The sequence below is a fragment of the Nonomuraea bangladeshensis genome, from assembly GCF_039529455.1.
Taxonomy (GTDB): Bacteria; Actinomycetota; Actinomycetes; order Streptosporangiales; family Streptosporangiaceae; genus Nonomuraea; species Nonomuraea bangladeshensis.
Genome location: NZ_BAAAMV010000007.1, coordinates 113789 through 340950, shown reverse-complemented (window position 1 = coordinate 340950; position 227162 = coordinate 113789). Strand labels below are relative to the sequence as shown.

Here is a 227162-nt window from a genome sequence, read left to right as displayed (position 1 = left end):
CGGTCATAAACGTTCCAGGAGAAGATATTTTTGTGGTCGCGGTCGGCGAACGTCCGGATCGACGGAAAGTCCCAGGCGAAATTGGCCAGGCCGAGGGGCACGGTGGTCGGCTCGGGCACGGAGGTGCCCCGGCCGTTCGACTTCTGCTGTACAGGGGCCGCCGCCGCGTCCTCGTAGTAGAACCGGGCGGCTGAAGCGGCCGTGTTGGTCAGCCAGTAGATCATCACGTTCGTGAGCACGAAATCCGGGTCGAGCGAAGCGCCAAGCAGCTGCGCGTGCCAGCCCAGCAGGCCGGCCGGTGAGTCGGCCAGTGCGTGCGCCAGATTCTGCGGCTCGGTGGACTGGAGCTTGTCATACGCGCCCCGGTTCTGGGTGAACCACTCGGCGAACGCGAGCTTTCCGCGCTCCTCCTCAGACAGACCGGCCGACTCGGCGGGGTCGCCCGACGGGAACGAGAAGACCTGCGTCACGTGCACTCCACAGACGTGCCCAGGATCAACCCGGCCCACCTCGGGCGAGATCAGCGACCCGCCGTCGTTGCCAGCCGCGCCGTACCGGTCGTACCCGAGCCGGCGCATCAGCTCGGCCCAGGCCCGGGCCACCCGGTACCGATTCCAGCCGCGCTCCCGGGTCGGCCCGGAGAAGCCGAAGCCCGGCACCGACGGAATGACCAGATGGAACGCGTCCGCCGGGTCGCCGCCGTGCGCACGCGGGTCGGTGAGCGGGCCGATCACGTCCAGCCACTCGACCACCGAGGTCGGCCAGCCGTGGGTCAGGATCAGCGGCGTCGCGTCCGGCTCCGGCGACAGCACGTGCAGGAAGTGGATGTTCTGGCCGTCGATCTCAGTGGTGAACTGCGGGTACGCGTTCAGCTTCGCCTCCCAGGCCCGCCAGTCGTACCCCGTGCGCCACCGCTCGACCAGTTGCTTGACGTAGCCCACCGGGACTCCGTACTCCCAACCCGGCGGCACCGGGCCGACCGGCGCCGACTCGCTCGCGGGCAGCTCCTCCGCCCACCGAGTCCGGGCCAGCCTCTGCTGTAGATCGTCGAGCTCGGCCTGAGGGATGTCGATCCGGAACGGGGCGATCGTGCTGTCGTTCGTCATGGTCATCAGCGTAGGAACCAATTAGGTAGAAACCGTTCCTAATGAACGGGCAGACTCGAAGAATGTTGGAAACCTCGGCGCGGCTGCTGCGCCTGCTCTCGCTGCTCCAGACGCCCCGCGAGTGGACCGGCGCCGAACTGGCCGAACGGCTGTCGGTCAGCACCCGCACCATCCGCAACGACGTGGAACGCCTGCGAAACCTCGGCTATCCGGTGCACGGCAACCGAGGCGCGGTGGGCGGCTACCGGCTCGGTGCCGGGGCCGCGCTGCCGCCGCTGCTGCTCGACGATGAAGAGGCGGTCGCGGTGGCGATCGGACTGCGCACCGCCGCCGGGGGCACGATCACCGGAGTCGAGGAGACCTCGCTGCGCGCGCTGGCCAAACTGGAGCAGGTGCTACCGACCCGGCTCCGGCGCCGTGTCAACGCCCTCCAGCGGTACGCCGTCGCGGTACCCCGGGACGACCTGGGCCCACGGGTGGACGCGGACACGCTGAGCGCCCTCGCCGCCGCCTGCCGGGATCACGAGCGCCTGCGATTCGACTACCGAAGCCACGACGGCTCCGAGAGCCGGCGCGAGGTGGAACCATACCGACTGGTCAACTGGGGACGACGGTGGTACCTCGTCGGGTTCGACGTCGAGCGGGCCGGCTGGCGGACGTTCCGGGTGGACCGGCTTCACCCACGCACCCCGACGGGTCCCCGATTCACCCCCCGCGATCTCCCCGAGGAGGCCATCGACCAGGTACGCCGGGGTGTGTCGTCGGCTGCCTGGCGATACCGGGCCCAGGTCGTCGTGCACGTACCAGCCGAACAGCTCGCCGAACGAATCAACGCCGCCATCGGCACGATCACGCCGGTCGACGACACCCGCTGCCTGCTGGACACCGGCGCGGACAGCATCGAGGCGCTCGCCGTTCACCTCGGCCTGCTCGGCGTCGATTTCACCGTGACGGAGCCCGCGGAACTCGTCGAACTCGTGCGTGCACTCGCCGACCGCTATCACCGCGCCACCGAGCCACAGCCGCAGCACACCTGATATGGCGGGCGTCCTTGTCAAGTGGGCCTGCGGTTATCTGGGGTAGTCAAGCGAACTGGCTGGTCAGCCGCCTGAGGATCGTTCAGACACGTAAGGCAAGCAGGCTGCTCGCGTCCGGCGCGTAGATGGATGGTCGAGAGGTCTATCAGCCGCGTGAAAGGACCCCCACCGGGCGCTCGAGGACGTGCCCGAGGGCGGCGTCCACACCTTTGTGACGGACGGGATCGAAAGCGCCCTGCGGCAAGGCCAGGGGGGTCGCCGGCGGCAAGAACGTCGCCGTGATGGGCGGCGCGGACCTCGGGCGGCAGTTCATGAGGGCGGGGCTGGTCGACCAGATCGGGATCCATCTGGTGCCTGTGCTGTTCGGCGGGGGCCAGCGGCTCTTCGACCACCTCGGGGCGACCACATCCAGCTTGAGGTGGTCAACGTGGTCGACACCCCGCTGGCCACCCATCTGCTCTAGCGCATCGTGAAATGACCCGTCATCGCTGAGCGGGCCTGTCCGGAATCGCCTTGGCCGGGGGCTGGACGCTCATCTCTCGGTCGTCGCGGAGCCGCCGAGCACGGCCTGGCGGGCTTTGACGATGGCTTCGGAACGATCGGTGGTGTGAAGCTTGGCGAAGATGTTGGAGATGTCGTTGCGAATGGTCTTCTCGCTGAGCACAAGTCGTTCGGCGATGGCGGTGTTGGACTTCCCGCGGGGCCATGAGGTCGAGGATGTCGCGCTCCCGGGACCTGGCCGACAACCCGCAGGCCTGGCCCCACGCGAACCTCGCCGGCCATCCCGCCGCCGCGGCGGCAATGCCGTAGGACTGGACCCCATGGCCCCGTCATGCCAGCGGACAGTCGGCCTGTTTCCCTGCCGATCAGATTGCCGCGGTAGGCGCGCGGAGTGTGCCCGGACCTTTCCCAGACCTTCCCCGTCTTCCCTATCGAGGATCAGCCGGCCTGTCGCCGGTCGATCCGTCATGCCCGAAGGAGCGCCATGATCGCCGATGTCGTCATCGCCGGAGCCGGGCCCAACGGCCTGATGCTGGCCTGTGAGCTCAGCCTGGCCGGAGTCCGCTCCCTGGTCCTGGAGCGTCTGCCGGAGCGCACCGAGGAGAACCGCGCCAATGGCCTGGTCGGCCAGGTGGTGCGGATGCTCGACCGGCGAGGCCTGTAAGAGCGGCTCACTGGACACCCGGACCCACCCCGGCCCGCTCCCGGATTCGTCTTCGGCGCGTTGCTGATCGACCTGAGTGTGCTGGACGACAACCCGCTCTATACCCTCCTGGTCCCGCAGCGCAGGATCGAGCAGATGCTGGAGGAACGGGCTGTCGAGCTCCATCTCGAGATCCGGCGCGGTCACGAGCTCACCGGTTTCACCCAGGGCGCGGATGGCGTGACCCTCCAGGTCAGCGGGCCGGACGGGCCGTACACGATTGAAACGCGCTACCTGATCGGCGCCGACGGCGGGCACAGCATCGTACGCAAGCTGGCCGGGATCGCCTTCCCCGGCGTGACGACCGACGAGACGATCGCGCGCACCGCGCGCACCGCGCACGCCGTCGTGCCGGCCGAGCTCGTCGATCCGGTCACCGGCCGGCTCGACATTCCCGGGTACGGACCCATCCCGCCGTTCCTGCACCACCGGACCGAGCGCGGGTTGTTCGTGTACGCGGCCCTCCCGGGCGCCCCCGCACCGTTGATGTATTTGCTCGGAAAGGTGGCCGGAATGCGGCGAAACCCACATGCAGGACCCGCCGATGACGCCCGGCCGTACCCGACAGCCCGGGAAACGATCTCTGACGACGCCACTGCTCCGCAGGTCAGCTGTACTCGTGAACACCCCACCTAGGGCCGTTCTTGAGACGGCCGGACTGAAGTTGACGGGATCCCGTCTGATCATCGAGATCAGGCGGGATCTTGTCGTTTCAGGAATTTCCGACTTGGATTCGTCCTGGTTCGGGGCCTGCGGAGTCGGCGTCTGGGAAGGCCCGAGTGGTGGCAGGCCGTTGGTGGAGGAGCGAGATCCGGCCGTTGGGCATGGCGAAGCCGACGGTGAGCGGGGCGCTGCGACAAGGTGACGGATTTTGCGGCTTATGGGGCGGGTGATGGTCTGCTCTGGCCTGCGGGCGGCATGCCGTCGAAGGGCTGGGCTGGAGCCTGCGGCGTGTCGGCGAGTGTGACGGGCCTGTCCTGGGGCTCGTGGATGTGGCGCCACTGGTCGAGGAGATGGACGGATGCTGGGCAATCCCTGCTCAATACGTGGGAGCAGGTCCTTCTCTGGCTGAATGCCGTGTGGGTGGCCGAACGGGATCCTGACCGGCGGGAGGCGTGGGGGCGGGCCGCTCCGGCGATCCGGATGCTGTTGCGCGCCATGGCCGTGGCCGGCCGTATGGACCAGGGCGTCACGCCGGCGTTCGGGACGCGGCAGCTCGCGCGGATGTCCGGATACGATCACGACCGTGGCCAAGCACCTGAAGCGGCTGCGGGAGGAGGCGCACCCGTTGTCGAGCGGATCGTGCCCGGCGCCGTGGTGATCACCCCGGCATGGCCGTAGCGACCGCCCCGCCACCGGCCGGCGGAGGCCGACGCGATTCCTACCGTCAGGCGTACTTGGCTCGCAGCCCCAAGTACGCCTTGAAGGGGCAACGGGTTGGCATAAGGGCCGGTCGCCGGCCCGAGGGTGAGTGTGGACTCGCGCGCTTCCGGGTTGCGGTCGGACTCAGCTCATTGCCTGGAAGCTCGCGTATCTGCCGGTAATGATGCCACTTGGGGGAAGCACGATGAAGACCCGGAGCCGGCAGTTCGCGTCCGGGAAGAGCCGGATCAGGCCCCGGGTGTGGTTGGCGATAGTGGATACTTCCGTGAGGCCCTGGTGGCAGACGCCGGGCTCCGGGTCCTGGATCACCTCCAGCTGGCCGGACCCCGAGTCGATCACCACCAAACCTTGTGCTGCGGCGGCGGGGGCGGCAACGGTGAGGGCGAGCGCTCCTGCGGCGGCTGCGGCCAGGAGAGCGGTAGGAATGAGGCGCATCGGGCATCCTTTCGCGTAGGTCAACCAGCTCACCACAGTGTGTAGCGGAGCAACTACGCTGCATAACTATCGCAGGTGACATACCTTTCTTCCGGGTACTTCTCAGAGGCAAGAGGGACCTTCCCGCCCTGGGCTACTGCCTTGGCTAACCGCCGTCTTGGCTTCGAGGCGCACTTGGGCTGCGGGCCTACTTGCTCTTGCCACGGCCACGCTCGGCGGCGCGCAGCTGCTCGGCTTCAGCACGGGCTTCCGCAAGCTGCCTGTCCCGCTCGGCCAACTTGGTGCTCTCCTCCTGCAGCGCGTCGCTGGCGGCCGTGGGCGCGTTGATCTCGGCCTGGGGCGACCGGAGCAGCGTCTCCCGTTCCCGATCGGCCGCCTGTTCGGCGCGTTCGAGCGCCCGGCGGGCGTCCTCCTGGCCCTGCTCGGCGCGGGCTTGCGCGAGCTGCGCGCCGCACACGTCGGCCTGTGGCTGCCGTACGTCGGCGTCGGCTTGCTCGTCGGCGAGGCGCTTCGCCTCGGCCACTCTCGCGGCCGCGTCCCGCTCGGCTGCCTCGATCGCTTCGGCGGCGCTCCGCTGGGCGGCCTCCTTGTCCTGCTCGGCCTGGGCGGCGCGTTCGTCTGCCGCGTCGGCGCGGGCGAGGGCGTCGGCCGCGATCGTCTCGGCGGTGCGCTGCTGCTGCTCGGCGAGGCGACGCGCCTGGAGTTCGGGCGAGGTCCGCCTGAAGTTTGCCCATCCCGGCGAGGATGCCGCGCTGTAGCTCGTTGAGGCGGGCGATGCCCCGCCGCGCGGAGGAGTCCTCGGTGTAGGCGGTCCAGGTCGCGGCCGAACTCGGTTTGCACTGCTACAACCCTCAGCTGGACCGTCTTCGGGTCTCGTGACCACTGTCAAGCCGACCGTATCGAGGCGGGCGCCTCACTCGACCTGGGAAACGATCACGCGCGATCTTGCACGCCTCTGCTGCCTTCCAGGCCAGGCAGACTCGTGAACACCCTTGAACCTGGCGGGAGCGCTCGCACGTCTGAAGGTCATGGGCTCACTCGCCTCCCTCGCCTTCATCGTGCTCACCGCCTGCGGCAGCGGAGTGGCGGCCGACGAGCCGGTTACGTACGCGGCCAACGCCGTCTCCGTTCTGGAGAACCCCGGTCACGGGCCGCAGATGTGCGCCGCGATGCACGAGTCGCTGCCACCCCAGTGCGGTGGGCCGGACATCGTCGGCTGGGACTGGTCCAAGGTCCAGCACTTGATTTCTTGAGCGGATCGAGTCCATGCCTGGTGAGTCTCCCTACCCCGCCGAGCTGTGCCGCCGTGCGGTGCGGATGGTCGCCGAGGTGCGGCCGGATTACCGAACCGAGTGGGCCACGGTCAACGCCCGCAAGCGGTTGATGAGGCCGGGGTGCCGGCGCGCCATGGATGGCAGTGCGTCAAGGGACTGCGTACGGGAAATGCGAGGCACCGCATCCATGGCGAGGGCATTGCGACCGCGGCGCGCGAGGTCGTCACCTCACGAGAAGCTCATCTCCGCCAGGCCCTTCTCCAGGGTCACGTCAGGCGAGTAGCCCAGCTCCTTCCTCGCGGCGGTGATGTCGTAGGAACGGTCACGGCCGGTGAAGCTGACGAGCCAGTTCGTCAGCGGCGGCGCCGTCTTCCGGCGAAGCAGGCGTGCCGTGCGGTCCATCACCGCCGCCATGGGCGCCGCCATCGCCAGAGGGACGCTGCGGCTCTTGGACAGATCCACGCCGCGGGTCGCCAGCAAGGGGGTGAGGAAGTCTCGGATGGGCATCGGCGTGCCGTCCGTCACGTGGTAGACCCCCTTGTGGCGGCCCCGGGTGAGCGCGAGGATCGCGGCACTGGCCAGGTTCTCGACGTGTACGAAGTCGACGATGTGCCTGCCGTCGTCGATCCAGGCGAACCGTCCGGCCTCGGCGACCTTGACCATCTCGTTGATCGTCGTCATTCCGCGGCCCCAGATGAACGGCGGGCGGAGCACTACCAGCTCGGTCTTCCCGCTGCGGGCTTTCAGGAGCGCGCGCTCGGTGGCCAGCTTGACCCGGCTGTAGGCGATGTTCGGCCGGCCCTCCGGCGTCGACTCGTCGACGACGGGACGGCGTTGACTGCCCGTGGAGACGGACGCGGCGCTGGTCAGCACGAAGCGTCGCACCCCGGCCGCGACGCTCGCGGCGTGCAGGGCGGCCGTCGGCACGTGATTGGCCTGTTGGAAGAGCGAGTCGGGGCCCCAGAACTCCATGTACGCCGCGACGTGCACGACCGCGTCGACCTCGCGCAGCTTGGCGAGCCAGTTCGGCGCCGGGGAGCCCGCCCGGCCGAGCTCGGCGAGATCGCCGGACACGGGTTCGGCGCCGGCCATGCGTACCCGCTGGATGCTCGAGCCCGATCTGGCCAGTGCCATGACCTCATGTCCCTCGGCGACGAGGCGGCGGACGAGAGTGCCGCCGACGAAACCGCTGCCGCCGGTGACGAAGATCTTCATGCGTTCACTCCTTGTGGTTGAGCACGCGCTTACCTCAGATGTATTGGGATCAAATAGTTCGCCACCAATGTATCGACGTCTATGTAACCTCCCGTACGATGGGGGCGTCAAGTGGGAGGTGGGCGATGCCACGCGCGAACGACGGCGTGACCGCAGCACAGGTCGCCGACGAGTTCAGCCGTACGGCGAAGGTTCTGGTACGTCACTTCAACGAGCGTCTGGGCGAGCACGGGGTGTCGACACCGAGATTCCGCCTGGTGGTGGAGGTGGCGCGTTCGCAGCCGGTTCGTCTCACCGAGCTCGCTCTCGCGGTCGGCATCGCGCAGGGGACCGCCTCCACCTTGGTTGACGCGCTCGTCCGCGACGGACTACTCGAACGCCAGACCAGCGCGGATGACCGCCGGTCCGTACTCCTTCGAGTGACGGCGCAAGGGGCCGCACTGGCGCAGGACTGGACAGCCGGCTATGAGCTGGCGGCGGAAGAGCTGTTCAGGCCACTCACCCCCGAGCAGCTTTCGACACTGGTCGACATATTGCGGACGCTCAGCGCCGGCGAGGCGTCGGCCGCCGGCGACTGAAGAAGGCCTTGCCGGCGCGTGGATCGCCGGAGCGCCGCAGGTGTCGTCGCCTGGAGCGATCTCGAGTGGAACCGCGCTCAGCGCGATGGACGGTCCTGCACAGCTGCCTCGATCCGCAAGCCGACACCGGCCATGACGGCGACCAAAAAGACGGCCAGCCAGGGAAGCGAAGGGAAATCCGGATGCCAGACCAGCTCGATCACCGCTCCGGCAAAACCTCCGCCGATCCCCAAGGACCCCAGCAGGCGTAGCGCGGCCACCGTGTAGCGCAGCGCCGCCGCCTCCTCGAAGTCCTCGCGGTCCGCCTGCTGGGGGTTGTCCTGTGCGGCCATGGGCGTGAGCTTCTCACGCTGAGATCAAGATCCGATAGCGGCGGCGGACGGGAAACGATCACAGCGAAGTCGGGAAGCGATCTTCTCAACCCGTCTTGCGCCCCAGGCCGGCCATATTCGTGAACGCCCCACCTAGGTCGAAGGCCGCTTCCCAGTTGTGGGAGGTTGCCTTTTGCGTTGCCGGGTGACGGACGGGGTGACTACGTCGGATGGGAGTAAGCGATGCGGAGCCGGCAAGGTTCTCGGGTTGTGCTGCTGGATCGGAACGATCGGATTCTTCTGATCCGACACAGGTATGACGGTGTCATCGTCGTCCCCGGCTCTCCGGTCCGGGAGTTGTTCTGGGTGCCCCCGGGCGGAGGGTTGAAGGAGGGCGGAAAATTTCCTCCGGGGCGCTCGTAGGGAGCTGATGGAGGAGACCGGATTGACGGAGGTCGAGTGGGGGCCTTGCTTGTGGACTCTCGATGCGGACGTCCGGTGGAGTGGCGAACCCGTACACATGCACGAGCGGTACTTCCTGGCGCGGGTGCGCGGCACGCAGACCGTCACCCGTGCCTGTCTGGAGCCGGGTGAAGAGCAGGCGATCCTTGATCACCGATGGTGGTCCTTGGCCGAGCTGGTCGAGGCCGAGGCCACAGAGACCCTGCGGCCTGTGGGGCTTCCGGGGTTGTTGGCCGAGGTGCTGGCCGCGGGAGGACGTCCGTCGGGTGAGCCGCGCGTCCTGCACGTGTAGGGATACTCCCGTCCGACATCACCCAAGATGAAGGCCGCTCCCGGACCGTGGAGGCGGTGTCCGGGTGGTTCGGCGTCGGATCCCCCGCCCCGTTGAGGAGCGGGGGAACCGGCGTCGTTATGTCACCTTCCCCGGGTTCAGGGGGTGCAGGCGATGTTGAGGCACTGCGCCGCGTTGCCGTTGCCGCTGGCGTGGTTGCCGCCGCCGTCTGTGACGCCCGGTGTGGCTTCGATGCCGTAGTCGCGGTTGTTGCGTACGCGGTTGTTCCTGATCACGGTGGCCGCATCCGTGGCGTCGACGTCGATGCCGTCTTCATTGAAGAGGGTGCCGTTGCCGTTGGCATCGTTGTTGTCGATGCGGGTGTTGGTCACAGTGGGGTCGACCAGGATGCCGTCTCTGGCGTTGTTCACCACGCTGTTGCGGTAGAGCACGGTCCCTCTGCTCGTCCCTGTGACGAGAATCCCGTTGACGTTGTAGAGGGCGGCGTTGCGCTCGACGCGTGCGTTGGTGACGGATTCCAGCCTGATCCCAACGCTGGCGCCGGTGGCGGCGGAGTAGTTGATGTGCGGGCGGTCCACGTTCCGAACGGAGATCCCAGTGCCGTTGACGGTGGCGAGGATGTGCTGGACGACGTTGCGGTTGGCCCCGTTCGCGAGAGTGACCCCGGTCCCGAAGTCGGTCAAAGTGCCGTTCTTGATCGTCACCCCGGAATAACCGGTGGGGCGCGATCCCGCCTGGCTGTTGTCGATCCCGCTGAAGGGCCGGAGGATGCCGGAACCGTCGATGGTGTGGCCGTTGAGGTCGATGGTGATGTTGGCCGCGCCGACTTCGAGCCCGTTGCCGGGGCAGTTGTGCAGGTCGTTGGCGAGCTTGATGGATTTGGTGATGACCTGTCCGCAGGCAACGGTGGTCTCGCCCTTGTAGTTGCCGGCCAGCGCCGAGGCGGGCGTCGGCATGGCGCAGGCGAGCGCGATGCCCCCCAGGCCGCAGGCGAGTAGAGTTTTTGAAAACATGAAATCCCCCGTGAGGACACAGTCTGCTTTCTGTGGCACCGATATCCTCCCGCAGGCGGGAAGCGCTCAAACAACGGAGGAATTGCCCCGATTTCATAACTCGAAGAACATGAAAGACTAATCGTTGTAATAGGTGTAACGTGCGATATATGCTTTAAATGGAAGCAAATGGTGCATCGTGCATCCCTGCTGGTCCGGCCCCTCGGTGATAGGTGCGGATGCGGTGTCGGGGCAACGAGGGCCATGCATACCTGACGAAAGCCCGCCACTCGTTAGTACGGCCCCACTCCCGGAATCAGTACGACAGCCGGTATCCAGAAGTAGGCGACAGGCATGAGCGCGAGAGATATCGCTATCAGTAAGCATTTGTAGACGGGTCTCACCCGAGCGACGCCGAACCCGAGGCCCGCCGCGAGCAGGAGCGTCGCGAAGACCACGGCCATGGCGGCCGGGACGCAGGCGTGATGCTGGAGCCCGGTGTCGACGATCTGCGTGCCGTCGTTGTCCGTCAGGGCGGGTGAGGCTGCGAACTCGCGCAGGAGCGGAGCGGCCTTCCAGGATGCCGCCGCCAGGTCAGCCAGGCCCAGCCCCGCCCCGGCGAGGATCGCCATGATGAGGCCGGCCCGCCACGTCTTGTCCCTGGCCCAGCGTGCGGCCAGCAGGCCGGCCACCAGCGCGCACACGTGCCCGACGGCACTGCCGGAGGTGTAGGCCAGGGCGGCGGCCGTGCGCCACTTCGCCACCACCTGGTCGTCGGGTTGCGCGTCGGGCCACAGGCTCTGCCCCACGTCGAGATTGAGCGCTGCGAGCAGGACGGCCGCGCTGCCGGTCACCGCGATCAAGGCTGCGTACCAGGTCCTGGCCCGCCAGTTGGTCGGCGAAGTCCGCGTCACGCCGTACATCGTGCCCGATCATGGGTCGAGCCGTCGGTAAATGTCGGGCATCCGGTCGCCGGTCGCCGTTACCGTGCCTTCATGGTGCATGCGCACGAGCGGTTCGTGGCCTCCGGGCCGTTGCGGATCTGGACGGAGCGGGTCGGAGATCCGGGGCTTCCCGCTGTTCTGCTGGTCACGGGGTCGGCGGCTCAGGGTGTCAGCTGGCCTGATGCGCTGGTCGGGCGGCTTGTCGAGCGTGGGGTTCAGGTGATCCGGTTCGATCATCGGGACACCGGCCGGTCCAGCGTCGTCGACTTCGATGCCCATCCGTACACGATCGGGGACATGGCTCGCGACTGCCTGGCTGTGCTGGACGGTCATGGGCTGAGCTCCGCTCATGTGGCTGGGGCCTCCCTGGGCGGGATGATCGCGCAGTGGATGGGGGTGCACGCGCCGGAGCGGGTCCGGTCGTTGACGGTGATGTCCAGCTCGCTGATGGGCCATGATCCGAGACCTGGGTGGGCACGGGCGCGGGCCGGGAAGCCGGCCGACCCGGATGATCTGCCGCCGCCGTCTCCGGCGTATCTCGCGCATCTGGACGCCGGGCTGCCGCCGGGTGTGGAGTCCGACGTGGCCTTGTTCCGGGTCTTCAACGGACCGGTCCGGCCGTTCGACGAGCGGGCCGCCCGGGAGATGCTGGAGCTGGCGCTGTCGCGGGCGACTGAGTCGGCGGCCGCGGCCAACCACTTCCGGGCCGTGTGGATGGATGACCCTGACCTGCTCGCTCCGCTGTCGTCGATCACCGCGCCGACCTCGATCGTGCACGGCGACCAGGATCCGGTCTATCCGCTCGGTCACGGCGAGGCGCTGGCTGCCGCGATTCCGGGCGCGGTGCTGCATGTCGTGCCCGGGATGGGACATGTCATGACCTCTCCCGGCCTGCCGGAGGAGGTCGCCGACCTGATCCGGCTCTGACCTGCCTGGGGCGCCGGCCGGTGTCCGGCCGCGTCCGTGCCCGCCTCATAATGCATCGCGAGCTTCGGTCAAGTACACGGTGGCCGACCTCACGGCGGAGATATTCCTCGCGGCGCTGCACTCCCGGCACACCTACCGGCTGGGACGAGGCAGCGAGGCCGGATGGCTGTACGGGGTGGCGCGTAACGTGCTGCTGGCCCAACGACGCCGCAGCGAGCGCGAGGCGCGCGCCGTCGAGCGGATCGTCGCGCGCCGGTTGCTGGACGGCGACGACATCGCCGATCTTACGGACCGCATCGACGCCGAGGAGCCCGCCCGCCGGGCGCTGTCGGCCATGGCCGACCTGCCGGAGGGGGAGCGGCGTTGCTGGAACTCGTGGTCATCGACCAGGGAACCTCGGCCGGCGCGCCGGCCCGCACGTCGGCTGGTGGCTGTGGCAGGCTGGCCGCGGTGGTGGCGGTCGCCGTGCCGCCGGCGTCGGAGACGCCGGCGTTCGCCGCCAAGAACCCCGCGGATGCCGCTCAGACAGCTGGACGGCCCCGGCTTCTGGATCGACCCGAAGGACTTCGGGCCGGACGAGACGCTCGTCGTGGTCATGCACTCCGCCAACGGTGACCCGGCCAAGAGCAATGCAGGCGGTGTCGGGGTGATCCGCGGACCGGTCGCACCCTGTGAACTCGTGCCTGCCGAGTTCGGCGGTACCTCCTGAGGCGGGTGCGTGAACACTCGAGGCTCCTGTGACAAGACACAGGTGACATCTCGAAGGGGGTCCAGTGCCGAAGACAGATCATCTATGGTGACCGACACGTCACCACTGGTGGTGGACTCCGAGATCATCGCAGGTTCCCTCGATGATCCGGAGCAGTTCGCCGCCCTGTTCGACCGCTATGCCGCGATGCTCTACAGGTACATCTCCTTCCGGCTCGGGCCGGAGCTCGCCGAGGATCTCGTCGGTGAGACGTTCCTGATCGCGTTCCGCAGGCGCGAGGCGTACGACATCTCCTACCGCGATGCCCGGCCCTGGCTGCTGGGCATCGCGACCAAGCTCATCACCGGTCATCGCAGGACCGAGGTCAGCCGCTACCGCGCGCTGGAGCGGCAGAGCCCGGCCCAGCCCGTCGAGGGGCCGGAAGAGGCGATCACCCGTGAGCTGACCGCTCAGGGGTCGCGGCCGGCTCTGCTGAACGCGCTCGCGCTGCTGTCGCGGGGCGACCGGGACGTGCTGCTGCTGGTCGCCTGGAGTGACATGACGTACGAGGAAGCGGCCCGCGCGCTCGGCATACCGGTCGGCACGGTCAAGTCACGACTCAATCGGGCCCGGCGCAAGGTCCGTCACACCCTGGGTGGGGTCAACCCGTTGGAGGAGCACGGTCATGGATGAACTGAAGACGCTCATCAAGGAGCTGGAGCACGAGCCGCCGCACTCCCTGGCCCGGCAGCGGCTCCGGCTCACGCAGGAGGCGGCCGCGGCGCCGCGTGGCCGGCGATGGGGAAGGCTGCTCACGTTCGGCGGGCGGCGGCTCGCGGTCGGCGCTGCTGTGGCGGCGGCCGTCGCGGTGGGCGTGGCCGTGCCTTCCCTGCTCGGCTCCGCCGACCCGGCGTACGCCCTGACGAAGAACCAGGACGGGTCGATCAACCTCAAGGTCTACGAATTCCGGGACCCCGAGCAGGTCGAGCAGGAGCTGGCCGAGTGGGGTGTGCGGGCCGACATCACCTACCTGCCTCTCGGCAAGCGCTGCGGGAACGTCAGGGCGCCGTTCCTCAAGGGCGACGACTTCGGCGCGGGCGAGGAGTTGTCGAGCGGTGATGCCGCCACGCAGGCCAGGTTCCGGGAGAAACTGCAGAAGTCGGCCTCCTACCAGGCGATTCGCCCGAAGGACGGCATCACCATCTATCCCCGCCACATCAAGCCGGACCAGATCGCGATGATCGAGGTCATGGAGAATCCGGTCACGCCATCGGAGGCGCGTCCCGGGGTGGCCTGGCAGTTCAGCGGGCGGCTGACGACCGGGCCGATCCAGCCGTGCGAGGTCGTGGCGGATCCCTCGGCCGGCGACATCGGCGACGCCACACCGCCGCCCGGCAGCTGATCCGCTTTCCCGCGCGCTCCCCTCGGACCGGGGGAGCGCGCCTCGCGTGACGACTTTCCTCAGAGGAAAGCACGTGCTACTTTCCTTATGGGAAAGTAGTCATGCCGACCTCGGAGGTGGCCTTTTGAACCCGCACGACGCCCAGTCCTCGCTCGACGACATCCGCCGGCTCCAGGACACGACCAGGAACGAGATCGCCCGCCGCAGCTTCGCGATGCCCCGCGTGATCGTCGTGGCGCTCGGCCTCTTCGTCAGCTTCGCCGCGATCGATCTGGGGGCGCCGTGGCAGTACATCGGCGCCGGGGTGGGGCTCGGCCTCTTCGCGGCGGTGGGCATCGTCTACGAATATCGGGCCGCGGTCCAGAGGCAGCCCACCCTCCAGGAGACGCTGTACCACGTGATGGTGCTGCTCGGCGTCTGCATGGTCTTCGGCGCCGGGCGCACTCTGGCCTTCGCACTCCTTGACGCGCCCGCGCACGGTCTGATGTCGCAGGCCATGGCCGGCGCCGTCGTGGCGGCCCTCGCGTACGTCGCGGCCACGCCGCTCAACCGCCGCGTCATGAGGTCGCTCGTCCGGCAGGACGGCAGGCGAGGCTGATGGATCCGCAGTTCGACGAGTTCCTGCACGTACCGGCCAGGCTGTCGATCGTGGCGGTGCTGGCGCCGGCCGACTGGGTGGACTTCGGCTTCCTGCGGGACTCGATCGGCACCAGCGACTCGGCCCTGTCCAAGCAGGTCTCCGCCCTGGCCGGCGCTGGGTACGTCGATGTGCGCAAAAATCAGGACAAGCGGGCGCGGCGTACGTACGTGCGGCTCACCCCGCAGGGCCGGGAGGCGTTCGTGCGGCACGCGGCGGCCCTGGAGCGGATCGTCGCGCTCGCCCGCGTCAGTGAGGAGCGGCCCCCGCCCAGTAGCGTCAGCCGCACACCCCGGGAAGGCCGCACACCTTCTTCGCCATCTTCCTGGCCTGACCCGTGATCTCCTTCTTCGCGCCGCCGCCCCTCGCGTTGGCGGTGTAGAGGAACAGGGCGGCGCCCCGGCGTCCGATGACCGCCAGGTCGTCGGACTGCGACAGCCGCCGGCCGCGGTACAGCACGAGTTGTTCGCTCGTGCCAGAAGGCGCGCTGGTGGAGTAGGTGATGGTGCGCATCGCCACCCGGCCTTCGTGGGGCTTCCCCTTCGACCGGCAGGGGTTGAACTCGAGCTGCCGGGACAGGCTGTCGCTCATCTCCCACCACTCCTCGTCCTCGACCACGGGTCCCTTGACGGCCGCGGGCTCGGTCAGCAGGAAGTTCCTGGGAATCCTGGGGGCGGTGGCGTGGGCGGGGCTCGTTCCTGCCAGGAGCGAGCCGATCGCCAACGCCGCCGTCATCGCCTTGATGATCACAAATGATGAGATGTACGGCCGTGACGAGAAGTTCTACGCCACGGCGGTGCCCTCAAGCTCGACCATCAGGTCGGGGATCGCCAGCCGGGTCACTCCGAGCATCGTGGTGGGCGGGGCCACCCCTGCGGCGCCCAACCGGGACGCCAGCACGCCGTAGTGCTCGAAGAGCCGGTCGACGTCGGTGGTGTAGACGTTGAGCCGGACGAGGTTCGCGAGGGACATGCCGGCCTCGCCGAGCACGGCCTCCAGGTTGTCGAGGCTCAGGGCCAGTTGGGCCCCCATGTCATCGGCGTGCTGGGGCTTGCCCTCGCCGCTCATCGCGGTCTGCCCGGAGCAGTAGAGGGTCCGGGTGTGCCCCGAGACGACCTCGCCCTGGTTGTAGCCCAGCCCGAGGGACCACGGCCACGGGTTGACCGGCGTTCGCTCCATTGCCACATCAGCTCCATTCGGTTCATCGACGCCCGCACCTTTCGGGCGCGTCGATGAGCTTGGCAAACAAAGCACGACATCCTGTGTCGTGTATTTCGGTAATGTTCTTGGATGCGTGCCGATCGGCTGGTCTCGCTGGTGCTGCTGCTGCGCCAGTACGGCCGGCTCTCCGCCACCGCGCTGGCCCGCGAGCTGGAGGTGTCCACCCGTACGGTGCTGCGCGACATCGAGGCGCTGTCCGCGGCCGGCGTCCCGGTCTACGCCGAACGCGGACGGAACGGCGGTTTCGCGTTGTTGCCCGGCTTCCGTACCGAGCTCACCGGGCTGAACCACGACGAGGCCCTCGCCCTGCTGGTCGCCGGGTCGCGGCGCGGCGCGCAGGCGTTCGGGCTCGGCTCGGCGCTCGCCTCGGCGATGCTCAAGGTGGTGGACGCGCTGCCCGACGGTTATCGGGACACCGCGGCCGGCGCGGCCGAGCGGCTGCTCATCGAGCCGGAGATCGACCTCCTCTCGCGCCGGCTGACCGACGAGGAGGTGCCCGGCGTCGTGGCGGCCGAGGTCCTGCGGGCCGTGTTCGCCGGGCACAAGCTGGACATCCACTACGCGGCCGAGGGGCGGGAGCCGCGGTGGCGCACGGTGGACCCGGTCGGCCTGGTCACCGTACGCGACCGGGGTTACCTGCTGGCCACGCGGTCGGGGGAGGACCGCACCTACCGGCTGTCCCGGATCCTGGCCGCCAGGGAGCTCGCCGAGCCCGCGCAGCGGCCGGACCGGGTCGATCTCGACCGGGCCTGGCAGGAGCGCAGCACGCGGTTCCGCAACGGCGGGGACCAGGTGACCGTGCTGGTACGGCTGGACCCGGCGCGGCGGGAGGACCTGGTGCGGACCGCGCTGGCCGTCATCGCCGAGGAGGTCGACGCGGACGGCCGGCTGCGGATGGAGGTGTCCTTCCAGGATCACCGGCACGCCCGATGGGCGTTGTGGCAGCTGGCCACGTACGCGGAGGCCCTGGCCCCGCAGTGGTTACGTGACTACCTGCACGATCGCGCCGTGGCGCTGGCCGGCCGCTACGCCGCGGGTCAGTAGCCGGTGCGGCGCGGGGCGGCCGTCGGGCGGCGGGAGAGGTTCGTCCGGTGGGTGGGCTTGAGGTCGCGGACCGCGGGCCGGGGATCGCGCGTCGTGGGCTCGGTGTCGCGCTTCGGGGTGAGCGAGAGGGGGAGTTTGATGTGCATGTTCCTCCTTGTGGGGGTCAGGCCCTGGTGAGCCAGGTGATCTGGGCGCCGTTGTCGAAGGACTCGCGCCTGGTGGGGGTGAACAGGGTGGGGCGGAACGCTCCGGAGAACGCGGGGATGCCGTCGCCCGCCACCACGGGGTAGCTCTTGAGGATGATCTCGTCGATCTCCGGGAGCAGGGAGGCGGCGAGCCTGCCGCCGCCGCAGAGGTAGACGTCCTTGCCGGTGTCCTCGGACTTCAGCCGCCGGACGAGCTCGACGGGGTCGCCCTTCTCCAACTGCACGGTGGGGTCGTCGATGGTCAGCGTGCTGGAGACGACGTACTGGCGCAGGTGGGCGTACGGGCTGGTGGTGACGCCCAGGGCCGGCTCGTAGGTGCCGCGGCCCATCACCACGGTGTCGAAGACCCGGTTGGGCGCGTCGTCGAGGCCGACGAGCTTGCGGACATGGGTGGGGACGGTCTCGGGGTAACGGTCGTTGATCCAGGCCGCCAGCTGCTCCGACACCGGGTAGAAGTCGACCTCGTGGCCGGGGCCCGCGATGTAGCCGTCGAGCGAGACGGCGATGTAGTAGACGAGCTTGCGCATATCGAGCAACTCCCGATGTAGTACTCTGTTTGGAGTGGTCAAAACGTAGTACTACAGACGGAGTGGTGTCAAGTGCGCAGGAATCCCGAGCGGCGGCAGGCGTTGATCGACGCGGCCATCGAGGTGCTGGCCAGGGAGGGAGCGCGGGGACTGACCTTCCGCGCCGTAGACGCGGAGGCGGCCGTGCCCCCGGGCACGGCCTCCAACTACTTCGCCAACCGCGACGACCTGTTCACCCAGGTCGGCGGGCGGATTTACGAGCGGCTGCTGCCCGACGAGGCGACGATCGCCCGCGGCCGGGAGGGCGTGCAGGACGAGACCCGCTACGCCGAGCTCATGCACGAGCTGGTGGACCGCATCTCCGCCTTCAAGACCGGCTACCTGGCCCTGCTGGAGCTCAGGCTGGAGTCCACCCGGCGCCCTGAGCTGCGGGCGGTGCTCACCAAGCGCATCCGCGAGGACATCGACGCCAACATCGCCTATCACGCCGCCTCGGGCCTGCCGGGCGACTCGACCGCGGTGGTGCTCCTCTACCTGGCGCTGAACTGGCTCATCGTGGAGCGGCTGACGCTGCCGGACATCTTCACCGACCAGGAGGTACGCGAGCTGGTGGACCTGGCCGTGCGAAGGGCGTTGAACGCTTGATACGTCAACGCAGCTGCTGGATGCGGACCAGGTTGCCCGAGGGGTCGCGGAAGGCGCAGTCGCGGGCCCCGTACGGCTGCTCGGTCGGCTCCTGGACCACCTCGGCGCCGCCGTCCCGCACCTTCGCGAAAGTGCCGTCGAGGTCGGCGGTGGCAAGCAGGATCCAGCCGTAGGTGCCCTTGGCCATCATCTCGGCGATGGTCCGGCGCTCGTCGTCGGTGATGCCGGGGTCGGCGCCGGGCGGCGCCAGCAGGATGGAGATGCCGGGCTGGCCGGCGGGGCCGACCGTGATCCAGCGCATCCTGCCCTGCCCGACGTCGCTGCGCACCTCGAAGCCGAGGGTGTCGCGCCAGAAGGCCAGGGAGGCGTCCGGATCGTCGTGCGGGAGCACGGTCGTGTGAATGCTGAGGTCCATACGGCTACGCTAGCCCGTCCCCGCGGGCGCGGGCCGGGGCCGGTAGCGGTGCGGCGGCACGCCGAGGCGTTCGGTGAAGCGGGCGGCGAAGGCGGCGGGGGACGGGCAGCCGACCGCGCGGCACACCTCGGCCACGCCGATGTCGCCCCGGCTCAGCAGCGCCGCCGCGTGGTCGACCCTGCGGGCCATCAGATAGTCGTACGGCGAGCGGCCGTAGGCGAGGCGGAAGCGGCGGCTGAGCTGCGCGGGCGGCAGACCCGCCGCGCGGGCCAGCGCCTCGACGTCCAGGGGGCGCGCGTACTCGCGGTCGATCCGGTCCCGGACCCGGCGCAGCCGCGCGAGCTCGCCGAGGCGATGCGCCTCGTTGAGCGCCCGCGTCCACGAAGGGTGGCACATACGCTCTCCTTCCGATCGGCTCTCAAGGTACGCGTCGGCCGCTGATCATCGCTTCTCGAATCCTGATCAGCAGGGGACGTCGAGCAGGTGGAGGTCGAGCCGCTGGGCCAGGTACGCGCAGGCGGCCATCGCCCGCACGCTGTTGCCGTGCTCGTCGAGCGGCGGGCTGTAGGCGGCGATGCCGAGCCGCCCGGGGAACGCGGCGGCCAGGCAGCCGGACACGCCGCTCTTGGCCGGCAGCCCGGCGTGCACCAGCCAGGCCCCCGACGCCTGGTACATGCCGCAGGTCGTCATCACCGCCAGCACCGTACGGGCCACCCGCGCCTCGATCAGGCGCTCCCCGGTGCCGGGGAGCCTTCCCCCGCCCGCCAGCGTGGCGGCCATCCTGGCCAGGTCCGCCACCGTCACGCGGACCGCGCACTGCGTGAAGTAGCGGTCCACGGCCTCGGCCGGATCGCCGACCAGGGAGCCGTGGGCGTGCGCCAGGTAGGCGAGGGCCTTGTTGCGGTCGCCGGTGCGGCGCTGGCTGTCGAGCACGGCGGCGTCCACCTCCAGGTGACGCCCGGCGCAGCGGCTCAGGAACTCCAGCACCCCGCCGCGCACGAGCGAGGTCGTGACGATGGCGCCGATGTTGGTCATCGCGTTGAACGGGGTGCCCGTCCCGCCCCGCACCACCGTGGAGTCGAACGCGGCTCCGCTGGGCTCGGTCCCCACGTGCTCGTGCACCTTCGCGAAGCCGTGCTCGGCCAGCGCGAGCGCGTACACGAACGGCTTGGCCGCCGACATCAGCGGGAAACCGGCGTCCCGGTCGCCGGCGGCGTCGGTCTCGCCGTCCGTGGCGACCATCGCCACGGCCAGCAGGCCGGAGTCGACGCCGGCCAGCGCGGGGATGTACGAGACGACCCGCCCGCCCCGCACCGTGGCCGCCTCGGCGAGCGCGCCGTCGAGCAGCGGCCGCCAGCGCCCGGAGGTCACCGCACGTCCGCCGGGCGGGCCTCGCCGTCGAAGGGGTAGCGGGCGCGGAAGTCGTCCTCGGCCTCGGCCAGCGACATGAACCGCACGCCGTCGTGGGCGCGGAGGTGGCCGATGAGCCGTTCCAGCATCAGCAGCACCTGGGGCCGGCCGCTGACGTCGGGGTGCAGGGTGATGGGGAAGACCGCGTAGTCGAGCTCGCGGTGGACCCAGTCGAACTGGTCGCGCCACTGCTGTTCGAGGTCGCGCGGGTTGACGAAGCCGTGGCTGTTCGGCGAGGCCTTGATGAACATCATCGGCGGCAGGTCGTCGAGATACCAGCTCGCGGCGAACTCCACCAGGTTCACCTCCTGGCCGTGGACGAGCGGCCGCATCCAGGTCGAGGCGTCCCGTCCGTAGTCGATGCGGGTCCACTGCTCGCCCTTGCGCGCGTAGAAGGGCAGGAAGTCGTGGTACGACTGCGAGTGGTCGTACGTGAAGCCGTAGCGCAGCAGCAGGTCGATGGTCCGCTCCGACATCTCCCACCAGGGCGCGACGTAGCCGCGGGGCCGCACGCCGAGCACCCGGTCGAGCACCTCCAGGCTGCGGGCCAGCACGTCCTCCTCCTGCTGGGCCGACATCGCGACCGGGTTCTCGTGCATGTAGCCGTGCGCGCCCACGTCGTGCCCGGCCTCGACCACCATGCTCATCTGCTCCGGGAAGGACTCCGCCGAGTGCCCCGGCAGGAACCAGCTCGTCCTGATGCCCTCCCGCTCGAACAGCCGCAGCAGGCGCGGGGTGCCCACCTCGGCGGCGAACACGCCGCGCTGGATGTCGTTCGGGGACTCCTGGCCGCCGTACGAGCCGATCCAGCCGGCGACGGCGTCCACGTCGACGCCGAAGCAGACGTTGATGGTCTTCATGCCTCAGGACGTACCCGCGGGCCCTCCACAGGCGGGTATAGCGCGTGTCACCATACGGAGATGATCGCCAAACGCGTCGCTTTGGCCTGTGTGGTCGGGATCATCCTGCCTCTCGCCGTCGTCGGGTGGGCGATGGCCATGGCCGCGCTCTTCCCCGACTCCTCCCTGTGCGGCGAGTACACCGGATGTCTCGGCTACCTCCAGCCGGCGTGGGACGTGGGACGTGGGGCGCTGGGTCGCGGCCGTGGCGGCCTGGCCGCTGCTCCGGCTGGTGGGTGTGCGGCCCGCCTGGCCCGTGGCGGTGGTGGCCGTGCCCCTGCTGGTGGTGATCTGGCTGGTCGTGGGGGCGTTGCCGCTGTGGGCGTGGTGGTTCGGCTTCCTGCTCGCCCTGGCCAGCGGGCTGATCGCGTACCCGGTCGCGGTGCTCATCGTCGGCCGGCTCGGCCGAAGCGGAGAGCGAGCGGCGTGAGCATGGACTCCAGCTGCACGGCGAAGCTGATCTTGCTGGAGCCGGCCGCGCGTTCCTCGAAGTGGATGGGCAGCTCGACGATCGCGTGGCCGAGCTGCTTGCACCGGTAGTTCATCTCGACCTGGAAGCTGTATCCGTCGCTGCGGATCGCGTCGAGGCCGATGCCTTCGAGCACGTCGCGGCGCCAGATCTTGAAGCCGCCGGTGGGGTCGCGTACGGACAGGTTGAGTATGGCGTTGACGTAGTGGCCGGCGAAGCGGCTCAGCAGGCGGCGGTGCCGGCCCCATTGGGTGGACAGGGAGCCGCCGACGACGTACCTGCTGCCGATCACCAGGCCCGCCCGGGTCGCCAGGATGGTGCCGAGCAGGTGCGGGATGTACTCGGGGCGGTGGCTGAGGTCGCCGTCCATCTGCACGACGTACTCGTCGCCGTGGGCGAGGGCCTCCTTCATGCCGGCGATGTGGGCCCGGCCGATGCCCTCCTTGACCGTGCGGTGCAGCACCACCATGCGGTCGCGGCCGTCCTCGTTCGCGTGCTTGGCGAGGTCGTCGGCCAGCAGGCCGGTGCCGTCGGGGGAGTCGTCGTCGGCGATGACCAGGCGCAGGTTGGGCAGGTCGAGCGCGAGAACGCGCGCCGTCAGGTCCCCGATGTTGCCGGCCTCGTTGTAAGTCGGCACCACGACGGCGACGCGCGCATCCCGCCACGGCGACGGCAGCGCCCACGGGGCGGCTGCGTCCGTTTCGGTCACGTCGTCCAAAATGCTCTCCTCATACCCGTTTCGGCAACTGTCGATTATGGCGATACGGGCGGAGTGAGCAAGATCCACGCGACTGATCAGAGGTGATCGTCCCGTTTCAGGGGCGGTTGTCCTTGCCGTCGAGCCAGAGGGTGTCGCTCTCGTCACGGTGCGAACCCGAGCTGCCGACGTGCTTGGCGTCGATCTTCGGGCCCTTCTTGATGACGTGCACGAGCGCCATCGCGTGGCCGCGGCCGAGGCCGTAGTCCTCCTTCAGCCAGTCGACGATCACGCCGGCCTTGGTGGACGGCTCGTCGAAGCCGCGCTCCTTCGCCAGGGCGATGAACTGGCGCGGGGTCAGGCCGGTCTTCTCCTCGATGTTGTCGAGGTACGCCTGGAACGACATGTGGGGATCTCCGTTCTGCCGGAACGGCCCGTCCCGGCGAACAGAAGCTTGTTATTTGCAAGCATGGTTTGTCAACTGCATCTTGGAGCTACGATCTGTACCGTGACTTCTCGTGAGTACGGCCAGTTCTGCGGCCTGGCCCGCGCCATGGAGATCGTCGGCGAGCGGTGGACCGTGCTGATCGTCCGCAACCTGCTGGCCGGGCCCCAGCGCTTCACCGACCTGCGCCAGGGCCTGCCCGCCATCCCGACCAACATCCTGTCGGCCCGGCTCAAGCAGCTGGAGCAGGAGGGGCTGGCCACCCGGCGGGCGCTGGCGCATCCCGAGCGGGCGGTCGTCTACGAGCTGACCGACCACGGCCGCGACCTCGAACCCGCGCTGGTCGCCCTGGGCCGCTGGGGCGCGAGGACGATGGGCGAACCGCGCCCCGGCGAGCTCGTCACGGCCGAGGGGGTCGCCATGTCCTTCCGCACGGCGTTCCGGCCGGAGGCGGCGTCGGGCGTCAGCGTGGGCTACGAGGTCCGCCTGGCCGAGTTCACCCTCCACGCTCAGGTGGACGACGGGCGGCTGACGGTCGGCCGCGGGCCGCACCCGGCGCCCGACCTGGTGATCGAGCGCCTGGCGGGCCAGCCCGTCCGCGACCTGATGAGCGGCGCCAGGACCGTGGACGACGTGCTGCGCGACGGGAGCGTACGGGTGGAGGGGGACCGGGCGTTGTTCGACAGGTTCGCCGAGCTGTTCCGCTTCTGAGCGGCGGCCTCTAGCTCGTCCGGCAGGAGACCGACGGCCAGGTCCGGTTGCCGTTGTGCTGGATCGTGAAGCCGAAGGTGTTGCCGCTGCCGTTCGGGCGCATCGTCATCACGTTCCCGCTGGAGTCCCAGGACGGGGTGCCGTTCCAGGTGTTGATGACCTTCTGGGGCGGCGTCACGGTGACCGTGACGATCCACGAGGCCGAGCCGGAGACGGTGACCGACAGGTTGAAGCGGTCGCTCCACTGCTGGCCCTGCTGGATCGTGGCGGTGCAGGTGCCGCCGCCGGGCGGCGGGGTCGTCGGCCCGCTCGTGGGGTCGCCGCCGCCGTCAGGGGCGACCGCGCGGCCGGTGGTGGGGGAGATCATGCCGGCGCACAGGTTGCGGCTGCGCAGGTTCGCGGCGATCTGCGGGATGGCGGCCACGGTCGTGGCGTACTGGTCGTGCATGAGGATGACCTGGCCGTTCTGCAGCCGGCCGGCAGCCTGGACGATCTGCGCCGTGCTCGCGCCGTTCCAGTCCTGGGAGTCGACGTCCCAGATGACCTCGGTGAGGCCGAGCTGCTGCTCGACGGACCTCAGCGTGGCGTTGGTCTCCCCGTACGGCGGCCGGAACAGGCGGGGCGCGGTGCCCGTCGCCCCCTGGACGGCCTGCTGGGTGCGCTGCAGCTCGGAGAGGATCTGCGCGCTGCCGAGCTGGGTGAGGTGCGGGTGGGTGTAGCTGTGGTTGCCGATCCACATGCCCGCGTCGCGTTGCGCGCGGACCAGGGCCTGGTTGTTCTGGGCGTTCTGGCCGATGTTGAACATCGTGGCGCGCAGGCCGTTCGCGCGCAGCGTGTTGAGCAGGTTCGTGGTGTTGGCGGGGTTGGGGCCGTCGTCGTAGGTCAGGCCGACGTAGCCCGCGCTGCAGTCGGCGGCGAGGGCTCGGCCGGCGGCCAGCGCGGTGGTGGCGGCGGCGGCCAGGCAGACGGCGAGGAGCGTGGCGAGGAGGGTGGGGCGGCGTTTCCTGTCGATCATGTCGTGTCCTTGATCGTTGGGGGCGACTCACCTCCGGTCATTGTGGGAACGGGTCGGAAACGTGTCAACGAAAGCTGGAAATGTTTCGGGGAGTCGGTGATGTGCTGTCAGCTATCCCCTGGTAAACGGCTTGAAATGTTTCGGTGGTAGGGAAGCTTTCATGAAGTGAGGTGGGAGCCGACGCGGTGCAGGGTGCCGTCGGGGTCGACGTACGCGAACTCGCGCAGCCCGTAGTCGGTGTCGTGCGGCGGGTGGAAGCGCCCCGGGAGGCCGGTCGCCGTCCACTCGGCGTGCAGGGCGTCGGCGTCCGAGACGTACAGGTAGACGACCCCGCCGGTGCGCGCCGGGTCGTGCTCGTCCCATTCACTCAGGTGCAGCGAGACCTCGCCGCGGTCGGCGTACCCGTAGCGGGCGGGGCCCGCGTAGGCGCGGACGGCGAAACCCAGCCTGCGGTAGCGGTCGAGCGCCGCGTCCAGGTCCCGTACCGGCAGCACGGGCGCGACTCTCTCGAACTTCACCTCGTCCGACATCTCTGTCACCGGCCGCCGGCCTCGCGGGCGGCCTGCTCGACCCGCTTGTGATGGTCCGCCCACCAGCTCTCGTCCTCGCCCGGCAGGTTGTCGTTGTCGCGGCGCAGGCCCGCGGCGCCGTCGATCAGCTCACGGACGATGTCGGCGTGGCCGGCGTGCCGGTTGGTCTCGGCGATGACGTGGACGAGGACGCGGTGCAGCGACACGGCGTCGCGGCCGGGCGGCCACCAGGGGACGCGGCCGACGGTGTCGAGGGGCAGCTCCTCGATCGTGGCGTCCGCGTGCGCCCAGGCGCGGCGGTAGAGGGCGACGAGCTCCTCGCGGGACTCCTCGGGGGTGGCCCAGAGGTCGGCGTTCGGCTCGGCGCCCTCCTCGAACCCGGGCGGCTGCTCGGCGGGCGGGCGGCCGAAGGTGTCGCCGAAGTAGCCGTACTCGACGCCCGCCAGGTGCTTGACCAGGCCGAGGAGGTTGGTGCCCGTGGGGGTGAGCGGGCGGCGGACGTCGTACTCGGACAGGCCGTCGAGCTTCCACAGGAGGGCCTCGCGCGCGCTCCTGAGGTAGTGGTGAAGGTCTGCTTTGGGGTCCGATGTCGTCATGGCGGCCATTGTGTCAGCGCCTGGTCAGATCTGTTGGTCCTGGGCCGGCGACCCTGCCGGTGGTGTTCAGCCGCCCATGACGCGGTCGAGGGCGGCGCTGAGCCCGAGTCTGTCCATGAGGGAGGGCTCGTACGTGATCAGCGGCACCTCGGGCACGGTGAAGAAGGACGTGGGGGCGGTGAAGAAGGACGTGGGAGCGGTGCCGGGGGCGCAGGTGACCGGTCCCGCGAGCACGGCGTCCAGGAGCTCCCGCAGGCCGATCGCGTCGAGCAGCGCCGCCGGCTGCGCGTCGGCGACCTCGGTCTCCTCGGCGACCTCGGCTTCGTCGTCGGACTCGGTCTCCTCGTCGAGCTCTTCGTCCGTCTCCTCGTCGGCGTCGGTCTCTTCGCCGGTCTCCTCGTCGGTCGCTGCCTGGAGGGTCGGCCAGCAGGCCGGCGGATCCGCGACCAGGGTTTCGAGCATCGTCGCGACGTCGGGCGTGCCGAGCATGCCGAGCTCGAACGCCTCCGTGTCGTCGCCGATCACGTCCGCCGCGGCGGCGGCCTTCTGCTCGGTCCTGACGCCGCGGCACGCGCGCAGGCCGTCGAGCAGGATCGTACGGATCGACGTCCCCGACGGGGCCTGCCACCGCACGGCGGCGTGGACGGGCGCCCAGCTCCGGGCGGACATCGCCAGCAGCCGCTCGCGGAGCTCCCCGACGGTCATGTCGTCCGGCGGCGACGGGACGTCGATCTTGACGGCGTCCTCGCCCCCGCACGTGACGTGGACGGGCAGCTTCTCCGCCGAGGCCGGCTCGGCGGCCATGAGGAGGCCCGAGGCGGTGGCGAGTGCCAGGATGGCGTGCTTGTACATGATGCTCCCTGCGAGTGCTTATCCGATCATCCGCAGTGATCATTACCCTAAGTGACGTTTGAATTACTTCATGGTTGGATCTAACGCTCTTTACCGCGCGGGCGAAAACGGTTGGAGAGGTGTGGTCAAGGGCTGATATACAGCGCTGTCACATTTTCGGAGCGGAAGGAGCCGCACTTGTATCCCCCGATCGAGCCGTACGACCACGGCATGCTGGACGTCGGCGACGGCAACCTCATCTACTGGGAGGTCTGCGGCAACCCCGAGGGCAAGCCCGCCGTCGTGGTGCACGGCGGCCCCGGCTCCGGCTGCTCCGTCGGCTCGCGGCGCACGTTCGACCCCGAGCGTTACCGGATCATCCTGTTCGACCAGCGCAACTGCGGTCGCAGCCGCCCGCACGCCGCCGACCCGGCGACCGACCTGAACGCCAACACCACCCACCACCTCATCGCCGACATGGAACGGCTGCGCGAGCACCTGGGCGTGGACAAGTGGCTGCTGTACGGCGGCTCGTGGGGCTCGACGCTGATGCTGGCCTACGCCGAGGCGTACCCGGAGCGGGTGTCCGAGATGATCATCATCTCGGTGACCACCACCCGCCGCTACGAGATCGACTGGCTCTACCGGGGAGCCGGCCGCTTCTTCCCCGAGGCGCTGGAGCGCTTCCGGCAGGGCGTGCCGGAGAGCGAGCGCGGCGGCGACACCTTCGACCTGCTGGCGGCGTACGCGCGGCTGACCTCCGACCCCGACCCCGAGGTGCGCATGAAGGCCACCCTCGACTGGTGCGCCTGGGAGGACGCGGTCATCTCCGCCGAGCCCAACGGCAAGCGCAACGCCTACAGCGACCGCCCCGACGACGCCAGGCTGGCGCTCGTCCGCATCTGCTCGCACTACTTCTCGAACGCCGCCTGGCTGGAGGAGGGCGTGCTGCTGCGCGAGGCGCACCGGCTGGCCGGCATCCCGGCCGTGCTCATCCACGGCCGGCTCGACCTCAGCGGCCCGGCCGACACCGCGTGGGAGCTGGCCCAGGCGTGGCCCGACGCCCGGCTGGTCGTGGTGGAGGACTCCGGTCACACCGGCAGCGAGACGCTGCGCAAGGAGCTGTTCGCCGCCCAGGACGCCTTCGCCTCGCGCCGCTAGAGCTTCTCATCGTTTGCGTCCGGTGCGCGGGCGGGACGGCGCCTGCGGCGGCAGCACCTCCACCGACGTCTTGCGGATGTGGTCGTAGACCAGCGAGGTGCGTACGTCGGCGATGTTGCGGTGGCGGGCCACGTGGTCGAGCACGAAGTCGCGCAGGTGGCCGGCGTCGCGCACGCCCACCTGGATGATGAAGTCGTCCCCGCCCGAGACCACGAAGACGGCCAGCGTCTCGGGCAGGGCGGCGACGTGGTCGCGGAAGCCCTCGACGGCCTCGCGGATCTTGGGATGCAGCCGTACGTTGATCAGCGCCTGCACGGGCCGGCCGACGGCGTCCAGGTTGACCTCGGCGTGGAAGCCCTCGATGACCCCGGCGGCGCGCAGCGAGCGCACCCGCTCCAGGCAGGTCGAGGGCGCGATGCCGATGCGCTCGGCCAGCTCGCGGTTGGTCTGGCGGCCGTCGCGCTGCAGCTCGGCGAGTATCGCCGTATCAAGTTCGTCCACTCGCCCATCGTGGCACGGATCGCCGAATTTTCTTCGGAAAACAGTCAGCAGGCTTGGTGGAACTACGGCGTGAGTGTGAGTCTGCTGTCGGAACTTCGGAGAAAGGGGATCGGGGAATGAGCGTGACGGCCGGCCTGGAGCGACGCGGCGACCTGCCCACCAGGGAGCTGCCGGTCAAGTGGGTGATCGTCCTGGACCGCGACCTGCCGCGCGGGCTGCAGGCGAACGCCGCCGCCTGCCTGGCCGCCTCCGTGGGCGTCGCGGTGCCGGACATCGTGGGGGAGGGCGGGGTGGACGCGGCCGGAGCCGCGCACGCGGGACTGCCCTGGACGGGCTGCACCGTGCTGGCCGCGCCCGCCGCGATCGTCCGGCGCATCAGGGACGACGCGGCGGCCGAGCCGGACCTCGTCATGGCGGACATGGCGGACCTCGCCCAGCGGGCCTCCGTCTACAACGACTACCTGGCCGCGCTCGCGCGCGCCGAGGAGCCGTCGTACTACGCGGTCAGCCTGTTCGGGCCGCGCCAGGTCGTGGAACGGCTCACCGCGCGGCTGCCGCTGCTGCGCTGAGTCAGGTCGGCTGAGTCGGACCGGCTGAGTCAGACCGGCTGGGCGGCCAGGAACTCCAGCACCATCGGGCTCGCGATCTCGCGGAACTCCTCGAAGTAGGCGTGCCTGGCCCCCTCGATGAGCCGCAGCTCGGCCCCCGGGATGCGCCCGGCCAGCAGCGGCGCGTTGGCCGCCGGGTTGAACACGTCGTCGGTGCCGTGCACGACGAGCGTGGGCGCGGCGATCGCGGGCAGCGCGTCCCAGGCGTCGTGCCCGGCGCTCGCGGCCAGGTGGCGGCGGCGGGCGTGCGCGGGCATGCCGGGATCGCCGGTCGTGTGATGGGGGCCGGGATGCGCCGCCAGCCAGGCCGGGGTGTACATGAGCTCCAGCAGCGCCCGCTCCGCCGCCGCGCGGTCCGGCTGGGCGAGCGACCTGCGGACCTCGTTGCTCCGCTCGACGCCGTGCGCTCCGCCGGGCGAGCTGCAGCCGAGCACCAGCGCGCCCACCCGCCCGGGATGGTCGGCCGCGAGCCACTGGGCCACCCGGCCGCCCATGGACGTGCCGTACACGTGGGCCCGCCCGATCCCCAGCGCGTCCAGCACGGCCACGACGTCGGCGGCGAAACCCCGGGTCGTGTACGGCTCGTCCGGCTTGTCGCTGTCGCCGGTGCCGCGCCAGTCGAAGGTGACGGTGAGGTGGCCGGCCGCGAAGTCGTCGCGGACCGGATCCCACCAGCGGTGGTCGTTCGCCTGGCCCTGGAGCAGCACGAGCGCCGGTCCGTCGCCCCTGACCTGGTAGGACAGCTTCACTCCGCCGTCGGTCGTCGCATATGGCACGCCTCCGATGGTGCCGCATGCCTGCCTGTCCCCGCATCCTGGTGTCGGAGTGAGTGCTCACTCCCTATTGACGGAGTGAGCACTCACTCCGTACCGTCTGAGGCATGACGAACGAAACAGGCCGGCGTCGAGCGCCGGCGATGACCCCCGAACAGCGCCGCGAGATGATCGTCCGCGCCGCGCTGCCCCTCGTCGTGGAGCACGGCACCTCCGTCACCACCGCGCAGGTCGCCCGCGCGGCTGGCATCGGCGAGGGCACCGTCTTCCGCGCGTTCGGCGACAAGGACGCCCTCCTCGACGCCTGCATGGCCGAGGCGCTGCGTCCCGACGACACCCTCGCCCACATCGCGTCCGTCTCGATGGAGCTGCCGCTCGCCGAGCGGCTGATCGAGGCGGCCGAGGCCATGCGCGGCTACCTGTCCAGAATGGGCGCGGTCGCCGGGGCGCTCGCCGCCTCCGGCGGGCTGCGGCGCGGCGACCCGACCGCCCCCGCCGCGCGGGAGGGCGAGAGCCGGGAGGAGCACCTGCGCAGGGGCGCCGACGCCCGGCAGGCCTCGATCGCCGCGCACCAGGAGGTGCTGGCGGGCCTGTTCGAGCCGGAGCGCGACACGCTCAAGCTGCCACCGGACCGGCTCGCGCTCGCGTTCCAGATGCTGGTCCTGTCGGCCGGCCGCCACCACCCCGACACGCTCACCACCGCCGAGCTGGTGGACCTGTTCCTGCACGGCGCGCTCACCACCGGCTAGCTCTGCCGAGTCCTGGCGAAAAATGTGGGCGCGGGTGGGGAATGGACCGGGGGCGGGTGTGGTTACATAGATCGTGGCCGGTGTGTCCAGTGTCCCCGGGCCTCACCTATCGCCTTCACGGAATACCGTTCGGCTGGAGCCGTGTTGTGCCTTTCGCCGAGAGGCGACCTGCACACCGGTACACAATCGCGTCGAGCGCCCGCCCTCTCCGGAGGGCGGGCGCTCGACGCGTTTCTAAGGGGTCAGGCCGGGGCGGCCCGAGCTGACGTACTTGCGCGGGCGCAGGGCGTGGGCCCGCAGCGCGGCCAGGGCGGCGAGCTGACCGGGACGGTCCATGCGCACCACCAGCTCGTCGCTGTAGGCGAGGCCGAGCGCGGTGAGCTGGGCGACCAGGTCGCTCACCGGGCCGGCGACGTTCTCGACGCCCGCGGCCGGATGCCACCCCTCGCCGCCGACCACCTCGGCCACCCGCTCGTGCAGCTTGGCGGGCGACATCAGGGTGCCGTCGGCCAGCAGCATGAGCGCCGCCTCCCTGGCCGACACCTCGAACTCGTGCTCGCCCTTGGCCAGCAGCAGCCGGGTCACGGCCGTCCACATGGCCTCGGGCGAGGCCAGCAGCCGCCGGCCGTGGTCGGTGATGACCATGCGCGCGCCGTCGCGCCGGATCGCGCCCAGCTCGCGCTCGGCCAGCTCGCGCAGGCGCAGCGCGGCCGGCGACGGGGCGAGCCGCAGCGGCAGGGTGCCCTCCCTCGCGGCCAGCGAGAGCAGCTTGTGCAGCGCGGGCAGCGGCTGCGGCGACACGGGCGCGTGCAGGCGCACCTCGAACGGCTGGGCCAGCTCCCGCCGGGCCGGGCCGCGGCCGAGCACCCAGCGGTTGAGCCGCTCGCCGTGCACCCGGTTGAGCCAGCTGTCGCCGCCCAGGTCGGCCCGCGCCTCGGTGAGCCAGCGGCGGGTGAGCGCGACCCTGTCCATCTGCTCGCCGGCCACGATGGCCAGCTCAAGTGCGGCCGAGCAGGCGAGGTGGGCGCCCAGCTCCTCCGGCCCCATGATCATGCTCCATTGCAGCTCGGGCACGTCGGGCGGGAGCACGCCCGTGGCCTCAAGGGCCTTCTGGTAGGCGCTGGTGCCGGCGTCCTCGCCCTCCCGCGCGTACGTCCGCAGGATCTGGGCCGTCGTCGGCGACACGCACAGCGCCGCGTATCGTTCCAGGCCGCCCAGCTGGAGCAGCCGGCCGAGCGAGCGGGCCAGCCGCTCGTGGTCGCCGTCCGCGCGCAGCGGCCCCACCTTGAGCGGCAACGTGTACCAGAGGAACTCGCAGACGTCGAGCTGGGTCACGCTCTCCAGCGGCTCGCCGCCGGTCAGCCATTCGACGGCGGTCCTGGCCTCTTCCGCGATCTCCGGCTCAGAGCGCTCCAACTCGGCGAGCAGGGCGGTGACATCCGGTGCACTCATGCCTCGAAGTTTGCCGTATCGACCCCTGGCCTGACGATGGCCGAATCCGGTGCGTATTGGGTCTTGCACAGTGACTACCCTAAAAAAGCGCTATTGACCGGACTGTGAGCGGATCAGATCCATCGCTTCTCGAACAACATACGGGCCTTCCACTCGGTGTACGGGAGCAGCTCAGCGGACAGAATCGGGTGCAACCACCAGAAGTTGATCAACGCTAGCAGGGCGAAGGCCCCCACGACGGCGGCCCCCACGGTCCGGCGCACCGGCGTCGCGCCGGTGGCGGTCGGCCGGGCGGGGCCGATGAGCAGCCCGGCGCAGAGCGTGATGGCCAGCACCATGAACGGCACCATGGGGATGGCGTAGAACAGGAACATCGTCCGGTTGTCGGCGATGGCGAAGTAGAACCACGGCAGCCACCCCATCGCGTAGGCCAGCAGCACCGCCCCGGCCCGCCAGTCGCGGCTGGAGACGTAGTACGCGATGAGCGCCACCAGCGCCGCCAGCGCGCCGAACCAGATCACCGGCGTGCCGACGCCGAGCACCGCCTCCGAGCAGTCCTTGACGCCGCAGGTGTCCTGCCGTCCCTCGTAGTAGAAGGCGACCGGGCGCAGCAGCAGCGGCCACGACCACGGCTCCGACATGTAGGGGTGCGTGCTCTCCAGCCCGCTGTGGAAGGTGAACACCTGCCACTGGTACTTGATCCACGACCGCATCGAGTCGAACAGGAAGAACAGCGGATTGCCCGCCGAGGTGGCCTGCGCCCAGTTGCGCCCGTAGCCGTTGGCCGAGGCGAACCAGCCGGTCCAGGTCAGCATGTAGGCCACGAACGGCACCACCGCGAAGGACAGGAACCCCTGCGGCACGTCCTTGTTGAGCGCCCCCACGTACGGGTGCCGCAGCCCCACCGCCCGCCGCGCCCCGAAGTCCCAGAGCAGCGACAGCACCGCGAACGCGGCCAGGAAGAAGATCCCCGACCACTTGACCGACATCGCGAAGGCCAGGCACACCCCGGCCGCGAGCCGCCACGGCCGCGCGCCGAGCCGCGGCCCGTACGGGGACAGCGGCCCGCTCTCGTACCAGGCGACCAGCCGCTCCCGGGCCTGATCGCGATCCACCACCAGGCAGGCGAACGCGGCGAGCACCCAGAACATGAGGAAGATGTCGAGCAGCGCCGTGCGCGACAGCACGTAGTGCAGGCCGTCCAGCGCCAGCAGCAGCCCCGCGAAGCAGCCGAGCAGCGTCGAGCGGGTCATCCGCCGCGCCACCCGGGCCAGCACCAGGATCGACAGCGTGCCGACGACCGCCGCGGCGAACCGCCAGCCGAACGGCGTGAGCCCGAACAGCCACTCGCCGAAGCCGATCATCCACTTGCCGAGCGGCGGGTGCACGACGTAGGAGGCGCACTTGTCGAGCGCGTCGGGGGCGCAGCTCTCCCAGATGTCGGTGTTGCCGGCCAGGATCGCCTTGTCGGCGTCCTTGACCGCGACCCGCTCGACCCCCCAGGTGATGAGCGAGAAGGCGTCCTTCATGTAATAGGTCTCGTCGAACACCACGGACTTGGGATGCGCGAGGTCCCAGAAACGCAGGATGCCGCCGAAGAGAGTGACCAGCAGCGGGCCGATCCATCCCCACATGACGCTGCCGCGCATGGGAGGGATCATCCGATCGCGCACGGACCGCGTCGGGGGAAGGCTCTCGCCGGCCTCCCGCTCGTCGAAGGCCTGATACGGGGAATCGGTCACCGCCATTCGGACATCGTACGGGGCCTAAGCCGGTAGGTACGTAGAAACACGGTCTAATACGGATGCCCTGCCACAATGGACGAGTGACTGAAGAAGGCAGGCTGGTGCTGGCCGGAGCTCCCATCGGCAGGGCGGGCGACGTCTCGCCCCGGCTGCGCGACCTGCTCGGCGAGGCCGACGTCGTGGCGGCCGAGGACACCCGGCGGCTGCGCCGGCTCGCGGCCGAGCTGGAGGTGGAGATCACCGGCCGGGTGGTCTCCTACTACGACCAGAACGAGGCCGGCCGGGCCCAGGAGCTGCTGGAGAGCCTGAAGGAGGGCCGCACGGTCGTCGTCATCACCGACGCGGGCATGCCCGGGGTGTCCGACCCCGGCTACCGCCTGACCAGCCTCGCCGTCGAGGCCGGCATCACGGTCACCGCGCTGCCGGGGCCGAGCGCCGTCACGACCGCCCTGGCCGTGTCGGGGCTGCCGAGCGACCGGTTCTGCTTCGAGGGCTTCCCGCCGCGCAAGGCCGGCGAGCGCTCCCGCCGCCTCGGCGCGCTGGCCCGGGAGGAGCGCACGATGGTCTTCTTCGAGGCGCCGCACCGGCTGGCGGAGTCGCTGAAGGCGATGGCGGAGGCGTTCGGCGCCGAGCGGCCGGCCGCCGTGTGCCGCGAGCTGACCAAGACCTACGAGGAGGTCCGCCGCGGCGGGCTCGGCGAGCTGGCCGAGTGGGCGGCGGGCGGCGTGAAGGGCGAGATCACCGTCGTGGTGTCCGGCCACGTGCCCGGCGCGGTCGAGCCCGACCCGGACGAGCTGGTCGCGGAGGTCGAGCGCAGGGTCGCCGAGGGCGCGCAGCGCAAGCTCGCCGTCGCCGAGGTCGCGAAGGAGGCGGGCGTCCAGAAGCGCGAGCTGTATGACCTGGTTCACAAGCGCCTATAGTGCGCTTCGTGAGCAATTGGGGTGTCTCGCGGCAACGGCTGGTCCCGCCGATGCAGGGTTCGCCCCTCGTGGGATGGCTCGGCCCGCTCCTCGTCGCCGTCTTCGGCGGCGTGCTCCGCTTCGTCCGGCTCGGCGTGCCCCACGCGGTCGTCTTCGACGAGACCTACTACGCGAAGGACGCGTACTCGCTGCTCAGGTTCGGCATCGAGCGGGCCACGCTGGGCGACGCCAAGAATCCTGTCGCCGACCGCAGGATCGTCGCGGGCGACCTCGACATCTTCCGCCAGTGCGGCGAGCCGGCCGACTGCGCCTCGTTCGTCGCCCACCCGCCGCTCGGCAAGTGGATGATCGCCGCCGGCGAGTGGCTGTTCGGGATGAACCCCTTCGGCTGGCGGTTCGCCGCGGCGCTGGTCGGCACCCTGACGATCCTGGTGCTCGCCAGGGTCGCGCGCCGGATGACCCGCTCCACCCTGCTCGGCTGCCTCGCCGGGCTGCTGCTCGCGCTCGACGGCCTGCACCTGGTCTTCTCCCGTACGGCGCTGCTGGACGTCTTCCTCACCTTCTGGGTGCTCGCCGGGTTCGCCTGCCTGGTCGTGGACCGTGACCGTACGCGGGAGCTGCTGGCCGGCCACGCCGAACGCGGGCCGCTCGGCGGGCTCGGCCCCCGGCTCGGCGCGCGCCCGTGGCGGCTCGCGGCCGGCGCCTGCCTCGGCGCGGCCTGCGCGGTCAAGTGGTCGGGGATCTTCTTCCTCATCGCCTTCGCGGTGCTGTCGCTCGCGTGGGACGCCGGGGCCAGGCGGGCGACGGGGGCGCGGCGGGCCTACCGGGGGACGTTGACGCACGACCTGCCCGGCGGGCTGGCCGCGATGGGGCTGCTGCCCGCCGTGGTGTTCCTGGCGAGCTGGGCCGGGTGGTTCGCGTCCCCGCTCGGCTGGGGGCGCGACTGGGAGGGGGCCACCTCGTCGGGGCCGCTCCACTTCGTCGTGGCCTCGTTACGGTCGTGGTTCGGCTATCAGAGCCAGGTGCTCGGCTTCCACAGCGGGCTGGACGACTATCACCCGTACATGTCGGAGCCGTGGTCGTGGCCGCTGCTGTTACGCCCGGTCTCGTTCTACTACCCGACCGGCCTGCCGCCGTCGGCCTGCGGCGCGAGCGCCTGCTCGCAGGCCGTCCTCGGCGTCGGCACCCCCGCGCTCTGGTACGGCGCCGTCCTCGCCGTCCTCGCCCTGATCGTGAGGTACGGCGCCGTCCGCGACTGGCGGGCCGGCGCCGTGCTGCTCGCCGTGGCGGCCGGCTGGCTGCCGTGGTTCTACTACGCCATCGCCGACGACCGCACGATGTATCTGTTCTACCTGCTGCCCGTGGTGCCGTTCATGGTGCTGGCGGCGACGCTGGCCGCGGGGCTCGTGCTGGGCAGGCAGGACGCTCCGCCCGCGCGGCGGGCCGTGGGGGCCGCCGTCGCCGGGGCGTTCGCGCTCGTCGTGCTCATCAACTTCTGGTGGCTCCAGCCGGTGCTGACCGCCGAGACGATCACACACGGAGAGTGGTGGGCTCGGATGCTGATGCGTTCCTGGGTGACCTCCGCGCCCAAGTGACGCCCTTGCGCAGCGTGATCGCCGCCGCGACGCAGGCCAGCGGGACGGCCGGCAGCACGTAGCGGTAGTCGAACTCCGCCGTCGCCGCCGGGGCCAGCAGCAGGCCCACCGCGCCCAGCCACGGCAGCACCACCGGGCCGCCGAACGTGCGCCAGCGCACCACCACGCCGTACAGGCCGACCAGCAGGACGCCGCCGAGCACGATGCCGGGCAGGTAGAACACCTTCTGGTAGCCGGCCATGATGTCGGCCCACGGGTGCGTGATCCTGGTCTCCGGCGGGCCCTGCTCGTAGCTGAAGGCGTCGGTGTCGGTGCGCCCGCCCGCGTACGACGACCACTTCGGCAGCCGCTTCGGCTGGCCGTTCTCGTCGAGCTCGACGTACGGCTTGAACTGGTACATGTTGTAGGTCGACTCGTCGGGGAAGCGCGGGCGCGACCAGTGGAAGGAGCGGAAGAAGTCCCTCGCCACGACCTTGAGGTAGTCGCCCGGCTGCGACAGGATCGCCCGGGTGGCGAACGCGCTGGCCGCGTCGTTGGTGATCTCGCTCCACTTCTTGTTGACGCCCCAGCGGTGCAGGACCTCGCCGGTGCCCTGGCCGTCGCCGTTGCCCTGGCCCCAGAGGTACCACTGCGCGTAGTCCTTGCGCTGGTCGACCGGGTCGTTGATGCACAGCAGCAGGAGCTGGACCTCTTTGTACTTGTCGAAGGTCATCTTCTCGCAGTCGGCGAAGATCGCCGTGCGCATGTAGAGGATGAGGCCGTCGCTGTTGGTCATCGCGAACTTGCCGTACGCCGAGGCGAACCACCCCATGTACGCCAGCACCGGGATCGCGCACGCGGTGACCAGCGCCGTGATCGGCCGCCAGCCCGTCCGCTTGACCAGCAGGTAGAGCACGACCAGCGCCAGGATCGGCAGCCCGATCGAGCGCGTCAGCCAGGTCAGCGCGAGCAGGAACCCGATCACCGCCCCGGCCTGCCACGTCAGCCGCCGCTTCCACAGCACCAGCGTGATGACGCCCACCACGAGCAGCGTGAACTGCGTGTCGGACATCACGAGCTGTTCGAGCTGGATCTGGTAGGCGTCGAACAGCACGGGCGCGGCGGCCAGCGTCGCCCCCCACTTCGGCAGCCGGAACTTGATCCGCAGCAGGGCGTAGATCAGGCAGGCCGTGGCCAGCCCCATCAGATGCTGCGCGAACGTCACCAGCGCGAAGCTGTGGAACGGCTTGAGCAGCATCAGCCAGAAGCTGTAGCCGTCGGGCCTGATCGGGTGCGGGCGCGGGTGCAGCGCCACCGAGACGTACTCGTAGGAGTCGTTGAACCACATGGCCGGCCCGTAGCCGAGCATGGTGATGAGCCGCAGCACGGCGCCGACGCCGAAAGCCGCGGCGAACACCCGATGCCGGCGTACGAAGGACAGCAGCCGAGCTGCCCGGCCTGGAGCGGAGTGGTCCACAGGAGTAATCTCCGCGACGCTCACCATGCTGTAAAGAATGCCAGTCGTTTCTCGGACTTGACCCGAGCATGCTCGGGCAGAGTGCATGATGGTCCACTGGATGAGTCTTATCTTGAAGGGTAGACACGTGGAACTGACGGTGGTCATGCCCTGCCTCAACGAGGCGGAGACCGTGGAAGTCTGTGTGCGCAAGGCCCTGGCGTGCATGGAGGAGCACGGCATCGAGGGCGAGGTGCTGATCGCCGACAACGGCAGCACGGACGGTTCGCAACAGCTTGCCCGCGATGCCGGCGCGAGGGTGGTGCACGTCGACGCCAAGGGCTATGGCAACGCCCTCATGGGTGGCATCAGGGCAGCTCGCGGCAAATTCGTCATCATGGGTGACGCCGACGACTCCTACGACTTCACGGCCCTGCTGCCGTTCGTGGAGCAGCTCCGTGACGGCGCCGATCTGGTCATGGGCAACCGGTTCAAGGGCGGCATCGCCCCCGGGGCCATGCCGCCGCTCCACCGCTACCTGGGCAACCCGGTGCTGTCGTTCATCGGGCGGCTGTTCTTCCCGTCCGCCATCGGCGACTTCCACTGCGGCCTGCGCGGTTTCCGCCGCGACTCGATACTGAAGCTGCACCTGCAGACGGGCGGCATGGAGTTCGCCTCCGAGATGGTGGTGCGCGCCACGCTGTCGGGGCTCGACGTGCGCGAGGTGCCGACGACGCTCTCGCCCGACGGCCGCTCCCGCCCGCCGCACCTGCGCTCCTGGCGCGACGGCTGGCGTCACCTGCGCTTCCTGCTGCTCTACAGCCCCAAGTGGCTGTTCTTCTACCCCGGCGTCGCGATGATGATCATCGGTTTGGTGGCGGGCACGCTGCTGACCTTCGGTCCCGTCGAGATCGGCGAGCTGGCCTTCGACGTCGACACCCTGGTCGGGTCGTCGGCGCTGGTGGTCATCGGCTTCCAGGCGGCGCTGTTCGCGCTGTTCACGAAGGTCTACGCGGCCGAGGAGGGCTTCCTGCCCGAGTCGCCGCGCATCCGCAGGATCATCGACATCGTGACCCTGGAGAAGGGCCTCGTGGTCGGCGGCCTGCTGGCGCTCGCCGGCGTGGTCGGCCTGGTCATGTCGCTGGTCCACTGGCAGGTGCGCAGCTTCGGCGAGCTCGACCCGCGCGAGTCGCTGCGCCTGGTGGTGCCGTCCGCCACCGCGTTGATCATGAGCTTCCAGACGATCTTCGCCGCGCTGTTCGTGAGCATCCTCGGCATCCGCCGCACCCGCGAGACGCCGGTCGACCACGTCGCCGCCGTCGCAGAGGAGGCCGCCCAAGCCGTCACCCGCGAGGAAAGCCCGGCCTAGTTTTTCTTTGCCGTACGACGCGCCGGGGCGGGCCGCCCCGGCGCGTCGCGCTGTTACGGGGGAACGGGTCCGAGCCGGACGGGGATCGCCGTAGGCTTAGGAACATGTCCCAGCACATCTTGACCGCCGTCGCGTGGCCCTACGCGAACGGCCCCCGCCACATCGGGCACGTCTCCGGGTTCGGCGTGCCGTCCGACGTCTTCAGCCGCTACCAGCGGATGGCGGGCAACAAGGTGCTGATGGTGTCAGGCACCGACGAGCACGGCACGCCCATCCAGGTGCAGGCCGACAAGGAAGGCGTCACCGCCAGGGAGCTGGCCGACCGCTACAACCGCGTCATCGCCGAAGACCTGACCGGCCTCGGCCTCTCCTACGACCTGTTCACCAGGACCACCACGAAGAACCACTACGCGATCACGCAGGAGATCTTCAAGGGCCTGCACGCCAACGGTTACATCTTCCCGAAGACCACGATGGGCGCCATCTCGCCCTCGACCGGACGCACCCTGCCCGACCGCTACATCGAGGGCACCTGCCCCATCTGCGGCTACGACGGGGCCCGCGGCGACCAGTGCGACAACTGCGGCAACCAGCTCGACCCGATCCAGCTCATCAACCCCAAGAGCCGCATCAACGGCGAGACGCCCGCGTTCGTCGAGACCGAGCACTTCATGCTCGACCTGCCCGCCTTCGCCGAGGTGCTCGGCGGCTACCTGCAGTCCAAGCAGGGCGAGTGGCGGCCCAACGTGCTGAAGTTCGCCCTCAACCTGCTCGGCGACCTGCAGCCGCGGGCGATCAGCCGCGACCTCGACTGGGGCGTGCCGATCCCGCTCGACGGCTGGCGCGACCAGCCCAACAAGCGCCTCTACGTGTGGTTCGACGCGGTGATCGGCTACCTGTCGGCCTCCGTCGAGTGGGCCCGCCGCTCCGGCGACCCCGACGCCTGGCGCCAGTGGTGGCAGAACCCCGACGCCCGCGGCTACTACTTCATGGGCAAGGACAACATCGTCTTCCACGCCGAGATCTGGCCGGCGATGCTGTTCGGCTACAACGGCCAGGGCGCCCGGGGCGGCAAGGCGGGCTCGCTGGGCGCGCTCGACGTGCCGTCCGAGGTGGTCTCCAGCGAGTTCCTGACGATGGAGGGCCGCAAGTTCTCCTCCTCCCGGCAGGTCGTCATCTACGTGCGCGACTTCCTCGCCCGCTACGACGCCGACGCGCTGCGCTACTACATCGCCGTGGCCGGCCCGGAGAACCAGGACACCGACTTCACCTGGCAGGAGTTCGTCAACCGCAACAACGGCGAGCTGGTCGCGGCCTGGGGCAACCTGGTCAACCGGTCCATCTCGATGGCGGCCAAAAACTTCGGCGCCGTTCCCGAGCCGGGCGAGCTGACCGACGCCGACCGGGCGCTGCTGGAGCGCTCGCGGGGCGCGTTCGGGCCGGTGGGCCAGGAGCTCGGCAGGTCCCGCTTCAAGAACGCCATCACCGAGGCGTTCGACGTCGTCCGCGAGGCCAACCGCTACCTCGCCGAGCAGGAGCCGTGGAAGCTCAAGGACGACCCGGAGCGGCAGAAGTCGATCCTGCACGTCGCGCTCCAGGTCGTCGACGACGCCAAGACGATGCTCACGCCGTTCCTGCCCTCCTCCTCCAACAAGGTCCACGCCATGCTGGGCGGCGAGGGCGTCTGGTCCGGCATGCCGGAGATCCGCGAGGTCGACGAGGACGGCGGCAAGCCCTACCCGGTCATCACCGGCGACTACGACGGCGCGGCCCGCTGGGAGCACCGCCCGATCAAGCCGGGCACGCCGCTCACCGCGCCGGTTCCGCTGTTCAAGAAGCTCGACCCCAAGGTCGTGGACGAGGAACTGGCCCGGCTGGAGAGCTGACCTCGCGGGGCCCGCTAGTTTGGGGGGCGTGAGCAAGCTTCCCGCCCCGCCCGAGCCGCTGCCGGAGCCGGTCTTCGACAGCCACTGCCATCTCGACGTCATGGTGGGCAACCGGCAGGCGTCCTCCGGAGATTCCGTCGCCCAGGCCGCGCAGGCGGCCTCGGCGAGCGTGCGGAGCATCCTGGAGGACGCCCGGTCGGTCGGCGTCACCCGGCTCGTCACGATCGGCTACGACCTCGACTCCTCCCGCTGGTGCGCCCAGGCGGCCGCCGAGCACGAGGACGTGCTCGCGGGCGTCGCCATCCACCCCAACGAGGCGCACGCCGCGACGCCCGAGGTCCTGGCCGAGATCGAGGCGCTGGCCGGGCGGCCCGAGGTGCGGGCCGTGGGGGAGACCGGGCTCGACTACTTCCGCGACTGGGCGAGCAAGGACGACCAGCACGCGAGCTTCCGGGCGCACATCGAGATCGCCAAGCGCACCGGCAAGGCCCTGGTGATCCACGACCGTGACGCGCACGACGACGTGCTCAGGGTGCTGGCGGAGGAGGGCGCGCCGGACAGGGTGGTCTTCCACAGCTTCTCCGGTGACGCCGAGCTGGCGAAGAAGTGCGCCGACGCCGGATATTTCATGTCTTTTTCCGGGCCGGTGACGTACAAGAACGCCGACCACCTGCGCGCGGCCGCCGCGGCCGCGCCGCTGGAGCTGGTGCTGGTCGAGACCGACGCGCCCTACCTGCCGCCGGTCCCGCACCGGGGCAAGCCCAACGCCCCCTACCTCATCCCGCTCACCCTCCGCTGCCTGGCCGAGGTCAAGGGAGTCCAGCCCGCCGACCTCTGCGCGGCCATCAACGCCAACGGAGTCAAGGTCTTCGGCGACTGGTGACCATTTTTCGGTGAAGCGGTGGAGGCCGGCGCGGTGCCGCGGTTAGCGTTCGGGCGGTCACTCTCCGTCATCGGAGGTGGCGTGTGACCGGAGGTGGTACGTGCGTGGCAGAAGGCGTAAGCCGCGCCCGCCGATCCCGTGGCGCTCCCCCTGGACGCTCGTGGTGTGCCTGGCGGGCGGCGCGGTGGTGGCGGCGATGGCCGTCACCTCGGCCATGGCTAAGGACGTGGTCGTGGTCGTGGACGGCAAGCGGACGGCGGTGCGGAGCTTCGCCGCGTCCGTACGCGACGCGCTCGGCGAGGCCGGCGTGGCGCTCGGCTACGGCGACGTGGTGCGCCCGCCCGCCCAGCAGCCGCTCGCCGACGGGGCCACGATCGAGGTGCGCCGCGCCCGCCCCATCACGCTGACGCTCGACGGCCGCACCAGCGAGCACCTGGTCACCAGCACCGACGTGGCCGGCGCCCTCGCCGAGCTGGCCATCCCCGCCGCCGCCGGCCGGGTCTCCGCGCCGCCCGACGAGGCCGTGCCGCTGTCCGGGATGGCGCTGACCGTCTACACCCGGCGCAAGGTGTACGTGGTCGCCGGGGCCACCCGCCTGGCCACCCGCACCACCGCCAGGACCGTGCGCGAGGTGCTGCGGCAGGAACGCGTCGGCCTCGGCCGCGGCTACCTGGTGGAGCCGCCGCTCTCCAGCTTCCCCAAGGACGGGACGGTCATCACGGTCAGGCCGCCGCGTACCGATCCGGTGGATCCCGGGGTCGCCGCGCTCAACTGGGGGGCGCTGGCGGAGTGCGTGTCGAAGGGCGATCCGCGGGCGTACAACGCGGAGGGGCCCTACTACGGGATGTACCAGTTCAGCGTGCCGATGTGGCGGGCCGTCGGCGGGCCGGGGCTGCCGTCGGACTGGCCGGAGGAGGAGCAGACGTACCGGGCGCAACTGCTCTACCAGCAGGTGGCGGGGCGCTGGCAGGGCCAGTGGCCGAGCTGCGGCGCCCGCCTCTTCGTCCGCCCCTGATTCTCACCCGGCTACGGACACCCCGAACTGGGCGCCCTTGGGCGGTCTCACCGTCTCCAGGCTCGCGGCGTTGCGCCCGGCCACCGCCACCTGCCCGGCCGGCCGCGCGTCGGGCTGCCCCACGAACAGCTTGTTGCCGCTGAACGTCACCGACCAGCCGAACAGCCCCTCGGCCTCCGCCAGCCTGCGGTCCTCGGCGGCGTCGCGCCACGAGAGGACGCGTACGCCGCCCCCGTACGGCGCGCCGACGGCCAGCCTGCCGTCGGCCGAGGCCGCCAGCGCGAAGCCGAACCCCTCCTTGCCGCCCTGCTTGACCGTTCTGATGACCTTCTTGGCCGGGTCGAGCAGCTGCACGCTGCCGGCGCCCGGCGAGCTGACCGCGTACCCGGAGCCCTCGGAGTAGGCGACCGCGTAGCCGTAGCGGTCACCGCTGCGGGCGGTGGGGGAGTCGAGCTTGAGGCTGGTGAGCTTCGCCGCGAACACGTCGTCGAGGAACACCGCCGAACCCGAGTTGAGCTTCCCGGCCTCGACCTGGCGGCCCGCGCCGTCGTCGTTCTCATACGGCACGCCGACGAGCAGCGCGTTCTTCGGCCCCCACGCCATCGACCAGCCGAACTGGTCGCCGAGCTCGCTGTTGCCGCGTACGTCCACGGTCTCCTGGCTGATCCTGCGCAGCTCGCCCTCGCCCTTGCGGACGTAGAGGGCGCCGGCGTCGGTGAACTGCTTGTCGTCCTCGTACGGCGCGCCGACCGCCAGCAGGTCGCCCCGCGCCGCCAGCGACCAGCCGAAGTGCGCCGACCGCTGCGGCTGCGCCGCCGTCAGGCGGACCGGCGCGCGGGTGCCGCCGCCGTAGACCACGTACACCGCGCCCGCGTCCTGCTCGCCGCCCACGTCCGCGTACGGGGCCCCGACGACCAGATCGGCGCAGGGGTCGCCGTCCACGTTCGCCAGCCGTACCGACCAGCCGAAACCGTCGCCCGTCGCCAGGCCGGGGACGCGCACCGGCACCAACTTGCCGCCGGACACCACCTGCACCGCGCCCTTGTCGTCGTCGCCGAACGGATCGCCCACCACCACGTCGTCCACGCCGTCGCCGTCGAAGTCGGCGGGCGTGGCGCAGGCCGCCGCCCGCGCCGCCGCCGGCATCACCGTCGTAACCACGACCAGCAGCAGCGCCGCGGGCATGCCCCCGAGTCTCACAACGACACCTCGATCTGCTTGCCGTTCTCCAGCATCGTCGCCGTCAGCTTGACCGGCCTGCGGTACGTCGCCAGGTCGAACACGAACGCGCTGTCCACCCGCGCGCCCGGCAGGATCGCCGGGGGCAGCGTGACGGCGGCCGGATCGTGCTCGCCGCCGCGGTCGTCCACCAGCGTGACCACCGGCTGGACCAGCGTCCTGCGCTCGCCGCCCGGGTTGAGCATCGTCCAGCGGATCACGCAGAGCTGGCCCTGGGTGGCGACCTTGCCCTCGTACTCCTTCAGCCCGCAGCGCGGCGCGGACGAGATGATCGCGATGGGGTCGTCGAGCTCGCCGCCCAGCGGGAACCTGCGGCCCACGTCGTTCGGCTGGGCGCCGGCGGTCGCGGCCCGCGACGGGCCGCCGCCCGCGGCCGAGGTGCCGGGGCCGCGGCCGGACGTCACGATCAGGACCCCCGCCGTGACCACGATGGCCAGCACGGCCGCCGCGGCGGCGATCAGCCAGCGGGTGCCCGCGGTGCGGTCGCCGCCGAGGGTGTCGGGCTCGTTCGGCAGCGGCTCGGGGGAGACGGCGGTGCGCCGGTCGCCCGGCTGGGTGTCGGCGGCGCGCTGCTCGGAATGCGCCATCCGGTGCAACTGCTCCCGCGCGGGCACCCCGCCAAGGCCCCACGCCTCGCCTGCCCGCCCGGGGGTGTCCTGCCGCGTCCGGCCCAAGGGCTCGTGAGGGGTGGGAGTGGGTGTGGGGCCGGGGGCCTGGGTGGCCTCGGTGGCTTTGGTGGCCTCGGGGGCCTTGGTGGCTCTGGTGGCCTCGGGGGCCGAGATCGTGGCCGCCGTGCCGGTGGGCGGAATCCCCGGCCCGTCGCCCTCGCCACCGTCCCCTCCGGGCCCCTGCTCGCCGCTCTTGCGCTTGAACAGGCCGCGTACGCGTCCGGGGCCGGCGCCACCGCCCTGCTGCCCGTCGCCCTGGGGGGTGGGCCAGCGGGCCAGCTCTTCCTTCGCCGCCAGCTCCTCCCTCCGCGCCAACTCCTCGAACGCCGCCTGCCCCTGCCCCTGCCCCGAGGACCCGGCTAAGGACCCAGGGGACGCGCCGGACGGCGACCGCCCGGCGTCGGATAATCCGCCTGTCCCCGTACCGGCCGGCCCCCGTTGTGCCGCGTCCCCCGACGGCGGCGGGGCCGCCGTGAAGGTGGCCGTTATGTCCGGCTCGTCCACCACGTTCCTCGGCGGCTGCCAGTCGTTGAGCATCTCGGTGGCGACCAGTGTCGGCGGGTTGATCGACGGCGCCGGCGTGTTCCCGCCCACCAGGGCGATCAGCAGGTCCTGCGCGGTGGGTCGTGCGGCCGGCTCCATCGAGGTGGCCAGGCGTACCAGCTCGTTGAGCGGAGCGGGCAGCGCGCCCAGGTCGGGCGGCGTGTTGAGCACGCGGTGGGCCATCGTGATGGGGTCGCCACGCCCGAACGGGTGCCGTCCGTTGCCCGCGTACGCGATGAGACAGCCCCAGGCGAAGATGTCCACGGCCGGGCTGATCGCCTCCCCGCGCACCTGCTCGGGCGCCCACCACCCGGGGCTGCCCAGCAGCTCGCCCGACATCGTGAACCCGGTCTCCCGATCGAGCGCCCGCGCGATCCCGAAGTCGATCACGCGAGGCCCGGACAGGGAGAGGATGACGTTGGCCGGCTTGAGGTCGCGGTGCACCAGCCCGGCCACGTGGATCGCGGCCAGCGCCGCCGCCACGCCGAGGCCGACGCCGTGCAACGGCCCGGGGTCCAGCGCCCCGAACCTGGCGATCTGGTCGGAGAGCGGGGTGCCCGCGATGTACTCGGTCACCATGAAGGGACGGCCGTCGCCGGTGTTGCCGTTGTCCAGCACCTGAGCGGTGCAGAACGACGCCACGCGCCGCGCGTTCTCCACCTCCGCGTGGAACCGGGCCGCGAACCCCTCCTGGTTGGCGAACTCCGCCTTCACGACCTTGAGCGCGACGAAGCGGCCGGTGGGCGCACGGGCGAGGAAGACGGTCCCCATGCCGCCTTCGCCGAGTCGCCCCAGCAGGCGGTACGGGCCGATCTCCCGCAGGTCTGTCGGACGGAGCGGCGCGGCGCCCGTTGGCTCCATGAGGGACGTCCCTTCCTGTTCCACGCCATCCTCTCCTTTGGTCTCCCCATCCGCCATCTCCAGTTCTTCGATGCGGGAGACTGGTTGGATGATGAGCCTGTTGGGCCCTGCAGAAATACGTATTTTGGCGGACAAGCTAAATCTTCGTCCGACAAAAAAGCTCGGCCAGAACTTCGTGATCGACGCGGGAACCGTCCGCCGGATCGTCCGGGTGGCCGAGCTCTCGGCCGACGACGTGGTCATAGAGGTCGGCCCCGGGCTCGGCTCGCTCACCCTGGCCCTGCTGCCGTCGGCCGCGCACGTGGTGGCCGTCGAGATCGACCCGGTGCTCGCGACCCAGCTCCCCGTCACGGTCGCCGAACGCGGCCTGGCCGACCGCCTCACGGTCGTCAACGCCGACGCCATGAAGATCACGCCCGCCGACCTCGGCGGACACGTACCTACGGCTCTGGTGGCGAACCTGCCGTACAACGTGGCCGTCCCCGTCGTCCTCCACCTCCTGGAGGCCCTCCCGTCCCTGCGCAAGGGGCTGGTCATGGTGCAGTCCGAGGTCGCCGACCGCCTCGCGGCCGGTCCAGGCTCCAAGGTGTACGGGGTGCCGTCGGTCAAGGCCGCCTGGTACGCGGACGTACGGCGAGCCGGTCCGGTCGGCCGCACCGTCTTCTGGCCGGTTCCCAACGTCGACAGCGGCCTGGTCTCCCTGGTCCGCCGCGACCCGCCGACCACGAAAGCCACGCGTGAACAGGTCTTCGCCGTCGTGGACGCCGCCTTCGCCCAGCGCCGCAAAACCCTGCGCGCCGCCCTGGCCTCCTGGGCTGGCAGCGCCCCCGAGGCGGAAAACATGCTGCGCGGTGCCGGTGTGGACCCGTCCGCCCGCGGCGAACAACTCGACATCACCGCCTTCGCCCACATAGCCGAACTCAAGCCCTAACCCCAACCACCAACACCCCCCACCTCGTCCGAACCACCACCCGTACGCCACGCGAAGCGCTGGCTGCCGCGCGGTTGGACCTCGCGCGGGTGGACCTCGCTCCGACGCCACCGGTGCCGTCAGACTCTGCTCCGACGTCCCCGCGCGGTTGAATCCCGCGCGGTTGGACCTCACGCCATCGGCTCCTGGGTCGTTGGCTCGCGAGCGCTTGGCCTATGCGTGGTTGGCTTCCGCGCGGTTGAACCTCACGCCATCGGCTCCCAGGCCGGTGGTCTGCGAGCGCTTGGCCTCGAGCGCCTGGCCCCCGCGCGGTTAGACCTCACGCCATCGGCATCCCGGGTCATCGACCCCCGCGATTGGGCCCCGCGCCATTGGGCCCCCGGGCGGTTGGGCCCCCGGGCGGTTGGGCCCCGCGTCATGGGCTCCTGCGCGGTTCGAACCCCCGGGCCATTGGACCTCGTGGCGTTGGCCTCGCGCTGTTGGTCCCGTGCCGGGGGGATCCTGCCCGTGCGGCCAGGATCCCTGCGCATGGGGCCGGGGCCAGCCTGGTCGCACCAAGCCGTCGGGGCATCCGCCCTTACATCGGCCGACCGATGGCGTCGGCCTGCTCGCTCAGACATGACAAGCGCCTACTTGCTGACCCGAAGCCGCCGAGCGCCGACCTGCGCATCGACCAACCAGCGAGGTCACCAGGCCTCCAATCGGTGAGGTCGCCATGCCTCCGTCCGGTGAGGTCGCTGGGCCCCCGCCCGGTGAGGTCGCCATGCCTCCGTCAGGTGAGGTCGCTAGGCCCCCGCCGGTGGTGGTCGCTAGGCCCCACCTGCCGAGACCGCCAGGCCTCCGCCGCCTGCCACTCCCTATCCACAGGCATTCACCCGACCCGCGCTCTTATCCACAGAATCCCGTTCGGCCCCTCGGCCACCCGCCGTTCCGCAGGACCCTGGCCCAAGCTCGTCCTCGTCCTCGTTCGCGTTCACGACCAAGGAGGCTCGAATGCCCCGCACCAGCACCGCAGCGTCTCCCACCGCCAGCTCGCCCGCCGCCACCTCGCCCACCGCCCCTGATGCCCGCACGGCCGCTCCCCGCCCTCTGGCCTGCACCGCCGCCCTGGCCTGCGCCCTCCTCGCCGCCACCGCCGCCCTGGCCACCACCACCGAAGCCACCGCGACCACGACCATGGCCGCGGCGACAGCGGTGGCCGAAGCCACCCGCCCCACCAAGAAACGCCTCACCAGAAAGAAATCCATCAAGAGGAAACTCACGAGAGGCCAGATCGCCGCCTCCGCGGCCCTGGCCCAACTCGGCGTCTCCTTCTCCTGGGGCGGGGGCTCCCCGAAGGGTCCCACTCTCGGCATCGGCAGAGGCGCGGCGACCCGCGGCTTCGACTGCAGCGGCCTCACCCTCTACGCCTGGTCCAGAGCCGGCGTGCGGTTGGGCCATTACACCGGGGCCCAGTTCCGCCAGGGCCGCAGGATCAGCCGCACCGCCCGCCGCGCCGGCGACCTCCTCTTCTTCGGCGGCGGCCGAGCCGACCCCACGCACGTGGCCCTCTACCTGGGCGGCGACCTGATGGTCCACGCCCCCAAGACCGGTGACGTGGTCCGCACGACGAGCTTCGCCAAGTCCTCCTACTACCGCGCCGTCTACCGAGGCGCCGTACGCCCGGGATGACCGGCGACGGCAGCCACCAGCCCGCCGACCAGCTCCGCCAGCACTTCCCGATCCCCGTCCGCCTCGCCCTCGGAGTCGCCGGCCTCATACTCCATGAGCCCGAGCCCGGCCACCTCGAACCGACCACCGATCGCCGTCACCAACGAAAGCAGCCGCTCAGGATGCATGCCACCAGGCGTAGGACACCCCACGCTCCGGAAGACCTCCGGCTCGAGCACGTCGAGGTCGATGTGCACGTACACGGCGGCATCCGAGCCGCCCGCCGCCTCGATCGTCGCGAGAAGAGCCTCCGCCGTCCCCGTCTCCGCCATCGTCACCCACCGGATTCCGGCACGCGTCACGAAGGCCGCCTCCGGCGGATCGAGATCCCGCACCCCGGCCAGCACGATCCGCCGCGGGTCCAGCGGCTCCTCGGCCACCAGCCCTTGGGGCCCCTCGCCCGTGAGCGCCCGCAGCACCATCCCGTGATAGGCGCCCGACAGCGAAGACTCCGGCGTGTTCAGATCGCCGTGGGCGTCGAACCACACCACCACCAGCCGATCGCCGTACCGCCTGCGCGCCGCCGACACAGGCTCCAACTCCACCCCGCAGTCCCCACCAACGGCGACGACCAACACCCCATCACCGACCCCCTCAACCGCAGCCCGCACCCGAGCCGCCGCAACCCCCAAACTCCCGTCCTCAACCGCTTCCCGCACCCATCCCGCAGTCGCGGCAGGATCGCCGTCCTCGACCGCTGCCCGCACCTGTACCGCTGTCGCAGCAGGACCGCCATCCTCGACCGCTACCCGCACCTGTACCGCTGTCGCAGCAGGACCGCTGTCCTCGACATCTGCCTGCGCCAGCGCCGCCGCGGCAGGACCGTCGTCTTCTACCGTTGCCCGTGCCCGTGCCCGTGCCCGTGCCCGTGCCCGTGCCCGTGCCCGTGTCGCTGTCGTGGCGGGACCGTTGTCCTCGGTTGTCGGCTGCTGCGGAGCCGCCGAGACGCCCGAGATCTCGTCCTCGACCGCCACCCGCACCCTGTGCGCGGCCTCGCCCGCCACACGCACCGTTGCCGCGTCGACCAGGTCGGCGACGATCCGCGCCCCTTCGCGCAGCCGCTTCGCCGTACGCGACCCAGACCCCCGCCACTGCGGCACTTCGACAACTGCAACTTTTCGCAACATCGCTACAAACCGCCTTCAGCCTCTCGAGACCCCGCGTCTGCCATCACCCGTCGTAACTGCACAGCATGGGGGCAAACGGTCATCAACTCGACCCGACATGCCGAGGATCCGTCCGTTCCGGGGCTCATCTTTCGAGAACCGCATGTCAGGGCTCCGGGCACCGATAACATCGAGTGTCCTTGACCCCGGCAAGCGATGAGAGTGGCAGAAGATCGATGAGTTCGGTGACCGTACGTGTGCCCGCGAAGGTCAACGTGCAGCTTTCTGTCGGCCCGCTCAGGGATGATGGCTACCACGACCTGGTCAACGTGTTCCATGCCGTGTCGATCTTCGACGAGGTGGTGGCCAAGGAGTCCGAGTCCATCACCGTGTCGGTCAACGGCAAGTGGGCCGACCAGGTGCCCGTGGACGACAGCAACCTCGCGATCCGCGCTGCCCGCGCCCTCGCCAAGCATGCGGGACGCACCTACGGCGCTGACCTGATCATCAACAAGGACATTCCGGTGGCGGGTGGCATGGCGGGCGGCAGCGCCGACGCCGCCGGCGCCCTGGTGGCCTGTAACGAGCTCTGGGGGCTCGGCCTGCCGTTCGACGATCTGATGGAGATCGCCGGGGACCTCGGCAGCGACGTCCCGTTCTCCCTGCTCGGCGGCACCGCCGTCGGCACCGGCCGGGGCGAGCAGTTGAGCGAGCTGCCGACGGGCGGCACGTTCCACTGGGTGTTCGCGCTCGCCGACGGCGGGCTCTCCACCGCCAGCGTGTACGCCGAATGCGACCGGCTCCGGGCAGCCGAGGCGGCGGAGGTGCCCTGGCCGCAGCTCAACGACTCCCTCCTGGAGGCCCTGGGCACCGGCGACGCCTATGCCCTCGGCTCCCACCTCAGCAACGACCTTCAGGCCGCCGCGCTCAACCTGCGTCCGGAGCTCGCTCCTACGCTGGAGGCCGGTCGCCAGCACGGCGCGCTGGGCGCCATCGTCTCCGGCTCCGGCCCTACCTGCGCGTTCCTCGCCATCGACGCCCTCCACGCCCGAGACCTGGCCGGCAGCCTCACGGCCACGGGCGCCGCGCACACCGCCGTCCCGGCCCACGGCCCCGTCCACGGCGCGACCCTGGTCTGATCCCGCGATTCCGCCGCCCCGCCTCCCGGCGTTGGAACGGTCGATGTGCCGCCGCGGTCCGGTGGGGTGAACGCAGGGTCGCTCGGCGTCCACTGCAAGATGGGTCTCATGCAAGCTGGGGCACATCGCCGTGTCCGTGTCTGCGAGGCTCCGGTGTCCGTGTTCCAGGGAAGGCAGTGCAAACCAGGAATGGCGGTGCACGCCCGGAGATGGCGGTGCACGCCCGGAGATGGCGGTGCACGTCCAGGGATGGGTGCATGCCCAGGGATGGTGGTGTGCAGGACCAGGCGTGAATGGTGCACGCCCAGGAATGGTGGTGCACGCCAGGGGATGGTGGTGCACGCCCGGGGATGGCGGTGCACGTCCAGGGATGGCGATGCTCACACCCAGGGATGGCGGTGCACACCCAGGGACGGTGCACACCTGGGGTAGGCGGTGCCCACCTGCCGGAGATAGCCAGCCAGCCAGCCAGCTACTAGCTCGGTGTGTCCGGTCTGGCTATCACGGCTGATCGGCTTGGTCGCCCTCCGCACGTGCCGCCTCGGGCGGGGGGCGACGGTTGCCTCTGCCTCTCCCGCCGAGCAGGCCCGGCTGTCTCCACCCACTCCGCCGGAAGTCGCGTCGTACGTCATGCGCCAGGTCGGCGTCGGGCGAGGCGGCCTTGAGCGCCGTGCCGGAAGTCGTCCTGGCTTGCAGTAGTCGGGGTCGGGAGCGGCGATCAGGCCGGTGCGCGGGTAGCCCCATTCTTGCTATCGGCTGTCCGCTTCCTCCCGCACTCAGGGTCGGGAGCCGGTGCGCAGGTTGACCGTGACCCTGCTATCAGCTGTCCGCCTCCTCCCGCGCGAGATCCCAGGCTTCGTTGAGCTGAGAAGGCGCAGTTCGTAGAGGAGCTGAGGAGACGCAGCCCGTACAGATAGAGGCGCGGCCTTGAGGCGACGATGGACACGGGCGTCCTGGCGGTGTGGTTTCGACTGCCCATGCAGTCAAACGCGGACGGCGAGTTTTGCCATGCTGCCGGCTCGCAGGCATTCGCCGTTCCTTTCGTGCTTCGCGGCGCGTGAGGATGGGGAGGGTTCGGGCGGGCGTCGCAGCCCCCGACAGGGACGGTCGGGGGCTCGCGGACGAGACGGACGAGGTTGTGGCGGGAGCGCGTGGTCAGTTCTTGAGGACCTCGACCCAGTAGCGGCCGTCGGTGTCGCGGTGGGCGCCGTGGATGTCGGTGGCCAGGTCGGGGAAGGCGCGGTCGAAGTCCTCCAGGACGCGTAGGTAGGTCATCAGCGGACCGTCGGCGGGGCCGGTCGCCTCGCCGGGCATCAGCATGGGGATGCCGGGCGGCGTGACGACCACCGTGGCCGCGGCGACCCGGCCCGGCAGGTGGCTCAGCGGGACGCGCTCGGTGCGGGATCGGATCATGGCCTGGTAGCAGTCGGCGGGCGTGACCACGGGCTCCGGCAGGTAGGTGAAGACCTGGTCGAGGAGGTTGCCGACCCCGGAGTCGCGCAGCTTCTCGTGGACCAGGGTGCAGAGCTTCTGCAGCGAGATCGCGGGCGGGCCGAAGCCGGGCAGCACCTCCGCCAGGGGCAGGTCGGCGTCGTAGGCGTTCTTGAAGTCGGTGAGGGCGTCGATCAGGGTGCCCCACTTGCCCTTGGTGATGCCCATCGAGAACAACACCAGCAACGTGTGGTCGCCGGTCTTCTCCACCACGATGCCGCGTCGCTGCAGGTAGGCGGCCACGACGCGGGCCGGGATGCCCCAGTCGAGCGTGCCCGTGGCGGCGTCGGCGCCCGGACAGGTGATCGTCACCTTGACCGGGTCGAGCAGGCAGTAGCCCTCGGACATGCCGTCGAACCCGTGCCAGCCGGCGCCCGCCTCCAGGGTCCAGCAGCGGGGTTCGGAGCACAGCAGCGCCGGGTCGGCGTCGGCGAACGGGACGGTCCTGCCGGTGCGCGGATCGGTGACGGAGGGCGGCTGCCACACGCCGAAGAACCAGCCGGGCCGGGTGCCGTCCTCGCGGATGCGGGCGGCCAGGCGTGTCATCGCCTGCCGGAACCGGACGGCCTCGACGATCGCCTCCCCGGTGAGGAACGGCCCCGACGGGCCGTCCATCATCGCCGCCGCGACGTCCAGGGAGGCGATCATCGGGTAGAGCGGCGACGTGGAGGCGTGCATGAGGTAGGTCTCGTTGAAGGCGTCGTAGTCGACCGGCGCCCGCTCCGAGGGGCGGACGTGCAGCATCGCGGCCTGCGACAGCGCCGCCAGCAGTTTGTGCGTCGACTGGGTGGCGAACACGGTGGGGCGGCCAGGCCCCGGCAGCGTGTGCTGGTCGACGGCCATGCCGTAGCGGCCGGCGTAGAGCGGGTTGAACCGGGCGTAGGCGAACCACGCCTCGTCGAAGTGCAGGCGCGGCACGCTGGCGCCCAGCAGCTCGCCGACCCGCACCGCGTCGTAGCACACCCCGTCATAGGTGGAGTTGGTGATCACGGCGTAGGTCGGGTCGCCGGCGGCGAGAGGATGGGCGGCCACCCGGGCCTGGATCGCTGCGGCCTCCAGCGCGGCGGGCTGGATCGGCCCGGCCAGCCCGAGCCCGTTGCGCTCGGGCACCAGGTAGACCGGGCGGGCGCCGCTGATGGCCAGCGCGTGCTGGACCGACTTGTGGCAGTTGCGGTCGACGAGGACGGTGTCGTCGCGGGCGATGGCGTGGTGTCCGACGATGCGGTTGGCCGTGGAGTTGCCGTTGACCACGAAGAACGTACGGTCGGCGCCGAAGACGCGGGCGGCGTTGCGCTCGGCCTCGCCGATGGGGCCGGTGTGGTCGAGCGGCGACCCCAGCTCTGTGACCGAGATGGACAGGTCGGTGCGCAGCAGCCGCTCGCCGTAGAAGTCGAAGAACGCCCGGCCCACCGGCGACTTGAGGAACGCCACGCCGCCCGCGTGCGCCGGGGTGTGCCAGGAGTAGTGATGGTGGTCCTGCAGGCGGCGCAGGGCGCCGAAGAAGGGCGGGAGGATCTTCTCGGCGTACTGGTCGGCGGCGTGGGCGATGCGCCCGGCGATGAACTGCGGGGTGTCCTCCAGCGGGTAGACGTAGCCCTGGATGACCTCGTAGACCCACAGCGGGAGCTCCTGCTCCTGCGTCATCAGGAAGACGGGCAGCCCGCGGAACCGTTTGGCGACCGCGCCCAGCAGCTCCTCGGCTCCCGGCGCGTCCCACGACGCCAGCACCGCCGTGAGCGACGCGTCCGAGCCGACCACCGCCAGGGCGTCGTGGGCCCGGTGGGTCCAGCGCACGTGGAGCCCGAGCTCGTCCATCGCGGCGCAGACGCGGCGGATCTGCTCGGCGAGCGCCGAATCGGCGTCGGGACGTTCGGTGACGGCGGCCAGAACCGTTCGCTCCATTGCGGCACTCCGTGGTCGGGGGGAACGGCCGGGGAGGGTCACACCGGCCACTCATCATGGTAACGGTCAGCAGTCGTAAGGCAACTTTGAGTAATGAAGGGAGGGTGAGGAGACGGCGAGGTGCTGGGCGGGGAGCCGATACCCTGAGTAGGTCATGAATCTGGTCAATCTTGAGTCGGTCTCCCACGCCTACGGGCCCAAGCCGCTCCTCAGTGACGTCTCCCTGGGCATCGAGGCCGGGGAGCGCATCGGCGTCGTCGGACGCAACGGAGGCGGCAAGACGACCCTGATGTCGGTGATCGCGGGGGAGGTGCGGCCCGACAGCGGACGGGTCACGCACACCCGCAACCTCCGGATCGGGTTCCTGTCGCAGCACGACGCGCTCGACCCGGCGGCCACCATCGGCGAGATCGTGCTGGGCGGGCTGGCCGAGCACGAGTGGGCGGGCGACCAGGCGATCCGCGAGATCCTCGCCAACCTGATCGGCGACCTCGACCTCGGCTCCAGGGCCGCGGACCTGTCGGGCGGCGAGCGCCGGCGCACCGCGCTGGCCAAGCTGCTCATCGACGACCACGACCTGATCATGCTGGACGAGCCCACCAACCACCTCGACATCGAGGCCATCGCCTGGCTCGCCGCGCACCTGTCGGGCCGCAAGAGCGCCCTGCTCGTGGTGACGCACGACCGGTGGTTCCTCGACGCGGTCTCCACCCGCACGTGGGAGGTCGTGGACGGGCGCGTCGAGCGCTACGAGGGCGGATACGCCGCCTACGTCCTCGCCAAGGCCGAGCGGGCGCGCATCGCCCAGGCCGCCGAGGAACGCCGCCAGAACCTCATGCGCAAGGAGATCGCCTGGCTGCGGCGCGGCCCGCCCGCCCGTACGTCCAAGCCGAAGTTCCGCATCGAGGCCGCCCAGGCCCTCATCGCGAACGAGCCCCCGGCGCGCGAGACCGTCGAGCTGATGCGCTTCGCCGCGGCCCGGCTCGGCAAGACGGTGTACGACCTGGAGGACGTCACCCTGCACGCCGGCGGCCCGGAGAACGGGCCGCTGGTGCTCGACCGGTGCACGTGGCAGTTCGGGCCCGGCGACCGCATCGGGCTGATCGGGGTCAACGGCTCCGGCAAGTCGTCGGTGCTGCGCCTGCTCGCCGACACGGTCAAGCCCGACTCGGGCCGCGTGGTCCGGGGCCGCACCGTACGCCTCGCGCACCTTTCGCAGGAGCTCACGGAGCTGGACCCGACGCGACGGGTGCTGGAGTCGGTCGAGGAGGTGCGCAAGTACCTCCAGCTCGGCAAGAAGGAGTGGTCGGCCTCCCAGCTGCTCGAACGCCTCGGCTTCAAGGGCGACGCGCAGTGGAAGGTGATCGGCGACCTGTCCGGCGGCGAGCGGCGGCGGCTGCAGCTCCTCAGGCTGCTCATGGACGACCCCAACGTCCTGCTGCTCGACGAGCCCACCAACGACCTCGACATCGAGACGCTCAACGAGCTGGAAGACCTGCTCGACGGCTGGCCCGGCACGCTCGTCCTGGTGAGCCACGACCGCTACTTCCTGGAGCGGGTCACCGACCGGTGCGTGGCGCTGCTGGGCGACGGGCGGCTGTCGCTGCTGCCCGGCGGCGTGGACGAATACCTCGAACGGCGGGCCGCGGGCACCGCGCTGACCGCCAGGGTGGCGGGCGGCGCCGGCGCGGCGGTCACCGCCTCGGCGTCCCAGGAGAGCGCCACGGCGACCGGCGAGCTGTCGGCCAAGGAGGAGCGCGAGCTGCGCAAGGAGCTCAACCGCCTGGAACGCCAGCTCGACAAGCTGGCCGGGCAGGAGGAGCGGCTGCACGCGGCCATGGCGGAGGCGGCCAGCGACTACGCCCGGCTCGGCGCTCTGGACGGCGAGCTCCGGGAGATCACGGCGCAGAAGGACGCGATCGAGTCGGAGTGGCTCGAACTCGCCGACCGCCTCGGCGACTGACGCGACCGACCGACCCTGGTCCGCCTGCCCCAAGGCGGGGTCATGCCAGGGGTCTGCCCAGGTCAACGGACGTTTTTGTGAGGGATGTCGGGCGCGCGGTCCGGGTAAGGAGCGGCTGGGACGTGGGGTGAGCGGGCTCCCCGGTGAGGGGCGCCCGGCGTCAGCGGGCCCTCGGGAGGGGCGCCCGGCGTGAGCGGGCCCCCGGGGAGGGGCGCTCGGCGTGAGCGGGCTCCCGGGGTGGGGCCGCCCGGCGCGAGCGGTGCCGCCGCGCCCGACGTGAGCACGGGTCGAGCGAGGTGCCGGGTGGGCGGGGTCAGCTGGGGGAGTCGAACGGGGCCAGCAGGGTGCGCAGCAGCGAGGCGAGCGTCCGCTGATCGGCCGCCCCCAGCCCCGACAGCAGCTCGTGCTCCCGCCGCAGCAGGTCGGCGAAGGCCGCGTCCACCCGGGAGAGCCCCGTGTCCGTCAGCGACACGAGGACGCCGCGCCGGTCCTCGGGGTCGGGCCGGCGTCGTACGAGACCCGCCTGGGCGAGCCGGTCGATGCGGTTGGTCATGGTCCCAGAGGTGACCAGGGTGGCCCGGAGCAGGGTGCCGGGGCTCAGCTCGTACGGCTTGCCGGCCCTGCGCAGTGCGGTGAGCACGTCGAACTCCCACGGTTCGAGGTCGTGCTCGGCGAAGGCCGCCCGCCGCGCCCGATCGAGATGCTTGGCGAGACGTGACACTCTGGAGAGCACCTGGAGCGGCTCGACGTCGAGGTCGGGGCGCTCCGTCCGCCAAGCGGCGACGAGGCGATCGACCTCGTCTCTAGCTTCCTCCGTCATGACACACAAGTGTACTGTCTTGACATCGAGATATCTCTCTCGATATCAATTATCTTCATGTCGAGAGATATCTGGGACCCGGTGACCTACGCGGTGTACGCCGACGAGCGTTCCCGGCCGTTCATCGAGCTCATCTCCAGGGTGGGGGCGGTCGACCCCGATTATGTCGTGGACGCCGGCTGCGGCAGCGGCGAACTCACCGCAGACCTGGCCACCCGCTGGCCGAGGGCGACCGTCGAAGGGTTCGACTCCTCGCCCGCCATGATCACCAAGGCGCGCGGCCTCGGCACGTCCGTGCACTTCGCCGTCGCCGACGCCGAGACCTGGCGGCCCGACCGGCCCGTGGACGTGATCGTCTCGAACGCCCTCCTCCAGTGGGTGCCCGACCACCGCTCGGTGCTCGAACACTGGATGGAGTCGCTGGCCGCGGGCGGCTGGCTGGCGTTCCAGGTGCCGGGCAACCACGACGCCCCGAGCCACGTCGCCATCCGGGAGCTGTGCGCCTCCCGCACCTGGTCGGACAAGCTCGGCGGCTACCAGCGGCTCGCCGAGGTGGACGACGCCCTCGGCTACTGCGACCTGCTCAACCAGGGCGGCACGCAGGTGGACGCCTGGGAGACGACGTACGTGCACGTGCTGAAGGGCGAGAACCCCGTGCTGGACTGGGTGTCGGGCACGGCCCTGCGCCCGATCCTCGACCGGCTGGACCACGGCGACCAGCGGCGCTTCAAGGCCGACCTCGGCGAGCTGCTGGCGCAGGCCTATCCGGCGAGGAGGTACGGCACGCCGTTCCCGTTCCGCCGCGTCTTCGTGGTGGCGCAGAAATGATCATCGGGCTGCACCACGTCCAGCTGGCCGCGCCGGCCGGCAGCGAGCCGCTGCTCAGGGAGTTCTACGCGGGGGTGCTCGGCCTGCGCGAGATGCCCAAGCCGCCGGAGCTGGCCGCCCGTGGCGGTGTCTGGTTCAGGGGCGAGGGCGTGGAGGTGCACCTGGGCGTCGAGCCGGACTTCCGGCCGGCGCGCAAGGCGCATCCCGCCTTCCTGGTGGACGACGTGGATGCCCTGGCCGCCGCGATCCCCGGGGCCGTGCCCGACGACCTCCTGCCCGGCCACCGCCGGGTCTACGTCACCGATCCGGTCGGGAACAGGATCGAGCTGCTGCAACCCCGGTGAGTTCACCTTGGGGTGGCAGAATCGTCCGAAATCGGACTTTGTGAGGTGTAGTGGGCATCGAGATCGAGGACAAGTTCGACGTTCCGTACGACTACGCGCTTCCCGACCTGGGCGACCTCGCCACCGGCGTCACCGGGCCGAAGAGCTACCAGCTCGTCGCGCTCTACTACGACACACCCGACCTGCGACTGGCCGCCAGAGGCGTGACGCTCCGGCGGCGAAGGGGCGGCGACGACGCCGGTTGGCATCTCAAGCTGCCCAAGGCCAAGGGCGTCCGGCAGGAGATCGCCGTGCCGCTCACCCGGAGCACCAGGACGGTCCCCCCGGAGCTGGCCGAGCTGGTCCGCGCCTACACCCGCGGCGCCGAACTGGAGGTGGTCGCCGAGCTGGACACCCGCAGGAGCGTCACCGTCCTGCACGACGGCGGGACCAGGCTGCTGGAGGTCGCCGACGACCGCGTCAAGGCCACCGACCGCCGCGAGGGCGGCCGGGTCGTACGCTGGCGCGAGGTCGAGGCCGAGCTGATCGACGAGAGCCGGCGGGCGCTGCTGGCCAAGGTCGGCAAGCGGCTGAGGAAGGCCGGCGCCGAGCCGTCCGGGGCCGCCAGCAAGCTCGCGAAAGTGCTCCAGCCGGCCCCGCCGCCCCTGGCCGGCTGCGAGCCCGGCTCGGCGGGCGAGGTCGTGCTCGCCTACCTCGCCGGTCAGGTGAACGCCCTCCTCTCCCAGGACCCCCGCGTACGCCGCGCCGAGGACGACGCCGTCCACCAGATGCGCGTGGCCTCCCGGCGGCTGCGCAGCGCGCTGAAGGCGTTCAGGACCGTGGTGAACGGCACCGAGCAGGTCCAGGACGAGCTGCGGTGGCTGGGCACCGTGCTCGGCGAGGCCCGCGACCTGGAGGTCATGCGGGCCAGGTTCGGCGAGCGGCTGGCCGGGCTGCCGTCCGGGCTGATCGTCGGCCCCGTCCGGGAGCGCCTCGGCGCCGACCTGCTCGCCCGCGAGCGGGACGCGTACGAGCGGATCAAGGACGCCCTCAGCGGCGAGCGCTACTACACGCTGCTGAACGCCCTCGACGCGCTGCTCGCCGGCCCGAGTCTCGGCAAGGCCGCGCCCAAGCCCGCGAAGGAGCGGCTCGCCGTCATCGCGGCGGACAACTGGAGCCGGGTGACCAAGGCGTACGACAGGGCCCAGGCCGTCGAGGACCCGGAGCGCCGCGAGATCGCCATGCACGACGTGCGCAAGGCGGCCAAACGCGCCCGTTACACCGCCGAAGCGCTCCGGCCCACCCTCGGCAAGGGCATGGCCAAGCTCGCCGAGCGGGCCGAGGACATCCAGGAGGTGCTGGGGGCGCACCAGGACGGCGTGGTCGCGCAGGAGACGCTGACCGAGGAGGCGGAGCGCGCCAGGCGGGCGGGCGAGGACACCTTCACCTACGGCCTGCTCGTCGGGATCGAGCGCGACCTCGCCGCGCGGGCGCACGCCGACTTCCCCGGGGTGTGGGCGGAGACGGTCAAGGCGGTGGCGAAGCTGCTGTGACCCGGTGGCGTTCGACGCCGACGACCTGGTCGCCCGCCCGGTGCAGCACGGCGAACGCGCCCTTGCGCAGGTTGATCTCCTTGCCGGTGAGGGCGTGGAGCAGCCCGGGCAGCACCTTGCCGTGGCTGCACACGACCGCCGGGACGGTGATCTCGCGCACCAGGACGGGCGTCTTGCGCGGGTCCTGGCCCTCCTCGCTGAGCAGCGGGTCCAGCAGGATCTCGCCGCCGTACGGCTCCAGCGTCTGCACGCAGCGCGCGCTCGGCGAGCTCATCAGCAGCTCGGGCCGGTAGGCGGGCAGCGCGGTGGCCAGGACGGCGGCCTGGGCCCGCCCGCCGGCGTCGAGCGGGCGGCGCTCGTCGTCGCCGTCCCACTCGGCGCGGGAGCCGGCCGTGGCGTGCCGGACGAGCACGAGCGGCACGGTCTCCAGCGGCGCGCCGGCCAGACGGCGCACGAGCCCGGCGTCCCACCCGAACGTCAGCAGCGCCGCGGCTCGCTCCGGCGGCAGCCAGCTCAGCTCGTCGACCTCCTCGCCGGGCGTGAAGCCGTCGTCGGCGACCACCCGCGCGACCCAGTAGTCGACCCGCTTGAGCCGGCCGCGTACGAGGTAGTGGACGGGCGGCAGGGCGCGGCCGAGCGCGACCGTGAGGCCGGTCTCCTCGCGCACCTCGCGCAGCGCGGCGGCGACGACGTGCTCGCCGGGTTCGAGCTTGCCCTTGGGAAGGGTCCAGTCGTCGTAGGCGGGGCGGTGGATGACGGCCACCTCGGGACGGCTCGCCGGCCCCCGCCACACCACGGCTCCGGCGGCCCGGAGCAGGTCAGTCGTCGTCAACGGTCCTCCATCGCCGGGTGCTGATGAGATGGGTCTGGAGGTCCTCGCCGGGATGGCGGGTCCAGGAGCCGTCGGAGCCCAGCCACCACGTGCTCGTCGTCTCGGCCATGGCGAGGTCCATCAGCTCGACGAGGTACGCCTTGTGCTGCTGCGAGGTCACCTTGACCAGGGCCTCGACGCGGCGGTCGAGGTTGCGGCGCATGAGGTCGGCGCTGCCGATCCAGATCTCCGGCCGCCGCCCGAGGCCGAACTCGTAGACGCGGGAGTGCTCCAGGAACCGCCCCAGGACCGACCGGACGCGGATGTTCTCCGACAGGCCGGGGATTCCCGGACGGAGCGCGCAGATGCCGCGTACCCACAGGTCGACCGGCACGCCGGCCCGCGAGGCCCGGTAGAGGGCGTCGATGATCGGCTCGTCGACCAGCGAGTTGGTCTTGATCCGGACGCGGGCGGGCCGCCCGGCCTGCTGGTGGGCGATCTCCCGCTCGATCCTGGCCACCAGGCCGCTGCGCATCGAGTGGGGGGCGACGAGCAGGCGGCGGTAGGCGGAGTGGTTGGAGTAGCCGGTCAGGTGGATGAACAGGTCGGTGACGTCCTCGCCGACCAGCGGGTCCGCGGTGAGCAGGCCGAAGTCCTCGTACTGGCGGGCGGTCTTGGGGTTGTAGTTGCCGGTGCCGATGTGGCAGTAGCGGCGCAGCTCGCCCGAGGGCTCCTGGCGGACGACGAGGGCCAGCTTGCAGTGGGTCTTCAGGCCGACCACGCCGTAGACGACGTGGCAGCCGGCCCGCTCCAGCTTGCGCGCCCAGGAGATGTTGGCGTGCTCGTCGAACCTGGCCTTGATCTCCACGACCACCACGACCTGCTTGCCCGCCTCGGCCGCGTCGATGAGCGCGTCGACGATGGGGGACTCGCCGCTGGTGCGGTAGAGGGTCTGCTTGATCGCCAGGACGCGCGGGTCGGCGGCGGCCACCTCGATGAAGCGCTGGACGCTCGTGGCGAAGGAGTCGTACGGGTGGTGCAGCAGCACGTCGCGCTCGCGCAGCGTGGTGAAGATGTCGTCCTCGGCGCTGATGGCCTCGGCCGGCACGAACGGGCGGTAGCTGAGCTCGCCGCGCTCCAGGTCGGCGATGGCGTGCAGGCCCGACAGGTCGAGCGGCCCCGGCAGCCGGTAGATCTCGTGCGGGGCCAGCTCCAGCTCCTCCACGAGCGGCGCGAGCACCTCCGGCGTGATCGTCTCCTCGACCTCCAGCCGCACCGGCGGGCCGAAGCGCCGCTTGAGCAGCTCCTTCTCCAGGGCCTGCATGAGGTTCTCGGTGACGTCCTCGTCGACGTCGAGGTCCTCGTTCCTGGTGACGCGGAAGACGTGGTGCTGGAGGATCTCCATGCCCTTGAAGAGCTGGCCCAGGTGGGCCGCGATGACGTCTTCCAGCGGGACGAAACGGTCCTTCGACGCCAGGATGAACCGGGGGAGCTGCGAGGGCACCTTGACGCGGGCGAAGACCGTGTGGTCGGTGGCCGGGTTGCGGACCAGGACGGCCAGGTTGAGGCTGAGGCCCGAGATGTACGGGAACGGGTGCGCCGGGTCCACCGCCAGCGGCGTCAGCACCGGCCGGATGCGTTCCCTGAACAGCTTGCGCAGCTCGGTGCGCTCCTCGCGGTCGAGGTCGTCCCAGCGGACGATCTCGATGCCCTCGCCGGCGAGCTGCGGGCAGATCTTGTCGTGGAAGACGGCCGCGTGCCGCCGGGCCAGCGCGTCGGCGACGCCGGCGAGGCGGACCAGCTCGTCGCGTGGTTTGAGCCCGCTCTTGGTCCGCAGCAGCAGTCCGGTGGCCATGCGCCGTTTGAGCCCGGCGATCCGGACCCGGAAGAACTCGTCCAGGTTGCTGGCGAAGATGGCGAGGAAGCGCACCCGCTCCAGCAGGGGGAGAGTGGAGTCCTCGGCCAGTTCGAGCACGCGCTCATTGAACTGGAGCCAGCTCTCCTCCCGGTTGAGGAAGCGCTCCTGCGGCAGCGGCAGATCGTTGGCAGGAGACACCGGTTCTGCGGACATATGGCGTATATTGCCCCGTTTGGTTGAACATCACGTTAACGGCACCGCAACGCTCGTTCTCGCTGATCAGCGCCCCTCTTCCTTCTATGGTCACGCAGGGCCGCCGTCATGTTCAACCCGTCACTCGGACTGATCCACCTGTTCGAGGCGCGCGGCCCGCTCGGCGAGCTTGGCCTCCCGCTGGCGGATCTTCTCCTCGCGCTCGCGCGCCTTCTCCGCCTCCTTGAGCAGCCGCTCGCGCTCCTTCAGCTCGCGGACCCGGGCCTTCTCGGCCTCTTTCAGCTCGCGCTGGCGGACCTTCTCGGCCTCCTTCAGCTCCCGCTCGCGGGCCTTCTCCAGCTCGCGCAGCTCCTTCTCGCTGCTCGGGCGGGGCTTGGGCGGGGCGGCGGCGCGGGCCTGGGTGACGGCGCTGATGGCCGGGTGGGGGTTGAGGCCCCTCAGACCGTTCCAGGCCAGGTTGACCAGGTGGGCCGCGACCTCCTCGCGGCCCGGCTTGCGCACGTCGAGCCACCACTGCCCGGTGAGCGCGACCATGCCGACCAGCATCTGGGCGTACATGGGGGCGGACTTGGGGTCGTAGCCCCTCGCCGCGAACTCGTCGGCGAGCACGTCCTCGACCTGGCTCGCGATCTCGCTGATCAGGCTCGCGAAGGTGCCGGTGCCCGAGGCGGCGTGCGAGTCGCGGACCAGGATGCGGAAGCCCTCGCTGCTCTCCTCGATGTACTGGAGCAGCGCGAGCGCGGCCCGTTCCACCTTGATCAGGGAGTGGGAGGCGGCCAGCGCCTCGGTGATCATCGTGAGCAGCTTCTGCATCTCACGGTCGACGACCACCGCGTAGACGCCTTCCTTGCCGCCGAAGTGCTCGTACACGACGGGCTTGGACACCTGCGCGGTGGCCGCGATCTCCTCGATAGAGGTCCCGTCGAACCCCTTCTCGGCGAAGAGCGTGCGGCTGATGCGGATCAGCTGCTCTCGTCGCTCGCTACCGGACATGCGCCTGCGAGATCGGGGTTCGGTCACAGGTTCCATAATGACGGCCACGCTCCCGTGGCCGCTCATCGGAGCTTTCTCGTCAGGCAACCCGCTTCGCCGCCAGGCGCTCGGGGGTCGGCCAGCGCACGTCGTGGACCCAGCCGAACCGCTCGAAGATCCGGATCAGGCCGGCGCTCAGGTCGATCTGGCCCTTGAGCGCGCCGTGGCGGGCGCAGGTCGGGTCGGAGTGGTGCAGGTTGTGCCAGGACTCGCCGAAGGACGGGATGGCCAGCCACCACACGTTGCGGGACTTGTCGCGCGTCTGGAAGTCCTCCTCGCCGAAGACGTGGCAGATGGAGTTGATGGACCAGGTCACGTGGTGCAGCAGGCCGATGCGGATCAGGGAGCCCCAGAAGAACGCGGTCACCGCGCCCTGCCAGGACCAGGTGAAGAGGCCGCCCAGCACCGCGGGCAGCAGGATCGAGGTGAGGGCGATCGGGCCGAACCACTTGTGCAGCTTCATCACGTCCGGGTCCTTGCACAGGTCCGGGGCGTACTTCTCGCGGTTGGTGCGCTCGCTCTCGAACAGCCAGCCCATGTGGGCGTAGAGCAGGCCCTTGGCCATGTTCTTGAAGCCGGGGCCGAAGCGCCACGGCGAGTGCGGGTCGCCCTCCTTGTCGGAGAACTTGTGGTGCTTGCGGTGGGTGGCCACCCAGTCGAGCACGGACATCTCCAGCGACAGGCTGCCGGCGATGCCGAGGGCGATCTTCAGCGGCCGCTTGGCCTTGAACGAGCCGTGCGTGAAGTAGCGGTGCAGGCCCACGGTGACGCCGAGGCCGGAGACGACGTAGAAGACGAAGGCGATGGCGATGTCCGTCCAGCCGAGACCCCATCCCCAGGCGAACGGAACGGCCGCGGCGACCGCGACGAGGGGGAGCCCGACGACCAGGCCGAAGGTGACGAGTTCGGCGCGGGATTTCGGCTCGGGTTCGAAGTCCGGCTTGGGTGCGGGGGAACGTTCGGCGAGAACGGTCATGGGCGACCTCCAACAGCACGTATGAGGATGATTGTCCGGGCTACGCAACCGTAACCTACGCCATCGTAGGTTAGGAAGTCCTGTGCCGCGGATTGCGGAGATGTGACGCTCTTCCCCGTAAGGTGGGTGGGAATCATCGCTTGTGGCGGTTGGCGCGTTCTGTTATAAGAAGCGACCCTGGCACCTGCGCGGATGGTCAATCCCGGCGCGGGACCGGGCCAGGGCTCGGTATCGTAGGGATGTGTCGGACGCCACGTGTCCGATCTGTCCCGGATCGTCTAATCGGCAGGACAAGTGGTTTTGGTCCACTTTGTAGGGGTTCGAGTCCTCTTCCGGGAGCTTTGAGGCCAGACCCGGCGCGATTGTCCGGGGGTCGGGCAGGTATCCTCACGGTGTCGGGAGGGTAGCGGTGCGGTAGTCATAGAGGAGCCGTACCAATGGCCCTGATCGTCCAGTCACAGGGAGCCTCAGTCCGTGAGTGTGCCGCGCCCGGCAGCCGTGATCGTCCTCGCCGCCGGCGAGGGCACCCGGATGAAGAGCCAGACCCCGAAAGTCCTGCACGAGCTGTGCGGCCGCGCGTTGGTCGACCACATGCTCTCCGCCGCCCGCGAGCTCGATCCCGAGCGGCTCGTCGTCGTCATCGGCCACGCGCTGGAGCAGGTCGGCGGCCATCTGGCGGCCCACAGCCCCGACGCCCGCGCCGTCGTCCAGCGTGAGCAGCGGGGCACCGGCCACGCCGTACGCACCGTGCTGGAGGAGCTGGGCACGATCCCCGGCACGGTCCTCGTCACCTACGGCGACGTGCCCCTCCTGCGCACCCAGACCCTCGCCGCGCTGCTCGAACGGCACGCCGCCGACGGCAACGCGGTCACCGTGCTCACCGCCGAGGTGCCCGACCCGACCGGCTACGGCCGGATCATCCGCGACGGGTCCGGGGCGGTCCTGGAGATCGTCGAGGAGAAGGACGCCACGCCCGAGCAGCGGGCGATCACGGAAATGAACTCCGGCATCTACGCCTTCGACGGCGAGCTGCTCGCCGACGCCGTCAAGCGCGTGTCCACCGACAACGCCCAGGGCGAGGAATACCTCACCGACGTCCTCGCCATCCTGCGCGGCGACGGCCACCGGGTCGGCGCCTGCGCCGCCGGCGACCACGTCGAGGTCGAGGGCGTCAACGACCGGGTGCAGCTCTCCGCCGCCCGCAAGGTGCTCAACCGGCGCCTGCTCGAGGACCACATGCGCGCCGGGGTCACCATCATCGACCCCGACAGCACCTGGATCGACGTCGGCGTGCGGATCGCGCCCGACGCCGTCATCCACCCCGGCACCCAGCTCCACGGCGAGACCGTCATCGAGGCCGGCGCCGAGGTCGGCCCCGCCACCACGCTCACCGGCACCCGCGTCGGCGAGCGGGCGGTCGTCCGCAACGCCGTCTGCGACCACGCCGACATCGGCCCCGAGGCCAGCGTCGGCCCCTACGCCTATCTGCGGCCCGGCACCGTGCTCAAGCACAAGGCCAAGGCCGGCACCTTCGTCGAGATGAAGAACGCCACCGTCGGCGAACGTTCCAAGGTGCCGCACCTCACCTACGCCGGCGACGCCACGATCGGCGACGACGCCAACATCGGCGCGTCCACCGTCTTCGTCAACTACGACGGGGTCAACAAGAGCCACACCACCGTGCGCGACGGCGCCTTCGTCGGCTGCGACACCATGCTCGTCGCCCCGGTGACCGTCGGCGACGGCGCCTACACCGCGGCGGGCTCGGTGATCATCGACGACGTTCCCCCCGGTGCCATCGGGGTGGCGCGAGCGCGTCAGCGCAACATCGAGAAATGGGTCTTGCGCAGGCGCGCGGGCACCAAGTCGGCCGCGGCCGCCGAGCGTGCGCTGGCGGAGCGAGAGCAGCAGGAGAATCAGCAGTGACCAGCATCAAATCGCCCGGCGAGAAGAACCTCATGCTCTTCTCCGGCCGGGCACACCCGGAGCTGGCCGAGGAGATCGCCCGGCATGTGGGCGTCTCCCTCACCCCCACCAAACTCATCGACTTCGCCAACGGCGAGATCTACGCCCGCTACCTGGAGTCGGTGCGCGGCTGCGACGCCTTCGTGATCCAGAGCCACACCGTCCCGATCAACCAGTGGATCATGGAGCAGCTGATCATGGTGGACGCGCTCAAGCGCGCCTCCGCCAAGCGCATCACCGTGGTCATGCCCTTCTACGGCTACGCCCGCCAGGACAAGAAGGGCCGCGGTCGCGAGCCGATCACCGCCCGTCTCATCGCCGACATGTTCAAGACCGCGGGCGCCGACCGGCTCATGTCGATCGACCTGCACACCTCGCAGATCCAGGGCTTCTTCGACGGCCCGGTGGACCACCTGTTCGCCATGCCGGTCCTGGAGAACTACCTCAAGAACAAGCTCGACCTCGACAACACCACCATCGTCTCGCCCGACACCGGCCGGGTGCGGCTGTCGGAGCGGTGGGCCGACACGCTCGGCACGCCGCTCGCGTTCATCCACAAGCGCCGCGACCTCGACGTGGCCAACCAGGTCAAGGTCAGCGAGGTCGTCGGCCGCGTACGCGGGCGCACCTGCGTGCTCATCGACGACATGATCGACACCGCGGGCACCATCTGCAAGGCCGCCGACGCGCTCTACGAGCAGGGCGCCACCAACGTGATCGTCGCGGCCACCCACGCGGTCTTCTCCGACCCCGCCGTCGACCGGCTGAAGAACTCCCGCATCAGCGAGGTCATCGTCACCAACACGCTGCCGTTGTCGCAGGCCGCCAGGTTCGACAAGCTGACGGTGCTGTCCATCGCCCCGCTGATCGCGAGGGCCATCACGGAGGTCTTCAAGGACGGCTCGGTCACGAGCCTGTTCGAGGGTGACACCTGAGCCCTATAAACTGAACCGGTTGCGCTCGTAACGCCTTCCGCTAGGGCGGGTGAGGGAGAGCGCCGACGACCGATTCCCCACCGCATCCCTAGGAGATGTCGTGTCCGAAGTACGTATCGCCGCAGAGCCCCGCACCACGTTCGGCAAGGGCGCTGCCCGCAAGATCCGCCGCTCCGACAAGGTGCCCGCCGTTCTCTACGGGCACGGCATCGAGCCCAAGCACCTCACCCTGCCGGGCCACGAGGTCCTGCTCGCGCTCCGCACGCCCAACGTGCTCATCCGGCTCAAGGGCGACGGCGTCGACGAGCTCGCGCTGCCCAAGGGCGTCCAGCGTGACCCGATCAAGGGCTTCGTCGAGCACGTCGACCTGCTGCTGGTCAAGCGCGGCGAGAAGGTGACCGTCGAGATCCCGGTCACCACCGTCGGCGACGTCAACAGCGAGGGCCTGCTCGACCTGCAGCTCACCGCCGTCCCGGTCGAGGCCGAGGCCACCAACATCCCGACCGGCGTCGAGGTCGACGTCGAGGGCCTGGAGGTCGGCGCCTCCGTCACCGCCGGCGAGCTCAAGCTGCCGGAGGGCTCCTCCCTCGCCACCGACGCCGAGACGGTCGTCGTCCAGGTCATCGCCAAGCCGACCGAGGCCGCCGAGGAGGCCGAGGGCGAGGCTGCCGAGGGCGAGACGGCCGAGGCCGCCGCCGAGGGCGAGAGCGCCGAGGCCACCGCCGCCGAGTAACGGTTTCCGTCGTAAACGGGGCGGCTTCCTTCGAGCCGCCCCGTTTCCGCGCGTAAAGGGGTGCAAATGGACCGCTGGCTGATCGCCGGCCTGGGCAACCCGGGGCCCGAATACGCGGGCAACCGGCACAACGCCGGCTTCATGGTGCTCGACGAGCTGGCCGCCCGGGCGGGCGCGCGGTTCAAGGCGCACAAGAGCCGGTCCGAGGTGTGCGAGACCCGCGCCGCCATCCTGGCCAAGCCGCTGACGTACATGAACCTGTCCGGCGGGCCGGTCAAGGCGCTGTCCGACTTCTACAAGATCGGCCCCGAGCGGCTGATCGTCGTCCACGACGAGCTGGACGTCCCCTACGGCGCGCTGCGCGCCAAGCTGGGCGGTGGCGACAACGGCCACAACGGCCTGAAGTCGATCACGAAGGTGCTCGGCACCCGCGACTACTTGCGGGTGCGCTTCGGCATCGGGCGTCCGCCCGGCCGCATGGACCCCGCCGCCTTCGTGCTGAAGGACTTCGCCACCGCCGAGCGCAAGGACCTGCCCTTCCTGGTGGACCGGGCGGCCGACGTCGTGGAGTCGCTCATGACCCACGGCCTGGAGGCCACCCAGAACGAGTTCCATCGGGCTGATCTGCACATTTCCGGCCCTCCTCGCTGATCCCCGCATAGGGTCGTTCGCCGGTCCGGCGTCCTCCGCACCGCTACCATCTGTGACTGTCCGTTGCAGAATGGTCACCCGGAGGACAGTGCGTTGCGCGGCCATGATGAGAGCCTCATGACCGTCGGCTCCGGTCACGTCGTCTCGCGGCGGGGCGGCCCGCGCGAGCCGAGCTGGGTGCACGCCTATCGGATCAAGGCCGTGGTCGCCGATCTGTGCGGCGCGGGCATCGGGGCCGGGGTGGCGTTCGGGGTGCGGTTCGGCGGGTTCACGCCTTATGTGGTGCCGTACGTGCTGGTGAGCCTCGCGCTGCCGGTCGTCTGGACGCTCGCGGTTGCGCTGCACCGGGCGTACGAGCCGCGCATGGTCGGCGTCGGCTCCGAGGAGTTCCGCCGCGTCCTGCAGTCCGGCCTCACCCTCACCGCCGGCACCGCCATCGGCTCCTACGCGACCAAGACCGACGTCGCCCGCGGTTACGTGGTGCTCGCGCTGCCCCTGGTCACCCTGTTCTCCCTCGTCTTCAGGTACGCCCTGCGCCGCGGCCTGCACCGGTCCCGCGCGAGCGGCGGCTGCATGCGCAAGGTGGTCGCCGTCGGGCACGCCGCGTCGGTCGCGGAGCTGGTCGCGCTGTTCCGCGCCGAGTCCTACCACGGCCTCCACGTGGTGGCCGCCTGTCTGCCCGAGGGCGTGCCGGGCGAGCTGGTGGCCGAGGTGCCGGTGGCCGGCGACCTCAGCGACGTGCCGATCGCGGTCGACCAGTTCGACGCCGACACCGTGGCCGTGCTGGCCTGCCCCGAGATGGACGGCGAGGCGCTGCGCAGGCTGGCCTGGCGGCTGGAACGCACCCGCACCGAGCTGGTCGTCGCCCCCGCGCTCATGGACGTCGCCGGGCCACGCAGCACGATCCGCCCGGCCGCCGGGCTGCCCCTGCTGCACGTCGAGCATCCCGAGCTGGCGGGGCTGCGGCAACTGCTCAAGAACGTCTTCGACCGCGTGGTGGCCGCGGCCCTGCTGGTGCTGCTGGCCCCGCTGATGGCCGGTCTCGCGATCGCGGTCCGGGCCACCAGCCCGGGTCCCGCGCTGTTCCGGCAGACCCGGGTGGGCCGCGGCGGGCGGCTGTTCACGATCCTGAAGTTCCGCACCATGCGGCGGGGGGCCGAGCAGCAGAAGATCACGCTGGTGAGCGACCGCGAGGGGCTGCTGTTCAAGGTCCGCAACGATCCGCGGGTGACGCCGTTCGGCGTCCGGATGCGCCGCCACTCGCTCGACGAGCTGCCGCAGCTCATCAACGTCGTGCTCGGCCACATGTCGCTCGTCGGGCCGCGCCCTCCGCTGCCCGAGGAGGTGGCGCGTTATGGTGACGACGTACGACGGCGGCTACTCGTCAGGCCCGGCCTGACGGGGCTGTGGCAGGTAAGTGGTAGATCTGACCTATCGTGGGAGGAATCGGTCCGGCTGGACCTGCGTTACGTGGAGAACTGGTCCCTCACCCTGGACCTGCAGATCCTGTGGAAAACCTGGTCGGCCGTCGCCCGCGGGCAAGGAGCATATTGATGACGATTCGCGACGACCACGCCGTCGCCGCCGACCTGGCGAACGAAGCAGGCGAGAGACTGCTGCAGGTTCGCCGGCGCATGGGCTTCGACGACGCGGCCGCGCTGAAGGCCGAGGGCGACCGGAGCTCCCACGTCTTCCTCATGGAAGCGCTGGCCCGGCTGCGGCCGAGCGACAGCGTCCTGTCGGAGGAGGCCACCCGCGAGGAGCGGCTCGACCCGCGCCGCCTGTCCGCCGAGCGGGTGTGGATCGTCGACCCGCTCGACGGCACCCGCGAGTTCTCCGAGGAGGGGCGCGCCGACTGGGCCGTGCACGTGGCGCTCTGGGAGCGCGGCCGGCTCACCGCGGGCGCCGTGGCGCTGCCCGCGCAGGGCCGTACGCTCACCACCGCAGAGCCGCCCAAGCTGCCGTCGTCCGGCGGCGGGCGCTTCCGCATCGCGGTCAGCCGCACCCGCCCGCCGGAGTTCGTCCAGAAGCTCGCCTACCTCGTCGGCGCCGACCTGGTGCCGATCGGCTCGGCCGGGGCCAAGATCTCCGCCGTACTGACCGGCGAGGTGGAGGCGTACGTGCACGCCGGCGGCCAGTACGAATGGGACTCCGCCGCGCCGGTCGCCGTGGCGCAGGCCGCCGGGGCCCACACGAGCCGCGTGGACGGCGCCGAGCTGGCCTACAACCAAGCCGACCCCTCACTACCAGATATTCTGGTTTCCCTACCGGAGCTGGCGGCATCCCTGCTCGCCGGGATTCGGGACCTGCACCGCTAAACCGCCGGAGGAAGCTCCCATGCTGCAGCGCGACTACACAACGTCGCAGCTCGACGTGCTCGAAGCCGAAGCGATCCACATCATGCGCGAGGTGGCGGCCGAGTTCGAGCGCCCCTGTCTGCTCTTCTCCGGCGGCAAGGACTCCATCGTCATGCTCCGCATCGCGGAGAAGGCGTTCTGGCCCGCGGCCATCCCGTTCCCGCTCATGCACGTCGACACGGGCCACAACTTCGACGAGGTCATCGACTTCCGCGACCGCCGCGCCGGCGAGCTCGGCGCGCGGCTCATCGTGGCCAGCGTCCAGGACTCGATCGACCAGGGCAGGGTCGTGGAGGACACCGGGCGGCGCGCCTCGCGCAACCGCCTGCAGACCACCACGCTGCTCGACGCGATCGAGGAGCACGAGTTCGACGCGGTCTTCGGCGGCGCCCGCCGCGACGAGGAGAAGGCCCGCGCCAAGGAGCGGGTGTTCTCCTTCCGCGACGACTTCGGCCAGTGGGACCCGAAGAACCAGCGCCCCGAGCTGTGGAACCTCTACAACGCGCGCATCCGCAAGGGCGAGCACATCCGCGTCTTCCCGCTGTCCAACTGGACCGAGCTGGACGTCTGGGACTACATCCGGCGCGAGGGCATCGAGATCCCCTCCATCTACTTCGCCCACACGCGCAAGGTGTTCGAGCGCGACGGCATGCTGCTGCCCGACTCCGAGGTGGTCCAGCGCGGCGAGGACGAGCCCCTGTTCGAGGCGGTGGTGCGCTACCGCACCGTGGGTGACATGACCTGCACCGGGGCCGTGCAGTCCCAGGCCGCCACGGTCGAGGAGATCATCGAGGAGATCGCGGCGACCCGGATCACCGAGCGCGGGGCCACCAGGGCCGACGACCGCGCGTCCGAGGCCGCGATGGAGGACCGCAAGCGAGAGGGCTACTTCTAAATGGACATTCTGCGCTTTGCCACGGCGGGAAGCGTCGACGACGGCAAGTCCACCCTCATCGGACGCCTGCTGTTCGACTCCAAGGCGATCTTCGAGGACCAGCTCGAAGCCGTCGAACGCACCTCCCGCGACCGCGGCACCGAGTACACCGACCTGTCGCTGCTCACCGACGGCCTGCGCGCCGAGCGGGAGCAGGGCATCACCATCGACGTCGCCTACCGCTACTTCGCCACGCCGCGCCGCAAGTTCATCATCGCCGACACCCCTGGCCACATCCAGTACACCCGCAACATGGTCACCGGGGCCTCCACGGCCGACCTGGCGATCATCCTCATCGACGCCCGCAAGGGCGTGCTGGAGCAGTCGCGGCGGCACGCGTTCCTGACCTCGCTGCTGCGGGTGCCCCACCTGGTGCTGGCGGTCAACAAGATGGACCTCGTCGACTACGCGCAGGAGCGCTTCGAGGAGATCAGGGAGGAGTTCACGGCGTTCGCCTCCAAGCTCAACGTCTCCGACCTGACCTTCATCCCGATCTCCGCGCTCAACGGCGACAACGTCGTCTCGCGCAGCGAGAACATGCCCTGGTACCTCGGCACCTCGCTGCTGCACCACCTGGAGAACGTGCACATCGCCTCCGACCGCAACCTGACCGACGTGCGCTTCCCCGTCCAGTACGTCATCCGCCCCCAGCGGGCCACCGACCACGCCTTCCACGACTACCGGGGCTACGCCGGGCAGGTCGCGGGCGGCGTGCTCAAGCCCGGCGACGAGGTCGTGCACCTGCCCTCCGGGCTGAGCACCCGCATCGCCTCCATCGACACCTTCGACGGTCCGGTGGAGGAGGCGTTCCCGCCCATGTCGGTGACGCTGCGCTTCGAGGACGACCTCGACATCTCGCGCGGCGACATGATCGCCCGGCCCAACAACCAGCCGGCCGCCGCGCAGGAGCTGGAGGCGATGGTCTGCTGGATGGCCGACGGCGTCAAGCTGACCCCGCGGTCCAAGCTGACGATCAAGCACACCACCCGTACGGCGCGGGCGCTCGTCCGCGACCTGCACTACCGGCTCGACGTCAACACCCTGCACCGCGACGAGGAGGCGACCTCGCTCGGCCTCAACGAGATCGGCCGGGTGTCGCTGCGGGTCACGCAGCCGCTGTTCGTCGACGACTACGCGCGCAACCGGCTCACCGGCGGCTTCATCCTCATCGACGAGGCCACCAACGGCACGGTCGGCGCGGGGATGGTGCTCGACGCGCGCTGAAGGTAGATCTTTCTGGCGTTCCGTGACCGGTCGATTACCCCTAGCGATAGGGTCGCCGCAGGCCGCGCTCAGAGTCCACGCTGAGCGCGATGTTCTGATGCGAGGCCACTCCGTTGACCGATCACGAGCACGCCACCCAGGTGATCTACCTCGGTGGTCTGGGACGCAGCGGCACCACGCTGCTCGAACGGCTCCTCGGGGAGCTGCCCGGCGTGATCGCCCTCGGCGAGGTCGTGCATCTGTGGGAAAGGGGAGTGCTCGCGGGCCAGCCCTGCGGGTGCGGGGCGCCCTTTCCCGCCTGTCCCTTCTGGCGGCAGGTGGGGGAGCGCGCCTTCGGAGGATGGTCGGCCCGGCTGGCGGAGCGGGTGCTCACGCTGCGCCGGCGGGTCGATCGCACCCGTCGCGTCCCGCGCATCGCCCATCCCGACCTCGGCGACTACGTCGAGATCTACCGCAGTCTCTACGCCGCCACCGGAGCCCGGGTGGTCGTCGACTCCAGCAAGCACGCCTCCCTGGCCTGCTGCCTGGTGAGCGGCGGCGTCGACGTCCGGATCGTCCACGTGGTGCGCGATCCGCGCGCCGTCGCCCACTCCTGGGGCCGCACGGTCGAGCGGCCCGAGGACGGCCTGCCGATGACCCGGTGGGGGCCCGCCCGCACCGCCGTGCACTGGACGGCCCAGAACGCCGCGCTGGAGCTGCTCGCACGGCGCGGCGTCCCGGTCACCACCGTCCGCTACGAGGACTTCCTGGCCGCTCCGGGGCCCGCGCTCGGCGCGCTCGGGCACGAGCTGGGGCTCGGAGCCGTCGAGCCGTCGTTCATCGACGGGCGCACCGCCTGGCTCGGGCTGTCCCACACCGTCTCGGGCAACCCCATGCGCTTCCAGGTCGGGCGCGTCGAGCTGCGGCGCGACGACTCGTGGGCGACCGCCATGGCCGGGGGCGACCGGCGCGTGGTCAGCCTGCTCACCTGGCCGCTCCGCCTGCGCTACGGCTACCGGGGGGCCGCGTGAGGTCCGTCGGCGTGGTCGTGCCCACCCGCGGCGACCGGCCCGTCCTGCTGCGCCAGGCCGTCGAGAGCGTGCTGGGCCAGGCGCACTGGGGCACGCTGACGGTGGCCGTCGTGGTGGACGGCGATGCCCCCGTGGCCGAGGTCGCCGCGGGGCTCGCCGGGCTGGGCGACGGCGCGCGGCGGCGGGTGCTGGTGATCCCCAACACGCGCACGCCCGGCCTGCCCGGCGCCCGCAACACCGGCCTCGACGCCCTCGACGCCGACCTGGCCGCCTTCTGCGACGACGACGACCTGTGGCTGCCGGGCAAGCTCGCCGCCCAGCTCCGCGCGCTGCGCCGCGGCGGGGGCGAGTTCGCGAGCTGCGGCATCGAGGTCGAGCACGGCTCCCACCGGGTGCCGCGGCTCGCGGGCACGTCCACCGTGCGCGCCGCCGACCTCGTACGCTCCCGCATGGTCATGGTCCACTCCTCGACGTTCCTGTTCGAACGCGGCGCCCCGCGGCCCGACGAGAGCGCGCCCGGCGGCCAGAACGAAGACTGGGACCTCGCCCTGCGCGCCGCCAAGCGCCACCCGATCGCCTACGTCGACCGGCCGCTCGTCCGGGTCCGCTGGGGCTCCTCCCACTACTCCGCCCGCTGGGCGGACCGCATCGCCGGCCTCGACTGGATGCTCGCCCGGCACCCCGAGCTGGCCGTGGACCCGCGCGGCGCGGCCCGGGTCTACGGGCAGCTCGCCTTCGGGCACGCCGCGCTGGGCCACCGGCGCGCGGCCCTGCGCTGGGCCGCCCGCGCCCTCGCCTCCCGTCCCGCCGAGCCGCGCGCGCCGATCGCGCTCGCGGTGGCGGCCGGGCTGGTCTCCGCGCCGGCGGTGCTGTCCCGGCTGCACGACCGGGGGCACGGCATATGACGCTGCTCGTGACCGCCGAGCGCGTCCGGGTCGGCGGGCTGGGGCTGGACCCGGTGCGCGAGGACGACGTCGTCGAGCGGGTGGCGGCCGGGCTGGCCGCCGGGCGGGGCGGCCGGATCGTCACCCCCAACGTGGACATCTGCCGCCTCGCCGCCGCCGATCCCGAGCTCGGGCGGCTCGTGGCCTCGGCCGACCTCGTGGTGGCCGACGGGATGCCGCTGGTCTGGACGGCGCGGCTGCTGGGCACGCCGCTGCCGGAGCGGGTCGCGGGCGCCGACCTGCTGCGCGCGCTCAGCGCGCGGGCCGCCCGCCACGGATGGCCGGTCTACCTGCTCGGCGGCCCGCACGGCGCTCCCGAGCGGGCCGCCCGTGAGCTCGTCAGGGCCTTCCCCGGGCTGCGGATCTGCGGCGCGCACGCGCCCGCGCACGGCTTCGACTCCTGTCGTGAGCAGCGGGCCGCCGTGCGGCGCAGGGTCGCGACGGCCCGTCCTCGGCTGGTCTTCGTCGGCCTCGGCTTCCCCCGGCAGGACCTCCTCATCGCCGAGCTGCGGCGCGACCTGCCGCAGGCGTGGTTCCTGGGATGCGGGGCGGCGCTCGCGTTCGCGGCCGGCATGGTGCCGAGGGCGCCGTGGTGGATGCGGCGGGCGGGCCTGGAGTGGGCGTTCCGCCTCGCCACCGAGCCGGGCCGGCTGGCCCGCCGTTATCTCATCGACGACCTGCCGTTCGCGGTCCGGCTGCTCGGCCGCAGTCTGGCCGCACGCCTGATCAGGCGGTGAGTGCGCGGACTCGGGCGGCGTCCTCCTGGCTGAGGCCACGGGTGGCGGTGGCGAGCGCCTGGCGGGAGTCCATGCGGCGGTAGGCCGTACGCGACAGGCCGGACCAGCGGAACGCGCCGCCCGCCGACGACGGGCCGGTGCAGGCGCGGTGGATGCGGCGGGCGGCGGCCGGCGTCCAGGGCAGGCCGGCGTGGTCGTACAGCTCGCGGAAGCCCGTGAGGGGGTCGGCGGCCAGGGACTCGTAGGGGGCGACGAGGATGCCGGGCGTGCCGGCCAGGATCGTCCGGGTGACCCGCCAGAGGGCGGCGATCGCGGCGAGGCGGTCGGTCGCGGGGTCGAGGGCGGCGAGCTCGGGGTGGTCGCGGACGAGCAGCGGCTGGTCCAGCAGGTCGCGGAGGTCGGCGCGCCAGCCGAGCCGCTGCCAGCTCGCCACGAACGACACCGGCTCGCGCACCAGCGCGATCACCCGGCAGCCCAGCCGCCGGGCGAACCAGCCCGCGCTCAGCACCGCGAACGGGTCGTCGAGCAGCGCGCGGCGTCCGGTCAACCGGCCGCAGGCGAAGGCGGTGCCGTAGCGGAGCAGGCGGGCCAGGTCGTACGGGCGGTGGTTCGCGCGCAGCTCGGCCCCCCAGCGGTAGCGCAGCGCGACCGTGTCGCGGAAGGCGGGCAGCCACACCTCGTCGTTGTCGTCGCAGATGTACTGGAACCGGTGGGTGACCTCGGCGGCCAGCACGCCGGGGCAGCGGCCGGGCGGGTGCTGGGGGTTGAGCGGCTCGTTGACGTAGACCAGCCCGCCGCCGGCCGCCAGCATCTTGCCCGCCCAGCTCGTGCCGCTCCTGGGCAGCCCGGTCACCAGCACGGGTGCGGCGCTCATGCGGCGGCCCAGGTACGCAGGCGCAGCGCCGCCGGCGTGTGCCGGCCGAATGGGCGCAGCCCGTAACGCCGGTGGAGCTGCCACAGCGGCAGCAGGTTCTTCACCAGCACCCCGCCCGACCATCCGGCCACGGCGCCGAGCGCCCCGTGCGCGGGCACCAGCGCCAGGTCCAGGACCAGCGTGCAGGCGACGGCCGCCAGCAGGTTGAGCAGGCTCATGCCGGTGTGCCCGGCGGCGGTGAGCACGACGTCCACCATCCCGCAGGCCGTGGCCACCATCATGGTGCCCGCGAGCACCAGCGCGACCGGGGCCGCCGTGCCGTACGCGGGCCCGAACACCGAGAGCAGCCACGGGGCCAGCGCCGCGTACGCCAGCCACACCGGCCAGGTCAGCAGCACCAGCCAGACGGTCGCCGTCTGGTAGAGCTCCCTGGCCCGTGCCAGCTCGCCCCGCGCCAGCGCGCTCACCAGCCGGGCCTGCACGGCCTGGGTCAGCCCCTGGTTCGCGAGCTGGCCCACGACCTTGAACCGGGTGGCGGCGGTGTAGACGGCGGCCTGCGCGGGCCCGGCGAGCAGCGCGACGACCACGACGTCCAGCCGCTGGAAGACGGCCTGGATCGCGCCCGCGAAGGACCGGGGAGCGGTGTAGCGCCACAGCTCACGCCCCGCCCCGGGCAGGCCGGGGCCGTTCGGCGTCCGCCTCCGCACCGCGACGGCCGCGAGGACCAGCACCGGCACGTACGGGAGCGCCCACGCGAGCGGCAGCCACTCCGGCCGCCCGGCGAGGGCCACGGCGGCGACCAGCGTGAGCTGCGCGGCGGGCAGTGCCATGCCGTCCAGGAGCACGGTGGGCCGCAGCGAGCCGGAGCCGCGGGTGGCGGCCAGGAGCACGTCGCCGAGCACGACGACCGGCACGATCGCCGCCACCGGCCCCACGCGCGGCCACAGCAGCGCGGCGGCCACGGCGGCCGCCACCGCGCACGGAACGATCGCCGCCCGGATAAATCCGGAAATGTCGTGATGTCCGGCCGCCTTCGCGCGGGCGATGAAGAACACCAGCCCGTTCCCCGCGTCCAGCTTCGCGACGCCGGCCGCCATGAGCACCACGGCGGTGGCCGCGAAGAACGCCCCGGCCTCGGCCGCGTTCACCGCCCGGGTCACCACCACGACCAGCGCGAACTGCGCCGCCGCCGACACCCCGGCCGCCGCCAGCCCCGCCGCCCCTCCGCGCGCCACGCCGCCGCGCCGCCGCAGCCCCGCGACCAGGCGGGCCGGGGTCACCGCCGCCACGACGGCTCCGCGCCCAGCCAGCGCGTCAGCCGGGCGTCGTACGGCTCGAAGTGGTCGCGCAGCGCCCGCCCCAGCCCGCCGGGCAGCGGGTGCGGCCGGGGACGCCCGTTGTGGCGCTCGAACTCCGGATAACCCAGGTGCGGCGCCCCCAGGAACTCCAGCACCCGGTCGTAGACGTGCTCGGGCTGCTCGAAGAACAGGTGGCTGTCCAGCACGAGGATGCGGTCCTGGCCGAACAGCGGCTCCAGCCGGTCGAGCTGGTCGGCGTACCGGCCGCGGGCGAGGTAGGCGTGGTGGCGGTGGGAGTGGTGCCGGGCGTGCGGCGAGGCGCGCAGCAGCTCCTCGGCCCCGTCGAGCCGGGTGGTCTCCAGCTCGACGGCGCGCTCGAACCGCGGCTCCGTCTCGTACCCCCTGGCCAGCTCGTGCGCGTGGGCCGAGCAGGCGCGCTCGACCGGGTCGCGGACGAGCACGACGAGCTTGACCCCGGGCAGGTCGGCGGCGATCCGCTCCCCGGCCAGCGGGTGGAACAGGTAGTAGGGGGACGACTCGAAGGCCAGCGCCCGGCCGCCGTAGCGGTGGGTGAGCAGCGCCGCCCCCGCCCGCAGCGGGAAGTGCGCCTGGTACCAGGCGGGCCCGCGCCAGTAGGCCACGTCGAAGTAGTGCACGCCCTTGTGCAGCACCGGCTTGAGCAGCAGCGGGTGCTGTGCCAGCGCCCGGTAGAGCGACGTCGTGCCGCACCGCTGGCCGCCCGTGATCATGAACGCGGGCAGCAGCCGCGCCCCGGCGGTCAACCGGCCCGCCGCCCGCGACAACGACAGGACCGACCGCTTCACGGTCCTCATAGGAACGACTCCTCGTGGTCGACGGCCGGGTTGAGCCAGGCGTGCGGCGGGCCGAGCGGTTCGTGGCCGTCGGCGGCGTGCCGGTCGGCCAGGGCGATGAGGTAACGCAGGGCGCTCTGCCGGGCCGTGGCCGCCGGCACGCCGAGCGGGGCGAGCTCGCGCGCCGCCCGCGCCACGCAGGCGCGGGCGGCGTCGGGGGGCGGCAGCCGGCGCAGGGCGCGGTGGAAGAAGTGGTGGAGGGCGTCGAAGCCGTAGGGGACGCCGGTCGCGTAGCGCTCCCAGTCCCAGACGAGCAGCCGGCCGCCGGGGGCGGGGCAGACGTTCCAGGGCACGAAGTCCCCGTGCCAGGCGGCCCCGGTGGCATGACCGGCGTCGTGGCGGGCGTCGCGACCGGAGCCATGACCGGCGTCGTGGCCGGTGGCGGCGATCTCCGCGATCGCGGCCAGCAGCAGCGGGCGGGGCGCGCGGCGACGGCGGCGTACGGGCAGCGGCGACACCGCCAGCACCGTGAGGCCGCGCCAGTCGCCGAGGTGCAGCACCTCGGGCGCGACGACCGTGCGCAGGCCGAGCCCGGCGACCCGGCGCAGGGCCGCCGCCTCGGCGGCGACCAGCGCGCGGGTGCGCGCGGTGTCGCCCACCTTCACGTACGCCAGCAGCCGCCCGCCCGAACGGACCTCCAGCACCGGCTTGCGGTTGGCCCGCCGGGCCGGCCGGACGTGCAGGACGGTCTCGACCGGCCGCCCGAAGACCTCGCCCAGATGGGCCGCGATCGACCCCTCGCCGGGCACCATGACCGGCGACCCGACGTGCCACCAGCGCCGCGGCGCCAGCCGGCGGGGCACGGCGGCGTGCGGCAGCAGGGTGTAGGCCCGCGGCGACCCCGGCCCTGGATAGAGCAGCCGGACGGTGTCGGCCAGGTAGCCGAGACGGACGGCGGCGTCGTTCATGCGGGACCTCGGCGGGTGTTGCGCCACAGGAGGGCGAAGGAGATGAGGTAGAGGATGAGCGGGGTGACCAGGCCGTCGTAGACGAACATGTAGAGCAGCACGAGGCCCATCACCAGCACCCCGCCCAGCCCGACGGGGCTGCGGTCGGCCCAGTAGTGGCGGATCGCGCCCACGAAGAAGGCCACGTAGAGCGCGGCGCCGGTGAGCCCCTGCGTCATCAGCAGCAGCCAGAGCTGGCCGTCGCTGCCGAGCGGCGGATGGCCGCAGCCCGGGCACCACCCGGTGCGGCCGGTGGTGACGGTGCGGCCGTTGCCCGTGGCGTTGCGGGTGTTGCCGTAGCCGATCACCGGCGAGTGGGCGGCGGCGGCGAGCGTGGCGGTGACGGTGAAGGCCCTGATGTCGTTGGAGTGCGGCCGGTCGAGCCGCTGCGCGACCAGCGGGGCCAGCGGGCTGAGCGCGAACGCCAGCGCCGCCGCGGCCACCGCCCCGCACAGCGCGAGCCTGGTGCGCCCGCCGACCCGGACGATCAGGTAGACGACGGCCAGACCGAGCCCGATCCACAGGCCCCGGTTGAGCGAGTAGACGACGGGGACCGCGGCCAGGGCGGCCAGTACGGCGAGCAGGACCCGCTGCCGCCGGCTCCCGTGCGCCCACCACCCGACCACCGCCCAGACCAGCAGCACCGACACGTTGCTGCCCCAGGCGTTGGCCCACTCGAAGGGCGCCTCGGGGCGCGGCATGGCGTAGCCGAGCACCTTCTGGGTCTGCGCGGCGGTCGGGTGGATGAGGTTCTGGACGAAGGCGTTGCCGCTCAGCCAGTCGGGCAGCAGCAGCTCCACGGGCGAGGTGAACGCGAAGCCCGGCACCAGCACGCCGAGCAGCCCGCCGGCCACCGTCGTGGCGAACAGCACCCCCAGCATGCGTACGAGCCGGAGCTGCGGCAGCTCCCGCTCGGTCAGGTTGCCCAGGTAGAGCACCATGATCAGGACACTGACGTAGAGCGCGAGCCGCATCGTCCAGCCGATGAGCCGGCCGGGGCCGAGCTCGCCGTAGGTGCCGGGCGGCGACTCGGCCAGCATCAGCGCGCTCACGAGGTAGCCGGCCAGCAGCAGCATCCACAGCCAGAACCCGGGCGGCACCTGGATCGGCCTGCGCCGCCAGAGCAGCACCGCCATGGGCCAGGCCAGGACGATCACCGACAGGCCGCCGAACCCGAGCGCCCACCAGAGCGGGTAGCCGACCAGCAGCGCCGCGATCGGCCAGGCGGCGCGGCTCACGGCGGTCCCGGCCTGGACCTGCGCAGCGGCGGCATGTGCGGCAGGGGGGTCGTCTCGGCGGACGTGTTGATGCCCAGCTCGGCGGAGGTCGCCGTGGGGAACTCGCCGGTGGCCACCAGCTTGCCGAGCGGCGTGTGCGGGCGCGGCTCCAGCAGCGGCACGAACGTGGGCACCACGTCCGTGACGGCGACCACGCCGATGATCGGGACGTCGTGCCGGCCGAGCCGGCGGGCGGCGGCGGTGACCTCGGGGGCGGTGACGCGGCCGAGGCCGACGAGCAGCAGGGCGGCGTCGGCCCGCGCGAGGTCGCGTACGTCGGTGCCGTCGAGCACGGTGAGCGGGGCGCTGACGGCGAGCGGCTCGACGGGCGAGGAGGAGCGGAGGTCGGCGGGCAGGGCGCAGACCAGCAGCCGCTTGCCCGGGCAGGCGGCGACGACGGCGCAGGCCAGCTCGTGCAGCACGCCGGGCTCGACGGCGTAGGACCGCTCGTGCAGGAGGCCGGGCTCGGCGGCGTAGGACCGCTCGTGCAGGACGCCGGGTTCGGCGGCGTAGGACCGCTCGTGCAGGAGGCCGGGCTCGGTGACGCAGGACAGGTCGGCCAGCACCGGCAGGCCGGTCAGCCGCTCGATGTCGGCGGCCTGGCGCAGCCGGATGTCGAGCCGGTCGCGGATCAGGGCGGCGGCGGCGCCGGTCAGCAGCCCCGCCATCAGGCCGGTGCCGAGGTAGAGCGGCAGGCTGGGCGAGCTGGGCTCGGACGGCGGCACGGCGGGGCTGATGACCGCGCCGGGGGTGACCGCGACCGTGCGGAGTGCGTCGTACTTGAGCGCGAGGCTCGCGGCCTGCCTGTTGAGCACGCTCTGCCGCTGGAGCGCGATGGTGTGGTCGGGCGTGCCTCTGACGAGCAGGGCGAGCCGGCGGATGGTCGCGTCGAGCCCGGCGTTGACCTGCCTGAGCTTGCCCAGCACGGCCTGCTGCTGCTCGGCGAGCGCGGTGAGCGCGCTGTCGCGGCGGTGGGCGAGGTAGGCGTCGGCGTACGCGGTGGACCGGACGGCGGCGGTCTGCGGGTCGGCGGCGGTGACCGCGATGGCGAGGACCGAGGAGTTGGGCGGCACGGTGACCTCGGCGGGCTCCGCCGTGGTGAGGCCGAGCGCCTTGGCGGCCCGGCCGGTGACCACGGCCGACGCGGCGACCTGGGCCTCGGTGTCGAGGTTGAGCGACTCGCGCTGGCGGGCGGTGACCTGGTTGCCGGGCTCCTGGGCGCCGATGGGCATGACCTGCACCTGGGTGACGGCGGTGTAGGCGGACGGCGTGAGCCGCATGAGCCCGAGCCCGGCGGTGCCGCCGACCACGACGCAGCCCACGAGGACCAGCCACTGCCGGCGCAGCAGCGCGAGGTGGTCCGCCAACTCGCCGCGGCGGGCATGGACGTCCGGCGGCTGGGTCATGGGAGCGGCCTCCTGGAGGGGTGTGCGCGTCGTCGCCGCCCGGCGACGCAGCGTCACGGGCCGAGGCGTGCGCCCACTATAGGGCGGACGATCAGCACCGGGCCTGAATCCGCAGAGATTTTTCCGTTACGGCGGCAAAGAAGGGCCTCCATAAAGCGATATTCCCGGAAAATTCGGGCGGCGCTTTACCCGGGACGACCAGCGGATACTCGCCACTCCGGCTGAAGTTCGTGGAATGACATGGCAAGGTTCAGGTGTGACAGGACGGGGGTCCTTCGACCAGGAGGGTGGACAATTTTGCAACTACGGGGAATTACCTCCAGAACGGTCACGGCGTTCGCCGCGATCGTGACGCTCAGCTCCTGCTCCGGCGCGACCGGCACGGCGGGCGCCGCCGGGTCGGCCGCCGGTTCCACAGCCGGCTCCACGACGGCCTCGGCGGCGGAGTCCGGCGACGCGGCCGGCCCCGCCAGACAGGTGACCGGAGCGCCGGCCTGTACGGCCACCGCCCGGCTCATCCCGTCCTGCGGCGCCTGGTGGGGGCTGGCGCCCGAGATCTTCACCGGCGCGCCGGTCGAGCAGGCACTGCGCGGGGCCGAGACCCGCATGGGGGCGGCCGCCGACGTGGTGCACGTCTACCACCGGGGCGGCGAGCTGTTCCCGACCCGGGCCGAGATCGGCCTGGCCCGCGACCCGGCCAGGCCGCGGCTGCTCATGGTCAACTGGAAGCCCGCGCTCGACCACACCTGGGCCGAGGTCGCCCGCGGCGAGATAGACCGCCGCATCGACCGGCTGGCGGCCCACCTGCGCAGCGCCTTCCCCGAGCGGTTCTTCCTCACGCTGCACCACGAGCCGGAGAACGACGTGGACGAGTCGCCGGGCTCGGGGATGCGGGCCGCCGACTACGCGGCGATGTACCGGCACGTCGTGCTGCGGCTGCGCGAGAGGGGCGTCAGGAACGCGGTCTTCGTGATGACGTACATGGGGGCGCCCAACTGGGCGGCCCAGCCGTGGTTCGAGCAGCTCTACCCCGGTGACGACGTGGTCGACTGGGTCGCCATGGACCCCTACGCCGACGACCGGGTGAAGGACTTCGACAGGCTGGTCAACAAGACCCGCGAGGAGGAGGAGTTCGCGCAGTGGCCGGGCTTCTACCGGTGGATGCAGCTCCGTTTCCCTGGCAAGCCGGTGATGGTGGCCGAGTGGGGGGTGTTCGGACGGCCGCGCGACCCCTCGTTCAAGCGCCGGTTCTTCGAGTCGGTGGGGCGGGAGATCAAGCGTTACCCGCAGATCAAGGCGCTGCTGTACTTCGACTCGCCGCAGGCGCCGCGCGGTGACACGACCTTCGACTCCGACCCGGGGGCCGGGCGGGCCTTCACCCGGCTCGCGCGCGACCCCTACTTCCGCTCGACGCCGGTGCCGCGTCCCTAGCGGGCGGCCGGGCTCATGGCCGCGTCCGGCTCGGCTGGCGCGTCCGCCCTGCGCCGCCGCAGCCGCCACCCGACCACGATGACCGCGGTGGCGGCGGCCAGGGCCGCGACGGTGACGACGTTGCTCGCGTCCAGCAGCTTGAGCGCCGAGGCCAGCAGCACGATGGCCAGCAGGGCGCGGATCAGGCCGCCCGGGGCGCGAGAGGAGATCCTGGCGCCGAGGTAGACGCCGGGGAGCGAGCCGATGAGCAGCGAGAGCGTGAGGTGCAGCTGGAAGTCGCCGAACAGCAGGTGGCCGAGCGCGGCGGCGGCGACCAGCGGCACGGCCTGCACCAGGTCGGTGCCGACGAGCTGGTTGGCCTTGAGCGCCGGATAGAGCGCGAGCAGCGCCACGATGATCAGCGATCCGGAGCCGACGGAGGAGATCCCGACGACCAGACCGCCTACCATACCGACCAGTAGGGTAGGGATCGGGCGCACGACGATGTCGTGGGCGCTCGCCGTGCCGCCCCGCCCGCCGAGCAGGGTCTTGACCGCCATGCCCGCCACGGCCAGCAGCAGCGCGACGCCCAGCGCGTACGTCACCGCGTCGCTGACGGCGAACGCGCGGGCCAGGAACACCCCGCAGAACGCCGCCGGCACCGACCCCGCGCACAGCCAGCCCACCAGACGCAGGTTGACCGTGCCCCGGCGCAGGTGCACGAAGCCGCCGACCGGCTTCATCACGGCCGAGGCCACGAGGTCGCTGGAGACCGCGGCGAGCGGCGGCACGTTGAAGAACAACATCATCATCGGCGTCATGAGGGCCCCGCCGCCCATGCCGGTCAGCCCGACCACGATGGCGACGAGAAAGGAACCGCCGACGAGGGCGAGATCGATCAACGTACCCAGCCTCCGGACCGCAGCGTCTCCAGCACACGGGAGACCGCCGCCTCGATCGACAGATGTGTGGTGTCGATGACCAGCTCGGCGTCGTCCGGCTCCTCGTAGGGATCGGAGATGCCGGTGAACTCGGGGATGAGCCCGGCGCGGGCCTTGGCGTACAGGCCCTTGCGGTCGCGCCGCTCGCACTCCTCCAGCGGCGTGGCCACGTGCACGAGCAGGAAGTCCGCGCCGACCGCCTCGACCATGGCCCGCACCTCGGCGCGCGTGGCGGCGTAGGGGGCGATGGGCGCGCAGATGGCCAGGCCGCCGTGCCTGGCGACCTCGGCGGCCACGAAGCCGATGCGGCGGATGTTGAGGTCGCGGTCGGCCTTGGAGAAGGTCAGGCCCTTCGACAGCAGGTGGCGCACCACGTCGCCGTCGAGATAGGTGAGCGCGCGGCCGCCGAGCTCCAGCAGCTCGTCGCGGAGGCCGCGGGCGATGGTCGACTTGCCCGAGCCCGACAGGCCGGTGAAGAAGACGACGAGGCCGCGCCGGTGCGGCGGGCCCGGGATGGTGACCGGGTCGGGGCCGGGGAAGTGCTCGACGGCGCCGTACGCCGCCGCGACGCGCTCGCGCAGCTCCAGGTCGATCTCCGGCTCGGCGCGCGGGGCCAGCGGCACGGAGACCACGAGCGTGCCGGGGGGAAGCTGCTCCTTGGCGCGCAGCGCGGCGCGGACGACGGCCGGGCCGCCCTCGCCGTACGCGAGGGGGAGCAGCATGATCAGCGCGTCCAGCTCCTTGGCGGTGGCAACGATCTCGGAGAGGTCGTCGAGCGGCCCGCGCATGGTGACGGCGAGCGCCGGGCGCCCGCCGAGCTCCTCCCTGACCTGGGCAGGGGTGCGGCGCAGGCGGGCGAAGGGCCCGTGCTCCGGCGCCCCGAGGCCCTTGACCGGGCCCGCGACCAGGCCGTCGGCCTCCCGCTCCGTCACGGTCAGGGTCGCGAGCGGCAGGCCCTCGGGGTCCAGCAGGGTCACCTCGTCGCCGGGGGATACCTCGGCGGGCAGGTGGAGGGTGACCGGCGCGGGCCACGGGGTGCCGTCGGCGAGCGTGCCGCGCTCGTGGACCGCGTGCAGGTCGTCGTGGCCCAGGAACCCCGTCAGCGGCGCGAACGCGCCGGAGAGCAGCAGCTCGAGGTCGGCCAGCTCGTGCGGCTCGGGGGTCCACTCCACGGTTCCTACATCCCAACTAATCCGACTGACTTGGTAGGAAAGGAGTGTACCGACTCATTCAAGCAGGCCGCTAGAGCACCCTGGCGAAGTGATGCTGAGGCTTCCTGATGACCATGGTGATCTCGTCGTGCCCGGCGGGGTAGCGGCCGCTGGTCAGCCGGGAGACCGCGGCGATCGCGGCCCGGCCCAGCCGGCCCGACCGGGCGGGGCCGCTCGCCCGCCGCTCCTCGTCGATGATCATGAGCCCGCGGCTGAGGCAGAACGTGTGCATGCCGTCGGCGGAGGTGAGCGGTTCGTACACGGCGGGCAGCGGCCCCGGCGTGCCCGGCCGCGTCACCGCCCGCCACAGCGCCCGGCGCAGCCACCCCGGCGTGAGGCGGTCCAGCAGCCCGTACGCCGACCCGCGGTCACGCATGCGCAGCAGCACCAGCCCGCCCGGCCGCAGCGCCTGCAGCAGCCGGTCGAGCACCAGCTCGGCGTGCCTGACCCGCTCCAGCAGGAACGAGAGCTGGATCAGGTCGTAGGACCTGGGCGGCAGCGGCACGCCGCGCAGGTCGCCGAGCGACCAGGCCACCAGGTCGGCCCGCTCGTCCAGCACCCTGCGGATCGCCGGATGGTCCTCGTCGACCCCCGTGCACCTGGTCTCGACCCGCTCGGGCGCCAGCGGCTCGTCGTGGACGCACCCTGCGACCAGCACGTCGAGCCGTCTGCCGAGCTGGCCGGTCCAGTGCTCGCGGACCCGCTGATCGAAGAGATCGCCCCGCTGGACGACCGATCGCACCTCAGACATGTGACCTACAGTAGTCATCCGGTCGGTATTGGTAACGCATATCGCTGCTAGCGTCCTGGCCCATGAGCGACCAAATCTACGTCGGCAACGCGGTCGCGGACGGCGCGGCCGACGGCGGCTGGCTGCTCGGCCACTTCAAACCGCCCGGCGACCCGCGGCACAGCGACGAGGTCGAGATCAAGTGGGGCGTCCACCGGCCGGGCGAGGTCCGGGCGCGGTGGGTGCGCGGCGAGACGCGCACCGCGCTGCTCGTGCTCGTCAGCGGGCGCTTCCGGGTGGAGCTGCCCGGCCGCAGCGTGCTGCTGGCCGAGCCGGGCGACTACGTGGTGTGGGGGAGGGGCGTCGACCACTCCTGGCGGGCCGAGGAGCTGTCCACCGTGCTCACCGTGCGCTGGCCCTCGGTGGCCGGTTACCGCGTCGGCTGAGGTCTGGCCGGAGCGGGGAGGTCCGGCGGCGAGTGGAGAGGTCTGGCGGCGAGTAGTCTGGGAAGCACACCCCCGGGACCTGGCATGGCCGGGGGTGATCGTGATGCCGTCGTGGGGCTGTGGGCGTATCTGATGAGTCTTTCCGGACTGCTTGACCTTGTTCGCGCCGACCCGAGGCTGACCGCCGCCCTTGAGGAGGGCGGCGACGTCGCGCTGATCGCGCCGTCCGCGCTCAGGCCGTTCGGGGTGGCCGCGCTGGCCGCGCACGACCAGCGCACCGTGCTCGCGGTCACGGCGACCGGCCGCGAGGCCGAGGACCTCGCCGCGGCGCTGACCAGCCTCGTCGAGCCCGCCTCCGTGGCGGTCTTCCCCGCCTGGGAGACCCTGCCGCACGAGCGCCTGTCGCCACGCAGCGACACCGTGGGGCAGCGGCTGGCCGTGCTGCGCAGGCTCGCCCACCCGGTCAAGGGCGACACCGCCGCCGGGCCGCTCAGCGTGATCGTCACCCCGGTCCGCGCGCTGCTGCAGCCCATCGTCAAGGGCCTCGGCGACCTGGAGCCGATCCGGCTGCGCGCCGGCGACGACGCCGACCTCGACGAGGTCGTGGCCCAGCTCGTCGGCAACGGCTACCACCGGGTCGACATGGTGGAGCGGCGCGGCGAGGTGGCCGTGCGCGGCGGCCTGCTCGACGTCTTCCCGCCCACCGAGGAGCACCCGCTGCGGCTGGAGTTCTGGGGCGACACCGTCGAGGAGATCCGCTGGTTCAAGGTGGCCGACCAGCGCTCGCTGGAGGCGGCCGAGGACGGCCTGTTCGCGCCGCCCTGCCGTGAGCTGCTGCTGACCGACGACGTACGCCGCCGCGCCCGCGAGCTGGCCGAGGAGCACCCCGCGCTGGCCGAGGTGCTCGACCAGCTCGCCGAGGGCACCCCGGTGGAGGGCATGGAGGCGTTCGCGCCGGCCCTGGCGGGGGAGATGGACCTGCTGCTCGACCACCTGCCGGTGCGTTCCGCGGTGTTCGTCTGCGACCCCGAGCGGATCAGGGGGCGGGCCGAGGAGCTCGTACGCACCTCGCAGGAGTTCCTGGAGGCGTCCTGGATCAACGCGGCGGCCGGCGGTGAGGCGCCCATCGACCTCGACGCGGCCGCGTTCCGCACGCTGGAGGAGATCCGTCAGCACGCCGACGTGCTCGGGCAGCCGTGGTGGACGATGGCGCCGTTCGGCAACGGCGTCGAGCTCGACGCCCACGACAGCGAGGCCTACCGCGGCGACACCGCGAAGGCGCTGGCCGACATCAAGGGCTGGCTGGCGGAGGAGAAGGCGGTCGTGCTGCTCAGCGAGGGCCACGGCCCGGCCGAGCGCATGGTCGAGCTGCTCAAGGGCGTGGACGTGCCCGCCCGGCTGCGCCCCTACCTCGACAAGGCGCCCGAGCCCAAGGTCGTGCACGTCAGCACCGGCCTGATCGAGCACGGCTTCGTCACGCCGTCGCTGGCCGTGCTCACCCATCTCGACCTGGTGGGCCAGAAGGCGTCCACCAAGGACATGCGCAGGCTGCCCTCGCGCCGCCGCAACATGGTCGACCCGCTGCAGCTCAAGCTGGGCGACCACGTCGTGCACGAGCAGCACGGCGTCGGCCGCTACGTCGAGATGGTGCAGCGCACGGTGCAGGGCGCGACCCGCGAATACCTCGTCATCGAGTACGCCAAGGGCGACCGCCTCTACGTCCCCACCGACCAGCTCGACGAGGTCACCCGCTACGTCGGCGGCGAGGCGCCCACGCTCAACCGCATGGGCGGCGCCGACTGGGCCAAGGCCAAGTCGCGGGCGAAGAAGGCGGTCAAGGAGATCGCCGGCGAGCTGATCAGGCTCTACTCCGCCCGCATGGCCTCGCCCGGCCACGCCTTCGGCACCGACACGCCCTGGCAGCGCGAGATGGAGGACGCTTTCCCCTACGCCGAGACCGGCGACCAGCTCGCCGCCATCGACGAGGTCAAGCGCGACATGGAGCGCGGCGTCCCGATGGACCGGCTGATCTGCGGCGACGTCGGCTACGGCAAGACCGAGATCGCGGTGCGGGCGGCGTTCAAGGCGGTCCAGGACGGCAAGCAGGTCGCGGTGCTGGTGCCGACCACGCTGCTGGTGCAGCAGCACATGTCCACCTTCGCCGAGCGGTTCTCCAGCTTCCCCGTCACGGTCAAGCCGATCTCCCGCTTCCAGACCGACGGCGAGGTCAAGGCCACCCTCGACGGCCTGCGCACGGGCGCGGTCGACGTCGTGATCGGCACCCACCGGCTGCTCAGCCCCGAGGTGCGCTTCAAGGACCTGGGCCTGATCATCATCGACGAGGAGCAGCGCTTCGGCGTCGAGCACAAGGAGGCCATGAAGCACCTGCGCACGCAGGTGGACGTGCTCGCCATGTCGGCCACGCCGATCCCGCGCACGTTGGAGATGGGCCTCACCGGCATCCGCGAGATGTCGACCATCCTCACGCCGCCGGAGGAGCGGCATCCGATCCTCACGTTCGTGGGGCCGTACGAGGAGAAGCAGATCGCCGCGGCCGTGCGGCGCGAGCTGATGCGCGACGGCCAGGTGTTCTTCGTCCACAACCGGGTCGCCTCGATCAACCGGGTGGCGACCCGGCTGCGCGAGCTGGTGCCCGAGGCGCGCATCGCGGTCGCCCACGGCCAGATGAACGAGAACCAGCTCGAAAAGATCATGGTGGGCTTCTGGGAACGCGAGTACGACGTGCTCGTCTCCACCACGATCGTCGAGTCCGGGCTCGACGTGCCCAACGCCAACACCCTCATCGTCGACCGGGCCGACAACTACGGCCTGTCCCAGCTCCACCAGCTCCGCGGCCGGGTCGGGCGGGGCCGCGAGCGCGGCTACGCCTACTTCCTCTATCCGCCGGAGAAGCCGCTCACCGAGACCGCGCACGAGCGCCTGGCCACCATCTCGCAGCACACGGAGATGGGCGCCGGCATGTACGTCGCGATGAAGGACCTGGAGATCCGCGGCGCGGGCAACGTGCTCGGCGCCGAGCAGTCCGGTTTCATCGCCGGCGTCGGCTTCGACCTCTACGTCCGCCTGATGGCCGAGGCCGTGCAGGAGCAGAAGGCCAAGCTCGACGGCGGCGAGGCGCGCGAGGAGACGCCGGACGTCAAGGTCGAGCTGCCGATCAACGCCCACATCCCGCACGACTACGTCACCTCGGAGCGGCTGCGGCTGGAGGCGTACAAACGGATCGCCGGCATCGCCGAGGAGAGCCACATCGCCGAGGTGCGCGAGGAGCTGACCGACCGCTACGGCAAGCCGCCGGTGGAGGTGGACAACCTCCTGGAGGTGGCCGCGTTCCGGATCAAGGCGCGCAGGGCGGGGCTCACCGACGTCACGCTGCAGGGCCAGAACATCAAGTTCGGCCCGGCGCGGCTGCGCGAGTCGCAGCAGGTCCGGCTCGACCGGCTCTACAAGAAGGCGGTCTACAAGCAGGCCGCGGAGACGCTGCTGGTGCCGATCCCCAAGACCAAGCCGCTCGGCGGGCAGCCTCTGCGCGACCTCGACCTGCTCAAATGGTGCGGGGACCTGGTCGAGGCGCTGTTCCTCGAGCCCGCACGGGTAAGCTAGCGGCGGTTTTTCGGTCGGAAAGGGACGCATGTGAAGTCGATACGAGTGGCGATGGCCGCCGCCGCGGCGGGCCTGGCCCTGACCGCCTGCTCTTCCCCCTCCCCTGTCGGGGCCGCGGCCGTGGTCGGCGACGACCGCATCACGGTGAGCGAGGTCAACGAGGACGCGCAGGCGTACAAGGCGGCGCTTCAGCGCAACAACCTCAGCGAGGCGGACCTCGGCGGGGTCCCGGTCAGCCATGTCGTGCTCCAGCGCCTGGTCAACGTGGCCGTCACCGAGCAGCTGCTGACCCGCTACAACGTGCAGGTCAGCGAGACCGAGGTCGACTCGGCGATCAAGGATCCCGGCCAGTTCCAGTCGGCCGAGATCAACCTGCTGTCGCAGGGCGTGGTCCCGTCCGACGCGCGCGACTACGGGCGGGCGATGGTCGGGCTGGCCAAGCTGCAGCAGCAGTTCGGCGGCGAGAGCGGGCAGCAGCGGCTGGCCCAGGAGTTCAACGCGGTCAAGACGGTGGTCAACCCGCGCTACGGCACGCTCAACCCGCAGCGCTCGCAGGCCAACCCCGGGCCGTTCGTGGACGCGGGCCGCTTCGGCAAGCAGGCGGACACCGCCGCGCAGACCCCGCAGGGTTAGCCCGTGCCGCTCGTCGTCGTCACCACCTCGCCCAGGGTCGCCCCCGGGCTGCTGAGCCACCAGGCGTGGGAGGCGCTGCGTTCCGGTCCCGTCCTGACGGGGAACGCGGCGCACCCGCAGCTCCCCTACCTCGCCGAGGCCGGCGTCGAGGTCGAGGTCGTCGAGCCCGACCCGCGGGCGCTGGCCGCGCGGGCGGTCGCCGAGACCGTGGTGTGGCTGGCCGGGTCGGGCTCGGAGAGCGGCGACGAGGAGTTCATGCGGGCGGTCGGGCACGCCGCCGTGGCGATGGCCGACCCGCCGCTCATCGAGGTCGTGCCCGGCTCGTACGACCTGCCGGGCGCGCGGGTGCTCGACCTCGTCGCGGTGATGGACCGGCTGCGCACCGAGTGCCCGTGGGACCGCGGGCAGACGCACGAGTCGCTGGTGCCCTACCTGCTCGAAGAGGCGTACGAAGTCCTGGAGACCATCGAGCAGGGCGACCACCGGGCGCTCCGCGAGGAGCTGGGCGACCTGCTGTTGCAGGTCGTCTTCCACGCCAGGGTCGCCGAGGACTTCGACATCGACGACGTGGCGGCCGGCATCGTCGACAAGCTCGTACGCCGCCACCCGCACGTCTTCGGCTCGGTGCGGGCCGAGAGTGCCGACCAGGTCAACGACAACTGGGAGGCCATCAAGGCGGCCGAGCGGGCGGCGAAGGGACGCGAGTCCGCGCTCGACGGCGTCCCGATGGGTCAGCCCGCGCTGTCGCTGGCCGCCCAGCTCATCCGCAGGGCCGAGCGGTCCGGCGCGCCCGAGTCGCTGGCGGCGGGGATCGGCCAGGGCGTGGCGCGCGAGCTGTTCGACCTGGTCCGCCGGGCCGGGGAGGCCGGCATCGACGCCGAGGCGGAGCTGCGCGCCGCGGCCCGCGCCTACCGCGACCGCGTCCACGCGTGGGAGCGCCGCTGACCCGCCGCGCGCCTGACCGGCTGATCCGCCGCGCGCCTGACCGGCGACCTGTCTCGGCGGGCCGGACCGATAGGCTCTGAAGGCATATCGTCTTCCGATTTAGGAGCGCATCCCGTGGCTACCATCGAGGTCGTATACGCTCGCGAGATCCTCGACTCCCGGGGCAACCCCACGGTCGAGGTCGAGGTGGTGCTCGACGACGGCAGCACCGGCCGCGCGGCCGTGCCGAGCGGGGCGTCCACCGGCCAGTTCGAGGCGGTCGAGCTGCGTGACGGCGGCAAGCGTTACGGCGGCAAGGGCGTGGAGAAGGCCGTTCTCGCCGTCACCGACGAGATCTTCGAGGAGATCGGCGGCATCGAGGCCGAGGACCAGCGCATCATCGACCAGATCATGATCGATCTGGACGGCACGCCCAACAAGTCCAAGCTGGGCGCCAACGCCATCCTCGGCGTGTCGCTGGCCGTGGCCAAGGCCGCCGCCGACAGCGCCGAGCTGCCGCTCTTCCGCTACCTGGGCGGCCCCAACGCGCACGTGCTGCCGGTGCCGATGATGAACATCCTCAACGGCGGCGCGCACGCCGACACCAACGTGGACATCCAGGAGTTCATGATCGCGCCGATCGGCGCGGAGACCTTCCGCGAGGCCGTGCGCATGGGCACCGAGGTCTACCAGGCGCTGAAGAGCGTGCTCAAGGAGAAGGGCTACGCCACCGGCCTGGGTGACGAGGGCGGCTTCGCCCCCAACCTGCCCTCCAACCGCGACGCGCTCGACCTGATCCTCGTCGCCATCGAGCGGGCCGGCTACACGCCGGGCGAGGACGTCGCGCTCGCCCTCGACGTGGCCGCCACCGAGTTCCACAAGGACGGCGTCTACACGATCGACGGCAAGGGCCTGTCGGCGCAGGAGCTCATCGCCTTCTACGAGGACCTGGTCGCCAACTACCCGCTGGTGTCCATCGAGGACCCGCTCGACGAGGAGGACTGGGAGGGCTGGAAGGCCATCACCGCCTCCCTCGGCGACAAGGTGCAGCTGGTCGGCGACGACCTGTTCGTCACCAACCCCGAGCGGCTGGAGCGCGGCATCGTCGCGGGCGCGGCCAACGCCCTGCTGGTCAAGGTCAACCAGATCGGCACGCTGTCGGAGACGCTCGACGCCGTGGACCTCGCCCACCGCAGCGGCTACCGGTGCATGATGAGCCACCGCTCCGGCGAGACCGAGGACACGACGATCGCCGACCTCGCGGTGGCGGTCAACTGCGGTCAGATCAAGACCGGCGCGCCCGCCCGTTCCGACCGGGTCGCCAAGTACAACCAGCTGCTGCGCATCGAGGAGCTCCTCGACGACGCCGCCCGCTACGCGGGTCGTTCGGCGTTCCCGCGTTTCCGGCGCTAGTTTCGAGTGACGGCTCGCGGGTACTCCCGCGAGTCGTTCCGAAAGGGGGGTGTGGCAGCAGTGGCGAAGAGGCCGCAGCTCACCGGGCGGGCCGCCATCCTGGCCGTCGTGGTGTGCGCGATCGCGATGAGCCTCGCCTACCCTGTGCGCGAGTACATCAGCCTGCGCCGCAGCATCTCCGAGCTGCGCGCGGAGAAGGCCAGGGTCGAGGCGGAGAAGCAGGCGCTGCTGGCCAGGGACCAGCAGGCCAACGACCCCAACTGGATCAAGAAGACGGCCAAGGAGCGGCTGCACTACTGCGGGCCGGGTGAGAAGTGCTTCGTCGTGATGGAGCCCGGCGAGGACGAGCGGCGGACGACGGTCAAGCAGCCGGCGACGGCGCCGCCGTGGTACCAGACGCTGTGGGAGTCCGTGGAGGCCGCCGACGCGGGCACCGGCCGCCGGGCCGTCACGGACAGCCGGGCTCCGCAGCCGAGCATCAAGCCCAGCACGAAGGTGACCGCTGAGCCCACTCCTGGGCCGACGAAGAAGGAAAGCGTTGGACAGTAAAGACGTCGAGGTCGTCAGGCAGCAGCTCGGCCGGCCGCCCCGAGGGCTGCGCGGGGTGGCGCACCGCTGCCCGTGCGGCAATCCCGACGTGGTGGAGACCGCGCCGCGGCTGCCCGACGGCTCGCCGTTCCCGACCCTCTACTACCTGACCTGCCCGAAGGCGGCCTCGGCCATCGGCACGCTGGAGGGCTCCGGCCTGATGCGCGAGATGCAGGCGCGGCTCGCCACGGACCCGGAGCTGGCCGCCGCCTACCAGGCCGCGCACGACGCGTACGTGGCCAGGCGGGACGCGGCGGCCGAGGAGGAGGGCCTGGAGCCGCTCCCGCGCGACATGCAGAGCACCGGAGGCATGCCGAAGCGGGTCAAGTGCCTGCACGCGCTCGTCGCGCACGAGTTGGCGGCGCCCGGTGTCAACCCGATCGGCAGGGAGGCGCTGGACGCACTCCCCGAGTGGTGGAGTGACGGACCATGCGTGTAGCCGCCGTCGACTGCGGCACCAACTCCGTACGTCTGCTCATCGCGGACGTCGGCGACGACCAGATCGACGACGTCGAGCGGCGGATGGAGATCGTCCGCCTCGGGCAGGGCGTCGACCGGACCGGCCGGCTGGCGCCCGACGCCCTGGAGCGCACGTTCAAGGCCATGCGCGGCTACCAGGAGCTGATCGAGCGGCACGACGCGGGCGCGACCCGCGTCGTGGCGACGAGCGCGACCAGGGACGCCGGCAACCGCGAGGACTTCGTGGCCGGGGTGCGCGAGATCTTCGGCGTCGAGCCCGAGGTCGTGTCGGGGGCCGAGGAGGCCGAGCTGTCGTTCACCGGGGCGACGAGGGGCCTGGTGCGGCTGTCGCCCGAGACCGAGGTGCCCGAGGGCCCGCTGCCCCCTTACCTGGTGGTGGACATCGGCGGCGGGTCCACCGAGTTCGTGGTGGGCGAGCAGCACGCCGAGGCGGCGCTGTCGGTGGACATCGGCTGCGTGCGGCTGACCGAGCGGCACCTGAAGGACGCCGGCGACCCGCCGTCCGCGCGGGCGCTGGAGGCCGTGGTGGCCGACATCGAGGCGGCGCTGGACCGGGTGGAGGCGGAGGTGCCGGTACGCCGTGCCCACACGCTCGTGGGCCTGGCCGGCTCCGTGACGACGGTCGCGGGCATCGCGCTCGCCCTGCCCGCGTACGAGCCGGAGCGCATCCATCACGCGCGCCTGTCGGCCGAGCAGGTGCACGAGGTGACGCGGCGGCTGCTGGAGATGACGCATGGTGAGCGGGCCGCGCTTCCGGTGATGCATCCGGGCCGGGTCGACGTCATCGGGGCGGGCGCGCTCATTTTGGACCGCATCGTCCGCCGTTTTGCGTTTTCGCAGGTCATTGTCAGTGAACACGACATCCTGGACGGTATTGCCTGGTCGCTCGCCCGATAAATGTCGCCAAATACGGACATTACGGATCTTCGTCCGTGTTGAGTGTGCCATCATATTCGTGCTTAGGTGAAGGAGCATTACGGGGGCTTTGCCATATTGCCGTGCACGGAAAGTGTCGGCGTGGCGACCGTTCCCGAGCTGCGTCCTTTTCCCTCATACGGAATGGAGCACTCTCACCATGAAGTTCTCTGGGTTAACCGCTCGCAGGGCGGCTGCGTTCGGCGCCTCGGCCGCGGTGCTCGCCACCCTGACCGCCGGGCTCGTCGCCGGGCCCGCGCAGGCGGCCACGGCCGGCAAGACCGGTGTCAAGGTCTCGGCGACCACGCCCAAGGCCAAGCCGGGCAAGTTCGAGGGCGACTGTCCCGTCAAGGTCAACTTCTCGGCGAAGATCAAGGTTTCGCTCAAGGGCAAGACCGAGCTGGCCTACCGCTGGCTGCACGGTGACGGGTCCAAGGGCAAGGTCAATGTGATCAAGCTCAAGGGCAAGGGCACCAAGTCGGTGACCGTCCGGCAGTCGATCACCTTCAAGGAGGACGTGAAGGGCTGGGAGGCCGTCCAGGTCCTCTCCCCGAAGAAGTTCGTCACCAAGAAGGGCTACTTCTCCGTGTCCTGCGCCGAGGCGGAGCAGGAGAGGGAGCCGAAGGTCGACATCCACCTCCCCGGCCACGCTTCGGTGTCGGCGAGCGCCTGGGCGAACCCCGACTCCTACGTCGGCGTCTGCAGCCCCGGCAACAAGATCGGCTTCACCGGCCTGATCAAGGCCGACCGGCCGACCTGGGTCAAGTACCGCTGGGTGCTCAACGGTGACGCCGTCGACTACGGCAAGGTGAAGGTCCGCCACGCCACCAAGGTCGGCTTCGGCTTCTCGCCGCGCGAGAGCCACCGTGGCTGGGCTCAGCTGCAGATCCTCGGCCCGGACCGCGCCTACTCCAACCGGGCCTCGTACTCGGTGTGGTGCAAGGACCCGGCCCCCGCTCCCGTGACCAAGGTCGCGGTGTCCGGTCTGGTGACCGCCACCAACCACGACGGTTGCAAGGTGGGCGCGCACGCCACCGTGAGCACCACCGGCTCGGCCAAGGTCTCCTGGACCTGGCGGGTGAACGGTGTCTCCGTGTCCTCGGGCGAGTCGTTCTTCCGCGGCTCCGACTCGAAGACCGTGACGCTGCCCGAGAGCGCGCTGGTCGGTGAGGCCACCAAGGGCGGCAGGGTCAGCCTGACGGTGAGCGGCCCGAACAACACCGAGTCGAGCTTCCAGTCGTACGCGGCCTGCAAGGTCGTGACGACGCAGGCGCCCGCCACGCAGGCGCCCGCGACGGACGCTCCGGCTCCGTCCTCCGCCGCCTGAGCGACGGGTTCGATCTGGTTCGAAGAACCGGGTGGCCGCCTTGTGCGCCACCCGGTTTCTCGTTTGCCACTACCGCGCATTGCACAGTAGTGTGCATGGCGTGGACAGCAGCCAGCTCCTCAAGGGCGTGCTCGACCTGGCCGTCCTGGCCGTGCTCGCCGAGCGCGACGGCTACGGCTACGACGTCGTGCGCAGGCTCAGGGAGGCGGGCCTCGTGGAGGTCGGCGACGCCTCCGTGTACGGCACCCTGCGCCGCCTGTTCAAGGCGGGCGCCCTGACCTCCTACGTGATGGCCTCCGACGAGGGGCCGCACCGCAAGTACTACGGGCTCAACGAGACCGGCAGAAGCATGTACGCCGCCCAGGCCAGGACCTGGGACTCGTTCGTGGCCACCATGGCATCCCTGCTGAAGGAGGGACGAGGATGACCCCCGCCCAGTACGCCCGGGCCGTACGCGAGGCCGTGGGCGACCACCCCGACCGCGAGGAACTGCTGGAGGACCTGGACGACCATCTGGCCGAGATCGCGGCCGAGTCGCCCGGCCTGCCGCTGGAGGACCGGCTGGGCCCGCCGGCCGTCTATGCCGAGGAGCTCATGGCCGCCTACGGAGGCCGCGCGCAGGGCCGCCGCGCCCGCGGGTTCCGCCCGCGCGCGTGGGCGACCCGGGCGCACGCGGCCCTGCTGCGCCACGGGCCCTACCGGGGTTTCGCGGCCTTCCTGCCCGAGCTGCGGCCCGGCTGGTGGGTGCTGCGCGGCTACCTGCTGGCCATGCTGCTGGTCTCGCTCTACGGCCACGGCCGCGCCGTCCCCGAGAACCCGGCCGACTGGGCCGTGGTGGCGGCCCTGGTGGTGGCGTCGGTGTGGTTCGGCCGGCGGCGCGGTGGCCGCCCGGCCGCCCTGTTCGCCGTGGGGCTCAACGCGCTCGCCGCGCTCGCCCTGCTCGCCGGCCTGACCGCGGTCAAGCCGCTCGGCGCCGATCCCGCGCCCGTCGCCCACGCCGCCGCGCGCGTCAACATGCTCATGGTGGGTGGCTCGTCGAGCTCCATCGGCGTGGCGAACATCCGGCCCTACGCCAAGGACGGCACCCCGCTCACCGACGTCTACCTCTACGACCAGGACGGCAACCCCGTCATCACCGACCCGGAGAGCCGGGGCTACACCGTCGACCGTTCGTGCGGGGAGCCGGTGCTCAACCGCTACCCGCTGCCGCTCAAGAAGCAGAGCTTCGACCCGGAGCCCTCGCCAACGCCGACCGCCTGCCCCACACCGAGTCCGGCCACCACGAGTCCGGCCACCACGAGTCCGGACCGCACGAAATGATCGGGCACCATCGGTGTCATGAGCTTCGTACCGCCGGGCACCGGCTGGCCGGGCGATCCCGCCACCGCTGACACCCCCGTCGCCCACGACCCCGCCGACGTGCGCCGCCTCGCCGCAGGCAGCGACGACCTCGCGGAGCTCACCGCGAGGCAGTCGGTCTGCCGGGCCTGCCCGCGCCTCGTGGAGTGGCGGGAGGAGGTGGCCACGGTGAAGCGGCGCGCGTTCGCGGACGAGACGTACTGGGGCCGTCCCGTCCCCGGCTGGGGCGCGGAGCGGCCGCGCATCCTGCTGGTCGGGCTGGCCCCGGCCGCGCACGGCGGCAACCGCACCGGCCGGATCTTCACCGGCGACCGCAGCGGCGACTGGCTGTTCGCCTCGCTGTACCGAGCGGGGCTGGCGGAGCGGGAGACCAGCACGTACGCGGGCGACGGCCAGCGGCTCATCGGCACGCGGGTGGTGGCCCCCGTCCGCTGCGCGCCGCCCGCGAACAAGCCCACGGTCGAGGAGAAGGCCGCCTGCTACCCGTGGATGGCGCGGGAGCTGGAGCTGGTCGCGCCGTACGTGCGGGTGGTGGTGGCGCTCGGCGGCTACGCCTGGCAGGCCATGTGGCCGGCGCTCAAGGAGGCGGGGTACGAGCTGCCGCGCAGCCGCCCGCCGTTCGGGCACGGGGCCGAGGTGGAGGTCCGGCACGGCGACGCGCCGGTCACCCTGCTCGGCTGTTACCACCCGAGCCAGCAGAACACCTTCACCGGCCGCGTCACCGCCCAGATGCTGGACTCGATCTTCGAAAAGGCCAGGTCAATGGCACTGTGACGCATCCCATCATGCCCGGATTGGCTTCTGCTGCTCCTCCTGACATAGCCTTGTGAATGCTTTCACAAGCATGACGAGGGATGGGGCCTCAGGATGAACAAGCACATTCTCATCGTCGGCGGTGGATACGTCGGCCTCTACACGGCGCTCCGGCTGCAGCGCAAGCTCTCTCGCGAGCTGCGCGGCGGCGAGGCGCGCATCACGATCATCGATCCCCAGTCCTACATGACGTACCAGCCGTTCCTCCCGGAGGCGGCGGCCGGCAACCTCTCCCCCCGGCACCTGGTGGCGCCGCTGCGGCGGGTCCTGCCGAAGGTGCGCATCCTGAACGGCACCGTCACCACCGTCAAGCACGGCGACCGCGTGGTGACCTTCCAGCCGGCCGAGGGCGAGCCGCGCCAGATCGCCTACGACGTGCTCGTCATGGCGGCCGGGTCCATCTCCCGCACGCTGCCCATCCCCGGCCTGACCGACATCGGCATCGGCTTCAAGACCGTCGGCGAGGCCATCGCGCTGCGCAACCGCGTGCTGCACCTGCTGGACGTGGCCGAGTCGACCGAGGACCCCGAGGTGCGGCGCAGGGCGCTGACGTTCGTGGTGGTCGGCGCGGGCTTCGCGGGCGTGGAGGCGCTGGCCGAGCTGGAGGACATGGCCAAGGACTCCGTGCGCTACTACCGCAACATCAAGCCCTCCGACATCCGCTGGGTGCTCGTCGAGGCGACCAGCAGGGTGCTGCCCGAGGTGGGCCCCGAGATGGGCAAGTGGACGCTGGAGCAGCTCCGCGAGCGCGGCATCGACGTCAGGCTGGAGACCCGGCTGGAGTCCTGCGAGGGCGGGCACGTGGTGCTCTCCGACGGCGAGGAGTTCGACGCCGAGACCCTGGTGTGGACGGCGGGCGTCAAGCCCAGCCCGGTCGTCAACGACAGCGACCTGCCGCTCGACGAGCGCGGCCGGATCAAGACCACGGCGCTGCTGACCGTGCACGCGAGCCCGGGCGCCTTCGCGGCCGGCGACGCGGCGGGCGTGCCCGACGTCACCAACCCCGGGCAGTACTGCGCGCCCAACGCCCAGCACGCGGTGCGCCAGGCCAAGGTGCTGGCCGACAACATCGTCCGTCACCTGCGCGGCCAGGAATTGCAGGAATACCGCCACAAGTATGTCGGATCGGTCGCCGGTCTCGGCCTGCACCAGGGTGTCGCCAATGTCTATGGCGTCAAGCTTCGCGGATTCCCTGCATGGTTCATGCACCGCACCTACCATCTGTCGCGGGTGCCTACGCTGAACCGCAAGGTCCGCGTCGTCGTCGACTGGACCCTGGCCCTGTTCTTCAAGCGCGAGACGATCTCCCTCGGTGAGATGGAGCACCCGCGCGAGGGCTTCAGGGCGGCCGTCGCGACGATGCGCCGCTAGCCCGGGTACGGCAAGCGCCCCGGCCGTCGCGGCCGGGGCGGCGGCAAGCGCCCCGGCCGCGACGGCCGGGGCGCTTTCGGCACCCCTGGCGCAAGCGGAAGGGGTAGCACCGGTGGGGCTTTCAGCGGTGACCGTGCTCGGCGTGGACAGGCCCGGCGTGATCGCCGCCGTCACCGGTTCGCTCGCCGACTGCGGGGCGAACATCCAGGACTCGACCATGACGCTGCTCGGCGGGCACGTGGCCATGATGCTCCTGGTCTCCGGCGACCTCGACTGCGACGAGGTGCTCAAGCGGCTGCGGACCTCCGACCTCGTGGTGACCGCCTCCGCCATCGAGGCCCGCAGGCACTTCTGCGAGGAGGGCGACGGCCTCGGCTACGTCCTCACCGTCCACGGCCCCGACCGGACCGGGATCGTCTCGGCCGTCAGCGCCGTGCTCGCCGCCGACGGCGGCAACATCACCGGCATGAGCACGCGGCTCACCGGGCGGCTCTACGTGCTCATCGCCGACGTCGAGCTGCCGAAGGAGGTAGACGTGGCGGCCCTCATGCGCAGGCTCGCGGCCGTCGGGGCCGGCCTCGACGCCGAGATAACCTTCCGCCCCGTGGAACCGGACCTGCCGTGACGGGCCCGGCCCCCGACGTCTACCCCGGCCCCGGCCCCGATCCCGGCTCCCGTGCAACGGCCTGCCTGCCGGCCACGACGGGGCTCGCGGCCCCTCAGATCGGCCTCAGCGGCCGTTCGGTCGCCTTAGGCACCGGACGGCACCCCCGCGCCGTCCGTACGCCGGAGAGTGCGTTCTGGCCGATCCGCGCCTCGGCGGGGCCTCCCCTTGGGATCATGGGCGCGTACATGTGCAATTGCCAGACACCGGGGAGGCCGTCACATCGAAGCCGATACCTTCGCAGCCCGCTGCATTCACCACCAACCGGACCATCTGGACGGTCTACTCTTCTTGGGCAGAGTGTCGGGAGCCCTATCACTTCACATCGAACTTCACAGTTGTGACTCTTGATGCGAAGTTGTGCTCCTCGGAAGCATGGTCCGTTTCGTATGATTGCGGCGCCCCCGTAGCCCAATGGCAGAGGCAAACCCCTTAAAAGGGTTGACGTGCGGGTTCGAATCCCGCCGGGGGCACCTGCTTCTACCATTGGAAATACGTTTTTCGACACGGTGGATGACCTTGGGAACTCCGCGACGGCCACGTTCGTTGTCCTCGCTGCCGAAGTCCCCCACGAACCCGATCTGAGCGCGAGTTGACCAAGGTGCCGCCAGGCCCCGTAGGCTCGGCGACACAGGAGGCAGCGATGGAGAGCAAGAACCCCGTTTTCAGCAAGACCCGCCGGCAGGCGGGAGCATGGTCAGGCCCGGCCCCGTCTCCTGACATGCTGCAGAACATGTACGACTCCCCGTCGTACGCACCCCCGAGCCGGCCCGCGTTCCGCACCATGACCCTCGACGACGTGGTGGTGCGCGGCTTCCTGACCCTCGGCACGCTGGTCCTCGCCGCCGCGGCGGCCTGGGTGCTCGACGTGCCGCCCATGTTCGCGATCGTCGGCGCGGTCGTGGCGCTGGTCCTGGGCCTGATCGCCTCGTTCACGCAGAGCACCAACCCGGCGCTCATCCTGGGTTACGCCTTCTTCGAGGGCATCTTCCTGGGCAAGATCAGCCAGCTCTTCGAGGGCGCCATCAGCGGCATCGTGCTGCAGGCGGTGCTCGGCACGGCCTTCGCCTTCGGCGCCGTGCTGACCGTCTACGCGCTGCGGATCGTGCGGGTGACGCCCAAGCTGGTGAAGTTCACGGTCGCGGCGGCCATGGCGGCCCTGGGCCTCGTGCTGGTCAACCTGCTGGTCGGCATCTTCAACGGCGGCGACGGCCTCGGGCTGCGCACCGACAGCCCCATCGGCTGGGTGTTCAGCATCGTCATGATCCTGATCGGCTGCTTCTTCCTGCTGCTCGACTTCGACTCGGTCGAGCAGGGCGTCCGCCAGGGCGCGCCGGAGAAGTTCGCCTGGCAGTGCGCGTTCGGCCTGACGCTGAGCCTCGTCTGGATCTACCTGGAGGTTCTGCGCTTCGTCAGCTATTTCAGCGACGGTGACTGAGCGTAGACATCGTCGTCACCTCCGAGGGCTCCGCGTTCACGCGGGGCCCTCTCTTTGTGCGACCGAAAATCTACGTGCCGTCACGGATTCCAGGCAGCCAGGGGCTTGCCTTTCGGTGGATGGTGTTGCAGTGTCAAGCAAAGGACCTTAATCCGCGGAGGTGCCCATGTCGTTGAACCACTCACCGGAGACGCAGACGAAGCTGATCGCAAGGGTCCCCATGATAACGGGACGCGAACTCCCCGAGTGGTTCCAAGCCATCGACAACGGCCCGTCATTCCTCAGGTGCGCCGAGCGGGCCAACTGGCTCGCCGACGAGCACGGGCTGACCCACGGCTACGCCGCCGCCATCGTTCACGAGCACGAGCGGCACCGCCGTAACCGGATGGGCTTCATCTAAGCCCGTCACTGACCCGCGCCCGTGCCGTAAGCGCGGGCGCGTCGTCATGCGTCACCATGAGGTCATGGACCTCGACAAGGCAGTGGCCTTCCTCCGCGACAACCACAACGCCGTCCTGCTCACCCGACATCGCGATGGGCGCCCGCAGATGTCCCCGGTGACGGTCGGCGTGCAGGGGCCGCACATCGTCGTCAGCACGCGCGAGACGGCGTTCAAGACCCGCAACGTGCGGCGCGACCCCCACGTGTCGCTGTGCGTCTTCACCAGCGCCTTCTACGGCCAATGGATCCAGGTCGACGGCACCGCCGAGGTCCTCTCGCTGCCCGAGGCCATGGAGCCGCTGATCACGTACTACCGCGACATCTCGGGCGAGCACCCCGACTGGGACGACTACCGCGCCGCGATGGTCCGCGAGCGGCGCGTCCTGCTGCGCATCACGCCGGTCTCCGCCGGCCCCGACCGGTCCGGCTGAAGCGGCCCGGCTGAAGCGGTCCGGCGCCCGGCCGCGGGCCGGGCGCCGGAGCGCGCGGGTCAGCTCAGGCGCTCCAGGAGCATGGCCATGCCCTGGCCGCCGCCCACGCACATCGTCTCCAGGCCGATGGTCTTGTCGTGGTGCTGGAGGCCGTTGATGAGCGTGGAGGTGATCCGGGCGCCGGTCATGCCGAACGGGTGGCCCACCGCGATGGCGCCGCCGTTGACGTTGAGCCGGTCGAGCTCGATGCCCAGCTCCTGGTAGGACGGGATGACCTGGGCCGCGAACGCCTCGTTGATCTCGACCAGGTCGACGTCCTCGATGGCCATCCCGGCCCGCGCCAGCGCCTGCCGCGAAGCGTCCACCGGGCCGAGGCCCATGATCTCCGGCGACAGGCCGGAGACGCCGGTGGAGATGATCCGGGCCAGCGGCGTGATGCCCAGCTCGGCCGCCTTGACGTCACTCATGATCACCACGGCGGCGGCGCCGTCGTTGAGCGGGCAGCAGTTGCCGGCCGTGACCGTGCCGTCCGGGCGGAAGACCGGCTGGAGGCCGGCGACCTTCTCGTACGTGGTGCCCGGCCGCGGCCCGTCGTCGGCGCTCACCACGGTGCCGTCGGGCAGCGTGACGGGCGTGATGTCCTTGGCCCAGAAGCCGTCGGCCAGCGCCTTCTCGGCGAGGTTCTGGGAGCGCACGCCGAACTCGTCCTGCTCCTGGCGGCTGACGCCGCGCAGCTGGGCGACGTTCTCGGCGGTCTGGCCCATCGCGATGTAGACGTCGGGGACGTCGCCGTCCTCGCGCGGGTCGTGCCAGGTCTTGCCGCCCTCGGTGTACGACTTGGTGCGCGCGAGGGCGTCCAGGAAGAGCGGGTTGTGCGTGTCGGGCAGCGAGTCGGAGTTGCCCTTGGTGAAGCGCGAGACGGTCTCCACGCCCGCGGACACGAACACGTCGCCCTCGCCCGCCTTGATGGCGTGGAAGGCCATCCGGGTGGTCTGGAGCGAGGAGGAGCAGTAGCGGGTCACGGTGGTGCCGGGCACGTCGTCGAGCCCGAGCAGCACCGCCACCACCCGGGCCATGTTGAAGCCCTGCTCGCCGCCGGGCAGGCCGCACCCCAGCATGATGTCGTCGATCGTGTGCGGATCGAGCTGGGGCACCTTGGCCAGGGCCGCCTGGATCATCTGCACGGTCAGGTCGTCGGGCCTGATGTCCTTGAGCGACCCCTTGAAGGCTCGTCCGATGGGCGAACGCGCGGTTGCGACGATGACTGCCTCGGGCATGGCCCCTCCTCTGTCGGCGGCTAATAGTAGAACTATATTCCAGTTCTTCCCGCGCGCCTCGCCGCCCCCCGGAAGGAATTACCCGTACATGCCCGGCGCGCTCTCGGTGTGGTCGTTCACCGCGTGCAGGGCACCCTTCTCGTCGCGCCACAGCCGCCAGCCCGCCATGCTGCCGGTGAACCACGCCGGGGGCGGGCCCGCCGTGGTGACCCGCTCGCCGGTGGCGAGGTCGTACTCGCAGAGGGCCGCCGTCGAGTAGAAGCCGGGCGGCTGGTCCTTCAGCGGCAGCGGCTTGGGGTCGGTGACGCAGAAGGACCAGCTCCGCTCCTCCTCCACCGGCGCTGGCCGGCCCGAGGCCAGGTCGTAGACCGAGCCCTTGGCGCCGTGGGACAGGAAGCCCAGTTTGTCCATGCGCTCGGGGAAGGCCAGCCACCAGCCGGAGCCGGGCACGTCGGCCGCGCCGACCTGCCCCATCACCCGCCCCGACAGCGAGTCGAGCCGGGCGAATCCGCCGTAGGCGCCCTGGCGGTCCACCGGCCGCACCACGGGCGCGTAGCCGGGGTTGCCGCTGGGGTAGACGCGTACGACCGACGGCCGGATCCAGTTGATCGTGCCGTCGGCCCTGCGCAGCGAGAAAAGGCCGAACGTGGACAGTCGCCTCGTGGTCGGGTCGGTGTAGGGGGCGACGTAGCCGACCAGGTCGTCGCCCGCCGCGCCGAACGCCCAGCCGCCCGACAGGTCGACGCCCGGCCCGAGCGCCTGCTCGATCGGCTGCTGCCACTGCAGCTTGCCGGTCTTGAGCTCGTACGACTCCACCATCGGATCGTCCGACAGCCGCAGCAGCAGCACCCGCGCCTGGTCGGACCACTCGACCTCGGAGATGCCCGGCAGCTTCCACACCGGTTTGCCGCTGGCCGGGTCGAGCACCACCGTGCGGGCCTTGGCCAGCGCCGTGTGCTCTGACAGGCAGACGTAGGGCCCGCAGCGCTGCGGCCCGAACGTGGAGTGGACCGGCCGGGTCCACTTCTGCACGCCGGAGTGCGCGTCGCGGGCCACCAGCGTGGCCTTCCACCGGCCCTTGCGCGCCGGGTCGAGCGCCACGACCACGCCCTCGCCGCCGCCGGTCTCGACGATCGCGGGAGCGGAGACGCCCATGCCGGGCAGCCGGCCGGCCATCGTGGCCGGGTAGGCCCACAGCCGCCGGCCGTCGCGCAGCCGGACGGCCACCGTCTCCAAAGTGCCGTCGGGCTTCATCGAGGTCGTGGTCACCACCCCGGCCGCCTCGGCCAGCCGGCTGACGACGTTGACCTGCGTGTTGTGCCAGGTGGGGAAGGCGGGGGTGGTGGCCGCGTCGCTGCCGGCGCACCCGGCGACGGCGAGGGTTGCGGCTAGGGCGACGGACGGCTTCCAGAGGGGCCGGAGCACGGGCGATACCTTCCAAGGGGACGACGAGTGACGGCTCGGCCGCGGAAGGTGACCGGTGCGGGGCGCGGTCGAGGGCCCGCCACGCCGGGACGGGGGGCGGGCCCCGGCCGCGCCGAGCCGCTCGCCGGGCCTGAACCGGGGACGTCAGGCGTCGTTGAGCTGCTCGCCGAGCCGTCGGCGGAACAACGCGGCCCACTTGCCGTGCAGCCCCGTCGCCCGCCCGTCGACCCGGGTCGCGGTGACCTCGGTGCCGGGCTCCTCCGCGGCCGTGGCCGCCGCGAGGTAGATCGGTTGCAGTTCTTCGCCGCGTTCGGGGCGCGGCTCAGGCCACAACCCCAACGCAGCGCACACTGACGGTAGCACCGCGTAAGCGGCCTGCGCGTAACCTCGGGCAGATGGATGGAAACGATCGGGTCCGAACATCTCTGACGGATTTGTCGCGAACTCCGGGCCGAGCGTGTCGGCGAAGGCCACCGTACGGCCGCCCGCGTCCACCACCGCCACCGTCTGGGCCGCGGCGAGCTGCCGGCTCCACCGCCGGGTCACCCATCGCAGCGGCTGGGCGATGGGACGCACCGTGCCGAGGTCGGGGCAGGTGCCGACGATCACCTCGACGCCCGCGTCCCGCAGCCTGCGCACCGACTTGGTCAGGTGGCGCACGGCGATCGCGGGCGGCGTCTGCGTGATGATGTCGTTGGCGCCCACGAAGATCACCGCCACGTCCGGCTCCATGGCCAGCGCCCGGTCCACCTGCTCGCCCAGCTCCGCCGACGACGCGCCCGACCGGCCGGCCACGAGCAGCCGCACCGGGCGCTCGGACACCGCGGCCAGGCCGTTGGCGAGCAGCACGCCGGGCGTCTCGGCCGGGTCGGTCATGCCGAGGCCCACCGACGTGGAGTCGCCCAGCATCGCCAGCTTGATCGCCCTGCCGGGGAACATGCCGTACGTGCCGTCGGAAGGGGGTCCGTCCATGCCGTGCGGGCGGCCGATGGCCTTGCGCGCCAGCAGTCCCTCGGCGACCAGCAGCCCGTACGCGGTGGCTCCCAGTGCCGTCAGCCCGCCTCCTCCGAGCGCCGCCGCGGTGGCGATCCTGCGTGCGGCGCGCGCCATGCCAGCTGCCCAGACCACGTACGTCCCTCCCTGGTCGAACTCGGCGGTAGCGTTTGCTAGGAAACTAGCCGAGGGCCTGCCACCCCGACCGGGTCTCGGCCTTCGGATAGCTGATCAAGCTTTGGCAAAGAAGGTGAACACCTCGGTGCGCGTTTACGATTCCCTGGTCGACCTCATGGGGAACACCCCGCTCGTCCGGCTGCACAAAGTGAGCGCCGGCCTGCCGGCCCAGGTGCTCGCCAAGGTCGAATACTTCAACCCGGGCGGATCCGTGAAGGACCGCATCGCGGTCCGCATGATCGAGGCCGCGGAGAAGTCGGGCGCGCTGCGCCCCGGCGGCGTCATCGTCGAGCCGACCTCCGGCAACACCGGGGTGGGGCTCGCCATCGTGGCCCAGCAGAAGGGCTACCGGTGCCTGTTCGTGGTGCCGGACAAGGTCGCCCAGGACAAGATCGCGGTGCTGCGGGCCTACGGCGCCGAGGTCGTGGTCTGCCCGACCGCCGTCTCGCCCGACCACCCCGACTCCTACTACTCGGTCTCCGACCGGCTGGCCCGCGAGGTGCCCAACGCCTGGAAGCCCGACCAGTACTCCAACCCCGACAACCCGGAGTCCCACTTCCACTCCACGGGGCCCGAGATCTGGGCCGACACCGAGGGCGGCATCACCCACTTCGTCGCCGGCATCGGCACCGGCGGCACGATCAGCGGCACCGGCCGCTACCTCAAGGAGGTCTCCGGCGGCCGGGTGCGCGTCGTCGGGGCCGACCCCGAGGGCTCGGTCTACTCCGGCGGCAGCGGGCGGCCCTACCTGGTCGAGGGCGTCGGCGAGGACATCTGGCCGAGCACGTACGACACCACGATCTGCGACGAGATCATCGCGGTCTCCGACAAGGACTCCTTCACCATGACCCGCCGCCTCGCCCGCGAGGAGGGGCTGCTGGTCGGCGGCTCGTGCGGCATGGCCGTCGTCGCGGCGCTCCAGGTGGCGGCGCGGGCGAACGAGGGCGACACCGTGGTGGTGCTGCTGCCCGACGGCGGCCGCGGCTACCTGTCGAAGATCTTCAACGACGACTGGATGGCCGACTACGGCTTCCTCACGACCAGCTCCGACGAGGGCCTGGTCGCCGACGTGCTGGCGCGCAAGGGGCCGGGCCTGCCGGAGTTCGTGCACGCCCACCCGCACGAGACGGTCGGCACGGCCATCTCGATCATGCGCGAGTACAGCGTGTCCCAGCTCCCGGTGATGAAGGAGGAGCCGCCGGTCATGGCGGCCGAGGTCGTCGGCTCCATCGTGGAGCGCGACCTCCTCGAAGCCCTCTACCACGGCAGGCTCTCCTCCGAAGACCCGATTGCTGATCATATGTCCGCGCCGCTACCCACGATCGGCAGTGGTGAACCTGTGGCGCGTGCGGTGGAAGCGCTGGAGAAGGCGGATGCGGCGGTCGTGCTCGAGGACGGCAAGCCGTCCGGCCTGATCACGCGGCAGGACCTGCTCGCCTTCCTCGCCAACCACTGAGCCCGTCCCCGCCCTGGGCCCGCCACCGGGCGGCCCAGGGAGGGGGACCGGTCAGGTCAGGGGGAACTCGGCGACGACCTCCCAGGCACCCTCCCTCGACGGGCCCGCGTAGAGCCGGCCACCCAGGGCCTCCACCCGTTCGGCCATCCCGACCAGGCCGAAGCCGCCGCCCAGACGGGATACCCGCGGGTCCGACGCCGAGCCGAAGTTGCGCACCCGCAGCACCACGGACCGCTCGTGGCGGCGCAGGTCCGCCTCCACCCAGGCGGCCCGCGCTGCGTGCTTGCGCACGTTGGTCAGCGACTCCTGGAGCACCCGGTGCAGGGTCGTCATGACCTCGGGCTGCAGCGTACGGTCGTCCAGGCCGGGGCCGATCTCGAAGGCCACCTTCGGGCCGTCCGCCGAGAACCGGTCGGTCAGCATCCGCAGGTCGGCCAGGGTCGTGCCGGGCCTGCGGCCCGCCTCCTCCTCGGCGCGCAGCACCGTCACCATGCGCCGCATCGAGGTCAGCGCGTCCGACCCGGCCGTGGCGATCGCGTCCAGCGCGGGCAGCACCGCCTGCGGGCTGGCCTCGGCGACCGTACGGGCGGCCTGCGCCTGGACCACGATCCCGGTGATGTGGTGGGCGACCAGGTCGTGCAGCTCCCTGGCCAGCTCCAGGCGCTCGGCCCGGCGCACGGAGTGGACGGCCTCCGCCCGCCGTTCCTGCTGGAAACGCAGGTAGCCGCCCGCTCCGGCGGCCATCGACCAACTGGCGAACAGCAGGAACGAGAACGCGAGCCCCGCCCCGTGGTAGTCGCGGCCCACGGCCTCGGCCATGAGCACGATCAGCCCGGCGCAGGCGAGGGTGGCCGCCAGGCGTACCGGCTCGACGTGCCGCAGCACGCCGATGACCAGGATGAGCAGCGCCCCGGTCTCCGTCATGCCGGGCACGCCGGCGAGGCTCGTGCCTCCGATCGCCATGGACGCGGCGAACGACAGGCCCAGCATGACGGCGAAGCCGTCGGCGCGGTGCCGCCGCCGCAGCGCCACGGCCACGATGCCCGCCACCCCGCACGCCGGCACCAGCCACTGCAGCCCCCCGACGGAGGCGGCGATCGCCAGGTCGAACAGGAGCATCAGGCCGAGCCAGCCGAGCATCGCGAACTCGCTCAGCCGCCGCACCCAGTACAGGAGGCGTTTCGTCTCACCCACGCTTCGAGCCTAGGTCTCAGGTCGGACCTCTCGTATCAACCGTTCGGCCGAGCGCGGGGGGCATGGACCGGCCCTTCAGTGGAGGCGGAGGGGCGGGGCCTGAGCGGATGCTGGAGAGGTCGAAAGGAGACGGACATGATTGCCATCGGGTTCGGGTTGCTGGGGGTCGGGCTGGTCGTCGCGCTGCTGCTCGCGCTGGCCGACCCCTTGCTGATCTCCCGGCTTGAGGGGGAGCCCGACGACGCCGCCTGACCTCCGGGGGCGCTGTCCCGCCGGCCATCCTGGAGCTGTCCGAACGTCCGTTACCGTTGGCGTATGAGCAACGGTTTTGAGACCCTGGCCATCCACGCAGGTCAGGAGCCCGACCCGCTGACCGGCGCGGTCGTGCCGCCGATATATGCCACGTCCACCTACAAGCAGGACGGCGTGGGCGGCCTGCGTTCCGGATACGAGTACAGCCGCTCGGCCAACCCCACCCGCACCGCGCTGGAGGAGGCGCTGGCGGCCGTGGAGGGCGGCGCGCGCGGGCTCGCGTTCGCGTCGGGGCTGGCCGCGGAGGACACCCTCCTGCGTACGGTCTGCAGGCCGCAGGACCACGTGATCATCCCCAACGACGCCTACGGCGGCACCTACCGGCTCTTCGCCAAGGTCCACGAGCGCTGGGACCTCCACTACGACCCGGTCCCGCTGCACGACCTCGACGCGGTGGCCGCCGCCATGACGCAGAAGACGCGGGTCGTCTGGGTCGAGACGCCGACCAACCCGCTGCTCGGCGTCGCCGACATCGCCGCGCTCGCGCGGCTCGCCCACGACAACGGGGCGCTGCTGGTGGTGGACAACACGTTCGCCTCGCCCTACCTGCAGCAGCCGCTCGCCCTCGGCGCCGACGTCGTCGTGCACTCCACCACCAAATACGTCGGCGGCCACTCCGACGTGGTCGGCGGCGCGCTGATCGCCGCCAACGCCGGGCTCGGCGAGGAGCTCGCCTACCACCAGAACGCCATGGGCGGGGTGGCCGGGCCGTTCGACGCCTGGCTGACGCTGCGCGGGCTCAAGACCCTCGGCGTACGCATGGACCGCCACTGCGACAACGCCGAGCGCGTGGTCGACCTGCTGCTCGCGCACCCGCGCGTGACCGAGGTCCTCTACCCGGGGCTCCCCGATCACCCGGGGCACGAGGTCGCGGCCAAGCAGATGCGGCGCTTCGGCGGCATGGTGTCGTTCCGGGTGGCCGGGGGCGAGGCGGAGGCCGTGGCGGTGTGCGACCGGGCCAAGCTGTTCACGCTGGGGGAGTCGCTCGGCGGCGTCGAGTCGCTGATCGAGCACCCGGGGCGGATGACGCACGCGTCGGCGGCCGGCTCGCCGCTGGAGGTGCCCGCCGACCTGGTGCGGCTGTCGGTCGGCATCGAGACGATCGACGACCTGCTCGCCGACCTCACGCAGGCGCTCGCCGGCTGACCGGCGCGTCCCGTCAGGTGGGGACGATCATCAGGAAGAGGATCACCAGCCAGATCACGGACACGATTCCGCTGATCGCGGCGATCCGTCCGTTCTGCACCTTCGCGTCGTCGGCGGGGTTCTCGCTCGAGAGAGCGTGCACGGCGGCGCGGAGGTCACGGTCGATCAGCACCAGCAGCACCGCCGCCACGATGAACAGCGTCATCGAGGCCGTCATGTACCACTTGCCGAGCACACCTCCGCCCATCACGATGCCGAGCACCAGCCCGAACACGAACACGCCGAGCGTGCCGACGCTGTAGACCCGCGTCAGGCGCTGGATGTTCTGCAGCGCGGGCACGTTCTTGGTGCGGATGAGGCGGGGCGCGGCCATCGTCGCGGCGGTCACCGGGCCGACGGTGAAGATCGCGAACCCGACGTGGAGCCAGAGAAGCAGGGTGGACATGCCGGAGAGACTAGTCGCCGGCGATCTCGGCGGGTGACTCGACACTCTCTTTGCCGCTGACCGGACAACGCGTGATGAGCTCCATGGCCGCTACCGTCACGGCCATCATGACGATGAGAAGAATCATGGCAATCATGGGCTCGCCTCCTTCCCCGTGTACGCCGTAAATATCGTCCGGAATGACTAGACGGCCGTGCAACGGAATAAGTTGGGCACGGGTAGGGTTGGTAACCGTTCCTTTTTCCTTACCGTTTGGGCACAAGGGGGTGCCGTCCGTGGCCATCAGGCATGTCGAGCCGTACAGCGACGAGTGGCTGGAGCAGCCGGTCAGTTACGTGCGCCAGGTCGTCGATCAGCTCGGAGCCGAGGTGGCGGACTGGTGGGAGGGCCCCTGCGATCCGCGTGACGCCACGCTCAGGCTGGCCGACGGCAACGCGCTGGTGTGGGACGAGGAGAGCGGCTGGCGTCTCGGCGCCTTCGTGGCCGGCGGCCGCGGCTCCCACACCGAGCTGGCGGGCGTGCGTTATCTCGGCAACGGCCTGCTGCCGCGCCCCGAGCGGGTGCCCGGGGCGCTGGCCGACGCGCGGGCCGGGGTGGGCGCCAGCACGGCCTGGCGCCCCTGCTACCGCTCCCACCGCAACTGCCGTGACGGCTTCGACCTCGCCCTGGCCTTCTACACGCGCCTCGTGGACGCCTGACCTAGCGCCGGCTGTTCACCAGCGCGAAGAACGTACGGATGTCCTCGACCAGCAGGTCGGGGGCCTGCACCGAGGCGAAGTGGCCGCCGCGCGGCGGCGTCGACCAGTGCACGATCGAGTGCGACAGCTCGGCCAGACCCCGCAGCGCCTTGTCGCCGGGGAAGTTGGCCACTCCCGTCGGCACCCCTGACGGGGCCGGGCGCTTGCCCCAACCCTCGTCGCCGCCCTCGTAGTAGAGCCGGGCCGCCGAGCCCGTGGTCTGCGTCAGCCAGAAGATCGTCAGGTCCGTGAGCAGGACGTCGCGGTCCACCGGGGCCTGCACCTTGTTCGCCGGGTCCCAGTCCACGTACCACTCCAGGTTCCAGGCGAGCTGCCCGGCGGGGGAGTCGTTGAGCGCGTACGCCAGCGTCTGCGGCCTGGTCGACATCTGGGTGGCGTAGCCGGAGTGGGTGTACCACCACGCCTCCTGCTCGCGGGCGAGCTCCCGCTCGGCCTCCGACAGCCGGTCCAGGTCGTCGGGGTCCGTCGGCGTCGAGGCGTTGGCCAGCGCGTTCACGTGCACGCCGATGACCTTGTCCGGGGCGTGCCGGCCGAGCTCGGGCGAGACCATGCTGCCGAAGTCGCCGCCCTGGGCGCCGTAGCGCTCGTAGCCGAGGCGGCGCATCAGCTCCGCCCACGCCCGCGCGACCCGGTTCACGCCCCAGCCGGTCTCCCCGGTCGGGCCGGAGAACGCGAAACCGGGCACCGACGGGATGACGACGTGGAAGGCGGGAGCCTGGTCCGCATTGTGCGCGCGCGGATCGGTCAGCGGGCCGATGAGGTCGAGGAACTCGTACACGGTGCTGGGCCAGCCGTGCGTGATGATCAGCGGGATCGCGTCCGGCTCGGGGGAGCGTACGTGCAGGAAGTGGATGTTCTGGTTGTCGATCGTGGTGGTGAACTGGGGGAAGGAGTTGAGCCGGGCCTCGTGGCGGCGCCAGTCGTACTCGGTGCGCCAGTAGCGCACCAGCTCTTCGAGGTGGCCCTGGGCCACGCCGTACGACCAGCCGACGCCGGGCAGCTCGCCGGGCCACCGGGTGCTCGCCAGGCGGGCGGCGAGCTCGTCGAGGTCGGCCTGCGGAATGTCGACCCGGAACGGGTGAATCGCATCGCTCATGTCTCCCAGCCTTACTCCGAACGCGGACGAGGCGCTTCCTCGTTTCAGGACGGCGGCTCACCGGGCCGGACGAGGCCCGTCTCGTAGGCGTGGCGCACCACCTGGGCGCGGTCGCGGAGGCCGAGCTTGGCCAGCAGCCGGTTGAGATGGGTGCTCACCGTGGCCTCGGCGATGGCGAGGGCGGCGGCGATCTCGGCGTTGGACAGGCCCTGCGCGATCAGCCGCAGCACCTGCTGCTCACGGGCGGTCAGCGCCGGCTCGGGCGGGGGTTGCGGGGGCGGCGACGTACGGCGGTAGGCGTCCACGACGCGGCCGGTCACCGCCGGGTCGAGCAGGATCTCGCCCCTGGCGGCGCTGCGCACGGCGGCGAACAGGTGCTCCGGCGGCGAGCCCTTCAGCAGGAAGCCGCTGACGCCCGCGTGGAGTGAACGATCGAGGTTGTCGTCCGTGTCGTACATGGTCAGCATGATCACGCGGGGCGCCGGGTTCGCGGCCAGGATGCGGCGGGCGGCCTCCAGGCCGTTCACGTGGGGCATGGCGATGTCGAGGAGCGCGACGTCCGGGCGGTGGGCGCTGGCCAGCTCCACCGCCTGGCGGCCGTCGGCGGCCTCGGCCACCACGGCGAGGTCGGGCTGGGTCTCCAGCATCAGCCGGAGCCCGGCCCGGATCATCGCCTGGTCGTCGGCGATCAGGACGCCGATCGGTCGCGGCTCGGTCGGCTCACTCACATGCTCGCTCACATGCTCACTCACAGGGGGAGCACCGCCCGTACCTCGAAGCCGCCCGAGGGCAGCGGGGCGGCGGTGAGGGTGCCGTCGAACAGAGCGGCCCGCTCACGCATGCCGATCAGGCCGTGGCCGCCGCCGGGTGTGCCGGACGGCCTGCGGGCAGGAGCCTCGTTGGCGACGGACAGGCGCAGCTCGCCGGGACGGTAGTCGATCGTCACCGCGGCCCTCGTCGGGCCGGCGTGCTTGAGCGCGTTGGTCAGGGCCTCCTGGACAATGCGGTACGCGGACAGATCGAGGCCCGCGGCCAGCGGCACCGGCTCGCCGCGTACGTCCAGGGTCACGTCCAGGCCGGCCGCGCGCACCTGGTCGAGGAGGTCGTCGAGGCGGCCGAGACCGGCGCGCGGGCTCAGGCGGTCGTCGTCGGCGGTGCGGAGCAGGCCGACCATGCGGCGCAGCTCGATGAGGGCGGCGCGGCCGGTCTCCTCCACCGTGGTCAGCGTCTCGCGCTCGCGGTCCTGGCCGGGGGCGAGCATCAGGCGTACCGCGCCGGTCTGCATGGTCATCACGCTGACGCTGTGGGCGACGATGTCGTGCAGCTCACGGGCCAGGCGGGCGCGTTCCTCGGCGACGGCCTCGCGGGCCAGCAGCTCGCCGCGCTCGGCGGCCTGGACGGCGAGCACCCGGTGGCGGCGTACGGCGAGGCCGGCGCCGGCCGCGATGGCGGTCATCGCCAGCGCCACGGCGACGTCGCCGGGGCCGGGCGGGGTGATGCTGTGGAGCAGCATGCCGGCGACGTACGCGCCGGTCGCGACCGCGCCGACGGCGACCTTGGGGCTGCGCAGCGGCACCTCCGACAGGAGGGTGAACAGCAGCACGAGCTGCGTGTAGAACTGCCAGGCCGCGGCGGGGGAGGCCGAGACGGTGAACACGGCGACGTTCGCGGCGGAGTAGCCGACCAGGACGGCGAACGGCGCCCGCCGCCGGTACAGCACCCCGGCCGCCGCCACCACCCCTGCCGCCGCCCACCAGGCGGCCTGCTCGCGCTGGGGCGCCATGCCGCGCTCGCTCAGCTCCTCGGCGACCGAGAACAACGCCACCACCACGGCGACGAGCCAGTCAACGGGCGAGGAGGGAAGGAACGCCGGGACCCGCCCTGCCGAGGAGGATGCGGCGTCGGCGGGGGAAGTGCGGCTGCCCATGGCGGAGCCGGCGGCGGAGTCGGCGGAGGTGGTGGGGGAGTCGGCGGCGGCGGAGTCAGCGGAGGTGGTTGGGGCGGCGGAGTCGGCGGAGGCGGCGGGGGGACGGAAGTGCCGGCGGAGCATGAGGCGAGGGTAGCCGCCGCCCCGATTGCACCGTTCCAGCAGGGCCTCCGGCCACGGGCATCACGCCCTCCGGCATCACGCCCTCCGGTCACTGCCTCGCGGGCGCGGTGCCACCACCCGTCCCCGGCGGCGCGGCGGGTGCGGGGGACGGGCGGTGGCGGGGAATCCGCCGCGCGAGGGACCCCCGGTCAAAGGCTGCTTTGACGACGGGCCTGGTGCCCGCTCCGTACGGTCCACCCCATGCTTACCAACGCGAACGCCTTCCGCCGCACCGCGGCCGGGGTGAGCCTGCTGCTCGCCCCCCTCTGCCTGCTCCTCGGCATGGTCACCGACCCCAGCGAGCCGGGCGTCACCGACCCCCTCGTCTACGCCAACAACCCCGAGGCCGTCGGCGTCAGCGCCACGCTGCTGCACTACTGCTGGGTGCTGTTCGTGCCGGGCGTGATCGGGCTGGTGCACCTCGTCCGGCGCAAGGGCGTGGTGCTGGCCAACCTCGCGGGCGCGGCGACCGTCCTCGGGCTGATCAACTTCTCGTCCCTGATGATCTCCGACTTCTTCGACATCGTGCTCTTCCAGGCCCTGCCGGTGGAGCAGGCCGAGAAGCTCATGCAGGACGCCGCGCAGCCCGCGATGATCGCCGCCTGGCAGATGCCCGGCATGATCGGCACGTTCCTCGGCCTGGTGCTGGTCGCGGTCGCCTACGCCTGGGGCGGGCGGGCCGGATGGTGGTTCCCCGTCGCGGTGCTCGCGGGCATCGTGATCTGGCTGGTGGGCGCCAGCCAGTGGAACATGGTGCTCGGCCTCGGCGGGCCGGTCATCCTGCTGGCGACCTTCGGGTACGCCGGCGTGCAGCTGATCCGCATGACCGACGCCGAGTGGGCGGGCGAGCAGCCCGCCGCGGTCACCCCGAGCGCAGCACGAGCATGACGTGCTCGTCGTCGCCGTGCCGGACCGTGCCCTCCCGCTGGAAGCCGTGCCGTTCGAGCAGGCGCACCGACGCGGTGTTGCCCATGTGCGGGTCGGCGTGGAGCGGGCGGACCGGCTCCTCGGCGAGGAAGAGGCCGAGCGCGTGGGTGCCGATGCCGCGCCCCCAGAACTCGCGCCCCATCCAGTAGCCGATGAAGCGGCGGTCCTCCTCCCACCAGGCCACCAGGTTGCCGGCGAGCCGGCCGTCGGCCTCGATCGCGCGCACCCGGTTGGCCGGGTCACCGAGGACCCGGGTGCGCCAGTGGGTGAGGAAGCGCTCCCGGGGCCGGGCGGGGAACCGGGAGCGCCGGACGGCCTCCGGATCGTGCTCCTGCGCCAGGAACACCTCCAGGTCGTCCTCCACCACGTCTCTGAGCCGTACGTCCGTCATGACCGGGAGTCTGGCAGCCGGGACCGACAGAAAAGTCAGCGGGAGCGGCGCAGGCGGAGGAAGTCGCTGACGACGTACTCGCCCAGCCGCTCGGCGCTCGGCGAGAACACCCGGCCGCCGTTGCGCCGCGCCACCTCGTCCACGAACTCCTTCAGCCGGTCGTCGGCGGCCAGCATGAAGACGTTGAGAGTGGCCCGCCGCCGGGTCATCTTGTCGATCTCGGCCAGGGTGAGCTCCAGCGTCTCGTGCGACGGCGGCCACTCGAAGGCCGAGTGGCCGTTGCGCATGAGGTGCGCGGTCGGCTCGCCGTCGGTGACGACCAGCACCACCGGCTCGAAGTCGGGATGGCGGTCGAGATGGCGGCCGGCGATCAGCAGGGCGTGGTGCAGGTTCGTGCCCTGGACCATGTCCCAGTCGAGCCCGGCCAGCTCGTCCGGCTGCAGCACCCGCGCGTAGTTGGAGAAGCCGATGATCTGCACGGCGTCCTGCGGGAACTTCGAGGCCACCAGCGCCTGCAGGGCGAGGGCGGTCTGCTTGGCGGCGGCCCAGGTGCCGCGCAGAGCCATCGAGTACGACAGGTCCACCAGCAGGCACACCGCCGCGGCCGTGCGGCGTTCGGTCTCGGCCACCTCGAAGTCGTCCACGGACAGGCGCACCGCCGCGCCGCCCCCTGATGTCGCCCCGCCCCGGCGCACGCCGTTGACCAGGGTGCGGACCACGTCGAGCGGCTGCTCGTCGCCGAACCGCCACGGCCGCGAGGAGCCCGTGAGCTCGCCCGCCGAGCCGGCGTCGTGCTGGTCGTGGTCGCCGCGCCGGCCCGCGTCCAGCGAGGAGAACACCCGGCGCAGTGCGGTCTCGCCGAGCCGGCGCACGGCCTTCGGGGTCAGCTCCAGCTTGCCGCGGCGGCGCAGCAGGTAGCCCTGCTCCTCCAGCTCGCGCTCGATGCGCTTGAGCGCCTCCAGGTCGTCCACGGCGGAGCGGCCGAGCGCGCGGCGTACGGCGGCCTCGTCCACGTCGTCGAGCCGCGCGCCCGGGTAGTCCTGGCGCAGCGCCGTTTCGAGCTGGGTCAGGTCGGCCAGCTCCTCCAGCGCGGTCACCGCGTCGCCCATGCCGAGCGGTTCCTCGCCGGTGAGGCGTTCGGGGGCGTTCCAGGCCAGGTCGGGGCGGCGGGAGTAGAGGGCCTCGCCGAGGCGGCGCATCTGGTCCGACAGCCCGGCCTGCTCCAGCGTCTGGTTGATGAGGTTGCTCAGCTCCTCGCGCTGGCGCGGCGTCATCGAGGCCAGCATGCGCTGCGTGGCGGCGGCGCGGCGGGCCAGGATGTCGACCAGCTCTTCGAGGTTGCGGGGCTTCTCGGGGAACAGGTCGCCGTACTTGTCCATGAACGCGGCGAAGTCGGCCTGGGTGTGCTGGCCGCGGGCGTCCCTGTCCAGCATGTCGTTGAGGTCCGCCATCATCTGGCGGACGCGCTCCATGGCCTCCGGGTCGGGGTTGGCCAGGGCGTCGCGGAGCCCGCGGAACTGCGCGTCGAGGACCTCGCGGCGCAGCAGGCCGCGCAGCTCCTCGAAGGTCTGGCGGGCGGCGCCGGAGCGCCACTCGTACGTGCTCAGCTCCTGGATGGCGCTCGCGGTGTCGTCGGGGAGCGCGTCGAGCCCCGCCTCCCGCATCCGCGCGTCGTCGGACGGGTCGGGGAACAGCTCGGCCCGCTCCTGCCCGATGGCCTTGTCGAGCAGCGCCCGCGCCTTCTCCAGGGTGCCGTCCAGCCGCCCGCGCTCGCGCAGGTCGCGGCGGCGCCGCCGGACCTCCCTGAGCATGTCGTCGAGACCGCGGCGGTCCTGCGTGCCGGGCAGGCCGCGCTTGAGCAGGTCGCGCAGGGCGTGGACCGGCGTCGAGCCCGACAGGATCGCGTCGCCCATCTCGTCCAGCGCCGCCCGTACGTCGTAGGGGGGAGCGAGAGGGTCGGGGCCGTCGTGGTACTCGCCATAGCGGTAGGCCATCACCCCACCACGCTAACCCGGAATGCCCGATTTCGCTGCGGGGCCGGTCCTACGCGTCCCCGTAGACCTCCCAGACCTCGTCGATCCCGCCGACCTCGGGCGAGAAGCGCAGCTTCGCGAGCACGGGGTGCTCGACCGAGCGCAGGGCCCTGGCGAGGTCGTCGGGGCCGCAGGCCCGCTTGCCCAGGCCGTCGCGGTCGGCGTTGACCGGCCGTCCCGCCAGCCAGCCGTCCTTGCAGCGGGCCGTGGTCCGGTAGAAGTACGTCAGGTAGGAGTAGCCCAGCTTGTACGTCTTCCCGCCCGTCGCGAACAGCACCGTACGGTCGTCCACCCGCTCGATCGTCCCCCGGGCGGTGCGCGAGTTCGGCCAGTTGGAGATCAGGATCTCGTTGACCCGCACGGCCCGCCCATCCTGGTACTCCACCCGCATCGGCGTCGTCCCGCGCCCCAGCGCGGCGGCCAGGTCGCCGGGCTTGCACCGGGTGCGGCCGAGCCCCTTCGCGTCGAGCGCGACCTGCCCCTCGGTCTCCTTCAGGTCGCAGGCCACGGTCACCCGGCCGACGGCGGCCCTCGTGTAGTCGAGCCGGACCTCCTTGGCCCCGGCGAGCGTCTTGAGCCGGTAGCCGAGGAAGCCCTGCTGCTTCACGAGCGTGGCCGACTTCGGCACGATCCGGAGGTGACCCTTGCCGTCGGGCCAGGCGTAGCCGTACGCGACCTGGGGCGAGGCGCTGGGAGTGGTGGCCCGCGCGGGCACGGCGAAGGCGCCCGCGGTGAGTACGGCGGCGGTGGCGCAGGCAAGCGAACGGCGCATGGGTGGCTCCCCCGTCAGGAACGATCAGTCACCCCCTTTGACGCGGGAAAACGCGCCCGCGTTCACGTGCGATAGACGGCCGTTCCGTCGAGGTCCTCCTTCGACAGGCGCCGCATGAGGTAGAGCCCTTCCAGCGCGAACTCCAGCGCCGCCGCCGCGTGCCCGGGGGACTCCTCGCCCGCGCCCATGCCCAGCCGCGACATGATCTTGGCGAGGCCGGTCACCGGGCCCATGCGGGTCAGCAGCTCGCCGGCCGGGACCAGCTCGCCGGACTCCACCTGGCCGCCCTCGGCGAACTTGTCGGTCACCGCCGACAGGTCCGCGCCGCCCAGCCGGTTGCGGAACGTCTCCGCCGTCGCCCGGCGCAGCAGGTGGGCCAGGATCTCGGTCTCCCTGCCCTCCTCGCTGACCTCGAACTCCACCTTCCCGCGCAGGCTGTGGACCACGCAGGCCAGGTCGACCACGCGGGTGACGGCCTGCTCCTCGCCCGCGATGGCGGAGCGGCGCACCGCGGAGGCGGCGGCCGTCTCTGCGGCGGCGATCGAGAAGCGCGCGGAGACGCCGGAACGGGCGTCCACGGCGGTGGACTCGCGGACGAGGCGGGTGAAGCGGGCGATCACCTCGACCAGGTGCTCGGGGATGTCGGCCCCGATGTCGGGGACGGACTCCTGGCGGATGAGCGTGAGCTCGTCCTCGACGGTGAGCGGGTAGTGGGTGCGGATCTCGGCGCCGAAGCGGTCCTTCAGCGGGGTGATGATCCGGCCGCGGTTGGTGTAGTCCTCGGGGTTGGCGCTGGCGATGAGCAGGATGTCGAGCGGCAGGCGCAGGTTGTAGCCGCGGACCTGGATGTCGCGCTCCTCCAGCACGTTGAGCAGCGACACCTGGATGCGTTCCGCCAGGTCGGGCAGCTCGTTGACGGAGAAGACGCCCCGGTTGGTGCGCGGCACGAGCCCGTAGTGGACGGTCTCGGGGTCGCCGAGCGTGCGGCCTTCGGCGATCTTGATGGGGTCGATGTCGCCGATCAGGTCGCCCACGCTGGTGTCGGGCGTGGCCAGCTTCTCGCCGTAGCGCTCGTCGCGGTGCTTCCAGGCGACCGGCAGCTCCTCGCCCAGCTCCCGCGCCAGCGTCCGGCAGCGCGTGCAGACCGGCGCGTACGGATGGTCGTTGATCTCGCACCCCTCGACCACCGGCGTCCACTCGTCGAGCAGCCCGGTGACGGTGCGGATGAGCCGGGTCTTGCCCTGGCCGCGCTCGCCCAGGAGGACCAGGTCGTGCCCGGCGAGAAGGGCCCGCTCCAGATGCGGCAGGACCGTTTCGTCGAAGCCGACGATGCCGGGGAAGCGCGGCTCGCCCGCCCGCAGCTTGGCCAGCAGGTTCGCCCTGACCTCGGCTTTCACGGTGCGGTGGACGTGTCCGCTCTCCCGCAGCTCGCGGAGAGTTCGTGGCTGTGGCTGATGCACGGGTTCGAGACTACGTCCCCTGAGGGGAATGTGGCAGGGCCTTCCACAACCAGGGGAGATTTCGGATCTCGACTATTGAGTGACGGTTCGTGTGCGTGCTTGTCCCTTTAGTGGGGAGAATCCGGACCTAGGGAACTTGGACATGTTGAGGGAGGCGAGACGTGTGGCCTTGATGACGAGTCGCTTCGCCGACGGCCTCGCCGTGGGTTCCGACCTGGTGGTGGCCGCGCAGAACGCCGTCGGCCGGGCCCTGTCGAGGCTCAGCGGCCAAGCCGACCTGGTCTGCTTCTTCATCTGCGGCGACGACCCTGACGACGTCGCGAGGGCCGGACAGGCCGCGATGGAGCTCGCGCCCGGTGCGCACGTGATCGGTTGCAGCGCCACGGGGGTGATCGGCGACGGGCAGGGGGTGGAACTGACGCCCGCCGTGAGCGCCTGGGCGGCGACCTTGGAAGGGGCCAGACTCACCACGTTCGCGCTGGACACGCTGGCGGCCGAGGACAAGTTCGTGGTCGTCGGGGTGCCCGAGCGCGCCACTGACGACCATGTGGCGATCCTGCTGGCCGACCCGTACACCTTTCCGACCGACGCCTTCGTCGAACGCTCGGTGGACGTGCTCGGCGACCTCCCGCTCATCGGCGGGCTGGCCAACGGCCTCCAGGGGCGGGGCTCGGTCAGGCTGTTCGCGGACGGCAAGGTCTATCTGGAAGGCGCGATCGGCGTCCTGCTCGGCGGGCCGCTGCAGGTCAGCACCGTGGTCAGCCAGGGCTGCCGGCCGATCGGCCCCAGCATGGTGGTGACCGCGTCCGAGGAGAACCTGCTGCTCGAACTGGCCGGGCAGCCCGCGCTGGCCCGGCTCGAGGACATCGTCAGCGACCTCGACGAGGACGACCGCGAGCTCGTCGCCGCCGGGCTGCAGATCGGCATCGCCATGGACGAGTACGCCGAGCGCCACGAACGCGGCGACTTCCTCATCCGCGGCGTGATCGGCATCGACCCCGAACGCGAGGCCGTCGCCATCGGCGACATCGTGGAGGTCGGCCGGACCGTACGCTTCCAGGTGCGCGACGCCGCCACCGCCGACGAGGACCTGTACGACGTCCTGGACGCCCACCGCGAACAGCTCGGCCGGGTCGACGGGGCGCTGCTGTTCTCCTGCAACGGGCGCGGCTCGGCCATGTTCGGCACCGCCGACCACGACCCCGTCGCACTGCGCGACACGCTCGGGCCGATCGGGGTGGCGGGGTTCTTCGCCGCCGGGGAGGTCGGGCCGGTCGCCGGGCACAACCACGTCCACGGCTTCACCGCCTCCGTCCTGGTCTTCTCCAGCACGTCCCCGGCGTGACCGCTGCCCCGGCCCGCGCCGGGGTGCAGGGGCGGGGCCGGAGCGGCGGTGAGGGTGTCAGCGGGTGCCTTGGGCCGGGCCGGAGCCGTCGTTCTCGCGCGTGACCAGGCCGGGGCCGTCGTCGTCGCGCGTCGTGAGGCCGGGGCCGCCGTCGTCGCGCGTGGTGGGGCCGGGGCCGCCGTCGTCGTGCGTGGTGGGGCCGGGGCCGCCGTCCTCGCGTGTCGTGAAGCCGGGGCCGTCGTCCTTCTTTCCTTCCTCCGTGCCGCCGGAGCCGGATGACGGCAGCGGCAGGGAAGTGGCCGCGCAGGGTGCGACCTCACCCTCCACCACCTGGAGCGACGTCGCCGACGGCAGGTCACGGTCGCCGTCCGGCCCCTTGGTCACGGCCAGGACGAGCGTCGACCCGGCCGGCACCTGCCCTTCCGTGATGGAGAAGGAGATCCCGTCCCCGTCCCTCCTGATGGCGCTGCCGAAGCGGCCGTGCGGGCCGCCCGGCCGGCCGCGCCCCGGCCGGCACGTCCGCCCCTCGGGCAGGTAGTCCACGACCGCCTTGACGCCGTGGCGGGCCAGCTCGGCCTCCAGCCCGCCCGGGTCGGTGAAGGCGCTGATCCGGACGCTGACCGTCCCGTCCGGCGCCTCGGTGACCGCGTACGCGGGCGCTTGGACCATCAGCGCCGCGGCCGCGGCGGCGGCCGCCCCAACGCCGGCGACGGCCACCGCCAGCCGCCGTCCGCGCCGCCCGCCCAGGGCCGGGGGAGTGCTCGTCGTCGTCATCATGTCGTCCGCCGTTCTCATCGTGATCTCCGACTTGAGTGCACTGAGAAGGCGCTCCTCGAAGCTGCTCATGCCTGTCCTTCCAGGTACACGGATGCCGGCGAAGCGACGTCTCGCAGGGCTCGTCTGGCCCGGTGCAACCTGACCCGGGCGGTCACCTGACGGATCCCGAGGGCCGCGGCGGCCTCCTTGAGGCTGAGCTGGTCGATCGCGACGAGCTCCAGCACCGCGCGCTCGCCCTCGGGCAGCCCGGCCAGGGCCTCCCAGGCGTGGCGCATCCGGCGCCCGGCGTCGATCCGCTCCTCCATCCGGGTGAGGTCGTCGTCGTCCATCAGCCGCCGGCCGGCCAGCCGGCTGCCGGCCCGGGACTCCCGGGCCGCCCGCCGGTGCTGGGCCGACACGACGTTGCGCGCGATGCCGTACAGCCAGGCGGCCTCGCTGCCGCGGCCGGGAACGTAGGTGTGCGCGGAGTCCAGCACCGCCACGAAGATGTCGGCCGTGAGGTCGGCGGCCAGGTGCGGGTCGCTCACCCGTCTGGTCACGAACCTCAGCACCGCGTCCACGTGGCGGCGGTAGAAGGCCTCGAAGGCCGCGGGGTCCTCGTTGAGGCGCATGGCCCGCCACTTCCTTTTCCGTCGTTCGCCTTACACCTTTACTTGGGCCGGGCGACGGAAAGCGTTGCCGCCCTGGTCAGGTGGGGCGGCGGGGCTGGAAGAGCCAGGCGTCGAAGAGCGGGCCGAGGTCCTTGCCCGACAGTTTCTCGGCGAGCGCGATGAACTGCTCGGTCGTGACGTTGCCGTAGCGGTGCTCGGCGGTCCAGGCGCGCAGCAGCTTGAAGAACGTCTCGTCGCCGACGGCCTTGCGCAGGGCGTGCAGGGTCATCGCGCCGCGCGTGTAGACGGACTGGTTGAACAGGTCGTCGGCCTTGGCGTTGCCCGGCGGGTAGGCCCAGATCGGGTCGCCGGCCGGGCGGGCGAGATTGCGCTGGAAGATGGCCTCGGCGGTGCCCGTGCCCTTGTGCTCGGCCCACAGCCACTCGGCGTAGGTGGCGAAGCCCTCGTTGAGCCAGATGTCCTTCCAGCGCCGGATGCTGAGGCTGTCGCCGAACCACTGGTGGGCCAGCTCGTGGGCGATGATGGCCTCGTCGGGGGCGAAGCCGCCGTACATCGGCTTGGTCTGGTTTTCCAGGGCGTAGCCGGTGGCGAAGTCGTCGACGACGCCGCCGGTCGAGCCGAACGGATAGGGGCCGAAGACGGTGGACCAGTAGTCGGTGACCTCGCCGGAGACGGTGTAGAGCTTGTCGAGCGAGCTCTTGAACGCCGGATCGACGGCGGCCAGCAGCGGGATGCCTGCGGCGGTGCGGCCCTCGCGCAGGTCGAACGTGCCGAGCGTGGCCGTGGCGAGATAGGTGGCCATCGGCTGCCTCTCGTGCCAGCGCCACGTGGTCCTGCCTCCCACGGTGGTGGGCCGGCCGGTCAGCTCGCCGTTGGCCAGGGCGGTGAGCCCGGCGGGCACGGTGATCGCGAAGTCGAAGGACGCCTTGTCGGAGGGGTGGTCGTTGGCCGGGAACCAGGTCTTGGCGCCGTCGGGCTCGGCGGTGACGAACGCGCCGTCGCGGGTCGGGATGAAGCCGTAGGTGCCGAGGTTGGCGGAGTTGACGACCGGCTGGGGGGTGCCGGCGTAGGACACCCGGACGGTGAAGCGGTCGTCGTCCTCGATCGGGCGCGCAGGCCGGATCTTGAGCTCCTGGCCCTGCCTGCTGAAGGTGGCGGCCTCGTCGTCGACGGTGACGCCGCTGACGTCGTAGCCGGTCAGGTCGAGGTCGAAGCTGGACAGGTCCTGGGTGGCGGCGGCGGTGATGGTGGTGACGCCGCGCAGCTGCCTGTCGGCGGGCGTGTAGTCGATGGCGATGGCGTAGTGGGCGACGTCGTAGCCGCCGTTGCCGTCCAGGGGGAAGGCGGGGTCGCCGATGCCGGGCGCGCCCGCGCGGGCGTCGGCGATCGCGGCGGCCGTGGGATCGGTGGACGGAGGCGGCTGGTCGGCCGGCGTGCAGGCGAGCGCGCCGGCCAGCGCCATCAAGATCGCGACTGAGCGTCTTTCGTAACGCATCCCCGAAATCAGCCCCCTTCGATCCGTGACCAGAATATTACTCTCGGTCAGGCACCGGCTGCGACACGGCCTGGTCTGCGGGTTCTCGTACGGGAGGGTTGGACGGGGTGCACGACGAGGACGCCGGCGCACGGACATGCGGCGGCGTCCTCGGGCCCTAACGGTGGCGACGGTCCCATGATGCTGTGATCACCCGGGACAAGTCGGGACAAACTAAAGGTTGCCCCTGCGTTCCTGCTCGCGCTCGATGGCCTCGAAGAGGGCCTTGAAGTTGCCCTTGCCGAACCCGAGCGAGCCGTGCCGCTCGATCAGCTCGAAGAACACGGTGGGCCGGTCCTGCACGGGCTGCGTGAAGATCTGCAGCAGGTAGCCGTCCTCGTCGCGGTCCACCAGGATGCGGCGCTTCTTCAGCTCCTCGATCGGCGCCCGCACCTGCCCGATGCGCTCGCGCAGCTCGGGGTCGTCGTAGTACGAGTCCGGCGTGTCGAGGAAGCGCACCCCGGCCGCCCTCATGTGGTCGACCGTGGTGATGATGTCGTTGGTGGCGAGCGCGATGTGCTGCACGCCGGGGCCGCCGTAGAACTCCAGGTACTCGTCGATCTGCGACTTCTTGCGGCTGACGGCCGGCTCGTTGAGCGGGAACTTGACCTTGCGGGTGCCGTCGGCCACGACCTTCGACATGAGCGCGGAGTACTCGGTCGCGATGTCGTCGCCGATGAACTCGGCCATGTTGGTGAAGCCCATCACCTTGCGGTAGAACTCCACCCACTCGTCCATCTTGCCCAGCTCGACGTTGCCGACGCAGTGGTCGACCGCCTGGAAGAGCCGGCCGGTCCGGGTCGCGGGCGGGGCGACCAGCGGCTCGGCGGGCACGTAGCCGGGCAGGTAGGGGCCGCTGTAGTTGGCGCGGTCGACGAGGGTGTGCCGCGTCTCGCCGTACGTCGCGATGGCCGCGAGCACCACCTTGCCGTGCTCGTCCTCCAGCGTGTACGGCTCCTCCAGCCCCGTCGCCCCCTGCTCGACGGCGTGCCGGTAGGCGGCCTCCACGTCAGGCACCTGGATGGCCAGGTCGATCACCCCGTCGCCGTGCTCGGCCACGTGCCGCGCCAGGTCGGTGCCGGGCCGGATCGAGGCGCGGAACTCGAAGGTGGCGCTGCCCGAGGTGAGCACGTACGCGGCCGTCTCGGGGCTGCCGTTCTCCGGCCCCCGATAGGCCACCAGCTTCATCCCGAACGCGGTGGAGTAGTAGTGGGCCGCCTGGCGGGCGTTGCCGACCGCGAACACGACGGCGTCCATGCCGTTGACCGGAAAAACATCGCTCATGCCCCCAACTCTCGATATGTCTGGACGAGTTGCGCAAGAGTTACTTGAAAGAGTGGACAATCTGCCTAGCGTTGAGCGGAGTTGTCCGCTACTTCTGTACAGCATGACGACGATCGACGACCTCGACGCCCGGCTCATCGCGCTGCTGACCGCCGAGCCGCGCCTCGGCGTGCTGGAGTGCTCGCGCCGCCTCGGGGTGGCCCGCGGCACCGTACAGGCCCGGCTCGACCGGCTGGCCGCCCGCGGGGTGATCACCGGTTTCGGCCCCGACGTGTCGCCCGCGGCGCTCGGCTACGGCGTCACCGCCTTCGTCACGATGGAGATCCGCCAGGTCTCCGGGCACGATCCGGTCGCCGACCGGCTGGCGCGCATCCCCGAGGTGCTGGAGGTGCACACGATCACCGGGGCCAGCGATCTGCTCTGCCGGGTGGTCGCGCGGACGAATGCGGATCTGCAGCGAGTTATCGATCAAATTGTGGATGTCCAAGGCGTGTTGCGGACTAATTCGATCATTGCCCTGGACACCCCGGTTCCTTACCGAGTGCTGCCCTTGGTCGCCGATGTTCCGCGTCGCGAGAGCCGTTCGACGTAGTATCGCCATGGGACGGGGCACCGATATCGATCGTTTACCCTTGGCATTCGCCCAGCTTGCAGGCTTGCGACAGGGGGGTCGAAGGTGCGGAGCGGTGGAGGGGGCGGAATGCCGAAAAAGCGGATACTTCGGCTTCTGCTGATTTGTTCGGGAGCGGGAATCCTCGTACTCGTCGGCCTTTTCGCCGTCGCGTGGGCCATGACTCCTATTCCCGACACCACCCAGAAACAGGCCACCGCGCAGGGCTCGGTGATCTATTACCGCGACGGCAAGACCGTCCTCGCCCGGCAGGGCGTCGACCGCAAGGTGGTCGAGCTGGACAAGGTGCCGGAGCACGTGCGCGAGGCCGTCATCGCGGCCGAGAACCGCTCGTTCTACGAGGACGCCGGCGTCTCGGCCAAGGGCACCGCGCGCGCCCTGTGGTCCACCGTGACCGGGCAGCAGCTCCAGGGCGGCTCGACCATCACCCAGCAGCTCGTCCGCAACTACTACAGCGGCCTCAGCCAGGAGCGCTCGGTCACCCGCAAGTTCAAAGAGATCCTGATCGCCATGAAGGTCGACCAGTCCAAGCCGAAGGACTGGGTGCTGGAGCAGTATCTCAACACGATCTACTTCGGCCGGGGCGCCAACGGCGTGCAGTCGGCCGCCCGCGCCTACTTCGGCAAGGACGTCGAGGACCTCGACGTGGCCGAGGGCGCCTACCTGGCCGCCGTGATCCAGCAGCCCAGCCGCTTCGCCGACCCCGAGGGCGCCGACCTGCAGGCGGCGCGTTACCGCTGGAAGTCGGTGATCGACGCCATGCGCGAGACCGGCGCGCTGAGCGCGGCCGAGGCGTCCGCCCAGAAGTTCCCCGAGCTGGTCGCGCCGAAGAAGCCGTTCGAGCTCAAGGGCCAGGCCCGCTACATGCTCCAGCAGGTCACCGACGAGCTCAACCGGCGCGGCTACACCGACGAGGAGATCAACAGCGGCGGGCTGAAGATCGTCTCGACCTTCGACAAGAAGCTCATGACGGCGGCCGAGCGGGCGGTCAAGGCGACGATCCCGGACGGCACCTCGCAGAAGGTGCGCACCGGGCTGGCCGCCGTCGATCCCGCGACCGGCGAGGTGGTCGCCTTCTACGGCGGCGACCCCGAGCGCTACTCCTACGACAACGCCTTCTCGGCCAAGGTCATGGCGGGCTCGACGTTCAAGCCGTACACCCTGGCCGCCGCGCTCGACAACGGCTTCGACCTGTCCACCCAGGTCGACGGCAACTCGCCGCTGCGGGTGGCCTCGGCCGACAAGCCCATCCCCAACGACAGCGGACGCTCCTACGGTCGCATCGACCTGGTCCAGGCCACCCAGAACTCGGTCAACACCGCGTTCGTGGACCTCGGGCAGAAGGTCGGGCTGGACAAGGTGGCCGAGACCGCCGAGAAGGCCGGCATCCCGGCCGCCCAGCTCACCCAGAAGGACGCGGCCTCCTTCCCGCTCGGCGTCTCCTCGGTCAGCGCCGTGCAGAACGCCTCCGGCTTCTCCACGTTCGCCAACAAGGGCGTGCACGTGGAGGCGCACGTGCTCAAGTCGGTCACCGACGGCGAGGGGCACAAGGAGGTCGTCGAGCCGGTCTCGACGAAGGTGATCGGCGAGCAGGCCGCGGCCGACACGACGTACGCGATGCAGCAGGTCGTCAAATACGGCACCGGCACCGCGGCCCGGCTCTACGACCGGCCGGTGGCCGGCAAGACCGGCACCACCGACGACTCCCGGTCGGTCTGGTTCAACGGGTTCACGCCGCAGCTCGCGGTCGCGGTCAACATGTTCCGCGACGACAACAAGACCGTGACGGTCCCCGGCTACGGCACCCAGTTCGGCGGGCAGCTTCCGGCGCAGATCTGGCGGGCGTTCATGACCGAGGCCATGGCGGGCAAGCCGGTCGAGGAGTTCCCAGAGCCGTCCGACTACGGCTGGGACGACTACTCCCCCTTCCGCGACGACCGGGGGGACGAGCCGCAGCAGGACTACTCGCCGCCGTCCGACGACGGCTGGAGCACCCCGTCGACCGAGCCCGACGAGCCGTCCTCCGACGGCTGGCCGACCAGCGAGGGCCCCGGTGACAGCGTCCAGGACGGCGGCCGCAACGACCAGAACGGCCAGAACGACTTCGGCAGGCGCGGCGACCAGTCCGAGCAGTCGGACCCGCCGTCCTCCCAGGAGGCCGACCAGCCCTTCACCCGCACCGACCAGCCCCCCGGCAACGGCCCCGACCGCACCACCCCGAACGACTGACCGCCCGCCCCAGACGGTTGGGCGGGCTGAGCGGCCGAGCGGCCCTGTCGGCAGGGCGGGGACGCCGGTTGCGCGGCTGGGCGGCCCTGTCGGCTGGGTGGGGGCGCCGGTTGCGCGGCCCTGGTGGCTGGGCCGCTGCTACCGTCCCGCGATGATGCGTGGGTCAGCCGGCTGCAAGTTGGGTGCGTAGGGCGTCCACGGTGGTCACCGGGAGGCGGCAGGTGAAGCCGCGGCAGACGTAGGCCGCGGGGGCCTCGTCGATCGGGCCGCGGCCCTCCAGCAGGGCGGGGAACACCTCCTCGGCGGGGGCGAGCGCCTCGCCGGTGCCGCCGCGCGTGGCGGCGTCGCCGTCGCCGAGGGCGACCACCAGCCCCGGTACGTCGGCCAGCAGCGCCGCCCGGTGCAGCGCCGCGCGCCGGGGATCGTCGGGGGCGCCCACGATCGCCACCTCCACCGGCCCGTCCAGGGCCGCCCGCGCCACGGCGAGGCCCCACCCGGCGAAGCGCGCGTGCCCCGGCGCCAGCACCGACACCGTGCCGAGCGCCGCCTCGGCGGCCTCGCGGTGCCGGGCCGAGCCGGTCAGCGCCGCGTACGACAGCAGGGCGCCCGCCGCCGCGAACTGGCCGGACGGGGTGGCGTTGTCCGTCGGGTCCTGGGGTCGCTGGAACAGCCGCTCGGCGTCGTCCGCCGTGTCGTAGAAGCCGCCCTTGCCGTCGGAGAAGCGGTCGAGCACGATGTCGAGCAGCGTGCCCGCCAGCCGCAGCCACCGGGCCTCGCCGGTGACGCCGTAGAGGGAGATCAGGCCCTCGGCCAGGTTGGCGTGGTCCTCCAGCACGCCGGCGTTCGCCCCCGCCCGGCCGTCCCTGGACGTGCGCAGCAGCCGGCCGTCCACCACGTGGACGCGGGCCAGCAGCTCCGCCGCGCGTTCGGCGGCGGCCACCAGGTCGGGCCGCTCGAACACCACGCCCGTCTCGGCGAGCGCCGCGATGGCCAGGCCGTTCCATGAGGCCACGACCTTGTCGTCGCGTCCGGGGCGCACGCGGCGCTCCCTGGCGGCCAGCAGCCGCTCGCGTACGCGCTCGTGGCGCGCGGAGTCGTCGGGGTCGCTCAGCAGCTGCAGGACCGACGTGCCGTGCTCGAAGGTGCCGGTGACCTCGAACAGCCCGGTCGCCCACCGCCCGTCGTCCGCGCCCAGGACCTCGTCGAGCTGGTCGGGCGTCCAGACGTAGAACTTGCCCTCGACGCCCTCGCTGTCGGCGTCGAGCGCCGAGGCGAAGCCGCCCTCGGGGGTGGTCATCTCGCGCAGCAGCCAGTCGGCCGTCTCCAGCGCCACGCGCCGGGCGAGGTCGCCGCCGCCCGCCTTCCACCAGTGGGTGTAGACGCGCAGCAGGAGCGCGTTGTCGTACAGCATCTTTTCGAAATGGGGGACGACCCAGCCGGCGTCCACGCTGTAGCGGGCGAAGCCGCCGCCGAGCTGGTCGTAGATGCCGCCGCGGGCCATGGCCTCCAGCGTCCGCGCGCTCATCTCGCGCTCGCCCGAGCGCAGCAGGAACTCCAGCACCATGGACGGCGGGAACTTCGGCGCGCCGCCGAAACCACCCCGGACCGGGTCGAACGACTCGCGCAGGTTGTCCATCGCCCGCGCGAGCGTCTCCGGGCCGGGCAGCGGGCCTGAGGGCAGGGCGGTGTTGTCGTTGAGCGCCTCGACGACCTTCGCCCCCTGGCTGAGCACCGACTCCCGGTCGCCCGTCCACACCCTGTGGACCTCCTGCAGCAGGCGCTGGAAGTGGGGGCGCGGGAAGTAGGTGCCGCAGTAGAACGGATGGCCGTCCGGCGTCGCGAACACCGTCATCGGCCAGCCGCCCTGGCGGGTCATGGCCTGTGTGGCGCCCATGTAGACGGCGTCGACGTCCGGCCGCTCCTCGCGGTCGACCTTGACGTTGACGAAGTGCTCGTTCATGAGCCGGGCGGTGCCCGCGTCCTCGAAGCTCTCATGGGCCATCACGTGGCACCAGTGGCAGGCCGAGTAGCCGACGCTGATGAGCAGCGGCACGTCCCGCCGCCGGGCCTCCGCGAACGCCTCCTCGCCCCACGGCCACCAGTCGACCGGGTTGTCGGCGTGCTGGAGCAGATAGGGGCTGGTGGAGCCTGCCAAGTGGTTCATCACGACCTCCTCGGCCCACCCTAAACCGCGGGCCCGCCGACTCCGGTGACCGCCAGCGCCGTGGCCCCGGGCGGCGTAGGTTACGGAGGGTGGATGTGGATTTCGTCTGCGCGTTCGCCGACCGGCCGCCGGGCCGTCTGACGCGCAGGGACGTGGCCAGGGCGCTGCTCGCCGTGCCCTCGGGCGTGGCGCTGGTGGCGCTGCCCGACCTGCGGCGGGCGCTGCTCGCGGCCGGCAACCCGCTGTCACGGGCATTCTGGGACTCCGCCAAGGCGACGCTCGGCTCGATCGAGGCGGGCGTCGCCACGGTCGGTGACGTCCAGCGCTGGCTGGAGTCCACGGGCACCGAGCCGATCCTGATGACGCCCGGCTACTTCGTCTGGCCCGAGGAGGACGAACGCGGGCCGGTGGCCGCCGAGATGCACCGGCGGCTGGTCGCCCACCTGGAGGAGCGGGTGGCGGCCGGCGAGATCGACCCCGACGCGCTGGCCGGGGGCGATCCCGAGGCGCGGGCGGCGTACGAGGAACTGCAGGAGCGCTGGCTGGCCACGCCGCTGCCCGACGGCCGGACGCCCGAGCAGGCGGTCAACGACGAGCAGGACGAGGAGCTGTTCGCCGCCTGGGACGAGGAGGAGGCGTTCGCGCTGGCGGAGCTGCGCCGCATACTCGGCGACCTGCCGCGCCGGCCCGAGCCGCCCGCCGCCGAGCTGGACGCGGCCGGGGCGCGCCTGCGCGAGCTGCTGGCCGAGCCCGGCTACCCGGCGAACGTGCTGCGCGCCTGCGCGGGGCTCGACGACCGGCCGATGCCCCGCGACGACCGCGAGCTGTGGCTGACGGTGGCGGCGGGCGTCGCCGGCCCGGTCGCGGACCTGCCGGAGAGCGGGGACGAGCTGGTGGAGTTCGCCGACCTCGAGCGGCGGCTCAGCGAGGAGGACCTCACCCTCGCCAACCTGTGCGCCATCCAGCACGCCGACTGGCTGGCGGCCGTGACCGCGCTGGCCAGGCTGGGGCCGGGGGTGCTCGCCTCGCCGGAGCGGATCGCCCGCCTCATCGCCGAGTCGGAGGACATCGAGAGCGAGGAGCAGGACGAGGAGGAGCTGGAGGCCACCGAGGGCTTCTTCGCGTCCGTGGTGCCGCTGTGGGCGTGCCTCGGCATCGTCGACGCCGGCGGCGTGCTCACGCCGCTCGGCTGGTGGGGGCTGCCGGAGGCGCTGGAACGGGCCTGGACGCCCGCCGAGTGATCGGCTCAGTCCTTGGCGTCCACGAGGTTCGCGAACTCCGGGTGGCGCTCGATGTACTTCGCCACGTAGGGGCACAGCGGCACGACCCGCAGCCCGGTGTCGGCGCTGACGCGCAGGGCGTGGTCGACCAGCCGGCCGGCCAGGCCCTGGCCTTCGTACAACGGGGAGACCTCGGTGTGCGTGAAGACGACCTTGGTGGGCAGCAGGCGGTAGTCGGCGAACCCGGCGACCTTGCCGTCCACCAGGATCTCGAAACGGCTCTCCGACGAGTTGTCGACGATCTCGATCGGCATCTACTCGGCCTTCTTGTCGTCCGTGTCGCGCACGTCGCCCGCCCGCGGCACCTCGATCTTCGCCATCTGCCTGTTCATGGACTTGATCAGGAAGTAGAGGGCGAAGCCGATGAGGGCCACGACGACGAAGCCGAGCAGACCCGGACTCACATCACCTGCTGCTAGATAGGTCACACTTCCAGTATGCCGCCGCGACCTCGTGGTCCGGCCCCCGGCAGCCCCAGCGGCAGACTCAGTGGCAGGCGGGCGAGACGTCGTCGGCGTGGATGCCGGCGAACAGGTCGTCCTCCGGCAGCTCGGTGTCGACCAGCGAGCGCGCCAGGTGGTAGTCCTCGGTGGGCCAGATCTCCTGCTGCAGCTCGCGCGGGCAGCCGAACCAGAAGCCCTCGGGGTCGACCTGCGTGGCGTGGGCCAGCAGCGCCTCGTCGCGGATGTCGAAGTAGTCGCCGCACGGCACCCGGGTGGTGACCGGCCACTTGGCCGGGCGGTCCTCCCAGCGGGAGATCCAGTCGGAGTAGGGGGAGCCGAGCCCGCGCGAGGTCATGGCCTCGTGCAGCGCCTCGAAGCGCTCCTTGGTGAAGCCCATCTGGTAGTAGAGCTTGAGCGGCTGCCACGGGTCGCCGGTGCCCGGGTAGCGGTCGGGGTCGCCGGCCGCCTCGAACGCCTCGACCGACACGCGGTTGGTCATGATGTGGTCGGGGTGCGGGTAGCCGCCGTCGTCGTCGTACGTGAGGATCACGTGCGGCCGGAAGTCGCGCACCGCGGCCACCAGCGGGCGGGAGGCGTCCTCCAGCTTCTGCACGGCGAAGCAGCCGTCGGGCAGCTGCTCCTCCTCGCTCTCCGGCAGCCCGGAGTCGACGAAGCCCATGAAGCGCTGCTGCACGCCCAGGATCTCGCGGGCGCGCTCCATCTCGGCCCTGCGCACCTCGGCGATGTTGGCCACGATCTCGGGGCGGTCCATCTTGGGGTTGAGCACGGATCCGCGTTCACCGCCCGTCAGGGTGCACACCAGGACTTCCACACCTTCGCGCACATAGCGCGCCATCGTCGCGGCGCCCTTGCTCGACTCGTCATCGGGGTGGGCGTGGACGGCCATCAGCCTCAGCGGTGCACTCACGGGCTCGATGTCTCCTCAGTCGGACCGGTCACTTAGTTTGTCTGCAGGCGGTCGTGAGGGTCAGGTCGTGTACCGGGACCCCCGCGGGCGACAATTGTCTCGGATAACGCTCAGGGAGTGCAGGGAGATTCCACCATGGTCACCAGAGATGTCGGGAACGGACCCGTTCTCGGCACCCCCGACGAGCTGCCCGACGGCCCGAGGCGCCGGGGCAGGCTGGTCGTCCACGTCGTCATCGGCGTCCTGGTGGCCATCATCGCGGGCGGGTGGGGCTACGTGATGTGGTCCATGACCGCGGGCGGGTCGGAGGCGCCGGCGCAGGTGATCATGTTCGACGTGGTCGGCCCGACGCAGGCCGAGATCACCTTCCAGGTCTACAAACCGGATGACAGGGCGGCCGTCTGCCGGATCAGGGCGCTGGACGTCAACCACGGGGAAGTCGGCAGCAAGGAAGTAAGAATCCCGGCTGGTGAGGGTAGTAAGCAGCTCAAGGAAAGCCTGGACACCAGTGCCCAGGCGACTTCCGTCCACGTCCAGTACTGCAATCTCGTATAGTGAGACATTTGGGGAAGCGAACCGACGGTTGACTTGTTAGCCTTTCGCAATTCAACCGTTGGAAACCTCAAGTGATCTCAGGGCCCCCTAGGCAAGCAAGGAGAACCCGTGGCCGACTCTCGCGATGAGAACGTCACATGGCTGACGCAGGAGGCGTACGACCGCCTGAAGGCGGAGTACGAATATCTCTCCGGCCCCGGGCGCGTCGACATCGCCAAGAAGATCGAGGCCGCCCGTGAGGAGGGCGACCTGCGCGAGAACGGCGGCTACCACGCCGCCAAGGACGAGCAGGGCAAGATGGAGGCCCGGATCTTCCACCTCCGTCAGATCCTCGACAACGCCCAGGTGGGCGAGGCCCCCAAGGCCGAAGGCGTGGTCGGGCCCGGCATGACGGTGACCATCCGGTTCGTCGGTGACGACGACGAGGTCACCTTCCTGCTCGCCTCGCGCGAGGAGAGCGGTGCGCCGATCGACGTCTATTCGCCGAAGTCCCCCCTCGGAGCGGCGATCAACGGCAAGAAGATCGGTGAGAAGGCGACGTACTCCATGCCCAACGGGCGCCAGAACACCGTCGAGATCCTGGAGGCAGTGCCGTACGTCGGCAACTGACGCCGGAGGAGACGAACCGCCGGGCCCCCGCTGGTCCGGCGGCTTTCGTGCATGGACCCGTCATGCACCCCCACGCCCCGCACGGGCATCCCGTGTACGGCCATCCCGGGCAGGGGCCAGGGCATCCCGGGCATGGGCCAGGGGGGATCCGGCAGGATCTCACCTTTCTCGTCCAGTCCCGTAAGCGCCGCGATCCGGTCAAGCTGGTGCCGTTCATCGTGGTGGCGCTGGTCGCGGTGCTGACGGCCGACGTGCTGCTGCTGGCCCAGCCGCCGCAGGGCGAGCCGGACGGCCCCGTGGCCGCCCACCCCACTCCCCGGCAGACGCTGCTGGCCGAGCGCCGGCCGCAGAAGCAGACGCCCGTCCGCACCGTCCGGCCGGTGGCGCCGCTGCGCAAGCTGCACAAGCCCAACCTGTTCGTGCTCACCCGCAAGCCGTTCACCGAGGCGCAGTTACGCAAGGTGAGCCGGCTGCGCGGGGTGCGGGCGCTGGAGCTGGCCGACGCCGCCTCGATCACGCTCGACGGCAAGCGGGTGCAGACCCTCGCGGTCGATCCGTCCACGTTCCGGGCCTACACCCCCAAGGTGACCGCCTCCTCCGACGCGCTCTGGCAGAACGTCGCGGCGGGCGACGTCGCGGTGTCGTTCGTGCTCGGCAACGACGGCGGGCTCTCGCTGCACCGGCAGGTGCGCGGGCCGGCCGGGACGATGCGCATCGGCGCGTACGCGACCACCGGCTTCGGCGCGGTCGACGCGGTGGTCTCCAAGGAGGTCGGCCGGACGCTCGGCCTGCCGCGGGACAACGCGCTCATCGTCAGCGCGCCCGCCGCCGACACCGCCGCCCTGCGGAGCCGGATTCTCAAGGCGCTGCCCAAGGGCACCCAGGTCGCCAGCGTCAACCCGGTGCTGTCGCAGCCGCAGCAGCAGACCGCGCGCAACTGGCCGGCGGGCTCGTTCATGACGGGCGAGCAGGTTCAGGTGGCGCTCAGGGCCGCGGCGTCCAAGCTGGGGCGGCCGTACGTGTGGGGCGCGGAGGGCCCGAACACCTTCGACTGCTCGGGGCTGGTGCAGTGGGCCTTCGCCCAGGCGGGCGTGCGGATGCCGCGCGTGACGCACCAGCAGTGGGTGACCGGGCCGCAGGTGCCGCTGTCGCAGGCGCAGCCGGGCGACCTCATCTTCTGGCGGTCCGACCCGACGAACCCCGACTACATCTCTCATGTGGCGATCTATTGGGGCAACGGGCAGATGATCCAGGCGCCGCGCACCGGCGACGTGGTCAAGATCTCGAAGGTCTACACCAGGAACCTCGCCGGCGTCGTACGGGTCAGCCCGGTCGCCGCCGCCAAGGTCCGCTGACCCCTCTCGAAGGCGACACCCTCCTTCCCTGACGTGCCTGCGGTCTGTAAATGTGTAATGGTGATTACATGACTGCAGAAGACATGACGGCGGAGGTCCGGGGCTGGTTCACCGGGCGGCTCCCCGAAGGCTGGTTCACCGGCGCCCCCGAGATCGTCAGGGACCGCGAGGAGATCGCGGTCGTCGGCACGCTCCCCGATCCGCCCGAGGACACCCCCGAGGCCGAACGCGCGGCCCTGGTCGAGGGCCTGGCCCGCAGGTTCAGGGAGGAGACCAGGGAGCGGCGCATCGAGATCGCCCGCGAGGCCGAGCTGAGGTTCCGCCAGAAGGTCTCCTGGGGGGTGTCCTGCGGCGGGTTCACCGTGATGTTCACCACACTGTCCGTGCCGGTCATGACCCGCCTGCGCCAGTCGGAGCGGCAGGTGCTCGACACGCTGGTGGCCGCCGGCGTGGCCCGCAGCCGCAGCGACGCGCTCGCCTGGTGCGTACGCCTGGTCGGCAGGAACGCCGACACCTGGCTCACCGATCTTCGCGACGCCCTTCAGCATGTCGACCGCGTTCGCGCCGCGGGCCCGGACGTCGATTCATGAAGCGGTACAGGGGAAACGGCACGATGAATGGACTAAACCACTGCGGAAATTGGTTTAGACCATCGCTATTGGACTGGACCACTCAATGTTAATTCTCTTTTAAATCCGCTGCGGTTGGGTAGGCTCCCCCAATCGCCAGGGCCCCTGCCTGCGACGACGGCCCCGCCAAACAGGTCTATGCCAATTGGCCTTCCGGCCGTTCCGTCGTTGATGATGACTGGGCCCTGAGAGAGTGGAGGAGCGCAGTCGTGTCCGTGACCGTGGAAGTGCCCACGCCGACGAGCAATCGCGAATTGGCCGCGTGGGTGAAAGAGATAGCAGTCCTTACCGAGCCCGATCGGATCGAGTGGTGCGACGGCTCCGAGGAGGAGTGGACCCGTCTCACCAACCTGCTCGTGGAGCAGGGCACGCTCGTCCGGCTCGCCGCCCGTCCCAACAGCTTCTACGCCAAGTCCGACCCCAGCGACGTCGCCAGGGTCGAGGACCGTACCTTCATCTGCTCGGAGCGCCCCGAGGACGCCGGGCCGACGAACAACTGGATCCCGCCCGCGGAGATGCGGCAGACCTTCGGCAAGCTCTTCAAGGGCTGCATGCGCGGCCGGACGATGTACGTCGTCCCGTTCTGCATGGGCCCGCTCGGCGGCGAGATCTCTCAGGTCGGCGTCGAGATCACGGACTCGCCGTACGTCGCCGTCTCCATGCGGATCATGACCCGCATGGGCGAGCGCGCGCTGCGCCTCATCGAGGAGCGCGGCGACTTCGTCAAGTGCGTCCACTCCGTGGGCGCGCCGCTGGAGCCCGGCCAGGCCGACGTGCCGTGGCCGTGCAGCTCCACCAAGTACATCAGCCACTTCCCCGAGACCCGCGAGATCTGGTCGTACGGCTCCGGCTACGGCGGCAACGCGCTGCTCGGCAAGAAGTGCTACGCGCTGCGCATCGCCAGCGTCATGGCCCGCGACGAGGGCTGGCTGGCCGAGCACATGCTCATTCTCAAGCTCACTCCGCCCTCCGGCGAGACCCGCTACATCGCCGCCGCCTTCCCGAGCGCGTGCGGCAAGACCAACCTCGCCATGCTCCAGCCCACCATTCCCGGCTGGAAGGTCGAGACCGTCGGCGACGACATCGCCTGGATGCGCTTCGGCGAGGACGGCCGCCTGTACGCCATCAACCCGGAGGCCGGCTTCTTCGGCGTCGCGCCCGGCACCGGCCAGGTCACCAACGCCAACGCGGTCAAGACGCTCTGGGGCAACAGCATCTTCACCAACGTCGCCCTCACCGACGACGGCGACGTGTGGTGGGAGGGCCTGACCGACGAGCCGCCCGCGCACCTCACCGACTGGAAGGGCCGCGACTGGACGCCCGACAGCGACGAGCCGGCCGCCCACCCGAACGCCCGCTTCACCACGCCCGCCGCCCAGTGCCCGACCATCGCACCCGAGTGGCAGGACCCGAAGGGCGTGCCCATCTCCGCGATCCTGTTCGGCGGTCGCCGCGCCACCGCCGTGCCTCTGGTCACGGAGTCGCTGAGCTGGGAGCACGGCGTCTTCCTCGGAGCCAACGTCGCCTCCGAGAAGACCGCCGCGGCCGAGGGCAAGGTCGGCGAGCTGCGTCACGACCCGTTCGCCATGCTGCCGTTCTGCGGCTACAACATGGGCGACTACTTCGCCCACTGGCTGAGCATCGGCCGGCGCGAGGGCGCCGTGCTCCCGCGCATCTACTACGTCAACTGGTTCCGCAAGGACGCCGACGGCAACTTCATCTGGCCCGGCTACGGCGAGAACAGCCGCGTGCTCAAGTGGATCGTCGACCGCCTCAACGACGAGGCCGACGCCGTCTCCACGCCGATCGGCCTGCTGCCCGCCGAGCTCGACACCGAGGGACTCGACCTCTCCGAGGACGACCTGCGCACGCTGCTCAGCGTGGACCGCGAGATCTGGCGCGAGGAGGCGGCGCTCATCCCCGCGCACTTCGAGAAGTTCGGCGACCACCTGCCGAAGGAGCTGTGGAAGGAGTACAACGCCCTGCTCGACCGGCTCGGGTAGCGCCCTTGTCCGGTGCGGCGGCGCCGTCGTACGTTGATGGCGCCGCCGCACCGATCACAGGGGGGCACCGTGGGCTACGTCCTGCTCGTCGCCGCTGTCGGCATGCTGATCACGGTCCGGGCGGTCGGCGCCTGGGTCGAGGCCGAGATCCGGCGGGTCGCCGGGGCCGAGCCCGGCGGCCGCGGGCATCCTCTGGAGCCGTACGAGCTGGCCTACCTGACGGGCGGGCCACGCAGAGCCGTGAACACGGCGCTGGCCGTCCTCGCGACGGCCGGCGCCGTCCGCGTGTCCAGGGGCTCGCAGGTCACCGCCGTGGACGGCGCCGCGCCCTCGCCGGTGCCGATCGAGCAGGCCGTGCTCGACGCGCTCGCCTCCAGGCCGGGCGGTCACCACGCCGCCGAGCTGCGGTGGGAGCTGGCGGCGCATCCCGCGCTGGCCGCGCTCGCCGCCGGGCTTGAGGCGCGCGGGCTCCTCGTGCCGCCGGAGGCGTTCAAGGAGGCGCGGCGGCGCAGGAAGTGGCTGGTGGCCGTCACCTGGGCGGCGGCGGTCTTCGTGGTGGCGTTGAGCGTGCTGGACGCCACGGACGCGCTCGGCCCCGACGCCGTCTTCCTCCCCACGTTCCTCGTGGGAGTGGCCGCTCCCGTGATCGGGCTCGTGGACTGCGTCAGGCACGGCAGGCGGCTCAGGAACGTCGTCACCCGTGAAGGGCGCGAGGTGCTGCTCTCGGCGCGGGAGCACCATCCGAGGGGCGTACGCGACCAGGGGCCGGCGGCGGCGGCCGTGGGAGTGCTGGTGGCGCTCTACGGGCTGGGGGAGGCAGGGGATCCGGCGTTGTCCAAGGAGCTGATGGCCGGCCACCCCGGCGGTGACGTGGCCGGGTCCTGCGGGGCGTACGGCGGCGGGGACGGCGTGACGTACGGCGATTCAGGCGGCGATTCCGGCGGCGCCTTCGGCGGCTCCGAGTTCGGCTCCTCCGGTGGTGGCGACGGGGGCGGGTCGAGCTGCGGGGGCGGGTCGGGCTGCGGCGGCGGCGGTGGAGGGTGCGGCGGTGGCGGCGGCTGAGCTGGGCGTGGGGATCGGCTGGCGGGCCGAGCTGGATCTCACCATCGAGCGCATGGAGGGCGTCGGCTTCGTCGAGGCGATCGCCGAGAACATCCGGCCCGGCGCGCTGCCGGAGTCGCTGCGCCTGCTCCGGGCCAGGGGAGTGCCGGTGATCCCGCACGGCGTGTCGCTCGGCGTCGGCGGGGCCGAGCCGCCCTCGGCGGGGCGGCTCGCGCACCTGGCCGCGTGCGCCGAGGCGCTGGACGCGCCGCTGGTCAGCGAGCATCTGGCGTTCGTACGCGGCGACGGCGTGGAGGCGGGGCACCTGCTGCCGATCCCGCGCACCCGGGAGTCGCTGCGCGTCGTCACCGACAACGTACGACGGGCGCAGGACGCGCTGCCCGTCCCGCTGGCGCTGGAGAACGTGGCCGCGATCTTCGGCTGGCCGGACGACGAGCTGACCGAGGGTCAGTTCCTCGCCGAGCTGGTGGAGCGGACCGGGGTGCGGCTGCTCGTCGACGTGGCCAACCTCTACACCAACCAGGTCAACCTGGGCCTGCCGGCGGTGGCCGCGCTCGACGCCCTGCCGCTGGAGCACCTGGCGTACGTGCACGTCGCCGGCGGCCACGAGCACCAGGGCATCTGGCACGACACCCACACCACGGCCGCGCCGGAGCAGGTGCTGGACCTGCTCACCGAGCTGTGCGCCCGTACCCGTCCGCCCGGGGTGCTGCTGGAGTGGGACGACCGCTTCCCGAGCGACGCGGTGCTGGCCGGGGAGCTGGACAGGATCCGGGCCGCGATGGCCGCGGGGGAGTCCGGGTGACGGACCGGGCCGCGCCCGAGGAGGAGGACCTGGCGGCGGCGCGGGGACGGCTGGCGGAGGCGCAGGGGCGGGTGGTGCGGGCGCTGGTCGCGGGCGGCGAGGCTCCCGACGGCTTCGACCCGGCCCGCCTGCGCGCCCAGGCCGAGAGCCTGGTCGCCAAGCGGCGCTCCGTCGTGGCGCGCCTGCGCCCCGACGCGGCCGTGGCCGCCGGGCCCGGCCTCGCCGCCGAGTTCGCCGCGTACGCGCGGGCCCGCGAGGAGCCGCCCCCGAACTACCGCGCCGACGCCGACGACTTCGCCGCCTGGCTGCGCGAGCGCGGCCGGCTGCCGGACCCGCCCCGCCGCCGGGCCCCTTGGTGGCGGCGGCTGCTGCCGTAGCATGCGCTTGGGAGGCGGTATGCGCGTGGTCAACATGGGCCAGTGGCCCCTGGACGAGCGGGACGAGCGGCTCCACGAGCCCGGCGGCGAGCAGCTGTGGAACGAGTCCTACTACTTCGACTTCGTGGCGGACGACGGCGAGCTGGGCGGCTACGTGCGGCTCGGCCTCTACCCCAACTGGAAGCGCGCCTGGTACTGGGCCTGCCTGGTCACCCCCGACGGCCTGGCCGCGTCCGTGATCGACCACGACGCGCCGCTGCCCGAGGATCCGGGCCTGACCGTGCGCGGCGCGGGCTACGAGGCGTCCCAGCGGATCGCCGACCCGTTCCGCGCCGCCGCGGTCCGGCTGGCCTCCGACGCGCTCTCGCTGGACCTGGAGTGGCGCACGGAGGGCGGCGCGTACGGCTACGCCATCACCCCGCGCTACGAGGTCCCCTGCGAGGTGACCGGCACGATCGACGGCCGGCCCTTCCACGGCCACGGCGAACGCGACCACAGCTGGGGCGTGCGCGACTGGTGGACGATCTCCTGGATGTGGAGCAGCGGCCGGCTGACGGACGGCACGTACGTGCACGGCATGCGCGCCAACGTGGGCCTCGACCTGCCCTGGCCGGCGTTCACCGTGCCGCCGGGCGGCGAGCCCGCGCACGCGCCGGGCTTCACGGCGGCGACCTCCTTCGACGGCGACCGCCCCGCCGGGACGGTGCTGCGGCTGCCGGGGCTGGCGGTGACCGCGCGGCCGGTCGCGTTCGCGCCGGTGACGCTGACCTCGCCCGAGGGGGAGACGGCGGTGTTCCCCCGGGCGATGTGCCGCTTCGAGGCCGAGGACGGGCGCTCCGGCCACGGCTGGACGGAGTGGCACCAGCCGCCGCTGTGGCGCTCGCACGTCTGGGTTTAGTGGTCACCCGCCGGGAAACGCAGGGGTGCATGGGGGGACTGCGCTGTGTCGACGGATCTTATTTGCGGGTCACGCCCGTGGCGTGCCGTGACAGCGTCGGCACCCCGTACGAGGTCACCCTTGAGCTGCACCGCGACGGCGCCCCGTACGGCAGCGTGGGCGAGCGCTGCGGCTGGCTGCTGAGCCGGCTGGCGCACGGCGTGGACGAGGCCCGCAGGGGCCGCGACGCGGACCGGCGGTGGGCCGATCCCGACGACAGGTTCCCCGGCGGCGAGCCGGACGGCGAGCTGTTCTCCTTCCGCTACCGCAGCAGGTCGGGACCGGCGGGCGGCGAGCTGAGCTGCCGCCTGCGCACGATCCCGCTGTGGGAGGGCAGCCGCTGGCGGGTGACGCGGCGGGCGTACGTCGAGGCGTGGGGCGCCGCGGGAGTCGGCATGCGGGCGGTGCTGACGTCGGCGGAGCTGTCGTCGTTCGTCCGGGGTCTCCTGGAGGAGGCCGAGGGATGTCTCGAAGGCAGAGATATGGCAAGGAATGCCGGAGAAGGAGCGGGCACAGATGATTCGCGGTGATAATTGCCTGTTGGGTCATTGACCGAGGGCAACCGCTGGGGAGGACACTCCGTGGGCCTGCGCGACCTGGTCTACCGGCTGTACGAACGCCGGCTGGAGGCCAAGCTGTCCAAGGACGGCATCCCCCGGCACGTCGGGGTCATCATCGACGGCAACCGCCGCTGGGCGCGCTCCATGGGGATCAGCGACGTCTCCACGGGTCACCGCAAGGGCGCCGACAAGATCTCCGAGCTGCTCTGCTGGTGCCGCGAGACCGGCGTCGAGGTCGTCACCGTCTGGATGCTCTCCAACGACAACCTCAACCGGCCGAGGGAGGAGCTGGAGCCGCTTCTCCGCATCATCGAGGACGTGACGCGGGAGCTGGTGGACCAGGGCTGGCGGATCATCCCCGTCGGCGCGCTGGACCTGCTGCCGGACCGAACGGCGAATGTCCTCAAAAACGCGAAAGAAGCGTCATCACACCGTCCGGGCCTGATTGTGAACGTTGCAGTTGGGTATGGAGGAAGACGTGAGATTGCCGATGCGGTGCGCTCACTGCTCCAGGAGCAAGCGAGCAAGGGAGCGAGCATCGAGGACCTCGTCGAGGTGCTCGATGTGGAGCACATCGCGGAGCATCTCTACACTCGCGGCCAACCCGATCCGGATCTCCTCATCCGGACCTCGGGCGAGCAGCGCCTGTCGGGCTTCATGCTCTGGCAGAGCGCTCACTCCGAGTTCTACTTCCACGAGGCCTACTGGCCCGACTTCCGCAGGGTTGACTTCCTGCGGGCGCTGCGCGATTACGCTGCGAGACATCGACGTTACGGTTCTTGACACGACATTCGGGTATCGAGGACGTAACGTTGAAAGTGTCCGACCACAGGTCGAACACTCCGGAGAGGTCCCGCCTTTGCACCACGATCCGCCGAGGGGGGCCGGAACCCGGCGCCGACGGCGTCTCGCGGTCGGGGAACGCGGGTCCGGTCCGATTCCCGCCTCGTCTGCAGGGCGCCCGCACGTGGGGCGCCCGGGGGAGAACGTGTGGCAGTGTCCTCGAGCAACCCTACGACCCAGCCGGCCAAGCGCACCTACGTGCTCGACACCTCGGTGCTGCTGGCCGACCCGGCGGCCCTGACCCGCTTCGCCGAGCACGACGTGGTCCTGCCGATCGTCGTGATCACCGAGCTGGAAGGCAAGCGGCATCACCCAGAGCTCGGCTATTTCGCGAGGCAGGCCCTGCGCTACCTCGACGATCTGCGGATCAGGCACGGCAGGCTCGACGAGCCCATGCCGACGCCGACTGGGGACGGCACACTCAGGGTTGAGCTCAATCACAGCGACCCGTCCATCTTGCCGGTCGGATTCCGCCTCGGCGACAACGACACGCGCATCCTCACGGTGGCCCGTCACCTGGCCGCCGAGGGCTGCGACGTCGTGCTGGTCTCCAAGGACCTGCCCATGCGGGTCAAGGCGGCCTCGATCGGCCTGACCGCGGAGGAATACCGCGCCGAGCTGGTGCACGAGTCGGGCTGGACCGGGATGGCCGAGATCCAGGTCACCGCCGAGGACGTCGAGACGCTCTTCGAGCACGGCACGGCCGAGGTGGAGGAGGCCAGGGAACTGCCGACCCACACCGGGCTGCGGCTGCTGTCGGCCAAGGGCTCGGCGCTCGGCCGGGTGCTGCCCGACAAGTCCGTACGCCTGGTGCGCGGCGACCGCGAGGTGTTCGGCCTGCACGGCCGCTCCGCCGAGCAGCGCATCGCGCTCGACCTGCTGATGGACCCGGAGATCGGCATCATCTCGCTGGGCGGCCGTGCCGGCACAGGAAAGTCGGCGCTGGCGCTGTGCGCGGGCCTGGAGGCCGTGCTGGAGCGCCGCCAGCACCGCAAGGTGGTCGTCTTCCGTCCGCTCTACGCGGTCGGCGGCCAGGAGCTCGGCTACCTGCCGGGCACCGAGGGCGAGAAGATGGGCCCGTGGGCGCAGGCGGTCTACGACACGCTGGGCGCGGTCACCACGCCCGAGGTGATCGACGAGGTGCTGGACCGGGGCATGCTGGAGGTGCTCCCGCTCACGCACATCCGCGGCCGATCGCTGCACGACGCGTTCGTCATCGTGGACGAGGCCCAGTCGCTGGAGCGCGGGGTGCTGCTCACGGTGCTGAGCCGGATCGGCGCCAACTCCCGCGTGGTGCTCACCCACGACATCGCCCAGCGCGACAATCTGCGGGTCGGGCGGCACGACGGCGTGGTGGCGGTGGTGGAGAAGCTCAAGGGGCATCCGCTGTTCGCCCACGTCACGCTGACCCGCTCCGAGCGCTCGCCGATCGCCGCGCTGGTCACCGAGATGCTGGAGGACATCACGATGTAGCGCTGCGGAGATCGCCGCAGGTGTACCGCCCCTCGTCCTTCGGGGGGCGGTTCTCGTTGTCACGGACGATCTTGACCTGCTCGTACGCCGCGTCCTGCTGCGCCGTGCAGACGATCTGCGCCTTGCCGAGGTCGCTCAGCGCGCCCGCGCCCCTGATGTAGACGGTCAGCGTCAGCGTGCGCGGGAGCTGCATCTCGTCGCGCTGCACGGGGTTGAGCGAGTCCTTGGTCCGCAGGTACGTGAACCCGCGCAGCGCCGTCTCCCTGTCGCCGAGCGGCTGCCCGGACGCCGCGAACAGCGCGCCGAGCAGGCTCTCCACCGTGTCGTCCCCGACGTCGGCGGGCTCCAGCGTGAGCTTGCCGTCCCTGATGAGGAAGATCGTCTTGGACGGCGGCGGGATGCTGATGGTGGGCGCGTTGCCGCGTTCCTGCACGTCGGTGGGCGAGATGCCGCAGGCGGCCGGCAGGACGCAGGCGAGCAGCGCGAGGACGGCCCTGACTCTCATGTGTGGGGCAGCCAGACGGTGAAGAGGGTGCCGGGCTCCTGGGCGCGTACCGAGATGGTGCCGCCGTGCAGGTGCACGTTCGCGCGGGCGATGGCGAGGCCGAGGCCGCTGCCCTGGCTGCGCGCCCGGCCCGCGCCGGCCTTGAAGAAGCGGTCGAAGACGTGCGGCAGCGCCTCGCGCGGGATGCCCCTGCCGTGGTCGCGCACCCTGATCTCCAGCCCGTTCTCGGTGCTGCGGGCGCTGACCACCACCGGCGGGCCGCCGTGCTTGAGCGCGTTGCCGACGAGGTTGGCCACGATCACGTCGAACCTCCTCGGGTCGAGGTTGGCGGTCAGCCCCTGGGAGGCGTTCACCTTGACCTGCTCGGTCCAGCCGCGGGTCCCCAGGCAGTCGTCGATGGCGTCGGCCACGTTGACCGGCTCCAGGTTGAGCGTGGCGGTGCCGGCGTCGAAGCGGCTGATCTCGATGAGGTGCTCGACCAGCTCGCGCAGGCGCTCGATCTCCCCGAGCACCAGCCGGACGGCCTCCGCGGGCGCCTCGGGCAGCCGGTTGGCCTCCTCCGACAGCACGTCGGCCACGGCCGTCATGGCGGTCAGCGGCGTACGCAGCTCGTGCGAGACGTCGGCCACGAACCGGCGGGACATGGCCTCCAGCGAGCGCAGCTCGGACACGCTCAGCTCCAGCGCCGCGGCGGCGTCGTTGAACCTGGCGGTCAGCCCGGCCAGCTCGTCCTGGCCGTGGACCGGCAGGCGGGTGTCCAGCCGGCCCTCGCCGAGCGCCTGGGCGGCGGCGCTCAGCCGGCGCACCGGCAGCAGCACCTGGCGGGCCGAGAACAGCGCCACGACCAGGGCGATGAGCACGATCGCGATGCCGCCCTGGAACAGCCTGGCGCGCAGGGTGTCGAGCTGGCTGACATCGGCGCGCATGGGGAAGAAGACGAACGCGCGCAGGCCGGTGGCCTCGGGCACGCCGTTCGTGGCGCGGTGGACCTCGGTGCCGACGATGAGCCACAGCTCGCCCCTGATCACCCGGCGCTGGGTGACGACGCTCTGCTTGGCGCGGCCGTAGAGCTCGTTGGGGACGTCGCGGAGGGTCATCGGGCCGGTGACGGAGACCAGGTCGCCGTACTCGACGACGACGCTCCTGCCGGGGGCGCTCATGGTCTGGGCCAGGCGGTTCAGCTCCCTGCTCGTGGGCTCGGCCTCGCCCGGCCGCGGCCGGCCGACGGGGAAGTCGACCCCGTTCAGCTCCCGTACGACGAGGTCCATGGAGGTCCGCTCGGTCCTGGTCACCAGGGCGGTCTTGGCCAGCTCGAAGCCGATCGTGGCCACGAGCATGGACGCGGTGACGGCGACCAGCGTGAACGTGATGACGAGCCGGGCGCGCAGTCCGGTGGGAAGAGGGATCACTGGGACATCACTGGTCACGGAGGGCTGAAGCGGTAGCCGAAGCCGCGCACGGTGTGGATGAACACCGGCTCGGCGGGCTTCGGCTCGATCTTGGCCCGGATGCGCTGCACGCAGGCGTCCACGAGGCGGGAGTCGGCGATGTGCGTGTGGTCCCAGACCGCCCGCAGCAGGTAGCGGCGGTTGAGCACCTGCCCGGGGTGGCGGACGAGCTCCAGCAGCAGCCGCAGCTCGGTGGGCGTCAGGTGGATCTCCTTGCCGGCCAGCGTGACCTTGAGCGCGCCCCGGTCGATGACGAGCTCGCCGAAGGTGATGCGGTCGGAGGCGGCGGACTCGGCGCGGCGCAGGATGGCCCTGATGCGCGCGTCCAGCACGCGGGGCTCGACCGGCTTGACCACGTAGTCGTCGGCGCCGGCCTCCAGGCCGACCACGATGTCCAGGTCGTCGCCGCGGGCGGTGAGCAGGATGACGGGGAGCTGGTCGAGCTTGCGCACCCGGCGGCAGACCTCGATGCCGTCGATGCCGGGGAGCATGACGTCGAGGATGGCGATCTCGGGGCGGCGGGCCCGGATGTGGTCGAGTGCCTCCTCGCCGGTCGCGTACGACGTCACCGAGTGCCCCTGACGGGTCAGCGCCAGCTCAAGTGCGGTGCGGACCGAGGGGTCGTCTTCGACGAGGAGAATGCCTGCCACGCGCACATTATCGTTCCATGTCCTGTATAGCCGGGTTGTGTCACCAAACTGTGACGTCGTGTTGAAGGCATCGGGAAGAAGGACAGAAACCCTGAAAGCGGCTTCCCTTCGGTCAACGGGGGCACGAAGGGGAGTCGCCATAGTGTGACAAATCTCACAGTATCCTGAAATAGCACGCTAACGTGCTGGTTAGCCAAGGGAACATCAAGCGATTACCGCGTTTCGGTTGCGCGGCACCCCCCAGGACAGGGCAAGCTCATGGATCGTGAGCCCCGGTCCGCGTTTGAGTGAGCGCCCCCCGACAACCGATGTCCCCTCGGCACGCCGGTCGTCGCGCCGCGTCAAGCCCAAGGCCATCGTCATCACCGTCGTCTCGCTGGCGGTCGTCGGCGGTGGCGGCACCTTCGTCGCCATGCGCGCGATCGACAACGCGAGCAAGCCGGCCGCCCCCGTGTTCTCGATGGAGGACATGGGCAAGCTGGCCAGCGGCAACCTCTCGGCGCCCGACCCCGAGACCGACGCGCTCAAGGCCGCGGCCGAGCAGGCCTTCCGCGCCGAGCAGCTCAAGAAGAACCGCGACGGCGCCGCCGACCACAAGGAGGAGCTGTCCTGGGTGGTGCCCAAGCAGGCCCCCGGCGGCGACGGCTTCCCCGCCCAGAACTTCCCGCCCGGCACCAACCCCTCGCCCGGCAGCAACAAGGCCGTCGCCAAGGCCATGCTCGCCTCGTTCGGCTTCGGCGCCGACCAGTGGGGCTGCCTGGAGTCGCTCTGGACCAAGGAGAGCGGCTGGAACGAGCGGGCCATGAACCGCTACTCCGGCGCGTACGGCATCCCGCAGTCGCTGCCCGGCAGCAAGATGGCGAGCGCGGGCGCCGACTGGCAGACCAACGCCGCCACCCAGATCAAGTGGGGCCTCGGCTACATCAAGGGCCGCTACGGCACGCCCTGCGGCGCCTGGGGTCACTCGCAGCGCGTCGGTTGGTACTGAACCTCCCAGAGGGACACCCGGCCAGGTCAACTTTCCTTCTGCAATCGGCAAGCCACCGCGCCCTGACGGCGGGGCGGGGCACAGGCTGGCCGCATGGGTGTGAAGGTCAGTGTGATCGTCAATGTCCACAATCCGGGTGACACCGCGGACGCGTGCATCCGCTCCGCCTTGGAGCAGTCGATGCCCGCGGGCGACGTCGAAGTGCTGCTCGTGGACGACGGATCCACGGACGGCACCGCCGAGCGCCTGGACGCCATCGCCGCCACCCGCCCGAACGTCCGGGCGCTCCACCTGCCCTGCACCGGCTCGCCCGCACGGGGCCGCAACGTGGGGCTGGCCGCCGCCCGTGGCGAGTACGTCTTCTTCCTCGACCAGCGCGACCGCCTGGAACGCGACGCCCTCGCCCGCATGCACGAGCGGGCCCTGGACACCGGCGCGGACGTGCTGATCGGCCGCCTGGTGCGCGACTCGGGCCCACCGATGATCGCCTTCAACCGCAGCACCGGCCGCGCCGACATCCTGCGCGACCGGCTGCTCAGCGTGCTCGGCCCGCAGCAGCTCTACCGCCGGGCCTTCCTGGAGGAGCACGACCTCGGCTTCTCCTTGACCGGCGGGCGGCTGGCCGAGCAGGCGTTCGTCATGCGGGCGTACGTGCGCGCCAAGGTGATCGCGGTGCTCGCCGAGCACGTCTGCTGCCACCTCGGCGAACGGCCCCGGCTGGAGGAGGAGCCGCACGCCATGGCGCAGGAGCTGCGGTCACTGCTCAACGACATCGACGCCTACGTCGGCGAGGGCCGCCAGCGCGACCGCATGTACGCCTACTGGTACCGCTACGCCGTCCTGCGGCCCCTGCTGACCAGCAGGTTCGCCGACTCCTCCGTGGACCGGGGCCGGCACTTCCGCCTCGTGCAGCAGCTCGTGAAGGAGCGCTTCCCCGAGAAGCTGGACCGCCACCTGCCCGTTCAGCTCCGGGCGGTGGCCGCGTTCGTCAGGACGGGCCGCCTGGACCAGATCGTGCTGCTGTCCACCTCGACCCGCCGCGGCGGCCTGCTCTCGGAGCTGACGGAGGTGCGCTGGGACGCCCACGTCCTGGTGCTCGGGCTCACCGTCGAGGTCAAGGACGGCGACGGCCGGCCCGACCGCTACCGCGTGGACGGCCCTCGCCTGCACTGGGTGCCGCCGCGCGCCATCGACCCCAAGCTGCTGCACCCCACCGTCACCAACGTGAGCGACGCCGTCGAGCGGGCCCGCATCGAGGTCTACGTACGCCACGCCGAGACCGGCGACATCTACTTCCTGCCGCTCGCCCAGCGCGTCGAGGTGGTCCAGGAGGGCCGCCGCAGGGCCCGCGTGCAGATCAAGGCCGAGGCCAGGATCGACGTGAGCAGCGCCGCGTTCGGCGAGCCGCTGCTGCCCGGCCAGTGGGAGCTGCACGTGCGCATGTACGGCGGCGCCAACCAGGCGAGAAGCCGGGTGCGCAGGGGAGAGGGCCCGCTCAACTGCCTCGGCGTGCTCGCCCAGCGGCCCCGCATGCGGCTCGTCGTGCCCTGCTGGACCGACCAGGGGGAGCTGGGGCTCGCCGTCGAGCCGCGCTCGTTCGCCGAGTCGATCGCGCTAGTGTCACCGGGGGCCGAGGTCAAGCAGCTCGACGGGCACGCCTACGTGGTGCTGCCGGTGCCGTACGTGCCGCCGAGCGGCGGCCCGCCGCTGGAGCTGGTGCTGCACAGCACCGGCCACGGCCGCGAGCGCGAGGTGAGCGCCCCCGCCCTCGCCGAGGCCGGGCTGCCCGGCAAGATCGCCGGACAGCTCGTGGCCAAGCTGCCGGTGCGGCGCATGTGGCCGGCCCCCGACCACCTCTGCCGCGGCGACTGGATGGCGTCGCTGCGCTCGGCCGAGGAGGAGATCGGGCTGCGCTTCGCGCTCAGCGTACGGCGGGGACGGGTGCAGGTGCGCCCGGCCGCCGCCGTGGACCCGAGCCGGCCCTCACCGCTCGGCAGGGACACCCCGCTGCACCGGCTCGGCCGGCGCCTGCCCGGCGTCCGGCACGTGGTGCGCCTGGCGCGCGCGGGCCGGCACCGCTATCTCACCTGACCCACCCCTCCAGCTCCTCGAACGCGCTCCTGAAGACGGGCAGCAGCGGCTTGAGCCGGTCGGGGTAGAGATCCACCAGGCTGTCCAGGTGGTTGCCGCCCTCGACCCGGTGATAGCGGAACGGCCGGTGCGGCCCGACCATCCGGGCGTAGACGTCGGAGCTGCGGGAGATCGGCAGCAGCGTGTCGAGCGTCCCGTGGACCGTGATGAGCGGCTTGGTGATCCGGCCGGTCAGCGCGATCTTGGCGACGGCCCCGTACGGCTTGCGCGCGTCGTAGTCGTAGTCCGCGGGCGCGCCCTGGTAGGACGGGTCCAGCTCCTTCTGGTAGAGCTCCTGGGTGAGCTCCCAGTAGTACTGCCGGTGGAACGGCCACAGGAACTCCGACCCGGCCGCGAACCCGGCCGCCCGCACCCCGGCCTCGTCCGGGTACGCCTTCAGCGCCGGAGGCAGGACGTTCAGCAGGTTGTCGCCCTTGAGCCGCCAGAGCGTGCCCTCCCAGTCCACGCCGCCGTCGTAGAGGTGGCCGCGGTTCTCCAGCTGCCAGCGGACGAGGTAGCCGCCGTTGGAGATGCCGGCCGCGAACGTACGGGCCGGCTGCCGGCCGTACCGCTGGCGGACCACGGCCTTGGCGGCCACCGCGAGCTGGGTGACGCGGTGGTTCCACTCGGCGATGGCGTCGCCGGGCGCGCGCCCGTCCTCGTGGAAGGCGGTGCCGACGTTGCCCTTGTCGGTGGCGGCGAAGGCGTAGCCCTTGGACAGCACCCAGTCGGAGATCGTGTAGTCGTTGGCGTACTGCTCCCGGTTGCCCGGGGTGCCGCTGACGACCAGGCCGCCGTTCCAGCGGTCGGGCAGCCTGATCACGAACTGGGCGTCGTGGTTCCAGCCGTGCGTCGCGTTGCCGGTGGAGGTGTCGGGGAAGTAGCCGTCGATCTGCGTGCCCGGCACGCCGGTCGGGTTGACGGTGGCGGCCGAGTGCAGCCCGGCCCAGTCGGCCGGGTCGGTGTGGCCGCTGGCCACGGTGCCGGCGGTGGTGAGGTCGGCCAGGCGGGCGACCACCTGCTTCTCCGCGCCCGGCACGGCGAGCTGCTGCGGGTGCTGCTGCTGTACGGGCGTCAGCAGGCTCGCGACGAGAGTGAGGGCGACCAGCATCACGCCTCGCCCAGGTGGGCGGCCAGGAGCCGGCCGAACTCGGCGGGGTGCTCCAGGTGCGGGCTGTGGCCGCACTCGGCGATGACCGCCTCGCGGTAGGCGCCGTAGCGCTCCAGCACCGCCCGCGTCTGCGTCACCATCGGCTGGGCGGGCGTGCCGGGGGAGCCGGGCACGACGCCGAGCGCGCCGAGGTGGGCCAGGTCGAACAGGGACGTGTCGGAGACGATGACGTCGTCGGCGCCCCTGATCCACAGGATGGGCGGCTTGGGGTCGATCTCCGGCAGGTCGTCCAGCCGGAAGTAGGTCGGGGACATGGTGTTGAGCACGCCGGTCTTGCCGGGGGCCACGTTCGGCCAGGCGTCGGAGGTGACCAGGTCGCCCGGGTAGTGGGCCTCGCCCACACGGGTGGTCAGCATGGCGCGGACGTAGAAGTCCTCGTCGGGGACCGGGTGCTTGACGTAGGAGGAGCGGAAGACGCTGCGCGGCGAGGTGGGCGACTCGTCCGACAGGTCGCCGGACTGGAGGCGGGCCACGAAGTCGGGGTTCGCTCCGCCGGCGCCCGCGCCCGCGCCGTCGGGGTGCGTGAGCCGGCCGTCCACGCCCTCGGTGCCGCCGAAGCCGTACGGCGAGACCGGGTTGACCAGCGTGACGCTCCGCACCACGCCGGGACGGTCACGCAGGGCCTGCATCACGACGCCGCCGCCCATGCTCCAGCCGACCAGGTGGACCGGCGCCAGATCCATCGTCTCGACCAGGTCGAGCACGTCGTCGGAGTAGTCGCGCAGGCCGCGCGTGGCGTCCACGGGGGCCGGCTCGGTGTCGCCGAAGCCACGCAGGTCCACGGCGAGCGGGCGGTAGCGGCCGGGCAGCGCCGCCATCTGGTCACGCCAGAACGCGGCCGAGGAGACGTTGCCGTGGACGAACAGCACGGGCTCGCCGCCGTCCCTGCCCTCGACGGTCAGGACGTTCTGGGTGAGCCGGGGAGTGGTGACCTTCATCGTACGTGGGTCCTTTCGGCCAGGTCGCGGCCCTGGGTCTCCCGGGCGGCGTAGACCGCGCCCAGCGTGAGGACCGCGGCCAGCCCGAGGTAGAGAGAGATGGGAAGGCTACTGGAGTACGCGCGCAGCAGGGCCACCGCGATGATGGGCGCGAGCGCGCCCGCCACGATGGCCGAGAGCTGGGCGCCGATCGACACGCCGGTGTAGCGCATCCGGGTGCCGAACAGCTCGGAGAAGAAGGCCGCCTGGGGGCCGTACATCATGCCGTGGAACAGCAGGCCGACGATGACCGCGAGGGTGATCGCCAGGAAGTTGCCGGTGTCCACCAGCGGGAAGAACGCGAAGATCCACAGCCCGATGCCGGCCGCTCCGGCCAGGTAGATCGGGCGGCGGCCGACCCGGTCCGACAGCGCGCCCCACATCGGGATCGTCACGAAGTGCACCGCCGAGGCGACGAGCACCGCGCTCAGCACGGTCGAGTTCTCGACGCCGGCGGTCTTGGCGTAGGTGATGACGAAGACGGTGAGCAGGTAGAAGGAGATGTTCTCGGCCAGGCGGGCGCCGATGGCGACGAGCACGTCCTTCCAGTGGTGGCGCAGCACGCCCACGATGGGCGCCCGCTCCTCCGGCGCCGACTTCTGGAAGACGGGCGACTCGGTGATCGACAGCCGGATCCACAGGCCGATCAGCACGAGCACCCCCGACAGCAGGAACGGCACCCGCCACCCCCACGCCAGGAACGTCTCCTCCGACTGCCAGGCGGCCAGCGCCGCCAGCACGCCGGTGGCCAGCAGGTTGCCGCCCGGCGCGCCGGCCTGCGGCCAGGAGGCCCAGAAGCCGCGGCGGGCGTCGTCGCCGTGCTCGGAGACGATGAGCACCGCGCCGCCCCACTCGCCGCCGAGCGCGAAGCCCTGCACCAGGCGGAGGCCGGTCAGCACCAGCGCGGCGGCCGGGCCGAGGGTCTCGTACGTCGGCAGGCAGCCGATGAGGAACGTCGCCGTCCCCATCATCAGCAGGCTGACGACCAGCAGGGTCTTGCGGCCCACCCGGTCGCCGAAGTGTCCGAAGACCAGGCCGCCGAGCGGCCGGGCGACGAACCCGACGGCGTAGGTGAGGAACGACAGCAGCGTGCCGGTCAGCGGATCGGACTCGGGGAAGAAGAGCTTGTTGAACACGAGGGCGGCGGCGGAGCCGTAGAGGAAGAAGTCGTACCACTCGATGGTCGTGCCGATCAGGCTGGCGGCGACGATCTTCTTGATGGAAGTGGCCATGCCGGTCACGGTAGGGAGTGACCGGCGTCACTCATATGGAGTCAGGGCCCACACTCTGGCCGGTGGATGTGTGGCCGAGCCGGTGCAGGCGGAGGGCGAGCTGGAGTTCGAGCGCCCGCTCGGGCTCCTGCCAGCCGTCGCCGAGCAGCCGGCCGACCCGGTCGAGCCGCTGCGTCACCGTGTTGACGTGGATGTGCAGGGCCTCGGCCGTACGCGACGGCGAGCAGCCCGTGCCGAAGTAGGCGGCCAGCGTGTCGGCCAGCGCGGTGCCGCGCCGGGCGTCGTAGCCGATCACCGCGCCCAGCACCCGGTCCACGAAGCCGCGCACGTCGCGGCCGTCGCCGACGAGCAGCCCGACGAAGCCCAGCTCGGCCGCGCTCGCGCCGTCACCGGCCCGGCCGAGCGCGATCAGCGCCTCGGCGCACCGCCGCGCCTCCTGGTAGGCGGTCGCGTAGGGGGCGGCCTCCTCCGGCGGCGCGAGGGCCGCGAGGGCCGCGCCGGCCGTCGCGGGCGCGCCGAGGGACGCGCTCAGCTCGGCGGCCACCCGCGTGGCCAGCGCTCCCGGCCGCTCGCCCGGCAGCAGCAGCACGACCTCGTCGCCCCGCCCCGCCGCGAGCCCGTGCCTGATGGCCGCCTGCGAGGACGCCCAGAACGCCGCCCGCTCCCGCTGCCCGCCGTGCTTGACCACCACGACGACGTGCGGCGCCCCCAGGTCCACGCCGAGCCGTCTGGCCCGGTCGGCGAGGCCGGGGGAGTCCGGCCGGGCGATCAGGTCGTCCAGCAGCTCGCCGCGTACCCGGCCCTCCGCCTCGGCCACGCTCCGCCGGAACAGCAGCAGCAGCGCGCACACCAGCGCCGCCCGCTCCAGGATGCGCTCGTCGGCGTCGTCGCTGCGCAGCACGAGCGTGCACAGCGGCTCGCCGCCGACGTCCACGGACGCCACCAGCAGCTCGCCGCGCCGCACCGTGCGGCCGAGCGCCCGCGACGCCTGCGCGGCCTCGAACACCCCCGCGTCCAGCTCGCCCACGTCGCCCGTGAGCGGGCGCCCCAGGTCGTCGAGGACCGCGAGCCTCCCGCCCAGCACCTCCGTGACCACGGCCGCCACGTCCTCGATGCCGCCGCCGCGCAGCACCAGCGAGGTCATCCGGTCGTGGGCCAGCGCCGCCCGCTCCACCGCCTCGCCGCGCGCCCGCGCGGTGCGGTGGGCCCGTGACAGCTCCTCCAGGGCGTTCCTGGTCTCCTGGAGCAGCCGCGCGTTGTCGATCGCCACCGCCGCGTGCGCGGCGAGGCTCGCCAGCAGCGCCACCTCCTCCTGGTGGAACGGCCGCGCGCTGCGGTTGGCCGCCATCAGCACGCCGATCACCCGCTGCCCCAGCCGCAGCGGCACGCCGAGGATCGCGACCAGGCCCTCCTCCTTGACGGCCTCGTCGATGTGGCCCTCGTGGCGGAAGCGCGGGTCGGCGAAGTAGTCGGCGGTCGCGTACGGCGTCGCCGACTGCGCCACCAGCCCGCCGAGGCCAGCGCCCATCGCCAGGCGCAGCGCACGGAACTTGGCCGAGATCGACCCGTCGGTGACCCGCATGTACGTGTCGCCCCGCTCGGGGTCGTGCAGGGTCATGTACGCGATGTCGGTCGCGAGGAGCTGCCTGGCCCGATGGACGATCGCCTCCAGGACGGCGTCCAGGTCGCGCAGGGCGGCGAGGTCGCCGGCGGTGTCGTACAGGGCCGACAGCTCGGCCTCGCGCCGGGCCCGCCGCCTGAGCAGCGCGCGCACCCGCAGCGCCTCGATCTTGGCCTGCTCCAGCTCCTCGATCTCGGCCGCGTCCGCCCCCCGGGCCCGCGCCTCGACGATCGGCCCCTCGAACTCCACCGCCGACGCCTCGCGGGCCAGCAGCTCCAGATAGCGGCGGGACATCAGTGGGCGGTCCACCCTCCGTCCATGGGAAGGGAGACGCCGGTGATGAAGGAGCCGTTGGGGCCGCACAGGTAGGCGACCAGCTCGGCCACCTCCTCCGGCTCGATCAGGCGCTTCACCGCCGCGGGCGCCAGCATGATCGTCTCCACCACCTCCTCGGGCGCGATCCCGTGCACCCGTGCCTGGTCGGCGATCTGCGCCTCCACCAGCGGCGTGCGCACGTACGCCGGGCACACGCAGGTCGAGGTCACCCCGTGGGCCGCCCCCTCCAGGGCCACGACCTTGGAGAAGCCCTCCATCGCGTGCTTGGCCGTGGTGTACGCCGACTTGTACGGCGAGGCCCGCAGCCCGTGCACGGACGAGATGTTGACGAACCTGCCCCAGCCGCGCTCGTACATGCCGGGCAGCACCCGCCGCGCGATGAGGAACGGCGCCTCCACCATGACCCGCAGCATGGCCGAGAAGACCTCGGGCGGGAACTCCTCGATCGGCGCCACGTGCTGGAACCCGGCGTTGTTCACCACGATGTCGACCGGCTCGTCCGGCAGCGCCGCGACGAACCCGGGATCGGCCAGATCGGCCACCACAGCCACGCCGCCCACCTCGGCGGCCACCTTCTCGGCGGGCTCGGCCCGCAGGTCCGCGACCAGCACCCGGGCGCCGGCGGCGGCCAGCCGCCGGGCGCAGGCCGCCCCGATGCCGCTGCCCGCCCCCGTCACCAGCGCGGTCCGCCCAGTCAGCTCCTTCGCCATACTCCGCACCCTAGGCGCTCCCCGCACCGGCCAGCATGGGGGCTGACGACATAGATGCGCGCTGCGCTATGTGGATCACCCCGTCTGATATGTTGGGCGGCATGATCGCGTCTGCGCAGCAGTGGTGGCCCGCCTCCTAGGCGGACCTCCGAGCGCACACGCACCGGCCGCCTCGACGAGGCGGCCACCGGCATCATGCACGCGCCCCCGTCGAGCACTTCACGAAAGGGGCGCTTTCCCGTGACCAGCACCGCAGCCAACGTCGCACCCGGCACCACTCCCGCCTCCGCCAAAGAGGTCACGAAGATCTGGGCCGAGCTGCTGTCCCTGCTCCTCGACGGGGTCTCGCTCACCTCGCGCCAGGCCGCCTGGGCGATGGAGCAGATCATGTCGGGCCAGGCCACGGACGCGCAGATCGCCGCGTTCGCGGTCGCGCTGCGGGCCAAGGGCGAGAGCGTCGAAGAGGTCTCCGGGCTGGCCGACGGCATGCTGACCCGATCGGCGGCGATCCGCGTCTCCGGCGACCCGGTCGACCTGGTCGGCACCGGCGGCGACCGGGCCAACACCGTCAACGTCTCCACCATGGCCGCCATCGTGGCCGCCGCCGCGGGCGTCAAGGTCGTCAAGCACGGCGGCAGGGCCGCGAGCTCCAAGTCCGGCGCCGCCGACGTGCTGGAGGAGCTGGGCGTGGTCATCGACCTGCCACCCGCCGCCGTCGTGCACGTCGCCGAGGAGCTCGGCATCACGTTCTGCTTCGCGCCCGTGTTCAACCCGGCGCTGCGGCGCACCTCCGGGCCCCGCCGCGAGCTGGGCGTGCCCACGGTGTTCAACTTCCTGGGCCCGCTCACCAACCCCGCGCTGCCGCCGGCGCAGGCGGTCGGGGTCTACCACCAGCGGATGGCGCCCGTCATCGCCGGCGTGCTGGCCGAGCGGGGCGGCTCCGCGCTCGTCTTCCGCGGCCACGACGGGCTCGACGAGCTCACCACCTGCGGCCCCTCGACCATCTGGGTGGTCCGGCTCGGCACGGTCACCCGCACCGCCTTCGACCCCGCCGAGCTCGGCATCGCCCGCGCCCGTCCCGACGACCTGCGGGGCGGCGACGCCCGGCACAACGCCGCCGTCGCCCGCGCCGTCCTCGCCGGCGAGCGCGGCCCGGTGCGCGACATCGTCCTGCTGAACGCCGCCGCCGCCGTGGTGGCCGCCGAGGGCGCGCCGCGCGCGAACGAGCTCGTGCCCGCACTCGCCGGCGCCTACAAGCGGGCCGCCGACGCCGTGGACTCCGGCGCCGCGCTCTCCCTGCTCACCCGCTGGGGCCACGCGACCCGTACGGCCTAATCCGGCCGGGTCATCGACAGCACGTCGAGCGCGGCGTCGAGCTGCTCCTCGGTCAGGGTGCCGTCGGCCACGTGGCCGCGCTCGACGACCACCTCGCGGATGGTCTTGCGCTCCGCGAGGGCCTGCTTGGCGATCTTCGCGGCCTCCTCGTAGCCGACGTACCTGTTGAGCGGGGTGACGATCGACGGGGACGACTCGGCGTACTCGCGCAGGCGCTCTTCGTTCGCCGTGATGCCGGTGACGCAGCGGTCGGCGAGCAGGCGGGAGACGTTCGCCAGCAGCCGGATCGACTCCAGGACGTTGCGGGCGATCACCGGGAGCTGCACGTTCAGCTCGAAGCTCCCGGACGCCCCGGCGAACGTGATCGCCGCGTCGTTGCCGATCACCTGGGCCGCGACCATGGCCGTGGCCTCGGGGATCACCGGGTTGACCTTGCCCGGCATGATCGACGAGCCGGGCTGCAGGTCGGGCAGGTTGATCTCGCCCAGCCCCGCGCGGGGGCCCGAGCCCATCCAGCGCAGATCGTTGGCGATCTTGTTGAGGGACACCGCCACCACCTTGAGCTGCCCGGACAGCTCCACGATGGAGTCCTGCGCGCTCTGCGCCTCGAAGTGGTCGGCCGCCTCGGTGAACGGGATGCCGGTCGCCTCGCGCAGCTTGGCGATGGCCGCCTTCGCGAACCCCGGCGGCGTGTTGATGCCCGTGCCCACGGCGGTGCCGCCCAGGGGCAGCTCCAGTACGCGGTCCATCGCGGCGGTCACCCGTACGACGCCGTGCTCGACCTGGGTGGCGTAGCCGCCGAACTCCTGGCCCAGCGTCACCGGCGTGGCGTCCATCAGGTGGGTGCGCCCCGACTTCACCACGCCCGCGAACTCGGCCTCCTTCGCCCGCAACGCCTCCGCCAGGTGACGCAGCGACGGGATCAGGTGGAAGGTCACCTCGGTGGCCGCCGCCACGTGGATCGAGGTCGGGAAGACGTCGTTGGACGACTGGGAGGCGTTCACGTGGTCGTTCGGATGGACCGGGCGGCCCAGCCGCTCCTCGGCCAGGGTGGCGATCACCTCGTTGGCGTTCATGTTGGACGAGGTGCCGGAGCCGGTCTGGAAGACGTCGATCGGGAAGTGGGCGTCGTGCTCGTTGTCGGCCACGTCGGCCGCCGCCTGCGCGATCGCCTCGGCCAGGTCCTCGTCGATCACGCCCAGCTCGCCGTTGACCTCGGCGGCCACCGCCTTGACCAGGCCCAGCGCGGCGATGTGGGACGACTCCAGAGGCCGTCCCGACACCGGGAAGTTCTCCACCGCCCGCTGGGTCTGCGCACGCCACCTGGCCCCCGCCGGCACGCGGACCTCGCCCATGGAGTCATGTTCGATACGGAACTCGCTCATGACTCCCAGTCTTACCCGCGAGGGCCGGGGTCAGCTGCTGAAGAGGGCCACGATGAGGACGGCGATGACGACGGCGGCCGCGGCGGCCACCGCCATGAGCACGAGCATCCCGTTGCGGTTGCCCGCCGGCTTCTGCTCCGCGGGGCCGGCGATGGAGAACAGGTCCGTGCCGAGACCCTGGCCCTCGAAGGGGACCTGCGGACCGCCCTGCTGGGGGCCGAAGTGCGGGGGCTGCTGCTGCGGGGGAGCCGGGTTGGGGGCGGTGTCGGGCTGCCGGCCCGCCGGGGGGTTGGCCGGGGGATAGACCTGCTGGCCGGGGGAGCCGATCGGCGACTGGATGCGCATCGTGTTGATCGAGCCCTCGTCGGCCGGCTGCTGGGGCGGCGGCGTGGGGAACGGGCCCTTGGGACGGGCCACGCTGACCGTGCGGTCGGGGTCGAAGCCCTCGCCGGCGGAGTCGAAGGCGTTGCCCGGCCCCTGGCCGTCCGCGCCCGGCGGCCGTTGCGGGCCGGTCGGGGGTCCTGTCCTAGGGCCTTGCGGGGGAGCACCTTGGGGACGGCCCTGCTGGTGGCTCTGTGGACTCTGGGGCGGGCCCTGCGGGTGGCCCTGGGAGGCGTTCTGCGGCACCGTGGGCGCTTTGGGGCCGGGGACCGATCCCGCTGAGCCGCGCGAGCCGGGGGGCGTCGCGGCGGGGCTCTGAGGACCGGAGAACGGCTGCGGCCGCGGCTCCCGGCCCCGTGGCTCCTGGCCTCGCATGCCCGGCTCCTGGCCCCGTGCGGCCGGTGCCTGTGGCCGCGCGCCGGGCGCCTGCGGCTGCCCGGCCGGCCCCGGCGGGGGGTTCTTGGCGAACGGGTCGGGCAACGCGACCTCCTGAGCCATCAGAGCCTCGGCCGTGATCACCGGCATCTCGCTCGTGGGGGTGTCGGCGACCATGCGGAGCAGGGTCTCCGCCTTGGCGGCGTTGAGCCGCTGCCGGTAGTCCTTGTTGAGCAGGCCGTTCAGCACGGGACGCAGCTGCCCCGCCTGCGTGGGCGGGTCGGCGCTCTCGGTGAGCAGCGCCGCCAGCGTCTCGGCGATCGTGGAGCGCTCGTAGGCCGGCCGCCCCTCGACCGCGAAGTAGAGCGTGGCCCCGAGCGACCAGATGTCGGACTCGGGCCCGGTGTACTCGCCCCTGGCACGTTCCGGGGCGGTGTAGCCCGGGGAGCCGATCACCATGCCCGTCTTGGTGAGCCGCGAGTCGCCCTCGGCCTTGGCGATGCCGAAGTCGGTCAGCACCACCCGGCCGTTCTCGGTGATGAGCACGTTGCCCGGCTTGACGTCGCGGTGCGTGATGCCCTGGCTGTGCGCGGCCCGCAGCGCGCCGAGCAGGTCGACGCCGATCTCGGCCACCAGGCGCGGGGGCAGCGGCCCCTCCTCGTCGATGACCTGCTCCAGCGAGCGGCCCTCGACGAGCTCCATGATGATCCAGGGACTGCCGTCGTCGATCAGGACGTCGTGGATCGAGGCCACGGCGGGATGGTTGATGCGCGAGGCGAGGCGGCCTTCGCGGACCATGCGTTCGCGCAGCTCGGTCCGCTGTTCTTCGGTGAGCCCCGGGTCATGGCGGATCTCTTTGACCGCCACCTCGCGCCCGAGCGCGCGGTCGCGTGCGCGCCACACCGTGCCCATGGTGCCCCGGCCCAGCGGGGCGATGAGCTCGTAACGCTCCGCGAGCAGGCGTGTCTGCTGTTCCGGCATACGAAGAAGATATCGATTCTCGCTTGGGAAGTGCTTTACCCTCGCTTGCGAAGTTCTCTTGGCCAGAACCGCCGAGGAAGGCACAACTTTATCACCGTGGCTTTCAGACGGGCATATGCAGAGGGAGTTTCGCCCTGCTCCACACGCTTGCGGTGAACGCCCTCGCCGGGCCGGCGTTCCTGCCTGGGGACGCTCACCGGTGCGGAGTTCGTGACGTCGGCCCGGTGCATCCCCCGGTGGGTGGGCCGGCGGGCGAAGGCGGGCGGCGCGATGCCCTGCCCCGACCGTCCCTGCGTGGACCGTCCCTGGGCGGCGCGCGGCGGCCGGCGCGGGGCCAGCGGCTCCTCGGCCGAGCCGCCGGCCGCGACCCTGGCCAGCATGAGCGAGGCGCGCACCGAGTCGAGCCGGGTGTGTGGATCGATCCTGAGCAGGGCGTCGAGCACCGGCGCGAGCGGGCCCGCCTTGGTCATCGGGATCGGCTCGCCGCTCGTCAGCGCGGCCAGCGCCGCCGCGGCCGTACGGCGACCGTGCAGGCCGCGGCCCTCGACCGCGGTGTAGAGCGTCGCGCCGAGCGACCACAGGTCGGCGGCCGGGCTGGCCTTCGAGCCCAGCACCCGCTCTGGAGCGATGTAACCCGCGGACCCGAGAACGATGCCCGCCTGGGTGATGGAGACGTCACCTTCGAGCGCGGCCAGCCCGAAGTCGGTCAGCACCGCGCGGTCCTCGGTGACGAGCACGTTGCTGGGCTTCACGTCGCGGTGCAGGATGCCCTTGGCGTGCACGGCGCGCAGCGCGCCGAGGATCTGCCGGCCGATCTCGGCGGCCCGGCGCGGCTCCAGCGGGCCCTCCTCCTGGATGAGCTGCTCCAGCGACTTGGCGCGCAGCAGCTCCATGACGATCCAGGGCCGGTCGTCCTCGGTGACGACGTCGAAGACCGTGATGACGGACGGGTGCGCCACCATCGCGGTGGCCCGGCCCTCGCGCTCGGTGCGCGCGCACAGCTCGGCGCGCAGCTCCTCGTCGAGCACGGAGGGCAGCCGCACCTCCTTGACCGCGACGTAGCGGTTGAGCAGCTCGTCGTGCGCCCGCCAGACGGTGCCCATGCCGCCGCGACCGACCGGCTCCACAAGCCGATAGCGCGCGGCGAGAAGGTAACCGGAGGGCGCACGCATGGCAGGCAGCTTACCTATTTGTGTAAACCGACCAGTAGAGGCGCGGCCGATAAATTGTTGCGAACTTAAGTCAACCTGCCTGACTCGTCACGTCAGCAAACCTGTGCCGGGCCTCTGTCCGAAGGTAGTACGAGTGTCCCCCTGGCGTCGAGACCGCGTGGCCACGGTCTGTGTCGGTCGGCACACTCATCTGCCCAGAAAACGGGCATGATGCATGGAGGGGACGTTCAGCTCAACCGTGGACCGGCTACCAGGGGAAACAGGGGTCGGTCAGCGAGTTGTAAGGGTGCCGTAAGGGGGCGGGCGCATGGTAAAGCCGAGAACAGCGGGCCGTCGCCGAGTTGAACCAGAGCGACGAGTCCGTACCGCACCGCCGACCGGCACGCGAAGGACGTGATGACAATGCGCCAGATCCAGATCCGTCGCCGGCCGAGGAAGCCGAGCGCCCCGGCGCTCGACCTTCGCACGCCGTCCGGCCGCCCGCTCCCGTTCTGATCCAGCACCTACGACTCATGACCACCCACGACACCATCGTCGGAGCGCAATCAGAGAGGTGCGCGATGTGCAGTCATTATCCGGTCTGTCCCAGTGCCGACGCGTCTGACCGTGAGGCGTCGCACGTCATCTCGGCCCACCCCGACCAGGGATGGAGCCTGCTCTGCAACGGCGTCGTCCTGTTCGACGACACCGGTCTGCTGCTGCCCGACGGCACCGTGGTGCCGCCGCACCGGGAGCCCGTGCGACTCGCCGCCTGACGGCGGTGCCGAGCGGCGAGAACCCCCCACCCGGCACCCCCGCCGCGTTCCTCGGCGCGTTCCTCAGCGCGTTCCTCAGCGGCGGCCGATCGTCAGCACGGGACCCGTGCGGTCCGTGAAGAAGTCGTCGCCCTTGTCGTCCACGACGATGAAGGCAGGGAAGTCCACCACCTCGATCTTCCACACCGCCTCCATGCCCAGCTCGGGATACTCCAGGACCTCCACCTTCTTGATGCAGTCCTGGGCCAGCCGGGCCGCGGGGCCGCCGATGGAGCCCAGGTAGAAGCCGCCGTACTTCTGGCAGGCCTCGGTGACCTGCTTCGACCTGTTGCCCTTGGCCAGCATCACCATCGAGCCGCCGGCCGCCTGGAAGCGCTCGACGTAGGAGTCCATCCGGCCCGCCGTCGTCGGGCCGAACGAGCCGGAGGCGTACCCCTCGGGCGTCTTCGCCGGGCCCGCGTAGTAGACCGCGTGGTCCTTCAGGTACTGCGGCATCTCGCCGCCCTCGTCCAGCAGCTCGGCGATCTTGGCGTGCGCGATGTCGCGGGCCACGACGAGCGGACCGGTCAGCGACAGCCGGGTCTTGACCGGATATTTCGTCAGCTCGGCGAGGATCTCGGGCATCGGGCGGTTGAGGTCGATCCGTACGACGTCGTCCGACAGGTGCTCGTCGGTCGTCTCCGGCAGGAACCGCGCCGGGTCGGTCTCCAGCTGCTCCAGGAACACGCCCTCCGGCGTGATCTTGGCGAGGGCCTGACGGTCGGCCGAGCACGACACCGCGATGGCCACCGGGCAGGACGCGCCGTGCCGCGGCAGGCGGATGACGCGGACGTCGTGGCAGAAGTACTTGCCGCCGAACTGCGCGCCGATGCCCAGCTTCTGCGTCAGCTCGAAGACCTTCGCCTCCATCTCCAGGTCGCGGAAGCCGTGTCCGGAGGGCGAGCCCTCGGTCGGGATGGAGTCGAGGTAGCGGGCGCTGGCGTACTTGGCGGTCTTCAGGGCGTACTCGGCGGAGGTGCCGCCGACCACGATCGCCAGGTGGTACGGAGGACACGCCGCGGTGCCGAGCGAGCGGATCTTCTCCTCCAGGAAGGCCATCATGCGCTTCTCGTTGAGCACGGCCTTCGTCTCCTGGTACAGGAACGACTTGTTCGCCGAGCCGCCGCCCTTGGCCATGAACAGCAGCTTGTACTCGTCGGGGTGGCCGTGCGGGTCCTCGGCGTACAGCTCGATCTGGGCCGGCAGGTTGGAGCCGGTGTTCTTCTCCTCCCACATGGTCAGCGGGGCCATCTGGGAGTAGCGCAGGTTGAGCCGGGTGTAGGCGTCGTACACGCCGTGCGCGATGTGCTCGGCGTCGCGGCCGTCGGTGAGGACGTGCCGGCCGCGCTTGCCCATGACGATGGCGGTGCCGGTGTCCTGGCACATCGGCAGGACGCCGCCGGCCGAGATGGAGGCGTTCTTCAGCAGGTCGAGCGCCACGAAGCGGTCGTTGCCGCTGGACTCGGGGTCTTCGACGATCTTCCTGAGCTGGGCGAGGTGGGAGGCCCGCAGATAGTGGGAGATGTCGTGTACGGCCGTCTCGGTGAGCAGCCGCAGGGCCTCCGGCTCGACTTCGAGGAACGTCCGCCCGGCCGCCTCGACCTTCCGCACCCCCTCCGTCGTGATCAGCCGATATTCGGTGTCATCGGCTCCCAGCGGCAGCAGGTCGGTGTAGTCGAACTCGCCCATGTCCATCCTTTCGTCCGCCCTGTAGATTACGCGCCTCCTCCGGCGGCCCGTACGGGCTCCCTGGCGGGAGCGGGGGCGGTGAGCCCGACGAGGATGCCGGCGATCACGAGCGCGGCGCCCATGAGGTCGTACGCGGTGGGCATGGCGACGCCCAGCACCGCGCCCGTCACGATCGCCCCCACCGGGATGAGCCCGGCGAACAGCCCCGCCGTCCCGGGGCCGAGCCGGGGGAGCGCGCTGTACCAGAGGAAGAACGCGAGCACCGTGATGACGACCGACATGTAGGCGAAGCCCAGGGCCTCCGGCACCGTCGGCATCCGGAACATCGCCGTGCCCTCGGCCACCAGCCCTACGGCGAGCAGCATCGGGACGGCCAGCGCCGTCGAGTACGCCGACACCCGGATCGCCCCCAGCTTGGGCAGCAGCGGGATGGCCAGCAGGGAGAAGGCGACCTCGCCGACCAGGGCGCCGAGCGACCAGAGGAGGCCGGGCAGGTTGCCGCTGCCGAGCCCGGTGGCGAGGGTGGCGCCGGACACCACGACCGCCGCGCCGGCCAGCAGCCGTGGCGAGGGACGGCCCCCGGCCAGGGCCAGCCACAGCGGCACGGTGCCGAGCACGGTGCCGACCAGGGCGGGGCCCGCGGCGCGGGTGGCCTCGATGACGCACACGTTGAACAGGACCAGGCCGAGCAGGGTGAGCAGGCCGAGGTACAGCGTCTCGCGTCCGGTCAGACGGACGAACCGCAGGCCGAGCGGGCGGGTGATGAGGAGCAGGATGGCGGCCGCGACGAGGTACCGGACCGCCTGGCCGCCGTACAGCGGGTACGCGGCGACGAGGCCGGAGACGCCGGCCAGCGTGCCGACCAGGAACATGGCGGACGAGGCGCCGGGGATGCCGTGTTTCATGCGATGGATGCTAGAAAAACATTGGTTCTCAGAAACAGTCCAATGCCTTGCCGGAAGACAGGACCAATGTGGCCGACCTGCATATCCAGATAAATCGGGAAAATGGTGGAATAGCGGGGCAAATTGCTGCCGAGTTGCGGGACGCCATCCGGGGCGGGCGGCTCGCGCCCGGCACCCGGCTGCCCGCCACCCGCGACCTCGCCGCCGACCTCCAGGTGTCCAGAGGGGTGGTGGTGGAGGCGTACGAGCAGCTCGTCGCCGAGGGGTTCCTGGTGTCGCGGGTCGGCGCGGGCACCCGCGTCACCCCGCGAACCCCCACCGCCCCCGACCCCACCCTGCCCCCCACACCCCAGCCCGCCCCGGCCCCCAAGCCTCGGTCCGCTCCGCCCCACAACCTCCAACCCGCTCCGCCGCAAAAGCCCCAGCCCGCCCTGGCCTGGGACGCCCCGCCCGCCGCCGCCCCGCGCGACCCGGGCGCGGGCGTCGCCGCCACCCGCCGGAGTTACTACGGGCATCGCCCCACCTCGCCCGATCTCGCCCATTTCCCCCGGCAGCGCTGGCTCGCCGCCGTACGCCACGTCCTGACCACCGTGCCGTCCGACGCCCTCGACTACGGCGACCCCGGCGGTGTGCCCGAGCTGCGCGAGGAGCTGGCCGGCTACCTGCGCCGGGTCCGGGCCGCCGACGTGCGCCCGGAGAACCTGGTCATCGTCGGCGGCGTCGCCCAGGGCCTCAGCCTGGTGGTGCACGTCCTGAGCCGGGAGCGCGAGCTGCGCCTCGCCGTGGAGGACCCGACGAGCCTCGGCCAGGTCCCGCTGCTGCGCCGCGCGGGCGCCCGGCTCGTGCCGGTGCCGGTGGACGAGGAGGGCCTGGACGTACGCCGGCTGACGGGCGGGGCGGCCCTGGTCACCCCCGCGCACCAGTTCCCGACCGGCGTGGTCCTGTCCCCGTCGCGCCGCGCCGCGCTCGTGGAGTGGGCGCACGCGGGCGACCGGTTCGTCCTGGAGGACGACTACGACGCCGAGTTCCGTTTCGACCGCGACCCCGTCGGCTGCCTCCAGGGTCTCGCCCCGGACCGGGTGGTCCTGTCCGGCAGCGTGAGCAAGGCGCTGGCCCCCGGGCTGCGGCTCGGCTGGGTGGCCGCGCCGCCCGAGCTGGCCGAGGCGGTCCGGCGGGCGCGCGGCGAGCTGGACCTCGGCTCCCCGGTCGTCGACCAGTACGCGCTCGCGCACTTCCTGCGCACCGGCGGTTACGACCGGCATCTGCGGCGCATGCGCAGGGAGTACCGCCGCCGCAGGGACGCCCTGGTGGCGGCGCTGTCCGAGGAGCTGCCCCAGGTGCGGGTCAAGGGCATCGAGGCGGGGCTGCACGTGTACCTGGAGCTCCCGGACGGCTGGACCGAGCAGGAAGTGGTGCGCGCGGCCCGCGAGCTCGGGCTGTCGGCCGAGGCGGTGGGGCCGATGCGGGAGTTCGCGGGCCCGCCCGCCGTGGTGGTGGGGTTCGCCCGGCTGCCCGCGCACCAGGCGGCGGAGGTCGCCCACGGATTGAAGGTCCGAATGTCAGGACAAAAAATTGACCGAGGCGGACACCTCGCCTAGAAAGAAAGCACGTCGTGTCTCTGGAGCCGTCATGCGTGTGGGACTGCTGGGCCTCGGCCGGATCGGCGCCTTCCACGCCGCCACCCTGGCCGCGCATCCGCTGGTGGACGAGCTGATCGTCGCCGACCCCGTGCGCAGCACGCCGTACGGCGAGCCGGGCGACCCGTTCGACGTGGACGCCGTCGTCATCGCCACCCCCACCAGCACCCACGCCGAGCTGATACTCAGGGCCTGCGCGCGGGGCATCCCGGTCTTCTGCGAGAAGCCTGCGGCCGGCACGGTGGCCGAGACGCTGAAGGTGCTGGAGGCGGCCGAGGGGCATCGGGTGCAGATCGGCTTCCAGCGCAGGTTCGACCCCGGGTACGCGGCGGCGCGGGCGGCGCTGCGCGCGGGGGAGCTGGGCGAGCTGCACCGCGTCCACCTGGTGACGGCCGATCCCGCGCCGCCGCCGGCGTCGTACCTGCCGCTGTCCGGCGGGATCTTCCGCGACTGCCACGTGCACGACTTCGACGCGCTGCGCTGGGTGACCGGCCGCGAGGTGGTCTCGGTGTTCGCGTCCGGGGCCAACCGGGGGGCCGCGTTCTTCGCCGAGGCCGGCGACGTCGACACCAGCACGGCGCTGCTCACGCTGGACGACGGCACGCTCGCCACCCTCCAGGGCTCCCGCTACAACGGCGCCGGCTACGACGTGCGCATGGAGCTGGCCGGCACCCGCCGTACGCAGGCGGTCGGCCTCGGCCCGCGCGCGCCGCTCCGCACCGTCGAGGGCCTGCCGGAGCCCGACGAGCCCTGGCCGGACTTCGTCACCCGGTTCGAGCACGCCTACCGCAGCGAGATCGACGCCTTCCTGACCGGCGCCCCGAACCCCTGCACCATCCTGGACGCCCTCTCCGCCCTGTACGTCGCCGAGGCCGCCGACCTGTCGCTGCGCGAGAGGCGTCCCGTCGAGCTGGCCGAGGTCACCCGCCCCGGCCTGTGATCACGCGGCGGCCGGGGTCCTGGGCTGGAAGGCGGGCGCCAGCAGGAAGATCGCGGCCGCCAGCACCAGCGGCGCCGCGTACGCCACCCGGTAGTTCGCCGCCTCCGCGATGCCGCCGATCATGGCCGCGCCGAGGATGAAGCCGATGTAGTTGAACAGGTTGACCCGGGCGATGGCCACGCCGGTGCCCGCCGGGTCGAGCTTGCCGGCCGCCGAGAACGACTGCGGCCCGACGACCGCGAGCCCCACCCCGGTCAGGCCGAACGCGACGATGCCGAGCACCTGGTTCTGTGCGAGCACCACGCCGAGGAAGCCGGCCGTGGCGATCACCGCGCCGATGCGGACGATGGCGGCGGGCCCCCAGCGGCGGGCCGCCACGTCGCCGCCGAGCCGGACGGCCAGCGTCGTGGCCTGGTAGGCGGCGTACGCCAGCGGGATGACGCTCGCGCTCGCGTGCAGCTCGTTCTTCATCAGGACGGTGTTGAAGTTGGAGACCGAGGCGTCGCCGATGTAGAGGAAGGCCATGGCCAGGCAGAGCGGGATGAGCGGCCGCCACGGGAGCGAGCCGCCGAGCGGCGAGACCTCGCTCTCCGGCTGCTCCTCCTCCTTCGTGCACAGGCGGGGCCCGGCGTAGAGCGAGCCGGCCACGACGACTACCATGGGGATCGCCATGATCCAGTGCAGCGGCAGCCCGGAGGCGGCCGACGCCCACAGCGCCCCGGCCAGGCTGAGCACGCTCCACACGCAGTGGAACCCGTTGAGCACCTGGACGCCGTAGCGGCGTTCGACCGCGACGCCCTGCATGTTCATGCCCGCGTCCACGGCGCCGACCGACACCCCGAACACCAGCAGCACCGGTATCAGCAGCGGCACGTTCGGCGCGAGCCCGGCGAGGACCACGGCGACGGCGACCGCCGGTTGGGCGACGCGCAGCAGGGGTCTGCTGCCGTGCCGGGCGGCGTACGTGCCGGCCGCCATGCTGCCGACGCCCGCGAACACCGGCACGATGAGCAGCAGCAGCGTCAGCGTGCCGTCGTCGATGCCATGCTTGGTCTGCAGGTTCGCGACCTGGACCAGCAGCGAGGCGAACGACAGTCCTTGGAGGGCGAAGACGGCGGACGTGGCCACACGGGCCTGGCGGTCGCGCGGGGACGGCACGGCGGCCTCCTGATGTTGATTGGGGGGAGATCAAACGTGAGGCGGAGTCAGGTTAGCCGCACGCCAGGGGGTCACGCCAGAAGCAGATCAGCAGCGGATAGGGTGCCGACGTGAGACGGGGCTACCCGGCGGGAGAGGCGCGCAAGGAGCGCATCCTGGCCGCCGCGTTGCTGGAGTTCGCCGAGCACGGCTACCGGGGCGCGTCGCTGGCGCGCGTGGCCGAGCGCGTCGAGCTGTCCCAGGCCGGCCTGCTCCACCACTTCACCAGCAAGGAACGCCTGCTCCTCGCGGTGCTCGACTACCGCGACGAGCTCGACGTACGCCGCTTCGACGTCGAGGCCGCCGGCGGGATCGACGCGCTGCGCGCCCTGGCGGACGTGGTCGCCAACAACGCCAGGGTGCCCGGCCTGGTGCAACTGTTCTCGGTGATCAGCGGCGAGGCCGTGACCCCCGGCCATCCCGGCCACGAGTGGGCCAGGCGGCGCTACCGCCGGCTGCGCGCGCAGGTCGCGGCGGCGCTGCGCAGGGGCGTCGAACGCGGCGAGTTCCGTCCGGGCATCGACGCCGAGGCGCACGCCGACCGCCTGATCGCGATGATGGACGGCCTCCAGACGCAGTGGCTCATCGACCCCGACCAGGTGGACATGACCGCCGTGTTCAGGGGTTACGTGGACGACCTCATCGCGCTGCTGCGCCCTGCGGGCTCCGGCTGAGAGGGGGCGGCGTCGATCTGCTTGGCCGCCGCCCACACGCCGAGGGCGAGCAGCGCGGCCACCTCGGTGACCGCCAGCCCCCGCTCCACGAGCCCGAGCGGCATCACCCGGTACCACGGCAGCCCGTCCTGCGCCCCGATGAAGATCATCGTCCCGATGCCCGCGACCCACAGCACCGAGCAGACGCCGAGCCAGAAGGCGACCGGCGTGGCCCGCGACCGCTCCCGCCGCCACGCCCGCGAACGGGGCCTGGCGATCACCACGGCCGCCAGCGGCAGGCACAGGAACGCCACGAAGCTGCCCACCCGGTGGATGCTGCCGCTCATGCTCGGCCCCACCGACCAGTCGTGCTTCTCGAACCAGGCCGTCAGGAACAGCCCCACGCTCCAGCCCATCAGCGCGATCGTGCCGACGATCCCGGCCAGCCGCCTGCGGGCCAGCGACACGGCGATGGCCGCGGAACCGGCCGCCAGCAGGCCCACGCCGAGGCCGAAGACCCAGCCGCCGGGACCGAGGCCGTGCTCGCTGATGGTCCGCCTGATCGGGTTGATCTCGTCCAGACTGGTCAGCTCCAGACCGAGGATCAGCACCACGCCCGCCCCGGCCGCGCCCAGTCCCCATCGTGCCGGTCGATGCACGCCCACCTCCGTCTGCCTTTGCCGAGATCAACGGAGCGAAATGCGTGATGATTCCGGCGTATGGCGCCGAGCGAAACCTCCCGGCGGGGGATATCGTCGGAGATGTGAACGAACGCGCGGGATCCTGGTTGCCGAAGCTGCAGGAAGTCGGTGAGCGGCTGGCCGAGGAGTTCGTCTCCGCGCGGCGCCCGCCCGCCGCGGCCGGTCTGCCGGCGCCGTCCGAGCTGCGGGCCTCCGACGCCGACCGCGAACGCATCGCGCAGGTGCTCCAGGACGCCCACGCCGACGGCCGGATCACGCTGGAGGAGCTGGAGGAACGCCTCGGCGTGCTCTACTCGGCGCGCACGCTGGGCGACCTCGCCGGGCTCACCGCCGACCTGCTGCCCGCCGACCAGCAGCCGCTCAACCTGGACGGCCGCCCGGTCTCGGCCATCTTCAAGCAGGAACGGCGGGGCGGGCGCTGGGTGGTGCCCGCCGAGCTCACGGTGACGGCCATGTTCGGCACCACCAAGCTGGACCTGCGCGACGCCATCCTGCAGAACAGCAGGGTGGTCATCAACGCCACGCTGGTCTTCGGCGGGCTGGAGATCCAGGTGCCCGAGGATCTCGAGGTCATCAGGGTCGCCAAGGGCAAGACGGTGCGGCTCAACAAGCAGCCCACCGAGCCCGGCGCGCCCGTGGTCGAGGTCCGCACGACGAACTTCGCGGGCGAGGTCAAGGTCAAGGAACCACCCCGCCGCAAACGCCGCCGCTGACCCCTCGGCTCTCAGTCTGCCCCGCCCTCCCTCCTAGGACCCGCAGGCTCAGCTGGCCGTGTCGAAGTTGATGGCGCTGTAGGCCCGCAGCTTCCAGAGCTGGTGCTCGCTCTCGATCTTGCGGATGGTCCCCGACCGCCCGCGCATCACCAGCGACTGCGTGATCGCCGCGCCGGCGCGGAACCGTACGCCCTGCATGAGCTCGCCCTGGGTGATGCCGGTCGCGGCGAAGAACACGTCGTCGGAGCGGACCAGGTCGTTGGTGGTGAGCACCTGCCCGAGGTCGTGCCCGGCGTCGATGGCCCGCTGCCGCTCGGCGTCGTCCCGCGGCCACAGCTTGCCCTGGATCACGCCTCCCAGGCACTTGAGCGCGCACGCCGCCACGATGCCCTCCGGCGTGCCGCCGATGCCGAGCATCAGGTCGATGCCGGTGCCGGTGCGCGCCGCCATGATGGCGCCCGCCACGTCGCCGTCGGTGATGAACTTGATCCGCGCCCCGGTCTCCCTGATCTCCTTGACCAGCCGTTCGTGCCGGGGCCGGTCGAGCACGACCACCGTCACGTCGGAGGGCGAGCAGTGCTTGGCCCGCGCCACGGCCTGGATGTTGGCCGACACGGGGGCGTCGATGTCCACGACGTCGGCCGCCTCGGGGCCGGTGACCAGCTTCTCCATGTAGAACACGGCCGACGGGTCGTACATCGAGCCGCGCTCGCTCACCGCGATCACCGACACCGCGTCGGGCATGCCGAGCGCCGTCAGCCGGGTGCCGTCGATCGGGTCCACGGCCACGTCGCAGTCGGGGCCGCTGCCGTCGCCGACGTGCTCGCCGTTGAACAGCATGGGCGCATGGTCCTTCTCGCCCTCGCCGATGACCACCACGCCGTTCATGGAGACGGTGTTGATGAGCTGGCGCATCGCGTTCACGGCCGCGCCGTCGGCGCCGTTCTTGTCACCTCTGCCGACCCAGCGGGCGGCGGCCATGGCGGCGGCCTCGGTGACGCGGACCAGCTCCAGCGCCAGGTTGCGATCAGGGGCGTGCTCGCTGGTGGCGAGCGGCGCCGGGACCGACTCGGACATCATTGGCCTCCTCGAAGACGACTCACTCGATGGTAGATGCCGTACTTTTCCCGGCTTGAGGCGGATGATGTACCGCCTTCGGTTCTCGGCCCGGTCGTACGCGGTCGGTAAGCTGCGAGCTGCGCCTGCGGGGCGGAGAACGGATTTTGCGCCATTCACGTGCGCGGCAGGGATCTCGCCTTCACCATGGAGCAGGGCGTCGCGCCGTGGAGGAGAGCGTATGAGCGAAGTGGAACCCGTCGTGACCCAGCCGCGCACGTCGGAGCGGGGGGCCGCGACGCGCAGCGCGCTGCTCACGGCGGCCAGGGAGATCTTCGTCTCCAAGGGCTTCGCCGAAGCCGGCGTGACCGACGTGGTGTCCCGGGCGGAGGCCAGCGTCGGCAGTCTCTACCACCACTTCTCCGGCAAGGCCGACCTCTACCTCACGCTCTTCGAGGAGTGGCAGGCCCGCCAGTCGCAGCGCACCAAGCAGGCGGCCAGGGAGGCCCGCGCCGCCGGCGAGAGCGACCGCATGCGGGTGTTCGTCAGCGCCGCCCGCGCCTACCTCGACGGCTGCCTGGAGGAGCGCGAGCTGGCCGCGCTGTTCCTGCGCGGCGACGGCCCGCCCGGCTTCGAGGTGGTCATGCGCGACCGGCTGCGCAAGTGGGCGCAGCTCAACGCGGCCCTGTTCGAGGACGAGTCCGCGCTGGTCGTGGTGATCACGGGCGCGCTGGCGGCGGCGGTCTCGGAGGTCGTACGCACCGGCGACCGGGCGCTCGCCGAGGAGGTCCTCGCGATCATCGGGCAGATCCGCCCGGCCGCTTCGGCGACCGCCTCCTCCAGCGGGTAACCTCGGCGAATGTGCGACGGTTCACGGACGGCTTCTACGGCTACGCGGTAGCGCTCTTCATCTGCCTGGCGGGTGCGGCGGCATTCGTGCTGATCGCGCCGCAGGGCCGGGACGAGCACATCCCGCGGCGCGACTACTCCATCACCGTCGCCAACTTCTCCCACGACGTCCCCTACCAGGTGTGGGCGCCGCGCCAGGACCCCGCCGACTGGGTGCCCAACAGCAACCGCATCGCCAAGGGCCAGAACGGCGCCCAGGTCCTTTACCTCGGCTACGCGACCGCCAAGCGCGAGCACGCGATGTTCGCCCAGAGCGACGAGAAGCCCGCGGCCGAGTTCGCCAACCGCATGGCCAACTCCGACAAGGCCGTCGGCACGCAGGAGATCGGCGGGCAGACCTGGGAGCGGCGTTTCCGCGAGGACAAGAACCAGCGCACGCTGGTGCGCGTCCTGCCCGATGTGACGCTCGTGGTCACCGGCACGGCCGACTGGCCGGAGCTGGCCGAGCTGGCGGGCCTGCTCCAGCAGCGGCCCAAGACGTCCTAGCCCGTCGGGGGCCCGTCCCGGCTCGTCTAGGGTGGTTCCCGTGGCAGCAGCAGACGAGAAGACGCCCTCATACGAGCAGGCCCGCGAGGAGCTGACCGAGGTCGTACGACGCTTGGAGACCGGCGGGCTCACCCTGGAGCAGTCGATCGAGCTCTGGGAGCGCGGCGAGCGGCTGGCGGCCGTCTGCGAGGAGTGGCTCCAGGGGGCCCGGGTCAAGCTCGCCGCCGCCATGGCGCGGCGCGCCGAGCCCGGCCACGGCGACGACACGCCCTTCTAGGCGCTCCCCGGGTTCTAGGCGCTTTCGGGGTTCAGCGCCAGCACCGGGATGCGGCGGCTGGTCTTGCGCTCGTAGTCGGCGAACTGCGGGGCCACGGCGACCATGCGGGCGTAGAGCTGGTCGCGCTCCTCGCCCTCGACGGGCACGGCCTTGGCCTGGAACGTCTCCGTGCCGACCTCGACGGTGGCGACCGGGTGGGCCCGGAGGTTGTGGTACCAGGCCGGGTGGGTGTCGGCGCCGGCGTTCGAGGCGATGATCACATAGCGCTCGTCGTCCGGCAGGTACATCACCGGCGTGGTGACCTGCCTGCCGCTCCGGGCGCCTGTGGTGGTGAGCAGCAGCAGCGGCGAGCCCTCGAACATGCCGCCGACCCGCCCCCCGTTGGCGCGGAACTCGTCGATGATCTGCTGGTTGAAGTCGTTGGCCATCCTCGGCTCCTTTTAATCGGAGAGTTCTCCGGTTGGGAAGACTAACCGGAGAACTCTCCGGTTACAACCTGTATGCTGCGGGCCATGCGTGGTCGCCCCTCCCTGCCCGTACTCGGGCAACCCCAACCCGAACGGGCCGACGCCGCGCGCAACCGGCAGAAGATCATCGACGCGACGGCCCGGATCATCGCCGAACGCGGCGCCGCCGGCCTCTCGCTCGACGAGGTGGCCAAGATGGCGGGCGTCGGCGTCGGCACCGTCTACCGGCGCTTCGGCGACCGCAGCGGGCTCGTCTTCGCGCTCATGGACGAGCGGGAGCGGCGCTTCCAGACGGAGTTCTTCTCCGGGCCGCCGCCGCTCGGGCCGGGCGCGCCCGCGGAGGAGCGGATCGCGGCGTTCCTCGACGCGCTGGTCGATCGCGTCCTCGCGCAGCAGGAGCTGTTCCTGCTGCTGGAGAAGGGCGGCAAGCCCTGGTACGGCGGGCCCTACCGGGTGCACCACATCCACCTGGCCACGCTCGTCGGCCAGGCCAGGCCGGACGCGGACGCCGCCTACCTGGCCGACGCGCTGCTCGCGCCGGTCAACGCCGGGCTGATCGCGTACCAGCGGGAGGAGCGGGGCATGAGCGTCGGGCAGATCAAGGCGGGCCTCGCCGCGCTCGCCGAGGCGGCACTCCGCGCCTGAGCGCTCACCCCTCGGTGCGCACCGACAGGCGGTCGTCGGACAGACGGACCGTCAGGGACGAGCCGGGCGGGACGTCCCTCGCCAGGCGGACCACCTCGCCCGACGGATGCTGCACGATGGCGTAGCCGCGCTCCAGGGTCGCCGCGGGCGACAGCGCGACCAGGCGGGCCCGCAGGTGCACCAGATCGTCGCCGGCGCGGTCCAGCGAGCCGGTCAGCGAGCGCCTGGCCCGCTCGCGCAGCGCCTCCACCTGCTCGGCGCGGCGTTCCAGCTCGCGCACCGGATCGGCGAGCGCGGGCCGCGAACGCGCCGACGTCAGCCACGACATCTCCCGGTCGAGCCAGCCCGTCACCACCCGGCGGCCCCGGTCGCGGAGCTGCCGGACCAGCGCGAGCTGCTCGCCCACGTCGGGCACGACCTTCTTGGCGGCGTCGGTGGGCGTCGACGCGCGTACGTCGGCCACCAGGTCGAGCAGCGGGCTGTCCTGCTCGTGACCGATCGCGCTCACCACCGGGGTGCGGCACGCGGCCACCGCGCGGACCAGCGTCTCGTCGGAGAACGGCAGCAGGTCCTCCAGCGAGCCGCCGCCCCTGGCGACGACGATGACCTCGATCTCGGCGTCCGCGTCCAGCTTGCGCAGCGCCTCGGTGACCTCGCCCACCGCGTACGGGCCCTGGACGGCCACCTCTTCGACCTTGAAACGCACGGCGGGCCAGCGCCGGCGGGCGTTCTCCAGCACGTCGCGCTCGGCCGCCGACTCACGGCCGCAGATCAGGCCGATCGTGCCGGGCAGGAACGGCAGCCGCCGCTTCCTGTCGGCGTTGAACAGCCCCTCGGCCGCCAGGAGCTGCCTCAGCCGCTCCAGCCGTACCAGCAGCTCGCCCACGCCGACCGGGCGGATCTCCAGCGCCGTGAAGGCGAACGTGCCCTTGTTGACCCAGAAGTCGGGCTTCACCTGCAGCACCACCCGGGCCCCGTCGGCCGGCCTGGGCACGGCCGCCTCGTAGACGCCCCGGGGAGCGGTGACCCTGGCGGAGACGTTGGCGACCGGGTCGCGCAGGGTCAGGAACACCGTGCCGCCGCGCGTGCTCAGATCGGTGATCTGGCCCTCGACCCACACCGTGCCGAGTCTGCCGATCCAGCCGCCCACCATTTGCAGGACCGTGCGGATCGGCAGTGGGGACTCCGGTGTGGTCTTCGAGGTCATGGCGGAAGACTACGGGCTCGGTGCGGTCTACTCGCCGGCCTGCAGCTTGATGAGGCGGTTCTCGTACATGCGCACTACTTCGGGGCGGTCCTGGGTGGCGCGCTCGTAGGCGAGGAAGTCGCCGATCTGGGCCGGGGTCTTGCCGCGCATGCGGGCGCGCAGGGACGCGACGGTCAGCTCGCCGTACCCGGGAAGCGGCTCCACGAGCCCGGCCGCGGGCACCCCGACGACCGGCTCCTCAGTGGCGGCCTCGGGCTCGGCCACGGTGTTGGCCACGGTGGTGGCCACAGTGTTGGCCGCGGTGTTGGCCGCGGGCTCGGCCGGGGCGACGGACACCGGCTCGACCTTGGCCGCGGGCTCAGGCGCGACGGCAGGCTCAGGGGCGGCGACGGGCTCAGAGGCGGCGGTGGGCTCAGGGGCGGCGACAGGCTCGGGCGCGGCGACCGGCTCGACCTTGGCGGCGGGCTCGGGCGCGGGGGCCCGCTCGACGGGCTTGTCCTCAGCCTTCGGCTCGGTCGTCGGCTCGGTCGTGGGCTCGGTCGTCGGCTCAGCCTTCGGCTCGGTCTTCGGCTCGGCCTTCGCCTTGGGCTCCGCGGCGGGCTCGGGCTGCGCGGCCGGCTTGGACGGCGCGAAGATGACCGGCTCCGGCTTGGCCTTGGCGGTGCCGTTCGTCTCACCGGCGGCGGGACGCGGCGCGAAGATGACCGGCTCCTTGCGCGCCGGCTTGTCCTCCTCGCTCACGGCCGGCGCCGCGGCGATCTGCTCGGCGGCGGAGGGACGCGACTCGTCCGTCTCCTCGCGCTCCGCCTTGCCGCCGATGCCCTTGATCGAGTTCTTCACCCGGTCGACGACCAGCAGCGCCTGTCCGGCGGCGCTGAGCGTGTTCTGGATGACGAGCAGCGGAAGGTCTTTGGCCTTCTCCTTGAGCTCGTCCTTGTTGGTGACGGTTTTAGCGATGTTGCGTATCACGTCGCTGAGGGACATGACGTCTCCCTGGGAGGTCAGTATTGGACGGCCAGTCTGGCAAACCGCGGGCTAGCACGCACGGGGCGGGCCAGACGGTCGCTCCACGTAGCATAAGAAGTATGGAGCCCCAGACCCCCTCTTCCCGCCGAGTCCTCGTAGCCAAGCCACGGGGCTACTGCGCCGGAGTCGATCGAGCCGTGGTCGCGGTCGAGAAGGCGCTGGAGCAGTACGGCGCCCCGATCTACGTCCGCAAGCAGATCGTTCACAACACGCACGTGGTCAAAACGCTCGAGGCCAGGGGCGCCATCTTCGTCGAGGAGACCGAGGAGGTGCCCGAGGGCTCGATCGTGGTGTTCTCGGCCCACGGCGTGTCGCCCGCGGTGCACGAGGAGGCCAGGGAGCGCAACCTGCGCACCATCGACGCCACCTGCCCGCTGGTCACCAAGGTGCACAACGAGGCCAAGCGGTTCGCCGGCCAGGACTACGAGATCCTGCTGATCGGGCACGAGGGCCACGAGGAGGTCGAGGGCACCTCGGGCGAGGCGCCGCAGCACATCCAGCTCGTCGACGGCCTCGACGCCGTCGACCAGGTCGAGGTGAAGGACCCGAGCCGGCTGGTGTGGCTGTCGCAGACCACGCTCTCGGTCGACGAGACCACCGAGACCGTGACCCGGCTCAAGCAGCGCTTCCCCAACCTGCTCGACCCGCCGAGCGACGACATCTGCTACGCCACCCAGAACCGCCAGATCGCGGTCAAGGAGATCGCCGCCGAGGCGCAGCTCGTCATCGTGGTCGGCTCCGAGAACTCCTCCAACTCCAAGCGCCTGGTCGAGGTGGCGAAGGACTACGGCGCCGACGCCTCCTACCTCGTCGACAACGCCGACTTCATCCGCGACGAGTGGCTGGAGGGCGTCACCACGGTCGGCGTCACGAGCGGCGCGTCGGTGCCCGAGGAGCTGGTCGAGGAGGTGCTGACGCGTCTCGCCAAGCACGGATTCGGTGACGTCACCGAGGTCGAGCCGGTGCAGGAGAGCATGCGCTTCGCCCTGCCCCACGAGCTGCGCAAGGACCTTCGCGCCCGAGCCTGAGCCTGAATCCGGGTCGCCGGAGCGGCGGGGGAGCGGTCAGTCCTCGCCGCGCGGCGTCCCGTAGACCTTGGGCTCGAAGTAGCCCTCGGGCTCGGGCACGAACGTCGGCTGCCGCGGGCGCGGCGCCTCCGCGTCCGCCTTCAGCTCCGCCCGCAGGTCGCGTACGTTGTCCCACAGGCCGCGCCGCAGCGCCACGCCGAGCACGACGGCCGAGCCGGCGAACAGCCACGGCGCGCCGCGGGTCAGCGACGTGTAGAGGCCGAGCGCCAGCGACTGCACGATCGACACCGAGCCGAGCGCCCGCCCGAGCTCGACGAAGAGCGTCGCGCAGAAGAACACCAGCGGGGGCGCGACCACCAGCGACAGCAGCTCGCGCCGGTTGACCAGCAGCACGCCCAGCAGGCTCGACACCAGGAAGGCCGCGCCGACGACCTGCTGGACGCCGAGCAGCGCCGCCAGCACGTAGCCGGCCAGGGTGGCGACCAGGGCGAGCGCGATGGCGCCCCGAGCGGTCAGCCTGACGGCGGGCTTTCTGCCCTTCTCCACCACCGGTCCACCCCCGTTCACTACGTCCCGTTGGCCAACTTACCGTTGGAGTGGGAGAACAGTGACGGGGTTTCCAGCAGTTCGGGGGATGCGAGCGGCCTCGGCAGGCCGTCGAGCATCTCCGGAGGGTCCAGGTCGCCGTCCACGACGCCCAGCTCGTTGAGTTTGCGCGCGGTGACCAGCACGCGGCTTTCGAGCGATCCGACCGACTTGTTGTACGCCTCCACCGCCCGGCTCAGCGCCCGGCCCAGCGAGTCGACGTTCCTGCCGAGGGACGACAGCCGCTCGTACAGCTCCTTGCCCAGCTCGAACACCGCCCGCGCGTTCTCGCTCAGCGCGGCCTGCTGCCAGGCGTAGTGGGCGGTGCGCAGCATCGTGATCAGCGTGGTCGGCGTGGCGATGTGCACCCGGCGCGCCATCGCGTACTCCAGCAGGCCGGGGTCGCGTTCGAGCGCGGGGGCGAGGAACGCCTCGCCGGGGATGAACAGCACCACGAACTCCGGCGACGGGTTGAACGCCTGCCAGTAGGACTTGGCGGCCAGCCGGTCGATGTGCTCGCGCACGTGCCGGGCGTGGGCGTCGAGCCGGACCGTGGCGAGCGACTCGTCGGACGCCTCCGCGGCCTCCAGATAGGCCGCCAGCGAGACCTTGGAGTCGACCACGATGTTCTTGCCGCCGGCCAGCCGTACGACCATGTCGGGGCGCATGGAGCCCTCGGCGACCTGCTCGTCGAAGTCGCAGTGGCGCTGCATGCCGGCGATCTCGGCGACCCGGCGCAGCTGGAGCTCGCCCCAGCGGCCCCGGGCCTCCGGCCGTTGCAGGGCGCGCACCAGGGCGGTGGTCTGGGAGCGGAGCTGCTCGCTGCTCTCGCGGACGAACTCCATCTGCTTGGCCAGCTCGGCACGCGCCGCGCGCTGGCCGGACTCGGTGTCGCGGAGCTGGGTCTCGACCCGCGCCAGGGCGTCCTTCAGCGGCTCGACCAGGTGCTCGACGGCCTGCCTGCGCTGCTCCAGGTCGCCTGCGGCCTCGGCCCTGGTGGCGGCGAGCCTGGTCTCCGCGAGCTCCAGGAAACGGAGGTTGTTGACGTCGAGCGCTCGGGTGGACAGGGCCTGGAAACGCTCGGCGAGCTGCTCCTCGACGTAGACGAGCTTGTCGGCGGACGCCTTGGCGCGGGCGTCGGCCTCGGCCACCCGGACCGCCGCGCGGGTCCTCGCCACGAGGAAGCCGACTAGCAGCCCGACGGCCAGACCGATGACAAGCGCGACGACGTCCACTCGATCGATGATTGCAGGACTCCGCGCCCGGTTCCGCCCGACACGCTACGGGCGAACCGCCCGGGCGCGGCGGCAAGTAAACTCGCTGTCCGTGAGTCTCTCCATCGGCATCGTCGGCCTGCCCAACGTCGGTAAGTCCACGCTGTTCAACGCGCTGACCAAGACCGGCAACGCGCTCGCGGCCAACTACCCGTTCGCCACGATCGAGCCCAACGTGGGCATCGTGGGCGTGCCGGACGACCGCCTGCCCGTGCTGGCCGAGATCTTCGGCTCGGCGCGCATCCTGCCCGCCAAGGTCGAGTTCGTCGACATCGCGGGCCTGGTCAAGGGGGCCTCGGAGGGACAGGGGCGGGGCAACCAGTTCCTCGCCAACATCCGCGACACCGACGCGATCTGCCAGGTGATCCGGGTCTTCGGCGACCCCGACGTCACCCACGTCGACGGCGAGATCTCCCCCAAGCGGGACATCGAGACGATCAACACCGAGCTGATCATGGCCGATCTGCAGACGGTCGAGAAGGCCGTACCACGCCTGCAGAAGGAGGCGCGCAACAACAAGGACAAGAAGGCCGCGCTGGAGGCCGCCGAGGCCGCGCTGGCCGTCCTGGAGACCGGCAAGACCATCTTCGAGAGCGGCCTCGACCGCGAGGAGCTGCGCGAGCTCCACCTGCTGACGGCCAAGCCGTTCCTCTACGTGTTCAACCTCGACGCCGACGAGCTCACCGACACCGCGCTCAGGGAGCAGCTCTCGACGCTGGTCGCCCCCGCCGAGGCCGTCTTCCTCGACGCCAAGATCGAGTCCGAGCTGGTCGAGCTCGACGAGGAGGAGGCGCTGGAGCTGCTGCAGTCGGTCGGCCAGGAGGAGTCGGGCCTGCGCCAGCTCGCCCGGGTCGGCTTCGAGACGCTCGGCCTGCAGACCTACCTCACGGCGGGCCCCAAGGAGACCAGGGCCTGGACCATCCGCAAGGGCGCCACGGCCCCCGAGGCGGCCGGCGTGATCCACACCGACTTCCAGCGGGGCTTCATCAAGGCCGAGGTGGTCTCGTTCGACGACCTGGTCGAGGCCGGCTCGATCGCCAACGCCCGCTCGGCGGGCAAGGCGCGCGTCGAGGGCAAGGACTACGTGATGCGCGACGGCGACGTGGTGGAGTTCCGCTTCAACGTCTGACCCCCGCGCCCGGCGCGTCTTTCGTCGACCTTGTGTGACGTTTCGCTACGCTGTGTTGCCGACACTGTCATGGTGACGTGCCGAACGTGTTTAAGTGTCAACCACTTTGGGCCCCCGCGCGTCGAATCGTCACGGCGTTCACGCTGACTCGGGAGGCCCCTCATGATCCGTCGCATCATCCGGAAACGACGCCCCGCTCCGACGCTCGCGGGGATCAGCCTGGAGGAGGAGCTGGCCCTGATCAGGGTCGAGCTCATGTACGGCCTGCGCGTCAACAGGGAGGCTTACCTGCGCAGGAAGGTGGACGAGCGCAACGAGATGGTCAGCCGCATGCGCGAGCGCGACGCCGCGGAGATGCTGGCCGACCTGCGCGGCTCGCTGGAGCGGTCGGTCCGCCCGACGGTCGTCGACCTCCAGAGCAGGGCCGGGACCGTCCAGGGCGGGGCCGCCGACGCCCAGAGCCGCACCGGCGTCGTCGATCTCCAGAGCCGGCGCCGGGGGCGTTCGATGCAGGATCCCGAGCCCGCCTGAACGCGGCTCCGACATCCGCGGCCCATACCGAATGCGCAGGTCGTGAGAGGTTCATGCCTGTTCTGGACAGGAATCCGTGGCCGTCGCGCTAGGCGGTTTTAGGCGTTTGTCCTGGTCATAAGCCGTTTCTGCTGGGGACTGATGGGAATCGGTAGTGACGCCTGTCGCAGAGCCCCGGTTTGCCGTGAGGGCGGTCGTGCCTGCAGCATGGGCGTGGCTTTCCTGGAAGAATGGCGGAGACCGGATAGGGTGACTACTTCACCGCGGATGATGGGGATCGGCAACGGACGACACCGCGCCAGCCGGGGGGATCGGCGCGAGCGGAGGCGTGATGGCTCGTAGGTCTACCGTCCAGCACGATCCTCGGATCGCTGACGGGCCCGGGCTTTCCGCAACCCTGGACCCGGCCGACTACGACGTGCCGCCGCCCCGCCGGCCGCGGCGCGGTGGCTGGTCCGGCGGCGGCGGGCGATGGCTCGTCTGGGTGGGCCGCATCATTCTCTGGGCGCTTATCGTGGTTATCGTGGTGAATGGGATTCGTGCACCATTTGAGCGATTTACCCAGCAAGAGGGCACAACGTCCAATGCGGATGCCCCGGCGGCCGAGACGGGTTTCCCCACGCAGCGGGGGATGGCGTTCGCCGCCCAGTTCGCAGGGGTCTATCTCAATTTCAGCCCTGACGACGCGGACAGCAGGTCGCGCAAACTCGCGGCGTTCCTGCCCGACGCCTCCGACCCCCAGATGGGCTGGGACGGTTTCGGCAAGCTGGCCGCCGTCGCGATCCAGGCGTACGACATCGAGGTCGGCGACGACCAGAACGCCGTGGTCAGCGTGGCCTTCCAGTCCGGGCCGCGGCGCATGATGCTGTCGGTGCCGATCTACTACTCGGGCGACGAGGGCGGCAGGCGCTTCGTGGTGTCCGGGCGGCCGGCGATCCTGCCCGCGCCCGGCCCGGCCGAGCTGCCCCAGATCGCGCCGCCGGAGACCGACGACGCGGCGGCCGCCGAGCTGAAGCCGCAGCTGGAGGGCTTCTTCAAGGACTACGCGTCCGGCGAGACCGCCGGGCTGCAGCGCTACGTCGCCGCCGGCAAGAGCCTGCCCAGCTTCGGCGGCGCGTTCACCTTCGCCGAGCTCAAGAAGGTCGTGGTGCCTGTGGGGGGTGCCACAAGAGAGATTCAGGCGGTGGTCGTGTGGGTCGTGCCGAACGGCGACGCCCCGCCCACCCCGAACGCCACCGACCCCGCGGCGGTGGGCGCGCGTTTGGAGCAGGCCTACCGGCTCACCGTCGAGAAGCAGGGCGACAAGTGGTTCGTCGCCGACATCCGCGGCGCCGGGCGGGTCGTTGACTAAAGGCCCGTCCGCGCCGCAGAACGGTACCCCCCGGGAGGACGAGAAGTGACCTTGAAGACCATAGTGCTCTCCTTGCTGCAAATGACGCCGGCGCCCACGTCGACCGGCATCGACACCGGAGGGCTCGCCGACTTCCTACGGGCGTTCTTCGCCCCGTTGTTCCTGGTGGTGGTGTCGGTGGTCGCGCTGTTCTTCCTCTTCACCCGGGAGATCACCCGGTTCGTCCAGTTCTTGATCTTGGCGGTGGCCATCGGGGTGATCTTCTACGTTCCCAACATCATTGAGGTGACGGCAAAGGCGATCGCCGGCGCACTGGGCATCAAGTAAAGGGTTGAGACCGTCCGGCGGCGGTCATACACGAGCGGGTGAGGGAGGAGGACCGGGTGGACCTGCCCACGTACACGAACATCTGGCGCATCGAGAAGCGGCTCTACAAGCTTTACGACCTACGCCTGCCGATGCCGCTCCCCATCGTCTGGATCGGCGTCTTCGTCGGGGTGTTCGTCCCGTGGTCCCTCCTGCTGATCCTGGTGGGCGTGCCGGTCGCGATGCCGTGGCACGTGCTGTTCCTGGTGCCGCCGGGCATCGTGACGTGGCTGTCGACCCGTCCCGTCATCGAGGGCAAGCGGCTCACCGAGCTGCTGGAGTCCCAGATGCGCTACCTGGGTGAGTCGAAGGCCTGGTACCGCCTCGCGCCCGGGGCCGAGCCGGAGACGGTGACCTTCTCTGCCCGCGTGTGGCGCACCGCGCCGGTCCGGGTCAAGGCCCGGCGTCCCGCCAAGGCACGGCAGGCGCAGCGGCGGGCCGAGGAGCAGCGGGCGGCGGGTCCGCGGCAGGTCCGGCCGGCGGTCGCCGCCGCTGCCGCCGCGGCCGGGCAGGCTCCGGTCGCCGAGCCGACGACCGGGCGTACGGGCTGGGGCTCCCGCCGCGGCACGGCTCCCGCCCTGCGCGGGCGGGCGCGACAGGGCACCGCCGAGGCACTTCCCGCCGGACGCGAGCGCCCGCTGGCCCTCCCGCCCGGCACCGACCCGAACGGCGCGGACCGGCCCATGGAGACCGGCCGCGAACGGGTCCGGCAGGAGGACGGCGCGAAGGCCGCCCGTGGGCGGGCGCGGGCGCGGCAGGAGGCCGGCGCAGAGGCCGTTCGTGGGCAGGCCCGGCAGGAGGGCGGCGCGGAGGTCGTTCGTGGGCGGGCGTCGCACGAGGGCGGCGCGGAGGTCGTTCGTGGGCGGGCGTCGCACGAGGGCGGCGCGGAGGTCGTTCGTGGGCAGGCTCGGCAGGAGGACGGCGCGCGTCGCAAGGGCGGCAAGCGGCGGATCTTCGGCCGGGACGACGCGGTCCAGGAGGCCGCCAGCCAGCAGACCGCCCTCCGCGAGGCGGCACTGCGCGAGGCGGCCCTCCGCGAGGCCACTCTTCGCGAGGCCACCCACGGAGCTGGTGAGGAGCCGGTGACCCGCCTGGCGACCCCGTCACGGCCCGCGCAGGAGCCCACCGCTTCCGAGCATGGCCGGGATGAGGCATCGGCCCCTGAGCAGGGCGAGTCGGCGGCCGGCGAGCGCACGGCATCCCCTCGCGAGCGTGACGAGACGCAGGCTCAGGAGCAGGTTGAGGCGCGGGTTCATGGTGAGGTTGCCGAGGCCGAGAGCAGCGAAGCCCGTGGTGATGGCGAGGCGGAGGGGCGAGACGTCCGTGGCGGGACGGTCGTGCCCATCCGCTCGGGGGGTCAGGGTCGTAAGTCCGCCGCTGCCAAGCCGATCGACACTGAGGCGCTGCGGCGACTGAGAAGGCTCGCGGCGAGCGCCGACGCCCCGTCGGACGCCGCCGCCCGCTCGGATGCCCGTACGGATGTGGGTGACCGGGTCGGCAGCGAGCGGCCCGAGGACGAGGTCGCCCGCGACCAGCACCGGAAGGGCCAGCCGCCGAGGCTGGGCCCGGCCCTGGTGCTCCCAGGCCCGCACCGCGCCTGGCCGCCGCTCGACCCCAACGCCAAGCCCCTGCCCCGCCCCCCGGCCCCGCGCCCCGAGCAGCCGACCGGAGACGCGGCCACTGGCGCGCAGGCGGGCAGCGGCGAGGACACGCCGGCGATCCCGCCCAACGCCCCTGGCGTAGGCGGCACGGCCGTCCCCGACGAGGTCACGGCCACCGGCACCGAGGACAGTCACGACGCGGCGGCGAGCGGCACTCCGGCGGACGCCACGTCAGCGAGCGCCCCCGCCGCCAGCACCCCCAAGGACAGCAGCTTCACTGCAAGCGGCGACGCTATGAGCGGCGACGCCCGGCGTGGCGATGCTGCGAGTGGCGGGGCTGTGAGCGGCGGTGCTGCGAGTGGCGGTGCTGAGAGCGGCGGTGCTGAGAGCGGCGGTGCTGAGAGCGGCGGTGCTGAGAGCGGCGGTGCTGTGAGTGGCGGTGCTGTGAGCGGCGGATCCGAGCGGCGGGTGGCTTTTGGGAACACCGGCAGCACTGAGGCCACCGAGACCACTGGCGGTGCCGAAGCCACCGAGGACGCCGGCAATACTGCGCCCGCTCGGAGCGGCGAGCTTGCCGACAGCGCTGAGGCCGCCGGAAGCACTGCGCCGACCCAGGACAGCGAGCTTGCCGACAGCACCAAGACCACCCAGGGCGCCGAGCTCGTCGGCAGCGCCGACGCTGGCCGGAGCACCGAGGCCAACGAGTCTGAGCCCAACGGCATCGGGGGCACCGAGGGAGCCAAGCCTGAGGCCGCCGGGACTGAGCCCGCCGCGACCACTGGCGGTGCCGAAGACACCGGTGACGCTGAGGAAAGCGGAGAGCGGGGGCGGCGGGGTGGAGGGGGGCCGCGGCTGGCGCCTGTGGCCCCGGATGCGCCCGCACCCGCGACGCACCGCGTGTCGGAGCGGCCGGATGCGCCTACCCCCGCGACGCACCGCGTGTCGGAGCGGCCGGATGCGCCCGCCCCTGCGGCGTACCGTGTCCCGGAGCGGCCAGATGCGCCCGCCCCTGCGGCGCGGCGCGCCCCCGAGCGGCCGGATGCGCCTGCCCCCGCGACGCGTCGCGCTCCGGAGCGGCCGGATGCGCCCGCCCCGGCGGCGTACCGTGCCCCTGAGCGGCCCGTCGCCCCGCTCCGGGGACGGCCCGGCGTGCCCGCGGACGGGCGGCCGGGTGAGATCGTGGCGCCTGTGCCGGGGCCGCGGCCCGGGGAGGGCAGGGTGCGGCGGGTCGAGTCCGTGGTCGGACGGGACTCCGGCGGGTGGCGGCGGATCGCGCAGGTCGTGGTCGGCGGCTCCTCGGTGCGCACCGACGGCTCCGAGATCGACGAGGCCCGCGCCAGGGCGGTGTTCAGCGGCAGCCGCAGGATCCTGGTCCTCGGCTGCACGGGCGGCGCCGGCCAGAGCACCACGGCCCTCATGCTGGGCCACACCTTCGCCCAATACCGTGACGACAGGATCGTCGCCGTGGACGCCAACACCGGCGGCGACACCCTCACCAGCAGGATCGAACCCGAGACCCCCGAGACGCTCACCTCGCTGCTGGCCGGCCTCGACCGGGTCAGCGGCTATCTGACGATGCGCGGCTACACCACGAGGACGGCCTCCGGCCTCGAGGTGATCAGCGCCGACACCGACGCGGGCGCCGAGCAGCGCCTGGCGGACCGGTCGCTCTTCTCCGACCACCGCCTGGGCGAGTCCATGAGGCTGCTCGACCGCCACTACAAGCTGGCCGTCATCGACCCGGCGGCCGCGCTGGCGGCCCGCCTCCTGCCGTACGCCGACCAGCTCGTCCTGGTGGTCCCGGCGAGCGAGGAGGCGTCGGAGGCGGTGGCGATGACGTACGAGTGGCTCGACGGGCACGGCTGCGCGGAGCTGCGCAGGCGTGCGGTGATGGTCGTGAACGGCGTGAGCAGGCGTTCCATGGCTGACGTCGAGCAGGCTGAGTCGGTGGCCAGGGGCAGGTGCCGGGCCATCGTCAGGGTCCCCTGGGACGACGACCTCGCCCCGGGCGGGGCGGAGGTCGTCGATCCCGGGCAGTTGCGCGCGGCCGGGCGACGGGCCTACCTCGCCCTCGCGGGCGTGGTGGTCGCGGGCTTCGCCGCCCAGTCGGCCCAGACGGCGCGGACAGCGCAGTCGGCGCAGAGCGTACGACCGAGCGATGAGGAGTTGGCGAGTGACCCCCCGGGCACGAGAATCGGTGAGCGTTAAGTGAACAAGCGAGCAGGTCTGGCCCGTTCATGCGCCGAGGGGGCGGCATGAGCAGGGCGTCCCGAGCGCACCAGCGCCTCGCGGTCCGCTACTTCGACGACCGCATCCTGCTCACAGACACCTGCGCATGGGCGTATTTCCGCCTTCCGACGGTCAGCTACGAGTTCGTCACCCCCGAGGAGCGGGAGGCGCTGGCCACCAACATCACGATCGCGCTGGCCGCGATCAGGATGCCCGACGCCGAGGTCCATCTGCGGGTGGCGCACCGCACTTACCCGGCCGCCGAGTGGGCGATGGCGCTCAACGCCACCTCCGACGAGGGGCCCGGCTGGCGCGACTACCTGGAGGAGATGTACCGCCACGTCTGGGCGAAGGACTTCTGGACGAAGGAGGTCTATCTCGGCGTACGCCTGGGCCCGCGCGGCAAGCAGCTCGGCAGCGGCGTGCTCGCCCAGCTCCTCGGCTTCTACCAGAAGACCGAGAAGTCGCTCGGCATGACGGACGACCACGTACCCGACAGCGAGATCGGCCGCTGGACCGAGCAGGCGGAGCGCCTCGGCCGGGCACTCGCGTCGAGCGCCCTCTACGCCCGTCACGCCACCTCCGTCGAGGTGGCGTGGCTGTTCCAGCACGCGGCGGCGGGCGCGTCGGGCGACGCGCCGCCGTCGGCGAGCCCGCGCAGGCGGTGGGGCAGGGGCGAGATCGAGACGCTGGTCGAGGGCGAGATCCACAACGGCAGGAGCCTGCTGCGGATCGTGCAGCCGCAGGGCGACTCGTACGTCGCCCACCTGTCGTTCGCCCGCTTCCCCGACCTGATGCCGTTCCCCGACGGCGAGCCGTGGATGCACTTCGCCGACCAGCTCCCGTTCCCGGTGGAGATCTCCTCCAGGATGCGGCTGATCCCGCCGGTCAAGGCGTCGAAGGACGTGGCGCGCAAGCTGGCGCACGCCCGCGACATGGACCACCACATCCGCGAGGCGGGCGCGGAGGCCCCGCTGGCGCTGGCCGAGCAGATCGACGCGGCCCGCATGCTGGAGCACGGCATCACCAAGGAGCGCCTGCCCTTCGTGTACGGCTGGCACCGGCTGATCGTCTCGGCCCCGACCGAGGACATCTGCGTGCAGCGGGTGGAGGCGGTGGTCGAGCACTACCGGGACATGGGCATCGACGTGGTCAACTCGACCGGCGACCAGTTCTCGCTGTTCTGCGAGTCGCTGCCGGGCGAGAAGGTGCGGGTCAACGCCTACGCCCAGCGCCAGCCGCTGCGGACGATCGCGGGCGGCATGGCCACGGCCACCGTCGATCTCGGCGACCGGCTGGGCGAGGGCAGCGAGGGCTGGCTGGGCCCGTACATCGGGGAGACCGTCGGCAGGGCGCGCAGCATCGTGCACTTCGACCCGCTGGTGGCGGCCACCCGCAACCGGCCGACGGCCATCGCGATCACCGGCGAGCCGGGCGGCGGCAAGACCACGCTCGCGCTGCTGATGATCTACCAGATGGCGTTGCGCGGCGTCACGGTCGCGGTGATCGACCCCAAGGGCGACGCCGAGTCGCTGGTGCGGCTGCTGGACAAGCGCGGGCGCAAGGCCCGGGTCATCCCGCTGGGCTCGGCGGCGCCGGGCCTGCTGGACCCGTTCTCGTTCGGCGACGACATCGCGGCGAAGAAGACCATGGCCACCGAGACGCTGCGGCTGCTGCTGCCGCGCATGTCGGAGGAGCGCGAGTCGGCGATGATCCAGGCGGTCGCGGCGATCTCCAACCAGCCCGACCCGTCGCTCGGCAAGGTCGTCGACCACCTGGAGCAGGCCGACGACGCGGCGTCGAAGAACCTGGGCGCGGTGCTGCGCTCGATGTCGGAGATGCACCTCGCCCGGCTCTGCTTCGACCCCTCGGGCGGCGACCAGATCGACACCGAGGGGTGGACGACCGTCTTCACGCTGGGCGGCCTGACTCTCCCCGACGTGGCCACGACCAGGGAGGACTACTCCTACGAGCAGCGGCTGTCGGTCGCCCTGCTCTACCTGGTGTCGCAGTTCGCGCGCAGGCTGATGAACGGCCTCGACCGGCGCGCCCCCAAGGCGATCTTCCTGGACGAGGCGTGGGCGATCACCTCCACGCCCGAGGGCGCCAAGCTGGTGCCCGAGGTCAGCCGGATGGGCCGCTCCCGCAACACCGCGCTCGTGCTGGTCTCGCAGAACGCGGGGGACCTGCTGAACGAGCAGGTGACCAACTGCCTGTCGTCCGTGTTCGCGTTCAGGTCCACCGAACGGGTGGAGGTGAACCACGTGATGTCCCTCCTGGGGGTGGAGGCGTCGGAGGAGCACAAGGCCGTGCTGCGCTCGCTCGGCAACGGCGAATGCATTTTCCGCGATCTGGATGGCAGGGCCGGCCGCATCGGAGTAGACCTGGTCTCCGACGAGCTTCTTCGCTGGCTCGACACGAACCCGACACACGACAAACCCGATCGCGACGGGCATGATGATCTTCAAGGGGGCGTGGGCAGGCCGCAGGAGGTACGGTCATGAAGATCCGGCTATCCCGACGACTCGCGCTGGCACTCGCGCTGGTCACCGGCATCCTGGTGGTGCCGCTGGTCGTGGGCGGGCTGTCCGCGCCGGCCGCCGCGGCACCGTGCGACCTTTCCGGGCCGCTCACGCCCGAGGTGGTGGGCGGCGGCACCGACGGGCTCATCCAGGCCCCGGCTCCGGCCGGCGCCCAGCCGGGCGCCCCGGTCACCAACTACGGCCAGTTCGGCATGAGCGGCCAGTTCTGGCACACGCACGAGCTGGGCTGCGGCGACTACGTCGCGGTGCTCGGCAACATGTGGGCCAACGGCATCTTCACCGCGGCCAAGGCCATCGACCGGCTGACGATCACCACGTACCAGGCGGCGGCCACCGAGGGACCGCTCCAGTCCATCAAGGACGTCGTCGACGACATCGTCACGAACCTGGCCAACGCCATGTACTGGCCGTTCCTCCGCCCGATCGTGATCCTCGGCGCGATCTGGCTCGCCTGGTACGGCCTGATCCGCAAGCGCGCCACCACGACCGCCGAGGGCGTCATCTGGATGGTGCTCGCGGTCACCGTCGCGACCTGGTTCTTCAGCCGTCCCGGCGACTTCACCGGCCTCGGCAAGGTCGTCACCGACAAGACCGGCGAGGTCGTCAACTCCGCCTTCTCCGGCCTGCCCGGCGCGGGCGGCGCGTCCTGCCTGCCGCCGCCCGGCCAGACCGCCGCCGAGCTCAAGCCCGGCGGCTACGGCCAGGTCGGCACCCCCGGCGTCGAGCAGAACGCCGACGCGCTGTGGTCCACGCTGGTCTGCAAGCCGTGGCTGGTGGGCCTGTTCGGCACCGCCGACCCGCAGCAGCCGATCGTGCGCGACTGGGGCCGCAAGGTCCTGGAGATGCAGTCGATCCCGCCCGCCGTGGCCGGGCAGGCGGCCCCCGACGTGGGGGCGCGCCAGCAGGAGTACGCCTCGCTGGCCGACAAGCTCAGGAACGACCCCCGCTACACGGTCTTCTCCGGCCGCGACTGGTCCAACCGGCTCGGCGTGGCGGTCGGCGCGTTCATCGCCGCCATCGTGGCGGGCCTGCTCATCTTCCTGGTGGCGGTCTCGCTGCTGGTGCTCAAGGTGGGCTTCCTGCTGCTGCTGATCATGGGGCCGGTGTTCCTGCTCATCGGCGTGCATCCGGGCAGCGGCCGGATCATCGCCATGCGCTGGGTGGAGATGCTGGTCGGCACGCTGCTCCGGCAGGCGGTGCTGACGCTGGTGCTCGGCGTCCTCGTGTACGGCTACGCGCTGATCATCTCCACGACGATGCCGTGGGGCATGCAGGTGCTGTTCATGGCCCTGCTGACGATCGCGGTGTTCTTCTACCGGCGTCCGTTCCAGCACCTGTTCGCCTCGCTCAACGGCCACACGGTCGCCACCCGGATGCTCGGCGAGGCCGCCAGCTCGTCGGTGCTGGAGCGGTCGGCGGCCGTGCTGCCGCCGGTCGCCTCGGCCCGCATCGGCCGCTGGGGGCTGCGCAAGGCCGAGCCCGTCATCCGCGCGGCCGCCGCGGCGAGCGGCGCGGGCGCGGGCGCTGCCGCCGTGGCCTCGACGGCGGGGCAGGCGCGCGTACGGGCCGAGGAGGGCGACGCCGCGGCGGCGGGCACCCGCATCCCGGCGACGGCCGCGCCGCTCGACACCGACGCCCAGGGCGGCAAGGCGGGCGCGCGGGCGCCGCTTGAGCCACGTCGTGGCACCGCGCCGCCGCTCAACCTGGGCGGCGCGGCCCGCTCCGGCGGCGGCGCCGCCGGGCCGCGTGTGGGCGGTGCGGGCGGGCCCCGGGTGGGCGGCGCTCCCCGTGCGGCGTCCGGCGCGTCCGCGGGCGGCTCAGGCGGCTCGGGCGGCTCTTCGGGCGGGTCTGGCGGCTCGGGCGGTGGCGGTTGGTTCGGCGGCGGGTCGGGCGGGGGCTGGGCCTCGCGCGGCGGTTCGTCGGGCGGGCGCAACGGCTCCGCGCGCAGCTCCAGGTTCGGCGGTTCCGGCGGCGGCACCCGGTCGCGCGGCTCCGGCGGCGGCCTCTTCGGCGGCGGCTCGGGCGGCTCTTCCGGCGGGTCGAGCGGCAGGTCGAGCGGCGGGTCCGGTGGTGGCAGCCTGTTCGGCGGCGGCTCGCGCAACGGAGCCCGGCCGAGCGGCGGCTCGCGCGGCTCCGGCGGCCCCGCCCGCCCCTCCGGCGGCTCGCGCATCTTCGGCGGCTCCGACGAGCCGGCCTCGCGCGCCTCCGAGGCCCCGCCTCTGTGGCTGCGCGGCAGCGGCCGGAGCGGCGGCTCCGAGGAGACGTCCGTGCCGTTCTGGCTCAAGCCGAACAGCTCCGACAAGGATTGAACAAGGACTCAACATGGCGCAGCCAGGTGACAGGCGGGGTGCCGCCTTCGCCGTCATCGTCGTGATCATCGCCGCGGTCGGCATCTATCTGATGTGGGCGGACTGGGGAGATCCGCCCGAGCGGCAGCCGGAGGCCGCGCCGCCCACGCGGGTGGCGATCGTCACCCCGACGCCGCTCGCGACCGCGAGCAACGCGCCGTTCGACGTCTACGACTACCTGCCGATGAAGAAGGAGCAGCTGGCCGCGGCGGCGGACCTCGCCGAGCGCTTCACCGCCGTGTACGGCACCTTCCGCTACGACGAGGACGCGGCGGCCTACGCCGCCCGGCTGAAGGCGTACACGACGCCCGAGCTCGGCGCCCTGCTGACCCGCACGGTGACGTCGGCGGGCGCCGTCGAGCAGAACCGCGCCGACGAGCTCGTCTCCCAGGCGACGGCCAAGCTCAAGGAGATCAGGCAGGTCGGCAAGGGCTCGATCATCTTCGTCGTGACCGGCAACCGCCAGGTCACGGCGAAGAGCGGCGACAAGCTGCTCACCGAGGAGTACGCGGTGACCGTGAGCGAGTCCGGCAGCGACTGGCGCGTCTTCGACATCATGCCCGCCGACGAGGGCCAGGACGGTGACACCGGGTGAACGTCTCGCGCACACGCCTCGCCCTCCTCCTCGGGCTGGCTGGGGCGCTCCTGCTGGTGGCCGTGATCGTCTCGCCGATGCTGCTGATGTCGCTGCCCTCGTTCATCAGCGACGGCCGCACCTCGTTCGACTGCACCGACGACGCCCAGGTCGAGGAGGTCTCCGACACCGCGACCTCGGACATCCCGGACGACTACCTGAAGCTCTACAAGGAGTACGGCAAGAAGATCGGCGTCCAGTGGAACATCCTGGCCGCCGTGGGCAAGCGCGAGACCGACCACGGCCGCTCCACGCTGCCCGGCGTCCGCAGCGGCACCAACTCGGCGGGCGCGGCCGGGCCCATGCAGTTCCTCATCTCCACCTGGGGCGGCAAGGCCAGGGTGCCGGTGGAGTCGCCGTTCACCGGGTACGCCTCCGACGGCGACGGCGACGGCATCGGCGACGTCTACAACCCGGCCGACGCGATCCTCGGCGCGGCGCGCATGCTCAAGCGCAACGGCGCGCCGGAGAACGTACGGCAGGCGCTGTTCGTCTACAACCGTGCCTGGTGGTACGTGGACCAGGTCGAGGAGATCGCCAGGAAATACGCCAAGTCCGGCGACGTGAAGGTGCCGCCGCAGGCGGAGGAGGAGTGCGACGAGCCGCTGATCGAGGCAGCGCCGACCACCGTGGTCGCCAAGATCCTGGCGTACGCGCTGGCGCAGCGCGGCAAGCCGTACCTGTGGGGCGGCACGGGGCCGGACGCCTTCGACTGCTCGGGGGTGATCTACGCGGCGTACCGGTCGGCGGGGCTGCAGATCCCGCGGACGACGTTCGGGCAGTGGCCGTTCGGCGTCCGGGTGTCAGAGGGCGAGGAACAGCCCGGTGACCTGGTGTTCTTCAACGCCGGGCCGGGCACCTCGGCGAACAACCCGGGGCACGTCGGGCTCGTCGTCTCCAAGGGCAAGATGCTGGAGGCCCGGTGCACGCTGTGCGGCCCCATCAAGGTGACCAGCTACTCCGCCCGCGGCAACCGCATCGGCTTCACCCGTCCGCTGCAGAACCCCGCCGTCCTCGACCAGCTCCAGAAGCTGCAGAATCCTGCCCTGTGAGGAACATCGACGCATGAGCGTGATCGTGGTCGTGGCCGCCGTGATCGTCGACCCGGACGGCCGGGTGCTGGCCGCGCAGCGGGCCGAGCCGCCGGCGCTCGCCGGCGGGTGGGAGTTCCCCGGCGGGAAGGTGGACCCCGGCGAGAGCGAGGAGGAGGCGCTGGTCCGGGAGTGCCGCGAGGAGCTGGGCGTGGAGATCGCGGTCGGTGAGCGCGTCGGCGGTGACTGGCCGCTCTCCCCGGGGTATGTCATGCGCGTCTGGCTGGCCGCCCTCGCCTCCGGCACGCCCGAGCCGCGGGAGCATCTGGCGTTGCGGTGGCTGGCACCGGACGAGTACTACGACGTCGAATGGCTCGGGGCGGACCTGCCCGTCATGAAGACGGTGGAGAGCATCCTCCCGGCTGATTGAGTCCTCTCTCTCTGTGACACAATGGTTACTAGGCGTGATTACGGGTCATGTGTCACAGCGGGGGAGTTGGACGATGCGTCGTGGCTGGATGCTGGCCGGAGTGGTGATCCTGGCCGCCGTGCCCGCCGTGCCGGTGGCGGCGAGCGGGGTTTCGCTGGTGCTGGAGCGGGTGGGCGCGGTCCAGGACGGCGTGGGCACGTGGCTCCGTACGGGGGACACACAGCGGTTCCGGGTCCGGGTCAACGGGATGTCGGTGGACGGCGGGCGCGTGGCCGTGGCGGTCAGCCCCGTCGCGGCGCTGTCGGTCACCTGCGGGGGTCTTGCGACGGCGGGGCGCGAGGGGTTCGCCGTGGGATCGGGGGCGGCGCGGCTCGCCGATCGCGCGCTCACCCTGGCAGGGGTCGCCGAACGGGATGACGCGGTGGTGTCGCCGGGGGCGCGGGTGTGCCGGTTGGGGAGCGCGGCGGACGCGCGTTCGGTGGACGTGACGGTGATGGCTCCGGCGGGGGTCGGCCAGGTGGTGCTGGCCGCCGTCGCCAAGGTCCGTCCGGGGGAGGGCGGCGTTGCGGAGACGCTGGAGAAGGCGGTCGCCACGCCTGTCCAGAGCGCCGAGTCGGTGGTGGAAGGGCAGGCGCTCGCCGGACCGGTGGCCGGAGGGGCGGGACTTGGCGGGCCGGCGGTTGGAGGGCCTGTGGTCTCCGGGCCGGCGGTCGGCGGGCTGGCGGTCGAGGGCGCTGCGTCGGGGGCGGCCGACGGGGGGCGCTGGAGTCCGCCGGTCCTGGGCGGCTCGGACCAGACAGCGGCCGCTCCGAACAACCCCCGCTGCTTCCCAGCACACCGCTGCCCGTCGCCGCACCTCGGCCGGCCCCGGCAGCCGACTGCCGAGGTGGTCACGGGAAATGCCGAGCTGGGTTGGCTGGGCGATGAGCAGTCGCTTCTGTCGGGCGAGGAGCAGTCGGTCCGGTCGGGCGCAGGGCAGCCGGTTCGGCCGGAGGTGGGGCAGCAGGTCGGGGCGGAGGTAGGACAGCAGGTCGGGCCCGTCGCGGGGCAGCAGGCGGGGCAGGGCATGCGCACCACAGAGACGTGGTGGAGCAGGCGTGCCCGGCAGGCTGGGCAGGTGGGGCCCGAGCAGGCGGGGCAAGGGCAGCAGGTCAGCGTGGAATCCCGCGCCCTCCCACCGGCGCAGGCTGTCCCACCGGCGCAGGTCACCACGCCCGCGCAAGCGGCTCCGAGAGCGCAGGCTGTGCCGTCCGCGCAAGCGGTTCCAGGAACGCAGGCCGCGACGCCCGCGCAAGCGGTTTCGAGAGCGCAGGCCGTGCCCTCCTTGCGGGCTGTCCCGAGAGGGCGGGCCGTGGCGGCCGGGCGGAAGGCTCCGAGGGGGCAGGCCGGGACTGCCGCGCAGGCGGTGCCGCCCGGGCAGATGCCCGGGGTTCAGGGGGTCACGGGGCTGGGAGTGCCGCAGCAGGTTCAGGGTGGGCAGGCGGTGGCAGGCGGCATGCCTGGGGCCGGGGTTCCTCAGGTGGCGGACGGGTCGGGGCAGGCGCTTTCTGGGTTGCGGTTGCCGGAGGTGGCCGGCGGCGACGGGATGTTGGATGTTCCGCCGGGCGTGGTCGGTGACCCTCCCGGGAGCGTCCCGCTTGTGCCGCCGGCGCGCGGCGGTGGGCTCGCGGCGCCTCTGCCCATAGAGGTACGAATGGCGCACGAACGGCCGAGGCCGGTGGCCGCGGCGGTCAACCCGTTGAAGGGAAGCCTCGGACACGTGCTCGCAGCGGCCGCTGTTGCTACGCTCCTAGCAGGGCTTTGGGGAATTGTCACGGTACAAAGGCGCACCAAGCGCAAGATACTGCGGTAAAACGGGCTTTACTGTTACTTTGACCCGACTAGTATTCCCTTGACCATGGTTCCGGGACTACGCGGAGGGCACTGGTGGCACGCACGCGAGCGACAGCCGTCTCCGCCATCGTCCTGGCGCTCGGCCTCGCCGGGGTCGGCGCGACGCCGTTCATCGTGCAGAGCGCCAGCGCCTCGGTGGCGTTCGACCCGGTCGAGCCCTGCGACGCCGGCGACACCTCGTGCCAGAGCGACCCCCAGACCACGGTCACGGTGACCACCACGTTAGGCACGCCGACGCCGACCGACGTGCCGGAGACGACGATCACCAAGACGGTGACGGCGACCCCGACGAAGAAGACCACCGCCCCCACCAAGAAGCCCACCACGGCCCCCGCGACCACGCAGGCGCCGGAGCCTCCCCCCCAGAACGTCGCGCCGCCGACCACCCAGGCCCAAGAGCCGCCTCCGGTGCTGCCCACCGCGACCGCCACGACGGAGGAGTCTCCGGTCCAGATCCCGTCCGTCGCCCAGGACACGCCGTCGGCCCCGCCGAGCGAGACGCAGGTCGCCTCCTCGGAGGAGGTGCCGCTGGAGCTGCGGGCCGCGGCGCCGGAGTTCGACGAGAAGACGCTGACGCAGAAGCTCAGCATCCCGGCGCTGGTGCTGGTGCTGCTCGCGCTGTTCGCGGTGCTGATCTTCGAGGGTCGGCTGCGGCGGATGGCCCACGCGGCCGCCGTGCGCAAGGCGGGCCCGGCGGCGGGCGCCGCCGGCTATGCGCCCCCGCCGGGCGGCCCGGGTTATCCGCCTCCGCCGGCCGGCCCCGGCTATCCGGCCGGTCCCGGGTACGCGACCGCGGGCTTCACCGCTCCCGGCTATCCGGGCGGCACGGCGTACGCGCCGATCATCAGTTTCGTGCCGGTGCAGACGTATGCGAGCGGCCCTACGCAGTACGCCCCGGTCTACCAGGACCCCGGCCACCCGTACCCGCCGCAGGGCTACGAGCAGGAGCCGCCCATGGCTCCGTCCGAGCCGCCGCCCGTGGTGCTGCACCCCGACGACTACAGCCACGAGCCCGTCCAGGAGGTCCCGGAGGCCGAGGCGAAGGACTTCCGCGACCCGTTCGAGCCGCTGGTCCCGCCCGCTCCGCCGGCGGACATCCCGCCGGGCGGTGGCGCCCCGGTGGACGACGGCCACGAGCATCCGCTCGGCCCGGCCGCGGCGGCCGAGTCCGGCGACTCCGAGCCCTGGCAGCAGGCGCCCGCGGGGTCGCTGTTCCGGCCGGCGCAGCCGTACGTGCCCGCCGACGGGGAGACGACGATCGTCCAGCCGGAGCCGACCAGGGAAATGCCGGAGGAGAAGCGCAAGCGCTTCGGCCGCCACGCCAAGGACTGAACGCACGAAGAAGGGGGCCGGTGCGGAAACCGGCCCCCTTCCTCATGCGCGGGTCACGACTTGGCGCGACGGAAGATCTTGTCGCCCAGCCACACCAGCGGGTCGTACTTCCGGTCCACCACGCGCTCCTTCATCGGGATGAGCGCGTTGTCGGTGATCTTGATGTGCTCGGGGCAGACCTCGGTGCAGCACTTGGTGATGTTGCAGTAGCCGAGCCCGTGCTCGGACTGCGCCGCCTCCTGCCGGTCGGCCACGTCGTACGGGTGCATGTCCAGCTCGGCGATCCGCATGAGGAAGCGCGGCCCGGAGAAGTTGGCCTTGTTCTCCTCGTGGTCGCGGATCACGTGGCAGACGTTGTTGCACATGAAGCACTCGATGCACTTGCGGAACTCCTGGGACCGCTCGACGTCGACCTGCTTCATCCGGTATTCGCCCGGCCGCACGTCGGCGGGCGGCGTGAAGGAGGGAACCTCCCTGGCCTTCTGGTAGTTGTAGGACACGTCGGTGACGAGGTCCTTGATGACCGGGAACGTCCGCATCGGCGTGACCGTGATGGTCTCGTCCTCCGAGAAGGTGGACATCCGGGTCATGCAGCCCAGCCGCGGCTTGCCGTTGATCTCCATGCTGCACGAGCCGCACTTGCCGGCCTTGCAGTTCCACCGTACGGCCAGGTCGGGCGCCTGCGTCGCCTGGAGGCGGTGGATGATGTCGAGGACGACCTCGCCCTCGTTGACCTCGACGGTGAAGTCCTCGAGTTTGCCTTCGCCGCCCTCACCGCGCCAGACCTTGAACTTTGCCTTGTAGCTCATGACTTCTTCGCTATCCCGTCGAACTCGGCCATCTCTTCGTCGGTGAGGTACTTCTTCAGCTCGTCCCGGTCGAACAGGGTGATCAGGTCGTCCCGCATGGGGGGCTGTTCCTTCTCCACCACCTGCACCGAGGAGCCGTCCTCGCTGGAGCAGACGAGCAGCTTGCGCCGCCACTGCGGGTCCATGCCGGGGAAGTCGTCGCGGGTGTGCCCGCCACGGCTCTCCTCGCGCAGCAGCGCGGCCCGCGCCACGCACTCCGACACGAGCACCATGTTGCGCAGGTCGAGCGCGAGGTGCCAGCCGGGGTTGTAGATGCGGGACCCGCCCGCCCCGACCATGCGTACGCGCTCCTTGAGCTTCTCCACGGTCTGCAGCGCCTCGGCGACCTCGTCGGCCTTGCGGATGATGCCGACCAGCTCGTTCATCGTCCGCTGGAGCTCGTGGTGCACCTCGTACGGGTTCTCGCCGCTGCGGCCCAGGGGCGCGAGCGCCTCTTCGCGGGCCGACTCGACGGACTCGGGGCTGACCTTGGGCCGGGCGGGGAGCCCGTCCACGTACGCCGCCGCGCCCGCGCCCGCGCGCCGCCCGAACACCAGCAGGTCGGACAGCGAGTTGCCGCCCAGCCGGTTGGAGCCGTGCATGCCGCCGGACACCTCGCCGGCCGCGAACAGCCCGGGGACGTCGGCCGCGCCGGTGTCGGCGTCCACCTCGACGCCGCCCATGATGTAGTGGCAGGTCGGGCCCACCTGCATGGGCTCGGCGGTGATGTCGACGTCGGCCAGCTCCTTGAACTGGTGGTGCATCGACGGCAGCCGCTTCTTGATCTCCTCGGCCGGCAGCCGGGTGGACACGTCGAGGAACACGCCGCCCTGCGGTGACCCGCGACCGGCCTTGACCTCGGCGTTGATCGCGCGGGCCACCTCGTCACGGGGCAGCAGCTCGGGCGGGCGCCGGTTGTTGGCCTGGTCGGTGTACCAGCGGTCGCCCTCCTCCTCGGTGGTCGCGTACTTGTCCTTGAAGACGTCCGGGATGTAGTCGAACATGAAGCGCTTGCCCTCGGAGTTGCGCAGCACGCCGCCGTCGCCCCGGACGGACTCGGTGACGAGGATGCCGCGCACGGACGGCGGCCAGACCATCCCCGTGGGGTGGAACTGGATGAACTCCATGTTGATGAGCTTCGCGCCGGCCAGCAGGGCCAGGGCGTGCCCGTCGCCGGTGTACTCCCAGGAGTTGGAGGTGACGACGTACGACTTGCCGATGCCGCCGGTCGCGAGCACCACGGCCGGGGTGTCGAAGAGGACCAGGTTGCCGGTCTCGCGCCAGTAGCCGAACGCGCCGGAGATGCGCTCGCCGTCCTTGAGCAGCCGGGTGACCGTGCACTCGGCGAAGACCTTGATGTAGGCCTCGTAGTCGCCGTGGTTCTCGTAGTCCTCCTGCTGCAGCGCCACCACGCGCTGCTGGAGGGTGCGGATCAGCTCCAGGCCGGTACGGTCGCCCACGTGTGCGAGCCGCGGGTACTCGTGACCGCCGAAGTTCCGCTGACTGATCTTGCCGTCCTTGGTGCGGTCGAACAGCGCGCCCCACGCCTCCAGCTCCCAGACCCGGTCCGGAGCCTCCTTGGCGTGCAGTTCGGCCATGCGCCAGTTGTTGAGGAACTTGCCGCCCCGCATGGTGTCGCGGAAGTGCACCATCCAGTTGTCGTCGGGGTTGACGTTGCCCATCGCGGCCGCGGCGCCGCCCTCGGCCATGACGGTGTGCGCCTTGCCGAACAGCGACTTGCAGACGATCGCCGTCCTCTTGCCCTGCTGCCGGGCCTCGATCGCGGCGCGCAGGCCCGCTCCGCCGGCGCCGATGACGACGACGTCGTATTCGTGACGTTCGATTTCCACTGGTTGATCCTTTTAGGCGAACGGGAAGGCGATGATGCCCTTGGCGACCATGCGGACGTAGAAGTCGGCGATCATGACCGAGAACATCGAGGCCCAGGCGAGCTGCTGGTGCTTGGCGTTGAGCTTGGAGACGAACGTCCAGGCCCGGTAGCGCAGCGGGTGACGGGAGAAGTGGTTGAGCCTGCCCGCGGTGATGTGCCGGCACGAGTGGCACGACAGCGTGTACATGTTGATGAGGACGGCGTTGATGACCAGGATCCAGGTGCCGAGGCCCTGCGGCTTGTGGATGAGCGCCAGGACGGCGTCGTAGGCCAGGACGAGGCCGATCAGGATGGCCGCGTAGAAGAAGTAGCGGTGGATGTTCTGCAGGATCAGCGGGAAGCGGCGCTCACCGGTGTACTTGCCGTGCGGCTCCTGCACCGCGCACGCGGGAGGCGACAACCAGAACGAGCGGTAGTACGACTTGCGGTAGTAGTAGCAGGTGAGCCGGAACCCGCCGGGCAGCCCGAGGATGAGCAGGCCGGGCGGCAGGGTGTACCAGTCACCGAACGGCGCCCACCCGAACAGCCGCGCGCCCTCCGGGCAGGAGGACGCCAGGCAGGGTGAGGCGAACGGGGCGATGTACGGATCGACGAAGTACGTGTTGTCGATGATCGCCCATACACCGTAGACAAGGAACGAGCTGAGCCCGAGGAATGTGACCAGTGGGGCCAGCCACCATCTGTCGGTGCGCAGGGTGCGCACCTTGACTTGCGCACGCTGCCTTCTGACCGGTGCTTCGGGCGTCGTCTGGGTCATCGCGGACCTCTCCACCTCCCGCGGACCCGTCGCGCTGGGGGTCCGTGGTTCGTTTCACTGGGCGCGCGTGCCGGCGGTGCTCGCCGCTCCAGGCGCGCATTGGTGGGGGATACGTTACGACGGTCGCATCTCGATTTGTGAGCGGGGTCACTCACTTTTTCGATGACCGGCTGTGATTCCTGTCACGTAGCCCGTCAGGGCCGCTACCCGTGAGCCGGCAACTTAACCACAGTCACGAAAAAATCGTCTATCTGGCGGACAACTCGGATAAATTGCTCAAAATCGACAGGCTTGGTGACGTACGCGTTGGCGTGCAACCGGTAGCTGAGCAGGATGTCCTCCTCCGCCTCCGACGTCGTCAGGACCACCACCGGGATCGTGGCCAGCACCGGGTCCGCCTTGATCTCGCTCAGCACCTCCAGCCCGCTCATCCGCGGCAGGTTGAGGTCGAGCAGGATGAGGTCGGGGCACGGCGCGTCCGCGTAGCGCCCCTCCCGCCGCAGGAACGCGACCGCCTGCTCGCCGTCGTTGACCACGTGCAGCCGGTTGCGCACCTTGTTGAGGTCGAACGCCTCGCGGGTGAGCAGGATGTCGCCCTGGTCGTCCTCGACCAGCAGCACCTCGATCGCGCGTCCCTCACTCATCGGGACTCACTCATCGGGACCTCACTCATCGGGACCTCACTCATCGGGACCTCACTCATCGGGGCCTCCCGCCGGCGGCAGCGTCCATCGGAACGTCGCACCCCCGCTCTCCCCGGCCGCGTCCAGCCAGAGCTGCCCGCCGTGGAACTCGACGATCTTGCGGCAGAGCGCCAGCCCGATGCCGGTGCCCGGGTACACATCGCGGGCGTGCAGGCGCTGGAAGATCAGGAAGATGCGGTCGGCGTACTTGGGCTCGACGCCGATGCCGTTGTCGGCGCAGCTGAACTCCCACATCCCGTCGTCCCGCCGGGCCTCGACGTGCACCCGCGGCGGCTCCTCCGAGCGGAACTTCACCGCGTTCTCGACGAGGTTCTGGAAGAGCTGGGTGAGCTGCACCCGGTTGCCGTGGATCTCGGGCAGCTCGCCCCTCGTCACCGTGGCCCCGGTGTCCTCGATCATCGCCGACAGGTTGTCCAGCGCCCGGTCGAGGGCCGCACCCGAGTCGACGGTGGTGCGCGAGCCGGTGACCCGGCCGACCCGGGAGAAGTCCAGCAGGTCGTTGATGAGCAGCTGCATGCGCTTGGCGCCGTCCACGGCGTAGTGGATGTACTGGCGGGCGCGGTCGTCGAGCTGCGGGCCGTAGCGCTGCTCCAGCATCTGGGTGAAGCTGGCGACCTTGCGCAGCGGCTCCTGGAGGTCGTGGCTGGCGACGTACGCGAACTGCTCCAGCTCGCCGTTGGAGCGGCGCAGCTCCTCGGCCTGGTCGCTGGCCGTCCGCCAGGCCGACAGGATGCGCCCGCGCATGGCGTCGACGTGGCTGGACAGCTCCGCCAGCTCGGCCGGGCGGTCGACGTGCAGCGCGTGGTCGAAGTCGCCGGCCGCCACCGTGCGCACCTGCTCGGTGAGCTGGCGGATGGGTTTCAGCACGGCGTAGCGCACCATGAACGCGAGCCCCACGCCGCAGGCCAGCAGCACCGCGAACAGCACGACCAGCGCCACGTTGAGCCGCGCGACCTGCGCGTCCACCTCGGGGCGGGGCCCCAGGGCGCGGATGTCGGCGATCATCACCATCGTGGCCGCGACGCCGGCGGCGAAGGCCGTGCCCGCCACCGCGCCGGTGAACAGGAACCAGCGCGAGAGCGGCAGCCGGCCGAGCCCGGTCGGCTCCCTGGGCGGCGGCAAGGGATTGATGATCATGACGCTCTCCTGCTCACCACGACGACCGCGAGGTCGTCGCTCAGCGTGCCCGCGTTCCTGATCAGCCGGTCGAGGTCGACCGCGCCGTGCTCGCGTACGAGGCCGACCAGGCCGTCCACGCCCAGCAGCTCGTCACGGGCGCCCACGGCCGCCTCGATCAGCCCGTCGGTGTAGAACATGATCGACCACTTGTCGCCCAGCGGCACGTCGATCACCGACCACTCGGCGTCGGGGAAGATGCCGAGCGGCGGCCCGGACGGCCCGCCCTCCAGCACCTCGACCGTGCCGTCGCGCACCAGCACCGGCGGCGGGTGCCCGACCACCCGCATCCGCGCGCTGCGCAGGTCGGGCGCGATCGTCGCGGTGCACAGCGTGGTGAAGATCTCCGGCGCCTTGCGCTCGGCCCGCAGCAGCGTGTCGAGCGTGCGCAGCAGCGTGTCGTCGGTCTGCCCGGCCAGCACCAGCGTGCGCCAGGCGATGCGCAGGGCCACGCCCAGCGCCGCCTCGTCGGGGCCGTGCCCGCACACGTCGCCCACCACCACGTGGAACGCGCCGTCCGGAGTCTGCACCGCGTCGAGGAAGTCGCCCGCGAGCGTGCCGCCGCTGCCCGGCAGGTAGCGGGTCAGGTGCTCGATCGCGTCGGACTCGATCAGGGGGCTCGGCAGCAGGCCGCGCTGGGTGCGGGCGTTCTCCTTGGCGATCAGCTCCGTCTGCACCAGCCTGAGCTGGGTCTGGTCGGCGCGTTTGCGTTCCATCGCGTAGCGGATGGCGCGGGTCAGCAGGGGCGCGTCGATGTCCTGCTTGACCAGGTAGTCCTGGGCGCCCGCCGAGACGGCCGCGACGCCGACGTGCGCGTCGCGCAGCCCGGTGAGGACCAGCACGGCGGCGTGCGGCGCCATGGCCAGGACCGCCTCAAGCGCCTCCAGCCGGGTGGCGTCGGGGAGCGACAGGTCGACCAGCACGCACTGGATCCCGGGCGTCAGCTTCGCCCGCGCCTCCTGGAGGCTGCGCGCACGGAAGATGCGCGGCGGCGCCGCGGCCTCCTGGAGCAGCTCCTCGACGAGGAAGGCGTCGCCGTCGTCGTCCTCCACGAGGAGCAGCGTCAGCGTCTCGCTGAGATGTGCCGTCAACCTTCCGCCTCACCGCGCGTTCGGGATCGTCGTTGCTGCTCATTCTGCGATGAGCTCCACCCCTTGTGGAAGCGTGCCCTCGACCCCGGCCTCGACCACGAACGACAGCAGGACGCCGCGGAACGCCTGCGCCGCCGTCGTGGGCTCGACGTCCTTGCGGTGCGCGAGCGCGATCGTCCGGCTGAGCCCCGGAGGCGCGAGCGGGGTGCCCGCCAGCCCCGGCCGGCCGTCGAGCACCATGGACGGCACCACGGCCACCCCGAGCCCCGCCTCCACGAACCGCAGCACGGCGTCCATCTCGCCGCCCTGCACCGCGAAGCGCGGCTCGAAGCCCGCGTGCCGGCAGGCGGCCAGCGTCGCCTCGCGCAGGTCGTAGCCGCGCCGGAACATCACCATCGGCTGCCCGCGCAGCTCGTCGATCTCCATGTACGGCCGCCGCGACGGCTCGTGCGAGGGCGAGACGACCACGAGGTTCTCCCGCAGGATCTCCTCGGTCACGAGGGCCGGGTCGTCGCTCTGCAACGGCATGATGATCAGCGACAGGTCGAGCTGCCCGCGGGCCAGCGCCCGCACCAGGTCGCGCGAGCCGCCCTCCTCGACCAGCAGCTCGATCCCCGGATAGGCCCGGTGGAAGCGGGCCAGCGCGTCGGCCAGCAGCCCGGCGCAGAGCGACGGCGTGGCGCCGAGCCGCACCCGGCCCCGGCGCAGCCCGGCGAGCTGGGCGACCTCCTGCCTGGCGGTGTCGGCGTCGGCGAGCATGCGGCGGGCGAGCGGCAGCAGCGCCTCGCCCGCCGGGGTGAGCGTGACGTTGCCCCTGGCGCGGGAGAACAGCGGCGCGCCGAGGTCGCCCTCCAGGGCCTTGATCTGCTTGCTCAGGGAGGGCTGGGCGACCCGCATGCGCTCGGCGGCCTGGGTGAAGTGCCTGGTCTCCGCGACGGCCACGAAATAGGCGAGTTGTTGCAGCTGCATGTGATTTTCCTCGCACCGGCCGACCGTATGGTGATGAAAAGACCGGCCTTACCAGCATCATAGCTGACGGCTATCGAAACCAGATCGTCCATGACTTGGACGGATCGTACCTGCGTACGTACGGTTCGAAAACGTGACTGCCACGATTGAGCGCGGCGCCGCCACCGCGCCAGTTCCCGCTCCCAAGAGCACTCCAACGCGTAAGCGGTCCGGCGGGTTCCTCCGCTCGTCGAACGGCAAGAAGGTCGTCATGGCCGTCACGGGCGCCGTGATGGTGCTGTTCCTCATCGCCCACATGGTGGGGAACCTGAAGATCTTCCTCGGCAAGGACTCCTTCAACGAGTACGCGCACGCGCTGCGCACGCTGTTCGAGCCGCTGCTGCCGTACCGGACCGCGCTGACCATCCTCGAGATCGGGCTGGTCGTCTCGGTCGTCGCGCACATGTGGGCGGCGATCTCGCTGGCCCGCCGCGCCGGCCAGGCGAGGCCCGTCAAGTACGTCGCCAAGAAGTCGCAGGCGAACGGCTACGCCACGCACATCATGCGCTTCGGCGGCCTGACCATCGCGCTCTTCGTCGTCTGGCACCTGCTCGACCTCACCTTCGGCGTCGTCAACCCCAAGGGCTTCGACTCCGAGCCCGCCGACCGCATGGTCGCCGGGTTCGACCCGTCGCGCTGGTGGGTGACGCTCATCTACGTCGTGGCCGTCGTCATGGTCGGCCTGCACCTGCGGCACGGCATCTGGAGCGCCGTACAGACGCTCGGCTGGGCCAACCGCACCCGCTACAAGGCGCTCAAGGGGACGGCCGCGCTGGTCTCCGTCGTCCTGGTGATCGGCTTCCTGGCCCCGCCCCTCGCGATCACGTTCGGAGTTGTGAAGTGAAGTACACCGAAGGCGCGCCGATCCGGGACACGAAGGCGCCCGCCGGGCCCATCGAGGAGCGGTGGGAGAAGCGCAAGTTCTCCGCCCGCCTGGTCAACCCGGCCAACAAGCGCAAGCTCAACGTGATCGTGGTCGGCACCGGCCTGGCCGGCGGCTCGGCCGCCGCGACGCTGGGCGAGCTCGGCTACAACGTCACGTCCTTCTGCTACCAGGACTCCCCGCGCCGCGCCCACTCCATCGCGGCCCAGGGCGGCATCAACGCGGCCAAGAACTACCGCGGCGACGGCGACTCGATCTACCGGCTCTTCTACGACACGGTGAAGGGCGGCGACTTCCGCGCCCGCGAGTCCAACGTCTACCGCCTCGCCCAGGTCTCGGTGAACATCATCGACCAGGCGGTGGCGCAGGGCGTGCCGTTCGCCCGCGAGTACGGCGGCCTGCTCGACACCCGCTCCTTCGGCGGCGCGCAGGTCTCCCGTACGTTCTACGCCCGCGGCCAGACGGGCCAGCAGCTCCTGCTGGGCGCCTACCAGGCGCTGGAGCGGCAGATCGCGGCCGGCACGGTGACCATGCACACCCGGCACGAGATGCTCGACGTGATCGTCTCCGACGGGCGGGCGCGCGGCGTCATCGTGCGCGACATGGTGACCGGCGAGATCGAGCGGCACCTGGCCGACGCCGTGGTGCTCGCCACCGGCGGCTACGGCAACGTGTTCTTCCTGTCCACGAACGCCAAGGGCTGCAACACCACCGCCATCTGGCGGGCGCACGAGCGGGGCGCGTACTTCGCCAACCCCTGCTACACGCAGATCCACCCGACCTGCATCCCGGTCTCCGGCGACTACCAGTCGAAGCTGACCCTGATGTCGGAGTCGCTGCGCAACGACGGCCGCGTCTGGGTGCCGCTGCGCAAGAACGACGAGCGCGCCCCCGGCGACATCCCCGAGGACGAGCGCGACTACTACCTGGAGCGCATCTACCCGGCGTTCGGCAACCTGGTGCCCCGCGACATCGCCTCGCGGGCCGCCAAGAACGTCTGCGACGAGGGCCGCGGCGTCGGCCCCGGCGGGCTCGGCGTCTACCTGGACTTCCGCGACGCCATCAACCGCCTCGGCCGCGACGCCGTCGAGAAGAAGTACGGCAACCTCTTCGAGATGTACGAGCGCATCACCGGCGAGAACCCGTACGACGTGCCGATGCGCATCTACCCCGCCGTGCACTACACGATGGGCGGCCTGTGGGTGGACTACGACCTGCAGTCCACGATCCCCGGCCTGTTCGTCATCGGCGAGGCCAACTTCTCCGACCACGGCGCGAACCGCCTCGGCGCCTCGGCCCTCATGCAGGGCCTGGCCGACGGCTACTTCGTGCTGCCGACCACCATCGGCGACTACCTGGCCGACGGCCCGTTCGGCGAGGTGGACGAGGAGGCGGTCGCCGAGGCGGAGATCAAGGTCCGCTCGAAGATCGACCGGCTGCTGGCCGTGAACGGCACCCGCACGCCCGACTCCTTCCACCGCGAGCTCGGCAAGCTCATGTGGGACTACTGCGGCATGGAGCGCACCGAGGAGTCGCTGCGCAAGGCCCTGGAGCGCATCCCCGAGCTGCGCCAGGAGTTCTGGGAGAACGTCAAGGTCAGCGGCACCGCCGAGGAGCTCAACCAGGTGCTGGAGCGGGCCGGCCGGGTGGCCGACTTCTTCGACCTGGCCGAGCTCATGTGCCTGGACGCCCTGGTGCGCACCGAGTCCTGCGGCGGCCACTTCCGCGCCGAGTCGCAGGACGCCGACGGCGAGGCCCTGCGCGACGACGAGAACTTCGCGCACGTCTCGGCGTGGGAGCGCACCCCGGACGGCCCGGTGCTGCACAAGGAACCGCTCGAGTACGAGTACGTCAAGATGACCCAGCGGAGCTACAAGTGAACCTGACCCTCAAGGTCTGGCGTCAGAGCGGTCCCCAGGACAAGGGACGGATGGTGACGTACCGGGTGGAGGACATCTCCCCGGACATGTCCTTCCTGGAGATGCTCGACGTCCTCAACGAGCGCCTGATCCTGGAGGGCGACGACCCGATCGCCTTCGACCACGACTGCCGCGAGGGCATCTGCGGCATGTGCGGCATGGTGATCAACGGCGTCGCCCACGGTGAGCAGCGCGCGACCACCACGTGCCAGCTCCACATGCGCCACTTCGAGGACGGCGCCGAGATCACCATCGAGCCGTGGCGCGCGGCCCCGTTCCCGGTCGTCAAGGACCTGGTCGTGGACCGCAGCGCGTTCGACCGCATCATCCAGGCGGGCGGCTTCGTCTCGGTGCCGGCCGGCTCAGCCCCTGACGCGCACAGCGTGCCGGTGCGCAAGGACGACGCCGACGCAGCCTTCGACGCGGCCACCTGCATCGGCTGCGGCGCCTGCGTGGCCGCCTGCCCGAACGGCTCGGCCTCGCTCTTCACCGCCGCCAAGATCACCCACCTGAGCCTGCTGCCGCAGGGCCAGCCCGAGCGGCTGTCCCGGGCCAAGGCCATGGTGGACCAGATGGACAGCGAGGGCTTCGGCGGCTGCACGAACACCGGCGAGTGCACCGCGGTCTGCCCGAAGGGCATCCCGCTGGACACGATCGCCCGCATGAACGCGGACTACCTGAAGGCCAACTCCAAGTAGCCGGGTAGCGAATAATAGCTGCAACTATGGTAGTTGCAGCTATCATTCTCGTCCGGCCGTCCTACCTGCAGCACGCGCTCAGCCCGGCGGGACACGCGAAGGAGCGCACCCGTACCCGGCTGATTCTTTGCGGCAGTGCCCTGACCAGCGGCGGCGCGCCCTCGGCAGCACCCGTGCCTATCTCGAGATGTGCGGCGGATCGGGTCCCGCCGCCCGCGACGACTTCGACCGCTGCGTGCGGCGGCGGCTGCTCAACCCTGCCTCGGCGATGTTCCGGGAGGGTGGCCTTCTCCTGCGGGAAGAGCCGTCGATCTCCGACCCCACGTCCTACACCGGGCGGGCTGGCGTCTGTGGTCGACCTGACCCGCAATGGACACGGGGGAGTAGGCGGGGAATCGGTGCCTAATTAGTACGCTGCCCTGCATACTATTTAGGTGACACCCATCCACAAGCCGGCGCGAGTGCTGGCGCGCGACGCCGAGTGGGCGGCTCTCACCCAGTTCGTCCAGCATCGGGATCCCCGGCTGCGCTTCGGAGTGGTCTCCGGACGGCGGCGGGTGGGCAAGAGCTTCCTGCTGCGCGCGCTGGCGGAGGCCACCGGCGGTCTTTACGTCGCGGCCGTCGCGGAGGAAGGGGTCGTCGCCGCTCGCCGGCGCCTGGCCGCCGCCATCGCGCGGCACGCGGGAATCGGCCCCGAGCTCGTGTCCGACGCGAGTTGGGAGTCCCTGCTGTCCGCCGCCATCGAGCTGTCCTCCCGGCGGAGCGGCGGCGGGGGGCCCGGCGTGCTCGTGATCGACGAGCTGCCGTACTGGATGGCCCACTCGCCGGAGCTGCCCGGCCTGCTCCAGCTCCTCTACGACCGTTCCCAGACCGAGGAGGGTGCGCCCGGCGGCCGGGTCATCGTCTGCGGGTCGGCCATGTCGGTGATGAACGGCCTGTTGTCCGGGACGAAGGCACTGCGCGGGCGGGCGGCGATCGATCTTCGCCTGCACCCGTTCGACCTGACCACGACGGCGCGGCACTGGGGGATCGGCGACCCGGCCGCGGCCCTGCGAGTGCACGCCATCCTCGGCGGCGCGCCGGGCTACCGTAATCTCGCCAATGTCGATCCGCCACAGAGCGCGGCCGAGGTGGACGTGTGGGCTCCGGCCACCGTGCTGGACCCGCGGCAGGCGTTGTTCTCCGGCAGTGAAGCGGAGTACCTCCTGCGGGAGGACCCCAAGTTCACCGGCAGCGCTCTGCATTACGCCATCATCAACGCCGTAGCGAACGGCGCCACCAGCCCCTCGAAGATCGGCGGGCTGCTGGAGCAACAGCGCACTTCCCTGACACGGCCGCTGGAGGCGCTGACCAGTGCTGGCTACCTGCGCTACGACACCGACCCCCTGTGGGAACGGCGACCGGTGATCACGGTGGCCGACCCCATCATCCGGTTCCACAACCTCATCACCGTGGCGCAGCGCGACCTCGTCGAGACCGGGCAGTCGGCGGAGGCCTGGCGCCGGTCCCGGCCCACGTTCGTCGCCCGCGTCCTGGGGCCGCACTTCGAGAGCTGCGCCAGAGCCTGGCTCAGGGCGCGGGCCGATCCCGCGCTGCGGGGGCACGCCGGTCTGGTGACCTCGACCGTCGTGAACGACCGCAAGGGGCAGGCCAAACACGAGATCGACGTCGTCGCCCTCGACAAGCGGGCAGGGCGGGCCGAGATCGCGCTCGTGGGGGAGGCGAAGGCCACGCTGCTCCGGCGGAGCATCGCGGACCTCGACCGGCTCGACCGGCTGAAGGCGCTGCTGGCCGAGCAGGGGCACGACGCGGGGAAGGCGGTGCTGGCGCTGTTCTCGATGGAGGGTTTCCAGCCGGACCTCGTGGACCTGGCGCGGCGCAGAGGAGATGTCCTGCTGGTCGATCTGGCCGCCGTCGCGGGCTGCGGCGAGCCGGCCGTCGTGCCGGGCGGGGTGTAACAAAGGGGCCGTTCGGACCACTTCGTGGTGTCAGTGGAACGCATCCGAACGAAGGGGCTGGGCGGTGGCGGATGATGCGGACCGGTTCACCGGCATGTACGACGAATGCCGGCAACGCGTCTGGGCCTACGTGGTCAGCCGCGCGGGCCGGCAGGTGGCCGACGAGGTGGTGAGCGAGACGTTCGCGATCGCCTGGCGGCGGTTCGGGGACGTGCCGGAGCCGGCGCTGCCGTGGCTGCTCGGCGTGGCGAGGAACGTCCTGCGCGACAACGTGCGCGCCGAGGCCCGCAGGGAGGCGCTGGCGGCCGAGCTGCGCTCCTGGACCGAAGGGGACGTGGCCGAGCAGGTGACCGAGCGCCTGGGCGTGCTGCGGGCGCTGGCCGAGCTGTCCGACGACGACAGGGAGATCCTGCTGCTGGTGGCCTGGCAGGGATTGTCGCCGAAGGAGGCGGCCAGGGTGGTGGGCTGCTCGTCGGCGGCCTTCCGGGTACGCCTGCACCGGGCCCGCAAGCGGCTGGAGCGGGCCGTTCAGCATCCCGCGCCGGCGCCCCTGTCCCCCGTACGGAACCTCACCGAGGAGTGGTCATGAACCCGATCGACGAGCTCAGGGCCGCCCGGCCCGCCCATCTCGGCGACCGTCCGGTGGACGGGCGCACGCGGGCGGCCGAGCTGGCGTACGCGATGTCCCGGCCGCGACAGGGGGAGCGGCGGCGACGTCCGGCCTTCCGCCCCGCGTGGGGGCTGGCGGCGGCCGGGGCGGCGGCGGCGGCCGTCGCGGCGGCGGCGGTCGTCCTGCCGGGCGGCGGCGCGACCCCGCCGCCACGGGCGCCCGCCGTCGCGGCGACGGAGAACGCGCCGGCCGTCGCGGAGAAGACGCGCCTGTCGGCGCGGGAGGTGCTGCTCGCCGCCGCCGCGAACGCCGGCCGGCAGGCCGAGGCCGAGGGCGACTGGTGGCACACGACGACCGTGACCCGCACCCTGTTCACCGCGACCGGGGGTTACCGGGTCGAGTCGCGCGGCCGCGACGAGATGTGGACGCCCCGGGCCACGGGCGGCGAGCAGTGGAGCCGCGGCCAGTCCCTCGGCGCGGCCCCCGCCACGGAGGCGGATCGTCAGGCGTGGGAGGCGGCCGGGTCGCCGGCCGAGTTCGAGATCAAGGTGCCGGGCAAGCGGGGGACGCTCACGATGCCGGCCGCCCCGGGGAAGGTCAGGACCGACCGCAGCCCGCTCGTGGACGGGGACAAGGTGTTCTGGCTGGGCCGCAACGTCACCATGAAGGACCTGCGCGGGCTGCCTGACGAGGCCGAGGCGCTGCGCGCGTGGCTGCTGCGCTCGTACGAGGGGCACGACACGGAGTCGGACGGCGTGCCGATGGCCTCGGACGTGTGGCTGTTCAAGGTCAGCGCCGGGCTGATCACCGACATGCCGGTGACGCCGAAGGTGCGCGGCGCGGCGTTCCGGATGCTGGCAGGGCTCGACACAGTGGAGGTCACCGAGGACGTCACGGACGCCGAGGGCCGCACCGGCACCGCCGTCTCGATCGAGGAGCGGATCAAGGGCGGCGCGGTGCTGCGCAACCGGCTGGTCTTCGACGAGGCGACCGGCCGCGGGCTCGCCAACGAGAATGTCGTGGTCAAGCCCGGCGGGCTCCAGGCGGGCCTGGAGCCGGGCGCGGTGTTCAACTCGGTCGCGGTGCTGGAGGCGGGCTGGACGTCCGCCGCGCCGCGCCGCTGACCCCTCACCCCCAGGCGGTGAGGAACGTCCGCACCGCCGCCTCGGCCAGCGCGCGCAGCTCGGCGTCCTCCAGGGTGCGGGTGCCGAGCCTGGTCCTGGCCTCCAGGGGCCCGAGCAGCAGGGACGTGAACTGCTCGGCGGCCAGGTCGGGCTCGGCGGCGCGCAGCCGGCCGGCGAGCGTGAGCCTGGCCAGCCGGTCGGCGAGCGCCTGGTTGAGCCGGTCGGGACCGTACTGGTTGGTGATCTCCAGCAGGTCGGGGAAGTGGGTGATCTCGGCGTAGAGGAGGCGGCGCAGCGCGCACGAGCGGCCGCCGGCGTGCAGGCGCAGCAGCGCGTGGCCGACGTCCGTCAGCGTGGCGGCGAGGTCGTCTCCCGGACGCGCCAGCGGCTCCAGCGCGGCCAGCCGCTCCTCCAGCGCCGTGCGGGCGCTCGCCTCCATCGCGTGCCTGAACAGCGTGGCCTTGTCGGACAGGTGGTTGTAGACCGTCGGCTTGGCTACGCCCGCCTCGGCGGCGATCTCCTGGACGCACGCCTGCGCGTAGCCCTGCCGGGCGAACACCGTGAACGCCCCCTCCAGGATCGCCTGCCGCTTGTCGATCCGGCCCCGCGTGGTGCTGTCCATAGCGCTGATTGTACTCGTCGGTTCAAGTCGATGGACCGGTCTGTTGCATGCATACGCATGCGATCATTATGTTGAACCCATGGGTTCAAATATCGCTGACCGCCTGGACGGTCGGCTGACGGCAGTGATCGGCGTCGTGCTGCTCGGCGGCCTGCTGGGCATCCTCAACAGCACGATGGCCGCCGTCGCCACCGGCACCCTCGCGCGGATCTTCGACACCTCGCTCAGCACGGTCGGCTGGACGTCCACCGGGTTCCTGCTGGCGGTGACCGCCACGATCCCGTTCACCACCTGGGCCGTCGACCGGTTCGGCGGCCGGCGGCTGTGGCTGGCCGGGCTGGTGCTGTTCGCGGCCGGCTCGCTCGGGGCGGGGCTGGCCTGGAACGTCGGCGCGCTGATCGGCTTCCGCGTGCTCCAGGGGTTCGGGGCCGGACTGCTGGACCCGCTCGTGCTGATCCTGCTGGCCCGCGCCGCCGGGCCGCACCGCGCCGGACGGGTGATGGGGCTGATGGGCGTGGTCCTGTCGCTCGGGCCCGTCCTGGGGCCGATCGCGGGCGGCGTCGTGCTGAACGGGCTGTCGTGGCGGTGGATGTTCCTGCTCAGCGTGCTGCTGGCGGCGGTCGCGTACGTGCTGGCGCGGCGCGTGCTCCCCGCCGACGCCGCCGCTGCGGATGCGGTGGCGGGGCGGCTCGACGTGCTCGGGCTGGCGCTGCTCGGGCCGGGCTTCGCGGCGGTCGTGCTGGCGCTGTCGCAGACGGCGGAACAGGGCGGCGTCGCGGCCTGGCAGGCGCTGCTGCCGCTCGCGCTCGGGGCCGCGCTGCTGCTCGGCTACGGGCTGCACGCCCGGCGGGCCGCCGCGCCGCTGATCGAGCTGCGGCTGTTCGCCGGGCGGGGGTTCGGCGCGAGCGTCGCGATCATGGGGATCGGCGGCCTCGGCCTGTACGCCGCGCTGTTCGCCCTGCCGCTGTACTACCAGCAGGCCCACGGCCACGGCGTGCTCGCCGCCGGGCTGCTCATGACCCCGATCGGGCTCGGCGGCTCGCTCGCCATGCCGCTGGCCGGGCGGCTGTCCGACCGGATCGGCGCCCGCGGACTGGCCACGGCCGGCGCGATCGGGTCCCTGCTGAGCGCGTTCGCCCTCACTCAGGTCGGGGCGGACACGCCCGAGGTGTGGCCGGTGCTCGCGGCCTTCGCGTTCGGCCTGGGGAGCGGCTGCTTCAGCGCGCCGACGATGGGCTCCCTCTACCGGACGCTGCCGGCGCCGCTGGTGGCGCAGGGCAGCTCCGTGCTCTACATGCTCAACCAGCTCGGCGCGGCCCTCGGCGTCGCCCTCGTCACGCTCGTCCTGCAGACCGCCGGCGACGCGATGACCGGCTTCCACCACGTCGCCTGGCTGTCCGTCGTCATGATCGCGCTCGTCCTGGCCGCCATCCCGCTCCTGCCCGGCCGCCCTTCCGCCGTCCCCGCCGGCGGTCAGCTCGTGTAGCCGCGCGCGGCGTAGTCGTAGGCGTCGTTGAAGCGGACGTACGCCTTCTTGCCGACGAACGGCTCGAACGGGTCGGGCTGGAGCTTCTTCTTGTTCTTCAGGAAGTAGTTGTCGGACGGGCAGGTGCCGCGCGCCCAGAACGACGAGACCCGGTCCCGCCACGGTCCCGTGAACTCGAACTTCTTGCAGTTCTTGGCCGAGGCGCGCCACGACCCCATGGCGCCGCGCCAGTACTGGTGCTCGTACACGCAGTAGTAGCCCTTCTTGCACGCCTTGGCGGTGGCGGCGAGGACCACGCGCACGTCACCGCCGTCCCAGACGATCTCGTTGCTGCTCACCCTCGTCCCGCCGGGCATGGCGGCCAGGTACGCCTCGACCAGGGCGCTGTCGGCGGTGGCCGCCTGGGCGGGAAGCGCGCCGAAGACGACGATCGCGGTGCCGGCGACGACGCCGGCCGTCGTGAGGTGGCGGCGAGGCAGGTTCATGTCGGGTCCTCTCGGCTCGGTGACGAGAGGAACGTAGGCGGCCCGGTGTTGAGCCTGCGTTGAGTCCGTGTTGACCGCGCCTAATTCGGTTGCGGCGGGTATGGGATGTCTGGCCTGATAGATCGCGTTCCAGTTGGACCAGCGAGAGGAGGCGACACGCGATGACGTACCACGAGGTGACCGGGACCAGGCATCCGCTCAGGATGTGGGCGGAGCCAGAGGCCGTCGATCCGCAGGCGATGCAGCAACTGCGCAACGTCGCGAACCTCCCCTGGGTCCACGGCGTCGCCGTCATGCCCGACGTCCACCACGGCAAGGGCGCGACGGTCGGGTCGGTCATCGCCATGCGCGAGGCCGTCTCGCCGGCCGCCGTCGGCGTGGACATCGGCTGCGGGATGAGCGCGGTCAAGACCTCGTACAAGGCGTCGCAGCTCCCGGACAACCTCGCCTACCTGCGCGGGAAGCTGGAGCAGGCGGTGCCGGTCGGCTTCTCGCACCACAAGCGCCCGGTCGATCCCGGCAAGATCTTCGGGATGCGTACGGCCGGCTGGGCCGAGTTCTGGAAGAGCTTCGACGACCTCGCCCCGGCGGTACGCGCCCGCCGCGAGCGGGCCGAGGCGCAGATGGGCACCCTCGGCGGCGGCAACCACTTCCTGGAGGTCTGCTCCGACGACGAGGGCGCCGTCTGGGTCGTCCTCCACTCCGGCTCCCGCAACATCGGCAAGGAGCTGGCCGAGCACCACATCGGCGTCGCCCGCGGCCTGTCGCACAACCAGGACCTGGTGGACCGCGACCTCGCCGTCTTCCTCGGCGGCACGCCGGAGATGCACGCCTACCGCCGCGACCTCTACTGGGCCCAGGACTACGCCCGCCGCAACCGGGCGCTCATGATGGGCCTGGTCTGCGACGTCCTCCGCCGCCACCTGCCGGGTGTCACCTTCGACCAGCCCATCTCCTGCCACCACAACTACGTGGCGGAGGAGCGCTACGAGGGCGTGGACGTGCTCGTCACCCGCAAGGGCGCGATCCGGGCCGGCTCGGGCGACCTCGGCATCATCCCGGGCTCGATGGCCACCGGGACGTACATCGTCAAGGGGCTGGGGAACGGGCTGGCGTACAACTCGGCCTCGCACGGGGCCGGCCGCAAGATGAGCAGGAACAAGGCGAAGAAGACGTTCACCCTGAAGGATCTGCAGGAGCAGACGTTCGGGGTGGAGTGCAGGAAGGACGCGGGGGTGCTGGACGAGATTCCGGGGGCGTACAAGGACCTGGAGTCGGTGATGGCCGCCCAGACCGACCTGGTGGAGGTCGTCGCCCACCTGCGTCAGCTCATCTGCATCAAGGGCTGATCCGGCCGTCTTCTGCTGAGAGAGCGCTCCCCCTCAGGGTCGCGCTGCGTGTGGTGCTCGGTTCCGGCCGGGTTAACGGGGTTCTTGACAGTCGTCAAGTGGGCGAGCAGTCTTCTGGTCAAGGGAGCGCTCTCTCGAAACGATCGCCCACCCCCCAAGGGAGCCGCCATGCGTGTCACGCGACTGCTCGCCCTCCTGTCCGTGCTGCTCGCCACGTTCGCCGTCGCCCCGCGGCCGGTGGACGCGCAGGTCGTCCGGGTCGCGGAGTTCCTCGCCGACTGCCCGTTCAGCCATCGGCTGCCGGACGATCCGATCGTCTTCCCCGGGCTGCCCGGGGCCTCGCACATGCACAGCTTCTTCGGCAGCCGGGTCACCAACGCCTCCACCACGCTCGCCGATCTGCAGAACGGTGCCACCAACTGCAACCCGGCCGTGGACAAGTCGTCGTACTGGGTGCCGACCTTCTACCGGGACGGGGCGCCGGTCGAGCCGGCCATCATCACGTTCTACTACCTGGGGGAGGGCGTCCGGGACGACATCGTCGCGCGGACGCAGCCGCTTCCGCTGGGGCTGCGGATCGTCGCGGGGAACGCCAAGGCGACCGGGCCGGGGGACGGGTCGTCCATCGCGCGGTGGTCGTGTCTGCACGCCGGGCAGGTGCCGCCGTCCAAGGACTTCGTGACGTGCCCGAGCGGGACGATGCTGGAGTCGTACCTGGACTTCCCGCAGTGCTGGAACGGGCGCGACCTCGACTCCGCCGACCACAAGAGCCACATGGCGTACCCGGTGGCGGGGGCGTGCCCGAGCACGCATCCGGTGCCGGTGCCGAAGTTGCGGCAGGTCATCCGGTATCCGGTCAGCGGGGACCCGTCGCACTTCCGGCTGGCTTCCGGCGGCGGGTACACGATGCACGGCGACTTCTTCAACGCCTGGCCGCAGGCGGAGATGGAGCGCCGGGTGCGTGACTGCATCCGTCCGGTCGTGAAGTGCGGCGCGGACGGGCGGCCGGTCTAGGTGCCGTGTTCCTCATGGTGAGGGCGTGGGTGTCGGCGGCGTTCGTGCTGTTGTCGCTGGTCGGTGGCTGCGGCTCCACGGCCGGCGGTACGGTGGCGAGCTCCGGCTCACCCTTCAACGCCACCGACATCGCCTGGTTGCAGCTCGCCGAGGCGCTGCACGCGCGGGCGTTGCCGATGCTCGCGCTCGCACCCGGCCGTTCCGCCTCCCCTGAACTCGTGGAGGTGGCGGGACGGCTGGCGAAGGAGCACGGGGAGGGGCGGGAGCGGTTGCGTGCGCTGCTCCCCCGGAATGGTGCGGGGGAGAATCCCCATGCCGGGCACGACATGCCGGGCATGCCGACCGCCGGCGATCTGGAGACGCTGCGGGGGCTGCGCGGGAAGAAGTTCGATCGGCGGTTCGTCCCGTTGGTGCGGGCGTACCTCGATCAGCTCGTGCTGGTCGCCGAGGGGGAGCGGCGTTCGGGGGCGTCCGAGGAGGTGCGGCGGCTGGCCACCACGATGGCCCGTGCGCACGAGGCCGAGCTGGCCCGGCTGGCCGAGGCGGCCCCAGAGGCGAGCGCCCGTTAGCTTGGGCACATGGAGCTGATCGGGACGGGGCGCAGCGCCGACGTGTACGCGCTCGACGACGACCTCGTGCTACGCCGCTACCGCGACGGCCACGACGCCCGGGAGGAGGCGGCCGTCATGGCGTACGTGGCCGCCCACGGCTACCCGGTCCCCGCGGTGCGCCCGGGGCCCGGCGGCGGAAGCCCGGCCGACCTGGTGATGCGCCGGTTGCCCGGTCCGACGCTGCTCCAGGCCGTGGTCGGCGGCGCGTACGAGCCGGTGGAGGCGGGCCGGCTGACAGCGCGGCTGCTGCGGCGCCTGCACACGATCCCCGCCCGCCTGTCGCCCGATCCGCGCGACCGGGTGCTCCATCTCGACCTGCACCCGGACAATGTCATGCTGACGCCCGCAGGGGCCGTCGTGATCGACTGGCGCAACAGCCGCGAGGGCCGTCCCGAGCTGGACGCCGCGCTGTCGGCCGTCATCCTGGCCCAGATCGCGGTCAACGTGGGCGATCCGCTGGCCGGGCTCGCGCGGGCGGTGCTGTCAGGCCTGCTCCGCGAACTCGGCGATGTCATGGATGGTGGCGGGGGAGCGCTTGAGGAGGCCGCCCGCCTGCGGGCCGCCGACTCCGGCCTCACGGCGGAGGAGGCCGGATTCGTCGAGGCGGGGGTGAGGCTGATCAGAGGCGGTTGAGGGGAAGGTCACTCCGACCAGGCGGTGGTGGTGTCGAGGCGGTGGAGCCAGAGTTTCTCGCCGTCGCCGCCCGGCTCCCATCGCGCGCAGAAGTCGAGCAGCGCGCGGCAGCGCGCCAGCATGGCCGCCTGCCGCTCCGTCCAGTCGGGGACGAACCCGTCGTAGGCGGCGAAGAAGTGCTCGAGCAGCGGCACGTGCTCCGGGTGGTGGCTGCGGATGATCCACTCGCACCAGGCGAGGTCCTCGACCGGCCGGCCCGGGTGCGCCCACTCCCAGTCGAGGATCGCGGTGGTGCGGAAGGTGGCCGGGTCGAAGAGCATGTTCTGGGGGCCGTAGTCGCCGTGGACGATCCCCAGGCGGTGGATGCCGCCGAGGATCCGGCCGCACTCGGTGAGCACCTCGACGGCGTGGCCGTCGTCCAGGAGGTCCTGGCCGTGCTCGCCGGAGACGAAGCGGGTGGTCAGGCTGTCGGCGGTGATCTTGTGAACGCGGGGGACCGGGATGCGGCCGCGCAGGCGGCGCAGGTATCTGCTCTCCGTGCTCAGCCTGAACGCCGCCTCGGGGCCCTGGTAGCACTTCACGACCAGGGCGCCGTCGCCGAATGTGCTGTTGGTGTACCCGTGCTTCACAAGGGACGATTCTGGCCTACCCGGACCCCTCCCGGGACCCGCGCCACGCTACCTCGCCCGGCTCCGATACACGATGTAAGGACGGAACAAATACCCCACGGGGGCGGAAAGTGCGTGGACCAAGCGGCTGAACGGGAAGAGTACGACCAGCCCCATCCCCACGACCGTGTGCAGTTTGTAAAGACCGCTCGCGTTACTCATCGCCATCGTGTCGGGACTGAAGGTGAGCACCCCGCGGAACCACGGCGCGACCGTGGTCCGGTAGCTCTCCTCGCTCGGCGTGAATCCGGCCACCGTCGTCACCACGCCGGTGACGATCGCCGCCGCCAGCACCACGTACATGGTCTTGTCGTTGGCCGTCGTCGCGAGGAACACCGGCCCCCGGGTGCGCCGCCGGTAGATCAGCAGGACCAGCCCCGCGAGCGCGGCCACCCCGGCGATCCCGCCCCAGACCAGGGCGTTCGCGTGGTAGGTGGCGTTGCTCACGCCGATCGCGTCGGTCCAGGACAGCGGAACGAGCAGGCCGGTGACGTGGCCGACGATCACGAAGATCAGCGCGTAGTGGAACAGCGGGCTCGCCACCCGGAGCAGCCGCCGCTCGTAGAGCTGGGAGGAGCGGGTGGTCCAGCCGAACTGGTCGTAGCGGTAGCGCCAGACCAGGCCGCCGACGAAGATCACCGCGGTGACGTAGGGCGCCACGGTCCAGAGCAGGCTCTCGCTCGCGTTCACGCCTGCCTCCCGACGCTCTCGGCCGGCGGGCCGCCGGCCGCCAGCCGCCGCACCTCCGCCCGCTGTTCGGCGGTCGCGGGCGGCAGCGTGCCGCACACGGCGCCGACCACCAGCGCGTACGGCGACCCGCGCCCCTCCAGCGCCGCCCGCAGCAGCTCCAGCCCCACCCGGTGCTCCCGCAGCACCTCGGCCCCCGCCGCGTCGAGCGCGGCGAACTCCAGCACCACCGGCAGGAAGTCGGGCAGCTCGTCCTCCATCAGCTCCCACCCGGCGGCCCGGTAGCGGCGCTTCAGCGCGGCCAGCGACGCGCCCCGGCGGCGAGTGTCGCCGTCGGCGTAGTAGGTCAGGTAGAGGCAGCAGCGCCGGTCCAGGTCGAACGTCTCCACGTAGTGCGCGGCCAGCTCGCCCGCCCCCAGCTCGGCGGCCCGGTCGAGGAACCCGGCGAAGTACGGCTCGGCCGCCTCCCTGATCAGCGGCAGCCGCCGCCAGAACCGCTCGTCCGGGTAGGCCAGCAGATGGGCCGCGGCCTGCCAGAGCACCTTCACGAGCGCTCCCGTCGCGGCGGGAACAGCCCCGCGGGCATGCCCCGGCCGTCCCAGTTGAGCAGGTTGACCCGCTTGTGGGTCACCTCGTCGCCGGTCTGGCGCTCCTTCAGCCCGTGGAAGCTCTCGACCGACACCGGCTGCGGACGGCCCGACGCCTCGCCGAACGGCCCCTGCATGCCGGGACCGCCGTCGTAGTCGAGGCTGCAGCCGGCCTCCTCCACCACGCCTGGCTGGTTGCCGTACGCGGTGGGGATGACGTAGCGCTCGTCGTACTTGGCGAGGGCGAGCAGCCGGTACATCGCCGCCAGGTCCTCCTCGCTCATGCCCGCCTCGGGCGGCAGGACCGGCGGTCGGCCCAGGTTGACGGCCCGCATGTACGACCGCATCGCGGCCAGCTTGCGCAGCGCCGCCGTCACCGGCGCGGGATCGCCCGCCGTGAACAGCCCCGCCAGGTAGCCGACCGGGATGCGCAGCGCGTCGATGGCGGCGAACAGGTTGACCGCGTCCTCGCCGTCGTGGCCGGTGCCGGCGAGCGCGTCCACGACCGGCGAGAGCGGGGGGACGTACCAGACCATGGGCAGCGTCCGGTATTCGGGATGCAGGGGGAGCGCGATGCGGTAGCGCTTGACCAGGTCGTACACCGGCGAGCGCCGGGCGGCCTCCAGCCACTCGGCGGGCAGCCCCGCGGCCTGGGCGGCCGCCGCGACGACCGGGTCGTGCGGGTCGGCGAACAGGTCGAGCTGGGCCTCGTACAGGTCGCGCTCGTCCGGCGTCGCGGCGGCCTCGGCGACCCGGTCGGCGTCGTACAGCAGGACGCCGATGTAGCGCAGGCGGCCGACGCACGTCTCCGAGCAGACGGTCGGCAGCCCCACCTCGACCCGCGGGAAGCAGAACGTGCACTTCTCCGCCTTGCCGGTGCGGTGGTTGAAGTAGACCTTCTTGTACGGGCAGCCGGTCACGCACATGCGCCACCCCCGGCACCGGTCCTGGTCCACGAGCACGATGCCGTCCTCCTCGCGCTTGTACAGCGCGCCGGAGGGGCAGGAGGCCACGCACGACGGGTTGAGGCAGTGCTCGCAGATGCGCGGCAGATAGAACATGTACGCCTCTTCGAACGACAGCCTGACCTGCTCCGACACCTGCGCGAGCACCGGGTCGGGCGACGGGTCGCCGCCGAGGTCGTCGTCCCAGTTGGCACTCCACTCGATCTTGGTCGGCTGGTTGCTCAGCAGCGACCTCGGCGGCGCCACGGGCACGTCGGCCGACAGCGGGGCCCGCGTGAGGTTCTCGTAGTCGTAGGTCCAGGGCTCGTAGTAGTCCTGGATGGAGGGCAGCAGCGGGTTGGCGAAGATGGTGAGGAGCTTGCGCAGCCGGCCGCCCGCCCGGAGCTGGAGCCGGCCCTTGCGGTCCAGCGTCCAGCCGCCCCGCCAGCGGTCCTGGTCCTCGTAGCGGCGCGGGTAGCCCTGGCCGGGCCGGGTCTCGACGTTGTTGAACCAGACGTACTCGACTCCGGGGCGGTTCGTCCACGTCTGCTTGCAGGTGACGGAACAGGTGTGGCAGCCGATGCACTTGTCCAGGTTCATCACCATGGCGATCTGGGCCATGATCCGCATCAGTAGCGCACCTCCTGGGAGCGGCGGCGGATGGTCGTGAGCTCGTCGCGCTGGTTGCCCGTCGGGCCGAAGTAGTTGAACCCGTACGAGAGCTGGGCGTGCCCGCCGATCAGGTGCGTCGGCTTGATCAGCACCCTGGTCAGCGCGTTGTGGATGCCGCCGCGGCGGCCGGTCGCCTCCGACAGCGGCACGTCGATCAGGCGGTCCTGGGCGTGGTACATGTACACCGTCCCCGGCGGCATGCGGTGGGAGACGATGGCGCGGGCCACGACCACGCCGTTGCGGTTGACGGCCTCCACCCAGTCGTTGTCGGCCACGCCGAGCCGGGCCGCGTCCTCGTCCGACATCCAGATCGACGGGCCGCCCCTGGACAGCGACAGCATGAGCAGGTTGTCCTGATACTCCGAGTGGATCGACCATTTGCTGTGCGGCGTCAGATAACGCAGCCGGCCGCTCTCGCCGAACAGCGCGGCGAGGTCCAGCGGCGGGCGGTAGACCGGCAGCGCCTCGCCGTACTCGTGCATCCAGTCGTGGTCGAGGAAGAAGTGCATCCGGCCGGTCAGCGTGTGCCACGGCTTGCCGTGCTCGACGTTGATCGTGAACGGCGCGTAGCGGCGGCCCGACGACTCCTTGCCCGACCACTCCGGGCTCGTGGACACGTGCACCGGCCGCGCCTGGGTGTCGGAGAAGACGATCCTGTGGCCCTCGTCGGCCAGCCCTGACAGGTCGGTCCCGGTGCGTTCGGCCAGCTCACGGAAGCCCTGGACGGCGAGCCGGCCGTTGCTCGCGCCCGACAGCGCGAGGATCGCCTCGCACGCCTTGGCTTCGGTGTCCAGCTCGGGACGCCCCTTCGCCACGCCGCGCGGCACCAGGCCGCACCGCGCGCCGAGCCAGGCGACCTCCTCGTCGGGACGGAACGTCACCCCCTTGACCGGCACGCCCAGCCGCTCGGTCAGCGGGCCGAGCGCGGCGAGCTGGTCGGCGACCGCGCCGTAGTCGCGCTCGACGACGTGCAGGGCGGGCTCGCGGTCGTGGCTGAGCTCGCTCGGCGTGTCGTGCTGGTGGGCGGTCGCGACCACGTCCCTGCGCACGCCGAGGCGCTCGCGGGCCAGGTCGCTGAAGGCGCGGGCGATCGTGTGGAAGGCGGCGAAGTCCGTCCGGGTCTCCCAGGGCGGGCTGATCGCCGGGTTGAAGGCGTGGACGAACGGGTGCATGTCGGTCGAGGAGAGGTCGTGTTTCTCGTACCAGGTGGCGGCCGGCAGCACCACGTCGGAGAAGACCGTCGAGGACGTCATGCGGAAGTCGAGCGTGACCAGCAGGTCCAGCTTGCCGCTCGCCGCCTCGGGATCGGGGTGCTCCAGGTTGGAGGTCGCGCCGAGGAGGTGGTGCAGGAAATACTCGTTGCCCTTGGCGCTGGAGCCGAACAGGTTGGAGCGCCAGAGCGTGAGCACACGCGGCCAGTTGCGCGGGTCCTCCGGGTTCTCGGCGGCGTAGCGGAGCCGGCCCGCGCGCAGCTCCTCCCGCGTGTACGCGACCGGATCGGCGGCCTCCCCGAGCTCCAGGGGATTGCGGTCGAACGCCGGAGCCATCGGCATCCAGCCGTTGCGCACCGCCTCGGCCACCAGGTCGGCGGTGCGCCTCCCGCGGAACGCGCCGGGCCCCACCGGCGAGGCCAGCTCGCCCGCGTCGAAGCGGTCGTAGCGCCACTGGCCGGTGTGCAGGTACCAGAACGGCGTGCCGGGGACCATCCTGGCCGGCCGCACCCAGTCGGCGGCGCTCGCCAGCACCCCCCAGCCCGCCAGCGGACGGCACTTCTCCTGGCCCACGTAGTGCGCCCAGCCGCCGCCGTTGCGGCCCTGGCAGCCGGTCAGCAGCAGCAGCGACAGGAACGCCCGGTAGATCGTGTCGCCGTGGAACCACTGCGCCGCGCCCGCCCCCATGATGATCATGCAGCGGCCGCCGGTGGCCTCGGCGGTCCGCGCGAACTCGCGGGCCACGCGGGCCGCCCGCTCGGCCGGCACGCCGGTGATCGGCTCCTGCCACGCCGGCGTGTACGGCCGCGCCGCGTCCTCGTAGCCCTCCGGCCAGTCGCCCGGCAGGCCGGGGCGGCGGACGCCGTACTGGGCGAGGAGCAGGTCGTAGACCGTGGTGACGAGATGCCCGTTGATCCTGGTCACCGGAACGCCCCTGACCACCGGCTCGCCGCCGTCGAACCGGGGCAGCAGCACCTCGGCGGACTGGCTCCAGTCGTCCATCACGGTGAGCTTGGGGTCGGTGCCGAGGTCGAGGTTCCAGCGGCCCTTGCCCGACTCGCTCCACCGGAAGCCGGCCGAGCCGTTCGGCACCACCGGGCGGCCGTTGCGCGACAGCAGGACCGTCTTCCACTCCGCCGCCTCCTCCTGGAGGCCGAGGTCGCGGGCCGTGAGGAACCTGCCCGGCACGTGCCGGCCGTCCCGCCGCTCCAGGCGGACGAGGAAGGGCAGGTCGGTGAAACGCTTGACGTAGCCGGTGAAGGACGGCGTGTCGCGCTCCACGAAGAACTCCTTCAGCAGCACGTGGCCCATCGCCATCGCGAGCGCGCCGTCCGTGCCGGGGCGCACGCTCAGGAACTCGTCGGCGAACTTGGCGGCGTCGCTGAAGTCGGGGCTGACCACCACGACCTTCTGGCCCCGGTAGCGGGCCTCGGCCATCCAGTGGGCGTCCGGCGTGCGCGTCACCGGCACGTTGGAGCCCCACATCATCAGGTACGCGGCGTCCCACCAGTCGGCGGACTCCGGCACGTCCGTCTGGTCGCCGAACACCTGCGGCGAGGCGACCGGCAGGTCGGCGTACCAGTCGTAGAAGGAGAGCATGGTGCCGCCGAGCAGCGACACGAAGCGCGAGCCGATCGCGTGGGAGACCATCGACATGGCCGGGATCGGCGAGAAGCCGGCGATCCGGTCGGGGCCGTAGGCGCTGATCGTGTGGACGTGCGCGGCGGCCACCATCTCGGCCGCCAGGTCCCAGCTGACCCTGACCAGCCCGCCCCTGCCACGCGCCTGCTGGTAGGCGCGCCGCTTCGCAGGGTCGCCGGTGACCTCCGCCCAGGCCGCGACCGGGTCGCCGAGCCGCTCGCGGGCCTCGGCGTACATCTCGACCAGCACGCCCCGCGCGTACGGGTAGCGGATCCTGGTGGGGGAGTAGGTGTACCAGGAGAAGGCGGCGCCGCGCGGGCAGCCGCGGGGCTCGTACTCGGGGCGGTCGGGGCCCACGCTCGGGTAGTCGGTCTCCTGGGTCTCCCAGGTGATGATGCCGTCCTTGACGTACACCTTCCACGAGCACGATCCCGTGCAATTGACCCCGTGCGTGGAGCGGACGACCTTGTCGTGGCTCCACCGGTCCCGGTAGAAGGCGTCGCCCTCCGTGCCGCCGGCCAGGCGCAGGGTGTGCAGGTCACCGCTCGTGGCCGCCGATCTGCGCAGGA

216 protein-coding genes, 2 tRNA genes and 3 pseudogenes (2 of these 221 running past the window's edge) are annotated in these 227162 nt (G+C 71.5%); 120 read left to right on the top strand and 101 right to left on the bottom strand.

Translation table 11 applies throughout. The annotated features are described in order from the left end of the window. On the bottom strand, positions 1-1112 hold the 5' portion of the coding sequence (locus tag ABD292_RS24620) for an epoxide hydrolase family protein (protein WP_344211094.1). It extends 79 nt beyond the left edge of the window; only the first 1112 of its 1191 coding nucleotides appear in the window; the start codon lies at positions 1110-1112; its stop codon lies beyond the left edge, outside the window. Between the two features lie 56 nt (positions 1113-1168). On the opposite strand from ABD292_RS24620, the gene ABD292_RS24615 reads away from it, so the two are divergent. Continuing rightward, entirely contained in the window at positions 1169-2143 is a 975-nt protein-coding gene (locus ABD292_RS24615) for a helix-turn-helix transcriptional regulator (protein WP_344211092.1), read from the top strand. A 272-nt stretch (positions 2144-2415) separates the two neighbouring features. Continuing rightward, positions 2416-2616 (top strand): annotated as a pseudogene (locus tag ABD292_RS49010) (dihydrofolate reductase family protein); the annotation flags it as partial. 59 nt (positions 2617-2675) lie between these two features. On the opposite strand, the gene ABD292_RS24610 reads toward ABD292_RS49010, so the two are convergent. Further along, on the bottom strand, positions 2676-2807 hold the full coding sequence (locus tag ABD292_RS24610) for a LuxR C-terminal-related transcriptional regulator (RefSeq protein ID WP_344211091.1): 132 nt from the start codon (positions 2805-2807) through the stop codon (positions 2676-2678). Positions 2808-3128: 321 nt separating this feature from the next. Here ABD292_RS24610 and ABD292_RS24605 point away from each other — a divergent pair. Next, a pseudogene (locus ABD292_RS24605) lies at positions 3129-3983 on the top strand (FAD-dependent monooxygenase). A gap of 315 nt (positions 3984-4298) precedes the next feature. Continuing rightward, positions 4299-4688: a hypothetical protein gene (locus ABD292_RS24600; RefSeq protein ID WP_344211089.1), complete on the top strand. Its 390-nt coding sequence runs from the start codon at positions 4299-4301 to the stop codon at positions 4686-4688. A 165-nt stretch (positions 4689-4853) separates the two neighbouring features. Here ABD292_RS24600 and ABD292_RS24595 read toward each other — a convergent pair whose 3' ends face one another. Together ABD292_RS24595 and ABD292_RS24590 are read right to left on the bottom strand one after the other, a co-directional pair. Beyond that, positions 4854-5165 (bottom strand): hypothetical protein, encoded by a 312-nt coding sequence (locus ABD292_RS24595; RefSeq protein WP_344211087.1) that lies wholly within the window; start codon positions 5163-5165, stop codon positions 4854-4856. A gap of 187 nt (positions 5166-5352) precedes the next feature. Further along, complete coding sequence (locus tag ABD292_RS24590; protein ID WP_344211085.1) at positions 5353-6048, bottom strand: hypothetical protein; 696 nt, start codon at positions 6046-6048, stop codon at positions 5353-5355. A gap of 145 nt (positions 6049-6193) precedes the next feature. Between ABD292_RS24590 and ABD292_RS24585 the strand changes: the two genes are divergently transcribed. Then, positions 6194-6418 (top strand): hypothetical protein, encoded by a 225-nt coding sequence (locus ABD292_RS24585; protein ID WP_344211083.1) that lies wholly within the window; start codon positions 6194-6196, stop codon positions 6416-6418. A 249-nt stretch (positions 6419-6667) separates the two neighbouring features. On the opposite strand, the gene ABD292_RS24580 is transcribed toward ABD292_RS24585, so the two are convergent. Continuing rightward, a complete protein-coding gene (locus ABD292_RS24580; protein ID WP_344211081.1) occupies positions 6668-7654 on the bottom strand; it encodes an NAD-dependent epimerase/dehydratase family protein in 987 nt (328 codons plus the stop codon). A gap of 125 nt (positions 7655-7779) precedes the next feature. On the opposite strand from ABD292_RS24580, the gene ABD292_RS24575 reads away from it, so the two are divergent. Beyond that, complete coding sequence (locus ABD292_RS24575) at positions 7780-8232, top strand: MarR family winged helix-turn-helix transcriptional regulator (protein WP_344211079.1); 453 nt, start codon at positions 7780-7782, stop codon at positions 8230-8232. A 77-nt stretch (positions 8233-8309) separates the two neighbouring features. Here the strand turns inward: ABD292_RS24575 and ABD292_RS24570 are convergent, their stop codons facing one another. Next, positions 8310-8564 (bottom strand): hypothetical protein, encoded by a 255-nt coding sequence (locus tag ABD292_RS24570; RefSeq protein WP_344211077.1) that lies wholly within the window; start codon positions 8562-8564, stop codon positions 8310-8312. Between the two features lie 388 nt (positions 8565-8952). Between ABD292_RS24570 and ABD292_RS24565 the strand changes: the two are divergent. Next, positions 8953-9297 (top strand): annotated as a pseudogene (locus ABD292_RS24565) (NUDIX domain-containing protein); the annotation flags it as partial. 137 nt (positions 9298-9434) lie between these two features. Here ABD292_RS24565 and ABD292_RS24560 read toward each other — a convergent pair. Next, entirely contained in the window at positions 9435-10349 is a 915-nt protein-coding gene (locus ABD292_RS24560) for a right-handed parallel beta-helix repeat-containing protein (RefSeq protein ID WP_344211075.1), read from the bottom strand. Positions 10350-10582: 233 nt separating this feature from the next. Then, complete coding sequence (locus ABD292_RS24555) at positions 10583-11212, bottom strand: hypothetical protein (protein ID WP_344211073.1); 630 nt, start codon at positions 11210-11212, stop codon at positions 10583-10585. 72 nt (positions 11213-11284) lie between these two features. Here ABD292_RS24555 and ABD292_RS24550 point away from each other — a divergent pair, with 72 nt between their 5' ends. From ABD292_RS24550 to ABD292_RS24525, 6 genes are all read left to right on the top strand, one after another. Further along, complete coding sequence (locus ABD292_RS24550; protein ID WP_344211071.1) at positions 11285-12160, top strand: alpha/beta fold hydrolase; 876 nt, start codon at positions 11285-11287, stop codon at positions 12158-12160. A gap of 79 nt (positions 12161-12239) precedes the next feature. Next, positions 12240-12869 (top strand): RNA polymerase sigma factor, encoded by a 630-nt coding sequence (locus tag ABD292_RS24545; RefSeq protein ID WP_344211069.1) that lies wholly within the window; start codon positions 12240-12242, stop codon positions 12867-12869. 84 nt (positions 12870-12953) lie between these two features. Further along, positions 12954-13541, top strand: coding sequence for an RNA polymerase sigma factor (locus ABD292_RS24540; protein ID WP_344211067.1), 588 nt, complete (start codon positions 12954-12956; stop codon positions 13539-13541). After that, positions 13534-14250, top strand: coding sequence for a hypothetical protein (locus tag ABD292_RS24535; RefSeq protein ID WP_344211065.1), 717 nt, complete (start codon positions 13534-13536; stop codon positions 14248-14250). The genes ABD292_RS24540 and ABD292_RS24535 overlap by 8 nt, the downstream gene beginning before the upstream one ends. Before the next feature lie 124 nt (positions 14251-14374). Continuing rightward, entirely contained in the window at positions 14375-14848 is a 474-nt protein-coding gene (locus ABD292_RS24530; RefSeq protein WP_344211063.1) for a hypothetical protein, read from the top strand. Beyond that, positions 14848-15228, top strand: a complete 381-nt coding sequence (locus tag ABD292_RS24525; protein WP_344211061.1) for a winged helix-turn-helix domain-containing protein — start codon at positions 14848-14850, stop codon at positions 15226-15228. The genes ABD292_RS24530 and ABD292_RS24525 overlap by 1 nt, the downstream gene beginning before the upstream one ends. On the opposite strand, the gene ABD292_RS24520 is transcribed toward ABD292_RS24525, so the two are convergent. Further along, complete coding sequence (locus ABD292_RS24520; RefSeq protein ID WP_344211059.1) at positions 15167-15622, bottom strand: hypothetical protein; 456 nt, start codon at positions 15620-15622, stop codon at positions 15167-15169. The genes ABD292_RS24525 and ABD292_RS24520 overlap by 62 nt on opposite strands. A gap of 48 nt (positions 15623-15670) precedes the next feature. Continuing rightward, positions 15671-16066 (bottom strand): RidA family protein, encoded by a 396-nt coding sequence (locus ABD292_RS24515; protein WP_344211644.1) that lies wholly within the window; start codon positions 16064-16066, stop codon positions 15671-15673. A gap of 111 nt (positions 16067-16177) precedes the next feature. On the opposite strand from ABD292_RS24515, the gene ABD292_RS24510 reads away from it, so the two are divergent. Further along, complete coding sequence (locus tag ABD292_RS24510) at positions 16178-17152, top strand: helix-turn-helix transcriptional regulator (RefSeq protein ID WP_344211057.1); 975 nt, start codon at positions 16178-16180, stop codon at positions 17150-17152. Here the strand turns inward: ABD292_RS24510 and ABD292_RS24505 are convergent. Then, entirely contained in the window at positions 17146-17298 is a 153-nt protein-coding gene (locus ABD292_RS24505; RefSeq protein WP_344211055.1) for a hypothetical protein, read from the bottom strand. The genes ABD292_RS24510 and ABD292_RS24505 overlap by 7 nt on opposite strands. A 17-nt stretch (positions 17299-17315) precedes the next feature. Then, positions 17316-17885, bottom strand: a complete 570-nt coding sequence (locus ABD292_RS24500; RefSeq protein WP_344211053.1) for a dihydrofolate reductase family protein — start codon at positions 17883-17885, stop codon at positions 17316-17318. A gap of 72 nt (positions 17886-17957) precedes the next feature. Between ABD292_RS24500 and ABD292_RS24495 the strand changes: the two genes are divergently transcribed. Next, positions 17958-18530: a TetR/AcrR family transcriptional regulator gene (locus ABD292_RS24495; protein WP_344211051.1), complete on the top strand. Its 573-nt coding sequence runs from the start codon at positions 17958-17960 to the stop codon at positions 18528-18530. Between the two features lie 4 nt (positions 18531-18534). Here ABD292_RS24495 and ABD292_RS24490 read toward each other — a convergent pair whose 3' ends face one another. From ABD292_RS24490 to ABD292_RS24475, 4 genes are all read right to left on the bottom strand, one after another. Then, positions 18535-18945, bottom strand: coding sequence for a VOC family protein (locus ABD292_RS24490; RefSeq protein WP_344211049.1), 411 nt, complete (start codon positions 18943-18945; stop codon positions 18535-18537). Positions 18946-18954: 9 nt separating this feature from the next. Further along, positions 18955-19341, bottom strand: coding sequence for a helix-turn-helix transcriptional regulator (locus ABD292_RS24485; protein ID WP_344211047.1), 387 nt, complete (start codon positions 19339-19341; stop codon positions 18955-18957). A gap of 66 nt (positions 19342-19407) precedes the next feature. Then, a complete protein-coding gene (gene glsA / locus ABD292_RS24480; RefSeq protein WP_344211045.1) occupies positions 19408-20316 on the bottom strand; it encodes a glutaminase A in 909 nt (302 codons plus the stop codon). Continuing rightward, positions 20313-21215 carry a polysaccharide deacetylase family protein gene (locus ABD292_RS24475; RefSeq protein WP_344211043.1) on the bottom strand — a complete coding sequence of 301 codons (903 nt, stop codon included), beginning with the start codon at positions 21213-21215 and terminating at the stop codon, positions 20313-20315. The genes glsA and ABD292_RS24475 overlap by 4 nt, the downstream gene beginning before the upstream one ends. Before the next feature lie 223 nt (positions 21216-21438). Here ABD292_RS24475 and ABD292_RS24470 point away from each other — a divergent pair, with 223 nt between their 5' ends. After that, positions 21439-21684, top strand: coding sequence for a hypothetical protein (locus ABD292_RS24470; protein ID WP_344211041.1), 246 nt, complete (start codon positions 21439-21441; stop codon positions 21682-21684). Here the strand turns inward: ABD292_RS24470 and ABD292_RS24465 are convergent. Next, positions 21641-22432, bottom strand: a complete 792-nt coding sequence (locus tag ABD292_RS24465) for a polyprenol monophosphomannose synthase (protein ID WP_344211039.1) — start codon at positions 22430-22432, stop codon at positions 21641-21643. The two genes, ABD292_RS24470 and ABD292_RS24465, sit on opposite strands and share 44 nt — an antisense overlap. A gap of 106 nt (positions 22433-22538) precedes the next feature. After that, positions 22539-22826 (bottom strand): DUF4287 domain-containing protein, encoded by a 288-nt coding sequence (locus ABD292_RS24460; RefSeq protein ID WP_344211037.1) that lies wholly within the window; start codon positions 22824-22826, stop codon positions 22539-22541. A 102-nt stretch (positions 22827-22928) separates the two neighbouring features. Here ABD292_RS24460 and ABD292_RS24455 point away from each other — a divergent pair, with 102 nt between their 5' ends. Continuing rightward, positions 22929-23576, top strand: a complete 648-nt coding sequence (locus ABD292_RS24455; RefSeq protein WP_344211035.1) for a winged helix-turn-helix transcriptional regulator — start codon at positions 22929-22931, stop codon at positions 23574-23576. A gap of 10 nt (positions 23577-23586) precedes the next feature. Here the strand turns inward: ABD292_RS24455 and ABD292_RS24450 are convergent, their stop codons facing one another. The 4 genes from ABD292_RS24450 to ABD292_RS24435 form a co-directional block, all read right to left on the bottom strand. Beyond that, positions 23587-24591: a polysaccharide deacetylase family protein gene (locus ABD292_RS24450; RefSeq protein ID WP_344211033.1), complete on the bottom strand. Its 1005-nt coding sequence runs from the start codon at positions 24589-24591 to the stop codon at positions 23587-23589. Positions 24592-24749: 158 nt separating this feature from the next. Then, complete coding sequence (locus ABD292_RS24445) at positions 24750-25109, bottom strand: bleomycin resistance protein (RefSeq protein WP_344211031.1); 360 nt, start codon at positions 25107-25109, stop codon at positions 24750-24752. A gap of 17 nt (positions 25110-25126) precedes the next feature. Next, a complete protein-coding gene (locus ABD292_RS24440; RefSeq protein WP_344211029.1) occupies positions 25127-25717 on the bottom strand; it encodes a DinB family protein in 591 nt (196 codons plus the stop codon). Positions 25718-25783: 66 nt separating this feature from the next. After that, complete coding sequence (locus ABD292_RS24435) at positions 25784-26569, bottom strand: hypothetical protein (RefSeq protein WP_344211027.1); 786 nt, start codon at positions 26567-26569, stop codon at positions 25784-25786. A gap of 177 nt (positions 26570-26746) precedes the next feature. On the opposite strand from ABD292_RS24435, the gene pip reads away from it, so the two are divergent. Then, complete coding sequence (pip, locus tag ABD292_RS24430; RefSeq protein ID WP_344211025.1) at positions 26747-27709, top strand: prolyl aminopeptidase; 963 nt, start codon at positions 26747-26749, stop codon at positions 27707-27709. A 6-nt stretch (positions 27710-27715) separates the two neighbouring features. Here the strand turns inward: pip and ABD292_RS24425 are convergent, their stop codons facing one another. Continuing rightward, positions 27716-28210 (bottom strand): Lrp/AsnC family transcriptional regulator, encoded by a 495-nt coding sequence (locus tag ABD292_RS24425; RefSeq protein ID WP_344211023.1) that lies wholly within the window; start codon positions 28208-28210, stop codon positions 27716-27718. 116 nt (positions 28211-28326) lie between these two features. Between ABD292_RS24425 and ABD292_RS24420 the strand changes: the two genes are divergently transcribed. Then, complete coding sequence (locus tag ABD292_RS24420) at positions 28327-28779, top strand: DUF2000 domain-containing protein (protein ID WP_344211021.1); 453 nt, start codon at positions 28327-28329, stop codon at positions 28777-28779. Between the two features lie 29 nt (positions 28780-28808). Here ABD292_RS24420 and ABD292_RS24415 read toward each other — a convergent pair whose 3' ends face one another. Then, positions 28809-29594, bottom strand: coding sequence for an alpha/beta fold hydrolase (locus tag ABD292_RS24415; protein WP_344211020.1), 786 nt, complete (start codon positions 29592-29594; stop codon positions 28809-28811). Between the two features lie 104 nt (positions 29595-29698). On the opposite strand from ABD292_RS24415, the gene ABD292_RS24410 reads away from it, so the two are divergent. Next, the gene (locus ABD292_RS24410; RefSeq protein ID WP_344211018.1) at positions 29699-30340 is read left to right on the top strand and encodes a TetR/AcrR family transcriptional regulator; all 642 of its coding nucleotides are present in this window, start codon (positions 29699-29701) and stop codon (positions 30338-30340) included. Positions 30341-30574: 234 nt separating this feature from the next. Here ABD292_RS24410 and ABD292_RS24405 read toward each other — a convergent pair whose 3' ends face one another. After that, positions 30575-31792 carry a hypothetical protein gene (locus ABD292_RS24405; RefSeq protein ID WP_344211016.1) on the bottom strand — a complete coding sequence of 406 codons (1218 nt, stop codon included), beginning with the start codon at positions 31790-31792 and terminating at the stop codon, positions 30575-30577. 113 nt (positions 31793-31905) lie between these two features. Further along, positions 31906-33540, bottom strand: coding sequence for a dolichyl-phosphate-mannose--protein mannosyltransferase (locus tag ABD292_RS24400; RefSeq protein ID WP_371249848.1), 1635 nt, complete (start codon positions 33538-33540; stop codon positions 31906-31908). Positions 33541-33617: 77 nt separating this feature from the next. Between ABD292_RS24400 and rsmI the strand changes: the two genes are divergently transcribed. Further along, positions 33618-34457, top strand: coding sequence for a 16S rRNA (cytidine(1402)-2'-O)-methyltransferase (rsmI, locus tag ABD292_RS24395; RefSeq protein WP_344211012.1), 840 nt, complete (start codon positions 33618-33620; stop codon positions 34455-34457). Between the two features lie 50 nt (positions 34458-34507). Beyond that, a complete protein-coding gene (locus tag ABD292_RS24390) occupies positions 34508-36052 on the top strand; it encodes a dolichyl-phosphate-mannose--protein mannosyltransferase (protein WP_425565162.1) in 1545 nt (514 codons plus the stop codon). Here the strand turns inward: ABD292_RS24390 and ABD292_RS24385 are convergent. After that, on the bottom strand, positions 35988-37535 hold the full coding sequence (locus ABD292_RS24385; RefSeq protein ID WP_344211008.1) for a hypothetical protein: 1548 nt from the start codon (positions 37533-37535) through the stop codon (positions 35988-35990). The two genes, ABD292_RS24390 and ABD292_RS24385, sit on opposite strands and share 65 nt — an antisense overlap. A 100-nt stretch (positions 37536-37635) precedes the next feature. Here ABD292_RS24385 and ABD292_RS24380 point away from each other — a divergent pair, with 100 nt between their 5' ends. From ABD292_RS24380 to ABD292_RS24365, 4 genes are all read left to right on the top strand, one after another. Continuing rightward, positions 37636-38856, top strand: a complete 1221-nt coding sequence (locus ABD292_RS24380) for a glycosyltransferase family 2 protein (RefSeq protein WP_329589707.1) — start codon at positions 37636-37638, stop codon at positions 38854-38856. Between the two features lie 104 nt (positions 38857-38960). Beyond that, a complete protein-coding gene (gene metG / locus ABD292_RS24375) occupies positions 38961-40742 on the top strand; it encodes a methionine--tRNA ligase (RefSeq protein ID WP_344211005.1) in 1782 nt (593 codons plus the stop codon). A 28-nt stretch (positions 40743-40770) separates the two neighbouring features. After that, positions 40771-41625, top strand: coding sequence for a TatD family hydrolase (locus ABD292_RS24370; protein ID WP_344211003.1), 855 nt, complete (start codon positions 40771-40773; stop codon positions 41623-41625). Between the two features lie 100 nt (positions 41626-41725). After that, positions 41726-42640: a resuscitation-promoting factor gene (locus ABD292_RS24365; protein ID WP_344211001.1), complete on the top strand. Its 915-nt coding sequence runs from the start codon at positions 41726-41728 to the stop codon at positions 42638-42640. Between the two features lie 3 nt (positions 42641-42643). Here the strand turns inward: ABD292_RS24365 and ABD292_RS24360 are convergent, their stop codons facing one another. Together ABD292_RS24360 and ABD292_RS24355 are read right to left on the bottom strand one after the other, a co-directional pair. Then, positions 42644-43840 (bottom strand): hypothetical protein, encoded by a 1197-nt coding sequence (locus ABD292_RS24360; protein WP_344210999.1) that lies wholly within the window; start codon positions 43838-43840, stop codon positions 42644-42646. After that, complete coding sequence (locus tag ABD292_RS24355) at positions 43837-45975, bottom strand: serine/threonine-protein kinase (RefSeq protein WP_344210997.1); 2139 nt, start codon at positions 45973-45975, stop codon at positions 43837-43839. Before ABD292_RS24355 ends, ABD292_RS24360 begins: the two co-directional genes overlap by 4 nt. A 46-nt stretch (positions 45976-46021) precedes the next feature. Between ABD292_RS24355 and rsmA the strand changes: the two genes are divergently transcribed. Both rsmA and ABD292_RS24345 read left to right on the top strand, forming a co-directional pair. Beyond that, complete coding sequence (gene rsmA / locus ABD292_RS24350; protein ID WP_344210995.1) at positions 46022-46882, top strand: 16S rRNA (adenine(1518)-N(6)/adenine(1519)-N(6))-dimethyltransferase RsmA; 861 nt, start codon at positions 46022-46024, stop codon at positions 46880-46882. Positions 46883-47875: 993 nt separating this feature from the next. Continuing rightward, entirely contained in the window at positions 47876-48553 is a 678-nt protein-coding gene (locus ABD292_RS24345) for a C40 family peptidase (protein WP_344210993.1), read from the top strand. Here ABD292_RS24345 and ABD292_RS24340 read toward each other — a convergent pair. Beyond that, a complete protein-coding gene (locus ABD292_RS24340) occupies positions 48526-49719 on the bottom strand; it encodes an arginase family protein (RefSeq protein ID WP_344210991.1) in 1194 nt (397 codons plus the stop codon). The genes ABD292_RS24345 and ABD292_RS24340 overlap by 28 nt on opposite strands. Positions 49720-49934: 215 nt before the next feature. Here ABD292_RS24340 and ABD292_RS24335 point away from each other — a divergent pair, with 215 nt between their 5' ends. Then, on the top strand, positions 49935-50837 hold the full coding sequence (locus tag ABD292_RS24335; RefSeq protein ID WP_344210989.1) for a 4-(cytidine 5'-diphospho)-2-C-methyl-D-erythritol kinase: 903 nt from the start codon (positions 49935-49937) through the stop codon (positions 50835-50837). Between the two features lie 1155 nt (positions 50838-51992). On the opposite strand, the gene ABD292_RS24330 is transcribed toward ABD292_RS24335, so the two are convergent. Further along, positions 51993-54230 carry an Orn/Lys/Arg family decarboxylase gene (locus ABD292_RS24330; protein ID WP_344210987.1) on the bottom strand — a complete coding sequence of 746 codons (2238 nt, stop codon included), beginning with the start codon at positions 54228-54230 and terminating at the stop codon, positions 51993-51995. 154 nt (positions 54231-54384) lie between these two features. Between ABD292_RS24330 and ABD292_RS24325 the strand changes: the two genes are divergently transcribed. Continuing rightward, positions 54385-56193: an ABC-F family ATP-binding cassette domain-containing protein gene (locus ABD292_RS24325; RefSeq protein ID WP_344210985.1), complete on the top strand. Its 1809-nt coding sequence runs from the start codon at positions 54385-54387 to the stop codon at positions 56191-56193. Positions 56194-56506: 313 nt separating this feature from the next. On the opposite strand, the gene ABD292_RS24320 is transcribed toward ABD292_RS24325, so the two are convergent. Continuing rightward, on the bottom strand, positions 56507-57013 hold the full coding sequence (locus ABD292_RS24320) for a MarR family winged helix-turn-helix transcriptional regulator (protein WP_329589730.1): 507 nt from the start codon (positions 57011-57013) through the stop codon (positions 56507-56509). A 57-nt stretch (positions 57014-57070) separates the two neighbouring features. Here ABD292_RS24320 and ABD292_RS24315 point away from each other — a divergent pair, with 57 nt between their 5' ends. From ABD292_RS24315 to ABD292_RS24305, 3 genes are read left to right on the top strand one after another with little or no spacing between them, the layout of a single operon-like run. Further along, positions 57071-57841 carry a trans-aconitate 2-methyltransferase gene (locus tag ABD292_RS24315; protein ID WP_344210982.1) on the top strand — a complete coding sequence of 257 codons (771 nt, stop codon included), beginning with the start codon at positions 57071-57073 and terminating at the stop codon, positions 57839-57841. Beyond that, on the top strand, positions 57838-58185 hold the full coding sequence (locus tag ABD292_RS24310; RefSeq protein ID WP_344210980.1) for a VOC family protein: 348 nt from the start codon (positions 57838-57840) through the stop codon (positions 58183-58185). The genes ABD292_RS24315 and ABD292_RS24310 overlap by 4 nt, the downstream gene beginning before the upstream one ends. Before the next feature lie 50 nt (positions 58186-58235). Continuing rightward, positions 58236-59717, top strand: a complete 1482-nt coding sequence (locus ABD292_RS24305; RefSeq protein ID WP_344210978.1) for a CYTH and CHAD domain-containing protein — start codon at positions 58236-58238, stop codon at positions 59715-59717. Here the strand turns inward: ABD292_RS24305 and ABD292_RS24300 are convergent. From ABD292_RS24300 to ABD292_RS24285, 4 genes are all read right to left on the bottom strand, one after another. Continuing rightward, positions 59692-60549 (bottom strand): NUDIX hydrolase, encoded by an 858-nt coding sequence (locus tag ABD292_RS24300; RefSeq protein WP_344210976.1) that lies wholly within the window; start codon positions 60547-60549, stop codon positions 59692-59694. The genes ABD292_RS24305 and ABD292_RS24300 overlap by 26 nt on opposite strands. Beyond that, entirely contained in the window at positions 60536-62599 is a 2064-nt protein-coding gene (locus tag ABD292_RS24295; protein ID WP_344210974.1) for an RNA degradosome polyphosphate kinase, read from the bottom strand. Before ABD292_RS24295 ends, ABD292_RS24300 begins: the two co-directional genes overlap by 14 nt. A gap of 120 nt (positions 62600-62719) precedes the next feature. Next, positions 62720-63619: a TetR/AcrR family transcriptional regulator gene (locus tag ABD292_RS24290; protein WP_344210972.1), complete on the bottom strand. Its 900-nt coding sequence runs from the start codon at positions 63617-63619 to the stop codon at positions 62720-62722. A 52-nt stretch (positions 63620-63671) separates the two neighbouring features. Then, complete coding sequence (locus ABD292_RS24285; protein ID WP_344210970.1) at positions 63672-64607, bottom strand: acyl-CoA desaturase; 936 nt, start codon at positions 64605-64607, stop codon at positions 63672-63674. 267 nt (positions 64608-64874) lie between these two features. Here ABD292_RS24285 and ABD292_RS24280 point away from each other — a divergent pair. From ABD292_RS24280 to ABD292_RS24225, 12 genes are all read left to right on the top strand, one after another. Further along, positions 64875-64946: transfer RNA gene (locus ABD292_RS24280), tRNA-Gln, on the top strand. A 135-nt stretch (positions 64947-65081) separates the two neighbouring features. Then, the gene (gene glmU / locus ABD292_RS24275) at positions 65082-66533 is read left to right on the top strand and encodes a bifunctional UDP-N-acetylglucosamine diphosphorylase/glucosamine-1-phosphate N-acetyltransferase GlmU (RefSeq protein WP_344210968.1); all 1452 of its coding nucleotides are present in this window, start codon (positions 65082-65084) and stop codon (positions 66531-66533) included. Beyond that, positions 66530-67507: a ribose-phosphate diphosphokinase gene (locus ABD292_RS24270; protein ID WP_329589748.1), complete on the top strand. Its 978-nt coding sequence runs from the start codon at positions 66530-66532 to the stop codon at positions 67505-67507. Before glmU ends, ABD292_RS24270 begins: the two co-directional genes overlap by 4 nt. 49 nt (positions 67508-67556) lie before the next feature. Further along, a complete protein-coding gene (locus ABD292_RS24265) occupies positions 67557-68240 on the top strand; it encodes a 50S ribosomal protein L25/general stress protein Ctc (protein ID WP_425565151.1) in 684 nt (227 codons plus the stop codon). 66 nt (positions 68241-68306) lie between these two features. Next, positions 68307-68891: an aminoacyl-tRNA hydrolase gene (pth, locus tag ABD292_RS24260; RefSeq protein WP_344210964.1), complete on the top strand. Its 585-nt coding sequence runs from the start codon at positions 68307-68309 to the stop codon at positions 68889-68891. Between the two features lie 117 nt (positions 68892-69008). Then, entirely contained in the window at positions 69009-70445 is a 1437-nt protein-coding gene (locus tag ABD292_RS24255; RefSeq protein ID WP_344210962.1) for a sugar transferase, read from the top strand. Continuing rightward, on the top strand, positions 70445-71209 hold the full coding sequence (locus ABD292_RS24250) for a 3'(2'),5'-bisphosphate nucleotidase CysQ (protein ID WP_344210960.1): 765 nt from the start codon (positions 70445-70447) through the stop codon (positions 71207-71209). The genes ABD292_RS24255 and ABD292_RS24250 overlap by 1 nt, the downstream gene beginning before the upstream one ends. Before the next feature lie 19 nt (positions 71210-71228). Beyond that, positions 71229-72143, top strand: a complete 915-nt coding sequence (gene cysD / locus ABD292_RS24245; RefSeq protein WP_344210958.1) for a sulfate adenylyltransferase subunit CysD — start codon at positions 71229-71231, stop codon at positions 72141-72143. Continuing rightward, complete coding sequence (gene cysN / locus ABD292_RS24240; RefSeq protein WP_329589758.1) at positions 72144-73406, top strand: sulfate adenylyltransferase subunit CysN; 1263 nt, start codon at positions 72144-72146, stop codon at positions 73404-73406. Positions 73407-73519: 113 nt separating this feature from the next. Then, positions 73520-74416 carry a sulfotransferase gene (locus ABD292_RS24235; protein WP_344210954.1) on the top strand — a complete coding sequence of 299 codons (897 nt, stop codon included), beginning with the start codon at positions 73520-73522 and terminating at the stop codon, positions 74414-74416. After that, positions 74413-75321: a glycosyltransferase family 2 protein gene (locus ABD292_RS24230; protein ID WP_344210952.1), complete on the top strand. Its 909-nt coding sequence runs from the start codon at positions 74413-74415 to the stop codon at positions 75319-75321. Before ABD292_RS24235 ends, ABD292_RS24230 begins: the two co-directional genes overlap by 4 nt. Further along, positions 75318-76097 carry a WecB/TagA/CpsF family glycosyltransferase gene (locus ABD292_RS24225; RefSeq protein WP_344210950.1) on the top strand — a complete coding sequence of 260 codons (780 nt, stop codon included), beginning with the start codon at positions 75318-75320 and terminating at the stop codon, positions 76095-76097. Before ABD292_RS24230 ends, ABD292_RS24225 begins: the two co-directional genes overlap by 4 nt. Here the strand turns inward: ABD292_RS24225 and ABD292_RS24220 are convergent. Genes ABD292_RS24220 through ABD292_RS24195 form a run of 6 tightly spaced genes read right to left on the bottom strand, consistent with a single transcriptional unit; the run spans position 76087 to position 82771 of the window. Continuing rightward, positions 76087-76971, bottom strand: a complete 885-nt coding sequence (locus tag ABD292_RS24220) for a sulfotransferase (protein ID WP_344210948.1) — start codon at positions 76969-76971, stop codon at positions 76087-76089. The genes ABD292_RS24225 and ABD292_RS24220 overlap by 11 nt on opposite strands. Then, on the bottom strand, positions 76968-78260 hold the full coding sequence (locus ABD292_RS24215; protein ID WP_344210946.1) for a lipopolysaccharide biosynthesis protein: 1293 nt from the start codon (positions 78258-78260) through the stop codon (positions 76968-76970). The genes ABD292_RS24220 and ABD292_RS24215 overlap by 4 nt, the downstream gene beginning before the upstream one ends. Then, positions 78248-79102, bottom strand: a complete 855-nt coding sequence (locus ABD292_RS24210) for a sulfotransferase domain-containing protein (RefSeq protein WP_344210944.1) — start codon at positions 79100-79102, stop codon at positions 78248-78250. The genes ABD292_RS24215 and ABD292_RS24210 overlap by 13 nt, the downstream gene beginning before the upstream one ends. Further along, the gene (locus tag ABD292_RS24205; protein WP_344210942.1) at positions 79099-80049 is read right to left on the bottom strand and encodes a hypothetical protein; all 951 of its coding nucleotides are present in this window, start codon (positions 80047-80049) and stop codon (positions 79099-79101) included. The genes ABD292_RS24210 and ABD292_RS24205 overlap by 4 nt, the downstream gene beginning before the upstream one ends. Continuing rightward, on the bottom strand, positions 80046-81326 hold the full coding sequence (locus tag ABD292_RS24200; protein WP_344210940.1) for a hypothetical protein: 1281 nt from the start codon (positions 81324-81326) through the stop codon (positions 80046-80048). Before ABD292_RS24200 ends, ABD292_RS24205 begins: the two co-directional genes overlap by 4 nt. Next, positions 81323-82771, bottom strand: a complete 1449-nt coding sequence (locus ABD292_RS24195; protein WP_344210938.1) for a GumC domain-containing protein — start codon at positions 82769-82771, stop codon at positions 81323-81325. Before ABD292_RS24195 ends, ABD292_RS24200 begins: the two co-directional genes overlap by 4 nt. Before the next feature lie 297 nt (positions 82772-83068). On the opposite strand from ABD292_RS24195, the gene ABD292_RS24190 reads away from it, so the two are divergent. Next, positions 83069-84202, top strand: a complete 1134-nt coding sequence (locus ABD292_RS24190; protein ID WP_344210936.1) for a glycoside hydrolase family 26 protein — start codon at positions 83069-83071, stop codon at positions 84200-84202. On the opposite strand, the gene ABD292_RS24185 is transcribed toward ABD292_RS24190, so the two are convergent. The 3 genes from ABD292_RS24185 to ABD292_RS24175 form a co-directional block, all read right to left on the bottom strand. Beyond that, the gene (locus ABD292_RS24185; RefSeq protein WP_344210934.1) at positions 84199-85083 is read right to left on the bottom strand and encodes a sulfite exporter TauE/SafE family protein; all 885 of its coding nucleotides are present in this window, start codon (positions 85081-85083) and stop codon (positions 84199-84201) included. The genes ABD292_RS24190 and ABD292_RS24185 overlap by 4 nt on opposite strands. Then, positions 85080-86294 (bottom strand): adenylyl-sulfate kinase, encoded by a 1215-nt coding sequence (gene cysC, locus ABD292_RS24180; RefSeq protein WP_344210932.1) that lies wholly within the window; start codon positions 86292-86294, stop codon positions 85080-85082. The genes ABD292_RS24185 and cysC overlap by 4 nt, the downstream gene beginning before the upstream one ends. A gap of 70 nt (positions 86295-86364) precedes the next feature. Next, positions 86365-87084 (bottom strand): class I SAM-dependent methyltransferase, encoded by a 720-nt coding sequence (locus tag ABD292_RS24175; protein WP_344210930.1) that lies wholly within the window; start codon positions 87082-87084, stop codon positions 86365-86367. Between the two features lie 62 nt (positions 87085-87146). Here ABD292_RS24175 and ABD292_RS24170 point away from each other — a divergent pair, with 62 nt between their 5' ends. From ABD292_RS24170 to ABD292_RS24085, 18 genes are all read left to right on the top strand, one after another. Continuing rightward, positions 87147-87509 (top strand): cupin domain-containing protein, encoded by a 363-nt coding sequence (locus tag ABD292_RS24170; protein ID WP_344210928.1) that lies wholly within the window; start codon positions 87147-87149, stop codon positions 87507-87509. 132 nt (positions 87510-87641) lie between these two features. Next, positions 87642-91130, top strand: coding sequence for a transcription-repair coupling factor (gene mfd, locus ABD292_RS24165; protein ID WP_344210926.1), 3489 nt, complete (start codon positions 87642-87644; stop codon positions 91128-91130). 30 nt (positions 91131-91160) lie between these two features. Next, on the top strand, positions 91161-91763 hold the full coding sequence (locus ABD292_RS24160) for a SurA N-terminal domain-containing protein (RefSeq protein ID WP_344210924.1): 603 nt from the start codon (positions 91161-91163) through the stop codon (positions 91761-91763). A 3-nt stretch (positions 91764-91766) separates the two neighbouring features. Continuing rightward, complete coding sequence (locus ABD292_RS24155; protein ID WP_344210922.1) at positions 91767-92708, top strand: nucleoside triphosphate pyrophosphohydrolase; 942 nt, start codon at positions 91767-91769, stop codon at positions 92706-92708. A gap of 114 nt (positions 92709-92822) precedes the next feature. Continuing rightward, the gene (eno, locus tag ABD292_RS24150; RefSeq protein WP_344210920.1) at positions 92823-94100 is read left to right on the top strand and encodes a phosphopyruvate hydratase; all 1278 of its coding nucleotides are present in this window, start codon (positions 92823-92825) and stop codon (positions 94098-94100) included. 60 nt (positions 94101-94160) lie between these two features. Next, positions 94161-94649, top strand: a complete 489-nt coding sequence (locus ABD292_RS24145) for an FtsB family cell division protein (protein WP_344210918.1) — start codon at positions 94161-94163, stop codon at positions 94647-94649. Beyond that, positions 94639-95127: a DUF501 domain-containing protein gene (locus ABD292_RS24140; protein WP_344210916.1), complete on the top strand. Its 489-nt coding sequence runs from the start codon at positions 94639-94641 to the stop codon at positions 95125-95127. The genes ABD292_RS24145 and ABD292_RS24140 overlap by 11 nt, the downstream gene beginning before the upstream one ends. Continuing rightward, a complete protein-coding gene (locus ABD292_RS24135; protein ID WP_344210914.1) occupies positions 95118-96065 on the top strand; it encodes a Ppx/GppA phosphatase family protein in 948 nt (315 codons plus the stop codon). Before ABD292_RS24140 ends, ABD292_RS24135 begins: the two co-directional genes overlap by 10 nt. A gap of 178 nt (positions 96066-96243) precedes the next feature. Next, a complete protein-coding gene (locus ABD292_RS24130; RefSeq protein WP_344210912.1) occupies positions 96244-97410 on the top strand; it encodes a hypothetical protein in 1167 nt (388 codons plus the stop codon). 100 nt (positions 97411-97510) lie between these two features. Next, positions 97511-97837 (top strand): PadR family transcriptional regulator, encoded by a 327-nt coding sequence (locus ABD292_RS24125; RefSeq protein ID WP_344210910.1) that lies wholly within the window; start codon positions 97511-97513, stop codon positions 97835-97837. Beyond that, positions 97834-98730 (top strand): hypothetical protein, encoded by an 897-nt coding sequence (locus ABD292_RS24120; protein WP_344210908.1) that lies wholly within the window; start codon positions 97834-97836, stop codon positions 98728-98730. The genes ABD292_RS24125 and ABD292_RS24120 overlap by 4 nt, the downstream gene beginning before the upstream one ends. Positions 98731-98748: 18 nt before the next feature. After that, positions 98749-99543 (top strand): uracil-DNA glycosylase, encoded by a 795-nt coding sequence (locus ABD292_RS24115; RefSeq protein WP_344210906.1) that lies wholly within the window; start codon positions 98749-98751, stop codon positions 99541-99543. Positions 99544-99636: 93 nt separating this feature from the next. Further along, positions 99637-100953, top strand: a complete 1317-nt coding sequence (locus tag ABD292_RS24110; protein ID WP_344210905.1) for an NAD(P)/FAD-dependent oxidoreductase — start codon at positions 99637-99639, stop codon at positions 100951-100953. Between the two features lie 112 nt (positions 100954-101065). After that, positions 101066-101578, top strand: coding sequence for a glycine cleavage system transcriptional repressor (locus ABD292_RS24105; RefSeq protein WP_344210903.1), 513 nt, complete (start codon positions 101066-101068; stop codon positions 101576-101578). A 439-nt stretch (positions 101579-102017) separates the two neighbouring features. Beyond that, positions 102018-102090, top strand: a tRNA-Leu gene (locus ABD292_RS24100). Positions 102091-102260: 170 nt separating this feature from the next. Next, positions 102261-103055, top strand: coding sequence for a Bax inhibitor-1/YccA family protein (locus ABD292_RS24095; RefSeq protein WP_344210901.1), 795 nt, complete (start codon positions 102261-102263; stop codon positions 103053-103055). A gap of 166 nt (positions 103056-103221) precedes the next feature. Then, positions 103222-103455, top strand: coding sequence for a DUF4287 domain-containing protein (locus ABD292_RS24090; RefSeq protein WP_091086767.1), 234 nt, complete (start codon positions 103222-103224; stop codon positions 103453-103455). A gap of 64 nt (positions 103456-103519) precedes the next feature. Further along, positions 103520-103927, top strand: coding sequence for a PPOX class F420-dependent oxidoreductase (locus ABD292_RS24085; RefSeq protein ID WP_344210898.1), 408 nt, complete (start codon positions 103520-103522; stop codon positions 103925-103927). 59 nt (positions 103928-103986) lie between these two features. On the opposite strand, the gene ABD292_RS24080 is transcribed toward ABD292_RS24085, so the two are convergent. The 3 genes from ABD292_RS24080 to ABD292_RS24070 all read right to left on the bottom strand — a co-directional run bounded on the left by ABD292_RS24080 (position 103987) and on the right by ABD292_RS24070 (position 107757). Beyond that, entirely contained in the window at positions 103987-105204 is a 1218-nt protein-coding gene (locus ABD292_RS24080; RefSeq protein WP_344210896.1) for an acetyl-CoA C-acetyltransferase, read from the bottom strand. 78 nt (positions 105205-105282) lie between these two features. Next, positions 105283-106629, bottom strand: a complete 1347-nt coding sequence (locus tag ABD292_RS24075) for an outer membrane protein assembly factor BamB family protein (RefSeq protein WP_344210894.1) — start codon at positions 106627-106629, stop codon at positions 105283-105285. A 144-nt stretch (positions 106630-106773) separates the two neighbouring features. Next, positions 106774-107757, bottom strand: coding sequence for an SGNH/GDSL hydrolase family protein (locus ABD292_RS24070; RefSeq protein WP_344210892.1), 984 nt, complete (start codon positions 107755-107757; stop codon positions 106774-106776). A 127-nt stretch (positions 107758-107884) separates the two neighbouring features. Here ABD292_RS24070 and ABD292_RS24065 point away from each other — a divergent pair, with 127 nt between their 5' ends. Beyond that, complete coding sequence (locus ABD292_RS24065; protein ID WP_344210890.1) at positions 107885-109255, top strand: cystathionine beta-synthase; 1371 nt, start codon at positions 107885-107887, stop codon at positions 109253-109255. A gap of 51 nt (positions 109256-109306) precedes the next feature. Here ABD292_RS24065 and ABD292_RS24060 read toward each other — a convergent pair whose 3' ends face one another. Next, complete coding sequence (locus ABD292_RS24060) at positions 109307-110449, bottom strand: sensor histidine kinase (RefSeq protein WP_344210888.1); 1143 nt, start codon at positions 110447-110449, stop codon at positions 109307-109309. 315 nt (positions 110450-110764) lie between these two features. Between ABD292_RS24060 and ABD292_RS24055 the strand changes: the two genes are divergently transcribed. Then, entirely contained in the window at positions 110765-111907 is a 1143-nt protein-coding gene (locus ABD292_RS24055; protein WP_344210886.1) for a cystathionine gamma-synthase, read from the top strand. Positions 111908-111920: 13 nt separating this feature from the next. On the opposite strand, the gene ABD292_RS24050 is transcribed toward ABD292_RS24055, so the two are convergent. Beyond that, the gene (locus tag ABD292_RS24050; protein WP_344210884.1) at positions 111921-112352 is read right to left on the bottom strand and encodes a hypothetical protein; all 432 of its coding nucleotides are present in this window, start codon (positions 112350-112352) and stop codon (positions 111921-111923) included. Positions 112353-112362: 10 nt separating this feature from the next. Next, a complete protein-coding gene (locus ABD292_RS24045) occupies positions 112363-112488 on the bottom strand; it encodes a hypothetical protein (protein ID WP_344210882.1) in 126 nt (41 codons plus the stop codon). Positions 112489-112627: 139 nt separating this feature from the next. Here ABD292_RS24045 and ABD292_RS24040 point away from each other — a divergent pair, with 139 nt between their 5' ends. Next, positions 112628-113050 (top strand): DUF6292 family protein, encoded by a 423-nt coding sequence (locus ABD292_RS24040; RefSeq protein WP_344210880.1) that lies wholly within the window; start codon positions 112628-112630, stop codon positions 113048-113050. A gap of 1 nt (position 113051) precedes the next feature. Here the strand turns inward: ABD292_RS24040 and ABD292_RS24035 are convergent, their stop codons facing one another. From ABD292_RS24035 to ABD292_RS24025, 3 genes are read right to left on the bottom strand one after another with little or no spacing between them, the layout of a single operon-like run. After that, complete coding sequence (locus tag ABD292_RS24035; RefSeq protein ID WP_344210878.1) at positions 113052-114206, bottom strand: epoxide hydrolase family protein; 1155 nt, start codon at positions 114204-114206, stop codon at positions 113052-113054. Between the two features lie 44 nt (positions 114207-114250). Further along, positions 114251-114934 carry a response regulator gene (locus tag ABD292_RS24030; protein ID WP_344210876.1) on the bottom strand — a complete coding sequence of 228 codons (684 nt, stop codon included), beginning with the start codon at positions 114932-114934 and terminating at the stop codon, positions 114251-114253. 20 nt (positions 114935-114954) lie between these two features. Further along, positions 114955-116256, bottom strand: a complete 1302-nt coding sequence (locus tag ABD292_RS24025) for a sensor histidine kinase (RefSeq protein ID WP_344210874.1) — start codon at positions 116254-116256, stop codon at positions 114955-114957. 240 nt (positions 116257-116496) lie between these two features. On the opposite strand from ABD292_RS24025, the gene ABD292_RS24020 reads away from it, so the two are divergent. Then, on the top strand, positions 116497-117183 hold the full coding sequence (locus tag ABD292_RS24020; RefSeq protein WP_344210872.1) for a hypothetical protein: 687 nt from the start codon (positions 116497-116499) through the stop codon (positions 117181-117183). Here ABD292_RS24020 and ABD292_RS24015 read toward each other — a convergent pair. From ABD292_RS24015 to ABD292_RS24000, 4 genes are all read right to left on the bottom strand, one after another. After that, a complete protein-coding gene (locus tag ABD292_RS24015) occupies positions 117158-117613 on the bottom strand; it encodes a GNAT family N-acetyltransferase (RefSeq protein WP_344210870.1) in 456 nt (151 codons plus the stop codon). The two genes, ABD292_RS24020 and ABD292_RS24015, sit on opposite strands and share 26 nt — an antisense overlap. A gap of 35 nt (positions 117614-117648) precedes the next feature. Further along, positions 117649-119607, bottom strand: coding sequence for a vWA domain-containing protein (locus ABD292_RS24010; RefSeq protein ID WP_344210868.1), 1959 nt, complete (start codon positions 119605-119607; stop codon positions 117649-117651). Between the two features lie 49 nt (positions 119608-119656). Continuing rightward, the gene (locus ABD292_RS24005; RefSeq protein ID WP_344210866.1) at positions 119657-120418 is read right to left on the bottom strand and encodes a hypothetical protein; all 762 of its coding nucleotides are present in this window, start codon (positions 120416-120418) and stop codon (positions 119657-119659) included. Positions 120419-120480: 62 nt separating this feature from the next. Next, positions 120481-121878, bottom strand: coding sequence for a sigma 54-interacting transcriptional regulator (locus tag ABD292_RS24000; protein WP_344210864.1), 1398 nt, complete (start codon positions 121876-121878; stop codon positions 120481-120483). A gap of 172 nt (positions 121879-122050) precedes the next feature. On the opposite strand from ABD292_RS24000, the gene ABD292_RS23995 reads away from it, so the two are divergent. Continuing rightward, positions 122051-123223 carry an FIST signal transduction protein gene (locus ABD292_RS23995; protein ID WP_344210862.1) on the top strand — a complete coding sequence of 391 codons (1173 nt, stop codon included), beginning with the start codon at positions 122051-122053 and terminating at the stop codon, positions 123221-123223. 57 nt (positions 123224-123280) lie between these two features. Here the strand turns inward: ABD292_RS23995 and ABD292_RS23990 are convergent, their stop codons facing one another. From ABD292_RS23990 to hppD, 4 genes are all read right to left on the bottom strand, one after another. Further along, complete coding sequence (locus tag ABD292_RS23990) at positions 123281-124069, bottom strand: hypothetical protein (RefSeq protein WP_344210860.1); 789 nt, start codon at positions 124067-124069, stop codon at positions 123281-123283. After that, the gene (locus tag ABD292_RS23985) at positions 124066-124611 is read right to left on the bottom strand and encodes an RNA polymerase sigma factor (RefSeq protein WP_329589850.1); all 546 of its coding nucleotides are present in this window, start codon (positions 124609-124611) and stop codon (positions 124066-124068) included. The genes ABD292_RS23990 and ABD292_RS23985 overlap by 4 nt, the downstream gene beginning before the upstream one ends. Positions 124612-124687: 76 nt before the next feature. Further along, entirely contained in the window at positions 124688-126106 is a 1419-nt protein-coding gene (locus tag ABD292_RS23980; RefSeq protein ID WP_344210857.1) for a M1 family metallopeptidase, read from the bottom strand. Positions 126107-126319: 213 nt separating this feature from the next. Further along, positions 126320-127429: a 4-hydroxyphenylpyruvate dioxygenase gene (gene hppD / locus ABD292_RS23975; protein ID WP_344210855.1), complete on the bottom strand. Its 1110-nt coding sequence runs from the start codon at positions 127427-127429 to the stop codon at positions 126320-126322. 103 nt (positions 127430-127532) lie between these two features. On the opposite strand from hppD, the gene ABD292_RS23970 reads away from it, so the two are divergent. Together ABD292_RS23970 and ABD292_RS23965 are read left to right on the top strand one after the other, a co-directional pair. Then, positions 127533-128021, top strand: a complete 489-nt coding sequence (locus ABD292_RS23970) for an Lrp/AsnC family transcriptional regulator (RefSeq protein ID WP_091087113.1) — start codon at positions 127533-127535, stop codon at positions 128019-128021. A gap of 198 nt (positions 128022-128219) precedes the next feature. After that, on the top strand, positions 128220-130289 hold the full coding sequence (locus ABD292_RS23965; protein ID WP_344210852.1) for a transglycosylase domain-containing protein: 2070 nt from the start codon (positions 128220-128222) through the stop codon (positions 130287-130289). A gap of 163 nt (positions 130290-130452) precedes the next feature. Here ABD292_RS23965 and ABD292_RS23960 read toward each other — a convergent pair whose 3' ends face one another. Then, the gene (locus ABD292_RS23960) at positions 130453-132453 is read right to left on the bottom strand and encodes a thioredoxin domain-containing protein (RefSeq protein ID WP_344210850.1); all 2001 of its coding nucleotides are present in this window, start codon (positions 132451-132453) and stop codon (positions 130453-130455) included. 89 nt (positions 132454-132542) lie between these two features. On the opposite strand from ABD292_RS23960, the gene ABD292_RS23955 reads away from it, so the two are divergent. After that, a complete protein-coding gene (locus ABD292_RS23955; RefSeq protein ID WP_344210848.1) occupies positions 132543-133694 on the top strand; it encodes a hypothetical protein in 1152 nt (383 codons plus the stop codon). 5 nt (positions 133695-133699) lie between these two features. On the opposite strand, the gene ABD292_RS23950 is transcribed toward ABD292_RS23955, so the two are convergent. The 3 genes from ABD292_RS23950 to mca all read right to left on the bottom strand — a co-directional run bounded on the left by ABD292_RS23950 (position 133700) and on the right by mca (position 135104). Beyond that, on the bottom strand, positions 133700-133987 hold the full coding sequence (locus tag ABD292_RS23950; protein ID WP_344210846.1) for a GNAT family N-acetyltransferase: 288 nt from the start codon (positions 133985-133987) through the stop codon (positions 133700-133702). Continuing rightward, a complete protein-coding gene (locus tag ABD292_RS23945; RefSeq protein WP_344210844.1) occupies positions 133988-134137 on the bottom strand; it encodes a hypothetical protein in 150 nt (49 codons plus the stop codon). An 82-nt stretch (positions 134138-134219) separates the two neighbouring features. Continuing rightward, positions 134220-135104 carry a mycothiol conjugate amidase Mca gene (mca, locus tag ABD292_RS23940; RefSeq protein ID WP_344210842.1) on the bottom strand — a complete coding sequence of 295 codons (885 nt, stop codon included), beginning with the start codon at positions 135102-135104 and terminating at the stop codon, positions 134220-134222. Positions 135105-135239: 135 nt separating this feature from the next. Between mca and ABD292_RS23935 the strand changes: the two genes are divergently transcribed. The 12 genes from ABD292_RS23935 (at position 135240) to phoH2 (ending at position 146312) form a co-directional block, all read left to right on the top strand. Next, positions 135240-135659, top strand: coding sequence for a DUF4307 domain-containing protein (locus ABD292_RS23935; RefSeq protein WP_344210840.1), 420 nt, complete (start codon positions 135240-135242; stop codon positions 135657-135659). Positions 135660-135767: 108 nt separating this feature from the next. Further along, positions 135768-136268 carry a transcription elongation factor GreA gene (gene greA / locus ABD292_RS23930; protein WP_020545145.1) on the top strand — a complete coding sequence of 167 codons (501 nt, stop codon included), beginning with the start codon at positions 135768-135770 and terminating at the stop codon, positions 136266-136268. A gap of 62 nt (positions 136269-136330) precedes the next feature. After that, a complete protein-coding gene (locus ABD292_RS23925) occupies positions 136331-137623 on the top strand; it encodes a C40 family peptidase (protein WP_344210837.1) in 1293 nt (430 codons plus the stop codon). Positions 137624-137691: 68 nt separating this feature from the next. Next, positions 137692-138213 (top strand): hypothetical protein, encoded by a 522-nt coding sequence (locus ABD292_RS23920; RefSeq protein ID WP_329589876.1) that lies wholly within the window; start codon positions 137692-137694, stop codon positions 138211-138213. Between the two features lie 248 nt (positions 138214-138461). Further along, complete coding sequence (locus ABD292_RS23915) at positions 138462-140255, top strand: phosphoenolpyruvate carboxykinase (GTP) (protein ID WP_371249886.1); 1794 nt, start codon at positions 138462-138464, stop codon at positions 140253-140255. 69 nt (positions 140256-140324) lie between these two features. Further along, positions 140325-141317 carry a TIGR04222 domain-containing membrane protein gene (locus ABD292_RS23910; RefSeq protein ID WP_344210834.1) on the top strand — a complete coding sequence of 331 codons (993 nt, stop codon included), beginning with the start codon at positions 140325-140327 and terminating at the stop codon, positions 141315-141317. Beyond that, the gene (locus tag ABD292_RS23905) at positions 141304-142122 is read left to right on the top strand and encodes an MbnB/TglH/ChrH family RiPP precursor modification enzyme (RefSeq protein ID WP_344210832.1); all 819 of its coding nucleotides are present in this window, start codon (positions 141304-141306) and stop codon (positions 142120-142122) included. Before ABD292_RS23910 ends, ABD292_RS23905 begins: the two co-directional genes overlap by 14 nt. Then, positions 142119-142499 carry an SCO6045 C-terminal-like domain-containing protein gene (locus ABD292_RS23900; RefSeq protein WP_344210830.1) on the top strand — a complete coding sequence of 127 codons (381 nt, stop codon included), beginning with the start codon at positions 142119-142121 and terminating at the stop codon, positions 142497-142499. Before ABD292_RS23905 ends, ABD292_RS23900 begins: the two co-directional genes overlap by 4 nt. A gap of 19 nt (positions 142500-142518) precedes the next feature. Next, entirely contained in the window at positions 142519-143397 is an 879-nt protein-coding gene (locus ABD292_RS23895) for a DUF7064 domain-containing protein (RefSeq protein WP_344210828.1), read from the top strand. A 62-nt stretch (positions 143398-143459) separates the two neighbouring features. Continuing rightward, positions 143460-143966, top strand: coding sequence for a hypothetical protein (locus ABD292_RS23890; RefSeq protein WP_344210826.1), 507 nt, complete (start codon positions 143460-143462; stop codon positions 143964-143966). 51 nt (positions 143967-144017) lie between these two features. Beyond that, the gene (locus ABD292_RS23885; RefSeq protein ID WP_344210824.1) at positions 144018-144779 is read left to right on the top strand and encodes an isoprenyl transferase; all 762 of its coding nucleotides are present in this window, start codon (positions 144018-144020) and stop codon (positions 144777-144779) included. A gap of 207 nt (positions 144780-144986) precedes the next feature. Continuing rightward, positions 144987-146312 carry an RNA 5'-3' helicase PhoH2 gene (gene phoH2 / locus ABD292_RS23880; protein WP_344210822.1) on the top strand — a complete coding sequence of 442 codons (1326 nt, stop codon included), beginning with the start codon at positions 144987-144989 and terminating at the stop codon, positions 146310-146312. On the opposite strand, the gene ABD292_RS23875 is transcribed toward phoH2, so the two are convergent. Genes ABD292_RS23875 through ABD292_RS23865 form a run of 3 tightly spaced genes read right to left on the bottom strand, consistent with a single transcriptional unit; the run spans position 146302 to position 148915 of the window. Continuing rightward, complete coding sequence (locus ABD292_RS23875) at positions 146302-146817, bottom strand: hypothetical protein (protein ID WP_344210820.1); 516 nt, start codon at positions 146815-146817, stop codon at positions 146302-146304. The two genes, phoH2 and ABD292_RS23875, sit on opposite strands and share 11 nt — an antisense overlap. Then, positions 146814-148226 (bottom strand): ATP-binding protein, encoded by a 1413-nt coding sequence (locus ABD292_RS23870; RefSeq protein WP_344210818.1) that lies wholly within the window; start codon positions 148224-148226, stop codon positions 146814-146816. The genes ABD292_RS23875 and ABD292_RS23870 overlap by 4 nt, the downstream gene beginning before the upstream one ends. 14 nt (positions 148227-148240) lie before the next feature. Continuing rightward, positions 148241-148915: a response regulator gene (locus tag ABD292_RS23865; protein ID WP_344210816.1), complete on the bottom strand. Its 675-nt coding sequence runs from the start codon at positions 148913-148915 to the stop codon at positions 148241-148243. A gap of 283 nt (positions 148916-149198) precedes the next feature. Between ABD292_RS23865 and ABD292_RS23860 the strand changes: the two genes are divergently transcribed. Both ABD292_RS23860 and ABD292_RS23855 read left to right on the top strand, forming a co-directional pair. Continuing rightward, positions 149199-149903: an aggregation-promoting factor C-terminal-like domain-containing protein gene (locus ABD292_RS23860; RefSeq protein WP_344210814.1), complete on the top strand. Its 705-nt coding sequence runs from the start codon at positions 149199-149201 to the stop codon at positions 149901-149903. Between the two features lie 93 nt (positions 149904-149996). Then, on the top strand, positions 149997-151994 hold the full coding sequence (locus ABD292_RS23855) for a glycosyltransferase family 2 protein (protein WP_344210812.1): 1998 nt from the start codon (positions 149997-149999) through the stop codon (positions 151992-151994). Here ABD292_RS23855 and ABD292_RS23850 read toward each other — a convergent pair. From ABD292_RS23850 to ABD292_RS23830, 5 genes are read right to left on the bottom strand one after another with little or no spacing between them, the layout of a single operon-like run. Next, complete coding sequence (locus ABD292_RS23850) at positions 151987-153144, bottom strand: alpha/beta hydrolase family protein (protein WP_344210810.1); 1158 nt, start codon at positions 153142-153144, stop codon at positions 151987-151989. The two genes, ABD292_RS23855 and ABD292_RS23850, sit on opposite strands and share 8 nt — an antisense overlap. Further along, positions 153144-154142: an alpha/beta fold hydrolase gene (locus ABD292_RS23845; protein ID WP_344210808.1), complete on the bottom strand. Its 999-nt coding sequence runs from the start codon at positions 154140-154142 to the stop codon at positions 153144-153146. The genes ABD292_RS23850 and ABD292_RS23845 overlap by 1 nt, the downstream gene beginning before the upstream one ends. Further along, positions 154139-155413: an MFS transporter gene (locus ABD292_RS23840; protein WP_344210806.1), complete on the bottom strand. Its 1275-nt coding sequence runs from the start codon at positions 155411-155413 to the stop codon at positions 154139-154141. The genes ABD292_RS23845 and ABD292_RS23840 overlap by 4 nt, the downstream gene beginning before the upstream one ends. A 31-nt stretch (positions 155414-155444) precedes the next feature. Continuing rightward, complete coding sequence (locus ABD292_RS23835) at positions 155445-157343, bottom strand: helix-turn-helix domain-containing protein (protein ID WP_344210804.1); 1899 nt, start codon at positions 157341-157343, stop codon at positions 155445-155447. Next, positions 157328-158080, bottom strand: coding sequence for a 3-hydroxybutyrate dehydrogenase (locus ABD292_RS23830; RefSeq protein WP_344210802.1), 753 nt, complete (start codon positions 158078-158080; stop codon positions 157328-157330). The genes ABD292_RS23835 and ABD292_RS23830 overlap by 16 nt, the downstream gene beginning before the upstream one ends. A 240-nt stretch (positions 158081-158320) precedes the next feature. On the opposite strand from ABD292_RS23830, the gene trpD reads away from it, so the two are divergent. Then, the gene (gene trpD, locus ABD292_RS23825; RefSeq protein WP_344210800.1) at positions 158321-159415 is read left to right on the top strand and encodes an anthranilate phosphoribosyltransferase; all 1095 of its coding nucleotides are present in this window, start codon (positions 158321-158323) and stop codon (positions 159413-159415) included. Here the strand turns inward: trpD and ABD292_RS23820 are convergent. The 3 genes from ABD292_RS23820 to ABD292_RS23810 are packed head-to-tail and all read right to left on the bottom strand — an operon-like array spanning position 159412 to position 163709. Continuing rightward, complete coding sequence (locus tag ABD292_RS23820) at positions 159412-160800, bottom strand: class II fumarate hydratase (RefSeq protein WP_344210798.1); 1389 nt, start codon at positions 160798-160800, stop codon at positions 159412-159414. The genes trpD and ABD292_RS23820 overlap by 4 nt on opposite strands. A 30-nt stretch (positions 160801-160830) precedes the next feature. After that, positions 160831-162537 carry a serine/threonine-protein kinase gene (locus ABD292_RS23815; RefSeq protein WP_344210796.1) on the bottom strand — a complete coding sequence of 569 codons (1707 nt, stop codon included), beginning with the start codon at positions 162535-162537 and terminating at the stop codon, positions 160831-160833. 35 nt (positions 162538-162572) lie between these two features. Beyond that, a complete protein-coding gene (locus ABD292_RS23810; RefSeq protein ID WP_344210794.1) occupies positions 162573-163709 on the bottom strand; it encodes a serine/threonine-protein kinase in 1137 nt (378 codons plus the stop codon). A 560-nt stretch (positions 163710-164269) separates the two neighbouring features. Here ABD292_RS23810 and ABD292_RS23805 point away from each other — a divergent pair. After that, a complete protein-coding gene (locus tag ABD292_RS23805) occupies positions 164270-164464 on the top strand; it encodes a DUF5999 family protein (protein WP_344210792.1) in 195 nt (64 codons plus the stop codon). Between the two features lie 75 nt (positions 164465-164539). Here ABD292_RS23805 and ABD292_RS23800 read toward each other — a convergent pair whose 3' ends face one another. Next, positions 164540-166192: a fumarate hydratase gene (locus ABD292_RS23800; RefSeq protein ID WP_344210790.1), complete on the bottom strand. Its 1653-nt coding sequence runs from the start codon at positions 166190-166192 to the stop codon at positions 164540-164542. A gap of 26 nt (positions 166193-166218) precedes the next feature. Continuing rightward, entirely contained in the window at positions 166219-167097 is an 879-nt protein-coding gene (locus ABD292_RS23795; protein WP_344210788.1) for a DMT family transporter, read from the bottom strand. Positions 167098-167165: 68 nt separating this feature from the next. Between ABD292_RS23795 and pdxR the strand changes: the two genes are divergently transcribed. Both pdxR and ABD292_RS23785 read left to right on the top strand, forming a co-directional pair. Further along, positions 167166-168695: a MocR-like pyridoxine biosynthesis transcription factor PdxR gene (gene pdxR, locus ABD292_RS23790; protein ID WP_344210786.1), complete on the top strand. Its 1530-nt coding sequence runs from the start codon at positions 167166-167168 to the stop codon at positions 168693-168695. 31 nt (positions 168696-168726) lie between these two features. Beyond that, positions 168727-169674, top strand: a complete 948-nt coding sequence (locus ABD292_RS23785) for a Gfo/Idh/MocA family protein (protein WP_344210784.1) — start codon at positions 168727-168729, stop codon at positions 169672-169674. Here the strand turns inward: ABD292_RS23785 and ABD292_RS23780 are convergent, their stop codons facing one another. Next, on the bottom strand, positions 169675-170832 hold the full coding sequence (locus ABD292_RS23780; RefSeq protein WP_344210782.1) for an MFS transporter: 1158 nt from the start codon (positions 170830-170832) through the stop codon (positions 169675-169677). A 110-nt stretch (positions 170833-170942) separates the two neighbouring features. Here ABD292_RS23780 and ABD292_RS23775 point away from each other — a divergent pair, with 110 nt between their 5' ends. Continuing rightward, a complete protein-coding gene (locus ABD292_RS23775; RefSeq protein WP_344210780.1) occupies positions 170943-171545 on the top strand; it encodes a TetR/AcrR family transcriptional regulator in 603 nt (200 codons plus the stop codon). Here ABD292_RS23775 and ABD292_RS23770 read toward each other — a convergent pair. Further along, the gene (locus ABD292_RS23770; RefSeq protein ID WP_344210778.1) at positions 171497-172183 is read right to left on the bottom strand and encodes a DUF998 domain-containing protein; all 687 of its coding nucleotides are present in this window, start codon (positions 172181-172183) and stop codon (positions 171497-171499) included. The two genes, ABD292_RS23775 and ABD292_RS23770, sit on opposite strands and share 49 nt — an antisense overlap. Before the next feature lie 104 nt (positions 172184-172287). Here ABD292_RS23770 and ABD292_RS23765 point away from each other — a divergent pair, with 104 nt between their 5' ends. After that, positions 172288-172938 (top strand): DUF1707 SHOCT-like domain-containing protein, encoded by a 651-nt coding sequence (locus ABD292_RS23765; RefSeq protein ID WP_344210776.1) that lies wholly within the window; start codon positions 172288-172290, stop codon positions 172936-172938. Between the two features lie 48 nt (positions 172939-172986). On the opposite strand, the gene glpX is transcribed toward ABD292_RS23765, so the two are convergent. Next, complete coding sequence (glpX, locus tag ABD292_RS23760) at positions 172987-174015, bottom strand: class II fructose-bisphosphatase (RefSeq protein WP_344211640.1); 1029 nt, start codon at positions 174013-174015, stop codon at positions 172987-172989. 220 nt (positions 174016-174235) lie between these two features. Between glpX and ABD292_RS23755 the strand changes: the two genes are divergently transcribed. The 3 genes from ABD292_RS23755 to ABD292_RS23745 are packed head-to-tail and all read left to right on the top strand — an operon-like array spanning position 174236 to position 175666. Further along, positions 174236-174844: a TetR/AcrR family transcriptional regulator gene (locus ABD292_RS23755; protein WP_344210774.1), complete on the top strand. Its 609-nt coding sequence runs from the start codon at positions 174236-174238 to the stop codon at positions 174842-174844. Between the two features lie 11 nt (positions 174845-174855). After that, the gene (locus ABD292_RS23750) at positions 174856-175389 is read left to right on the top strand and encodes a DUF4245 domain-containing protein (RefSeq protein WP_344210772.1); all 534 of its coding nucleotides are present in this window, start codon (positions 174856-174858) and stop codon (positions 175387-175389) included. A gap of 40 nt (positions 175390-175429) precedes the next feature. After that, positions 175430-175666 carry an exodeoxyribonuclease VII small subunit gene (locus ABD292_RS23745; protein ID WP_020545112.1) on the top strand — a complete coding sequence of 79 codons (237 nt, stop codon included), beginning with the start codon at positions 175430-175432 and terminating at the stop codon, positions 175664-175666. A gap of 14 nt (positions 175667-175680) precedes the next feature. Here the strand turns inward: ABD292_RS23745 and ABD292_RS23740 are convergent, their stop codons facing one another. Next, positions 175681-176094 (bottom strand): nitroreductase family deazaflavin-dependent oxidoreductase, encoded by a 414-nt coding sequence (locus ABD292_RS23740; protein WP_344210769.1) that lies wholly within the window; start codon positions 176092-176094, stop codon positions 175681-175683. 84 nt (positions 176095-176178) lie between these two features. On the opposite strand from ABD292_RS23740, the gene ABD292_RS23735 reads away from it, so the two are divergent. Further along, positions 176179-176778 carry a TetR/AcrR family transcriptional regulator gene (locus ABD292_RS23735; protein ID WP_344210767.1) on the top strand — a complete coding sequence of 200 codons (600 nt, stop codon included), beginning with the start codon at positions 176179-176181 and terminating at the stop codon, positions 176776-176778. A gap of 4 nt (positions 176779-176782) precedes the next feature. On the opposite strand, the gene xseA is transcribed toward ABD292_RS23735, so the two are convergent. Together xseA and ABD292_RS23725 are read right to left on the bottom strand one after the other, a co-directional pair. Continuing rightward, positions 176783-177985, bottom strand: a complete 1203-nt coding sequence (xseA, locus tag ABD292_RS23730; RefSeq protein ID WP_344210765.1) for an exodeoxyribonuclease VII large subunit — start codon at positions 177983-177985, stop codon at positions 176783-176785. A gap of 27 nt (positions 177986-178012) precedes the next feature. Continuing rightward, a complete protein-coding gene (locus ABD292_RS23725) occupies positions 178013-178969 on the bottom strand; it encodes a hypothetical protein (protein ID WP_344210764.1) in 957 nt (318 codons plus the stop codon). 101 nt (positions 178970-179070) lie between these two features. Here ABD292_RS23725 and ABD292_RS23720 point away from each other — a divergent pair, with 101 nt between their 5' ends. Then, positions 179071-180039 (top strand): 4-hydroxy-3-methylbut-2-enyl diphosphate reductase, encoded by a 969-nt coding sequence (locus ABD292_RS23720; RefSeq protein WP_344210762.1) that lies wholly within the window; start codon positions 179071-179073, stop codon positions 180037-180039. A 36-nt stretch (positions 180040-180075) separates the two neighbouring features. Here ABD292_RS23720 and ABD292_RS23715 read toward each other — a convergent pair whose 3' ends face one another. Then, positions 180076-180585 (bottom strand): DUF6542 domain-containing protein, encoded by a 510-nt coding sequence (locus tag ABD292_RS23715; protein ID WP_344210760.1) that lies wholly within the window; start codon positions 180583-180585, stop codon positions 180076-180078. A gap of 20 nt (positions 180586-180605) precedes the next feature. Next, the gene (locus ABD292_RS23710; protein ID WP_371252927.1) at positions 180606-181859 is read right to left on the bottom strand and encodes a DNA recombination protein RmuC; all 1254 of its coding nucleotides are present in this window, start codon (positions 181857-181859) and stop codon (positions 180606-180608) included. 91 nt (positions 181860-181950) lie between these two features. On the opposite strand from ABD292_RS23710, the gene ychF reads away from it, so the two are divergent. The 12 genes from ychF (at position 181951) to ABD292_RS23650 (ending at position 199316) form a co-directional block, all read left to right on the top strand. Further along, the gene (ychF, locus tag ABD292_RS23705) at positions 181951-183027 is read left to right on the top strand and encodes a redox-regulated ATPase YchF (protein WP_344210758.1); all 1077 of its coding nucleotides are present in this window, start codon (positions 181951-181953) and stop codon (positions 183025-183027) included. 162 nt (positions 183028-183189) lie between these two features. Then, positions 183190-183558: a hypothetical protein gene (locus ABD292_RS23700; protein WP_344210756.1), complete on the top strand. Its 369-nt coding sequence runs from the start codon at positions 183190-183192 to the stop codon at positions 183556-183558. A gap of 631 nt (positions 183559-184189) precedes the next feature. Further along, entirely contained in the window at positions 184190-184909 is a 720-nt protein-coding gene (locus tag ABD292_RS23695) for a conjugal transfer protein (protein WP_344210754.1), read from the top strand. An 81-nt stretch (positions 184910-184990) separates the two neighbouring features. Further along, on the top strand, positions 184991-185236 hold the full coding sequence (locus ABD292_RS23690) for a hypothetical protein (protein WP_240778098.1): 246 nt from the start codon (positions 184991-184993) through the stop codon (positions 185234-185236). A gap of 38 nt (positions 185237-185274) precedes the next feature. After that, positions 185275-189084, top strand: a complete 3810-nt coding sequence (locus tag ABD292_RS23685) for a TcpE family conjugal transfer membrane protein (RefSeq protein WP_344210752.1) — start codon at positions 185275-185277, stop codon at positions 189082-189084. Between the two features lie 47 nt (positions 189085-189131). After that, the gene (locus tag ABD292_RS23680) at positions 189132-191609 is read left to right on the top strand and encodes an ATP-binding protein (RefSeq protein WP_344210750.1); all 2478 of its coding nucleotides are present in this window, start codon (positions 189132-189134) and stop codon (positions 191607-191609) included. Further along, complete coding sequence (locus ABD292_RS23675) at positions 191606-193957, top strand: type IV secretion system protein (protein ID WP_344210748.1); 2352 nt, start codon at positions 191606-191608, stop codon at positions 193955-193957. Before ABD292_RS23680 ends, ABD292_RS23675 begins: the two co-directional genes overlap by 4 nt. A gap of 13 nt (positions 193958-193970) precedes the next feature. Further along, positions 193971-194591, top strand: coding sequence for a hypothetical protein (locus tag ABD292_RS23670; protein ID WP_344210746.1), 621 nt, complete (start codon positions 193971-193973; stop codon positions 194589-194591). Beyond that, positions 194588-195682: a C40 family peptidase gene (locus tag ABD292_RS23665; RefSeq protein WP_344210744.1), complete on the top strand. Its 1095-nt coding sequence runs from the start codon at positions 194588-194590 to the stop codon at positions 195680-195682. The genes ABD292_RS23670 and ABD292_RS23665 overlap by 4 nt, the downstream gene beginning before the upstream one ends. Before the next feature lie 13 nt (positions 195683-195695). Further along, positions 195696-196091 carry a (deoxy)nucleoside triphosphate pyrophosphohydrolase gene (locus ABD292_RS23660; protein WP_344210742.1) on the top strand — a complete coding sequence of 132 codons (396 nt, stop codon included), beginning with the start codon at positions 195696-195698 and terminating at the stop codon, positions 196089-196091. A gap of 73 nt (positions 196092-196164) precedes the next feature. Further along, positions 196165-197943: a hypothetical protein gene (locus ABD292_RS23655; RefSeq protein WP_344210740.1), complete on the top strand. Its 1779-nt coding sequence runs from the start codon at positions 196165-196167 to the stop codon at positions 197941-197943. Between the two features lie 74 nt (positions 197944-198017). Next, positions 198018-199316, top strand: a complete 1299-nt coding sequence (locus ABD292_RS23650) for a hypothetical protein (RefSeq protein WP_344210738.1) — start codon at positions 198018-198020, stop codon at positions 199314-199316. A 53-nt stretch (positions 199317-199369) separates the two neighbouring features. Here the strand turns inward: ABD292_RS23650 and ABD292_RS23645 are convergent, their stop codons facing one another. From ABD292_RS23645 to ABD292_RS23615, 7 genes are all read right to left on the bottom strand, one after another. Then, on the bottom strand, positions 199370-200125 hold the full coding sequence (locus ABD292_RS23645; RefSeq protein WP_091086596.1) for a succinate dehydrogenase/fumarate reductase iron-sulfur subunit: 756 nt from the start codon (positions 200123-200125) through the stop codon (positions 199370-199372). Further along, entirely contained in the window at positions 200122-202014 is a 1893-nt protein-coding gene (locus ABD292_RS23640; RefSeq protein ID WP_344210732.1) for a fumarate reductase/succinate dehydrogenase flavoprotein subunit, read from the bottom strand. Before ABD292_RS23640 ends, ABD292_RS23645 begins: the two co-directional genes overlap by 4 nt. A 12-nt stretch (positions 202015-202026) precedes the next feature. Further along, the gene (locus ABD292_RS23635) at positions 202027-202812 is read right to left on the bottom strand and encodes a hypothetical protein (protein ID WP_344210730.1); all 786 of its coding nucleotides are present in this window, start codon (positions 202810-202812) and stop codon (positions 202027-202029) included. 203 nt (positions 202813-203015) lie between these two features. After that, entirely contained in the window at positions 203016-203456 is a 441-nt protein-coding gene (locus tag ABD292_RS23630; RefSeq protein ID WP_344210728.1) for a response regulator, read from the bottom strand. Between the two features lie 51 nt (positions 203457-203507). Continuing rightward, complete coding sequence (locus ABD292_RS23625; RefSeq protein WP_344210726.1) at positions 203508-204653, bottom strand: sensor histidine kinase; 1146 nt, start codon at positions 204651-204653, stop codon at positions 203508-203510. Beyond that, the gene (locus ABD292_RS23620; RefSeq protein WP_344210724.1) at positions 204650-205783 is read right to left on the bottom strand and encodes a PP2C family protein-serine/threonine phosphatase; all 1134 of its coding nucleotides are present in this window, start codon (positions 205781-205783) and stop codon (positions 204650-204652) included. The genes ABD292_RS23625 and ABD292_RS23620 overlap by 4 nt, the downstream gene beginning before the upstream one ends. Before the next feature lie 39 nt (positions 205784-205822). After that, complete coding sequence (locus ABD292_RS23615; protein ID WP_344210722.1) at positions 205823-206752, bottom strand: LysR family transcriptional regulator; 930 nt, start codon at positions 206750-206752, stop codon at positions 205823-205825. A 133-nt stretch (positions 206753-206885) separates the two neighbouring features. On the opposite strand from ABD292_RS23615, the gene ABD292_RS23610 reads away from it, so the two are divergent. The 6 genes from ABD292_RS23610 (at position 206886) to ABD292_RS23585 (ending at position 213983) form a co-directional block, all read left to right on the top strand. After that, complete coding sequence (locus ABD292_RS23610; protein WP_344210720.1) at positions 206886-207635, top strand: succinate dehydrogenase cytochrome b subunit; 750 nt, start codon at positions 206886-206888, stop codon at positions 207633-207635. After that, positions 207632-209554: a fumarate reductase/succinate dehydrogenase flavoprotein subunit gene (locus ABD292_RS23605; protein ID WP_344210718.1), complete on the top strand. Its 1923-nt coding sequence runs from the start codon at positions 207632-207634 to the stop codon at positions 209552-209554. Before ABD292_RS23610 ends, ABD292_RS23605 begins: the two co-directional genes overlap by 4 nt. Further along, the gene (locus ABD292_RS23600) at positions 209551-210291 is read left to right on the top strand and encodes a succinate dehydrogenase/fumarate reductase iron-sulfur subunit (protein ID WP_344210716.1); all 741 of its coding nucleotides are present in this window, start codon (positions 209551-209553) and stop codon (positions 210289-210291) included. The genes ABD292_RS23605 and ABD292_RS23600 overlap by 4 nt, the downstream gene beginning before the upstream one ends. Positions 210292-210725: 434 nt before the next feature. After that, complete coding sequence (locus ABD292_RS23595; protein ID WP_344210714.1) at positions 210726-212249, top strand: ATP-binding protein; 1524 nt, start codon at positions 210726-210728, stop codon at positions 212247-212249. Between the two features lie 64 nt (positions 212250-212313). After that, positions 212314-212838: an RNA polymerase sigma factor gene (locus tag ABD292_RS23590; RefSeq protein WP_344210712.1), complete on the top strand. Its 525-nt coding sequence runs from the start codon at positions 212314-212316 to the stop codon at positions 212836-212838. Next, positions 212835-213983 (top strand): CU044_5270 family protein, encoded by a 1149-nt coding sequence (locus tag ABD292_RS23585; protein WP_344210710.1) that lies wholly within the window; start codon positions 212835-212837, stop codon positions 213981-213983. The genes ABD292_RS23590 and ABD292_RS23585 overlap by 4 nt, the downstream gene beginning before the upstream one ends. Before the next feature lie 4 nt (positions 213984-213987). Here ABD292_RS23585 and ABD292_RS23580 read toward each other — a convergent pair whose 3' ends face one another. Continuing rightward, positions 213988-214605: a TetR/AcrR family transcriptional regulator gene (locus ABD292_RS23580; protein ID WP_344210708.1), complete on the bottom strand. Its 618-nt coding sequence runs from the start codon at positions 214603-214605 to the stop codon at positions 213988-213990. Between the two features lie 79 nt (positions 214606-214684). On the opposite strand from ABD292_RS23580, the gene ABD292_RS23575 reads away from it, so the two are divergent. Next, positions 214685-216091: a DHA2 family efflux MFS transporter permease subunit gene (locus ABD292_RS23575; protein WP_344210706.1), complete on the top strand. Its 1407-nt coding sequence runs from the start codon at positions 214685-214687 to the stop codon at positions 216089-216091. On the opposite strand, the gene ABD292_RS23570 is transcribed toward ABD292_RS23575, so the two are convergent. Further along, positions 216079-216576: a peptidase inhibitor family I36 protein gene (locus tag ABD292_RS23570; RefSeq protein ID WP_344210704.1), complete on the bottom strand. Its 498-nt coding sequence runs from the start codon at positions 216574-216576 to the stop codon at positions 216079-216081. The two genes, ABD292_RS23575 and ABD292_RS23570, sit on opposite strands and share 13 nt — an antisense overlap. 161 nt (positions 216577-216737) lie before the next feature. Here ABD292_RS23570 and ABD292_RS23565 point away from each other — a divergent pair, with 161 nt between their 5' ends. From ABD292_RS23565 to ABD292_RS23550, 4 genes are all read left to right on the top strand, one after another. After that, a complete protein-coding gene (locus ABD292_RS23565) occupies positions 216738-217925 on the top strand; it encodes an RtcB family protein (protein WP_344210702.1) in 1188 nt (395 codons plus the stop codon). Between the two features lie 168 nt (positions 217926-218093). Continuing rightward, positions 218094-218939, top strand: a complete 846-nt coding sequence (locus ABD292_RS23560; RefSeq protein WP_344210700.1) for a DUF1996 domain-containing protein — start codon at positions 218094-218096, stop codon at positions 218937-218939. 14 nt (positions 218940-218953) lie between these two features. Further along, positions 218954-219508, top strand: coding sequence for a DUF305 domain-containing protein (locus tag ABD292_RS23555; RefSeq protein ID WP_344211634.1), 555 nt, complete (start codon positions 218954-218956; stop codon positions 219506-219508). Between the two features lie 9 nt (positions 219509-219517). Next, a complete protein-coding gene (locus ABD292_RS23550) occupies positions 219518-220183 on the top strand; it encodes a phosphotransferase family protein (RefSeq protein WP_344210698.1) in 666 nt (221 codons plus the stop codon). Positions 220184-220191: 8 nt separating this feature from the next. Here ABD292_RS23550 and ABD292_RS23545 read toward each other — a convergent pair whose 3' ends face one another. The 5 genes in view from ABD292_RS23545 to ABD292_RS23525 are tightly spaced (at most 48 nt apart) and all read right to left on the bottom strand, a layout consistent with a single transcriptional unit that may run on beyond the window. Next, positions 220192-220812 carry a phosphotransferase gene (locus tag ABD292_RS23545; RefSeq protein WP_344210696.1) on the bottom strand — a complete coding sequence of 207 codons (621 nt, stop codon included), beginning with the start codon at positions 220810-220812 and terminating at the stop codon, positions 220192-220194. A 48-nt stretch (positions 220813-220860) separates the two neighbouring features. Further along, positions 220861-221541: a respiratory nitrate reductase subunit gamma gene (gene narI / locus ABD292_RS23540; RefSeq protein WP_344210694.1), complete on the bottom strand. Its 681-nt coding sequence runs from the start codon at positions 221539-221541 to the stop codon at positions 220861-220863. After that, positions 221538-222086, bottom strand: a complete 549-nt coding sequence (gene narJ / locus ABD292_RS23535; RefSeq protein WP_344210692.1) for a nitrate reductase molybdenum cofactor assembly chaperone — start codon at positions 222084-222086, stop codon at positions 221538-221540. The genes narI and narJ overlap by 4 nt, the downstream gene beginning before the upstream one ends. Beyond that, positions 222083-223699 (bottom strand): nitrate reductase subunit beta, encoded by a 1617-nt coding sequence (narH, locus tag ABD292_RS23530; protein ID WP_344210690.1) that lies wholly within the window; start codon positions 223697-223699, stop codon positions 222083-222085. The genes narJ and narH overlap by 4 nt, the downstream gene beginning before the upstream one ends. Next, on the bottom strand, positions 223699-227162 hold the 3' portion of the coding sequence (locus ABD292_RS23525; protein ID WP_344210688.1) for a nitrate reductase subunit alpha. 37 nt of this gene lie beyond the right edge of the window; only the last 3464 of its 3501 coding nucleotides appear in the window; its start codon lies off the right edge, out of view; the stop codon is at positions 223699-223701. The genes narH and ABD292_RS23525 overlap by 1 nt, the downstream gene beginning before the upstream one ends.

Coding starts and splice junctions, on each gene's coding strand:
- ABD292_RS24615 (WP_344211092.1), top strand. CDS start 1,169: ATGTTGGAAACCTCGGCGCGGCTGCTGCGCCTGCTCTCGCTGCTCCAG.
- ABD292_RS24595 (WP_344211087.1), bottom strand. CDS start 5,165: ATGCGCCTCATTCCTACCGCTCTCCTGGCCGCAGCCGCCGCAGGAGCG.
- ABD292_RS24585 (WP_344211083.1), top strand. CDS start 6,194: ATGGGCTCACTCGCCTCCCTCGCCTTCATCGTGCTCACCGCCTGCGGC.
- ABD292_RS24580 (WP_344211081.1), bottom strand. CDS start 7,654: ATGAAGATCTTCGTCACCGGCGGCAGCGGTTTCGTCGGCGGCACTCTC.
- ABD292_RS24575 (WP_344211079.1), top strand. CDS start 7,780: ATGCCACGCGCGAACGACGGCGTGACCGCAGCACAGGTCGCCGACGAG.
- ABD292_RS24570 (WP_344211077.1), bottom strand. CDS start 8,564: ATGGCCGCACAGGACAACCCCCAGCAGGCGGACCGCGAGGACTTCGAG.
- ABD292_RS24555 (WP_344211073.1), bottom strand. CDS start 11,212: ATGTACGGCGTGACGCGGACTTCGCCGACCAACTGGCGGGCCAGGACC.
- ABD292_RS24550 (WP_344211071.1), top strand. CDS start 11,285: ATGGTGCATGCGCACGAGCGGTTCGTGGCCTCCGGGCCGTTGCGGATC.
- ABD292_RS24540 (WP_344211067.1), top strand. CDS start 12,954: ATGGTGACCGACACGTCACCACTGGTGGTGGACTCCGAGATCATCGCA.
- ABD292_RS24535 (WP_344211065.1), top strand. CDS start 13,534: ATGGATGAACTGAAGACGCTCATCAAGGAGCTGGAGCACGAGCCGCCG.
- ABD292_RS24525 (WP_344211061.1), top strand. CDS start 14,848: ATGGATCCGCAGTTCGACGAGTTCCTGCACGTACCGGCCAGGCTGTCG.
- ABD292_RS24520 (WP_344211059.1), bottom strand. CDS start 15,622: ATGACGGCGGCGTTGGCGATCGGCTCGCTCCTGGCAGGAACGAGCCCC.
- ABD292_RS24515 (WP_344211644.1), bottom strand. CDS start 16,066: ATGGAGCGAACGCCGGTCAACCCGTGGCCGTGGTCCCTCGGGCTGGGC.
- ABD292_RS24510 (WP_344211057.1), top strand. CDS start 16,178: ATGCGTGCCGATCGGCTGGTCTCGCTGGTGCTGCTGCTGCGCCAGTAC.
- ABD292_RS24505 (WP_344211055.1), bottom strand. CDS start 17,298: ATGCACATCAAACTCCCCCTCTCGCTCACCCCGAAGCGCGACACCGAG.
- ABD292_RS24500 (WP_344211053.1), bottom strand. CDS start 17,885: ATGCGCAAGCTCGTCTACTACATCGCCGTCTCGCTCGACGGCTACATC.
- ABD292_RS24490 (WP_344211049.1), bottom strand. CDS start 18,945: ATGGACCTCAGCATTCACACGACCGTGCTCCCGCACGACGATCCGGAC.
- ABD292_RS24485 (WP_344211047.1), bottom strand. CDS start 19,341: ATGTGCCACCCTTCGTGGACGCGGGCGCTCAACGAGGCGCATCGCCTC.
- ABD292_RS24475 (WP_344211043.1), bottom strand. CDS start 21,215: ATGAAGACCATCAACGTCTGCTTCGGCGTCGACGTGGACGCCGTCGCC.
- ABD292_RS24460 (WP_344211037.1), bottom strand. CDS start 22,826: ATGTCGTTCCAGGCGTACCTCGACAACATCGAGGAGAAGACCGGCCTG.
- ABD292_RS24450 (WP_344211033.1), bottom strand. CDS start 24,591: ATGATCGACAGGAAACGCCGCCCCACCCTCCTCGCCACGCTCCTCGCC.
- ABD292_RS24440 (WP_344211029.1), bottom strand. CDS start 25,717: ATGACGACATCGGACCCCAAAGCAGACCTTCACCACTACCTCAGGAGC.
- ABD292_RS24435 (WP_344211027.1), bottom strand. CDS start 26,569: ATGTACAAGCACGCCATCCTGGCACTCGCCACCGCCTCGGGCCTCCTC.
- ABD292_RS24420 (WP_344211021.1), top strand. CDS start 28,327: ATGAGCGTGACGGCCGGCCTGGAGCGACGCGGCGACCTGCCCACCAGG.
- ABD292_RS24410 (WP_344211018.1), top strand. CDS start 29,699: ATGACGAACGAAACAGGCCGGCGTCGAGCGCCGGCGATGACCCCCGAA.
- ABD292_RS24405 (WP_344211016.1), bottom strand. CDS start 31,792: ATGAGTGCACCGGATGTCACCGCCCTGCTCGCCGAGTTGGAGCGCTCT.
- ABD292_RS24400 (WP_371249848.1), bottom strand. CDS start 33,540: ATGGCGGTGACCGATTCCCCGTATCAGGCCTTCGACGAGCGGGAGGCC.
- ABD292_RS24390 (WP_425565162.1), top strand. CDS start 34,508: ATGCAGGGTTCGCCCCTCGTGGGATGGCTCGGCCCGCTCCTCGTCGCC.
- ABD292_RS24385 (WP_344211008.1), bottom strand. CDS start 37,535: ATGGTGAGCGTCGCGGAGATTACTCCTGTGGACCACTCCGCTCCAGGC.
- metG (WP_344211005.1), top strand. CDS start 38,961: ATGTCCCAGCACATCTTGACCGCCGTCGCGTGGCCCTACGCGAACGGC.
- rsmA (WP_344210995.1), top strand. CDS start 46,022: ATGCGGGAGACTGGTTGGATGATGAGCCTGTTGGGCCCTGCAGAAATA.
- ABD292_RS24345 (WP_344210993.1), top strand. CDS start 47,876: ATGCCCCGCACCAGCACCGCAGCGTCTCCCACCGCCAGCTCGCCCGCC.
- ABD292_RS24340 (WP_344210991.1), bottom strand. CDS start 49,719: ATGTTGCGAAAAGTTGCAGTTGTCGAAGTGCCGCAGTGGCGGGGGTCT.
- ABD292_RS24335 (WP_344210989.1), top strand. CDS start 49,935: ATGAGTTCGGTGACCGTACGTGTGCCCGCGAAGGTCAACGTGCAGCTT.
- ABD292_RS24330 (WP_344210987.1), bottom strand. CDS start 54,230: ATGGAGCGAACGGTTCTGGCCGCCGTCACCGAACGTCCCGACGCCGAT.
- ABD292_RS24325 (WP_344210985.1), top strand. CDS start 54,385: ATGAATCTGGTCAATCTTGAGTCGGTCTCCCACGCCTACGGGCCCAAG.
- ABD292_RS24320 (WP_329589730.1), bottom strand. CDS start 57,013: ATGACGGAGGAAGCTAGAGACGAGGTCGATCGCCTCGTCGCCGCTTGG.
- ABD292_RS24315 (WP_344210982.1), top strand. CDS start 57,071: ATGTCGAGAGATATCTGGGACCCGGTGACCTACGCGGTGTACGCCGAC.
- ABD292_RS24310 (WP_344210980.1), top strand. CDS start 57,838: ATGATCATCGGGCTGCACCACGTCCAGCTGGCCGCGCCGGCCGGCAGC.
- ABD292_RS24295 (WP_344210974.1), bottom strand. CDS start 62,599: ATGTCCGCAGAACCGGTGTCTCCTGCCAACGATCTGCCGCTGCCGCAG.
- ABD292_RS24285 (WP_344210970.1), bottom strand. CDS start 64,607: ATGACCGTTCTCGCCGAACGTTCCCCCGCACCCAAGCCGGACTTCGAA.
- pth (WP_344210964.1), top strand. CDS start 68,307: ATGGACCGCTGGCTGATCGCCGGCCTGGGCAACCCGGGGCCCGAATAC.
- ABD292_RS24255 (WP_344210962.1), top strand. CDS start 69,009: ATGACCGTCGGCTCCGGTCACGTCGTCTCGCGGCGGGGCGGCCCGCGC.
- ABD292_RS24250 (WP_344210960.1), top strand. CDS start 70,445: ATGACGATTCGCGACGACCACGCCGTCGCCGCCGACCTGGCGAACGAA.
- cysD (WP_344210958.1), top strand. CDS start 71,229: ATGCTGCAGCGCGACTACACAACGTCGCAGCTCGACGTGCTCGAAGCC.
- cysN (WP_329589758.1), top strand. CDS start 72,144: ATGGACATTCTGCGCTTTGCCACGGCGGGAAGCGTCGACGACGGCAAG.
- ABD292_RS24225 (WP_344210950.1), top strand. CDS start 75,318: ATGACGCTGCTCGTGACCGCCGAGCGCGTCCGGGTCGGCGGGCTGGGG.
- ABD292_RS24220 (WP_344210948.1), bottom strand. CDS start 76,971: ATGAGCGCCGCACCCGTGCTGGTGACCGGGCTGCCCAGGAGCGGCACG.
- ABD292_RS24210 (WP_344210944.1), bottom strand. CDS start 79,102: ATGAGGACCGTGAAGCGGTCGGTCCTGTCGTTGTCGCGGGCGGCGGGC.
- ABD292_RS24205 (WP_344210942.1), bottom strand. CDS start 80,049: ATGAACGACGCCGCCGTCCGTCTCGGCTACCTGGCCGACACCGTCCGG.
- ABD292_RS24195 (WP_344210938.1), bottom strand. CDS start 82,771: ATGACCCAGCCGCCGGACGTCCATGCCCGCCGCGGCGAGTTGGCGGAC.
- ABD292_RS24175 (WP_344210930.1), bottom strand. CDS start 87,084: ATGTCTGAGGTGCGATCGGTCGTCCAGCGGGGCGATCTCTTCGATCAG.
- ABD292_RS24170 (WP_344210928.1), top strand. CDS start 87,147: ATGAGCGACCAAATCTACGTCGGCAACGCGGTCGCGGACGGCGCGGCC.
- mfd (WP_344210926.1), top strand. CDS start 87,642: ATGAGTCTTTCCGGACTGCTTGACCTTGTTCGCGCCGACCCGAGGCTG.
- ABD292_RS24135 (WP_344210914.1), top strand. CDS start 95,118: ATGCGTGTAGCCGCCGTCGACTGCGGCACCAACTCCGTACGTCTGCTC.
- ABD292_RS24130 (WP_344210912.1), top strand. CDS start 96,244: ATGAAGTTCTCTGGGTTAACCGCTCGCAGGGCGGCTGCGTTCGGCGCC.
- ABD292_RS24120 (WP_344210908.1), top strand. CDS start 97,834: ATGACCCCCGCCCAGTACGCCCGGGCCGTACGCGAGGCCGTGGGCGAC.
- ABD292_RS24115 (WP_344210906.1), top strand. CDS start 98,749: ATGAGCTTCGTACCGCCGGGCACCGGCTGGCCGGGCGATCCCGCCACC.
- ABD292_RS24110 (WP_344210905.1), top strand. CDS start 99,637: ATGAACAAGCACATTCTCATCGTCGGCGGTGGATACGTCGGCCTCTAC.
- ABD292_RS24095 (WP_344210901.1), top strand. CDS start 102,261: ATGGAGAGCAAGAACCCCGTTTTCAGCAAGACCCGCCGGCAGGCGGGA.
- ABD292_RS24090 (WP_091086767.1), top strand. CDS start 103,222: ATGTCGTTGAACCACTCACCGGAGACGCAGACGAAGCTGATCGCAAGG.
- ABD292_RS24085 (WP_344210898.1), top strand. CDS start 103,520: ATGGACCTCGACAAGGCAGTGGCCTTCCTCCGCGACAACCACAACGCC.
- ABD292_RS24080 (WP_344210896.1), bottom strand. CDS start 105,204: ATGCCCGAGGCAGTCATCGTCGCAACCGCGCGTTCGCCCATCGGACGA.
- ABD292_RS24055 (WP_344210886.1), top strand. CDS start 110,765: ATGAGCAACGGTTTTGAGACCCTGGCCATCCACGCAGGTCAGGAGCCC.
- ABD292_RS24050 (WP_344210884.1), bottom strand. CDS start 112,352: ATGTCCACCCTGCTTCTCTGGCTCCACGTCGGGTTCGCGATCTTCACC.
- ABD292_RS24045 (WP_344210882.1), bottom strand. CDS start 112,488: ATGATTGCCATGATTCTTCTCATCGTCATGATGGCCGTGACGGTAGCG.
- ABD292_RS24035 (WP_344210878.1), bottom strand. CDS start 114,206: ATGAGCGATGCGATTCACCCGTTCCGGGTCGACATTCCGCAGGCCGAC.
- ABD292_RS24025 (WP_344210874.1), bottom strand. CDS start 116,256: ATGCTCCGCCGGCACTTCCGTCCCCCCGCCGCCTCCGCCGACTCCGCC.
- ABD292_RS24020 (WP_344210872.1), top strand. CDS start 116,497: ATGCTTACCAACGCGAACGCCTTCCGCCGCACCGCGGCCGGGGTGAGC.
- ABD292_RS24015 (WP_344210870.1), bottom strand. CDS start 117,613: ATGACGGACGTACGGCTCAGAGACGTGGTGGAGGACGACCTGGAGGTG.
- ABD292_RS24010 (WP_344210868.1), bottom strand. CDS start 119,607: ATGGCCTACCGCTATGGCGAGTACCACGACGGCCCCGACCCTCTCGCT.
- ABD292_RS24005 (WP_344210866.1), bottom strand. CDS start 120,418: ATGCGCCGTTCGCTTGCCTGCGCCACCGCCGCCGTACTCACCGCGGGC.
- ABD292_RS23995 (WP_344210862.1), top strand. CDS start 122,051: ATGACGAGTCGCTTCGCCGACGGCCTCGCCGTGGGTTCCGACCTGGTG.
- ABD292_RS23990 (WP_344210860.1), bottom strand. CDS start 124,069: ATGAGCAGCTTCGAGGAGCGCCTTCTCAGTGCACTCAAGTCGGAGATC.
- ABD292_RS23985 (WP_329589850.1), bottom strand. CDS start 124,611: ATGCGCCTCAACGAGGACCCCGCGGCCTTCGAGGCCTTCTACCGCCGC.
- ABD292_RS23980 (WP_344210857.1), bottom strand. CDS start 126,106: ATGCGTTACGAAAGACGCTCAGTCGCGATCTTGATGGCGCTGGCCGGC.
- hppD (WP_344210855.1), bottom strand. CDS start 127,429: ATGAGCGATGTTTTTCCGGTCAACGGCATGGACGCCGTCGTGTTCGCG.
- ABD292_RS23970 (WP_091087113.1), top strand. CDS start 127,533: ATGACGACGATCGACGACCTCGACGCCCGGCTCATCGCGCTGCTGACC.
- ABD292_RS23965 (WP_344210852.1), top strand. CDS start 128,220: ATGACTCCTATTCCCGACACCACCCAGAAACAGGCCACCGCGCAGGGC.
- ABD292_RS23960 (WP_344210850.1), bottom strand. CDS start 132,453: ATGAACCACTTGGCAGGCTCCACCAGCCCCTATCTGCTCCAGCACGCC.
- ABD292_RS23950 (WP_344210846.1), bottom strand. CDS start 133,987: ATGCCGATCGAGATCGTCGACAACTCGTCGGAGAGCCGTTTCGAGATC.
- ABD292_RS23935 (WP_344210840.1), top strand. CDS start 135,240: ATGGTCACCAGAGATGTCGGGAACGGACCCGTTCTCGGCACCCCCGAC.
- ABD292_RS23925 (WP_344210837.1), top strand. CDS start 136,331: ATGCACCCCCACGCCCCGCACGGGCATCCCGTGTACGGCCATCCCGGG.
- ABD292_RS23920 (WP_329589876.1), top strand. CDS start 137,692: ATGACTGCAGAAGACATGACGGCGGAGGTCCGGGGCTGGTTCACCGGG.
- ABD292_RS23895 (WP_344210828.1), top strand. CDS start 142,519: ATGCGCGTGGTCAACATGGGCCAGTGGCCCCTGGACGAGCGGGACGAG.
- ABD292_RS23875 (WP_344210820.1), bottom strand. CDS start 146,817: ATGAGAGTCAGGGCCGTCCTCGCGCTGCTCGCCTGCGTCCTGCCGGCC.
- ABD292_RS23855 (WP_344210812.1), top strand. CDS start 149,997: ATGGGTGTGAAGGTCAGTGTGATCGTCAATGTCCACAATCCGGGTGAC.
- ABD292_RS23850 (WP_344210810.1), bottom strand. CDS start 153,144: ATGCTGGTCGCCCTCACTCTCGTCGCGAGCCTGCTGACGCCCGTACAG.
- ABD292_RS23845 (WP_344210808.1), bottom strand. CDS start 154,142: ATGAAGGTCACCACTCCCCGGCTCACCCAGAACGTCCTGACCGTCGAG.
- ABD292_RS23840 (WP_344210806.1), bottom strand. CDS start 155,413: ATGGCCACTTCCATCAAGAAGATCGTCGCCGCCAGCCTGATCGGCACG.
- ABD292_RS23830 (WP_344210802.1), bottom strand. CDS start 158,080: ATGGCGAAGGAGCTGACTGGGCGGACCGCGCTGGTGACGGGGGCGGGC.
- ABD292_RS23820 (WP_344210798.1), bottom strand. CDS start 160,800: ATGAGCGAGTTCCGTATCGAACATGACTCCATGGGCGAGGTCCGCGTG.
- ABD292_RS23815 (WP_344210796.1), bottom strand. CDS start 162,537: ATGCCGGAACAGCAGACACGCCTGCTCGCGGAGCGTTACGAGCTCATC.
- ABD292_RS23810 (WP_344210794.1), bottom strand. CDS start 163,709: ATGCGTGCGCCCTCCGGTTACCTTCTCGCCGCGCGCTATCGGCTTGTG.
- ABD292_RS23805 (WP_344210792.1), top strand. CDS start 164,270: ATGTGCAGTCATTATCCGGTCTGTCCCAGTGCCGACGCGTCTGACCGT.
- ABD292_RS23800 (WP_344210790.1), bottom strand. CDS start 166,192: ATGGGCGAGTTCGACTACACCGACCTGCTGCCGCTGGGAGCCGATGAC.
- ABD292_RS23795 (WP_344210788.1), bottom strand. CDS start 167,097: ATGAAACACGGCATCCCCGGCGCCTCGTCCGCCATGTTCCTGGTCGGC.
- ABD292_RS23785 (WP_344210784.1), top strand. CDS start 168,727: ATGCGTGTGGGACTGCTGGGCCTCGGCCGGATCGGCGCCTTCCACGCC.
- glpX (WP_344211640.1), bottom strand. CDS start 174,015: ATGTCCGAGTCGGTCCCGGCGCCGCTCGCCACCAGCGAGCACGCCCCT.
- ABD292_RS23755 (WP_344210774.1), top strand. CDS start 174,236: ATGAGCGAAGTGGAACCCGTCGTGACCCAGCCGCGCACGTCGGAGCGG.
- ABD292_RS23740 (WP_344210769.1), bottom strand. CDS start 176,094: ATGGCCAACGACTTCAACCAGCAGATCATCGACGAGTTCCGCGCCAAC.
- ABD292_RS23735 (WP_344210767.1), top strand. CDS start 176,179: ATGCGTGGTCGCCCCTCCCTGCCCGTACTCGGGCAACCCCAACCCGAA.
- xseA (WP_344210765.1), bottom strand. CDS start 177,985: ATGACCTCGAAGACCACACCGGAGTCCCCACTGCCGATCCGCACGGTC.
- ABD292_RS23725 (WP_344210764.1), bottom strand. CDS start 178,969: ATGTCCCTCAGCGACGTGATACGCAACATCGCTAAAACCGTCACCAAC.
- ABD292_RS23720 (WP_344210762.1), top strand. CDS start 179,071: ATGGAGCCCCAGACCCCCTCTTCCCGCCGAGTCCTCGTAGCCAAGCCA.
- ABD292_RS23700 (WP_344210756.1), top strand. CDS start 183,190: ATGATCCGTCGCATCATCCGGAAACGACGCCCCGCTCCGACGCTCGCG.
- ABD292_RS23695 (WP_344210754.1), top strand. CDS start 184,190: ATGGCGTTCGCCGCCCAGTTCGCAGGGGTCTATCTCAATTTCAGCCCT.
- ABD292_RS23690 (WP_240778098.1), top strand. CDS start 184,991: ATGACGCCGGCGCCCACGTCGACCGGCATCGACACCGGAGGGCTCGCC.
- ABD292_RS23680 (WP_344210750.1), top strand. CDS start 189,132: ATGAGCAGGGCGTCCCGAGCGCACCAGCGCCTCGCGGTCCGCTACTTC.
- ABD292_RS23675 (WP_344210748.1), top strand. CDS start 191,606: ATGAAGATCCGGCTATCCCGACGACTCGCGCTGGCACTCGCGCTGGTC.
- ABD292_RS23670 (WP_344210746.1), top strand. CDS start 193,971: ATGGCGCAGCCAGGTGACAGGCGGGGTGCCGCCTTCGCCGTCATCGTC.
- ABD292_RS23660 (WP_344210742.1), top strand. CDS start 195,696: ATGAGCGTGATCGTGGTCGTGGCCGCCGTGATCGTCGACCCGGACGGC.
- ABD292_RS23655 (WP_344210740.1), top strand. CDS start 196,165: ATGCGTCGTGGCTGGATGCTGGCCGGAGTGGTGATCCTGGCCGCCGTG.
- ABD292_RS23645 (WP_091086596.1), bottom strand. CDS start 200,125: ATGAGCTACAAGGCAAAGTTCAAGGTCTGGCGCGGTGAGGGCGGCGAA.
- ABD292_RS23635 (WP_344210730.1), bottom strand. CDS start 202,812: ATGACCCAGACGACGCCCGAAGCACCGGTCAGAAGGCAGCGTGCGCAA.
- ABD292_RS23630 (WP_344210728.1), bottom strand. CDS start 203,456: ATGAGTGAGGGACGCGCGATCGAGGTGCTGCTGGTCGAGGACGACCAG.
- ABD292_RS23625 (WP_344210726.1), bottom strand. CDS start 204,653: ATGATCATCAATCCCTTGCCGCCGCCCAGGGAGCCGACCGGGCTCGGC.
- ABD292_RS23615 (WP_344210722.1), bottom strand. CDS start 206,752: ATGCAGCTGCAACAACTCGCCTATTTCGTGGCCGTCGCGGAGACCAGG.
- ABD292_RS23585 (WP_344210710.1), top strand. CDS start 212,835: ATGAACCCGATCGACGAGCTCAGGGCCGCCCGGCCCGCCCATCTCGGC.
- ABD292_RS23580 (WP_344210708.1), bottom strand. CDS start 214,605: ATGGACAGCACCACGCGGGGCCGGATCGACAAGCGGCAGGCGATCCTG.
- ABD292_RS23575 (WP_344210706.1), top strand. CDS start 214,685: ATGGGTTCAAATATCGCTGACCGCCTGGACGGTCGGCTGACGGCAGTG.
- ABD292_RS23570 (WP_344210704.1), bottom strand. CDS start 216,576: ATGAACCTGCCTCGCCGCCACCTCACGACGGCCGGCGTCGTCGCCGGC.
- ABD292_RS23565 (WP_344210702.1), top strand. CDS start 216,738: ATGACGTACCACGAGGTGACCGGGACCAGGCATCCGCTCAGGATGTGG.
- ABD292_RS23560 (WP_344210700.1), top strand. CDS start 218,094: ATGCGTGTCACGCGACTGCTCGCCCTCCTGTCCGTGCTGCTCGCCACG.
- ABD292_RS23555 (WP_344211634.1), top strand. CDS start 218,954: ATGGTGAGGGCGTGGGTGTCGGCGGCGTTCGTGCTGTTGTCGCTGGTC.
- ABD292_RS23550 (WP_344210698.1), top strand. CDS start 219,518: ATGGAGCTGATCGGGACGGGGCGCAGCGCCGACGTGTACGCGCTCGAC.
- narH (WP_344210690.1), bottom strand. CDS start 223,699: ATGCGGATCATGGCCCAGATCGCCATGGTGATGAACCTGGACAAGTGC.